The 230,686-nt window shown below is 62.9% G+C and carries 193 protein-coding genes, 1 tRNA gene and 5 pseudogenes (1 of these 199 running past the window's edge); 83 read left to right on the forward strand and 116 right to left on the reverse strand.

The genetic code is table 11. The annotated features are described in order from the left end of the window. Together DDQ68_RS21010 and DDQ68_RS21015 are read right to left on the reverse strand one after the other, a co-directional pair. Window positions 1-375, reverse strand: partial view of an efflux RND transporter permease subunit gene (locus DDQ68_RS21010; RefSeq protein ID WP_109658045.1) — the start only. It extends 2,745 nt beyond the left edge of the window; only the first 375 of its 3,120 coding nucleotides appear in the window; it begins with the start codon at window positions 373-375; its stop codon lies off the left edge, out of view. A 145-nt stretch (window positions 376-520) separates the two neighbouring features. Further along, entirely contained in the window at window positions 521-1,585 is a 1,065-nt protein-coding gene (locus tag DDQ68_RS21015; protein ID WP_109658046.1) for an efflux RND transporter periplasmic adaptor subunit, read from the reverse strand. A gap of 213 nt (window positions 1,586-1,798) precedes the next feature. On the opposite strand from DDQ68_RS21015, the gene DDQ68_RS21020 reads away from it, so the two are divergent. Further along, on the forward strand, window positions 1,799-2,182 hold the full coding sequence (locus DDQ68_RS21020; protein WP_109658047.1) for an MGMT family protein: 384 nt from the start codon (window positions 1,799-1,801) through the stop codon (window positions 2,180-2,182). A gap of 139 nt (window positions 2,183-2,321) precedes the next feature. Here DDQ68_RS21020 and DDQ68_RS21025 read toward each other — a convergent pair whose 3' ends face one another. The 3 genes from DDQ68_RS21025 to xseA all read right to left on the reverse strand — a co-directional run bounded on the left by DDQ68_RS21025 (window position 2,322) and on the right by xseA (window position 7,219). Next, the gene (locus tag DDQ68_RS21025) at window positions 2,322-4,361 is read right to left on the reverse strand and encodes a S9 family peptidase (RefSeq protein WP_109658048.1); all 2,040 of its coding nucleotides are present in this window, start codon (window positions 4,359-4,361) and stop codon (window positions 2,322-2,324) included. 1,019 nt (window positions 4,362-5,380) lie between these two features. Beyond that, the gene (gene xseB / locus DDQ68_RS21030) at window positions 5,381-5,755 is read right to left on the reverse strand and encodes an exodeoxyribonuclease VII small subunit (RefSeq protein ID WP_109658049.1); all 375 of its coding nucleotides are present in this window, start codon (window positions 5,753-5,755) and stop codon (window positions 5,381-5,383) included. Between the two features lie 126 nt (window positions 5,756-5,881). Next, a complete protein-coding gene (gene xseA, locus DDQ68_RS21035; protein WP_109658050.1) occupies window positions 5,882-7,219 on the reverse strand; it encodes an exodeoxyribonuclease VII large subunit in 1,338 nt (445 codons plus the stop codon). Window positions 7,220-7,375: 156 nt separating this feature from the next. On the opposite strand from xseA, the gene DDQ68_RS21040 reads away from it, so the two are divergent. Further along, on the forward strand, window positions 7,376-9,487 hold the full coding sequence (locus DDQ68_RS21040; protein ID WP_109658051.1) for a M13 family metallopeptidase: 2,112 nt from the start codon (window positions 7,376-7,378) through the stop codon (window positions 9,485-9,487). A 132-nt stretch (window positions 9,488-9,619) separates the two neighbouring features. Here the strand turns inward: DDQ68_RS21040 and DDQ68_RS21045 are convergent, their stop codons facing one another. Further along, complete coding sequence (locus DDQ68_RS21045) at window positions 9,620-10,693, reverse strand: acyltransferase family protein (protein WP_109658052.1); 1,074 nt, start codon at window positions 10,691-10,693, stop codon at window positions 9,620-9,622. Window positions 10,694-10,897: 204 nt separating this feature from the next. On the opposite strand from DDQ68_RS21045, the gene DDQ68_RS21050 reads away from it, so the two are divergent. After that, window positions 10,898-12,973 (forward strand): M13 family metallopeptidase, encoded by a 2,076-nt coding sequence (locus DDQ68_RS21050; protein ID WP_109658053.1) that lies wholly within the window; start codon window positions 10,898-10,900, stop codon window positions 12,971-12,973. A gap of 71 nt (window positions 12,974-13,044) precedes the next feature. Here DDQ68_RS21050 and DDQ68_RS21055 read toward each other — a convergent pair whose 3' ends face one another. From DDQ68_RS21055 to DDQ68_RS21065, 3 genes are all read right to left on the reverse strand, one after another. Beyond that, window positions 13,045-13,788: a peptidylprolyl isomerase gene (locus tag DDQ68_RS21055; protein WP_162550299.1), complete on the reverse strand. Its 744-nt coding sequence runs from the start codon at window positions 13,786-13,788 to the stop codon at window positions 13,045-13,047. A 165-nt stretch (window positions 13,789-13,953) separates the two neighbouring features. Beyond that, the gene (locus DDQ68_RS21060) at window positions 13,954-15,180 is read right to left on the reverse strand and encodes a zinc dependent phospholipase C family protein (RefSeq protein ID WP_109658055.1); all 1,227 of its coding nucleotides are present in this window, start codon (window positions 15,178-15,180) and stop codon (window positions 13,954-13,956) included. Between the two features lie 407 nt (window positions 15,181-15,587). Next, complete coding sequence (locus tag DDQ68_RS21065) at window positions 15,588-16,886, reverse strand: metal-dependent hydrolase family protein (protein ID WP_109658056.1); 1,299 nt, start codon at window positions 16,884-16,886, stop codon at window positions 15,588-15,590. A gap of 106 nt (window positions 16,887-16,992) precedes the next feature. Here DDQ68_RS21065 and DDQ68_RS21070 point away from each other — a divergent pair, with 106 nt between their 5' ends. Continuing rightward, window positions 16,993-17,247, forward strand: coding sequence for an acyl-CoA-binding protein (locus DDQ68_RS21070; RefSeq protein WP_109658057.1), 255 nt, complete (start codon window positions 16,993-16,995; stop codon window positions 17,245-17,247). A gap of 127 nt (window positions 17,248-17,374) precedes the next feature. Next, window positions 17,375-18,412 (forward strand): hypothetical protein, encoded by a 1,038-nt coding sequence (locus DDQ68_RS21075; protein WP_109658058.1) that lies wholly within the window; start codon window positions 17,375-17,377, stop codon window positions 18,410-18,412. A 327-nt stretch (window positions 18,413-18,739) separates the two neighbouring features. Here DDQ68_RS21075 and DDQ68_RS21080 read toward each other — a convergent pair whose 3' ends face one another. Continuing rightward, window positions 18,740-18,964, reverse strand: coding sequence for a CDGSH iron-sulfur domain-containing protein (locus DDQ68_RS21080; RefSeq protein ID WP_109658059.1), 225 nt, complete (start codon window positions 18,962-18,964; stop codon window positions 18,740-18,742). 125 nt (window positions 18,965-19,089) lie between these two features. Next, window positions 19,090-19,626 (reverse strand): GNAT family N-acetyltransferase, encoded by a 537-nt coding sequence (locus DDQ68_RS21085; protein WP_109658060.1) that lies wholly within the window; start codon window positions 19,624-19,626, stop codon window positions 19,090-19,092. A 126-nt stretch (window positions 19,627-19,752) separates the two neighbouring features. Between DDQ68_RS21085 and DDQ68_RS21090 the strand changes: the two genes are divergently transcribed. Continuing rightward, a complete protein-coding gene (locus DDQ68_RS21090; RefSeq protein WP_109658061.1) occupies window positions 19,753-20,214 on the forward strand; it encodes a DUF6565 domain-containing protein in 462 nt (153 codons plus the stop codon). 164 nt (window positions 20,215-20,378) lie between these two features. Here DDQ68_RS21090 and DDQ68_RS21095 read toward each other — a convergent pair whose 3' ends face one another. Next, entirely contained in the window at window positions 20,379-20,831 is a 453-nt protein-coding gene (locus DDQ68_RS21095; protein WP_162550300.1) for a hypothetical protein, read from the reverse strand. 337 nt (window positions 20,832-21,168) lie between these two features. Here DDQ68_RS21095 and DDQ68_RS21100 point away from each other — a divergent pair, with 337 nt between their 5' ends. Continuing rightward, the gene (locus DDQ68_RS21100; protein ID WP_109658063.1) at window positions 21,169-21,789 is read left to right on the forward strand and encodes a deoxynucleoside kinase; all 621 of its coding nucleotides are present in this window, start codon (window positions 21,169-21,171) and stop codon (window positions 21,787-21,789) included. A gap of 86 nt (window positions 21,790-21,875) precedes the next feature. Here DDQ68_RS21100 and DDQ68_RS21105 read toward each other — a convergent pair whose 3' ends face one another. The 4 genes from DDQ68_RS21105 to DDQ68_RS21120 form a co-directional block, all read right to left on the reverse strand. After that, window positions 21,876-22,556, reverse strand: a complete 681-nt coding sequence (locus DDQ68_RS21105; protein ID WP_109658064.1) for a DUF2461 domain-containing protein — start codon at window positions 22,554-22,556, stop codon at window positions 21,876-21,878. A gap of 17 nt (window positions 22,557-22,573) precedes the next feature. Further along, window positions 22,574-23,389, reverse strand: coding sequence for an MOSC domain-containing protein (locus tag DDQ68_RS21110; RefSeq protein WP_109658065.1), 816 nt, complete (start codon window positions 23,387-23,389; stop codon window positions 22,574-22,576). A gap of 106 nt (window positions 23,390-23,495) precedes the next feature. Beyond that, window positions 23,496-23,960 carry a hypothetical protein gene (locus DDQ68_RS21115; RefSeq protein WP_211320186.1) on the reverse strand — a complete coding sequence of 155 codons (465 nt, stop codon included), beginning with the start codon at window positions 23,958-23,960 and terminating at the stop codon, window positions 23,496-23,498. A gap of 130 nt (window positions 23,961-24,090) precedes the next feature. Then, on the reverse strand, window positions 24,091-25,848 hold the full coding sequence (locus DDQ68_RS21120; protein ID WP_245897165.1) for a S8 family peptidase: 1,758 nt from the start codon (window positions 25,846-25,848) through the stop codon (window positions 24,091-24,093). Window positions 25,849-26,138: 290 nt separating this feature from the next. Between DDQ68_RS21120 and DDQ68_RS21125 the strand changes: the two genes are divergently transcribed. From DDQ68_RS21125 to pgl, 5 genes are all read left to right on the forward strand, one after another. Next, complete coding sequence (locus DDQ68_RS21125; protein WP_109658067.1) at window positions 26,139-28,730, forward strand: PIG-L family deacetylase; 2,592 nt, start codon at window positions 26,139-26,141, stop codon at window positions 28,728-28,730. Window positions 28,731-28,970: 240 nt separating this feature from the next. Beyond that, window positions 28,971-30,353 carry an aspartate kinase gene (locus tag DDQ68_RS21130; RefSeq protein WP_109658068.1) on the forward strand — a complete coding sequence of 461 codons (1,383 nt, stop codon included), beginning with the start codon at window positions 28,971-28,973 and terminating at the stop codon, window positions 30,351-30,353. Window positions 30,354-30,504: 151 nt separating this feature from the next. Continuing rightward, the gene (gene gnd, locus DDQ68_RS21135) at window positions 30,505-32,034 is read left to right on the forward strand and encodes an NADP-dependent phosphogluconate dehydrogenase (protein WP_109658069.1); all 1,530 of its coding nucleotides are present in this window, start codon (window positions 30,505-30,507) and stop codon (window positions 32,032-32,034) included. Beyond that, window positions 32,035-33,549 (forward strand): glucose-6-phosphate dehydrogenase, encoded by a 1,515-nt coding sequence (gene zwf, locus DDQ68_RS21140; protein ID WP_109658070.1) that lies wholly within the window; start codon window positions 32,035-32,037, stop codon window positions 33,547-33,549. A 3-nt stretch (window positions 33,550-33,552) separates the two neighbouring features. Beyond that, complete coding sequence (gene pgl / locus DDQ68_RS21145) at window positions 33,553-34,275, forward strand: 6-phosphogluconolactonase (RefSeq protein WP_109658071.1); 723 nt, start codon at window positions 33,553-33,555, stop codon at window positions 34,273-34,275. A gap of 223 nt (window positions 34,276-34,498) precedes the next feature. Here pgl and rpiA read toward each other — a convergent pair whose 3' ends face one another. The 9 genes and pseudogenes from rpiA to DDQ68_RS21180 all read right to left on the reverse strand — a co-directional run bounded on the left by rpiA (window position 34,499) and on the right by DDQ68_RS21180 (window position 41,926). Beyond that, the gene (gene rpiA, locus DDQ68_RS21150) at window positions 34,499-35,263 is read right to left on the reverse strand and encodes a ribose-5-phosphate isomerase RpiA (RefSeq protein WP_109658072.1); all 765 of its coding nucleotides are present in this window, start codon (window positions 35,261-35,263) and stop codon (window positions 34,499-34,501) included. A gap of 190 nt (window positions 35,264-35,453) precedes the next feature. Then, window positions 35,454-36,338, reverse strand: a complete 885-nt coding sequence (locus tag DDQ68_RS21155; protein WP_109658073.1) for a DUF2911 domain-containing protein — start codon at window positions 36,336-36,338, stop codon at window positions 35,454-35,456. A gap of 86 nt (window positions 36,339-36,424) precedes the next feature. Next, on the reverse strand, window positions 36,425-36,586 hold the full coding sequence (locus DDQ68_RS21160) for a type II toxin-antitoxin system HicA family toxin (RefSeq protein ID WP_245897166.1): 162 nt from the start codon (window positions 36,584-36,586) through the stop codon (window positions 36,425-36,427). A 26-nt stretch (window positions 36,587-36,612) separates the two neighbouring features. Then, window positions 36,613-36,837 carry a type II toxin-antitoxin system HicB family antitoxin gene (locus tag DDQ68_RS24110; RefSeq protein ID WP_245897468.1) on the reverse strand — a complete coding sequence of 75 codons (225 nt, stop codon included), beginning with the start codon at window positions 36,835-36,837 and terminating at the stop codon, window positions 36,613-36,615. A gap of 109 nt (window positions 36,838-36,946) precedes the next feature. Beyond that, window positions 36,947-37,006 (reverse strand): annotated as a pseudogene (locus DDQ68_RS24115) (hypothetical protein); the annotation flags it as partial. Window positions 37,007-37,154: 148 nt separating this feature from the next. Beyond that, window positions 37,155-37,757 (reverse strand): hypothetical protein, encoded by a 603-nt coding sequence (locus tag DDQ68_RS23185; protein ID WP_162550302.1) that lies wholly within the window; start codon window positions 37,755-37,757, stop codon window positions 37,155-37,157. Between the two features lie 138 nt (window positions 37,758-37,895). Further along, window positions 37,896-39,740 (reverse strand): ABC transporter ATP-binding protein, encoded by a 1,845-nt coding sequence (locus DDQ68_RS21170; RefSeq protein ID WP_109658075.1) that lies wholly within the window; start codon window positions 39,738-39,740, stop codon window positions 37,896-37,898. Between the two features lie 194 nt (window positions 39,741-39,934). Continuing rightward, entirely contained in the window at window positions 39,935-40,384 is a 450-nt protein-coding gene (locus DDQ68_RS21175; RefSeq protein ID WP_162550303.1) for an energy transducer TonB, read from the reverse strand. 39 nt (window positions 40,385-40,423) lie between these two features. Continuing rightward, a complete protein-coding gene (locus tag DDQ68_RS21180; RefSeq protein ID WP_109658077.1) occupies window positions 40,424-41,926 on the reverse strand; it encodes a sodium:solute symporter in 1,503 nt (500 codons plus the stop codon). A 165-nt stretch (window positions 41,927-42,091) separates the two neighbouring features. Here DDQ68_RS21180 and DDQ68_RS24895 point away from each other — a divergent pair. Beyond that, window positions 42,092-42,412 (forward strand): annotated as a pseudogene (locus tag DDQ68_RS24895) (DUF255 domain-containing protein); the annotation flags it as partial. A 192-nt stretch (window positions 42,413-42,604) separates the two neighbouring features. Here DDQ68_RS24895 and DDQ68_RS23195 read toward each other — a convergent pair. The 3 genes from DDQ68_RS23195 to DDQ68_RS23205 all read right to left on the reverse strand — a co-directional run bounded on the left by DDQ68_RS23195 (window position 42,605) and on the right by DDQ68_RS23205 (window position 43,826). Continuing rightward, complete coding sequence (locus DDQ68_RS23195) at window positions 42,605-42,820, reverse strand: hypothetical protein (RefSeq protein ID WP_162550304.1); 216 nt, start codon at window positions 42,818-42,820, stop codon at window positions 42,605-42,607. A gap of 27 nt (window positions 42,821-42,847) precedes the next feature. Further along, a complete protein-coding gene (locus tag DDQ68_RS23200; protein ID WP_245897170.1) occupies window positions 42,848-43,417 on the reverse strand; it encodes an IS630 family transposase in 570 nt (189 codons plus the stop codon). A 133-nt stretch (window positions 43,418-43,550) separates the two neighbouring features. Further along, complete coding sequence (locus DDQ68_RS23205) at window positions 43,551-43,826, reverse strand: hypothetical protein (protein ID WP_162550306.1); 276 nt, start codon at window positions 43,824-43,826, stop codon at window positions 43,551-43,553. A gap of 121 nt (window positions 43,827-43,947) precedes the next feature. Between DDQ68_RS23205 and DDQ68_RS21190 the strand changes: the two genes are divergently transcribed. Beyond that, window positions 43,948-44,328 carry a hypothetical protein gene (locus DDQ68_RS21190; RefSeq protein WP_109658079.1) on the forward strand — a complete coding sequence of 127 codons (381 nt, stop codon included), beginning with the start codon at window positions 43,948-43,950 and terminating at the stop codon, window positions 44,326-44,328. Window position 44,329: 1 nt separating this feature from the next. Here the strand turns inward: DDQ68_RS21190 and DDQ68_RS21195 are convergent, their stop codons facing one another. From DDQ68_RS21195 to DDQ68_RS21205, 3 genes are all read right to left on the reverse strand, one after another. Then, complete coding sequence (locus DDQ68_RS21195; protein WP_109658559.1) at window positions 44,330-45,346, reverse strand: MBL fold metallo-hydrolase; 1,017 nt, start codon at window positions 45,344-45,346, stop codon at window positions 44,330-44,332. A gap of 69 nt (window positions 45,347-45,415) precedes the next feature. Beyond that, window positions 45,416-47,395: a M61 family metallopeptidase gene (locus tag DDQ68_RS24335; protein WP_109658080.1), complete on the reverse strand. Its 1,980-nt coding sequence runs from the start codon at window positions 47,393-47,395 to the stop codon at window positions 45,416-45,418. A gap of 136 nt (window positions 47,396-47,531) precedes the next feature. Further along, window positions 47,532-48,248 (reverse strand): class I SAM-dependent methyltransferase, encoded by a 717-nt coding sequence (locus DDQ68_RS21205; RefSeq protein ID WP_162550307.1) that lies wholly within the window; start codon window positions 48,246-48,248, stop codon window positions 47,532-47,534. 170 nt (window positions 48,249-48,418) lie between these two features. Here DDQ68_RS21205 and DDQ68_RS21210 point away from each other — a divergent pair. Then, a tRNA-Leu gene (locus tag DDQ68_RS21210) sits at window positions 48,419-48,500 on the forward strand. A gap of 128 nt (window positions 48,501-48,628) precedes the next feature. Further along, window positions 48,629-49,318, forward strand: a complete 690-nt coding sequence (locus DDQ68_RS21215; RefSeq protein ID WP_162550308.1) for a phosphatase PAP2 family protein — start codon at window positions 48,629-48,631, stop codon at window positions 49,316-49,318. A 76-nt stretch (window positions 49,319-49,394) separates the two neighbouring features. On the opposite strand, the gene DDQ68_RS21220 is transcribed toward DDQ68_RS21215, so the two are convergent. The 4 genes from DDQ68_RS21220 to DDQ68_RS21235 form a co-directional block, all read right to left on the reverse strand. Continuing rightward, window positions 49,395-51,770, reverse strand: a complete 2,376-nt coding sequence (locus DDQ68_RS21220; protein WP_109658083.1) for a GAF domain-containing protein — start codon at window positions 51,768-51,770, stop codon at window positions 49,395-49,397. A 68-nt stretch (window positions 51,771-51,838) separates the two neighbouring features. After that, the gene (locus DDQ68_RS21225) at window positions 51,839-52,456 is read right to left on the reverse strand and encodes a hypothetical protein (protein ID WP_162550309.1); all 618 of its coding nucleotides are present in this window, start codon (window positions 52,454-52,456) and stop codon (window positions 51,839-51,841) included. A gap of 22 nt (window positions 52,457-52,478) precedes the next feature. Beyond that, a complete protein-coding gene (locus tag DDQ68_RS21230; protein WP_162550310.1) occupies window positions 52,479-53,081 on the reverse strand; it encodes a hypothetical protein in 603 nt (200 codons plus the stop codon). 201 nt (window positions 53,082-53,282) lie between these two features. Next, window positions 53,283-54,695 (reverse strand): dicarboxylate/amino acid:cation symporter, encoded by a 1,413-nt coding sequence (locus tag DDQ68_RS21235; RefSeq protein WP_109658086.1) that lies wholly within the window; start codon window positions 54,693-54,695, stop codon window positions 53,283-53,285. Between the two features lie 171 nt (window positions 54,696-54,866). Here DDQ68_RS21235 and DDQ68_RS21240 point away from each other — a divergent pair, with 171 nt between their 5' ends. Then, the gene (locus tag DDQ68_RS21240; RefSeq protein ID WP_109658087.1) at window positions 54,867-55,871 is read left to right on the forward strand and encodes an enolase C-terminal domain-like protein; all 1,005 of its coding nucleotides are present in this window, start codon (window positions 54,867-54,869) and stop codon (window positions 55,869-55,871) included. Window positions 55,872-56,085: 214 nt separating this feature from the next. On the opposite strand, the gene DDQ68_RS21245 is transcribed toward DDQ68_RS21240, so the two are convergent. Further along, a complete protein-coding gene (locus DDQ68_RS21245; RefSeq protein WP_109658088.1) occupies window positions 56,086-56,658 on the reverse strand; it encodes a DUF6799 domain-containing protein in 573 nt (190 codons plus the stop codon). A gap of 146 nt (window positions 56,659-56,804) precedes the next feature. Between DDQ68_RS21245 and DDQ68_RS21250 the strand changes: the two genes are divergently transcribed. Together DDQ68_RS21250 and DDQ68_RS21255 are read left to right on the forward strand one after the other, a co-directional pair. Beyond that, window positions 56,805-57,266, forward strand: a complete 462-nt coding sequence (locus tag DDQ68_RS21250; RefSeq protein ID WP_109658089.1) for a MarR family winged helix-turn-helix transcriptional regulator — start codon at window positions 56,805-56,807, stop codon at window positions 57,264-57,266. A gap of 77 nt (window positions 57,267-57,343) precedes the next feature. Continuing rightward, complete coding sequence (locus DDQ68_RS21255; RefSeq protein WP_109658090.1) at window positions 57,344-57,952, forward strand: YceI family protein; 609 nt, start codon at window positions 57,344-57,346, stop codon at window positions 57,950-57,952. A 93-nt stretch (window positions 57,953-58,045) separates the two neighbouring features. Here DDQ68_RS21255 and DDQ68_RS21260 read toward each other — a convergent pair whose 3' ends face one another. Beyond that, window positions 58,046-58,765 carry a hypothetical protein gene (locus tag DDQ68_RS21260; protein ID WP_162550311.1) on the reverse strand — a complete coding sequence of 240 codons (720 nt, stop codon included), beginning with the start codon at window positions 58,763-58,765 and terminating at the stop codon, window positions 58,046-58,048. A gap of 37 nt (window positions 58,766-58,802) precedes the next feature. Further along, a complete protein-coding gene (locus DDQ68_RS21265) occupies window positions 58,803-59,360 on the reverse strand; it encodes a hypothetical protein (protein ID WP_109658092.1) in 558 nt (185 codons plus the stop codon). Window positions 59,361-59,557: 197 nt separating this feature from the next. Between DDQ68_RS21265 and DDQ68_RS21270 the strand changes: the two genes are divergently transcribed. The 5 genes from DDQ68_RS21270 to DDQ68_RS21290 all read left to right on the forward strand — a co-directional run bounded on the left by DDQ68_RS21270 (window position 59,558) and on the right by DDQ68_RS21290 (window position 65,141). Further along, window positions 59,558-59,839, forward strand: coding sequence for an ATP-dependent Clp protease adaptor ClpS (locus DDQ68_RS21270; RefSeq protein WP_068229815.1), 282 nt, complete (start codon window positions 59,558-59,560; stop codon window positions 59,837-59,839). Between the two features lie 110 nt (window positions 59,840-59,949). After that, window positions 59,950-60,564, forward strand: a complete 615-nt coding sequence (gene recR / locus DDQ68_RS21275; RefSeq protein WP_109658093.1) for a recombination mediator RecR — start codon at window positions 59,950-59,952, stop codon at window positions 60,562-60,564. Window positions 60,565-60,688: 124 nt separating this feature from the next. Beyond that, window positions 60,689-62,719: a glycosyltransferase family 2 protein gene (locus DDQ68_RS21280; RefSeq protein WP_109658094.1), complete on the forward strand. Its 2,031-nt coding sequence runs from the start codon at window positions 60,689-60,691 to the stop codon at window positions 62,717-62,719. Window positions 62,720-62,784: 65 nt separating this feature from the next. Next, the gene (locus DDQ68_RS21285) at window positions 62,785-63,999 is read left to right on the forward strand and encodes a pyridoxal phosphate-dependent aminotransferase (protein ID WP_109658560.1); all 1,215 of its coding nucleotides are present in this window, start codon (window positions 62,785-62,787) and stop codon (window positions 63,997-63,999) included. Between the two features lie 146 nt (window positions 64,000-64,145). Further along, window positions 64,146-65,141, forward strand: a complete 996-nt coding sequence (locus DDQ68_RS21290; protein WP_109658095.1) for a bifunctional heptose 7-phosphate kinase/heptose 1-phosphate adenyltransferase — start codon at window positions 64,146-64,148, stop codon at window positions 65,139-65,141. 11 nt (window positions 65,142-65,152) lie between these two features. Here DDQ68_RS21290 and DDQ68_RS21295 read toward each other — a convergent pair whose 3' ends face one another. The 8 genes from DDQ68_RS21295 to DDQ68_RS21325 all read right to left on the reverse strand — a co-directional run bounded on the left by DDQ68_RS21295 (window position 65,153) and on the right by DDQ68_RS21325 (window position 70,355). After that, the gene (locus DDQ68_RS21295; RefSeq protein ID WP_109658096.1) at window positions 65,153-65,716 is read right to left on the reverse strand and encodes a sugar O-acetyltransferase; all 564 of its coding nucleotides are present in this window, start codon (window positions 65,714-65,716) and stop codon (window positions 65,153-65,155) included. Between the two features lie 13 nt (window positions 65,717-65,729). Beyond that, entirely contained in the window at window positions 65,730-65,939 is a 210-nt protein-coding gene (locus DDQ68_RS21300) for an alkylphosphonate utilization protein (RefSeq protein ID WP_109658097.1), read from the reverse strand. A 53-nt stretch (window positions 65,940-65,992) separates the two neighbouring features. After that, a complete protein-coding gene (gene hemE, locus DDQ68_RS21305) occupies window positions 65,993-67,021 on the reverse strand; it encodes a uroporphyrinogen decarboxylase (protein WP_109658098.1) in 1,029 nt (342 codons plus the stop codon). Between the two features lie 69 nt (window positions 67,022-67,090). Beyond that, window positions 67,091-67,393: a hypothetical protein gene (locus tag DDQ68_RS21310; protein ID WP_162550312.1), complete on the reverse strand. Its 303-nt coding sequence runs from the start codon at window positions 67,391-67,393 to the stop codon at window positions 67,091-67,093. A 27-nt stretch (window positions 67,394-67,420) separates the two neighbouring features. Next, the gene (locus DDQ68_RS21315) at window positions 67,421-68,641 is read right to left on the reverse strand and encodes a hypothetical protein (protein ID WP_162550313.1); all 1,221 of its coding nucleotides are present in this window, start codon (window positions 68,639-68,641) and stop codon (window positions 67,421-67,423) included. Window positions 68,642-68,739: 98 nt separating this feature from the next. Further along, a complete protein-coding gene (locus tag DDQ68_RS21320) occupies window positions 68,740-69,369 on the reverse strand; it encodes an AraC family transcriptional regulator (RefSeq protein WP_109658101.1) in 630 nt (209 codons plus the stop codon). A gap of 69 nt (window positions 69,370-69,438) precedes the next feature. Further along, the gene (locus DDQ68_RS24340; protein ID WP_281271053.1) at window positions 69,439-69,564 is read right to left on the reverse strand and encodes a hypothetical protein; all 126 of its coding nucleotides are present in this window, start codon (window positions 69,562-69,564) and stop codon (window positions 69,439-69,441) included. A gap of 170 nt (window positions 69,565-69,734) precedes the next feature. Further along, window positions 69,735-70,355, reverse strand: a complete 621-nt coding sequence (locus tag DDQ68_RS21325; protein ID WP_109658102.1) for a MarC family protein — start codon at window positions 70,353-70,355, stop codon at window positions 69,735-69,737. A 100-nt stretch (window positions 70,356-70,455) separates the two neighbouring features. Between DDQ68_RS21325 and DDQ68_RS21330 the strand changes: the two genes are divergently transcribed. After that, window positions 70,456-71,562: an endonuclease/exonuclease/phosphatase family protein gene (locus tag DDQ68_RS21330; RefSeq protein ID WP_109658103.1), complete on the forward strand. Its 1,107-nt coding sequence runs from the start codon at window positions 70,456-70,458 to the stop codon at window positions 71,560-71,562. A gap of 354 nt (window positions 71,563-71,916) precedes the next feature. Here DDQ68_RS21330 and DDQ68_RS21335 read toward each other — a convergent pair whose 3' ends face one another. The 6 genes from DDQ68_RS21335 to DDQ68_RS21360 form a co-directional block, all read right to left on the reverse strand. Further along, window positions 71,917-72,567, reverse strand: coding sequence for a hypothetical protein (locus DDQ68_RS21335; RefSeq protein ID WP_109658104.1), 651 nt, complete (start codon window positions 72,565-72,567; stop codon window positions 71,917-71,919). Window positions 72,568-72,936: 369 nt separating this feature from the next. After that, window positions 72,937-74,874, reverse strand: coding sequence for a molecular chaperone DnaK (gene dnaK, locus DDQ68_RS21340; RefSeq protein WP_109658105.1), 1,938 nt, complete (start codon window positions 74,872-74,874; stop codon window positions 72,937-72,939). Window positions 74,875-75,339: 465 nt separating this feature from the next. Next, a complete protein-coding gene (locus tag DDQ68_RS21345) occupies window positions 75,340-76,056 on the reverse strand; it encodes a pseudouridine synthase (RefSeq protein WP_109658106.1) in 717 nt (238 codons plus the stop codon). A 193-nt stretch (window positions 76,057-76,249) separates the two neighbouring features. Further along, window positions 76,250-77,362: an MBL fold metallo-hydrolase gene (locus DDQ68_RS21350; RefSeq protein WP_109658107.1), complete on the reverse strand. Its 1,113-nt coding sequence runs from the start codon at window positions 77,360-77,362 to the stop codon at window positions 76,250-76,252. A 69-nt stretch (window positions 77,363-77,431) separates the two neighbouring features. After that, entirely contained in the window at window positions 77,432-78,106 is a 675-nt protein-coding gene (locus DDQ68_RS21355) for an NAD-dependent epimerase/dehydratase family protein (protein WP_109658108.1), read from the reverse strand. Between the two features lie 103 nt (window positions 78,107-78,209). Further along, window positions 78,210-80,285, reverse strand: a complete 2,076-nt coding sequence (locus tag DDQ68_RS21360) for a VWA domain-containing protein (protein WP_245897172.1) — start codon at window positions 80,283-80,285, stop codon at window positions 78,210-78,212. A gap of 161 nt (window positions 80,286-80,446) precedes the next feature. Here DDQ68_RS21360 and DDQ68_RS21365 point away from each other — a divergent pair, with 161 nt between their 5' ends. Next, window positions 80,447-81,109 carry an HAD family hydrolase gene (locus DDQ68_RS21365; protein ID WP_109658109.1) on the forward strand — a complete coding sequence of 221 codons (663 nt, stop codon included), beginning with the start codon at window positions 80,447-80,449 and terminating at the stop codon, window positions 81,107-81,109. Window positions 81,110-81,174: 65 nt separating this feature from the next. On the opposite strand, the gene DDQ68_RS21370 is transcribed toward DDQ68_RS21365, so the two are convergent. From DDQ68_RS21370 to fabG, 3 genes are all read right to left on the reverse strand, one after another. Continuing rightward, complete coding sequence (locus DDQ68_RS21370; RefSeq protein WP_109658110.1) at window positions 81,175-81,525, reverse strand: C40 family peptidase; 351 nt, start codon at window positions 81,523-81,525, stop codon at window positions 81,175-81,177. A gap of 865 nt (window positions 81,526-82,390) precedes the next feature. Beyond that, window positions 82,391-82,630: a hypothetical protein gene (locus DDQ68_RS23210; RefSeq protein ID WP_162550314.1), complete on the reverse strand. Its 240-nt coding sequence runs from the start codon at window positions 82,628-82,630 to the stop codon at window positions 82,391-82,393. A gap of 121 nt (window positions 82,631-82,751) precedes the next feature. After that, the gene (fabG, locus tag DDQ68_RS21375; protein ID WP_109658111.1) at window positions 82,752-83,501 is read right to left on the reverse strand and encodes a 3-oxoacyl-[acyl-carrier-protein] reductase; all 750 of its coding nucleotides are present in this window, start codon (window positions 83,499-83,501) and stop codon (window positions 82,752-82,754) included. 108 nt (window positions 83,502-83,609) lie between these two features. Here fabG and DDQ68_RS21380 point away from each other — a divergent pair, with 108 nt between their 5' ends. Beyond that, window positions 83,610-84,857, forward strand: a complete 1,248-nt coding sequence (locus DDQ68_RS21380; RefSeq protein WP_109658112.1) for a geranylgeranyl reductase family protein — start codon at window positions 83,610-83,612, stop codon at window positions 84,855-84,857. A gap of 82 nt (window positions 84,858-84,939) precedes the next feature. Here DDQ68_RS21380 and DDQ68_RS21385 read toward each other — a convergent pair whose 3' ends face one another. After that, the gene (locus DDQ68_RS21385; protein ID WP_109658113.1) at window positions 84,940-85,827 is read right to left on the reverse strand and encodes a tetratricopeptide repeat protein; all 888 of its coding nucleotides are present in this window, start codon (window positions 85,825-85,827) and stop codon (window positions 84,940-84,942) included. A gap of 237 nt (window positions 85,828-86,064) precedes the next feature. Between DDQ68_RS21385 and lpdA the strand changes: the two genes are divergently transcribed. Beyond that, window positions 86,065-87,459: a dihydrolipoyl dehydrogenase gene (lpdA, locus tag DDQ68_RS21390; RefSeq protein WP_109658114.1), complete on the forward strand. Its 1,395-nt coding sequence runs from the start codon at window positions 86,065-86,067 to the stop codon at window positions 87,457-87,459. A gap of 58 nt (window positions 87,460-87,517) precedes the next feature. Here lpdA and DDQ68_RS21395 read toward each other — a convergent pair whose 3' ends face one another. After that, a complete protein-coding gene (locus tag DDQ68_RS21395; RefSeq protein ID WP_109658115.1) occupies window positions 87,518-88,150 on the reverse strand; it encodes a DUF6624 domain-containing protein in 633 nt (210 codons plus the stop codon). A gap of 185 nt (window positions 88,151-88,335) precedes the next feature. Here DDQ68_RS21395 and DDQ68_RS21400 point away from each other — a divergent pair, with 185 nt between their 5' ends. After that, complete coding sequence (locus DDQ68_RS21400; protein ID WP_211320187.1) at window positions 88,336-88,530, forward strand: hypothetical protein; 195 nt, start codon at window positions 88,336-88,338, stop codon at window positions 88,528-88,530. A gap of 6 nt (window positions 88,531-88,536) precedes the next feature. Here DDQ68_RS21400 and DDQ68_RS21405 read toward each other — a convergent pair whose 3' ends face one another. Further along, window positions 88,537-89,421 carry an energy transducer TonB gene (locus tag DDQ68_RS21405; RefSeq protein ID WP_162550315.1) on the reverse strand — a complete coding sequence of 295 codons (885 nt, stop codon included), beginning with the start codon at window positions 89,419-89,421 and terminating at the stop codon, window positions 88,537-88,539. 160 nt (window positions 89,422-89,581) lie between these two features. Then, complete coding sequence (locus DDQ68_RS21410; protein WP_109658562.1) at window positions 89,582-90,511, reverse strand: DMT family transporter; 930 nt, start codon at window positions 90,509-90,511, stop codon at window positions 89,582-89,584. Window positions 90,512-90,607: 96 nt separating this feature from the next. Here DDQ68_RS21410 and DDQ68_RS21415 point away from each other — a divergent pair, with 96 nt between their 5' ends. From DDQ68_RS21415 to DDQ68_RS21430, 4 genes are all read left to right on the forward strand, one after another. Further along, complete coding sequence (locus tag DDQ68_RS21415) at window positions 90,608-91,936, forward strand: replication-associated recombination protein A (RefSeq protein ID WP_109658117.1); 1,329 nt, start codon at window positions 90,608-90,610, stop codon at window positions 91,934-91,936. A gap of 310 nt (window positions 91,937-92,246) precedes the next feature. Further along, window positions 92,247-94,037, forward strand: a complete 1,791-nt coding sequence (sppA, locus tag DDQ68_RS21420) for a signal peptide peptidase SppA (RefSeq protein WP_109658563.1) — start codon at window positions 92,247-92,249, stop codon at window positions 94,035-94,037. A gap of 149 nt (window positions 94,038-94,186) precedes the next feature. After that, entirely contained in the window at window positions 94,187-96,064 is a 1,878-nt protein-coding gene (locus DDQ68_RS21425; protein WP_109658118.1) for a M1 family metallopeptidase, read from the forward strand. Window positions 96,065-96,076: 12 nt separating this feature from the next. Further along, the gene (locus DDQ68_RS21430) at window positions 96,077-96,922 is read left to right on the forward strand and encodes a purine-nucleoside phosphorylase (RefSeq protein WP_109658119.1); all 846 of its coding nucleotides are present in this window, start codon (window positions 96,077-96,079) and stop codon (window positions 96,920-96,922) included. A gap of 175 nt (window positions 96,923-97,097) precedes the next feature. Here the strand turns inward: DDQ68_RS21430 and DDQ68_RS21435 are convergent, their stop codons facing one another. From DDQ68_RS21435 to DDQ68_RS21450, 4 genes are all read right to left on the reverse strand, one after another. Beyond that, window positions 97,098-97,931, reverse strand: coding sequence for a DUF4249 domain-containing protein (locus DDQ68_RS21435; protein ID WP_109658120.1), 834 nt, complete (start codon window positions 97,929-97,931; stop codon window positions 97,098-97,100). A gap of 63 nt (window positions 97,932-97,994) precedes the next feature. Beyond that, a complete protein-coding gene (locus DDQ68_RS21440; protein ID WP_109658121.1) occupies window positions 97,995-100,394 on the reverse strand; it encodes a TonB-dependent receptor in 2,400 nt (799 codons plus the stop codon). Window positions 100,395-100,605: 211 nt separating this feature from the next. Next, entirely contained in the window at window positions 100,606-100,917 is a 312-nt protein-coding gene (trxA, locus tag DDQ68_RS21445; protein ID WP_109658122.1) for a thioredoxin, read from the reverse strand. Window positions 100,918-101,037: 120 nt separating this feature from the next. Then, window positions 101,038-101,493: a hypothetical protein gene (locus DDQ68_RS21450; protein ID WP_109658123.1), complete on the reverse strand. Its 456-nt coding sequence runs from the start codon at window positions 101,491-101,493 to the stop codon at window positions 101,038-101,040. Window positions 101,494-101,652: 159 nt separating this feature from the next. On the opposite strand from DDQ68_RS21450, the gene DDQ68_RS21455 reads away from it, so the two are divergent. Both DDQ68_RS21455 and DDQ68_RS21460 read left to right on the forward strand, forming a co-directional pair. After that, window positions 101,653-101,997, forward strand: coding sequence for an HNH endonuclease family protein (locus DDQ68_RS21455; protein WP_245897175.1), 345 nt, complete (start codon window positions 101,653-101,655; stop codon window positions 101,995-101,997). A gap of 17 nt (window positions 101,998-102,014) precedes the next feature. Next, window positions 102,015-103,076: a DUF6687 family protein gene (locus DDQ68_RS21460; protein ID WP_109658124.1), complete on the forward strand. Its 1,062-nt coding sequence runs from the start codon at window positions 102,015-102,017 to the stop codon at window positions 103,074-103,076. 166 nt (window positions 103,077-103,242) lie between these two features. Here the strand turns inward: DDQ68_RS21460 and DDQ68_RS21465 are convergent, their stop codons facing one another. Both DDQ68_RS21465 and DDQ68_RS21470 read right to left on the reverse strand, forming a co-directional pair. Beyond that, entirely contained in the window at window positions 103,243-106,962 is a 3,720-nt protein-coding gene (locus DDQ68_RS21465) for an AAA family ATPase (RefSeq protein ID WP_109658125.1), read from the reverse strand. A 307-nt stretch (window positions 106,963-107,269) separates the two neighbouring features. Beyond that, window positions 107,270-107,707: a hypothetical protein gene (locus DDQ68_RS21470; RefSeq protein WP_162550316.1), complete on the reverse strand. Its 438-nt coding sequence runs from the start codon at window positions 107,705-107,707 to the stop codon at window positions 107,270-107,272. 206 nt (window positions 107,708-107,913) lie between these two features. Here DDQ68_RS21470 and DDQ68_RS23215 point away from each other — a divergent pair, with 206 nt between their 5' ends. Beyond that, a complete protein-coding gene (locus DDQ68_RS23215; RefSeq protein WP_162550306.1) occupies window positions 107,914-108,189 on the forward strand; it encodes a hypothetical protein in 276 nt (91 codons plus the stop codon). A gap of 133 nt (window positions 108,190-108,322) precedes the next feature. Further along, window positions 108,323-108,892 carry an IS630 family transposase gene (locus tag DDQ68_RS21475; protein WP_245897177.1) on the forward strand — a complete coding sequence of 190 codons (570 nt, stop codon included), beginning with the start codon at window positions 108,323-108,325 and terminating at the stop codon, window positions 108,890-108,892. 146 nt (window positions 108,893-109,038) lie between these two features. On the opposite strand, the gene DDQ68_RS21480 is transcribed toward DDQ68_RS21475, so the two are convergent. The 4 genes from DDQ68_RS21480 to DDQ68_RS21490 all read right to left on the reverse strand — a co-directional run bounded on the left by DDQ68_RS21480 (window position 109,039) and on the right by DDQ68_RS21490 (window position 113,000). After that, on the reverse strand, window positions 109,039-110,301 hold the full coding sequence (locus DDQ68_RS21480) for an exonuclease SbcCD subunit D C-terminal domain-containing protein (RefSeq protein WP_109658128.1): 1,263 nt from the start codon (window positions 110,299-110,301) through the stop codon (window positions 109,039-109,041). Window positions 110,302-110,337: 36 nt separating this feature from the next. Further along, on the reverse strand, window positions 110,338-110,856 hold the full coding sequence (locus DDQ68_RS23220) for a hypothetical protein (protein WP_162550318.1): 519 nt from the start codon (window positions 110,854-110,856) through the stop codon (window positions 110,338-110,340). Between the two features lie 118 nt (window positions 110,857-110,974). After that, window positions 110,975-112,354 carry an MBL fold metallo-hydrolase gene (locus tag DDQ68_RS21485; protein ID WP_109658129.1) on the reverse strand — a complete coding sequence of 460 codons (1,380 nt, stop codon included), beginning with the start codon at window positions 112,352-112,354 and terminating at the stop codon, window positions 110,975-110,977. 205 nt (window positions 112,355-112,559) lie between these two features. Then, a complete protein-coding gene (locus DDQ68_RS21490; RefSeq protein ID WP_109658130.1) occupies window positions 112,560-113,000 on the reverse strand; it encodes a DUF4890 domain-containing protein in 441 nt (146 codons plus the stop codon). Window positions 113,001-113,199: 199 nt separating this feature from the next. Here DDQ68_RS21490 and DDQ68_RS21495 point away from each other — a divergent pair, with 199 nt between their 5' ends. Together DDQ68_RS21495 and DDQ68_RS21500 are read left to right on the forward strand one after the other, a co-directional pair. Further along, on the forward strand, window positions 113,200-114,780 hold the full coding sequence (locus tag DDQ68_RS21495; protein WP_109658131.1) for an amino acid permease: 1,581 nt from the start codon (window positions 113,200-113,202) through the stop codon (window positions 114,778-114,780). A gap of 165 nt (window positions 114,781-114,945) precedes the next feature. Beyond that, window positions 114,946-116,391: a glycosyl hydrolase family 79 C-terminal domain-containing protein gene (locus DDQ68_RS21500; RefSeq protein WP_109658132.1), complete on the forward strand. Its 1,446-nt coding sequence runs from the start codon at window positions 114,946-114,948 to the stop codon at window positions 116,389-116,391. 8 nt (window positions 116,392-116,399) lie between these two features. Here the strand turns inward: DDQ68_RS21500 and DDQ68_RS21505 are convergent, their stop codons facing one another. After that, window positions 116,400-116,606 carry a hypervirulence associated TUDOR domain-containing protein gene (locus DDQ68_RS21505; protein WP_109658133.1) on the reverse strand — a complete coding sequence of 69 codons (207 nt, stop codon included), beginning with the start codon at window positions 116,604-116,606 and terminating at the stop codon, window positions 116,400-116,402. A gap of 156 nt (window positions 116,607-116,762) precedes the next feature. Here DDQ68_RS21505 and DDQ68_RS21510 point away from each other — a divergent pair, with 156 nt between their 5' ends. The 4 genes from DDQ68_RS21510 to DDQ68_RS21525 all read left to right on the forward strand — a co-directional run bounded on the left by DDQ68_RS21510 (window position 116,763) and on the right by DDQ68_RS21525 (window position 127,209). After that, entirely contained in the window at window positions 116,763-119,870 is a 3,108-nt protein-coding gene (locus DDQ68_RS21510; RefSeq protein WP_109658134.1) for an amidohydrolase family protein, read from the forward strand. 133 nt (window positions 119,871-120,003) lie between these two features. Beyond that, on the forward strand, window positions 120,004-121,308 hold the full coding sequence (locus DDQ68_RS21515; RefSeq protein ID WP_109658135.1) for an amidohydrolase family protein: 1,305 nt from the start codon (window positions 120,004-120,006) through the stop codon (window positions 121,306-121,308). Window positions 121,309-121,745: 437 nt separating this feature from the next. Continuing rightward, complete coding sequence (locus tag DDQ68_RS21520) at window positions 121,746-123,773, forward strand: RICIN domain-containing protein (protein ID WP_162550319.1); 2,028 nt, start codon at window positions 121,746-121,748, stop codon at window positions 123,771-123,773. Window positions 123,774-124,491: 718 nt separating this feature from the next. Beyond that, window positions 124,492-127,209, forward strand: coding sequence for an RICIN domain-containing protein (locus DDQ68_RS21525; protein ID WP_109658137.1), 2,718 nt, complete (start codon window positions 124,492-124,494; stop codon window positions 127,207-127,209). A 99-nt stretch (window positions 127,210-127,308) separates the two neighbouring features. On the opposite strand, the gene DDQ68_RS21530 is transcribed toward DDQ68_RS21525, so the two are convergent. The 9 genes from DDQ68_RS21530 to speD form a co-directional block, all read right to left on the reverse strand. Next, complete coding sequence (locus DDQ68_RS21530; RefSeq protein ID WP_109658138.1) at window positions 127,309-129,375, reverse strand: OmpA family protein; 2,067 nt, start codon at window positions 129,373-129,375, stop codon at window positions 127,309-127,311. Between the two features lie 209 nt (window positions 129,376-129,584). Further along, on the reverse strand, window positions 129,585-130,685 hold the full coding sequence (locus DDQ68_RS21535; RefSeq protein ID WP_109658139.1) for a tetratricopeptide repeat protein: 1,101 nt from the start codon (window positions 130,683-130,685) through the stop codon (window positions 129,585-129,587). Between the two features lie 515 nt (window positions 130,686-131,200). Further along, window positions 131,201-131,524: a hypothetical protein gene (locus DDQ68_RS23575; RefSeq protein ID WP_211320188.1), complete on the reverse strand. Its 324-nt coding sequence runs from the start codon at window positions 131,522-131,524 to the stop codon at window positions 131,201-131,203. Window positions 131,525-131,557: 33 nt separating this feature from the next. Next, window positions 131,558-131,707: a hypothetical protein gene (locus tag DDQ68_RS23580; protein WP_211320189.1), complete on the reverse strand. Its 150-nt coding sequence runs from the start codon at window positions 131,705-131,707 to the stop codon at window positions 131,558-131,560. A gap of 28 nt (window positions 131,708-131,735) precedes the next feature. After that, window positions 131,736-131,936: a hypothetical protein gene (locus tag DDQ68_RS23585; protein ID WP_211320190.1), complete on the reverse strand. Its 201-nt coding sequence runs from the start codon at window positions 131,934-131,936 to the stop codon at window positions 131,736-131,738. Window positions 131,937-132,009: 73 nt separating this feature from the next. Beyond that, a complete protein-coding gene (locus tag DDQ68_RS23590; RefSeq protein ID WP_211320191.1) occupies window positions 132,010-132,159 on the reverse strand; it encodes a hypothetical protein in 150 nt (49 codons plus the stop codon). Window positions 132,160-132,581: 422 nt separating this feature from the next. Continuing rightward, window positions 132,582-133,367 carry a hypothetical protein gene (locus DDQ68_RS21545; protein ID WP_109658140.1) on the reverse strand — a complete coding sequence of 262 codons (786 nt, stop codon included), beginning with the start codon at window positions 133,365-133,367 and terminating at the stop codon, window positions 132,582-132,584. Beyond that, entirely contained in the window at window positions 133,349-133,591 is a 243-nt protein-coding gene (locus DDQ68_RS21550; RefSeq protein ID WP_109658141.1) for a hypothetical protein, read from the reverse strand. The genes DDQ68_RS21545 and DDQ68_RS21550 overlap by 19 nt, the downstream gene beginning before the upstream one ends. Window positions 133,592-133,802: 211 nt before the next feature. Beyond that, window positions 133,803-134,174, reverse strand: coding sequence for an S-adenosylmethionine decarboxylase (gene speD / locus DDQ68_RS21555; protein ID WP_245897184.1), 372 nt, complete (start codon window positions 134,172-134,174; stop codon window positions 133,803-133,805). Between the two features lie 83 nt (window positions 134,175-134,257). Between speD and DDQ68_RS21560 the strand changes: the two genes are divergently transcribed. Continuing rightward, entirely contained in the window at window positions 134,258-134,683 is a 426-nt protein-coding gene (locus DDQ68_RS21560) for a hypothetical protein (RefSeq protein WP_162550321.1), read from the forward strand. 11 nt (window positions 134,684-134,694) lie between these two features. Here the strand turns inward: DDQ68_RS21560 and DDQ68_RS21565 are convergent, their stop codons facing one another. Then, window positions 134,695-135,819 carry an AI-2E family transporter gene (locus tag DDQ68_RS21565; protein ID WP_109658143.1) on the reverse strand — a complete coding sequence of 375 codons (1,125 nt, stop codon included), beginning with the start codon at window positions 135,817-135,819 and terminating at the stop codon, window positions 134,695-134,697. Between the two features lie 324 nt (window positions 135,820-136,143). Between DDQ68_RS21565 and DDQ68_RS21570 the strand changes: the two genes are divergently transcribed. After that, on the forward strand, window positions 136,144-136,500 hold the full coding sequence (locus DDQ68_RS21570; RefSeq protein WP_109658144.1) for a hypothetical protein: 357 nt from the start codon (window positions 136,144-136,146) through the stop codon (window positions 136,498-136,500). Window positions 136,501-137,445: 945 nt separating this feature from the next. Beyond that, the gene (locus DDQ68_RS21575; protein ID WP_109658145.1) at window positions 137,446-137,721 is read left to right on the forward strand and encodes a hypothetical protein; all 276 of its coding nucleotides are present in this window, start codon (window positions 137,446-137,448) and stop codon (window positions 137,719-137,721) included. A gap of 139 nt (window positions 137,722-137,860) precedes the next feature. Here the strand turns inward: DDQ68_RS21575 and DDQ68_RS21580 are convergent, their stop codons facing one another. The 3 genes from DDQ68_RS21580 to DDQ68_RS21590 form a co-directional block, all read right to left on the reverse strand. Then, the gene (locus DDQ68_RS21580; protein WP_211320192.1) at window positions 137,861-142,408 is read right to left on the reverse strand and encodes a cellulose binding domain-containing protein; all 4,548 of its coding nucleotides are present in this window, start codon (window positions 142,406-142,408) and stop codon (window positions 137,861-137,863) included. Between the two features lie 69 nt (window positions 142,409-142,477). Next, a complete protein-coding gene (locus DDQ68_RS24130; protein ID WP_245897186.1) occupies window positions 142,478-143,812 on the reverse strand; it encodes a DNA/RNA non-specific endonuclease in 1,335 nt (444 codons plus the stop codon). Between the two features lie 426 nt (window positions 143,813-144,238). After that, complete coding sequence (locus tag DDQ68_RS21590; RefSeq protein ID WP_109656237.1) at window positions 144,239-145,069, reverse strand: IS5 family transposase; 831 nt, start codon at window positions 145,067-145,069, stop codon at window positions 144,239-144,241. A gap of 178 nt (window positions 145,070-145,247) precedes the next feature. On the opposite strand from DDQ68_RS21590, the gene DDQ68_RS21595 reads away from it, so the two are divergent. From DDQ68_RS21595 to DDQ68_RS21610, 4 genes are read left to right on the forward strand one after another with little or no spacing between them, the layout of a single operon-like run. Further along, window positions 145,248-145,841, forward strand: coding sequence for a hypothetical protein (locus tag DDQ68_RS21595; RefSeq protein WP_109658147.1), 594 nt, complete (start codon window positions 145,248-145,250; stop codon window positions 145,839-145,841). Next, entirely contained in the window at window positions 145,838-145,948 is a 111-nt protein-coding gene (locus tag DDQ68_RS21600; RefSeq protein WP_211320193.1) for a recombinase family protein, read from the forward strand. Before DDQ68_RS21595 ends, DDQ68_RS21600 begins: the two co-directional genes overlap by 4 nt. Next, on the forward strand, window positions 145,949-146,104 hold the full coding sequence (locus DDQ68_RS21605) for a hypothetical protein (RefSeq protein WP_211320194.1): 156 nt from the start codon (window positions 145,949-145,951) through the stop codon (window positions 146,102-146,104). Beyond that, complete coding sequence (locus tag DDQ68_RS21610) at window positions 146,101-146,562, forward strand: GIY-YIG nuclease family protein (RefSeq protein ID WP_109658148.1); 462 nt, start codon at window positions 146,101-146,103, stop codon at window positions 146,560-146,562. Before DDQ68_RS21605 ends, DDQ68_RS21610 begins: the two co-directional genes overlap by 4 nt. Window positions 146,563-146,860: 298 nt before the next feature. Here the strand turns inward: DDQ68_RS21610 and DDQ68_RS21615 are convergent, their stop codons facing one another. From DDQ68_RS21615 to DDQ68_RS21635, 5 genes are all read right to left on the reverse strand, one after another. Beyond that, on the reverse strand, window positions 146,861-149,617 hold the full coding sequence (locus DDQ68_RS21615; RefSeq protein ID WP_109658149.1) for an alpha-L-rhamnosidase: 2,757 nt from the start codon (window positions 149,615-149,617) through the stop codon (window positions 146,861-146,863). Between the two features lie 49 nt (window positions 149,618-149,666). Beyond that, window positions 149,667-152,447: an alpha-L-rhamnosidase gene (locus tag DDQ68_RS21620; protein ID WP_109658150.1), complete on the reverse strand. Its 2,781-nt coding sequence runs from the start codon at window positions 152,445-152,447 to the stop codon at window positions 149,667-149,669. A gap of 47 nt (window positions 152,448-152,494) precedes the next feature. After that, the gene (locus DDQ68_RS21625) at window positions 152,495-153,988 is read right to left on the reverse strand and encodes a RagB/SusD family nutrient uptake outer membrane protein (protein ID WP_109658151.1); all 1,494 of its coding nucleotides are present in this window, start codon (window positions 153,986-153,988) and stop codon (window positions 152,495-152,497) included. 18 nt (window positions 153,989-154,006) lie between these two features. Next, window positions 154,007-157,150, reverse strand: coding sequence for a SusC/RagA family TonB-linked outer membrane protein (locus DDQ68_RS21630; protein WP_109658152.1), 3,144 nt, complete (start codon window positions 157,148-157,150; stop codon window positions 154,007-154,009). Between the two features lie 187 nt (window positions 157,151-157,337). Further along, window positions 157,338-159,446, reverse strand: coding sequence for a bifunctional aldolase/short-chain dehydrogenase (locus DDQ68_RS21635; RefSeq protein ID WP_109658153.1), 2,109 nt, complete (start codon window positions 159,444-159,446; stop codon window positions 157,338-157,340). Window positions 159,447-159,825: 379 nt separating this feature from the next. On the opposite strand from DDQ68_RS21635, the gene rhaT reads away from it, so the two are divergent. The 8 genes from rhaT (at window position 159,826) to DDQ68_RS21680 (ending at window position 168,723) form a co-directional block, all read left to right on the forward strand. Further along, window positions 159,826-160,863 carry an L-rhamnose/proton symporter RhaT gene (gene rhaT / locus DDQ68_RS21640; RefSeq protein WP_109658154.1) on the forward strand — a complete coding sequence of 346 codons (1,038 nt, stop codon included), beginning with the start codon at window positions 159,826-159,828 and terminating at the stop codon, window positions 160,861-160,863. A 106-nt stretch (window positions 160,864-160,969) separates the two neighbouring features. Next, the gene (locus tag DDQ68_RS21645; protein WP_109658155.1) at window positions 160,970-161,980 is read left to right on the forward strand and encodes a GntR family transcriptional regulator; all 1,011 of its coding nucleotides are present in this window, start codon (window positions 160,970-160,972) and stop codon (window positions 161,978-161,980) included. 137 nt (window positions 161,981-162,117) lie between these two features. Next, window positions 162,118-163,401 (forward strand): sugar isomerase, encoded by a 1,284-nt coding sequence (locus tag DDQ68_RS21650; RefSeq protein WP_109658156.1) that lies wholly within the window; start codon window positions 162,118-162,120, stop codon window positions 163,399-163,401. Then, window positions 163,398-164,738 (forward strand): FGGY-family carbohydrate kinase, encoded by a 1,341-nt coding sequence (locus tag DDQ68_RS21655; RefSeq protein WP_109658157.1) that lies wholly within the window; start codon window positions 163,398-163,400, stop codon window positions 164,736-164,738. The genes DDQ68_RS21650 and DDQ68_RS21655 overlap by 4 nt, the downstream gene beginning before the upstream one ends. A 54-nt stretch (window positions 164,739-164,792) precedes the next feature. Further along, entirely contained in the window at window positions 164,793-165,533 is a 741-nt protein-coding gene (locus DDQ68_RS21660) for a (Fe-S)-binding protein (RefSeq protein WP_109658158.1), read from the forward strand. After that, complete coding sequence (locus DDQ68_RS21665; RefSeq protein ID WP_109658159.1) at window positions 165,530-166,918, forward strand: lactate utilization protein B; 1,389 nt, start codon at window positions 165,530-165,532, stop codon at window positions 166,916-166,918. The genes DDQ68_RS21660 and DDQ68_RS21665 overlap by 4 nt, the downstream gene beginning before the upstream one ends. Next, the gene (locus tag DDQ68_RS21670; RefSeq protein ID WP_109658160.1) at window positions 166,915-167,481 is read left to right on the forward strand and encodes a LutC/YkgG family protein; all 567 of its coding nucleotides are present in this window, start codon (window positions 166,915-166,917) and stop codon (window positions 167,479-167,481) included. The genes DDQ68_RS21665 and DDQ68_RS21670 overlap by 4 nt, the downstream gene beginning before the upstream one ends. 669 nt (window positions 167,482-168,150) lie before the next feature. Next, a complete protein-coding gene (locus DDQ68_RS21680) occupies window positions 168,151-168,723 on the forward strand; it encodes a sensor histidine kinase (protein ID WP_162550322.1) in 573 nt (190 codons plus the stop codon). Between the two features lie 40 nt (window positions 168,724-168,763). On the opposite strand, the gene DDQ68_RS23225 is transcribed toward DDQ68_RS21680, so the two are convergent. Next, window positions 168,764-168,940: a hypothetical protein gene (locus tag DDQ68_RS23225; RefSeq protein ID WP_162550323.1), complete on the reverse strand. Its 177-nt coding sequence runs from the start codon at window positions 168,938-168,940 to the stop codon at window positions 168,764-168,766. Window positions 168,941-169,056: 116 nt separating this feature from the next. Continuing rightward, on the reverse strand, window positions 169,057-169,746 hold the full coding sequence (locus DDQ68_RS21685) for a VIT1/CCC1 transporter family protein (RefSeq protein ID WP_109658163.1): 690 nt from the start codon (window positions 169,744-169,746) through the stop codon (window positions 169,057-169,059). A 731-nt stretch (window positions 169,747-170,477) separates the two neighbouring features. Here DDQ68_RS21685 and DDQ68_RS21690 point away from each other — a divergent pair. From DDQ68_RS21690 to DDQ68_RS21710, 5 genes are all read left to right on the forward strand, one after another. After that, window positions 170,478-173,213, forward strand: a complete 2,736-nt coding sequence (locus DDQ68_RS21690; protein WP_109658164.1) for a bifunctional YncE family protein/alkaline phosphatase family protein — start codon at window positions 170,478-170,480, stop codon at window positions 173,211-173,213. Between the two features lie 224 nt (window positions 173,214-173,437). After that, window positions 173,438-176,371: a SusC/RagA family TonB-linked outer membrane protein gene (locus DDQ68_RS21695; RefSeq protein WP_211320195.1), complete on the forward strand. Its 2,934-nt coding sequence runs from the start codon at window positions 173,438-173,440 to the stop codon at window positions 176,369-176,371. A gap of 24 nt (window positions 176,372-176,395) precedes the next feature. Further along, on the forward strand, window positions 176,396-178,000 hold the full coding sequence (locus DDQ68_RS21700; RefSeq protein WP_211320196.1) for a RagB/SusD family nutrient uptake outer membrane protein: 1,605 nt from the start codon (window positions 176,396-176,398) through the stop codon (window positions 177,998-178,000). A 52-nt stretch (window positions 178,001-178,052) separates the two neighbouring features. After that, on the forward strand, window positions 178,053-179,147 hold the full coding sequence (locus DDQ68_RS21705; RefSeq protein WP_109658166.1) for a phosphatidylinositol-specific phospholipase C1-like protein: 1,095 nt from the start codon (window positions 178,053-178,055) through the stop codon (window positions 179,145-179,147). A gap of 52 nt (window positions 179,148-179,199) precedes the next feature. Beyond that, on the forward strand, window positions 179,200-180,606 hold the full coding sequence (locus DDQ68_RS21710) for a CehA/McbA family metallohydrolase (protein WP_109658167.1): 1,407 nt from the start codon (window positions 179,200-179,202) through the stop codon (window positions 180,604-180,606). 377 nt (window positions 180,607-180,983) lie between these two features. Here the strand turns inward: DDQ68_RS21710 and DDQ68_RS21715 are convergent, their stop codons facing one another. The 4 genes from DDQ68_RS21715 to DDQ68_RS21730 form a co-directional block, all read right to left on the reverse strand. Next, window positions 180,984-181,859: an IS3 family transposase gene (locus tag DDQ68_RS21715; protein ID WP_109658168.1), complete on the reverse strand. Its 876-nt coding sequence runs from the start codon at window positions 181,857-181,859 to the stop codon at window positions 180,984-180,986. Then, complete coding sequence (locus tag DDQ68_RS21720; protein ID WP_109658169.1) at window positions 181,856-182,143, reverse strand: transposase; 288 nt, start codon at window positions 182,141-182,143, stop codon at window positions 181,856-181,858. Before DDQ68_RS21720 ends, DDQ68_RS21715 begins: the two co-directional genes overlap by 4 nt. 199 nt (window positions 182,144-182,342) lie before the next feature. Beyond that, entirely contained in the window at window positions 182,343-182,582 is a 240-nt protein-coding gene (locus DDQ68_RS21725; protein ID WP_162550324.1) for a transposase, read from the reverse strand. 108 nt (window positions 182,583-182,690) lie between these two features. Further along, window positions 182,691-183,212, reverse strand: coding sequence for an IS110 family transposase (locus tag DDQ68_RS21730; RefSeq protein ID WP_109658171.1), 522 nt, complete (start codon window positions 183,210-183,212; stop codon window positions 182,691-182,693). 942 nt (window positions 183,213-184,154) lie between these two features. Between DDQ68_RS21730 and DDQ68_RS21735 the strand changes: the two genes are divergently transcribed. Further along, window positions 184,155-184,673: a CIA30 family protein gene (locus tag DDQ68_RS21735; RefSeq protein ID WP_109658172.1), complete on the forward strand. Its 519-nt coding sequence runs from the start codon at window positions 184,155-184,157 to the stop codon at window positions 184,671-184,673. A gap of 221 nt (window positions 184,674-184,894) precedes the next feature. Here DDQ68_RS21735 and DDQ68_RS21740 read toward each other — a convergent pair whose 3' ends face one another. The 17 genes and pseudogenes from DDQ68_RS21740 to DDQ68_RS23230 all read right to left on the reverse strand — a co-directional run bounded on the left by DDQ68_RS21740 (window position 184,895) and on the right by DDQ68_RS23230 (window position 205,163). After that, on the reverse strand, window positions 184,895-185,209 hold the full coding sequence (locus DDQ68_RS21740) for an integrase core domain-containing protein (protein ID WP_162550325.1): 315 nt from the start codon (window positions 185,207-185,209) through the stop codon (window positions 184,895-184,897). A 41-nt stretch (window positions 185,210-185,250) separates the two neighbouring features. After that, window positions 185,251-186,347 (reverse strand): IS3 family transposase gene (locus DDQ68_RS21745; protein WP_109658174.1). Its coding sequence is split into 2 segments (ribosomal slippage): window positions 185,251-186,098 and window positions 186,098-186,347, totalling 1,098 coding nucleotides; the frame shifts between segments, so codons are not numbered across the junction. Window positions 186,348-186,948: 601 nt separating this feature from the next. Then, window positions 186,949-187,836, reverse strand: coding sequence for an IS3 family transposase (locus tag DDQ68_RS21750; protein WP_109658175.1), 888 nt, complete (start codon window positions 187,834-187,836; stop codon window positions 186,949-186,951). Further along, entirely contained in the window at window positions 187,833-188,141 is a 309-nt protein-coding gene (locus DDQ68_RS21755) for a transposase (RefSeq protein ID WP_109658176.1), read from the reverse strand. The genes DDQ68_RS21750 and DDQ68_RS21755 overlap by 4 nt, the downstream gene beginning before the upstream one ends. A 95-nt stretch (window positions 188,142-188,236) precedes the next feature. Next, window positions 188,237-188,872, reverse strand: coding sequence for a gluconate 2-dehydrogenase subunit 3 family protein (locus DDQ68_RS21760; protein ID WP_109658177.1), 636 nt, complete (start codon window positions 188,870-188,872; stop codon window positions 188,237-188,239). A gap of 18 nt (window positions 188,873-188,890) precedes the next feature. Then, window positions 188,891-190,633, reverse strand: a complete 1,743-nt coding sequence (locus tag DDQ68_RS21765; RefSeq protein WP_109658178.1) for a GMC family oxidoreductase — start codon at window positions 190,631-190,633, stop codon at window positions 188,891-188,893. Window positions 190,634-190,648: 15 nt separating this feature from the next. Next, window positions 190,649-191,242, reverse strand: coding sequence for a 3-keto-disaccharide hydrolase (locus DDQ68_RS21770; protein ID WP_245897188.1), 594 nt, complete (start codon window positions 191,240-191,242; stop codon window positions 190,649-190,651). Between the two features lie 324 nt (window positions 191,243-191,566). Then, window positions 191,567-192,532 (reverse strand): annotated as a pseudogene (locus DDQ68_RS25060) (glutaminase domain-containing protein). A 54-nt stretch (window positions 192,533-192,586) separates the two neighbouring features. Continuing rightward, window positions 192,587-193,858, reverse strand: coding sequence for a DUF5127 domain-containing protein (locus tag DDQ68_RS21785; protein ID WP_245897196.1), 1,272 nt, complete (start codon window positions 193,856-193,858; stop codon window positions 192,587-192,589). A 166-nt stretch (window positions 193,859-194,024) separates the two neighbouring features. Then, entirely contained in the window at window positions 194,025-195,440 is a 1,416-nt protein-coding gene (locus DDQ68_RS21790; RefSeq protein WP_109658183.1) for a glycoside hydrolase family 125 protein, read from the reverse strand. 41 nt (window positions 195,441-195,481) lie between these two features. Beyond that, window positions 195,482-196,624, reverse strand: a complete 1,143-nt coding sequence (locus DDQ68_RS21795; RefSeq protein WP_211320197.1) for a glycoside hydrolase family 76 protein — start codon at window positions 196,622-196,624, stop codon at window positions 195,482-195,484. A gap of 212 nt (window positions 196,625-196,836) precedes the next feature. Then, window positions 196,837-199,023: a GH92 family glycosyl hydrolase gene (locus DDQ68_RS21800; protein WP_245897461.1), complete on the reverse strand. Its 2,187-nt coding sequence runs from the start codon at window positions 199,021-199,023 to the stop codon at window positions 196,837-196,839. Window positions 199,024-199,165: 142 nt separating this feature from the next. Next, entirely contained in the window at window positions 199,166-199,351 is a 186-nt protein-coding gene (locus DDQ68_RS24900; RefSeq protein WP_369076542.1) for a basic secretory protein-like protein, read from the reverse strand. Beyond that, on the reverse strand, window positions 199,300-199,887 hold the full coding sequence (locus DDQ68_RS24490) for a basic secretory protein-like protein (protein ID WP_162550328.1): 588 nt from the start codon (window positions 199,885-199,887) through the stop codon (window positions 199,300-199,302). The genes DDQ68_RS24900 and DDQ68_RS24490 overlap by 52 nt, the downstream gene beginning before the upstream one ends. An 81-nt stretch (window positions 199,888-199,968) precedes the next feature. Beyond that, entirely contained in the window at window positions 199,969-201,480 is a 1,512-nt protein-coding gene (locus DDQ68_RS21815; RefSeq protein ID WP_109658186.1) for a RagB/SusD family nutrient uptake outer membrane protein, read from the reverse strand. A gap of 184 nt (window positions 201,481-201,664) precedes the next feature. Further along, window positions 201,665-204,817, reverse strand: a complete 3,153-nt coding sequence (locus tag DDQ68_RS21820; RefSeq protein WP_162550329.1) for a SusC/RagA family TonB-linked outer membrane protein — start codon at window positions 204,815-204,817, stop codon at window positions 201,665-201,667. Window positions 204,818-204,983: 166 nt separating this feature from the next. Continuing rightward, entirely contained in the window at window positions 204,984-205,163 is a 180-nt protein-coding gene (locus DDQ68_RS23230) for a hypothetical protein (RefSeq protein WP_162550330.1), read from the reverse strand. Window positions 205,164-205,573: 410 nt separating this feature from the next. Here DDQ68_RS23230 and DDQ68_RS21825 point away from each other — a divergent pair, with 410 nt between their 5' ends. Next, window positions 205,574-207,850: a GH92 family glycosyl hydrolase gene (locus DDQ68_RS21825; RefSeq protein ID WP_109658188.1), complete on the forward strand. Its 2,277-nt coding sequence runs from the start codon at window positions 205,574-205,576 to the stop codon at window positions 207,848-207,850. 104 nt (window positions 207,851-207,954) lie between these two features. Next, window positions 207,955-208,977 (forward strand): LacI family DNA-binding transcriptional regulator, encoded by a 1,023-nt coding sequence (locus tag DDQ68_RS21830; protein WP_109658189.1) that lies wholly within the window; start codon window positions 207,955-207,957, stop codon window positions 208,975-208,977. A gap of 134 nt (window positions 208,978-209,111) precedes the next feature. Here DDQ68_RS21830 and DDQ68_RS21835 read toward each other — a convergent pair whose 3' ends face one another. After that, window positions 209,112-209,291, reverse strand: a complete 180-nt coding sequence (locus DDQ68_RS21835) for a hypothetical protein (protein ID WP_162550331.1) — start codon at window positions 209,289-209,291, stop codon at window positions 209,112-209,114. A gap of 461 nt (window positions 209,292-209,752) precedes the next feature. Here DDQ68_RS21835 and katG point away from each other — a divergent pair, with 461 nt between their 5' ends. Next, window positions 209,753-212,047 (forward strand): catalase/peroxidase HPI, encoded by a 2,295-nt coding sequence (gene katG / locus DDQ68_RS21840; RefSeq protein WP_109658191.1) that lies wholly within the window; start codon window positions 209,753-209,755, stop codon window positions 212,045-212,047. A 271-nt stretch (window positions 212,048-212,318) separates the two neighbouring features. Beyond that, window positions 212,319-212,978, forward strand: coding sequence for an aquaporin (locus DDQ68_RS21845; protein WP_109658192.1), 660 nt, complete (start codon window positions 212,319-212,321; stop codon window positions 212,976-212,978). Window positions 212,979-213,088: 110 nt separating this feature from the next. Here the strand turns inward: DDQ68_RS21845 and DDQ68_RS21850 are convergent, their stop codons facing one another. Beyond that, window positions 213,089-213,358: a hypothetical protein gene (locus tag DDQ68_RS21850; RefSeq protein ID WP_109658193.1), complete on the reverse strand. Its 270-nt coding sequence runs from the start codon at window positions 213,356-213,358 to the stop codon at window positions 213,089-213,091. 548 nt (window positions 213,359-213,906) lie between these two features. Continuing rightward, window positions 213,907-214,869, reverse strand: a complete 963-nt coding sequence (locus DDQ68_RS21855) for a Tn3 family transposase (RefSeq protein ID WP_162550332.1) — start codon at window positions 214,867-214,869, stop codon at window positions 213,907-213,909. A gap of 585 nt (window positions 214,870-215,454) precedes the next feature. Here DDQ68_RS21855 and DDQ68_RS24140 point away from each other — a divergent pair. The 10 genes and pseudogenes from DDQ68_RS24140 to DDQ68_RS24345 all read left to right on the forward strand — a co-directional run bounded on the left by DDQ68_RS24140 (window position 215,455) and on the right by DDQ68_RS24345 (window position 225,872). Then, window positions 215,455-216,114 (forward strand): annotated as a pseudogene (locus DDQ68_RS24140) (IS630 family transposase). A gap of 244 nt (window positions 216,115-216,358) precedes the next feature. After that, window positions 216,359-216,949: a DUF4136 domain-containing protein gene (locus tag DDQ68_RS21870; RefSeq protein ID WP_109658197.1), complete on the forward strand. Its 591-nt coding sequence runs from the start codon at window positions 216,359-216,361 to the stop codon at window positions 216,947-216,949. Between the two features lie 245 nt (window positions 216,950-217,194). Further along, window positions 217,195-217,962, forward strand: a complete 768-nt coding sequence (locus tag DDQ68_RS21875; RefSeq protein WP_109658198.1) for a COG4705 family protein — start codon at window positions 217,195-217,197, stop codon at window positions 217,960-217,962. Window positions 217,963-218,083: 121 nt separating this feature from the next. Then, complete coding sequence (locus DDQ68_RS21880) at window positions 218,084-219,427, forward strand: TolC family protein (RefSeq protein ID WP_162550335.1); 1,344 nt, start codon at window positions 218,084-218,086, stop codon at window positions 219,425-219,427. A 91-nt stretch (window positions 219,428-219,518) separates the two neighbouring features. Then, window positions 219,519-220,424, forward strand: coding sequence for an efflux RND transporter periplasmic adaptor subunit (locus tag DDQ68_RS21885; RefSeq protein WP_109658200.1), 906 nt, complete (start codon window positions 219,519-219,521; stop codon window positions 220,422-220,424). Beyond that, window positions 220,421-223,627 carry an efflux RND transporter permease subunit gene (locus tag DDQ68_RS21890; protein WP_211320198.1) on the forward strand — a complete coding sequence of 1,069 codons (3,207 nt, stop codon included), beginning with the start codon at window positions 220,421-220,423 and terminating at the stop codon, window positions 223,625-223,627. The genes DDQ68_RS21885 and DDQ68_RS21890 overlap by 4 nt, the downstream gene beginning before the upstream one ends. Window positions 223,628-224,289: 662 nt before the next feature. Next, on the forward strand, window positions 224,290-225,075 hold the full coding sequence (locus tag DDQ68_RS21895; protein ID WP_109658201.1) for a COG4705 family protein: 786 nt from the start codon (window positions 224,290-224,292) through the stop codon (window positions 225,073-225,075). Between the two features lie 195 nt (window positions 225,076-225,270). Then, window positions 225,271-225,525 carry a hypothetical protein gene (locus DDQ68_RS21900; RefSeq protein WP_162550336.1) on the forward strand — a complete coding sequence of 85 codons (255 nt, stop codon included), beginning with the start codon at window positions 225,271-225,273 and terminating at the stop codon, window positions 225,523-225,525. A gap of 99 nt (window positions 225,526-225,624) precedes the next feature. After that, a pseudogene (locus tag DDQ68_RS24905) lies at window positions 225,625-225,675 on the forward strand (hypothetical protein); the annotation flags it as partial. A 62-nt stretch (window positions 225,676-225,737) separates the two neighbouring features. Continuing rightward, complete coding sequence (locus DDQ68_RS24345) at window positions 225,738-225,872, forward strand: hypothetical protein (RefSeq protein WP_281271055.1); 135 nt, start codon at window positions 225,738-225,740, stop codon at window positions 225,870-225,872. A gap of 740 nt (window positions 225,873-226,612) precedes the next feature. Here DDQ68_RS24345 and DDQ68_RS21915 read toward each other — a convergent pair. After that, complete coding sequence (locus DDQ68_RS21915) at window positions 226,613-227,080, reverse strand: hypothetical protein (protein WP_109658205.1); 468 nt, start codon at window positions 227,078-227,080, stop codon at window positions 226,613-226,615. 122 nt (window positions 227,081-227,202) lie between these two features. Then, complete coding sequence (locus tag DDQ68_RS21920) at window positions 227,203-227,361, reverse strand: transposase (RefSeq protein WP_109658206.1); 159 nt, start codon at window positions 227,359-227,361, stop codon at window positions 227,203-227,205. Between the two features lie 280 nt (window positions 227,362-227,641). On the opposite strand from DDQ68_RS21920, the gene DDQ68_RS23235 reads away from it, so the two are divergent. The 5 genes from DDQ68_RS23235 to DDQ68_RS21940 all read left to right on the forward strand — a co-directional run bounded on the left by DDQ68_RS23235 (window position 227,642) and on the right by DDQ68_RS21940 (window position 230,391). Further along, a complete protein-coding gene (locus tag DDQ68_RS23235) occupies window positions 227,642-227,848 on the forward strand; it encodes a hypothetical protein (RefSeq protein WP_211320199.1) in 207 nt (68 codons plus the stop codon). A 33-nt stretch (window positions 227,849-227,881) separates the two neighbouring features. Beyond that, window positions 227,882-228,325, forward strand: a complete 444-nt coding sequence (locus DDQ68_RS21925; RefSeq protein ID WP_109658207.1) for a transposase — start codon at window positions 227,882-227,884, stop codon at window positions 228,323-228,325. A 43-nt stretch (window positions 228,326-228,368) separates the two neighbouring features. Further along, window positions 228,369-229,091, forward strand: coding sequence for an IS3 family transposase (locus DDQ68_RS21930; protein ID WP_109658208.1), 723 nt, complete (start codon window positions 228,369-228,371; stop codon window positions 229,089-229,091). 223 nt (window positions 229,092-229,314) lie between these two features. After that, entirely contained in the window at window positions 229,315-230,079 is a 765-nt protein-coding gene (gene phhA / locus DDQ68_RS21935) for a phenylalanine 4-monooxygenase (protein ID WP_109658209.1), read from the forward strand. A 51-nt stretch (window positions 230,080-230,130) separates the two neighbouring features. Next, the gene (locus DDQ68_RS21940; protein WP_162550339.1) at window positions 230,131-230,391 is read left to right on the forward strand and encodes a hypothetical protein; all 261 of its coding nucleotides are present in this window, start codon (window positions 230,131-230,133) and stop codon (window positions 230,389-230,391) included. Window positions 230,392-230,686: the final 295 nt, after the last annotated feature.

Below are 230,686 nucleotides of genomic sequence, written 5' to 3' on the forward strand. Positions count from 1 at the left end.
GGCGTCAATGTCCTGCGGCAGGGAGCGCACGCCCTGGCCCACCTTGTCGCGCACGTCAGAGGCGGCGGCTTCCAAGTCAACGCCCAAATTGAACTCCACCGTGATGTTGCTCGACCCCAGCGACGAGCTGCTGACGATGGACTTGATGCCCGGAATGCCGTTGATCTGCTTCTCCAGCGGCTCCGTTATCTGGTTCTCAATCACGTCGGCATTCGCCCCCGTATAGGCGGTGCTGACGTTGATAATCGGCGGGTCGATGGCCGGGTAGTCGCGCAGGGCCAGAAACGAAAAGCCCACCCCGCCGAACAGCAGCAGTAGCAGGTTGAAAACCGTGGCGAGTACCGGGCGCTTGAGGGATAATTCGGATATGTTCATGCTTTGGTATAATACAGCGCAAAAAAGGACGTCGTGCTCATCTGGTGTCCGCGCAGCCGAAGCATCTCTACCGCGTAGCTGACTCTAATCATTATGATTACTTACGCGGTAGAGATGCTTCACTACGTTCAGCATGACGTTCTTTTTAATTCACAGATTTCGCCTTGCGCACCTTCACCGGCTTGCCGGGCTGCGTAAATAAAACCCCGTTCGTCACCACCGAGTCGCCGGCGGCGAGGCCACTGACGACGGCGATTTGGTCATCCTTGCGGTCGCCGGTGCGCACGTTTTGCAGCACGGCCCTGCCGTTTTTCACCAGCACCACCTGGTCTGATTTATCGCCGGGCATGATGGCGTTGGTGGGTAGCAGCACACTGCGGCGGGCCGCGCCGGTGCTCACGCTCACCTTGGCGAAGGCCCCGGGGCTGGCCTGCGCGCCGGGCGGCAGCAGGGCCCGCACAGTGAGGTTGCGCGTGGTTTGGTTCAGTTGGCTTTCCTGGGCCAGCACGGTGGCGGGGTAGCGGCGCGGCGGGTTGCCGGCCAGGCGCACCATCACCACGGAGCCGGGGTGCACCACGCCGCCGTTGGCCTCGGGCAGCGTGAAATCAACCTTGAGCTTGGTGTCGGCCTGAAGCGTAGCGATGATGGTGGTGGGCGTCACGTAGGCCCCGGGGCTCACCTGGCGCAGGCCCAGCACCCCGGTGAAGGGGGCCCGGATGACGGTTTTGGCCAGCATGGCCTGGGTGTAAGCAGCATCGGCTTCGTTGCTGCGTACCTGGCTCACGGCCAAGTCGTAATCGGCCTGGTTCACGCCCTGGATTTTCAGCAGCTTTTCCAGCCGGTCCTGCGAGAGGCGCGAGACTTGCAGCAGGGCCCTGGTTTTCTGCAACGTAGCCTGCAAGTCGGCGTCGTTGATGCGGGCGATGATGCTGCCCTTGCTTACGCGCCGGCCCTCGTTCACTTGCAGAAAGGTGAGGCGGCCACTCACTTCGGGGTGCAACTCCACGTAGTCGTTGGCCACCACCGCGCCGTTGGCCTCAATGGAATCGGTGACGGCTGAGGGGCGGGCCACCAGCACGTCGACTAAGGCGGGGCCGTTGTTCTTTTTGGCGTCTTTACCGCCTTTTTCGTCGGCTTTGGAGCTACAGGCGGCCAGCAGGGCCAGGGTTCCGCAGGCCACAAAGGGGCGAGCCGAAGTAAGAAAGCGCATGGAGAGAAGGTAATGCAAGCGGCGGGCTAGCGCAGGAAAGGTGGAGGCGACGGGGCAACGCGCATGAAAACGAACTACTTAGCCGCCAAAGTATAGCCGGCGGCAAGCTCCGCTAACGGGTGGCTGGCTAATTGGGTTCAGCGAAAGGCAAGGACGGAGGGCCCCCGCTGGGGTTGCACGGCGCACGTGGCGGCCGCTACCTACTTTCAGGCCATGAAAAAGCCTGCCTCGCCGCCCGATGCGCCCGCCCCGGCGCGCAATTTTTTCGCCGATGTGCACGAGGTGACGCGCCTCGTGCCGCCGGGCCGCGTCACCAGCTACGGCGCTATTGCCCACTACCTGGGGGCCACCCGCGGGGCCCGCACCGTGGGCTATGCCCTGATGGCTGCCAACCTCGACGCCGCCACGCTGCGCCGCGAGGCCCCCGTGCCCGCCCACCGCGTCGTGAACCGGCTGGGGCAGCTCACTGGGCGCGGCCACTTCCCCACGCCCACCGCCATGCAGGAGCGCCTCGAAGCCGAGGGCGTGCGCGTGGAAGACGATACCGTGGTGGACTTTGAAAAGCTGTTCTGGAACCCGGCCACGGAGTTGGTTTAGGGCCCCGGGGCAGCTATGTCCGAGCCCGGACTCTCAGCAGCCGCATATGCTGCGCCAAGTGAGCGGTAACCGCACTAAAGAGGGCCCCGTGCGCACGTGCACGAAGCCCTTTTACTTTGAAAATGCGATGGTTAGCCTCCTACTTAATGGCCGTGATGGGTGCGGCCAGCGTTACCGTTTTGGGGTCCACCGTAATTTCGGCCAGGCGCTGGGCCACGGCGGGCGTCATGCCGGCCTGGTAGCGGCCGTGCAGCTGGGTGGCCAGGAACTTCTCGGTGGCGGCGTACATGGCCATGTTGTTCACGGGGCGGGCGAAGCCGTGGCCTTCGTCAGGGGCCAGCAGGTATTGCACGGGGTAGTGGCGGTCGCGCAGGGCCACCACAATCTGGTCGGCCTCGGCCTTGTTCACGCGCGGGTCGTTGGCGCCCTGCACCACTAGCAGCGGGGTTTTGATTTTGTCGGCCGAACCCAGCGGCGACATGCGGGCCAGGGCCGCGCGGCCTTCCGCGGTACCAGGGTCGGCCATGCGGGCGTACATCTGCTTGCGCCCGGCCTCCCAGTAGGGCGGAATGGCGTTGAGCAAGGTCGTCAGGTTCGACGGGGCCACGATGGCCACGGCGGCGCTGTACAAATCGGGGGTAAAGGCCACGCCCGCCAGCGTGGCGTAGCCGCCGTACGAGCCGCCCATGATGCCCACGCGCTGGGGGTCGGCAATGCCCTGGGCCACCAAGTACTGCACGCCCCAGGTCAGGTCGTCCTGCATTTTGCGGCCCCACTCGCCGTTGCCGGCGTTCAGGAACTGCTTGCCGTAGCCGGTGCTGGCCCGGAAGTTGGGCGAGAGCACGGCGTAGCCCCGGTTGGCCAAAAACTGGTGCAAAGCGTTGAAGCCGTAAGCCGTGCGCGACCACGGCCCGCCGTGGGGCAAAATTATGACGGGCAGGCTCTTGGCCGCCACGCCCTTGGGCAAGGTCAGGTACGCCGGAATCTCCAGGCCGTCCGACGACTTGTAGCGCACCACTTTCATGTCGGCCAGGTCGGCGGCGTGCAGTTGGGGCCGGGTTTCGTACTGCTTGGTGAGCTGCTTAGTCTGGCGGTCAAACAAGTACGCCACGCCAGGCTGGGTGGCCGAGCTGGCCGAAAGCAGCCACAGCCGCTCGTCGGTGGTGTTCGACACGGGCACCACATCCAGCCCCGGCAGCTGCCGGCCCACGTTGGCAAAGTCCTGCTCGAAGGCCTTGTCCTTCCACACGCGGCGCAGGCGGTCGTCCTCAAAGCTCACGAACACCGGCTCGTGCGTCTTCTCCGAAAGCACCAGCCCGCCCACGTCCACGCGTCGGAGCGGGTCGGCCTGGTAGGGCTGCTCCTGGCCGGTGGTGGGGTCGAGTAGCATAATTTCGGTCAGGTTACGGGCCGCGCCGCGGTTGGTGGTCAGGTACACATGCTGGTTGTCTTTGGCGAAGCCTTCCACCGCGCTCTGCTCGTCAATCGAGGTTTTGTAGAAAGGCGCCAGCTGGTTGCCCTCCACGCGCAGCCACTCGGTGCTGCCGTCGGGGTTGGCGCGGGCGGCCAGCCGCAGCTGGTCGTTCCAGTCGAACACCCAGCTGCTGATGCGGTCGGTATTTGGGCGCACCAACGTTTTCTCGCCCGTGGCCAGGTTCAGCTTATACAGGTCGTGCCAGGCCTTGTCGCGGTCATTCAGGCCGATGTAGAGCGTGTTGGGGTCGGTCAGGGGCACGTTGAGAATCTGCACCTGCACGCCCTTCAGGCCCGTGAGGTCGCGGGCGGCGGGCACGGCTTGGCCGGCCGCCGGGGCCCCCGCCGGGTTCACGGCGTAGATGTTGAAATTCTCGTCGCCGCCCTTGTCCTGCGCGTACAGCAAATACTTGCCGTCGCGGCTCCAGAAGTAGGTGCGCACCGGCCGCGCTTGTTCGCTAGTCATGGGCCGGGCACTGGTGAAGGGGGCCCGCAACTCTTTCACCCACAAGTTGCGGGTGCCCTGGTAGGGCTTGATAAAGGATAGGAATTTGCCGTCGGGCGAGAGTTGGGCCCCCGAAATCTCAGGGTCGCCAAACAGCAGTTCGCGGTCGATTATTGGCGGCAAAGTGGCCTGGGCCACCGCTAGGCGCGCGGGTACGGCCAGCGCCCAGGCCAGCAGCAGTATGGGGAGGAGCTTACGCATGGCTATCAAAAAAAACTGAGGTGAAGCACTAGCTGCTAGTTACTAATTTATAGCCATATAGTAATACATTAAGCCGCGGAACCGCCCCGGGCCCCCGGGCGCAGGCCCCACCTGCCACCTGAAAAATGCCCTTGCTGCCTGCCTTGGGTATCCTGGGGGCCTGATTTTGCGCCCGGTTGCTGCCCCGGAGCCCAAGTGGCGGCGGCCTACTGGCAACTGCTGCTGCCTGTGCTGCGGCAAACTGGCCAGTGCACTGCCGCCGCTCTCGGTTTGGCCCGTGCTCCGCGCTGGGCCGGGGCCCCAGTCGCCACGGGGCCCCGGCCCAGCGGTGGCTTAGCCGCCGGGCACAAGGTAAAGCATTGATAGGACTAACGCAAAATGTTGCCTTTCAGGCCAAGCGAGGTGGCCCGTCGGTAGTAAACAGCTGTTAATGAGTAATAAAGCCCCAGCGGGGCGGCCCTGGGGTGTGGGTCGCCCCACTGGGGCTTTGACTTTACTAGCACTTACGCAACCGGGCATCCAATAGCCCCAGCGGGGCGGTCTTTCGGTAATAAGTAATTGATTAGTAGAACTAAATTCCCGGCGGGGCGACCCTAACGATTGGGTCGCTCCGCCGGGGCTTTAACGTTTACTTACAGCCATTTACTGCCAACAGGCCGCCCCGCTGGGGCTAAAAGGCATCGTTTTGCGTAGTCCTATTTACTAATCAATTGCTCGCTACCAACGGGCCGCCCCCCTGGGGCCACTGGATGCCCCAGTGCGTAATTCCTGATTGCTTGCTTACCGGCTGCCCCGTCAGTCAGATCATCAGAATGGCCGGGGGACGGCACCGCCTTCGCACAGACGGCGGCGTGAAGCTGCTCACCGGCGTACAGCTCCTGTGCGCGACGGTCACCAATCACCCGGCCAGTGCCGCCCGCCTGGTGCCAGCCGTGGGCTATAGCTTCAAGCAAGCCAAACACTTGCTGCGCTGCAAGCAGCGTGCGCCGCGGCCTATAAAGTTTGCGCTGTGGGCTGGGCTAGAATTTCCAGGCTGGGGGGGCGGGGCGGCCAGCGCCCCCGGCTTGGTCGCGGTCGTCGTCCTCGCTGTCATCGTCGCTCTCGCTGTCGTTGTTTTCCTCGTCGTCTTCCTCGTCGGTGTCGTCTTCGGGTATTTCCTCATCGTCCGTTTCGTCGTTTTCCTCGTCGGGCTCGGGGCCCTCTTCGTCATTGTCGAGGTCGTCAAATACGCGGTCGAGCGAGGCTTCGGCGTGGCGCAGCTTATGGCGGCAGCGGCGGATGAGTTCGGCCGAGCGCTCAACGCGGGCCGTGAGGTCGTCCACATCCACGGCATCGGTTTCGAGGGCACGCAGGATGGTTTCGAGTTCGGCTAAAGATTCGGCGTAGGTGGGCATGGGGGAAGCAGGAATGCGGCTGGGAAGGTAGGCGGGTTGTCAGTTGCTCGTTGTCAATTGTCAGTCAATAATTTATAAGTTCACTAACAACTGACAACTAAGGATGCGAAGGTGGACGGGCCGCGCTTAGCGCTTGGCTTGCAGGGCCCAGAGGCGGCGTTCGGCGCGGTGCAGGTGGCGGGTGGCGGCCAGCTCCAGCCGGTAGCGCAGGTGCAGCAGGTGCTCGCGCCGCCGCTGGTGGTGGCGGGCAAAGCGCTGCTGCAAAGCCCGGGCGCGCTGGCGCAGCAGCAGCAGCTCGTGGGCCAGGACCCGGCGCGCGGCGCGCGGCACCTGGTGGCGGAAGCGCTCGAGGCGCTGGGCCTGCTGCCGCAGCTGTTCGCGGGGGCCCTGGGCGGCCTGGCGGGCGCGCTGGTGCAGGGCGGCGCGGCCAGCGGCCAGGTGGCGCTGCCCGGCGGCGCGGCCCCGGGCCGTGAGGCGGTCGAGGTGGGCGTGGCGTTGGCGCAGGTGGTGGCCGGCGGCCGTACGGATTTTGGTGGCCAAGTGGTGCAGCAGGCCATCGACCCGCGCCAGGCGCTCGACCAGAAAGGCCGCCACGGCGGTGGGCGTTTTCAGGGCCTGGTATGCCGTTAGGTCGGCCAGGGCCTCGTCGCGCTCGTGGCCGATGCCCGTGAGTACAGGCAGCGGGAAGGCGCCCACAGCGGCGGCTAGGCCGTAGTCGTCGAAGGCCAGCAAATCGGTTTTGCTGCCCCCGCCGCGGATAATTACCACGGCCTCGAACTGCCCGCGCCGGGCCCGCACCGCATCCAGCGCCGCCCGGATGCTGGCGGGAGCCTCGTCGCCCTGCATCATGGCCGGGAACAGGGTGAGGGCGAAATCGTAGGGCGCTTCTTCTAATTGGCGCACAAAATCCTGGAAGCCCGCGGCGGTGGGGGAGGAGATGACCGCCAGCCGCTGCGGGGCCAGGGGTAGGGCTAGCCGCTTCTGCCGCTCCAGCAAGCCCTTTATTTCGAGGGTTTGCAGGGCCAGCAGGCGCTGGCGGGCCAGCTCGCCCACGGTGTAGCTGGGGTCAAGGGCCAGCACGTCGAGGCTCAGGCCGTATTGCTCGTGGAAGCGCAGCTGCACCCGCAGCAGCAGCCGTAGGCCCGGGCGCAGGGCCTGGCCGGTGTGCGCCTCGAAGGCCGGTACCACCTGCTGGTAGCGCTGGCTCCAGAGCGTGGCGCGGGCCTGCGCCTTGGTGGGTTGGCCGCGCTCGTCGGTGGCCTGCTCGGTGAGGGTGAGGTAGCAGTGGCCCCCGGCGAAGCGCGGCCGGGTGAGGTCGGCTACCTCGGCCACTACCCAGTACGACTCGGGAAACTGGCGGTGCAGGGCCAGGCGCACGCGGCCCAGCAGCTCGGCTAGCCCCAGCGGGGCGGGCGGCGGGGGCACAGGCACGGGCGCTTCGGAACGGCGGTTGTAGAGCGGCATGGCCGCAAGATACAAGCAGGCCCCCCCGCGGGTTTGGGGGGCCCCGGAATGTGGGCCGGACGGCGCACGGCTTATGTACTTTATGCCTTTACTTTGCGCCCATCTAAATTTTGGCGCGGGCGCTGGCCACGGCGCCCCATCTTTCCCTTTTTTCTTATGTCAAAAGCATCCCACCTGCCCCTGGCGGCCGTGGCCGCTGCCGCGCTGGCCCTGGCCAGCTGCGCCAGCAGCAAGCCCGCTGCTACGGCCGCCGCGCCCGCGCCGGCCGCCCCACCCGTTGCCGCCGCCCCTGCCCCCGACCCCGTGGTGAAGGGCGTCGGCCTCGACCTGACCGGCATGGACACATCGGTGAGCCCATGCGATGATTTCTACCACTACACGTCGGGCAACTGGATGAAGAACACGCCCATCCCGGCCGCTGAGAGCGGCTGGGGCTCGTTCAACATCCTCGCCGAGCGCAACAACGCCACGCTGCGCGCCATTCTGGATGAGTCGGCCCAGCAGGCCCCTACGGCCACCAAGGGCTCGAACCTGCAAAAGGTGGGCGACTTCTACGCCGCCGCCATGGATTCGGCCGCCATCAACAAAGCCGGCCTGCGCTACCTCGCGCCCCATTTGGCCCGCATCGACGCGGTGAAAAACCTGGCCGAGATGCAGCGCCTGCTCTCCGACCCGACCATCTCGCTCGGTGGCGCGTGGTTCGAGTCGGGCGTGTCGCCCGACGATAAAATCAGCTCGCAGTATGCGGTGCAGTTTTCGCAAGGCGGCCTCTCGCTGCCCAACCGCGACTACTACCTCGACCAGGACGCGCGCTCGAAATCCATCCGCGCCGCGTACCAGACCTATCTGGTGAACACCTTCAAGCTGCTCGGCGAGTTCGACGCCGCCGCCAAGGCCCACGCCGCCGCCGTCATGCGCATCGAGACGCGCCTGGCCAAGGCCAGCAAAAAGCCCGTGGACCTGCGCGACCCCTACGCCAACTACAACAAGCTGACGGTGGCCCAGGCCAACAAGGCCTTCCCGAACCTCAACCTGCCGCTGATGCTGAAGGCCGAGGGCCTGGGCACGGCCAAGGAAGTGATTGTGGGCCAGCCCGCATTCCTAAAAGAGGTGAGCGCCATGCTGAAATCGGAGCCGCTGCTCGACCAGAAAACCTACCTGCGCTGGCACCTCACCAGCAGCCTGGTGGGGGCCCTGCCGCAGCAGTTCGGCGACGAGCGGTTCCGCTTCGCGCAGGTGCTGAGCGGCGTCAAGCAGCAGCAGCCCCGCTGGAAGCGCATGCTGCGCAGCACCGACGGGGCCCTGGGCGAAGCCTTCGGCCAGATTTACGTGGAGAAGGCCTTCTCGCCCGCCGCCAAGGCCCGCGCCAAGGAGATGATTGAGAACCTGCGCACCGCCTATGCCGAGCGCATCAACGCCACGGATTGGATGAGCGCCGCTACCAAGGTGGAGGCCATCAAGAAGCTGAACGCCTTCGCCGTGAAAATTGGCTACCCCGACAAGTGGAAGGACTACTCGGCCCTCACCATCACCCGCGCCAGCTACCTGAACGACGTGCTGGCCGCCCGCGCCTGGGCCACCCACGACAACCTGAAGAAGTTCGGCAAGCCGATTGACCGCACCGAGTGGGGCATGACGCCGCCCACGGTGAATGCCTACTACAACCCGGGCATGAACGAAATCGTGTTCCCGGCCGGCATTTTGCAGCCCCCGTTCTACGACCCTAAGGCCGACGACGCGGTGAACTACGGCGGCATCGGCGCCGTGATTGGCCACGAAATGACCCACGGCTTCGACGACCAGGGCCGCCAGTACGATTCCCAGGGCAACCTGAAGGACTGGTGGACCAAGGAGGACGGTGAGAAATTTAACGCCCGCGCCGCCGTGGTGGGCAAGCAGTTTGATGCCTACTCGCCCCTGGATTCGGTGCACGTGAACGGTAAGCTGACGATGGGCGAAAACCTCGCCGACCTCGGGGGCCTCACCATCGCCTACCAGGCGTTTGAGAAAACCCCGCAGGCCAAGGAGCAGGCTAAGCTCGACGGCTTCACGCCCGAGCAGCGCTTCTTCCTGAGCTGGGCCCAGGTGTGGCGCAGCAACGAGCGCCCCGAGGCCACCCGGATGGGCATCCTCACCGACCCGCACGCGCCCAACCAGTTCCGCACCATCGGGCCCCTGCAAAACATGCCCGAGTTCTACAAAGCCTTCGGCTGCCAGGACAACTCCAAAATGGTGCGCGCCCAGGCCGACCGCGCCAAAATCTGGTAACGAATTGTTTGAATCCGCTTTTTTAGAAGCCCTGTTGCCAGCCCTGGCGACGGGGTTTTTTGTTGCGCCCGGGGCCCCTAGCACTCACTTCCGGAGCGCGGTGTGGCGACGCCCAGGGGCCTTAGCGCCCATTCAGCCGTTGCGCAGCTGGGGCGTGGGCTGCTGCCGTTGGGCGCGGGCGCTTAGCCAGGCCCGCACTGGGGCGTCGTAAAACCGCAGGGCGGCCCAGGCCAGCACTAGAAAAAAGCCGAAGAGCGCGCCCATCATCGCCGCCGCCCGCGGGAAGGACGGGTTTGTGGCATTCACCCAGTGCGCGAAGATTTCGACAAACGGAAAGTGCAGCAGGTAGAGTGGGTAGGACAGCCGCCCGGCCGCCCGGCACAGGCCCCCCAATCGCCCCGCGGAGTAGGTGCCCGCCCCCGCCGCTACAATGAACGGAAACACCACCACCACGCAAAATGCCTCGTAGGGCCCCGCGGGCTGGAATGCCGGCGCCGCCAGCACGGCCCCCAGCAGCACCGATAGCACCCAATAGGCCCCGGGCAAGCGGATGCGAATACCACGGCGGTACAGCAGCAGCCCGGCCGCAAACGGAAACGCCACCCGCACCGGCGCCATCCGCAGGTTGTCCCAGCGCCAGCCGCCGTGCAGGTGGCCGTGGTGCACCGCCAATACTACCAGGGCCGTGCCCGCCAGCGCCACTACGGCCAGCAACGCCCGGGGCCCCAGGCGCCGCCCCACGAGTGCATAGGCTATGTTAGCTAGGTATTCTTGCAGCAGCGACCAGCCCGGGCTGTTAAGCTGGGTCATTGCAATGCGGTTGGGCAGGGGTGGAGAGGGCAGTAGCAGGGCCCCCAGGGCCATGCTCAGCACAAGCTGTAGCCCCGCGCCGCGCTGCAGGCCCTCCACGTACGGGTCGAACCAGTAGCAGAGGGCCGCCACTGCAACGCCCAGCACCACCAGCGGGTGCAGGCGCACGAGGCGCAGCCGCAGAAAGTCGCGGACGGTAAGGGCCGGCCAACGGTCGTCGTAGGCGTAGCCCACCACGAAGCCCGACAGCAAAAAGAAGAAATCCACCGCCAGGTACCCGTGCCGCAGCGGGTTATCTTGGTAGTTGTGGAAGAAGCTGCCCAGCAGGTGAAACGCCACTACGAGCAACGCCGCCGTGCCGCGCAAGCCGTCTAAAACCTCAAAGTGCCGCTTCATCAAGCCGTTGTGTCGAATGGGAACGGCCGCAAGGTAGCGCGTCGGGCCAGCCCGCGCCCGATGGGCTAGGTGCGGTAAAGGCGCGCTACCGATGCCATAATCTTGTAGGGCTCTGGGCCGCTCGCTCTTGCAACGCTTGTTAAGAAATGATGTCCTTGCGCTTACTTCACCGTATTCTCTTCTTCAAAGCCAACTCTCCCTCCTATGTTTTCAACCACTATTGTGCGCCGGTTGGGCCTGGCTGCGCTGGGCTTGAGCGGTGTAGCCGCGGCCGTGGCGGCCGGGCCGCCCGCCAAGCCCAAGCCCAAGCCCGTTCCGCCCCAGCAGGGCATCGGCATCAACCTGGCCAACATCGACAACTCGGTGCAGCCCTGTGAGGATTTCTTTCACTACGCCAATGGCAACTGGCTGAAAAACAACCCGGTGCCCGCTGCGGAATCGCGCTGGGGCTCGTTCAACGAGCTGGGCGACCGCAACCAGGCCATTGAGAAGCGCATTCTGATGAAGGCCGCCGCCGGGGCCCGCGCCGCCAAGCCGGGTTCGAACGAGCAGAAAGTGGGCGACTTCTATGCGGCCGCCATGGACTCGATGGCCATCGAGCGCGCCGGCCTGAAGTATCTGCAGCCGCGCCTGACGCAGATTGCCGGCCTGAAAAGCCTGGCCGCCATTCAGCAGTACATGGCCAGCCCGAAGTCAATGTCGACCGGCTGGTACGGCATGGGCGTGGGGCAAGACAGCAAAAACAGCACGGTGTACGCAGTGCAGCTGCGCCAGGGCGGCTTGGGCCTCGGCGACCGCGACTACTACCTGAAGGACGACGCGCGCTCGAAAGCCGTGCGCGCGGGTTATAAAATCTACATGACCAGCATTTTCCAGCTGCTGGGCGATGCGCCGGCGCTGGCCGCCACCAACGCCGAGGCCGTCATCGGGCTCGAAACCAAGCTGGCCCAGGTCAGCCGGAGCCGCGTGGACCTGCGCGACCGCCTCAAGAACTACAACAAGGTGCCCGTGGCCCAGGCTGTGAAGGACTACCCGAATCTGAACCTGCCGCTGCGCCTCAAGGACGCGGGCCTCGCCGGGGCCCAGGACGTCATCATCGGCCAGCCCGAGTTTCTGGCGGCTGTGAACACGCTGCTGGCCAGCACGCCCATTGCCGACCAGCAGCAGTACCTGCGCTGGAACCTGGCGTCGGACGTGACGTCGGCCCTGCCCAAGGTTTACGGCGACGCCGCCTTCCGCTTCCAGCAAGTGCTGACGGGCGCCAAGCAGCAGCAGCCCCGCTGGAAACGCTCGTTGCGCGCCACCGATGGGGCCCTGGGCGAAGCCTTCGGCCAGCTCTACGTAGATGAAGCTTTCTCGCCCGCCGCCAAGGCCCGCGCCAAGCAGATGGTAGAAAACCTGCGCGCCGCCTACGCCGAGCGCATCATGGCCACCGATTGGATGAGCGCCGACACTAAGAAGGAGGCCATCCAGAAGCTGAATGGCTTTGCCGTGAAAATTGGCTACCCTGATAAGTGGAAGGACTACTCGAAGCTGAAAATCGTCCGCGAGAGCGCGCTGCAAAACCTGTTTGCCACCTCCGAGTGGCGCCGCCAGGATAACCTGGGCAAATTTGGCAAGCCAATTGACCGCATGGAATGGGGCATGACGCCGCCCACTGTGAACGCCTACTACAACTCGAGCCTGAATGAAATTGTGTTCCCGGCCGGCATTTTGCAGCCGCCGTTCTACGACCCCAAGGCCGACGACGCGGTGAACTACGGCGGCGTGGGCGCGGTGATTGGCCACGAAATGACCCACGGCTTCGACGACCAGGGCCGCCGCTCGGACGCCAAGGGCAACTTGCGCGACTGGTGGACCAAGGAAGACAACGAGAAGTTCACGGCCAAGGCCGACATGGTGGGCAAGCAGTACGACGCCTTCATGCCGCTGGACTCGGTGCACGTGAACGGCAAGCTGACGATGGGCGAGAACCTGGCCGACATTGGGGGCCTCACCATCGCCCACCAAGCGTTCCAGAAGACGCAGCAGGCTAAGGGCGGCCAGAAAATCGACGGCTTCACGCCCGAGCAGCGTTTCTTCCTGGGCTGGGCCCAGATCTGGCGCGCCAACTCGCGTCCCGAGTACGTGCGCCAGCAAGTGCAAACCGACCCGCACTCGCCCGAGCAGTTCCGCACCAACGGCCCGCTCATGAACATGCCCGAGTTCTACGAAGCCTTCGGCTGCAAGGACGGCAGCAAAATGGTGCGCGCCACCGCCGACCGCTCGCGCATCTGGTAAGCTCTTAACAGCAAGGATTTACAAAAAAACCCAGCCAAACAGGCTGGGTTTTTTTGTGGCCGCTGGGGGCCCTATTTCACCACTTCCACTTTCATCGTGATGTCCTGCACGGGCCATTTGTCGGGCTCCACGGGTACTTGCGAAATCTTGTTCACCACGTCCTGGCCCTCGGTTACCTCGCCAAACACCGTGTACTGGCCGTCGAGCGAGGGCGTGCCGCCCACTGTAGCGTAGGCGCGCAGCTGCGCAGGCGTCAGGCGGCGGGGCGTCATGGCCTGGGCCTGGCGGGCGTCGAGCTTTTCGCCCATCACGAAGAAAAAATCGGTGTTCGATGAGAGCCGGCCGGGGTTTTCGTCATCGTCGTAGCGGGCCATGCCCAAGGCCCCCTGGTGGTGGAAGTGGCCGGGCCGGAACTCGGGCGGCAGGCGGTAGCGGTGCAGCCGGATGGTGCGGGGCCCCGCCGTTTGGCCGCCCTGCACGGCAAAGCCCCGCACCACGCGGTTGAACATGGTTTCGCTGAACACGCCCTTGCGGGTGAGCAGCAGGAAGTTGGCCTTGTGGATGGGCGTATCGTCGTACAAGTGTACCCGGATTTTGCCGAAGCGCGTGGTGAACAGCACTTCCGAGCCGGGGTACTGCTTCCCGTAGGCGAGCAGCGCGGCCGGCGCCGTTTCATCGGTAAGGGCGGCGATGTCGGGGCCCGGTACCACGGGCCGGGCGGCGGGCGCGGCGGCGGGCGGCGGGGCCTGGTGGCAGGCGGCGGCCAGCAGCGCCACGGCCAGCGCCGCGGGCGCCAAACGGAGGGAAGGAAACATACGGGAGAGGGAACGGGACGGCAACGGCGGGCAAGATACTACGGCCGCCAGGGCCCCGGGGCCCCCGCCCGGCCGTAAAAAAGCCCGTGCCGGGCGGCACGGGCTCTTCGGTTAGGCAAAGCGCCTGGTTGCGCAGCGGCCGGCCCGCCGGGGCCCCAGCCCGCGCTACCAGGGAATGGCGGTGCTGGTGGTTTTGGTCTTGGTGGTGCCGCCGGGGCCCTTGCTCTTGGTTTTGACCTTGACTGGGGCGGTGGCTTTGGCCGTGGCTTTGGCCGTGGCTTTGGCGGGGGCCCCGGCCGGGGCGGCGCCGGGGTCGGGCGTGGCTGGGGTTTCGGGCACGTCCTCGGCCTGCACGGCGGGGGCCTCTTGGGCGGCCTTTATTTCGTCGGGGTTTTCTACGCGTTTTTCGGTGCGCTGGGCAAGCAATAGGTGGTCTTGCGCGAGGGTGTTTTTCTTAGCAGCGGCCAGCTCGGTTTCCAGGCGCACTTTCTCGTCTTTGCTGAGGCGGTTGGGTGTCATGAGCTGGTTGAGGTCGGGCTTGCCACCGTTTTGCCAGGCCGTGAGCCAGAGCGAGGCCACCGCCGTGGGGGCCAGCTTGAGGCGGTTGGCCACCATGCCGCCCACCAGCTTCTCGTACTCGGCCGCGAAGGCGTCGGAGTAGCGGCGCTGGGTTTTGCCGTAGCGGTGCGAAAACGTGTAGCGCTCGGGCCCCGGCATCATTTTTTCCACCTTGCTAACCCGGTCAAACGTCTCGGTCAGGAAGCCGTAGCTGCGCTGCACCGTGCCCCAGGCCTCGGCCAGCGGGTCTTTTACGTAGGAAGCCGGCTCGTAGGTGATATTGTACTCGGTGATGTACTTCTCGGGCAGGGCGCTTTCCCAGAGGCTGTGCAGGCCGGCCTGGTTCGTCAGCTGCCCGTCGTAGTTGATGGTGGTGTGCAGCGGCACGAAGGCGTCGCTCACGTAGTGCCCCAGCTCGGCCGAATACTTGATGATGGCCACCGTGTCGTGCTCCCGGAAGGCGTTGGTGAGCTTTTCGGTGTTTTCGGCGATGGCCCACGGCACGGTGCCGTACTTTTTCAGCGTGTCAGCCGAGAATTTTTCCACCGCCGCCGCATAGTCCTGCGGCACCTTGCCGAAGGGGTTGTCCTCCGAGTAGTGGTCCATGTCGATGAAGTGGCGGCTGGCCTCGTCGGGGTCGGTGTTGCGGCGCTCGTCGGGGGCCGTGCTTTGGCGCACCAGCTCGGGCAGGTGGCGGAAATAAAATGCCTGCATGCTGCCGGGCAGCCGGTACACGGCCACCTGCGTGATGAGGCGGTGGCCAAAAAAGCCCCAGGCCCCGGCCGAGCCCACCGCCAGCAGCGCCAGCACGACCGGTAAGAATAATTTTTTCATAAGGAAGTAAAATAGGATAAATGCCGCTAAGAGCGGTTTGCCAGCGAAGGTCGGCAGAAGCAGGCATTTGTTGGGTGCCGGGCCCCAAAAAGTAGTAACCGGTGGCTGGGCCACGCGAAATAACCACCAACCTACAAGGGCACAGCCCCGTTGTAGACCTGGGCCGGCCCGGTAATATTCCGCGATTACGCGCCCACATAATTAGAGAATCGCATCAATCGATTGAAAATATTTATACTATTTGCGCAATGGATTGCGTAGTTCTAGTACATTTGTTCATCTAGTTCTCTTTCCCACCCAGCCTTGCTGCTTAAGCGGCCAACAAAATACCCGGTTTCCTGCGAAGGGAACCGGGTATTTTATTTTTCAGCCCAGAAATTATTTGCCAATAAGCAATTTATTTTCAATTACTTATTGACGTACACCTCACCGGCTTTCATCACGAAGCTGGGGTGCATGAGGGTCGTAATGTCTTGGAGCGGATTGCCATCCAGGGCCACTACGTCGGCGAGCTTGCCGGCTTCCAGGGTCCCCAGGTTGGCTGTTTCGTTGAGCAGCGCGGCGGCGTTGAGCGTGGCGCTACGAATGGCTTCGATGGGGGGCATGCCGGCCTCGGTCATGTAGCCAAATTCCAGCGCGTTCTGGCCGTGGCGGTACACACCCGCGTCGGTGCCGAAGGCTACCCGCACCCCTTCCTTAATGGCCCGGCCGAAGGTGGCCTGAAGCTGCGAGCCAATGCTGAGGGCCTTGGCCGCGATTACGGGCGGGAAATAGCCGGGATGCTGCCGCGTGGTATCGGCCACCGACTTGCCGGCAATGATGGTGGGCACGTACCAGGTACGGCTTTTGGCCATCAGCTGAATGGCCTCGGCGTCGAGGAGTGAGCCGTGCTCGATGCTCGTAACGCCGGCCCGCACGGCCCGCTTGATGCCCTCGGCACCGTGGGCGTGGCAGGCCACGGGCATACCTAAGTCGCGGGCAGTCTGCACAATGGCCCGAATTTCCTCCTCCGTATACTGCGCGCCGCTACCATCCTTGCTCAGGTCGAGCACGCCACCGGTGCTGGCAATTTTGATGAGGTCGGCCCCGCGCCGAAACTGCTCGCGCACGGCCTGCCGGCACTGGTCGGGGCCGTTGGCTACGCCCTCGGCCGGGCCGGGGTTGAGCTTATCCATCATAAAGTCGCTGAGGCCATCGGTGGGGTCCATGTGCCCGCCGGTGGCCGAAATGGCCACGCCTGCCGAGTAGATGCGGGGCCCCGGCACCAGCCCCTGGGCCACGGCGTTGCGCAGGCTAGTGTTCACGCCTGAGCCGCCGCAGTCGCGCACCGTCGTGAAGCCCGCCCGCAGTGTGGTCAGGGCGTTGCCCTGGGCCCGGTAGGCCACGTCGGCCGGGTTCAGGGTAAACTGCTCGCGGAAGCTGTTGCGGCTGGGGCTCGACTCCAGGTGCACGTGGCAGTCGATGAGGCCAGGCAGCACGGTGCGGTTTTCGAGGTCGATAACCTTGTCCTGGGGGCCCCCGGCGGCGTAGCCGGCCTGCACGGCCACGATGCGGTCTTTCTCGACCACCACCGTTTGCTGGGCCAGTAGCCGGCCGCTGCGCACGTCGAGCAGGTGGCCGCAGTGCAGGTAGGTTTTTTGGGCGAACGCCGCGGGGCCCCCCAGCAGGAGGGCAGCGGCCAAACAGGGAATAAAGTTGTGCGTCATAGGTTTGCCGAAAGTGGGGCCGGAAGGTACAAGAATTGCCGGGTTGCGGCCCGGGTTTTTCCCGCCGCATTGCCACTTTTCCTCATTTTATTTTTATTCCCGTTCCATGACGACCCAGGAAGAATTCGAAACCGCCGCCCAGCACGCCCAGCAGCTGCCCGGCAAGCCCGCCAATGCGGTGCTGCTCCAACTCTACGCCCTCTACAAGCAGGCCACCGACGGCGACGTAGCCGGCAACCGGCCCGGCGGCTTCGACTTCAAAGCCATTGCCAAGTACGACGCCTGGGCCGCCCAGCGCGGCCTCAGCAAAGACGCCGCCCGCCAGCAATACGTGGAGCTGGTGGGCGAGCTGGCGGGATAAAACAGGGCAGGAGGGTATGGTGGTAGGAGGGTAAACGAAGCGGGAAAAAGCCGAATGTTTCTGGCTTAAGTCCTTCTACCTCCACACTTACTGCCCTCAGACCTTCCTACCCTTATACCCTATAAAAATGCACATCTCCCGCAAAAAGCCTGCGTACCCCATCACGCCCGCGCTACGGCAGTACCTGCGCGACTACGACCGCGACGCCCCGCTGCCGGTGAGCTACGCCGATTTGCGGCGCTACAGCAACTCGTTTTCGCTGCGCGACCGCACCGGGCGCGATACGCTGTGGCAAACCGTGTACTACGAGCCGCAGGCCATGCACGAGCTCAGCGCGGGCCTGGCCGAGGTGTACGCGCTGCTGAAAATGGGCGGCGACTTGTCGTTCATTGAGCACCTGGTGGCCGACCGTATCGACTTCTGCCACTTCGGCAACTCGCAGCCGTTCCGGGTGCGCATCCTCAACCAGCTCAACGACAACTACGATTTCTTTTACGTGAAGCAGGCCGACGCCTCGCGCCTCTACGGCCTGGAACTGGAGCACCTGCTCTCGCCCAACTCGATGAATTTCCTCACCAGCGGCGACACGCTGATTGAGGAGCATATTGCCGGCATTCCGGGCGACGATTTTATTCGCCTGCGTCTCAGCCAGCCGCACCTCAATCAGGTGCGCATCGCCAAGGAGTTTGTGAAGTTCAACGAGCGCTGCTTTGCCCGGCTGCTGGGCGACATGCGCGCCTACAACTACGTGATTGACGTGACGCCCGACTTTGAGGACGAGCAGTACCGGGTGCGGGCCATCGACTTTGACCAGCAGAGCTACGAGGGCAACCGGCATATGTACCAGCCCCGGTTTTTTGCCGACAACGCCGCCGTGGTGGACCTGTGCGCCCGCCTGCTGAAGCCTGAAAACGTGCGCCAGTACCAAACCGAGGAGCGCACCCTGATGGCCCGCCGCGCCCGCACCGAACGCCACCGCCTGCGCGCCCTGCTCGACGTGATGCGCCAGCACGCGCTGGCTCCCCTCGAAAAAGTGGCCCAACTGAAGGAAACCCTCGCCCGCTACCACCAAAGCTCCGCCTTCGCTGCCTGCGACTCGATGGGCGACGTGGTGCGCCTGCACCTGTGGCTGATGCTGGGCCCCGGGACCCGCCCGCGGGGCTAAAATACGGGGCCCCGGGCAGCGGCGAAACACGTTCCGCCGTTGCCCGGGGCCCCAAACGCGCCGGTAATAAGTAAATGGGTTGCCTTTTTTTAGTTACTTATTGTTGGTCAGGGAGCTATAAGCTTATTGACTAGAGCGGTTTTAAGGTCCGTGTATAGTTTTGTTGCTGTCGGTCCGCCGGCTTTTTCAGCCGGCCGACCGATTATCGCCAGGGAAAACAAACGGCGGCGGAGCAATCGGTCGGCCGGCTGAAAAAGCCAGCGGACCGGATTGTACACGGACTTGAAAACTGCGCTAACAACTAACAGCTAACAACAAGTAACCAAGCTACGCCTTAGGTGCGGGCAAATCGAAGGCCACGGCGGCGTGCTCGAAGTGGCCCTTGTGCGAACCGTCGCAGAACGGCTTTTGGTTGGAAAGGCCGCAGCGGCAGATGCTGATGCGCTGGCGGCCGCCGAGGCCGTAGGGCTGGCCCTGGGCGTCAACGAGTTCGAAATCTTCGCCTTCTACGCGCAGCGAGCCGTTGGAAAGTACCGTGAGTTTGGTGGCCATGGGAGTTGTGGATTATGAATTGTGGATTGTGAGTTACGGATTATGATTTATAGGTTGTGAATTATGAATTAATCTTTTTAAGAGCTTGTCAGTCAACAACTCATAATTTATAATTCCTAATTAGCCTAAAGCGTTTTGCGCATGATGAAGTCGTTCATGAAGTACGGGCCGATGGGCACGTCTTCTTCGCGCTGCTGCACGAAGCCGCGCCGCTCGTAGAAGCTAAGGGCGGGGTTGTAGCGGTTCACGTTCAGGTCGAGGGTGTGGCCGCCGGCGCGGCGCACGGCTTCCTCCACGGCTTCGATGAGGTGCAGGCCCAGGCCCTGGCCTTGCTGCGTGGGCAACACGTAGATTTTGTGGAGTTTGTACTCGGTAGGTGTGGCTTCGGCGGAGCCCCCTTCGGCCGGTGGTTGGGGCCCAAAGGAAGCGAAGCCGGCCGGCTGCCCGTCCACGTGCGCTAGCAAAAATGTGTGGTGCTGCTCAGCCATCTGCCGCTTGAGGGCGGCAGGTGTGTAGATGACGCGGTACATGTACTCTATCTGCTCGCGCGAGAGGATGAAGCGGTAAGTGGGCTCCCAAGTGCCCTCGGCCAGCTGAATGATGGTGGGAATGTCGCGGAGGGTGGCGGGCGCAATGCGCGGCAGCGCGGGCGGGGTAGGCATAACAGTACGGCGGAGCAAAACGCAAAATTGGGGCAAAAAAAAGCAAAACCTGCCCGCTTTTTGTACGAGAAGGTCGGTTCCAACGTTCAGCGCGTCCGGTGCCCCCCTCACAGCGCTGCCTTTCCTATGCCACACCCCCTAAAACTGACCCTGCCCCTGGCCGTCCTGCTGCTGGCTGCCGGGGCCCCCGCCCGCGCCCAAATCGCCAACGTGCCCGACAGCCTGCGCCGCGCCGGCGAGCTGGTGGGCAGCCGCCCCAGCGCCCGCCGCCCGGCCGGTGCCCGGGCCCGCTCCACCGTGGCGGCTGCGCCCACAACCGCCGCTCATTTGCTGGGCACCGACCCGGCCCGCGCCACCGACCTGCCCGGCCTCTACGAGCACTTCATCGAAACGTGCCAGGCGCAGCGGCGCAGCTGGAGCGAGAGCGACTGGGATGCCGCCGCCAACGCCCTGGCGCGTCTCAACCAGCGCTACGACCAGGTGCGCACGTCGCTTTCGCTTCAGGAGCGCCTGAATATTCGCTCGGCCCAGGCCGAATTCCACACCTTGCAGGGGGCCCGCAAGGTAAAAAACCGCCTCGACAACTAAGAAGCCACGCTAAGTATTGAGCCGTTAGCGAAGGCCTTTCAGCGGCCCTTAGCTAATAGCTATCAGCTGAAAGCTAACGGCTCGATACTTAACAGGCAAAACCAGAGCAGTCATGCTTGTCTGGCGTTCGCGCGGTGGCGCACGACGGTTTGTTCGGATGGATTTTAGGCCGGTAGCGCGCTTTTGGCTTTGTGCGGGTGGCACAGCCAAGCCAGGGCTTCGTGGCTGCTGCCGAACAGCTCAACGGGCACGAAGCCGCGCATAACCTGCAAAAACGCTTCGCTGTCGTGACGGCTTGGCAAGTCGGCCGAGAAGACGTAGCCCACGGCTTGCAGGCCATGGGCCGAAGCTGCGGGCAGCCACTCAAAATTTAGCCACGGCAGCGCTTCGGACCACTCGCCGGTGGTGCGGCTGCGGTCGAGCAGCAGGCGGCGCGGGGCCAGTTGCTGCTGCCAAACCAGTATGCTGCGGAACCCGTCCACCACCTCCGCGGCGGTGAGGTGGCCGTGCCAGCGCACGTAGAGCAGGTCGTCGGACGGGCAGTGGTAATACTCGGCCACCAGCGCGCCGTAGCCGTCGGCCAGCTTGCCCAACAAAACGAAAGGAGCAGATGCCATGGGGTAGGCGTGGAAAAGAGCTGGTGCAAAAATACGACGCACAAACTAACAGCTGCGCGGGCTAAGTAGTTATTGATATTTTTATATAAAAATACAGTAATTATTATGCAGCTGCTTAGGAAGTTATCAAAACGCTGCGCCGAGCTTGCCTAAGCAGCGCTCCCGCTTCGTTGAGTAGCCCGAACGAAGCGGGAGTACTGCTTTGGCAAGCTAAACGCAGCGCTCTGCTTTTTTCTAATTCAGGAACAAGCCTGGCTGCTCGTGGTGCCCCGGCCCCAGCCGGCGGGGCTACCTTTAGGGCTCGCAATTTTTGCCCAAATTATCAGCGCAAGCACGTATGCACATTGCCATCGTCGGCAACATTGGGGCCGGCAAAACTAGCCTAGCCCACAAGCTGGCCCACCATTTCCGCTGGGAAGTGTTCCTGGAGGACGTGGACGACAACCCTTACCTCAAGGATTTTTACCACGATATGCCACGGTGGGCCTTCCACTTGCAGGTATATTTCCTGAACGGACGCTTCCGCCAAACCCAGCGCATCAAGGCGCTGACGCGGGCCGGCAAGGGCGTGGTGCAGGACCGCACCATCTACGAAGACGCCCACATTTTCGCTGCCAACCTGCACGAGTCGGACCTGCTCTCGACGCGCGACTACGACAACTACTGCGGCCTGTTCGAGTCGATGATTAACCTCGTCGAGCCGCCCGATTTGCTGCTCTACCTGCGCGCCGATTTGTCAAAGCTAATCCGCCAGATCGAGCAGCGCGGGCGTGACTACGAGAACAGCATCAGCATCGAGTACCTCAAAAACCTCAACGAGCACTACGAAAAGTGGATTGCCGGCTACACCGGCCGCCTGCTCATCGTGGACGTGAGTGAGCTGGACTATGTGCGCAACCCCGAAGACCTGGGCACCGTCATCGAGCGCATCAACGCCACGCTGTTCGGCCTGTTTTAGGGCCCCCGGCGGTATGGGTTTTTGTCATTCCGACATTCCACGCATCAAGTGGAATGTCGGAATGACAAAACCTACTCAACAGTTATTTAGCCGTTGGGTTCCAGGGCTTCGTTGAAGAAATCGACCAGCGGGCGCGCCGCCGCGATGGCGGCCACGGCCAGCGCCACGAAGCCGGGGCCCCGGGCCACTTCTTCGTCGGTAAACGTGCGCACTGCGCCGAAGCTTTTCAGCTTCAGCCAGGCCAGATCGGGGTGGTCGGCGGGGTAGCCTTTGGGCGGGCGTACCAGCTGCTCACCGTCGGTGGTGAGGCCGGCGGGGAAGTGGTGCAGCAGCGCCGGCGCCTGCCGCTGGCGGTGGAACTCGTCGGCGCTGTAGTGGATTTCCTGGCGCAGGGCCCCCAGCAAGGCCGGTGTGGTGTGGTAGAAGCCCACCCGCAGCGACGACAGGCCCCCGGGCTGCACGCCCAGGTAGTAGCCGGCGCGGGCCGCGTGGCGCCCGCCGTGCAGCAGGCCCGCGCCCATGCGCCGCTTGTAGGGCTCGGGGTCGCGGTGGCCGCGGTCGTTTTTATGCAGCCGAAACATGGCCTCGGTGGGGGTAAGGTCGGCCAGCGACGGGTCGGTTTTGGCCACTTCGGCCAGTACCTGGCCGATAAGCTCGGCGAAGGTGGCGCGGGCCCGCTGGTAGTCGGGGCGGTTCTCGGTCATCCAGGGCGTGTTGTTGTTGGCTGCCAGGCGGCGCAGGAAATCGAGCAGGTAGGCGAGGTCCATTCGGGAAAGCAAGAAAATTACTGGCGGCTGAGCACCGTCACGGCGTCGCCCACGCGCAGGTGGCCGTGGCCGGGGCCCGTCACGTTCTGGCCGAACATCACCTTGCTGCCGATGCTGCGGTAAGTGGCCAGCGTGCGCAGCGGCTCACCCTGCGGGCTTTTGGCGGCCGTCTGCTGGTCGATGGTCGTCAGCACACAGCGGGCGCAGCCCTTCACGGCCTGAAACGGCACGTCGCCCACGCGGAACTCGGCCCAGGCGTCGTCGTCGTAGGCGGGGCCCCCGCTGAATACCAGGCTGGGCCGGAAACGGTTCATGGGTACGGGCGTGGGCAGGCGCTGGTTAAGGTCGGCCAGGGCGGCCTCGCCGATGAGCAGGAACGGGTAGGCATCGGCGAAGCTCACGATTTGACCATCGGGGTTGTGCTCGGGCTCCACGTCGCGCCGCACCATGTCGGACATATACACGAGCCGGATTTCGCGGCCCAGGGCCCGGCTCAGCCAGGCGTCGGCCACTGCATCGCCCCGCCAGGCCCACACCAGGTCGTCCCAAATCGTGACGAACAGCGTGCGCTCGGGCGTGGCCTCGAACGGGATGAAGAGCGGCAGCAGCTCGGGCCGCTGGCGGTGCGAGAGCAGCCAGCCGTTGTGGGCTGGGGCCACGGCCAGCAGGGCCAGCTCGGGGTGCTGGCGCTGGGTGAGGAACTGGTTTTGCGCGTCCACCAGCAGCCAGCGGCGGTCGTGGCGTAGGCCCCGGGCGGTGACTTCGGCTTCGGCCACGGCCACGCCGCCGAGCGACTTGATGGGGTAAAGGAAAAGCTGGGTAAGGGTGAGCACGTTGCTTGGTTAATGGCGGCTGAGGAGTTTGCCGGGTGGCCGGGCTTTGCGGCGTGGCCGCTGGATGAGCAGGCCGGGCAGGTTGCGGCCCAGGGCCCCAGGTTTTCTATTTAAACTGGCTGTTGTACGCCTCTACCGCTTTGCCAAAGTGGTTGTTGGTCGTTGCTAAAACAATGGCTCCGAAAAATGCCCCGAGCGAAATTGAAAAAGGCAGCGGGGCTTTGCTGAACGGCGAGCCGGGACTGTATCGCTGCTTGTCTGATTGGGTGCCGCCCACGATGGTGGCCGCCACAAAGATGGGCAACAGGGCAAGGGCCCACCGCTGTTGCCTGCGGCCCTTGCGCAACTCCTCGGCAGATTTTGGATAGGACCTCAGTACGGCTTTAAGCGTCGCGTTCGTGAGCGGCTCGCTGTTGATGGTGTACAGCAAATGGGAATAACGGCCGTTCTGAACGACAGCCACTTTGATTGCACTGTCTTTTCTCGCGGCGGTGTCGGGCCCCTGGGCCTGCGCCAAAAAAGGACACAGCAGAGCAAATAGAAAAAACAGTTTTCCAGGGAGTTCTGCCAAGCTTATCAACTTATTCATGTGGACTAGCGTGCGGCCCAAGCAGCGCAGCGGAGGTGCTGCGCTGCTGGCGCGCCGGCTGGAAACTAAATAAGTATGGCAGTCTGACGAATTCCTGAATATCAACAAAAACCTACTTGGCCACCGTTTCGGCCAGCTTGATGGCCTCGTACAAATCGACCACGCCGCCGGTAATGGAAAGGGTGGTAAAGTCGGCTTTTTTGTCAGTGCCGGGCACGCGCACCAGCGTGTGGTGCACCTGGGCCGAGCGCCGGATGATGTCTTTCAGTTGCACCGCCGTGAGGGTGGGGAAGTACGACTTGAGGACCGCCGCCACGCCGGCCGTTACGGGCGAGGCCATGCTGGTGCCGCTTTCCATGCCGTAGGTGTTGCCGGGCAGCGTGCTGTAAATGGCCACGCCGGGCGCGAATACGTCCACTTGCTTTTTGCCGTAGTTCGAAAACTCGGCGGGCAGGCTGGCGTCGTCTTTCGCGCTGCTGGCGCCCACCGTGAGCAGGTTGGGGAAGGGCTGGCCGGCGAGGGTGAGGGCGGCCGGGTAGTGGTTGCTCACGTCGAGGTTGTCGTTCTCATTGCCTGCGGCGTGCACCAGCAGCACGTCGTGGGCGGCGGCGTACTTAAAGGCGGCTTCCACGGCCGGGCGCTGGGGCGAAAACTCCTTGCCGAAGCTCATGTTGATGATTTTAGCGCCGTTGTCCACGGCGTAGCGGATGCCGTTGGCCACGTCCTTGTCGCGCTCGTCGCCGTTGGGCACGGCCCGCACCGTCATAATGCGCACCAAGGGCCCCGCCACACCCTGCACGCCGAGGTTATTGTCGCGCACGGCGGCGATGATGCCTGACACGTGGGTGCCGTGCAGTGGGTCGGGCCCGTGCAGGTCGTTGTTGCCGTAGAAGCGCTGGTTCACGTCGTCGGGGTTATCCTTCACGATTTCGGCCCGTGGGTTAAACTTCAGGTTCAGCGAGTTGTCGAGCAGGTTGCGCTCCTCCCTGGCGCCGCTCACCAGCTCTTTTTCCAGGGCGTCGGTGTCGGCCAGGCCCATCTGGCGCAGGTTCTGGTCGAGGGCCCGGCTCAGGTTGCGCAGGTTCTCGTTAGTGGCCTGGGCCCGGTGCAGGGTGGCCGTGTCGAGGCGCTCCACGTTGAGGTCCTTTTTCAGGGCCCCCACCATCATTTTCAGCGGCCCGCTCATGTCCTCCACTTGGGCGGCGCGGTCGGTTTCCTGCTTGGTGCGGGCGGTGAAGGCTTTTTCGGCCTTGGTATACAGGTCAAACTCGGCGCGCTGGGCCGCCGGTACGGCCGTGCGCGCCTTGCCTCTAAAGCGCGGCCGGTACTTGGCCACGATGCGCGTCACCTCCAGCGATTCGTCGCCCACGCTGCGGCCGTCGGCCCCGCCCAGGAAGTTCCAGCCGTGCACGTCGTCGATGTAGCCGTTCTTGTCGTCGTCGAGGCCGTTGCCGGGAATTTCCTTGGCGTTGGTCCACAAAATGGGCTTCAAATCGACGTGGGCTGTGTCGATGCCGCCGTCAATCACGGCCACAATCACGGCCGTGGGCACGCGGTTTTTCAGCAGCTCGGCGTAGGCGCGGGTGTCGCCGATGCCGGGCACGCCGTCGAGCTTGGGGTCTTTGAGGTACCACTGGGCGGCGGCGGCCTCGGTGGCCGTGGGCCCCGCGGGGACCGTGGCGGCGGGCGGCGGCGGGGCGGGAAGGACCGCGGCGGCCGGGGCCTCCGCGGGTGGCGCAACCATCACGCTGGTGGCGGTGGCCGGGCCGGGGTTGCCCTGGGCGGTGGTGGTGGGAACGGCTCGGGTGCAGCCGGAGAAGGCCAGGGCGGCCAGGGCAAACGCCCAGGGGCGGAAGGTGAAAACAGTCATGCGGGAAGGAAAACGCCGCGGCGGTGCGGCCACAGGCAAAGGAACGGCAAGCGCACGAAAGACGTGCCCGGGGCCCTAAACGTTGCGGGCAGCGGCGGGGGCGGGCTGCCGGCTTTTTTGCCGGCTGCCCGCTAATCGTTGAATCGCTAGGGGCCCTGAATGGCTGCCCTGCCTCGCTCAGGGCCCCAGCGATTACCGGGCAGCCGGCGAAAAAGCCGGCAGCCCGGCGCGAAAAGCTCCCGACGTGCCCGCGGCCGGTAACTTCACGCCCCGAACCGGTTTGCCCTTCTATGCCCCTCTCGCTCCGCACCGCTGCCCGCCTCTGCCTGGCCTTGCTTATTGTTAACTGCGCCCTGTTAACTGAAGTAAAAGCCCAGGCCCCTAAAACTTACTCGTCGGCTGATATTTTGCTGGGCCTGAAAAAGCTCAACGTGCTGGGCTCGGTGATGTACATCGCCGCCCACCCCGACGACGAGAACACGCGCCTCATCGCCTACTTCGCCAACGGCCGCCTGCTCGAAACCAGCTACCTGAGCTGCACCCGCGGCGACGGCGGCCAGGACCTCATCGGCCCCGAGCTGCGCGAGCAGCTCGGCGTCATCCGCACGCAGGAGTTGCTGGCGGCGCGGCGCATCGACGGCGGCCGGCAGTTTTTCACCCGCGCCAACGACTTCGGGTTCTCCAAAACGTCGGCCGAAACCTTCACCATCTGGGACAAGGAGCAGGTGCTGGCCGACATGGTGTGGGTCATCCGCCAGCGCCGGCCCGACGTGCTCATCACCCGCTTCCCGCCCGACCCGCGCGCCGGCCACGGCCACCACCAGGCCAGTGCCATCCTGGCCGCCGAAGCCTTCGACGCCGCCGGCGACCCCAAGCGCTTCCCCGAGCAGCTGAAATACGTGCAAGCCTGGCAGCCCAAGCGCCTGCTCTGGAACACCGGTAGCTTCTTCGTGAAGCCCGGCGAGAGCATGGCCGGCTACCTCAGCCTCGACGCGGGCGGCTACAACCCCTTGCTAGGGCAGTCGTACGGCGAAATCGCGGCCCGCAGCCGCTCCAGCCACCGCAGCCAGGGCTTCGGCTCGGCCGCCACCCGCGGCGAGGCGCTGGAGTATTTCCAACCCGTAAAAGGGGCCCCGGCCACGAAGGATATTTTCGACGGCGTGGACCAAACCTGGAGCCGCGTGCCCGGCGGCGCGGCCATTGGGAGGATGGTGGAGGAGGTGATTCGCAAGTATGATGCGGGGAACCCGAGCGCGAGTGTGGCGGGGCTGGCCAAGGTTTACGAAGTACTTATACGCTCAAGAATGGGGGCTAAAAACCTGTTTTGGATTGATGATAAAATAGCGGCAACTTCGGTGCTGATACAGGCTTGCGCAGGTATCTATGCGGAGGCAACCGTTGACGAACGGGCCCTTGCCAGCGGCGGCCAAGGAACAGTTACTTACTCAATCCTAAACCGGTCAGCTTTGCCCATAAAGCTGGACAAAGTCAGACTTTCCAAAAGCCATTTTCCAGGCGACCCCTTCTCTTTTATACTGGATGACCCTCACATTGACTCCAAGCAAGCCGCGGACCTGAATCCAGGCAAAACAATAACCGGAACGCTACCAATTTCCGGTTTTAATAATGCGCTGATTTCGCAACCATATTGGTTGCGTGAGCCAGGTTCAATTGGCATGTACAAATTCTCAGAGCCTGAATCAGATTTTACATCCGTCAGCCATTTTGTGCGTGGCACGCCTGAAAATGCACCCATTGCTACGGTAGGTTTTTCTTACGCCATTGACGGCGTTTCCTACTATTTCGCGCAGGTCCCCGTCCAATACAAGCACACCGACCCCACGCTGGGCGAGCTGTACCAGCCGCTGGTGGTGGTGCCGCCGGTGATGGTGAACATTCCCGCCGCCCGCGCCTACGTCTTCGCCGATGCGCAGCCCAAAACCATCCCCGTGACGCTGCGGGCCGGGCGCGCCGGGGTGCGCGGGGCCCTGGCCTTACTCGTGCCCGCCGGCTGGCAGGCCGAGCCGGCCACGGCGGCGTTTGACTTGAAGAACAAGGACGACGAGCAGACCGTGAACTTTACGCTGCGCCCGGGCCCCGGGGCCCCCGAGGGCAAGGCTGAGGTGCGCGCCGTGGCCACCGTGGACGGCCAGGCCTACACCCGCGGCATCCAGACCATCGATTACCCGCACATCCCCACCCAAACGCTGTTTCCCGAGGCCGTGGCGCCGCTGGTGAAGCTGAACGTGCAGCGCCGGGGCCAGCAAATCGGCTACCTGATGGGGGCTGGCGACGAGGTGCCCGAGGCCCTGCGTCAGCTCGGCTACACCGTGACGCTGCTCAACCCCGCCACCGACCTCACCGCCGAGCACCTCGCCCGCTACGACGCCGTGGTGATCGGCATCCGGGCCTACAATACCGTGGAGCGCCTCAAAACTCAGCAGCCCGAGCTGCTACGCTACGTGGCAAACGGCGGCAACCTGGTGGTGCAGTACGTGGTGAGCCGCGGTACCGTGCTGCCCCAGATCGGGCCCTACCCGCTCACGCTCTCCAACGACCGGGTGACGGTGGAAGGGGCCCCCGTCACGTTCCTGCAACCCAAAAGCCCGCTGCTGAACGTGCCCAACAAAATCACCGAAAATGATTTCCAGGGTTGGGTGCAGGAGCAGGGCCTGTACTACCCCTCGGCCTGGGATGCGCACTACACGCCCATCATCGCCAGCGGCGACCCCGGCGAAACCCCCAAGCAAAGCGCTATCCTGGTGGCCGACTATGGCAAGGGCCACTACATCTACACGGGCCTCTCGCTGTTCCGCGAGCTGCCGGCTGGCGTGCCCGGCGCCTACCGCCTGCTCACGAACATGGTGTCGTTGGGCAAGTAGGCTCTACGTTTTAGCGACACTTTTTGCGCCACCCCAGGCCGTCAGGCCTATTTGGCGTCCGCATAGCCGAAGCATCTCTCCCGCAGCAGTAATCATGGTTACTTGCACGGTAGAGATGCTTCGGCTATGCGGACGCCAAATAGGCATGACGGCCTACTCGGTTTTGGCGCGGCCGCCTCGTTCATGTTGCTACCGGGGGCCCGTGGCTAAGTTTGCCGCTCATTCATTCTGCAAACCCTAGTGCTGACAGTAGAAAAAATCGGCGGCACGTCGATGAGCGCCTTTGGTGACGTGCTCAACAACATCATCTTTTACAACCGCCAGGGCCCCGAATTGTACAACCGCATCTTCGTGGTGTCGGCCTATGCGGGCGTTACCAACTGGCTGCTGGAGAACAAGAAAACCGGCGCGCCCGGCGTGTACCACCGCATCAGCGAGTTCAAGAAATTCCACGCGGCGCTGCGCGACGTGACGGCTCAGCTCAAGGCCCTGAACCAGCAGTATGTGCCGCTGGGCCTCGACCTGGCCGTGGCTGATACCTTCATCGAGCAGCGGATGCAGGACGCCAAAACCTACCTCGATAGCCTCGTGAACGTGCTGGCCTCGGGCTACGTGAGCAGCGAAAACGTGCTGCAAGCGGCCCGCGAAATCCTGGCCTCCATCGGCGAAGCGCACGCGGCGTTCAACTCGGTTAACATCTTGCAAAACAAGGGTGTGAACGCCACCCTGGTGGACCTGAGCGGCTTCCACGACCACAAGCCGTACACCATCGACCAGCGCATCCGGCACGCCTTCAAGAACATCAAGTTCGACGAAACCGTGTGCATTGCCACTGGCTACGCCAAGGGCACGGAGGGTATCATGCGGGAGTTTGACCGCGGGTATTCGGAGGTGACGTTCAGTAAGATAGCCGTGGCTGTGCGGTCCCAGGAGGCCATCATCCACAAGGAATACCACCTGTGCTCGGCCGACCCGGGCCTGGTGGGCCTCGACCACTGCCGCCCCGTGGGGGCCACCAACTACGACGTGGCCGACCAGCTGGCCGACGTGGGCATGGAAGCCATCCATCCGAAAGCGTCGAAGCCGCTCGAAATCAACGGCATCAACCTGCGCATCAAGAACACCTTCGAGCCCGCCCACGCCGGCACCCTGATTACCAAGGACTACGTGTCGGCCCAGACGCGGGTGGAGGTAATTACGGGTACCGACCAGGTGGTGATGGTGGACGTGTACGACCCGCAGATGGTGGGCACGGCCGGCTTCGACCTCGACATCATGCGCATCTTCTACGAACTGAACATCAGCTACGCCTTCAAGGCCACCAGCGCCAACAGTATTTCGGTGCTGATTTGGGAGAAGGACCTGAAAAACAACCTCGTGCAGCAGCTCGAAGCCAAGTACGAGAAGGTGACCGTGGAGAAAACGGCCATGGTGTGCCTCATCGGCTCCAACATCGACCGGCCCGGCCTGCTGGCCCAGGCTGCCGGGGCCCTGGCCGCCGAGGGCGTTAATATCAAGAGCGCCGGCTTCGCGCTGCGCAAGGTCAACATCCAGTTCATCATCGACCGCGCCGACTACAAAGCGGCCATCGTCGCGCTGAACAAAAGCCTGGCTGACGGCTGACCAGTGGCCGCCGCGCGGGCTTTGCCGCCCGGGGGGCGTTACGGTCGGCCTTTAGGCGGCAATTGCGTATACGTCTGCTGGCGTATTGGCGCGCCCTTACTTTTGCGCGGGCTCCGGCCCGTTCTTCACCCTAAACTCTCCGCCACCAACGATGAGCCCCAACCCCACGGAATTTGCGTTCGGCATGATTGGTCTCGGCACTATGGGCCGCAACTTGCTGCTGAACATGGCCGACCACCACTTTGCCGTCGCCGGGTACGACAAAAACCAGAAGCAGGTAGACCTACTGGCCCAGGAAGGCGAGGGCAAGCCCGTGCGGGGCTTCACCGATCCTCAGGCCTTCGTGCGCAGCCTCAAAACGCCCCGTGCCATCATGCTGCTGGTGCCCGCCGGTGCCATCGTGGACAGCGTAATTGCCGAAATGCTGCCCCTGCTGACCCCCGGCGACATCCTCATCGATGGCGGCAACTCGCACTTCACCGACACCGAGCGCCGGGCCAAAGATTTGGAAAACAAAGGGTTTCACTTCTTCGGTATGGGCGTGTCGGGCGGCGAGGAAGGGGCCCGGTTTGGGCCCAGCATGATGCCCGGCGGCGACCGGGAAGCCTACAAAACGATGCAGCCCGTATTCGAGGCCATTGCGGCCAAAGTAGACGGGGCCCCCTGCGTGGCCTACATGGGCCCCGGGGCGGCCGGCCACTTCGTGAAAATGGTGCACAACGGCATCGAGTACGCCCTGATGGAGCTGATTGCCGAAACCTACGGCCTGCTCAAAACCGGCCTGGGCCTCGACAATGCTGCCATCGGCCAGGTGTTTGCGCAGTGGAACGAGGGCCGCTTGCAGTCGTTCCTGCTCGACATCACCAAGGATATTTTCGTCTTTAAGGCCCCTGGCACTGACCACCTGCTGCTCGACGACATCAAGGACGAGGCCCGCTCGAAGGGCACTGGTAAGTGGACCTCGCAGGTGGCCATGGATTTGCAGGCCCCCATCCCGACCATCGACGCGGCCGTGTCGATGCGCGACCTCTCGAAGTACAAGCAGTTGCGCGAGCAACTGGCCCAGCAGTACGGCCCCGCGGCCGGGGCCCTGGCCGGCGACAAAGACGCGCTGCTCAAGCACCTGGAGCAGGCGTTCTATTTCAGCATGATCATGAGCTACGCCCAGGGCATGCACCTGCTGGCCCAGGCCTCGGCCGAGTACAAGTACGACTTGCAGCTGGCCACCATCGCCAAAATCTGGCGCGGCGGCTGCATCATCCGCTCCGCATTCCTGAACGATATTTTCAATGCCTTTGAAAGTGGCAATCAGCTTGCCCACTTGTTGTTAGATAAAAAAGTGCAGGAGTTGGTGCAGGGCGCCGTGCCTGGCATGCGCGCCGTGGTGGGCGCTGCCGTGGCGGCCGGCGTAGCCGTACCGGCCTACGCCTCGGCGCTGGGCTACTTCGACGCCTTCCGCACGGCGCGGCTGCCCTCGAACCTCATTCAGGCCCAGCGCGACTACTTCGGGGCCCACACCTACGAGCTGGTGGGCAAGGAAGGCGTGTTTCATACCCAGTGGACTGCGCTGCACGCCAAAGCGGAGGCCCCCGCTGGGCCCCAAGCCAACGAAACGCCCGCCACGTCCCCCGTGCTTGGTACCAAGCAGTCGAACGTGGAGGCCTCTAAAACACAATCGTAAATGGACGCCCTCCTGAAATCGCAGCCGACGGTATTCGTCATCTTCGGCGGCACCGGCGACCTGAACGCCCGAAAGCTGGCCCCGGCCCTCTACAACCTGTACCTAGAAGGCTGGATGCCCGACCATTTTGCCTTCATCGGCACGGGCCGCACCAAGCTCACCGACAATGACTTTCGGGTCCGGGTAACGGGCGACGTGAACAAGTTTTCGCGCAGCGGCCAGGTAAAAGACGAGCAGTGGCAGAGCTTTGCGCCCAACATCTACTACCAGCCGGCCGACGTGCAGGACGCCGAAACCTACAAGGAATTCGGCAAAAAAATTAAGGCCCTGGAGAAGGAGTGGAAGGCGCCTGCCAACGTGATTTACTACCTGGCGGTGGCCCCCAACTTCTTCCCCATCATTGCCGAAAACCTGGCCAAGGCCGGCCTGACGGAAGACGCCGGCTGCACGCGCATCGTGATTGAAAAGCCCTTTGGGCACGATTTGGCATCGGCCAAGGAGTTGAATTTGCTGCTGGGCCGCATTTTCCAGGAGAAGCAGATTTACCGCATCGACCACTACCTGGGCAAGGAAACGGTGCAGAATATCATGGCTTTCCGTTTCGCGAACGCCATCATGGAGCCGCTTTGGAACCGCAACAGCATCGAGCACGTGCAGATTTCGGTGACCGAGCAGCTCGGCGTGGGCGACCGCCTAGGCTACTACGACGGCTCTGGGGCCCTGCGCGACATGATCCAGAACCACCTCTTGCAGCTGCTGTGCATTGTGGCGATGGAGCCGCCGGTGAGTTTTTCGGCCGAGGAAGTGCGCAACCGCAAGGTGGACGTGCTGCGCGCCATGCGCCGCTTTACGCCCGATACCGTGCGCGAGCAGGCCGTGCGCGGCCAGTACGCCAGCGGCTGGATGGAGGGCCAGCAGGTGCCCGGCTACCGCGAGGAGCCCGGCGCCAACCCCCATTCGAACACCGAAACCTTCGCCGCCGTGAAGTTTTTCGTGGATAACTGGCGCTGGCAGGGGGTACCGTTTTACCTGCGCACAGGCAAGCGTTTGCACCGCTCGGCCTCGGTCATCACCATCCAGTTCAAGGACGTGCCACACCTCATTTTTTCGCCCGAAACGGCGGAAACTATGCGGCAGAACCGGCTGGTTATCAGCATTCAGCCCGAAATGAGCATCCGCCTACAAGTGCAGGCCAAACGCCCCGGCGTCGACATGATGCTGAACACCGTGGATATGGTGTTCGACTACAAAGGCACTTACCAAAGCGAGGCCCCCGAGGCCTACGAAACCCTGCTGCTCGACGTGATGCTCGGCGACCAGACGCTGTTTATGCGCGCCGACCAGGTGGAGGAGGCCTGGGACTTGGTGATGCCCATCCTGACCTCTTGGCAGACCCGCACCAGCCAGAATTTCCCCAATTACTCGGCCGATTCGTGGGGCCCCGAAGACGCCGAAGCCCTCGTGGCCAAGGACGGTTTCCACTGGTTCACGCTCCCGCTCAACGGCAAGAAATAGCCCATGGAACGCCACATATTTTCATCAGAAGACGCCGTTCTAGGGGCCCTGGCCAACTTTTTTGTGGCCACGGCCGACCAGGCCATTGCCGCCCGCGGGCGCTTCGCGGTGGCGCTGTCAGGCGGCAGCTCGCCCAAAAAGCTCTACGAGCTGCTGGCTTCCGACGCCTACCGCGTCCAGGTAGCCTGGGGTAAGGTTTACTTCTTTTTCGGCGACGAGCGCACCGTCCCCAAGACCTCGCCCGACAGCAACTACCTGATGGCCAAAAAGGCCCTCTTTGATCCGCTGGATACCCGGCCCGACCACGTTTTTGCCGTCGATACCGCCCTGGCCCCGGCCGAGGCGGCGGCGCAGTACGGGGTGGCCATTGAGGAGTTTTTCGGCGACGAGCCGGCCCGGTTCGACCTCGTGCTGCTGGGCCTGGGCGACAACGCCCACACGGCCTCCCTCTTCCCGCACACGCCCGTGCTACACGACGCGTCGGTGGGCGTGAAGGACGTGTTCGTAGCCGAGCTGAACACGACCCGTATCACCCTCACCGCCCCGCTGCTGAACCAGGCGCGCGCCACCGCCTTCCTAGTGTACGGCGCGGGCAAGGCCATTGCCGTGCAGCAAATCCTGGAGGGCCCCCGCGACGTGGACCAGTACCCCGCCCAGCTCATCGCGCCCGCCGGTGGCAACGTGCACTGGTTTCTGGACGAAGCCGCGGCCGCTGATTTGAAATAAAAGGCGAGTGGAAATTGCGTAAAAAAGGCCTTGCCGTGGTGGTAAGGCCTTTTTTGCTTTTAGAGCCCTGGAGCAACCTCTCCCCGCGGAACCTTACGAGACCCCTGCGGGGCGGGCTCCTCTCTACAAGAGAGGGGTGTGTTCAATTTGCCCGTTCAGGTACTGGCACCCCGTCCCGCAGGGGTCTCGTGAGGTTCCGCGGGGAGAGGTTGCCTCGGGGCCCCTACGGCAGCACGTCAAACTCCGTCGCCGGGCGCGCGGCTTCGCCGGGCCGCAGTACCAGCGCCGCACCGTCGCGCACCACGATGGCGGCTTTGGCCAGGCCTAAAAACAGGCCGTGCTCCACGATGCCGGGAATGGTTTTGAGCTGCGCTGCCAGCCGTTCCGGCTCCAGAATCTGGCCGAAGTGGCAGTCCACGAGTAGGTTTTTCTGGTCAGAAAAGTAGTAGTCGGTTGCGCCCGGCTGGGCCATACGCACTACTGGGGCCCCGCCCAGCGCCTCTACCGCATCGAGCACCCAGGGCAGGGCGAACGGCACCACTTCCAGCGGCAGCGGGAACCGGCCCAGCACCGGCACCAGCTTCGACGAATCGCCGATAACCACCAGGTAATCGGAGGCGGTTTCCAGCACTTTTTCGCGCAGCAGGGCCCCGCCGCCGCCTTTTATTAGGCGCAACTGGCCGTCCAGCTCATCGGCTCCGTCCACGGCCAGGTCAAAGCGCAGGCCGCGCCGGGGCGCTATCAGTGGAATGCCCAGCTGCCGCGCCAGGGCCTCGCTGGCTAGTGAAGTGGCGGTGCCCTGCACCTTCAGGCCGTTCTGCACCGCCGCGCCCAGCTGCATGATGAACTGGGCCGACGTGCTGCCCGTGCCCAGGCCCAGTAGCATACCGTCGCGCACCCAGCGCAGGGCGGCGGCGGCGGCCACCTGCTTTTCCTGGGCCAGCGTGAGGGCTCCGGTGGGGCTAGGGGAGGAGGCGGTTGGGTTCATGGGCGTGGGGAGTGGAGGTGGTTGGAATGATGCAAAGCAGAAATACAGCACAAAAATAGGCCGTCATGCGGAGCGCAGCCGAAGCATCTCTCCCGCAGCACTAATCAATTGATATAGTAAGCGGGAGAGATGCTTCGGCTGCGCTCCGCATGACGGCTTTGTTAGCCTTGCGGTGCTAAAAACCAGGGCCCTATTTGCCCATTTTCTTGGCTTCGGCAATCAGCTCTTCGTCCATTTTCGCGTACTCGCCGTTGGCGGGCGTGGCGGCCAGGGCGGCCTTTTTTGAAGCCTCGGCGGCCGTGATGGCGCCTTTGTAATCCTTCATTTTTAGGTGGATTTTGGCTTCCGTATTCAGGTTCCAGAACTTGGTGGGCTCGGCGGCGTTGGCCTTCTGAATCCAGGCCAGGGCCTGCTTGAGGTCCTTGTTGCTGTCGTTGTAGTACACGGCCGCCGCAGCGAGGTCGGCGGGGGCGGGGTTGGCGTTTTTGGTGATTTTCTCGTCAATCTGGGCGGCAATTTTGCTATCCACATCGGCCATAATTTTGAACTTAGCACCCATTGTGGCCCAGGTCATTTCTACGTTGGCCGTGGCGGGCGTCACGTCGGCAAAGTCGATGGTGAAGGTTTCGACCTTGGCGGGCAGCTTGTAGGGCTTGACGGTGAAGCGGGCCACGTCCTGGTCGTCCTTGAAGCCGTCCACGTCGGCGCCTAGCTTGAGGTTCTTATTCAGCACCACCGTCCACTCCGCCGCGGCGGGAATGGTGTAGATGCCGTACTCGCCGGCGGGCACTTTTTTGCCCTCAATGGTTACATCGTCCGCAAACTTGATGCTGGTGGTGGCGTTGGCGCCCGTGCGCCAGCGCTTGCCATAGGGCACCACGGTGCCAAAAATGGCGCGGTTCTTTACGCCCGGCCGCGAGTACACGATGGTCACATCGGTGAGGCCCACGCGCTGCGTCACGGTGCTTTTGGGACTGGGCTGCGGGGTATTGATTTGAGCCTGAGCCGCGGGGGCCCCCAGCAGCGTGGCGGCCGTAGCGGCAGCGGCGGAGAAAGTCAGCAGTTGAAAATTCATCGAACTTGAAAATGAGGTGGGTTGATGCCCCAAAACTACAAAACCCGCGCTGGGGGCGCGGGCTTTGTAGTTTTGGAAGCGTTCGACTAGCGGATGAATGGAATGCCCAACTGTTTGCAAATGGCCCGGCAGGTATTGTCGCCGATTTCTCGGTGGCGGGGCACGGCCGTTTGCTGGTCGTTGCTGCGGTTGATGTAAATGGAATGGTTTGCACCTTCGCGCAGCAACGCGCAATTGTGTGCAGCCAAGTGCCGCAACAAGTCCAATAGTTTCATCAGGCCGCGTTCAACTGGCCGAAGGTTTCCCGGCTGAAATCCTGGCCTTGATAAGTTTTAGCGGTTTGTTCTTGTTGAACTTCCAGGTAGAGCGCCAGCGCATCAAGAAGCATAAATTTTAATTCTTCCATCGTGCGGCCTTGGGTAATTACCGCCGGAATTTGTTCCAGCTGCCCGGTAATCCAGCCGTCTTCGCCGTGCTGAATGATGATGGTGAGTTCCATACGATAACTTTATGTGTTTAACAATTGGTTGTTGCGGGAAATGATTGTCCTGGGCATTGGCTATATCATGAGCCAAGTCACTAGCCGAATAGTTGAAAATAGAGACGTTGTACCGGCCCAGCAATTCAGCAAAAAATTCAGCAAAAGTGCGTTTAGTTAGTCCAGCCATTTCGGCTGCTTGTCCCAATGAAAGTTTGCCTTGTTAATAAAATTGCGAAGCCAGCAGCATTACCAACCTTCGGTTCTCGACTGCAAGTGAGCCGGGTAGATTGAGCGTTATAACTCTTGCAGTTTGCGTAGATTTGGTATATTACTGATTATTCTTTAGTATTGGCTAAGAGATTGAAACGATTGATGCCTTGTCCTTGGAGAATATCTGTTAAGCTAAAAAATTGCGTCGATTTGGCTTCTGCATGGACTTTTAAATAGTAAAACACTGGCCACTCCAAAAGCTTAGGAGCTAACGTTTGTGTTGCGCCAATACACTCAATTAACTGTTCTTTGCTAAGTTGGCCAATAGCCCCTCTGTTAATGAGTTTTTGGCGTTCCCATGTTGGAATGGCGAGTAGCGAGGGTAATTGCTCCACATCACAGGCCAGAAAAGGCAATAATTGTAATTCTATTAGTTGAGCGTTGGTAAACTTAATACCGTGCTGTGAAGCAACGTGGCTAATAATTGTTGCCTGAAAGTTTTGCCCAACTCCTGGTAAAGCAAATGAGAATTGATTCCTCGTATTCAGGCTGATGACGCACCCTCCAGCACCGTTGGGGTCAAGCGATATATAACAACTAGACGGAAAGGCCGGCAGTTGTTCGAGCGTAACAATCCCCGTATCTGTCCAATCTCCAGTCCGTTTAAACCGACCGGTAAACATATAAAAACAAACAAGCAAAAATATTAGGCCTGCAAACGGAGCCATATCCGGCAACGAAATCCTCCGGGTCCTGCTGGAATGAAGTCTCTGTTTTGCGACTGTCATGATTTTAAACACTTACGGCCTTTAGTCCGCTAAAATTAGCGAATTAAAGGCCGTAATCGTGTACTCATTTCCGAACACCTACGTCAACTCAAATTGCAAGCGCAGCAAGTTGGCGTAAATGCCGTTTTCGTTGTCGGCTAGCTCGTCGTGGGAGCCGGCTTCGACGATGCGGCCGCCGTCGATGACCAGGATTTTATCGACTTTGCGGATGGTGCTGAGGCGGTGGGCGATGATGATGCTGGTGCGGTGCTGGAGTAGCTCGTCCAGGGCCCCCTGCACCAGCTTTTCGCTCTCGCTGTCGAGGGCCGAAGTGGCTTCGTCGAGGATGAGGATGGCGGGGTTTTTCAGGATGGCGCGGGCGATGGCTACGCGCTGGCGCTGCCCGCCTGAGAGCTTGATGCCGCGGTCGCCCACCACGGCGTCGAGGCCCTCGGGGAAGGAGCTGATGAACTGCCAGGCGTTGGCTTGGCGGGCGGCGGCGATGATTTCGTCGTCGGTGGCGGTGGGCTTGCCGTAGGCGATGTTCTCGCGGATGGTGCCGCCGAAGAGCAGCGTTTCCTGCGGCACGATGCCGATGTGGCGGCGCAGCGCGGTGAGGTCGTAGTCGCGCACGTCGTGGCCATCGACGAGGATGCGGCCCCCGCTGAGCTGGTAAAACTGCATCAGCAGGCTGGCGATGGTGCTTTTGCCCGCGCCGCTGGGGCCCACGAGCGCAATTTTTTCGCCCGGCTTGATGTGGAAGTCAATGTCTTGCAGCACCGCAATATCGGGCCGCGTGGGGTAGTGGAAGGCCACGTGCTCGTAGCGAATGTCGCCGGTGAGGTGGGCCGGTACCAGGCCGACAGGTGGCGTGAGGTGGGTGGGCTCGGGCGTTTCGTCCAGTACTTCGCGGATGTGCTCGGTGGCTCCCAGGATGGTCTGCACCTTGCCGTATAGCTCGCCCAGGCCCGCCACCGAGGCCCCAATGAAGGCCGTGTAGATGATGAAGGTGACGAGCTGGCCGATTTCCAGGTGGTCGGGGCCAGTGGCGTGTACCAGGGTGGCCCCGCGCCAGAGCACCAGGATGATACCGCCGAACAACCCAATGATTACGAACGAGATAAAGCCGCCCCGGTACAGGTTGCTTTGCAGCGCGGCCTGTACGGCTCGCCCCAGGGAGGCGTCGTAGCGGCCAATTTCAAACCGCTCGTTGGTGAAGGCCTTCACCGAGTTGATGGACTGGATGGTTTCCTCCACGATGACGTTGGCGTTGGCCAGCTCCAGCTGCGTGGTTTTGGCCAGGGTGCGGATTTTGCGCCCGAACAGCCCGGCCACCAGAACGATGGGCGGGAACGTGACGAGCATGAACAGTGACAGCTTCACCGACACCACCATGATGAACACGATGCCGCCCAGCAGCGTGAATACCTGCCGGAATAGCTCGGCCAGCGTTAGCGAAAAGGCGTCCTGCACCTGGCCCACATCAGAGGTGATGCGCGAAATGAGGGCTCCCACGCGGTTCTGCTCGAAGAATGGAATGGGCAGCTGCACGAACTTGGCGTAGATGGCCTGCCGCAGGTCGCGCACTGCAAACTCACTTACCTGCGTGAAAAACCACACGCGCCCAAACGAGAAAAACCCTTGCAGCACGATGACCAAAAACAGCGTCAGGGCAATGCGGTTGATGTCGAACACCGTGCCGCCGGGCAACACATATGGCTTGTTGTTAGCCGCATCGACGAGCTTGCCCGCCACCCACGGAAACGCCATGAACGTGCTGCTGCTTAACACCAGCATCAGCAGGCCCACCAGAAATTTGGTGCGGTAGGGCAGCACAAAACGGAAAATCCGCAGGCTGCGCTTGAACGATTCTTTGGTTACTTTGGGCTTGGGGGCGTCGACCGCAAGGCCGGCGCCGCTGGTGTTTAGTCCGCTTCGGGCCATAACTGGTGGCGCAGGCATTGGGTTGCGCCGTAAAATGAATAAGGTAAACTTGTCTAAAAACTTCTAGCAAAGAAGATTAGAATGTCATGTTGAGTTTGTCGAAGCATCACTCCTGCGGCAGTAATCAGGATTTAGTTAGCGGGAGAGATGCTTCGACTGCGCCCAGCATGACGTTCTTTTTTGACAGAAAAAAGCTACTTCAAAACGTTGAGTATGGTGCCGTTGCCAAACGGCACCGGCAATTGAATGGCCACTGGCAGCGGCACGCCCAGGCGGGTGGCCGGGTGCCAGGGCGGCAGCAGCGCCGCTACGCGCAGCGCCTCAGCGTCGCACTCGGGCGAGAGCGACTGGGCCACTTTCAGGTTGCCAAGGCGGCCGTCGGGGCCCACGGTGGCATTCAGCAACACGTTGCCCGTGACACTTTTGACGCGCGCGGCCTCCGGATACTTTAGGTTATCCTGAAAAAACGCGCCCAGCGCCTGGGGCCCCCCAGGGTACTGCGGCGCTTTGTCGGGCCGGTTGGGGGCCCCGCCGCGGGCCTGGGCCTGCATGTGGCCGGCCCGCAGCACGATGGGCGCCGGGGCCGTTTGCGCCCGCGCCGCCGCGGGGCCGGCAAGTAGCAACAGCAACAGGGAAGATTTCATTAACAGAACATTAGCGGGCAACACCAGGGGCCCCACGGACTAAACCGCGGGCGCGGGCGCGGGGTTCAGCGCGGCGGGGCGCGAGATGGCAAACAGGCCCAGTAGAATCAAGGCCCCGTTCAAAAGCAGAATCTCGAAACCGAACTTGTAGCCGCCCAGCCACGCCTCCGAGTGCGACACAATGAGCAGCGTGAGCAGTACCCCGGCCACGCACACGGGCAGCACCAGCCGCTCGCGCAGGCTGCGCCGGGTGAAGATGCCGAACGCAAACAGGCCCAGCAGGGGCCCGTAGGTGAAGCCCGCGGCCTTGTACACGGCGTCAATCAGGCTCTGCTCGTTGAGGGCCCTGAAAATGAGGATAATGACGATGAGCACCCCCGACCAGCCCAGGTGGGTGAGCTGGCGCAGGCGCGTCTGCCGGGCCTCGGGGTACTTTTTAATGTCCAGAAAATCGACGCAGAACGACGTGGTGAGGGCCGTGAGGGCCGAATCGGCGGAGGCGTAGGTGACGGCGATGATGCCTAAAATGAAGATAACGCCGGCTACGAGCGAGAACTGCGTAGTGGCCAGGTACGGAAACACTTTGTCGGTGTCGAGGCCGCCCTTCAGGTTGAGGAGCTGCGGCAACTCGCTGAGGTGCAGGCCGCGGGCGGCGGCGTACTGGTACATGAGCACGCCTAGGGTGAGGAACAAAATATTAACGCACACGATAACGGGCGTGAACCAGAACAGGTTCTTCTGGGCGTCGCCGAGGCTGCGGCAGCTCAGGTTTTTCTGCATCAGGTCCTGGTCGAGGCCGGTCATCACGATGGTGATGAACATGCCCGAGGCAAACTGCTTCCAGAAATACTTATCGTCGCGGAAATCCGAGAAGTACACCTGCGACATCGGGCTCTCGCGCACGCTACTGACGAGTTGCTTGAACGAGTAATTCAACTCGTCGGCCATGAAGTAGATGCTCAGGCCCACGCAGCTCAGCATGGCCAGCGTCTGGAAAGTATCGGTCCAGAGAATGGTTTTGAGGCCTCCCTTGAAGGTGTAGAGGTAGATGAACAGGATGCTGACCACGACGGTGACGGCGAACGGCACGCCCATGGCGTCGAACACTGCTAGTTGCAGCACGCCCGCCACCAAATACAGCCGCAGGGCCGAGCCCAACGAGCGGGAAATCAGGAAGAACAGGGCCCCCGTCTTGTAGCTCCAGTAGCCGAAGCGCTGCTCCAGGTAGGAGTAGATGGACACCAGCCGCAACCGGTAGTACAGCGGCAGCAGCACGGTACCGATAACCAGGTAGCCCGCCACAAAGCCCAGCGCAACAGCTAGATAGCTCCAGCTTTTGCCGTACACGTTGCCCGGCACCGAGATGAACGTGACGCCGGAAAGCGAGGTGCCGATCATCGCAAACGCCACCATGTACCAGGGCGCGTTGCGGTCGGCTACGAAGAAGCTCTCGCTCGTGACCTTGCGCGAGGTGAGAACGGCAATGACAATCAGAACAGCGAAATAGCCCGCGATGAGGCTCAAAACGAGGGTTGGCGACATGAGCGCAAAGGTAGGGCCCCCGGGCAGCGGGTGCTACCCCGCCGCTTGGGGGCCCCTACGGGCGTGCGGTCCAAGGCTTTATCCAGCGTGCCGCAGTAGTTTTAGCGTAACACCCCGCCGCCGGCCACACTGCCGCGCCCGGCGACCTACCTAACTTACCCGCGTATGCGCCACGTTTTTACCGTCATCCTTTCGCTGGGTAGCGCCCTGGCCCATGCCCAGAGCGGGCCCATTGCCTTCGCCGGCGGCAGCTGGGCCGATGCCCAGGCCGCGGCCCGGCAGGCGCACAAAAGCATTTTCCTGTACGCCTCGTCGCCGGCCTGCCACTGGTGCAAGCCCATGGAAAAGGAGGTTTTCACGGACCCCACCGTCAGCGCCTACTACAACGCCACGTTTCTGAGCTACAAAATCAACATCGACGAGGGCGAAGGCGAGGTGCTGGCCAAACGCTACGAAATCAGGGCCATGCCCACGTACCTGTACTTCAGCCCCGAAGGCAAGCTGCTGCATATGAGCAGCGACTACAAATCGGCTACCGCTTTTCTGCAAGATGGCAAAGACGCCTTCGACCCGGGCAAAGCGTTTTTTACCTTGAAGGAGCGCCACGAGGCCGGCGACCGAAGCGCACCGTTTCTGTACACGTTCGGTACATCGCCGGCACTTGACCAGCGGGAGGTTTTATACGACCAGGTGAGCGCCGACTACCTGAAAACCCAAACGGCGGCAGAGCTGGCCGCGAAGAAAGACCTGGGCTACCTCTTCGAGTTGGGGACGAGTTTTTATTCTCCGACGACCCAATATTTTCTCGTGCACCAGCCGGCATTCGTGGCCCAGTTCGGTCGGCCAGCAGTCGATGACAAGGTTAGAAGGCTTGTCATCGGGGAAGCGGGCCATGCGGGAGAGACTAGAGCGGTTTCCAAATCACTGTACATGATATCCACAATGGTTAAACCAATTTTTGGCATCCTGTTCGGTTACCCACTCGGCGGCGGCCCGGATGGCTTCCTCCAGCAGGTCGCGGGTACGGGCCTTGGCGGTGCGCAGCCACGTCTTGAGCTTGCTAAAAGCCAGTTCAATGGGGTTGAAATCAGGCGAATAAGGCGGCAGGTAGCGCAGCCGTGCCCCGTATTTGCGCACGATATCGTCCAGCCCGTCCACCTTATGCACGGAGAGGTTGTCGAGTACCACCACGTCGCCCGGCCGCAGGGTGGGGCCGGGCACCTGGTCGAGGTAGGCGGCAAACACGTCGCCGTTGACAGCCCCGTTGACAGCCCCGTTGACGCTGAGCAACGCCCCGAGCCCGTCCGGGGTCAGGGCGGCGAGGAGCGTCACGTTCGGGCCGCTGAGCAACGGCACGGCCTGGTCCAGGCGCTGGCCGGCCGGGGCCCGGCCATAGCGGCGGCAGTAGGTGAGGTTAGTGCTCGTCTCGTCCACGAATACGAAACGGGTAACATCTTCTGGCTGAATGGCTTCCAAAAACAAGCGGCGCAAGGCTACGACGCGTTCGGTGTCACGCTCGGCGGCGTGGATACTTTTTTTTTGCGCCCCCACCCCAGGCGCTCGACCGCCCGCCACGTACTCGTGCGGCTCAGGGCCGGGCCGGCGGCGGCGGCCAAGGCGAGGCTTATTTCGGCCAGTGTCGCGTCGGGCTGCGCCACCAGACAGGCCCGCAACAGGTCCTGGCCCGCAACAGGTCCTGGCCCGCCGGGTCCAGGCGCGGCATCGGGCCGCCGCTCGCGGGCAGGGCCGCCAGCGAACCGCTCGTACGTTGACGACGCAAAAGCTTGTCCACGAAGGAGATGGAAACGCTGAATTGCGCCGCCACTTGGTAAATCCGGGCCTGCGGCGCGGCACATGCCGCCGCTACCCGTTCCCGCAAATCAATCGAATACGCTTTCATAACAGAAGGTACGTGAAATTCTGTACATTGAATTGGAAACCGCTCTAATGACCAAGTTGCGCTAACCAAGCTGCAACAAACCATCGCCCGGGCTACCCCCGCCGGGTCCCCCCAGTGGAACATGCTGGCCCGGACGTATTACCTGTTTGGCCAGCCGCAGCGAAATTGGTCTGCCTTCGCCGACGCGGCGTTGGCTTATGGCAAAAAATACGCTTCCCGCGACAGCCACAGTCTCTACGATGCTGCCGCTCAAATGGAAGGCTTCATCAAAGATGATAAAGTGCTGCTGACCAAAGCCGACCAAATCATCCAGCAAGCCCTGGCCGCCAACCGCAGCTACGATAACCTCTGCACGCTAGCCAAGCTGCTGCACAAGCTGGGCCGCGACCCAGAGGCCGCCCGCGTGGCCCAGGAGGCCGTAGCGCAGGCCGCCAAAGACCAGAAAAACCCCGAAGAGGCCACCGAATTACTGGCCGAAATCAGCCAGAAAAAGCCGGGCTAGCTTACTCCCAATCCTGCCAGCGCAGCGGCTCGCCCACGGCCGGGGCGTGCAGCTCGCCGCGCAGCATGCCGCCGGCCGCGATTTCCGTTAGTTGGCGCAGGGGCTCCGCGGCGGGCTCGTCGCTCAGGTCGAAGGTGCCGTAGTGCATGGGTACTAGGTGGCCGGCGCGCAGCACGTTGGCGGCCTTGGCGGCTTCGTGGGGGTTCACGTGGCTCTTGGTCATCATGTAGGGAGGCTTGTAGGCCCCGATGGGCAGCAGCACCACGTCCAGGGGCCCAAACTGCCGCTCAATCTGCTCGAAATGGTCGCCGAAAGCAGTGTCGCCAGCGAAATAGATGAGCCGGTCGGTGGCAACGACTTTGATGAGAAAGCTGCCCCAGAGTACGGTGTTTACATCGAACAGCCCGCGGCGGTGCCAGTGGCTGGCCGGCAGGTAGTACACCTCGAAGGGGGCCCCGGGGCCCACGTCGTATTGCTGCCACCAGCCGGCTTCCTGCACGGGCAGGCCCGGGGCCATGCCGCGCAGCAGGGGCCCCATGCCCAGCGGCACCAGCGCCCGCAACTGCGGGTTCTGGCAGGCCAGCAGCTTCACGGAAGCCTCGTCGAGGTGGTCGCGGTGGCCGTGCGAGAGCAGCAGCCAGTCGATGCCCACCAGGTCTTCGGGCCGGCAGGGCAGGGGGTGGCGCCGGCGCAGCCCTACTGAGCTGAATAGTATGGGGTCGAAGAGCAGCGTTTGGCCCGCGATGCGCAGCACGAAGCTGGCGTGGCCCAGCCACAGCAGCACGTCGTCGGGGCCGGCCAGGGTCCCGGTGGCGTCCACCACGCGGGGCACCCAGTGGTCGCGCTTTTTTTCTTCCTTTTGGGGGTTGGTGGCCAGCTGCCACTTCAGCACGTCGGCGGCAGTGGGGGAGTAGAGGGCCTCGCCGTTGGCAAATTGGTTGCCGATGCGCTTATTGCCTGGGTAGCCGGGGCGCACGGTGGGCAGGGCGGGGTTATTCAAGTACGAAACAGAAGCCATGCGGGTCATACGCAAACGGCCCCGCCGCGTAGGGCAGCGAGGCCGCAGGAACAGGAAAATTTAGGGCCCCTACCGTACCTGGCTGGCCAGCCAGGCGTCGCGCAGGGACTGCTGGGCGGGGGTGAGCGGCGTTTTGGCGCCGGCTTCCGTGCGCTGCACCTGCACGCTGGCCGTTTCGTTGAGCAGCAGCTGCACGGCGCGCTCGGCGCCGGCGCGGGTACGCACCTGGGCGCTTACAATTTGGTTGGGCGCGTGGCGTTTCAGCACGGCGTCGAGGTCGGCAGGGGCCCGCAGGGGCTTGTCGTCCAGCATCAGCAGCTGGTCGCCCACGTCGAGGCCGGCCTTGTACAGGCCCGAGCCGATGAGGGCGTTGCCGGCCACCAGGCAGCGGCCCTGCGGGTCGAAGCCCACCTGCTCGCCCAGGGCCAGCTGGTGGGTGGGCACCACGGCCAGCCCCGCGGCCTGCAAGTCCTCGGCGAAGCGCGGCTGCTCGTGGCCGTACACATAGCGCCGGAAAAACTGGCCTGCGTAGGCCGTGTCGTGGGCCACCTCGCCCAGCACCCGCTGGCAATCGGGCAGGGTGTAGGGGCGGGTGGGGGCGAAGTTGGCCTGCTTTTTCCCGTACTGCTGCCACAGCGCCTGCATGTACTGGTCGAGGGTGGCGCGGTGGTCGCGGCGCAGCTCCAGGTCGAGGGCCAGGGCCAGGCCGGCGCCGTAGTAGTAGTAGCTGAGGAAGGTGTTGGCGGTGTTAACGGGGTCGATGCTCGCCCCCCTATCGGCGAAGACGGCCTGCTGGCTCATGCCCACGGCCGAGGTGTAGCGGGCCCCGGGGCTGTTGAGGCGCTCGCTCACCCAGTCGCTCACCTTGTCAAAAAACGCCGCGTCGTCGTAGTCGTGGGTGCGGCGCAGTGTCAGCTCGCCGTAATACTGCGTGAAGCCCTCGGCCAGCCACAGCGCGTCGCTCATGTTGGTGCGCTGGAAGTTGAAGGGTTCCAGGTCTTTGGGCCGGATGCGCTTCACGTTCCAGGCGTGGAAAAACTCGTGGGTCACCGTGCCCAGGTTGCTCAGGGCGTTGGCCCCCTGTAAGTCGCGCGGGGCCGTCAGCGATGTCGAGTTGCGGTGCTCCATGCCGTCGCTGGTGGCCTGCGGCAAGTAGTTGGCCAGGAAGGTATAGCGCCCGAAATCATACGTCGGCAGCTCGCCAAAAATGGCCTTTTCCTCCCTCACCACCTGCTGCACGCGCTGCATGTACTCGTCCACGGCGGCGGGCGTGTCGGGGCTCATCACGGCCAGCGCAATGGTCTGGCCGTCTTCCTCCCAGGTGCGCACCTGCTGGGCCCCCAGCATCGTGGGGCTATCCATGAGGTAAGCCCAGTTGGGGGCTGAAAAGGTGTTTTTCTCGCCCGCGGGCTGCAGCTGGGTAGCTATTTTCCAATCGGGCAAGGCATTGAACTGCACCTCCACCGGGCGGTTTTCCAGCCCCAGCGCGTAGCAAAACACGGCCGGCGCGTTCAGGTGCGCGTGCTGCGCGTCCACGCCGGCGTAGGTGCCGTCGCTGCGGTTGGCGTACAGCGTGTAGTGGAACACCACCGTGCCGTCGGCGCCCGGCGTCACGTCCCAGCCGTAGGCGTCGGGGCGGGCCGTGGGCAGCGGGTGGTCAGCGCCATCGGTGGCCACCACGTAGTACACATTTTTGATGAAGTCGTGCTGCGAGTAACGCCCCGGCGAGCTGCGCGCCATGCGCACCCGCAGGGGCCCCGGCGGCAGCCCCGCAAACGTGGCCGTGATGCGCGCCTCGTGGTGCACCGCGTTCGGAAACGCCACTGCGTAGCGCACCGCGGGCCCCGCCGCCTTGGCCGGGGCCCCGGGAGCCTTGGCGGCGGGCTTGGCCGGGGCCCCGAGCTTGGCTTTGGCCGCTGGTTTTGCCGCCGGTTTGGCCGGGGCGGGGCGGGGCCGCGGGGGCACCGTTTGGGCCCACAGCGCGGCGGGGGCCAGGCCGGCGCACAAGGCTAGGGCCAGCAAACGCGTGGCGTACTTCAGATTACTCATGCGGCAAGGACGGGAAGGAGTACAGCGGATTTTGGTACAATAACAAGGGCGTAGCGCGTAAGCCGGTTCGCAGGGCCGTCGCAATAAGTATTTTCCATTACCGAACCCCCAAATGTAGGAAAATAATTGGCCCTTCCTACACAGCCTTTTCCGCTGGCCCCACGGGCCGGAACACGGTGCCCTCTACCGCCCCGCCGAAGAAGTAGGCCGGGGGCCCCGGGCGCAGCCCCAGCCCGGCCAGGGCCCCGTGCAGGTCGGGCAGCTGCTGGGCGCGCAGGGCCGCCACCGCCCCAAAAAACCGGTACATGGTTCCCAGCAGCGCCCGGTGCCAGCCCCGCCGCGGCCGGCTGAAATCGGCCAGCAGCCACGGCGCCGCGGGGCGCCGGGCCGCTGCCAGGCGGGCCAGGGCGGGCCCCAGCGCGGCCGGCGCAAAGCAGTCGAGTACGAAAAACGTCACCAGCGCGTCGAACTGCTCGCCGGGCTTCAGCGCCGCCTCGGTTCCCAGCCGAAACTCGACCTGCCGCGCCGCGCCCGGCCACTCGCGGTGCAGGCGCGCAGTGGCCCGCGCCAGCATGGGCCCCGAAGCTTCGAGGTAGAGTACCGCTGCACCTGGGCGGTGGCGCAGCACTTCGCCCAGCACCCAGCCCGTGCCGCCGCCCAGTATCAGCACGCGTGGGGCCCCGGCGGGCAGCCCGGCCAGCGCGGCCCGCTGCGCCGCCCGCAGGCTGCCGCCAAACACGAGGCCCGCCAGCGCGTCGTAGCACCAAGCAATGCGGTCGAAGTTGCCGCTAAGGCGGGCTGCGGGGCCCCCAGTGGGCGGTTCGGGGCGAGAAATTGGAGAATTTGTGTTCAATTTGAAAAAAATGTGCTGCTTCAACCGACTGAAAAACAACTAGCCCAGGCCCCAGCGGCCGCCACAGCCGAAAAAAATTTCGCGCCGCTTGCGCCGCGCCGCGCCAGCCGCTTACCTTTGCAGCACCAAACGGCAACCTCCCCTAGGAGGTTTGTCGCCGCGGTACCGCTGCGCTTGTGGCGAAATTGGTAGACGCGCTGTCTTCAGGCGGCAGTTCCGCAAGGTGTGGGAGTTCGAGTCTCCCCGAGCGCACGTTTTAAAAAGGCCAATCCGCAAGGGTTGGCCTTTTTTCGTTGGGCCGCAGCCAGGCCGGGGGCCCAGTGCGGTGGCCGTTTCCGGAGCAGTTTCGTTCAAAGCACTGTTCGTTTGCCGCCCCGCTCATGCCCAATACTTCCACTTCGCCCACGCCGCCGCCGTCCCGCTGGGGGGCCTTGGCCGGCCTGCTCACCGCCGAAGCCGTAGGTGGGGCCCTGGTGTTCGTGCTGGCGTTCGGGGTGTTTTTTTACCTGGCCCGTGAGGTATTTGCCGAAAAATCGGCGGTGTTCGACAACTGGGGCTTTGCGCAAATGGACCGCCTACGGGCCGCCGCTCCGTGGCTCACGGCCTGGGTGTTCCGGCTCACATTCTTCGGGTCGGTGGCGTTTTTTGTGCCGGCCAGCCTGCTGGTGCCGCTGGTGCTGCACCGCCGCGGCTTCGTGCGCTACGCCGTTGAGCTACTGCTGGCCATGGGCGGCGGCTTGGTCCTCAATGAGTTGCTGAAGGCGTACTTCCAGCGCCCGCGTCCATCCACCGCCCTTATCTACCAATACGGCCTGAGTTTTCCCAGCGGCCACGCCATGATGAGCATGGCCTACTACGGCTGCCTGGCCTGGCTGGTGGTGCAGCACACCGGCCGCTGGGGCTGGGGCATCGCGCTGGTGGCTTTTGCGCTGCTCATCGGCCTCACCCGCATGTACTTGCACGTGCACTACCCCACCGACGTAGTGGCCGGTTTTGCCGGCGGCGCCGCATGGCTGGTGCTGCTGCGCACCGGCGTCCGGCTGTTCTGGAAAGAAGAGAATAAAATGTGAGGAGAATGTGGAGGGTGTGAAAGATGTGAGAATATGGAGATGAGAACGGTCATCTCCACATTCTCCTCACATTAGATTACAGCTTCACTTGCACGCGCAGGGCCAGCAGGCCCTTTGCGCCTTGCAACTCTTCCAGTTCCAATTCTTCTACGCCGGGCTCTAGCAGGCCGCGGTCCTGGAGGTAGTCGATGTACTCGTGGTACTCTGTGGCCTCGCGGGTTTGGGCGTACACCAGGGCCAGGCGGCCGGGCTGCGTGAGGCGCTCGCCGGTGCCGAGCACGGTGGCCTTGTCGATGCGTTTCTTGATGATTTCGTAGCGGATGTTGTAGGCCCCGTCTACGTCGAACTGGCGTTCGTCCTGCCGGAAGCGGATGCTCAGCGGCTGGCCGTGGATGTAGATGAGCTGGGTGGTTTCGAGTGGCACGGGCAGGGTGGCCGCCAGCGCGTGGGTGAGCCGCGTGATTTCCACCATCGTAAGTAACTGCCACAGCCGCAGGTTTTTGAGGAACACCAGGTCGAACGGCTTGTCCTGTACCAGGGCCTCGCCCACGTAAATATTGTACTCCACACCGTCGGTGCGGAAGCGCTGGAAGTAGTGCGGGAACATGGCCTGGGCCTTGGCTTCCTCGTCGTCGAGGTAGGTGCTCACCGCGTCGTTGATGGCCGTCACGCTCTGCTCGAACGCCTGCCGGCGCTTGTACAAAATGCCTAGGCGCGGGTCGATGTTGGCCCAGTAAGTGGTGATAACCGGCCGTAGCTCGGGCGTATGCTGGGCCAGGTACTCGAAGAGTGGTTCCACTTCCAGGCGCAGCGACTCGTAGATGCTCAGCTCGTCGCCGCTGATGATGCCCTGGTGCAGGCGGCGCAGGTTCTTGTTGACGTAGAACTTCAGCTCGTCCAGAATGGGCAGCTGCCGGTGCTCCGACGCTTTTTTCAGCACCCGGTTGGCTAGGGTGAGGTGCTCAATGAGGTCGCCCTCGATGGCCGCGTTGCGGGCTGTGCTGCTGCCGCGAATGTCGCAGGAGCCGTGTAGCGGGTACACGTCGGCGAACACGATGGCCTCCATCTCGACTCCGCGCTCGCCCTCGTCGTGGCGGGCCAGCAGGCGGCGGGCCGCGTCGGCGAAGCGCCACTCCATTGTGGGGTGGATGGGAGTAAACCGCTCCTGCATCACGGCCTGGATGCGGGTCTGCAGGTCCTCGGCGTTGCGCTTCACGGCTACGGCAAACAGCGGCACGAACTGCGCGACCTTCTCTAAGGCGAACTCATCCAGGTCGCCGGCGGTGGGCGAGCCGATTTCGAGCAGGCCCACCGTATCGCCGCCGTAGGGCAGCAGGGCCAGGATGGCCGAGCGGATGCCCAGCTCCAGAATCTGGGCCCGTAGGTCGTCCGGAATGTCGGCCCGTGCCACGTCGGAGAGCACCAGCGGGCGGCGCTCGCGCAGCAGCCGCTCGTAAATCTGCCGGAAGCCGCTGTCGGCCCGGTTGTGCTGCACCTGCTTGGTGAGGAAGCTGTGGTTGATTTTGCGGCCGAAGTCCACGAAATCCTTCTTCTTCTCGTCGTAGGCCGCGATGCCGAGCTGCAAGGCGGGCCGCGCAAACAGTACCCGCAGCTTCTCCTGAATTTGCTCCAGCCGGTCGGACGCTTGCAGCACGTCGCGCTCCAGCAGGTCGTACTTCAGCTCCGACAGCACTTCCTGGTCCGTCACGTCCACCAGTTGCAGCACGTTGAAGCCCTCAAGCGCGAAGTGCGCGGGCGGCAGCAACTCGCGCCACACGGCCAGGTTGTGGCGCTGGTGGCCCAGCTGCTCGCACTGGGCCGGCGTGAGCACGGGGGCCCCGCCCACCACCCGCACCTGTATGAACGACGAATCGACGCTGACCCCGTAGTGGCGGTAGAGGCCGATTTTGTAGTCGGGTACTGTGAAAATGATGGCCCCCGCCGCTGGCAGCTCCACGCCGTACACGCGGTGCAGCACGAGCTGGTAGGCCATGCGCGCCATGTACCCTTCCATCTGCGCCAAGTCGAGGTTCAGGGGCTGTTTGATGGTGCGCTCTTTGTTGAGAAGCACCTCGGCAAAGCGCGGCGTGTAGTAAAAGCTCGTGCGCCCAAACGGTGGAACGGCCCCGCTGATGGCAGAGTCCGTAGCCGCAGTTGGGAACACGGCCAGCATCATCGTTTCGAGCAAGTCGCGCGCCTGGTCGAGCACCGCCGGGTCGGGCAGGGGGCCCCGCAGTGCGGGCGTGCGCGCCGCCTGCCGGGCAATGGCGCGGGCCAGCAGCGCCAAGCCGGGGTTAGTATCCGTTTCGCGGGCGCGCCAGTAGGCCAGCAGCGGCTCCAGGCTGAGGGCCGTGGCAAACGGAAACACCGAGGGCCCCGGCCCGGGGCCCCCCGGCGCGGCCCCAGTCACGAAGGGGGCCGCTGCGGCAGTATCAACAGCAGAGACGGGCATGGCAGCTAAGGAACAAAACGGTGGTATGGGGCCCCTAGGATGCACCGGGGCCCCGGCGGGGCGGCCGCTTATTTTTTGATGAGAACTGGTGCCACCCGGCCAGTTTCGGTGGCGCTGATGGGCTTGGCGCTGCCGGTGCTGAGGTTGGTCAGCCGCCCCGTTTTCGAAAGGTTGCGGTAGCAGGTGCAGCAACCAGTACCATAAAACTCACCGGTCAGGGCCAGGCTATCCACTTGGTACCGGCGCGGGCTGTCGCGTAGCAGTTTTCCCGCTTGGCGCACCTCAATGCGGTACAGATAAGTGTCGAGTTTGCGCGGCCCGGCCTGCGTAAACGGCGCGTTGTTGTTGATAAACACGGAATCAGTGGTAACCAGGGGCTTTGTGGTCGTTGTGGACCGCACCACATTCACCTGGTCGAACGTGCCCGCTTTATCAAGCAAGTCGGCGTAGATCGTTAGCGAATCGGATTTGATATTGGGCACGCCTTTGGCATCCAGGCGCAGCGTATAACGCTTGAGCACCACGGTATCCAGCTCGGCTGGCGCAAAGCCGCTGGTACCGGTAGCAAACTTGAAGTAGAACGCATCGGCGCGCGCGTCGTTGCAGTCGCACACGTTGTTGGCGCAGCAGCCGGCCAGCGCGCCGGCCACCCCCAGAAAAGCAATCAATCGGAACAACCCAGCCATGCCCCAAAGATACGCCGGGGCCCTAGCGGCGGCCACGCGCCGCGGTGGTGGGCAGCGTGGGGTTGTCCACGGGGTGGGCCAGCAGCAGCGGCCGGAGCCGGGCAGCCGCCGTATCAAGCTGGGGCCGAATGTGGGCCAGCGCATCGCGCAGGGCTAGCACGTCGGCCAGGCGGGGGGCATTTTTCTGGGCGTAGCCGTGATACATGGCCACCCGGGCCCGGCCGCGGCCCTTGCCGGCGTAGGTGCCCAGCAGGTGGCCCTGGGCGTCGGAAATCTGTAATTCGGCCGTCAGGTCGGTCTGGTACGTTTCCAGGGGCACGCCCAGGAAGGTGGGGGTGAGCAGCAGCGTCATTTGCAGGGCCTGGAGGCCGCGGTTAAGGCGGCGCTCGGCGGCCTGGGTAATCACCAGGCGCACGTAGCCGTAGGTGGCCGAGTCGGTGGGCTCAGCCAGGTTGCGTTGCAACTCGTTGGTGAGCAGGCGCAATGGGTCTTCGGGCAAAATGCCGTCGCTCAAGGCCAGGGGCCCTGGGTCGGCGGCGGTTTCAAGCGGGGGCAGGCGCTCGTGCAGGGGGGCGAAGGGCGTGGCCGCCAACGGCACTTTGGCCGACTTGCAGCCACCGGCCAAAAGCCCGGTAATTGTTAAGATTGTATAAATATAATACAAGTTTATTTTTACGGCACGCATGCTAATGACCAGAAATTTAATAGATAATTACTAAATAAGAGTGCCTAAAAAACGCAGAAATGCACTTTAAGTCTTAGCGAGGCCTAAGGTAACAGTTTGTCGGGACATGCCGGCCGTAACGGAAAGATTAAATTCGGGGGCTCAATGGCTCGTAGCGGCCACCGGCTCGGGCAGCGCGGCCGGGTCGGGGCCCTGGTAGTCGTCGATGAACTCGCCTTCCCAGCGGGCCACCACGGCCGAGGCCAGGCAGTTGCCGAGCACGTTCACAGCGGTGCGGGCCATGTCCATCAGCGCGTCGATACCCAGAATGATGAACACCGGCCAGGCCGGCAAATTGAACGAGGGCAGCGTGGCCAGCAGAATCACGAGTGAGGCGCGCGGCACCCCGGCCACGCCCTTGCTGGTGAGCATAAGCGTGAATACCAGCAACATCTGGTCGCCAAACGAGAGCGTGACGCCCGCCGCCTGGGCCACGAACACGGCCGCCAGCGAGAGGTAGAGCGTAGTGCCGTCGAGGTTGAAGGAGTAGCCCGTCGGCATCACGAAGGCTACGATGCGGCGCGGCACTCCGATGCTTTCCATCGCCTCCATGGCGCGTGGCAGGGCGGCCTCGCTGCTGGTGGTGGCAAAGGCAATGCTCACCGGTTCGGCCACCGCCGCCACGAAGCGCCGCAGTGGAATGCGCATGAGCAGCGCCACCGGCAGCAGCACCAGCAGCACGAAGACGATGAGGGCCCCGTAAAGCGTGAGCAGCAGTTGAAATGCGTTGAGCAGGGGCCCAAAACCCATTTTGGCCACCGTGTAGGCCATGGCCCCGCCCACGCCCAGGGGCGCAAAAAACATTACCACGTTGGTAAACTTGAACATCACCTCCGACAGGCTTTCGCAGATTTCGAGCATCACGCGTCGGGGCCGTTCGGGGGTGAGGGCCAGGCCGATGGCGAAGAGGATGGCGAACACTACCACTTGCAGCACCTGTCCTTCGGCCACCGATTTAGCAATGTTTTCGGGGAAGATGTGCAGGATGATATCGGCCGTGGTTTGGGGCGCGGCGGCGACGATGACGTCGGCTTTTTCGGTAATGGCCGCGTGCTTGATGCCTACCCCGGCCTTGGTGAAGTTGATGGCCGCCAGCCCGATGAACAAGGCAAAAGTGGTTACTACCTCAAAGTAAATCAGGGCCTTGAGCCCCATGCGGCCCACCTGCTTGAGGTTGGCGTGGCCGGCAATGCCCACCACCAGCGTGGCAAACACCAGCGGGGCGATGATGGTCTTCACGAGCCGCAGAAATGCGTCGCTGAGCACCTTCAGGGGCAGGGCCACGGCGGGGGCGTCGTGCCCGATTTCGATGCCCACCAACATGCTCAGCACAATCCAGCCCGTGAGCGAGCGGCGCGGGGCCACGGCCAGCGCCAGGGCCCCCAGGGCGGCCCAGCGTGCGGCCACGGGCACGGCGGCCGGCAGGGCCAGCTGCCCGGTTTGGGCCAGAACTGTGAGCGAAACGGCCAGCAGCATCAAAACCAGGGCCGCAACGGCAACGCGCGAGAGCTTCATGGGCAACAGGAAAATAGATGTGGACCGGATGAAGAAAGTCCGGGCTAGGCAAAGGTAAGGGCCGGGGCCCCCGCCCGGTATGCTAGCCAGCAGAGTCCCACCGGGGGCTTGCTGGGGCTCCAGTGCCATTTCCGCCGCATCTTCGGGCCGTCCGTGCCCTTTGCTCCGCCCATGCCTACCTGGACCCTCACCGCCCTCGACCTGCCGCTGCGCTTCGTCTGGAAAATTTCCCGCAACGCCTCCGCCGCCAAAACCAACCTCGTGGTGCAGGTGGCCGGCCGCGGCCACACCGGCCGGGGCGAGGCCGCGCCCAACGTGCGCTACGCCGAGTCGCCGGCGCTGCTGGCCGAGCAGTTTGGGGCCCTGCAAGCCGCGGGGCTGGCGCAAGTGGAAACGCTGGATGACCTAGACGCCTTGCTGGGGGCCCATCCCGTGGCCCACGCCCTCAGCTTTGCTTTGGAGGCAGCGCTGGTGCAACGGCTGGCCGCCCGCGCCGGTCAACCGGTGTGGCGATGGCTGGGCGTGCCGCCGCCGGCCGCCGCTACGCCCACGGCCTTCACGCTGCCCATTATGCCGCCCGGCGAGGTGGCGGCATTCCTGGCGGCGCAGCGGGCGGCGCGCTTTAAGTTGCTGAAAGTGAAGGTAGACGCCGCCGGGGGGCTCGACTTACTACGCGAAGTGGCCCGGGTGCTGCCCGGCCACCCGCTGCTCGTGGATGGCAACGAGGCCTGGGCCGACGCCGATGGCCTGCTGCAATTCCTGGCGCAAGCCCGCGCCGTGCCCGGCCTGCACCTGGCCCTGCTGGAGCAGCCCCTGCCCGCCGCCTGCGCCGCCGACTACCGCTACCTGCGGCCCCGGGCCGGCGTGCCACTGCTGGCCGATGAATCGGTAACGGATACGGCTGACTTTGAAGAAATTGCCCGGCAATTCCACGGCGTGAACGTGAAGTTGATGAAGGCCGGTGGCCTCCGGCGTGGCATCGAGCTGCTACGCCGCACCCGCGCCCATGGCCTGCGCCCCATGCTGGGCTGCATGGTCGAAACCAGCCTGGGCATCGCCGCCGCCCTGCAAATCAGCGCCTTGGCCGACGTGCACGACCTCGATGGCATCCTCATTATCAAAGACGAGCCCTTTGGCCTGGTGCACGAAGCGGATGGGGCCCTGGTACTGGCCTAAAGTATGTGCCGCCAAGCCGCGCTTGGCCTGGCCCCGGGCCCCTTATGGTAGCACAGGCTAGGCCAGGTGCAGCTTGGCAGTACAAGCGCCGTCAGAGCGGCTTCCGTGCGGATATGCCTAATTAAAAGTTAAGATAAAGATTGAAAGGACTTTAACTCTTGACCTTTAACTCTCCTGGCCCACATATACCGATGTGAAATGTGCTGTTAAAAAGCTACTTACCAGCTTGCAGCTGCGCGTCGAGCGCCGCCAGGTCGAGGTCGATTTGGTGAGCGCCGGGCGAGGCGGCTTGGCCTTGGTTCAGCAGGGCGACTTTGCGGTTGAGCAGCTCCACTTTGCGTTCCAGGAGCTGCACGCGCAGCTGGAGGGACCCGGTTTCGGCCGTGGCATTGCCGGGCACGACGCGGGTAGGCAGCGTGTAGGTAGTGAACGGAGCGCTGCTGGGCGCTGGGCCGTCGCCGCGGGCCGCGGCGGCGCTGCCCGGCGTAGCAAATACGAGGCTGCCGTCGGGCCGTACAAAATCACCTTCCCTGAGCGTAATGAGCTTGCCGCCCGGAAACTCCACGATGCCGCTTTTGTAGTTGATTTTGATGCCGTTGGCCAAGCGCACGTTCTGGGTGAGGGACTTGGTGCTGGGGCCCTCGCGCTGTACCACCGCGCCGTTTTGGTATACAAATTGCGTTTGGGCCGTGGTGGCCACCGGGTAGCCGCCCTGCTGGGCCGCGGCTAGGCGCGGGGCCCCCGCCAATGCGCCGGCCGTGCCAGCAATTAAAAGAAAACGTTTCATATAAAGCCAGCGGATTAGGTAAAAAAAATAGCAATACGACCCCCGGCCATGCGCCGTTCCAAGAAAATGATGGAAGACCATGCTAAACAATGTTGCAACATTAAATGTACGTACATTGTGTTTGCATTGTCCACCGCCTTTAATTTATGCGCATCGAAGACGAAATCAAGCAACCTGTGTTCCGCAATGCCTACGAAAAGGCCATTATCAACCTTACCTACACGGCCGGCTGGCTGGAGATGCGGCAGGCGGCGGCCTTCAAGCCCTTTGGCCTTACGCTGCCGCAGTTCAACCTGCTGCGCATTTTGCGCGGCCAGCACCCGCGGCCGGCCACCGTGGCCTTGCTCATCGACCGGATGCTGGACAAAACCAGCAACGCCTCGCGCATCGTGGACCGCCTCGAAGAGAAGCAGCTCGTGACCCGCACCGTGTGCCCCGCCAACCGCCGCGCCGTCGATATCCGCATCACCGAAGCGGGCCTGGCGCTGCTCAGCCGCCTCGCAACCGACAACGTGCTCGAACCCGAGCGCCTGGGCCTGGGCCGCTTTTCCGAGGAAGAGTTGCAGCAGCTCAGCGACTTGCTCGACAAAATGCGGGCAGCCGATTAGTTAGTCTATTTTTGCTTGCCCCGCGTCGGGGTCCGTTCCTGCCTTTTTTTTCTTTCTTTTTTTACCTTTTTTCGACCATGAAAAAAATTCTGTTCCCCGCCCTGTTGGCCTTTGCCGGCCTCGCGGCCGCTCCCGCCGCCCAAGCCCAAACCGTCTACAAGCTCCAGCCCCAGCTGAGCACCCTGGGCTGGGAAGGCAAGGCCGTGACCCACGGCCACAACGGCACCATCCAGTTCACGGGCGGCGATTTGCTGGTGAAAGACAATACGGTAGTGGGCGGCGCCACCACCGTGGACATGAAAACCATCAAGGCCACCGACATCAAGGACGCCGAAACGCAGGCCAAGTTTGTGGGCCACATGAGCGGCGACGATTTCTTTGGTTCCGACAAAAACCCCATGTCCACGTTCAAAATCGTGAGCATCACCCCAATCAAAGGGGCCGCCGCTACCGCCGACAACGCCACCATCGTGGGCGACATGATGATCAAGGGCGTGACCAATCGCCTCACGTTCCCCGCCAAAGTGGGCGTGAAAAACGGCGTGGCCGCCGCCAGTGGCAAGGTGATTATCGACCGCACTAAGTTCGGCCTGAAGTACGGCTCGAAGTCGTTCTTCGACAGCATCGGCGACAAAGCTATCTACGATGACTTCACGCTGGATTTCAACGTGGTTGCCAAGCAATAAGCACCGCTTGCGCTTAATTAAAAAGGGCCCTGCCAATTGATTGGCAGGGCCCTTTTTGGGTGAAAATTTCGAGCCTAAATCCTGCTTGATGGATTAATCGTCGCGCCGGGGCGTGGCGGCGGGCGGGGCGGGCATGGGGGCGGGTAGCACCACCGGCGCAGCCGCCGGTACGTAGGTCGACTCGGTACCGGGGCGCAGTTCGAGGCGCATGGGGGCCACCGAGGTTTCGCGCAGGCTCATGATGCCGTACACTGTTTCGCCGGGCTTGATGGTGCGGTTAGTGAGGTCGAACTCCTCAAATTCCCGGCGCATGTTGCGGTTGGCTTGGCTGGCGCCCAGCATGTTGCCGCCGGCAATGAAGGGGCCCGTAGGGATAAAAGTGCCGCCGGTAGTAGCCCCCGTGCGGGCATCCTTGGTGCCGCCTACGTTGAAGTTGAGCAGCAAGTACAGCAGGTAAATGGCCACGCCCTGCTTCATGTCTTGGGCCGCGGCGGTGCCGGCCACGGGCGCAATGGGCCGGTCGCCGTAGACCAGATTTAGGTCGCGCGAGAAATTCAACTCCCGGCCCGAGTTGTTGGTCACGCGCACTGCGGCCACGTGGTAGCCGCGCTTGGCTTCTTTTTTAACGTACTTTTTGTTGCCGTGCAGCCGCAGCACGTCGAACTGGTAGTCGAAATCCACCGGGGCGTGGGCCGCCGAGGCTTGGTAAGTAGCGATGCGGTCGGGCCGGATGGGTGCGTACGAGCCGGCGCAGCTGGTGGCTAGCGTGAGCAAGCCCAAGCCGGCGCAAAGAGAAGGGTAACGTTTTAGCATATAAAATAGAGTGAAAAGGAGGTGAATACGGCGCAAGCTAGTGCGGAATAATCAATTCCCAGGGCAGTTCAAAAGTCAAATTCGCGCTTTTCTTGCGGCGGTGCAAGTCTTTCAGAACATCGTCTAAATCAGGCTTGTATTCCACCCACAAGTCTTCGTGCAGGTGCTTTAGAATCAGGGCCGGTAGGCGGGCGGCCAGCCGCGCCACGGCCTTGTAAAAGCCGTCGTACACGCTGTCGAACTGGCCTGAGTAGTGGTCGAGGCACAGGCGTAGGGTGTAGGCCAAAAGGTCAATTTCGAGCTGCTTGCTTTTGGTGATGCGGCGGGCGCGGGCAGCCTCCTGCACGCTGGCGCGCAGGGCCTTCACGAGGCTGCGGTTGAGCAGGCGCCCGCTCACGGCCAGGTTGAACGATTCGTGGATGCGGTCGGCGGTTTCTTCCTGAATCTGGGCCAGCGACACGTCGGCCAGTAGCTCGAAGCGGAAGGTTTCGTACAACTCGGCGTCGCGGCGCACAGCACGCAGCAGCAGGGCTTCTTTTTCAGCTTCGCCGAGGCGCTTGAGGGCTTTTTTAAATTCGGGGGCGGGAACGGGCATGGAGAAGGGAACAAGAAGCGGTGGGGCCCCGGGGCCCGTTTTGCAACGGCCGGCAATTGGCCGGCGGGGGCGGGGGCCCTGGGCGGCGGAAAATTACGCCGGCCCTGCGCCCCGGGGCCCCGCTTTCCGAAACGATTTGTGGGGCCCGGGCGTTTATAGATGCCGCCAACCCCATCCCGCCGCCGTAAATTTGCTCCATGACGACCCGCCCCCAAATTGAGTTCGATGAGGACGTATTGCTGCTCGAAGAAACCGCCGAGCCGCGCAGCCTTGTGGTGTACAACGACGAGGTGAATACCTTCGCCCACGTCACCAAAACCCTGATTGACGTGTGCCAGCACCAGCCCGAGCAGGCCGAGCAGTGCACCCTGCTCATTCACTACAAAGGTAAGTGCAGCGTCAAAAACGGCTCGTACGAGGAGCTGGAGCCCCTGTGCACGGCCATCCACGACCGGGGCATTTCGGCGGATATTTCCTAGATGTGGAAATGAGTGGGATGTGAGGATGTGGAAATTTTAAAATTTTCTAAAATTCCGTATTAGCAGCATTTTCGCATCTGGCATATTTCCACATTCTGCACATTAATTGAATGGACTTTCCTTCCAAGCTGATTGAAAACGCCGTGGGCGAGTTGGCCCGGCTGCCCGGCATTGGCAAAAAAACGGCTCTGCGCCTAGCGCTGCACCTGCTGAAGGCCGACACCGACACTACGGCCTCACTGGCCGAGGCGCTGGCCAAAATGCGCTTTGAAATCACTTACTGCCGCACCTGCCACAGTATTTCCGACGCCGAGGAGTGCAGCATTTGCGCCAACCAGCTGCGCGACCACGCCCAGGTGTGCGTGGTGGCCGACGTGCGCGACGTTATTGCCATCGAAAACACGGGCCAGTACCGCGGCGTGTACCACGTGCTTGGCGGCGTCATTTCGCCCATCGAGGGCGTGGGGCCCACCGATTTGCACATCGACTCGCTGGTGGAGCGGGCCGCGGCCGAAGATTCGGACGTGCGCGAAATTATTCTCGCCATCAGCCCTACCATGGAGGGCGATACCACCGCCTTTTATCTCTCGCGCCGCCTGCGCGACCTGCCGAACGTGCACATCAGCACCATCGCCCGCGGTATTCCGATGGGCGGCGAGCTGGAATACGCCGACGAAATTACCCTTGGCCGCAGCATCGTGGACCGCCAGCGGCAGGTGAACTAAAGCCCCCGGGGCGCCCCAAAATTTTGGAAGGAACGCCCCGCGGCCGGTTCGGCGGCGGGGCTTTTTTGTGGCCGTCCCTGGCTCCGGCGCGGCCGGCGGCCGGCGCACCCTACTTTCGCCTGCCGTGGTCAAACTCTCCGTCGTCGTCGTCAGCTACAACGTCAGCTATTTCCTGGAGCAGGCGCTGCTATCGGTGCGGCGGGCGGCCGAAAAGCTGGGGGCCCCGGTGGAAGTGTTCGTAGTGGATAACAACTCGGCCGACCACTCGGTAGCGATGGTGCGGGCCCGTTTCCCGGAGGTTAGGCTGATCGAAAACAAGCATAACCCGGGCTTCGCCAAGGCCAACAACCAGGCCCTGCGCCGCGCCACCGGCCAGTACCAGCTGCTGCTCAACCCCGACACGGTGGTGGAGGAAGATACCTTCCGGGCCTGCTGCGATTTTATGGACGCGCATCCCGCCGGCGGGGGCCTGGGCGTGCACATGCTCGACGGCCAGGGCCGCTTCCTGCCCGAGAGCAAGCGCGGCCTGCCTACGCCTGCCGTGGCGGTGTGCAAAATGCTGGGCCTGAGCCGCCTGCTGCCCAATTCGCGCATTTTTGGCCGCTACCACCTGGGGTATTTGGATAAAAGCCAAACCCACGAAGTGGACGTGCTCAGCGGGGCGTTTATGCTGCTGCGCCGCACGGCCCTGGCCCAGGTGGGGCTGCTCGACGAAGACTACTTCATGTACGGCGAGGACATCGACCTCTCGTACCGCCTTACGCTGGGCGGCTGGAAAAACTACTATTTCCCCGGGGCTCGCATCATCCACTACAAGGGCGAAAGCACCCGGCGCACGAGCGTCAACTACGTGCTCGTGTTTTATCGGGCGATGGTGATTTTTGCTCGCAAGCATTTTGCCCCAGGGCCCGCCGGCCTGGTGTCGCTGCTCATCAACACCGCCATCTGGCTACGGGCGGGGGCCGCCATTTTTGAGCGCCTGGTGCGTCGCGTCGCGCCGGTGCTGCTTGATGCCGGCCTGGTGTACGGGGGCATGTTTTTATTGAAATCGTACTGGGAAGCCCATTTTAAATACCCACCGGGGCCCTATCCGCCGCAGTTTTTGTTGGTGGCCGTGCCGGGCTACATCGCCATGTGGCTGGCCTCGGCCTACCTGAGCGGCGGCTACGGCCGGCCCCTGAAACTGGGCCGCCTGGCGCGGGGCATCCTGGTGGGCACGGTGCTGATTTCAGCGGCGTCGAATTTCCTGGATGCCTGGCGGTTTTCCAAGGCGCTCATCGTGCTGGGCGGGGCCTGGGCGCTGGTGGCGCTGGTGGGGCGGCAACTGGCCACGCACTTCGTAAAATACCAAAACTTACATTTGGGCAAGCCCCGCCCGAAGAACATTGCCATCGTGGGCTCGGCGGCCGAGAGCCAGCGCGTGTGCCAGCTGCTCGAAGCCGCCGCCGTGCCCGCCCGCGTCGTGGGCTACGTGGCCGTAGGACCCCAGGCCACCGATGTGCTGGTGCCGCCGCCGCCCGGGCACTCCCTGGCGCACGCACCGGCTGAGGCCCTGGGCGAGTTGCGCCAACTGCCTGATCTGGTGCACCTGTACGCGCTGGACGAGTTAATTTTTTGCGGCCGCGACCTACTAGCCAGCCAAATTATCGGCCTGATGCTGGCGCTGCCCGCCACGCCGCCGGTGGCCTACAAAATATTACCCGAGGCCAGCGCCTACATCATCGGCAGCAGCCGCAAAGACGCGCCCGGCAACTACTACGCCCTCCACAGCGCCCTGAACCTGCACCAGCCGGGCCCCGCCCGCGCCAAGCGCCTGCTCGACGTGCTGAGCGCCGCTACCCTGCTACTGCTGGGGCCCATGCTTATTTGGTTTCAAGCTGACCGCCAGGGATTTGTGCGCAACGCGGCGGCCGTGCTGCGGGGCCAGGCCACATGGGTGGGCCTGCGCCACACGCCCGGCCCGGCCCAGGCGCGGCCCGCCGTGCTCTCGCCCGCCGACGCTGCTGCTGCGCACGGCCTTCCTGGTACTGGCACCCGGCAACACCTCGAATTGCTGTATGCCAAAAACTACACCCCGGGGCAGGACGTGGGTATTTTGTGGCGCTGCTGGCGGCGGCTGGGGCAGGCCGTGGGGCCCCCAGCGGCGGAAAAATAGAATAGCGTGCGGTTTGGCTAGGCGCAGCCAATACCTTTGCGATGCAAATTTTTCCGCTGTCCGCTATGCCCGAAGTACTTGCCCCCGCGTCGCCGCTCTCCAACCGCTTGCTGGCGATGACGGAATCGGCGACCATTGCCATGGCCAAAAAAGCCCGCGAATTGGCCGCGCTGGGCGTTGACGTCATCAGCCTGAGCTTCGGCGAGCCTGATTTTCAGACGCCCCAGTACATCAAGGACGCCGCCAAGAAGGCCGTTGACGATGGCTTCACGTTCTACACGCCGGTGCCCGGCACGCTGGAGTTGCGCCAAGCCATCTGCGCTAAGCTGAAGAAGGAGAACGACTTGGACTACCTGCCCACCAATATTGTGGTGAGCACCGGCGCCAAGCAGGCCTTGGCCAACGCCATCCTCAGCCTGGTGAACCCCGGCGATGAGGTCATTGTCTTTTCGCCTTACTGGGTGAGCTACGAGGAGATGGTGAAGCTGGCCGAGGGCGTGCCCGTGCCGCTGGTGGGCAGCCTCGAAAACGACTACAAGGCCACCGCCGCGCAGCTCGAAGCCGCCATCACGCCCCGTACCAAGCTCATCATGTACTCCTCGCCGTGCAACCCCACGGGGGCCGTGTTCAGCAAGGAGGAGCTGGGCGAAATTGCCGCCGTGCTGGCCCGCCACCCGCAGGTGTATGCCCTGGCCGACGAGATTTACGAGTACATCAACTTCGTGGGCGAGCACTACAGCCTGGCCCGTTTTCCGGAGGTTAAAGACCGGGTAATCACCGTTAATGGCTTCTCGAAGGGCTACGCCATGACCGGCTGGCGCCTGGGCTACCTCGCCGCCCGCGCCGATATTGCCTCGGCCTGCGATAAGCTCCAGGGCCAAATCACGTCCGGCACCTGCTCCATCGCCCAGAAGGCCGGCACCGCCGCCCTAATCGGTGGCCACGGCAGCGCCGACGAGATGGTAACGGCCTACCACCGCCGCCGCGACCTGGTGTTGGACATCGCCAAGGACATTCCCGGCCTGGTGATGCCCACGCCGAGCGGCGCGTTCTATGTATTTCCGGACGTGTCGGCGTTCTTCGGCCGCACCACAGCCGAGGGTCAGGTCATCAAAAATTCGGCCGATTTAGCCCTCTACCTGCTCAGTGATGCCCACGTGGCCGCCGTGTCGGGCGAGGCGTTTGGGGCCCCGCAGTGCATGCGCTTCAGCACCGCCGCCGCTGATGATAAGCTGGTGGAAGCCTTCCAGCGCATCAAGAAGAGCCTGGCCAAATTGTAGTTTTTGTAGCACGAAGCTAAAGTCCGCGCTACATTTTCGCCGACGACCAGTGATGTAGATTGAGTACAAGGCCCGTGATAGCGGTGCGCTTCGGCGTGCTCCTGCCGCGGGCCTTTACCTTTGGGGGCCCTATTCTTCCTGCCGCAATGCCTGCCGATACGCTTTCCCAGCTCTTTGCTGATTTCAACAACCTGCGCGTGCTCATCGTGGGCGACGTGATGGTGGATGCCTATGTGTGGGGCCGCGCCACGCGCCTCTCGCCCGAGGCGCCCGTGCCGGTGGTGCACGTGGCCCGCACCGAAAACCGCCTCGGCGGCGCCGCTAACGTGGCCCTGAATGTGCAGGCGCTGGGGGCCACGCCGCTGCTTTGCGCCGTGATTGGCGACGATGCCGGCGGCGACCAGCTGCTGGAGTTGCTGCGCCAGCGCGGCTTGCCTGCCGCCGGCCTCGTCCGCAGCCCGCACCGGCCCACCACCGTAAAGCAGCGCATCCTAGCCCAGGGCCAGCAGCTGCTGCGCATCGACTCGGAAGTGGAAACTGACCTCAACGCCGCCGAAACGGTGCAGCTGCTGGGGGCCTACGACGAGTTGCTGGCCCAAGCCGACGTGGTGGTTTTTGAAGACTACGACAAGGGTGTGCTGCGCGCGGACATCATCGCCACCTGCATTGCGCGGGCCCGGGCGCGCGGCATTCCCACGGTGGTCGACCCCAAAAAGAAGAACTTCCTGGCCTACCGCGGCTGCACCCTGTTCAAGCCCAACCTGAAAGAGTTGCGCGAGGGCCTCAAGCTGGAGTTCGGCGACCCTGCCACCGACCGCCCGGGCTTCGAGGCCGGCGTGGCCCGGCTGCGCGAAGAATTACAGCCCGAAGTCGTGCTGGTGACGCTTTCCGAGTACGGCGTATTTGCCCAGCAGGCCGACCAAAAAATCTACCTGCCGGCCCACCTGCGCACTATTTCCGACGTGTCGGGGGCCGGCGATACGGTTATCAGCATCGCGGCGTTGTGCGTGGCGCTGCGGCAGTCCGCGCCGTTCCTGGCCGCGCTGGCCAACCTCGGCGGCGGGCTGGTGTGTGAGCAAGTGGGCGTGGTGCCGATTGAGAAACAGCGGCTGCTGGAAGAAGCAGAAGAGGCGGGGCTGTAGCGCCGGGGCCCCTACGCCGGGGCCCTCAAGTTTTTCACGACGCGGGCCGGGTTGCCGACCGCCAGCGAATACGCCGGCACGTTCTTGGTAACCACCGCCCCGGCCCCGATAACGCAGCCCGCGCCAATGGTTACGCCGGGGCAGACGATGGCCCCACCCCCAAGCCAGCAGTCGTCGCTAATGGTGATGGGCCGCCCCAGTTCCAGCGTGCGGCGCATCACGGCGTCGAGCGGATGGGTGGCCGCGTACAGCTGCACGCCGGGCCCAAACATGACGTTGGAGCCGATGGTGACCTTGGCCACGTCCAGCACCACGCAGTTCACGTTGAAATACACGTTGCTGCCGCAGTAAATGTTGCTACCGTAGTCGCAGTGGAAGGGCGGTTCAACGTAGAAATTCGGCCCGGCGCGCGGCACCAGTTCGGCCAGCAGTGCGCGCGCGGCGTCCGTCACGAGGTACTCCGTCACGTTCAGGCGGTGCAGCAGGCGCTTGGCGCGGGTGCGCTCCTGCACCAAAACCGGGTCGGTGGCCAAATACAACTCGCCGGCCAGCATTTTTTCCTTCTCGCTCAGCATGGGGTAAACTGCGTTAGGCTTTCTTCAAAAACTCCGTTTTGAGCACCATCGCACTACCGCCGGCCCGTCCCTCAACTTCGGCGGGCGAGCTGGTGAGGCGGATGTTTTTGACCAGCGTGCCACGCTTCAGTGTCAGCGACGAGCCTTTGATTTTGAGGTCTTTGATGAGCGTAACGGGGTCGCTTTCAGTGAGTAGGATCCCGTTGGCATCTTTGGTTTCCACGCGAAAAGAATTAGAAGGTGAATTTTATAAAAGTAGGGGACTACGGCACCAATCTAACCCCGCCATTCCTTCACCGTGTCCACGAAAACGCGCACGTTGTCGGGGTCGGTGTCGGGGTAGACGCCGTGGCCGAGGTTGGCGATGTGGGGGCCCCCGGCGAACTGGCGCAGCATGGCCTGGGTGGCCGCTTTTACTTGCTCGCGGGAGCCGTAGAGGGCGCAGGGGTCGAGGTTGCCTTGCAGGGTTTTGTCGCCGGCCAGCAGGCGCACGGCGGCGGGGTCCTGGTTCCAGTCGAGGCCTATCGTGCGGCAGGGCAGGGCGGCAAAGTCCGCCACGGCCCACCACGCGCCTTTGGCAAATACCGTGACGGGCGCCAGCGGCGCGAGGGCGGTGCAAATCTGGGCGATGTAGCGCGTTGAGAACTCGGCGTAGTGCGCGGGCGGCAGGATGCCGGCCCACGAGTCGAACACCTGCACCACCTGGGCCCCGGCCGCCACCTGGGCTTGCAGGTAGGCGATGGTGGTGGCGGTAATTTTTTCGAGCAGCCGGTGGGCCAGGGCGGGCTCGCGGTAGAGCATGCCGCGGGCCTTGCTGAAGGTTTTGGAGCCGTGGCCCTCCACCATGTAGGCCAGAATCGTCCAGGGGGCCCCGACGAAACCGATCAGCGGCACGCGCCCGTTCAGGGCCCGCTTGGTGATGCGCAGCGCCTCCAGCACGTAGCCGAGGTGCTCCGCGGGGTCGGCGATGCGCAGTTTATCCACGTCGGCGGCCGACTTGATGACGTTGGGAAACAGGGGCCCCCGGGCCTCTACCATCTCGTAGGGCAGGCCCATGGCGTCGGGCACCACCAGGATGTCGGAGAAGATGATGGCCGCGTCCACGTCCAGCGCGTCGATGGGCTGAATGGTGACTTCGGCGGCTAGCTCGGGGGTTTCCACTAGCTCTTTGAAGCCGGAGAGGCGGGCGCGCAGGGCGCGGTACTCGGGCAGGATGCGTCCGGCTTGGCGCATGAGCCACACGGGCGTCCGCTCGGTGGTTTCGCCGCGGGCGGCGCGCAGGTAGAGGTCGTTTTTCATCGTCATAAGTCAAAACAAAGATAACCCCGGCGCACGGGCGCCGGGGCCATTCTGGCCTTGCGTTTTGGGTTTGGCCTACTTGGTGGTGGCCGCGGCTGGCGTCAGCTGTTGGTCCCAGGCGGCGAAGCCCGGCGAGAGCTGGTCGACCCGCCGCAGCACATCGGCCGGGGCCAGCCGGGGGCCGGGGGCGAAGGGAAAGGCGGCTTTCATTTTGTCCAGCAGGCCGAATTTTTCGGTGCTGTACACGGTGGCCGCCCGCAGGGCAAACTGGCCTTGATACCAGCCATAATTCATGGGCGAGACCCCGCTGTAGAGGCGCTCAAAATCGCCGAGCGAGGTATGTTCCGGGTGGGTGCCCTGCACGAAGGCCTCACTCATTCGCTGCATATTACTGTCCCGCGCGGGCTAGTTTTCAATTAAATAAGACTCCATTAGGTAAGTCGCCAAAAACTCGCTGATCCAATGCGTGGGCGCTTTCACACCGTAGTCATATGCGTAGAGGTGGCCCATTTCGTGGTAAGCAATGTCCTCAAAATAAGCCTGCATCTGCTGTTCGATAAAGCCCCCAGCGGCCTCCAGTGCCCGCAGCTGCGAGGCGGTCAGGCCACTTTTCAGGGCGGCCACCACTGCCTTATCGAATTCGAGGGTGGCAGGTAGCAGTACCAAGCCGGGTACGCTATGCGGGGTGCCATAGGGTATCTGAAGCTGGGGATGGGGCAGTAGCCAGCCGGCCTGGTTCAGGATGGCCAGATTGACGACGGGGCTGACGTGCAGCTTGGTAGTGAGGAAGGCCAGGGCCGGTTCTAAATTGGCGCGGATGGCCAGGGCCCTAGCCTCAAACCCCGGGCTGTAATACACCGTCATCTTGTTGGTGGAAGAGGGCAGCTTGGCCGCCACCAGCGCGGCGTTGGCGCTGGTAATGGCGAGGCTGAGCATCGCCAAATTGGCTTCGCGGACGTCTTTCAGCTCGTGCCAGGTAGCGTAGGTGGCCGCAAATTTGTCGGTCGCCGCCTGCCGCTCAGCCGCCGACGAGGCGCGCAACGTGAGGGCCCCGCGCAGCTTCCGGCCTTCGGCCATGAGCTGCTGGGCACGCAGGCGCTGGGCGTCGGCCGGGGTAGCGGCGCGCACGGCTTCGAGGGTAATTTGGTAGGTGCCGGTGCTGTTTTTTTCGAGCGGATGCACGGCCACGCGGTAGTTGCCGGCGGTGGCGGCTTGCAGCCAGAGGATTTCTAAGCCCTTGCTGCCGTTGGGGTTATCGACTTCGGCCAGCGGCTGGTCGTTCGGGTCCTGGGCCGTTACTACCACGTCCGCGCCCTGCTGGTCTGCTACTACGTGCGCCACCTGCCCGGCCATCATATGGAACGTATACAGCTGGGCTTCGTCGCTCGCCGCAGTGGTTTTGACGGACTGTCCCACCGTGAGCGGAATGGGCGCGGGCGCGGCGAGTAGGTGGGGGGCTTCTTCACCTAAGGTGGGTCCGCCCAAGGGGAGCCAGCCCGTTACGTAGTAGGTAGCGGCCAGTAAGTCAGGCGCTTGCGAGCGGGCCGGGTGCGCGCCCAGCAGGGCCCCTGTGAAAAGCCAGGCCGCCGGGCGGCGCAGAACAGCGAAGAAAGGAAGGTATTTCACGACGAGGGCGGAAAAGTGAAGGGAATAGGCCAAAAGCGGCGGGCTTTTGCTGCCTCAAAATTCCAACCGCCGCCCGCCTGTGTTCTTGTAAAAATGCGTCAAAGAATGGTGGCGGCCAGGGTATCGAGCGGGTGGGGCGCCCGCGCCTGCATGGCGGCCAGAAACTGCTGAGGCGTGAGGCCGGAGAGGGCCCGGAACTCGTGCTGGAAGTGCGCCTGGTCGTAGTAGCCGTTTTCCAGCGCGGCCTGGGTCAGGGCCGGGCGGCTGGCCAAGGTGCCCAGCACATTATTGAAGTGCATTAGCCGCGACCAGCCCTTTGGGCTGAGGTAGACGTGCTCGGCGAAGCGCCGCTCCAGGGTGCGGCGGCCGATACCCAGGTGCTGCGCCAACTTGCCCACCGGCTGCTGCCCCCCGCCGGCTCGAATGGCCGCCAGGGCCCCGGCCACGCCCGTGGGCACCGAGGTTTTGGCCGAGAGCGTGCGGTACCAAAACCGCTCAAACGCGGCCACCAGCACGGCCGGCTGCTGGCAATGGCGCTCCATTTCGGCGTGGAGGTGGCGGGTGCGGACGCTGCCGAGCAGTGCTGCGGCGTCAAATACGTGGTCCACCAAATCACTCATGACCGCCCCGAACAGCAGCCGGAAGGTGGCCGGCTCCACCATCACGCCCAGGGTGGCCACTTCGCCGGTGAAGTGCATGGCGAAGGGCCGCGCCGTTTGGCCGCACACCGTGAGCGGGGCCAGAATATTGTTGCCGTTGGCCGGGCCATCGAGCCGTATGGGCGCAGCAAAACTGAACTACATCACCGTGTAGGTGCAAGGCAGAATGGGCACCGAAACGGGGGCAGTGGGGCCCACAATGGTGAAGTAAGCCTTAAAAAACGGGCGCAACCCCGGCGCCGGCTGGTATACCTGGACGTTCATTTGTCCAAGATAGTAATATTATTATATTAAGCTGCGTGCTGAAATTGTCTATTATTTCTTCCTCATAACCAAATAATTAGCGCAAGGTTCTAGCCAGTACGCCGCCGCGTCGCCTGCTGGCCCCCCCCAGCGAGGGCAAACCCGAGCCCTGGGGCCCGGTACCGGGTGCGCTATTTCGTCAACCCCGGGAACAGGGCCCCAATGGCGGTGGCGAAAAAGTTTACGCCGATGGCCAGCGTGATGAAGCCCATGATGCGCGCCAGGGCCGCCATGCCCGGCCGGCCCAGCAAGCGCGTGAGGCGCAGCGACGAGGCCAGCACCGCGAAGCTGGCCAGCGCTACCAGCGTGAAGCCCAAGAGCGTCAGTAACTTATCGGGATAGCTGGGGCGGATGAGGCCGATGCAAATGGCCATCGAGCCGGGCCCCGAGAGCATAGGCATGGCCAGCGGCGTGAAGCTTACGTCGTCTTTGAGCTTGCTTTCTTCGAGGGCGGCGGGGCCCACCCGGTCGCGGTTGGCGCCGGGCGTGAGCAGGTCGAAGGCCGAGCGCATGAGCAGAATGCCGCCCGCGATGCGCAAGTGCTGAATGCTGATGCCGAAGAAGTTGAGAATATACTGCCCGCCTAAAAAAGCCACGCTCAGGATGGCCACCATGTAGAGGCAGGCGCGCAGAGCAATGCGCAGGCGCTCGGCGCCGCTGTCGTCGCTGGTGAGGGTTAGGAAAACCGGCATTGCCCCAAAGGGGTTTACGAGCGAAAACAGGGTGGTAAATGTGGCCAGCAGAATTTCCATGCTCCAAAGGTAGCTGCCGGCCCCGGGGGCCCAACGCGGCCCGCGGCGGCTCGTTCAAGGCAGGTGGCCCAGCCGGGGCCGATTACTACCTTTGTTTTTGATGAATTTATTGCTTACCCTGGCGCAATGGCTGACGTGGCTGCTGAGCGCCGCCGCCCTGCTGGCCACCGTGTTGCCACTGCTCCGCCAAACGGCCTGGTGGGTGCGTGTCTGCGATTTTCCGCGCCTGCAAATTGTGGTCGGGCTGGTGGCCAGCCTACTGGGAGCCCTGCTGCTGCCGCCGCTGCCGGGGCCCTGGCACCTGGCGCTGCTGGGGGCCCTGGGGGTGGCCATCGGGTACCAGGCCTACCGAATTTTGCCCTACACGCCGCTGCACGGCAAGCAGGTGGCCGACGCCAGCCGCCCCGCCGCCGACCTCGACAACCACCTGAGCCTGCTGGTAACTAACGTGCTCATGTACAACCGCGACGCGGCGCGCATCCTGGGCCACATCCGCCTGCGGCAGCCCGACATTGTGCTGGCCGTGGAAACCGACGCCTGGTGGCTGGAGCAGCTGCAGCCGCTCGCCAAATCGTACCCCTATACCTGCCACGCCCCGCTGCCCAACACCTACGGCATGCTGGTGTTTTCGCGCCTGCCGCTGCGCCAGGCCGAAATCCGGTTCTTGCTGGAAGCCGATATCCCCTCGTTTCACGGGCAGGTGGAGCTGCCCAACGGCGTGCCCGTGCGGCTGCACTTTTTGCACCCGCGCCCGCCGGCCCCGGCCGAGTCCAAAACCAGCGTGCGCCGCGACGCCGAGCTGCTGCTGGTGGGCCGCGAAATAGCGCACCACGACGGCCCTACCGTGGTGGCCGGCGACCTGAACGACGTGGCGTGGTCGCACACCTCCGAGCTGTTCCGGCGGCTCTCGCGGCTGCTCGACCCGCGCATCGGCCGGGGCCTGCTGCCCACTTTCCACGCCGACCACCAGCTGCTGCGCTGGCCCCTCGACCACGTATTCCACTCGGCGCACTTCCGCTTGCAGCACCTGGAGCGCCTCACCCACATGGGCTCCGACCACTTTCCCATCTACATCCGCCTCAGCTACGAGCCCACCGGCTGGCGCGAGCAAACCGAGGAATTGGAAATGCCCGACGCCGAAGACCGCGAGGAAGCGGCCGAAAAAATTGCCGACGGCGTGGCCGACGCCGCCGAAAATCCGACTTAAACGGCTTCTGAGGTCCGCGCGCCCGTGCCGCTAATCTGCGCCTGGCCTTGCATCAAGAAGCTATTGAAATAAGGAATTGTCATCCCGACGAAGGAGGAATCTGAAAACTGTTCTGGACTGGTTTTATCCAGATTCCTCCTTCGTCGGGATGGCAATTCCTTATTAGGATGTGGGGCTTCCGTACCAAATTTTATACATCTGCCCCCATTGCCTGGAAACCCAGATGAGGCGTCAGAAATCCGAAAAGTCTACTGGCGCCAAAGTGCCCCAGAGGCTGGAAGCGCAGCTGTAAATTTTGGTGTGAAAGCCCTTATTCGGATAGCCTTTGAGTGCCCCGGGGCCCCTGCGCCCGGCTCATCCTGCCAACATCCGAACTGCCACCCAAAATACCACGCCGGCCACGCCCAGCCACAAAATACGGCGGCCGTGGGCCCGGTCGGCGGGGGCGAAGCCTGGCACCTGGCGGCCGTCGGGCAGGGTTTTGCGGTAGCGCCACAGCGACCAGCCGATGCCCAGCCCAAACACGCCGCCCGCCAGGGCCAGCAGGTAGCCGGCCACGATCCAGGCGGTGGGGCGGGGGTTGGGCGCGGCCAGGTTTTCGGTGTTCAGGGCCCTGAGGTTCTGTAAGATGTGGTCCGATACGTCTTCGCCACGCTCGCGCAGTACATGGGTGGCCAGCGCCACGTCGTGGCTGCTCCAGGCGTCGGGCTGGCTCAGCAGCTCCCACAGCTCGGGGTTGGTAAATTTGAACAGGTAATAGTCCGACGGAAAGTTGCTGGGCACATTAGCAGCCTGGCTTTCTTCGAGTTGGCGTACCCGCGTGAAGTCTTCGGGCAGTAAACTCACCACGAACTGCTCGGCCGAGGTGGTACCCAGCACGGCGTTGAAGCGCGGCCGCGTGTGGTATGCTTCATAGGCAATCTGCTGGGCGTCAAGCAGGGTCAGCAGCGGCTGGGCCGCTTCGGGCGTGGGAAACTTCTGGTAGGCAATAACAACGGAACTCATGCGGGGCGGGGCAAACGGCGGGCGGCAGCAGCCAAAACCAAAGGCAATTTACGCCCCGTCCCGCCCGGTTTCCTCTGCCGCCGGGAATGAAGCGCCCTTCTCGCCGCGTGCCGTGCCGTAATCGTTCTACCGGGCGCCTCACCCCCCGGCCCCTCTCCAAAAAAAGAGAGGGGAGCCAAATGGCCAAGTTATGTATGCTGATTTGGCAACTACTTCAGGCCATGTAAAAGCTATGTAAGCCTGATCAACATAAGCAGCTAAACCGTTGGCCCACGCGCACAAAAAAAGGCCGGAAGCAATGCGCTTCCGGCCTCTCCAACAGCTATTAGAATCCGTTCTTATCCGTTAAATCAATGGAATCTGCGGTCCTTATTTACCGTCTACTTCCTCGTAGTCCACGTCGGTTACGTGGTCGGCGGCGGGCTGGCCGTTGCCGTCCTGCGGCTGGCCGTCGCCCCCGCCAGGGAAGCCTTGGCCGGCCCCGGCGCCATCGGCACCCGCGGCGGCGTACATCTCCTGCGAGGCAGCCTGCCAGGCGGCGTTAATGGCCGTCATAGCGGTTTCAATCGCGCCGAGGTCTTTGCTCTCGTGGGCTTTCCTGAGGTCGGCGAGGGCCCCTTCGACAGCGGTTTTATTGCCACCGCTCAGCTTATCGCCGTACTCTTTCAGCTGTTTCTCGGTCTGGAAAATCATCGAGTCGGCGTCGTTCACCTTCTTGATGCGCTCGGCTTCGGCCTTGTCGGCGTCGGCGTTGCTGGCCGCTTCCTGGCGCATGCGCTCAATGTCCTGCTCGGACAAGCCGCTGCTGGCTTCGATGCGGATTTTCTGCTCCTTGCCGGTGCCCTTGTCCTTGGCGGTCACGTTCAGGATGCCGTTGGCGTCGATGTCGAAGATTACTTCAATCTGCGGCACGCCGCGGGGCGCTGGCGGGATGCTATCCAAGTGGAACTTGCCGATGGTTCGGTTCTGGCTGGCCAGGGGCCGCTCGCCTTGCAGCACGTGGATTTCTACCGAAGGCTGCGAATCCGAAGCCGTCGAAAAGGTTTCCGATTTTTTGGTTGGGATGGTCGTGTTCGACTCGATGAGCTTGGTCATCACGCCGCCCATCGTCTCAATGCCCAGCGAAAGCGGGGTCACGTCGAGCAGCAGCACGTCTTTCACTTCGCCAGTGAGCACGCCGCCCTGAATGGCGGCGCCGATGGCTACCACTTCGTCGGGGTTTACGCCCTTGCTGGGCTTCTTGCCGAAGAACTTCTCTACTTCCTCCTGGATGCGGGGGATGCGGGTCGAACCGCCCACGAGAATTACCTCGTCGATGTCGCTGGCCGAGAGGCCCGCGTCTTGCAGGGCCTTCTTGCAGGGCTCCATCGAGCGGCGCACCAGCGCGTCGGAGAGCTGCTCGAATTTGGCGCGGCTCAGCTTCACCACCAAGTGCTTGGGGCCGCTGGCGGTGGCCGTCACGTAGGGCAGGTTGATTTCGGTTTCGTTCGAGCTGGACAGCTCCACTTTGGCTTTCTCCGCAGCTTCTTTGAGGCGCTGGAGGGCCATCGGGTCGTTGCGCAGGTCGAGGCCTTCGTTGTCGGCCTTGAACTGCTCGGCCAGGAAGTCGATGATTACCTGGTCGAAGTCGTCGCCGCCGAGGTGGGTGTCGCCGTTGGTGCTCAGCACCTCAAACACGCCGTCGCCCAGCTCCAGCACCGAGATGTCGAAGGTGCCGCCGCCGAGGTCGTACACGGCAATTTTCTGATCTTTGTGCTTCTTGTCCAGGCCGTAAGCCAAGGCCGCGGCTGTGGGCTCGTTGATGATGCGCTTCACGTCGAGGCCGGCAATGGCGCCGGCTTCTTTCGTGGCCTGGCGCTGGGCGTCGTTGAAGTAAGCCGGCACCGTAATCACGGCTTCCGTTACGGGCTGGCCGAGGTAGTCCTCGGCGGTCTGCTTCATTTTCTGAAGCACCATCGCCGAAATTTCCTGCGGAGTATAGTTGCGGTCGCCAATTTTCACGGCCACCGTATTGTTGGCGCCAGGCGTCAGGTCGTAGGCCACGTACTTGCTCTCGGCGGATACTTCCGAGAACTGACGGCCCATGAACCGCTTGATGCTGGCGATGGTGTTTTTGGGGTTGGTTACGGCTTGGCGCTTCGCCGGGTCGCCCACTTTGCGCTCGCCCTTGCCGTTGTCGAGGAATGCAACGATGGACGGCGTGGTGCGGCGGCCTTCGGAGTTGGGGATAACAACGGGTTCGTTGCCTTCCATCACGGCCACGCACGAGTTGGTGGTGCCGAGGTCGATGCCGATTATTTTGCCCATGAGCGGGATGTACTAAAGTTAAGGTGGATAGATTGTCAAAAGGAAAGCCGCCCGGGGGTAGCTACAGATCCTTTTACAAGCAACGTACCAGCCCCGTTTTGGTGACATTGTGTCACCAAAAACAGCTTTTTAGGGGCTCTACCGGACTTCATGGCTTTGCCTGAATATTTGGAAAACTCATTTTCTGCCAGCTCGTCAGCGCAACGTAACGCATGGGGGTTACGGGCCTGCGGGCAGCCCTTTCAACGTGCGGACTCATAGGGTCCACGCTGCTTAGCGCCCAAAAGCAAAAATCCCCGCACCTGCTGCTGCCAGGCGGCGGGGTAGCGGTGCTAGTACGGCTCATGGCCCGCGCCCGCGAAATCGTGCCGCTGCTTGGGGCCCTGGAGGTTGCGGAAAACGGCGTCGGTTTCGGCGCGGGTCATGCGAGCGTCGGCGGTGTCCTACAGGAGCAGGATGGGGGCCCTAGCGCGGGTGGCGTGGCGCGCTCCGTTCGGCCGGCCCGTTGCCGGGCCTCGGGCGGCGGCCGCGCGATGGCGCGGCAGCGGCTGGGGGTAGGGCCCCAGGCGTGGGCTTCACGGCCACCTGGCGGTTGGCGGGAAGCTTGGTGGCCGAGAACTTGGCCTTGAGCTTGCGCGACTCTTCGGGCGTGAGCTCGCGCCACTGGCCGGGGGCTAGTTCGCCAAGGTCCAGCTCGTCGATGCGGGCGCGGACGAGGCGCAGGCAGGGGAGGCCCACGGCGGCGCACATCTTGCGCACCTGGCGGTTCATGCCCTGCGAAATGCGGATTTCCAGCCAAGTGGTGGGGATATTGGCCCGGTAGCGGATGGGCGTGCTACGGGCCCACAGGTCCTCGGGCTCGGGCATATCGGTAGCCTGGGCGGGGGTGGTGCGGCCTTCCTTGAGGACCACGCCACGGCGCAGCTTTTCGAGGGCCTCGGTGGTTACTTCGCCTTCTACCTGGGCCCAGTAGGTTTTAAACACCTTGTAGCGCGGGTCGCTGAGGCGGTGTTGGAGGGCCTTGTCGTCGGTGAGGAGCAGGAGGCCTTCGGAGTCAAAATCGAGCCGGCCGACGGGATAAATATGCGGCACGGGCACGAAATTCTTGAGCGTAGCCCGGCCCGCCTCGTCGGTGAATTGGGTGAGGACTTCATAGGGCTTGTTGAGGAGGATGTAGCGCATAAGCTGGGGCCCCTGGATGGAGAAGCTTTTGGGAAGTAGACCGTCATGCTGAGCGAAACGAAGTGGAGCCGAAGCATCTTTTCCGCTGACTAAATCAGTTGATTACTAATGTGGTACAGATGCTTCGGCTGCGCGGACGCCAGATGAGCATGATAGTCTGACGATTTTCTAAAAAACTGCCTCTGGAGCTGCCCTAGCGCCACCACGGCGCGGCGGGCAGCGGCCCGGGGCCCAAAGTTACAGGCTCGCCGAGGCGCGGCGTGGTGAGGGGCTGGCCGAGGCGGGCGGCCTCAGCAGTGGCGCGGGCCACGGGCTCGTTCCAGGGGTGGTTAGCCTCGGTGAAGGCGCCCCAGTGCACGGGCAGCATGGCGGTGGCGCGCACGTCGCGGGCGGCCTGCACGCTCTGTTCGGGCAGCATGTGGATTTCGGCCCACTGCCGGTCGTACTGCCCGCACTCCACCAAGGCCAAATCAAAGGGCCCGTACTGGGCCCCGATGGCGGCGAAGTGGGGCCCGTAGCCGCCGTCGCCGGTGTAAAAAATGCGCTTCGTGGGGCCCTGCATTACCCACGAGCACCACAGCGTGGAATTGCGGTTGGTGAGGCCGCGGCCCGAAAAGTGGCGGCTCGGCGTGCACCGCAGCGTGATGCCGGCCATCCGGGCGCTGTCGCCCCAGTTCATTTCCGTGATGCGGGCCGCGGGCACGCCCCAGGCCCGCAGGTGGGCCCCAATACCCAGCGGCACGTAAAAATGCCCCACCTTATCCTTGATTTTACGGATAGTTTGGTAGTCGAGGTGGTCGTAGTGGTCGTGCGAGATGAGCACGGCGGTAATGGGCGGCAGCTGTTCGGGCGTGATGGCCAGGCGGGGGTTGTAGCGCTTGGGCGTGACCAGCGGCAGGGGTCCCATTTCCACGCTCAGCATGGGGTCGAGCAGGATGTTTTGGCCGGCCATTTCCACCAGGCTAGCCGAGTGGCCAAACCACGTGACGCGCACCAAACCGGGCGACTTCCGCACAATGGTGAGCGAGTCGAGCGGCTGCGTGGGCAGGGGCCCTGGCGGCTCGGTGTTGGGATGCTTGCGGAAAGCAAAATTCCACAGCACCGACGCCATGTTGCCTTCCGTCAGCTGTATCGTCGGCAGCAGGTTCTTAAATTTGCCATCCACGTAGTGCCCCGATCGCGCAAAGCGCTGCCGGTCGGCCTTGGTGGGCATGCCGCCCAGCTGCGGGCTGAGGCCGGTGAAGGCCACCGCCGCCAGTAACAGGGCCCCGAGGATGCCACTTGTGGTCAAGAGAAAGATTTTCAAAGGGTGGAATTTGGTGGTTAAAAGTTAAAAGAGGCGCGTTGAAATACAATTGGTTTTAACGCGCCTCTTTTAACTTCTCGCTGGATTTTGGGCCAGCGCCACGATGTCGGGCACTTCGAGCACAGGCTTGGGGGCCCCGGCACTGGCGGCGTTGATCATCGCCCGGCCCACTTCCTGCATCGTGCTGACGTAGGCCGGGGCCAGCAGGCGCGCCAGCGGATACAGCCAGGCGATGTAGCGGTACGATTTCGGCACGTTGCGCTGGCCGGGCGTAGCCTGCATGAAGCCCGGCCGGAACATATAGGCCCGCCGGAAGGGTAGGGCCAGCAGCTCGTTTTCGGTGCGGCCCTTCACCCGCGCCCAGTGCTGGCCGCTTTGCCCGGTGCCATCGGTGCCGGCGCCCGACACGTAGATGAACGTCATGGCCGGGTTGAGGCGCGCCAGGGTGCGGGCAAAATCCAGCGTCAGGTCGTGGGTTATGCGCCCGTATTCTTCCTTCGACACGCCTATCGACGAGATGCCGGCGCAGAAAAAGCAGGCGTCATAGCCCGTGAGCTGGCTTTCGATGGGGCCCAGGTCCTGCAAGTTGGCGTGCAGCAGTTCGGTCATTTTGGGGTGGCTGCGGCCGCTGGGCCGGCGGCTGAGCACCAGCACATACGCCACGGCGGGGTTTTGCAGGCATTCGAGCAGGACGCCCTCGCCCACCATCCCGGTAGCGCCGGTGAGGATGACTCGTAGTTTCATAAAACAGCGGAATGGATTGGCGGTGTAGACGCAGAAAGAGCGGTTCTGTTTTACGGAAGCCAGATGAGCATGACGGCCTAACATTGTGAAACAGCCCCTGCGCCTACACGCTGCCCGAGTATTTCCGCACGGCCCACTCGGCCGTGACGAAGGCCAGGAGCAGGAAGAAAATCCACTTCTGGTCAATCAAATCCTTCAGGTTTTCTTCGCTGGAAATGATGGGTTTGTAGTTGGCTTTCAGCAAGTCCTGGGTGAGTTGTGCGAGCTGCGCGGGGTAGTAAAGGCGCTGGCCGCTGCGGCGGGCCAGCTGGGCCAGCAGGTTGGGGTTGGCTTTGGATTCGAGGGCTTCGAGGGGCTGGTTTTGCACGAGCAGCTCGCCGGCGTCTTGCTGGGCCAGGCCGCCGAGGGTGGCGCGGGCCAGGTAGCGGTAGCGGCCGGCGGGCAGGGGCCCCAGGTGCAGCGGGGCCCCATCGGGGCCGTTGCTGAAGGAGAAGCGGCGCACGCGCTGGCTGTCGCTGGTGAGGGTGAGGTCGATTTTCTGGTCATAAACGCGCTCAAACACTGCGTTGTAGGTTTCGGCGGCTAGCGTCACATCGTCCTGGGTGCCGAAGGCGTCCTGCGTGGGGTAGGCGTCGAGGCGCTTTTTGCGGGTGTTTTGGGTGAGGAGCTGGATGGTGCGCACTATTAGGCGGTCGTAGGCTTCGGGGTGGTCGTCGTGGGCTACGGCTTCGCTCAGGCGCCACTGCCAGCCGCCATCGGTGAGCAGGGTGGCCTGGCGGCGGCCGGTGGGCCCCCCGAATACCAGCAGTGGCCGCTGGGTGGCCACGCGGCCTACTTGCTGCCAGAGCGCGGCTTCGGCCCCGGGGCCCAGGCGCAGGTCGGCGAAGGGCACGGCCACGGGCGGGTACTGGGCGAAGCGCCGGGCGGCTTCCTCGTCGAAGGCGAAGCGGGTGAAGCCGGGGTTGGGCAGGGGCGTCACGGCGTCGGTTTGGGCCCCGCGGGGCTGGATGCTGAGGCCGGTGCCGAGCCGGTTGTAGGCCGCCAGGTCCGACTGGGCTCCTATAATGTAAAACGCCGGCACGCCCTTGGCCTGCACCTGCGCCAGAATATCGGCCCCCAGCCCGCCCTGGGCCGGCAGCTGGTGCAGAATGGCCACGTCGAAGTCGGCCCCAGCTTTGAGTGGGGCTATGCCGGGCACGGCCAGCGTCAGGTCGAAGTCGTCGTTGGTTTGCAGCGCGGCGCGCAGGGCCTTTAGGTCGGGGTGGGGGGCGGCGCCGGCCAGCAGCACGCGCAGCTTACCCTTCACCACCTCCACGAAGGCCGGCCGGGCGTTGTTCAGGGCCGTGAATTCGCCGGGCTGGGGCACCACGCGCACCTCGTAGCGGCGCTTGCCGGGCGCGGGGGCCGTAAGCTGGAAGGCCACTTTCACGCGCCGCCGGCCCACGGGCAGAGCCACGCGGCGGGTTTCGAGCACCCGGGGGCCCTCGCGCAGCTCCACGGTGGCGGTGCCGCCGGCGTAGCCCTCAAAGGCCAGCTCGGCCTTCAGCGGAAACTTGTTGCCGCTGAACGCCACCCGGTTGTAGGCGAGGTCCGTCAGGCGCAAGTCTTTTTTGGGCACGGTGTCGCCCACGGCCACGGCGTAAATTGGGAACGTGTAATCAGCCGTGGCGGGGCCCCGGCCCTGGTTGGCGATGCCGTCGCTGAGCAGCACTACGGCGGCCAGGTTGCGGCCGTCGTAGGCAGCGCGGGTGCCGGCCAGCAGTTGGTCGAGGTCGGTGCTGGCGGCGGTGAAGCGCAGCGAATCGGGCCCGGGCGTGCGGCCGGGTGTCAGGGCCCGGGTTTCCACCGCGAAGCCCTTGCCGCGCAGCGTGGCGGCCAGCTGGGCCAGGCCGGCGGTGGCCTGCTCCAGCACGGGCTTGGGCGTGAATAATTCGACCGATTGCGAGTTGTCGACGGCCAGCACCACAGTGGGCTTTTCGGTGCGCGTGGTGCTGGTGGTGAGCAGGGGCCCCAGCAGCAGGTAGCACAACGCGCTGACCACCAAGAAGCGCAGCGCAGCCAGCGCGTAGTTCAGGCGGGTCCCCCAGGGGGCCCGGGCCGAGTATTGCAGGGCGGCGTAGCCCGCACCCACCAACAGGCACAGCGGGATAAACCAGGCGGAATATTGGGTCGTGAGCAAAAGCAGCGGCAAAAAAGAGGGCCCCGGGACGGACTATAAAACATGGCCCGAAGCAAAAATAGTCCCGCCGCGGGCCCGCGCGCCGGCCGTTGGGGCCCCGGCGGCCGGAGTTGCGCCCCGCCGCCCCGATACCTTTGCCCACAACCACCGTAAGCGGCCCCATGATTCAAACCGTAATTTTCGACATGGATGGCGTCATCATCGACACCGAACCCATTCACCGCCACGCCTTTTTCACCCAGTTTGCCGAGCTGGGCATCGCCGTTTCGGACGCCGAATACGCCTCGTTTCTGGGATCATCCACGCGCAACGTGTTCCAGCAGCTCAAGCTGCAGTTTGGACTAACGCAAGACGTGGACGCCTTGCTCCTGCGCAAGCGCGTACTGTTCAACCAGGCATTCGACACTGACCCGACCCTCGACCTGCTCGACAACGTGCGTGGGCTGCTCGACGACCTGCGGGCCCACCAGGTGCCGCTGGTGCTGGCCTCGTCGGCCTCCAAGGCCACCATCGGGCGGGTATGCGCACGGTTTGGCCTGGGGCCCTATTTCACGCACGTGGTTAGCGGCGAAGACTTTGCGCAGTCCAAACCTAACCCCGCCATCTTCCAGCACGCCGCCGCCCTGGCCGGTACGCCGGTATCGGAGTGCGTCGTCATCGAGGATTCGGCCAACGGCGTGGCGGCGGCCAAAGCGGCCGGCATCTACTGCATCGGCTACGCCAGCCCGCACTCGGCCGGGCAAAACCTGGTGCAGGCAGATATGATTATCCAACACTTTTCCGAACTGTCGGCGGAGAAGATTCGGGCGATTCGGGTGGGGTAGGGGCATTGGCTCTGCTCACCCGGGAAACCTTACCCCCGGCCCCTCTCCAAAAGAGAGGGGTGCGTTCAAATATTTAAATAGTTGGCTTTGAGCTGACGATTGGCACCCCTCTCTTCTGGAGAGGGGCCGGGGGTGAGGCTCCACCGGTCGGCCAGCGGCGTCAGTTTCGCCGGCTGCACGGCTTCGAATACTTGCCACTGGCCCGCGTTTTTATACACGATGCCGCAGTGGCTATAGGGCGAGTGCGTAGCCCGCTGAATGGCCTGACTTTGGGCCGATTGCGAAGTGTGGAAAATCAGGTTGCCGTCGCGCAGCTGGGCCCCTAGCGCCGCAGCTGTCGTTTCCGCTGCCTGGTGGCTTTGGGAGCGGCGTAGCTGGCAGTGCAGGCTCCAGGGTCCAGGTGCTGGTTTGCCCACCGCGCTTGAGCCGCAATGCGCGCGAATTGACGGCCTTGCAGACGGAATCCCCCGTTTGCAGATAATAGCCTAAATTATTGTTTGGCGAAAGCTGCTTGTTGGCAAAATCATCAAAATTATACGGGACCCACGGCGTGCCCAGAAACAATTGGTAACCGCGGGAATCGGCACGTTGAATCACCCTGCCGCAAATGCCCAAGGTTTGGTTAATTCTGATTGGAGCACGCGGCGGCTCCCTAAAAAATATCCAGTAAAACACCAAGCCGAAAAGCAGTAGCCCAACCAGCCGCTGACTCAGTGCCGAGAATAGTGCATTCATTAGCTTGGGAGACGGAAAACATTAGAACCACGGCTACTCAGGAGCATCATTCGGCGGCTTTGGTAGCGGCGTCGCTGGCGGTACAGGCGCCGGCAGGTGGTGAGGGCTGCTATGAGGGAAGGGAAGGAGGATACGTAAGTAAAGATTCTACTTAAAGAAGCTGATTTGGAAATTCTACTTCTTTATCCCCACCAACATTAAAACAGGTAGTCCGTCGTCGCCAATTGCACCAGTAAATAGACCATCTTTCTTTTGCTCTGGGTCGAAGAAAAATGTCTGCGTTTTACCAGTATTTTGGTAAGTGATGTAACAATAGTCGTAGCCCGTCTTGTCTTCTAGACCATTATCACGATTAAAAATAGGATCTTCCCACGACAGTGAAGATTTCTTGTTTCCAACTAAAGTTTAACCTGTTCCTCCTGCTTCTAGCTCAATCATTTTCTCTCCATTTGGAGAGTAGTAAATGCCCTTATAAGAGTTAAATTGGGTGCAACTAGAGAATACATTAGCTACTATTCTAATAAAAAAATGTAGTGAATTTCATAATTAAATTGGGTAAACGTTGCCATATTCATTTTCACGTAAGTGCCCCATACTGATTAAAGCGTCGTATAATTTTTTTGCTTCCTCTTTACTCATTCCGAGGGCGTGATGAAACCATGCTAATATGCCGCTGGGATAGATGTAGCCTAAACTTGTTGAGCCAAGGCCTTCCTTTCTAATTGCTTTCGTAAGAGAAGAAAAATCTTGGAAACCAAGCTCTTGAATCTTTTGAAGTAAAGTCATTTTGTTGAGAAGTTAAGAATTTTGCACATATAAATAAATTTATGGATTCTATAATAATTAATGAATCCTTCTAAAATCTCAATGATTTAACTTTTAGAAGGATTCATTATAGGCTTGCTCTCTACGTCAGCATGCCGCCGTCCACTTGCAGGACCTGGCCGGTGATGTAGCTGGAATCATCCGAGGCTAAAAACGCGGTGGCTTTGGCCACGTCGTCGGGCGAGCCGCCTCGCTTGAGGGGGATGGCTTTGCGCCACTCGTCCACTTGCTTGGCGTCGAGCGCGTCGGTCATTTCGGTTTCGATGAAGCCGGGGGCCACGGCGTTGCAGCGGATGTTGCGCGAGCCCAGCTCCAGGGCCACCGACTTAGTGAAGCCGATGATGCCGGCCTTGCTGGCGGCGTAGTTGGCCTGCCCGGCGTTGCCCTTGATGCCCACCACGCTGGTCATGTTGATGATGGAGCCGGATTTGGCGCGTATCATGGGCTTGGTGGCGGCCTTGGTGAGGTTGAAGACCGACTTGAGGTTCACGGTCAGTACGTTGTCCCACTGCTGCTCGCTCATGCGCATCAGTAGTCCGTCCTGCGTGATGCCGGCATTGTTGACGAGGATGTCGAGTTTGCCGAAGTCGGCCAGCACGTCTTCCACCAGTTTTTCGGCCTGGGCGTAGTCCGAGGCGTCGGAGCGGTAGCCCTTGGCTTTGGTGCCGTGGGCGGCCAGCTCGGCCTCCAGGGCCTGGCCTTTTTCCACTGACGATAAGTACGTGAAGGCCACCTGGGCCCCCAGCTGGGCAAAATGCGCGGCAATAGCGCGACCAATTCCTTTCGAGGCCCCGGTCACGAGGGCTACTTTTCCGGCGAGAGTCTGATTCATGGGGCGAAGGTAGGGGGGCTTGCCATTCCGGGCGCAGTGCGGAATCTGGGGCCCTGGTAGCGTCCTTTGCGCCATGCTTTGCACCTCAGATTCCTCGCTGCGCCCGAAATGACAGCGCATCACCACATCTGCATCCTGGGCGCGGGGCCCGGCGGGGCCACCGCCGCCCTGCATCTGGCCAACGCCGGCCAGCCCTGCCTGCTGCTTGACCGCGCCGCGTTTCCGCGCGACAAAGTGTGCGGTGACGCGCTGAGCGGCAAGGTGTTGATGGAGCTGAAGCGCATCGACGAAGCGCTACCGGCCCGGCTGGGGGCCCTGCCTGCGCAGGTGCCGAGCTGGGGTATCGACTTCTTCGCGCCCAACGGCCGCCGCCTGGCTATTCCCTTCAAGCCGCAGTTCGACAAGGCCACCGACCGCCCCGCCGGCCACGTGGCCAAGCGCCTCGATTTCGATAATTTCCTGGTGAACGAAGTGCGCCAGCGGCCCGAAATCGACTTCCGCGAAAACGTGGACGTGGCCCGCACCGAGCGCACCCCGGCCGGCGGCTGGCAGCTGTTCGACAAAGCCGGCAACCTGCTGGCCGAGTGCAAGTTACTACTGGTGGCCAACGGGGCGCAATCGGCGTTTGCACGCCAGGTGGCCGGCCACGCCCTGGAACCCGACCACCACTGCGTCGGCCTGCGCACCTACTACCGCGGCGTGGCCGGCCTCAGCCCCGATAATTTCATCGAGCTGCACTTCATCAAGGAATTCCTGCCCGGCTACCTATGGGTGTTCCCGCTGCCCAATGGCCAGGCCAACGTGGGCGTGGGGATGCTTTCGAAGACCGTAGCGGCCAAAAAAATCAACCTGCGCCAGCGGCTCGATGAGATTTTGGCTACCCACCCGGCCCTGGCTCCACGCTTCGCACAGGCCGAGCGGTTGGGGCCCGTGCGCGGCTTCGGGCTGCCGCTGGGCTCGAAGCGGCGGGCGCTGTCGGGGCCCCATTACCTGTTGCTCGGCGACGCCGGCTCGCTCATCGACCCGTTTTCGGGCGAGGGTATTTCGCACGCCATGGTGAGCGGGCGCCACGCCGCCGTGTGGGCCGCCCAGGCCGTGGCCAGCGGCGATTTCAGCCCGCAATTCCTCCAGAACTACGATAAGGCCGTGTACAACCGCCTTTGGCAGGAGCTACGCCTGAGCCGCGCCATGCAGCGGCTGCTCAACTTTCCCAGCCTGTTCAACATCGTGGCCAACCGCGCCGCCAACAACCCCACGCTGGCCGAAACCCTCTCCGCCATGTTCCTCGATCTGGACCTGCGCGAGCGGTTGCGCAAGCCCAGCTTCTACTTTAAGCTGCTATTTGGAGGAAAGTGATTTTTAGGGCCCCCAGCCGGTCATGCTGAACGCAGTGAAGCATGACCGGCTGGGGGCCCTAAATAGAAGGCCTGAATGTGCGCTAAGGCCGACCGGCCGTGGGGCGTGGGGCCCGGATGGGCGTAGCCTTGATGGGTTCCTTGCCGTCGTTGCCCACGTAGCGGCGCAGGCTCTTGGCGGCGTTGGGGTTGAGGTCGGTGGCGCGCTCCAGGTCGCGGCGCGCCTCGGGCAGCTTGTCGAACGAGGCGTAGCTGATGCCGCGGTACTCCCAGGCGTCGGCGTAGGCCGAATCGAGCTGGATGGCGCGCGTGAAATCGGCCACGGCGGGCTTGTACTGGAGCATCTGCATTTTGGCCACGCCGCGGCCGAAGAATGATTCCTTGTCGTCGGGCCGGTACCGGAGGGCCCCGGCGAAGTCGGCGGCAGCGGCCTTGTACCGCTTCATCATCAGGTGGTTCACGCCGCGGTTGTAGTAGGCGTCGGGGTTGTTGCGCTGGTAGCGTAGGGCGGCCGAGTAGTCGAGCTGGGCGGCGGGGTACTCGTGCAGGTAGCTCTTGGCCTTGGCGCGCTGGAGCAGGGCGGCGGGGTCCTTAGGGCTGCGCTTGAGGGCGGCGTCGGCCGTGGCCAGCATCTGGCGGCACTCTGCGTTGGTCAGCTTCTTCTCGCGGGTGCGCTCGGCCGACGCCTCGCGGGCAGAGGGGGCCCTGGCGCCGGCGCCTTCGGTGGCTAGCACGCCAGCGCGGGCGTCGGGCGCCGAGCGGGCGGCCCCGGTCGAGTCAACGAGCGGCACCGCGGGGGAAGTTACTGAATCAGTAGCCGGGGCGGGTGGGATAGCGGCCGGGGCGGCCAGGGTAGCGACGGATGCGCCGGCGGTGTGATTGGACTGCTCCTTTTCGGCGGTGGCGGCGCAGTTGGTGAGGGCCCCCAGCAGGCCCAGGGCCGCCAGCAGGGAAAGAGTCGAAGTGCGCATAAGGCAAAGGGAAAGCGAACCGCTTGGGCCGGGGTGGCCAAAACCGCGCTTTATACGGCCCGCCCCGCCCGGTGGCTGCCCGGCCGCAAGCAGGCGCGGGCACGTTCGGGGGCCCGGTGGGGTTTGGGGGAGTGCCGGGGTGCGCGGTTATCTTTGCGCACTGGCCGGGGCAGCGGCCGGCCGGTGCTTTCCTTTCTCTTCTCGGTGATTTTACTTTCTCTTCTTTCGTAAGACTTTATGGCATTGCAATTTGATTTGGTGGTGGTGGGCAGCGGCCCGGGCGGCTACGTGGCGGCTATCCGGGCGTCGCAGCTGGGGCTGAAAGTGGGCGTCATTGAGCGCGAAAGCCTCGGCGGCATCTGCCTCAACTGGGGCTGCATTCCTACCAAAGCGCTGCTGAAATCGGCGCAGGTATTCGAGTATTTTCACCACGCCGCCGACTACGGCCTGAGCGCCGAGGGCGTGGGCTTCGACTTCGCGAAAGTGGTGCAGCGCAGCCGCGGCGTAGCCGATGGCATGAGCAAGGGCATCAACTTCCTGTTCAAAAAGAACAAGATTGAAACCGTGATGGGTGTGGGCAAGCTGCTGGCCCCCGGCAAAGTGGAGGTCACCAAGGCCGATGGCACCAAGGAAATGGTGGAGGCCAAGAGCATCATCCTGGCCACCGGTACCCGCGCCCGCCAGCTGCCCAACCTGCCGATTGACGACGTAAAAATCATCGGCTACCGCAAGGCCATGACCCTGGAGCAGATGCCCAAAAGGATGGTGGTGGTGGGCTCGGGGGCCATTGGCGTCGAGTTTGCCTACTTCTACCGCACCATGGGCGCGGAGGTCACCATCGTGGAGTTTATGCCCCGCATCGTGCCGGTGGAGGACGAGGAGATTTCGCGCCAGATGGAGAAATCCTACAAGAAAATTGGCATAAACATCCTCACCAATGCCGAAGTAACGAAGGTGGACACCAGCGGCCCCGGCTGCGTAGTGACCGTGAAAATGGCCAAGGGCGAGCAACAAATTGACTGCGACATCGTGCTGAGCGCCGTGGGCATCCAACCTAACCTGGAGAACATCGGCCTCGAAGAACTGGGCATTAACGTGGAACGCGGCCGCGTGGTGGTGGACGATTTCTACCAGACCAACGTACCCGGCATCTACGCCATCGGCGACATCGTGCCGGGCCCCGCCTTGGCGCACGTGGCCTCGGCTGAGGGCATCATCTGCGTGGAGAAAATTGCCGGCCACCACCCCGAGCCCCTCAACTACCAGAACATCCCCGGCTGCACCTACGCCTCGCCCGAAATCGCCAGCGTGGGCTATACCGAAGCCGAAGCCAAGGCCAAAGGCTACGACATCCTGGTGGGCAAGTTCCCGTTCTCGGCCTCGGGCAAGGCCAGCGCCGCCGGCGCCAAGGATGGTTTCGTAAAAGTCATCTTTGACAAGAAGTACGGCGAGTGGCTGGGGGCCCACATGATTGGCGCCAACGTAACCGAGCTGATTGCCGAAGTAGTCGTAGCCCGCAAGCTTGAAACCACGGGCCACGAAATCATCAAGTCGGTGCACCCGCACCCCACCATGAGTGAGGCCATCATGGAAGCCGCCGCCGCCGCCTACGGCGAAGTGATTCACCTGTAGGCTTTTCGGCCGAAACAATTAGAGGGCCCCGACTGCATTGTGCAGCCGGGGCCCTTTTTTATTCTTTCAGAATCAACGTGCCGGGCCGCAATTCCGGCGTGATGGAATCAAGCCCCAGGGCCCTACGCCGGGCTTCCAGCGCGGCGGGGGCTTCGACGGGCGAGAGGTAGTTTTCCTCTCGCCCGTTGGCCAACACGCGACGCTCCGATTGGGTGCCGTAGCGCTGCGGCTGTCCCCGCTGGAGCAGGTAGCGGTCGAGGTAGGTGGCCCAGGTTTCGGCCGGAATCTCTTTGCGTTGAAAAGCTGCCTGCATATTGGGATAAAAGCGGGCGTGGACGGAATCGGGCGCGTGCTGCACAAACAAGAAAACGGCCTGCATTCCGTCCTGGCCCACCTGGGCCGGGCGCGGCCAGCCGTAGCGGCCTAGCAGGCCCTGGAACTGGGCAAACCGGCCGGCGTCGCGTCGCGGCAGCCAGCGGTTGCCGCTGTCGGCCTGGGGCGAACTAAAGCCGTACCGCTTAAAGAGGGCGAATAGGCGCTGACGGTCAGCTTGATCGGCTGCGGCCAGTTGGGAAAGTTTTCGGCTGTACGCTGGGTTGAGGGGCGTTGCCGACGTAGGCTTGGTAATCCGGCTGTGGTGTCCGCAGCCACTCAGTAGCAGTAGAACCAGTAGAAACGAAGCTAAACGCATGTTACCTGCAATGCTAAATTTTAACTGCCAAGGATTCCTTGACAGATGCATTCTATGTAATCACGGCGCTACTTCACTGCTTCCAGTTGGTAAAGATTACTTACCAACTGCCATTACAAGCAGTTGTCCGGGATTACTGGACAACTTCAAAACCCAGTAGTCAAGAAATCCTTGACTACTGGGTTTTGAAAAAGGAATGTACATTTTTTGCACGTTCCTCCTGTCTCGACCGTAACCGCTGCCTCTACCACCCCGACGGCTCGCGTCGGCTGGCCGATAACGCCTTGGTGGCCCTCACGCTGCTCATCGCCGAAAGCAAGCCCGAGGACAAAGCCACAATGGTAACGCTGGTGGTGAACCTGATTAACCAGGATAATTAGCAGGGCTCACTTAGGGATGCTCAACTCGGCCTCTGCAAATTTCAGGAATTCGTATTCGGGCTGTAGTTCGCCGTCAAGAAGCGTTTTCTCGTTGAGAAATTCCGGCTGATTTTCGTTGGCCAAGTTCCAGGTGCCCACGTAATGAAGCTTATCGGCCGCCACTACGAACTGGTAGCGGGTAGCGCCTAACGTTCTGGCCGTGAAGTTACTTGGTGGCTTGCGGACACTTTCCAAGTGGATCTTCAGGCCGCTCCACGCGGAGTCGGGAAATTCATATATGAACAAGGCATAGCGCCCGGCCGGCAGCGCGTAGCAGAAGGCATTTTCCCGCATAGTTTTCAGGACGGGTTTGACGTTGATGCGGAGAGATTTGTGGGTGGTCATGTTCACTAGGCGCACATACTGGCCCTGGCCCAAGGTATTGCCGCTGAGCCGCTGTAGAAAACGGCCGTATACCAGGCCTTTGCCAGCGGGCGGGTGCGGCAGGTTGCCGTTCCAACTCGCCAGGGGCAGCACGAGCTTCTGGTAGGGCCCCCAATCCAACGAATCGCCCGCGGGCGCGGTGCTGTTGCGAATGCCGAAGCTGATGGGCACCGTGAAACTGACGCTTACGGGCCGCCCGTTTTGGGTGCCAGGCCGCCACTGAATGCGTTCCAGGCGGCGGGCGTTGCGCAACACCTCAGCATCGACATCGGCACGGATGCCCTGCACCAACCTAACGTCGGTTGCGCGGCCCAAGGCGTTGATGTTGAACGAGAAAAATACCCGGCCCTGCACCCCGTCCCAGAGAGCCTGGGGAGGGAACCGCAGGCTGTCGTTGATAAATTTTACAATCCGCTCGTTGTTCGAGCGGGTGCTGTCGCCGGGTTCGAGTCCCGGAAATAGCGGCATACGTTCCACATAAGCGTATTTTTTGGCCCCAGCCGTATTGGCCTTGGCCGGGGCAGACTGACCAAAAGCGTTGCCAACTAATGACGATGCTAGAAAACTACCCAAAAGAATAAAAGTGTAGCGCATAATGGCCTAAGATAGGCCAATAGGGGCATAATTCTCAATCCTGCGCTGCCAGCACCCCGTCCCGCGCCGGGCTCCTTTTGGGCTTTTTGCTCACCAGCCACACGCCCACGAAGATGAGCACGGCCTGCCCGGCCTTGTCCCAGGTGAGGGTGTCTTTGCCCAGCGCCACGGCGATGAGCACGGCCAGCACCGGCTGGAGGTAGATGTACACGCCGAGCAGGGTGGGGGAGGCGTACTTCAGGGCCCAGTTGTTGAGCAAGTAGGCCAAGATGGTGAGGAAGAATACCATGTACAAAACCTCGGCCCATATTTTCGGCGGGAAGTGGGCGTAGTCGGTGGTAAGGGCCTCGCGCCAGCCGAAGGGCACCGCCACCAGGGCTCCTATCAGGAAGATGCGCCCCAACACCGTGAAGGGGTGGTACTTGCGCATGAGCGGGGCCACCAGCACCAGGTACAGCCCGAAAAACGTGGCGTTGAGCAAGATGTAGATGTTGCCCAGCGTGGCGTGCGGGTAGATAGTGGCCTGCGCCGGCCGGCTGAGGATGAGCGCCGCCGCGCCGCCCGCCCCCACCAGGATGCCCAGCAGCCGGAAAAGGGTGATTTTCTCGCGCAGCAATACGGCCGAGGCCACCACCACCACGATGGGCGAGATGGTTTGGAGCAGCGAGGCCGAGATGGGCGACGTGTAGTTCAGGCCTGAAAAAAACAGCAGCTGGTTGAGCCCGATGCCGCTGACGCCGCAAAACAACGCCCGCAGGTTGTCGGCCCGGCCCCGGATTTTGTCGTGGGGCGCGGCTAGTTGCTTGGCCACCGCAAAGAAAATAGAAGCCCCCAGCACCCGCAGCGTCACGATGCCGAAGGGGTGCATGTACACGGGCATCAGGTCTTTGGCCAGGCTATAGGTGGCCGCGTAGATGAGGGTGACCAGGAACAGGGCTGCGTGCACGCGGTATTGGTTTTTCATGGGGGATTGGGGCGTTGCGGGGCGAACTTTGTGGTTGGCGCCGGGGCCCCGCAACGGGGCCCCGGCGCCAACCACAAAGTTCGCGCTCCTTCCGCCATGTCCTCTCTCTTTTCCGACGACGAACCCGCCGCCTTTGCCCCGCCGCCCGGCCCGGGCCCCGACGCGCCCTTGGCCGAGCGCCGCCGCCCCCACCGCCTGGCCGACTACGCGGGCCAGCCCCACCTGCTGGGGCCCCAGGGCGTGCTTACGCGCTACCTGGCCGCCGGCCGCCTGCCCAGCCTGCTGCTGTGGGGCCCCCCGGGCGTGGGCAAAACCACCCTGGCTCTGCTGCTGGCCAGCGAGTTGAAGCAGCCATTCGCCGCCCTCAGCGCCATCAACGCGGGGGTGAAGGACGTGCGCGAGGTCATTGAGCGGGCCCGGCGGCAGCGCGGCACGGTGCTGTTTATTGATGAGATTCACCGCTTCAGTAAGGCGCAGCAGGATGCGCTGCTGGGGGCCGTGGAAAATGGAACGATTACCCTAATCGGCGCCACCACCGAAAACCCGTCATTCGAGGTGATTCCGGCTCTGCTCTCGCGCTGCCAGGTGTACGTGCTGGAGCCGCTGGGGCCCGACACGCTGCGCGGCATCGTTGCCAAAGCTCTGGCCGAGGACCCGACGCTCAGCCAAATCAAGGTCAAGCTCAAGGAAGACCATGCCCTGCTGGCCCTGAGCGGCGGCGATGCTCGCAAGCTGCTTAACCTGCTCGAAATTGTGGTGCAGAGCACGCCGCCCGACAAAAAAGGCGTCGTCACCGTCACCGATGCCGTGGTGCAGCAGGTGGCCCAGCGCCCCCTGGCGCGCTACGACAAGGGCGGCGAAATGCACTACGACGTGATTTCAGCCTTCATCAAGAGCATCCGCGGCTCCGATCCCAACGCCGCGCTCTACTACCTGGCCGTGATGCTGGAGGGCGGCGAAGACGTGAAATTCATCGCCCGGCGGATGCTCATTCTGGCCTCCGAAGACATCGGCAACGCCAACCCCAACGCCCTGCTGCTGGCCACGAGCTGCTTCCAGGCGTGCACCGTCATCGGCCTGCCCGAGTCGGATTTGATTCTTAGCCAAACGGTTATCTACCTGGCCACGTCGGAGAAAAGCAACGCCGCCTATACGGCCATCCGGGCGGCGCAGGCCGAGGTGCGGGCCCGTGGCGTGCATCCCGTGCCGGTGCCGCTGCGCAACGCCCCTACGCGGTTGCTGAAGCAGCTCGGCTACGGCAAGGAGTACGAGTACTCGCACAACGGCGCAGGCAACTTCGCGGCCCAGGAGTTTCTGCCCGATGCGTTGAGTGGCACCGCCTTCTACGACCCAGGCCAGAACGCCGCCGAGCAGCGCATCCGCGAGAAGCTGCGCGGCTGGTGGGGCGAGAAGTACGGCTACTAAAATTGCAGATTCCCGGGGCCCCAAAAAATCATGGATGCGCCGCGGATTGGTTGGCGAATAAGCGGTAGGGTGCAGGGCTTGCCCCCGCCCGCCGTTGCACGAACCGCGCGACAATCGTACAACGACGGGCGGGGGCAAGCCCCGCACCCCACTGCGCGACGAGCATAAAACAAGAAAGCCGCCGCCGTCTGGGGCCGCAAAAGGCCGGCCGGGACGGGAGCGGCGTATCTTGCCCCATATTTTTCAGCGGCCGCTTACCGCGCCGTTGGAATCTGCGAAATCTAACCAAATCTGCAAAATCTGCGATTTTATGCGTCAATTTTTTAAATTCACCTTCGCCACGTTAGTGGGACTGGTGCTGTTTTTCGGCCTCGGCTTGGCCGTGCTCGCCGTCATCGTGGGCGTAGCCAGCAGCGCTAGCAAAACCAAAAGCGTAGCCGCCAACTCGGTGCTGGAGTTGAAGCTGAACGAGCCGTTGACCGAGCGCGGGCAGTCCATCGACTTCAATCTGCTGGGTGGCCGGCAGTCGTCCACGGGCCTGGTGGCGCTGAAGGAGGCCATTGGCCGGGCCAAAACCGATGACGACATCAAGGGTATCCTGCTGAACCTGGATATTGTGCAGGGCGGCATGGCCTCGCTGGAAGAGGTGCGCGACGCGCTGCTCGACTTCAAAAAGTCGGGCAAATTCGTGGTGGCTTACCACGAAACGGCCTCCGAGAAGAGCTACTACCTGGCCTCGATGGCTAACGAAATCTACCTGCACCCCCAGGGCCTGCTGGAATTCAACGGCTTAAGCTCGGAAGTGATGTTCTACAAGCGGCTGTTTGAGAAGGCCGGTATTGAGCCCTACATCTTCCGGGTGGGCTCGTTCAAGAGCGCCGTGGAGCCGTTTTTTCGCGAGAATTTCTCCGATTCGGCCCGCCTGCAAACCGTGTCGTACCTGAACTCGCTCAACGACCATATGATTGGCCAGGTGGCTACCGCGCGGGGCATTGCGCCCGCCCGCCTGCACGTTATTTCCGACTCGATGCTGGTGCACGACGCCAGCGACGCCCTGCGCCTGAAGCTGGTGACCAAGCTCGGCTACTTCGACGAGGTGCAGGACTACATGCGCGGCAAGCTGGGCCTGGCCAAAGATAAAAAGCCCAACCTGGTGAGCCTGAGCGACTACACCGACGACAACCCGTCCGATGGAAAAGAAGGCAAGACTAGCGGCAACCGCATCGCCGTTATCTACGCTGAGGGCGACATCGTAACCGGCAAAGGTTCCGACGAAAATATCGGTAGCACCAAGTTTGCCGAAGCCATCCGCAAGGCCCGGCTCGACGACAAGGTGAAGGCCGTAGTGCTGCGCATCAACTCGCCCGGCGGCTCGTCGCTAGCCTCCGACGTGATTTACCGCGAGGTGCTGCTCACCAAAAAGGTGAAGCCAATTATCGCCAGCATGAGCGATGTGGCGGCCTCGGGCGGCTACTACATTGCCATGGCCTGCGATACCATCGTGGCCCACCCGAACTCGATTACTGGCTCGATTGGCGTGTTTGGCGTGCTGCCCAACATCCAGCCGCTGCTGGCCGATAAGCTCGGCATCACGGTGGACCGCGTGACGACGGGCAAGTTTTCGGACCTGCCTACCATCACCCGGGCCCTGTCGGACTACGAGAAAAAGACCTTGCAGCACAGCGTGGACCTGATTTACGCCGACTTCACGAGCAAGGCCGCCCTGGGCCGCCACATGCCCGTGGAGCGCCTGCGCCGCCTGGCCTCGGGCCGCGTCTGGAGCGGCGCCGAAGCCAAAGCCAACGGCCTCGTGGACGTGCTTGGCGACTACGAAACGGCCCTGAAAATCGCCGCTGCCCGCGCCCACCTCAAGGCCGACGACTACCGGGTGCAGCGCCTGCCGCGTCGCAAATCGGGCCTGGAGGCGCTGCTGGCCCGCTTCGGAGTCGGCGACGACGCCGAGGCTGCTGCCGAGGCCCGCATGCAAGCCGCCCTCAAAACAAAGCTGGGGCCCCTGTACCCCGTGTACGCCCAGTACCAGAAGCTGCTGACGATGAGCGGCGTGCAGGCTAAGTTACCTTATGAATTGGAAATCAAGTAGTTGTTTGAAGCAGGGAATAAAAAATAGTCAGGCTAAACGTAGTGAAGCATCTCTCCCGCAGCAGTAATTAATTGGATTAGTTACGCAGGAGAGATGCTTTACTACGTTCAGTATGAGTGGCAATTAAATTCAAATTCGCACACTTAACAATGCGTCAATTTCTCTTTGCCGGCTTGCTGCTGGCCCTTACCACTGCCACGGTCCATGCCCAGGCGCCGCTGTACATGCCGCGCGACATCAAGCAGGCCTTTGCCAAGCAAACGCGCGCAATGGACGGCCGCCCGGGGCCCCGGTACTGGCAGAATACGGCCCGCTACGACATCACGGTGCAGGCCGCGCCGCCGGCGCGCGACATTCGGGGCCGGGAGAAAATTACCTACTTCAACAACAGCCCCGACACGCTCAAGAGCCTGACCATCCGGCTGACGCAGAACATTCACCAGCCCGGGGCGGCCCGCGAGGGCGACGCCGCGCCCGCCTACCTCACGGAGGGCATGACGATTGACTCCTTCGCCGTGGCGGGCCAGGCGCGGCCGTTTGCCGGCCAGGGCCCCGCCACCTGGAAGGTCGTCCGGCTGGCCAAGCCGCTGGCCCCGCACGACTCGGTGCGGCTGGCCTTTGCCTGGCACTTCCCCATTTCGCTGGAAAGCGGCCGGGAAGGCATGATCGACAAAACCACGTTTTTCCTGGCCTACTTCTACCCGCGCATTTCGGTGTACGACGACTACAACGGCTGGGACCGGCTGCCTTTCGTGGATAGTAAGGAGTTTTATAACGACTTCAACGACTACACGTTGCGGGTGCAGGTGCCGGCCAACTACCTCGTGTGGGCCACGGGTACGCTGCAAAACCCCAAGCAGGTGCTCCAGCTGGCCTACGCCAAGCAACTGGCTAAGTCGATGACCAGTGACGCGGTGCTGCACATTGCCACGGCCGCCGATTTGGCTAAGAAAAATATCACCGCCCAGGGCCCCCAGAACACCTGGGTGTGGACGGCCAAGGATATTTCGGACGTGACGCTGGGCCTGAGCGACCATTATGTATGGGACGCCGCCAGTGTGGTGGTGGACCCCGCAACCAAGCGCCGCGCCAGCGTGCAGGCCGCCTTCGCCGACTCGACGGCGGACTTCCACTACGCCGTGAAAAACGGGCAGAACGCGCTGAGCTGGTTTTCGCGCAACCTACCCGGCGTGCCGTACCCGTTTACCAAAATGACGGTGTTTCAGGGCTTTGCCGACATGGAATACCCGATGATGGTGAACGACAGCCCGGAGAAGGACCTGAAGTTTGCGCAGCTCGTAGCCGACCACGAAATCGCTCACACATATTTCCCATTCTACATGGGCATCAACGAGAGCCGCTACGCCTTTATGGACGAGGGCTGGGCTACGACGCTGGAGCTGTTCATTGGCCGCGCCGAAAACGGGGCGGCGCAGGCCGACGAGTTCTACAAGCAATTTCGGGTGAACCGCTGGATTCACGACCCGGCTACGGCCGAGGACCTGCCTATCATCACGCCCAGCAGTGAGCTGCGCGCCGGCTACGGCAACAATTCCTACGGTAAAGCCTCGCTGAGCTACCTGGCCTTGCAGGATATGCTGGGCGAGGAATTATTCAAGAAAAGCCTGAAAGAGTACATGGCCCGCTGGCACGGCAAGCACCCTATTCCGTGGGATTATTTCAACTCGATGAACAGCGCCTCGGGCCAGGATTTGAATTGGTTTTTCAACAACTGGTTCTTTACCAACAACTACATCGACCTGGCTCTCGACCCGGTGACGACTACTGCCCAGGGCCCCGCCGTGGCGGTGCGCAACGTGGGCGGCTTCGCGGTGCCCGTGAACCTGAAAGTGACTTACGCCGACGGCAGCACGGCCGCCGTGCACCAGTCGCCAGCCGTGTGGCGCGCCAACGAGCGGCAGGCTACCATCGCCCTGCCCGGCGCGAAGGCCATTAAAACGGTGGAATTGGTGAACGGCATCTACATGGACGCCGACCCGAGCAACGACCGCCTGACTGTGAAGTAACTAATTGACAGCATGAGTTTTCCTGACGCTGCCGGGGCCCTGCGCGCCCTGCACGAAGCCGCCGACTACATCCGGGAGCAGTCCGGTAATTTCCAGCCCGCCACCGGTATCATCCTCGGCACCGGGCTGGGGGCCCTGGTGCGGGAGGTGGATGTAGCCTACACCCTTAATTACGAGGATATTCCGCACTTCCCGCTCTCCACCGTCGAGAGCCACGCCGGGCGGCTGGTGCTGGGCACGCTGGGCGGCCGGCGCGTGGCCGTGCTGCAAGGCCGCTTCCACTACTACGAGGGCTACAGCATGGCCCAGGTGGTGTTTCCGGTGCGGGTACTGAAGCTGCTGGGTATCGGGCAGCTGCTGGTGAGCAACGCGGCCGGCGGCCTGAACCCGGACTTCCGGCTGGCCGACATCATGCTGATTGACGACCACCTCAACCTACTGCCCACCAACCCCTTGGTGGGCGCTAACCTCGACGCGCTGGGGCCCCGCTTCCCCGACATGTTCGCGCCCTACGACGCTGACCTGCTGGCCCGCGCTGAGGCCGCGGCCCAGGCCCTCGGCCAGGGCCTTACCACGCGCCGCGGCGTGTACGCGGCCCTACCGGGGCCCATGCTCGAAACCCCCGCCGAGTACCGCTACCTGCGCACCATCGGGGCCGATGCGGTGGGTATGAGTACGGTGCCCGAGGTGATTGCCGCCCGGCACATGGGCCTGCCCGTGCTGGCCGCCTCGGTCATCACCGATTTGTGCGCACCCGGCCAACTCAAGCCGGTGGTGCTGGCCGACATCTTCGCCGCCGCCGCCGCCGCCGAGCCGCGCCTCACGGCGCTGCTGCGGGCCGTGGTGGCAGGGTTGTAGGGCCCCCGGGGAGCCTGTTCGGTAAAAATTGAACGTCATGCTGAGCGTAACGAAGTAGAGCCGAAGCATCTCTCCCGCAGCACTATATCATTTGATTAGTGAGCGGGAGAGATGCTTCGGCTCTACTTCGTTGCGCTCAGCATGACGTTCGTTTGTCATCCGGGGGCCACTCTAATTACTTCGATAAGAATATCGTTTTGCGGGTGTAGTTGAGCACCGTGAACACGCCCACGCCGCCCTGCACGGTGCTGTAGATGGCCGAGGGCTGGCCGAAGGGGTTGCCGTTGGCGTTGCGCGCGTCGTTCACCGACTGGCGGAAGCGGTAGAACGCTGGGTCGAGGTGGTAGAGGGTGGCCGTGACGGTATCGCCGGGGTTGAAGCGGTAGCTGGTACCTAGTGTAAAGAGCTGGCCATTGAGCAGGCGGTCCTGGACGGTCAGGTCGTTCTCTGGGCTGCTGTAAATGCGCAGGCCTTTGTGGAGTTGCAGGCGATAGTCGTCGTCGGGCGTGGGCGGGTCCTTGAAGTAGGTGAGAAAATAAGCCTTGCGGTTGTCGCCGGTCTTGTCGTTGAACTTGTAGTTCACCGAGTCGATGGGCACTGTGGTGGGCATGGTGGCCGTGCCGGTGAGGTGGCGGCCCTTGGTGTCCTGCACATCGAGGCCGAAGGTGTCGCCGGGCTTAGCCACCAAGGCCGCGGTGCCGATGTGGGTGTATAATTTCTTGGTAATGGGGTCCTGGCCCGGCCGGTAGTACAGCGGCACCAGGGCCCCGCCGGGCAGCGTCAGGTTCACGGTCACGTCGGTGGGTACCATGGGCAGCACCGCCGACAGGTACGCCTGCGACTCAGTGACGGTGAGGCGCGGTACCACGCCCGGCTCCAGGTAGCACTCGGCCACCAGCTGCGAGTTGTACTCGGGCAGCACCACGGCCAGGTCGTTCGAAAACTTGCCGCAGCCGGCCAGGGCCAGGGCCCCCACAGCGGCGAAATAACGAAAGGGAATCGGCTTCATAACGAATAGCTAATGGGTTGCCCACAAGTGCGATGCGCAAGGGAATTGGCGCGAAATCCGGGCTTAAAACTTGAAGTTGTACGTCACCGACGGGATGAGCGGGAACAGCGACACCTGCTGGGCCCGGAAGCCGGTGATGCGGTCGGTGGTCTTGTCGCGTACGGTCTCGAAGTAGTCGAAGTAGGCGTTGCGGCGGTTGGTGGAGTTGTACACGCTGAAGGTGAAGTCACGCTCGCCGCCGCGCTGCGTGGGCCGCAGCTTGTACACCAAGCCCAGGTCGAGGCGCGAGTAGGGGATGAGGCGGAATGTGTTGCGGTCGGGGTAGATGGGGATGGGGCGTGGGTCGGTGCCGCCAGTGGTATTACCCGTATTGGTGTTAACGTTGGCCCCGCTAATGTCCTGGAAGCCGAAGCGGCCCAGGGGCAGCGTGGTGAGGTTGCCGCTGGTGAAGATATAGCTGGCCGTGAAAGTGACGCGCGTGCTAAGTTGGTGCAGCACCACCACGGTCAGGTTGTGGCGTCGGTCGTAGTTGGGGTGGTAGTCCTGGCCGTTGTTCACGCCGGTGGTGCCGCGCTGGGGCCCGATGTTCAGCCAGGCCCAGGCCAGGGTGTAGCCAACCCAGCCGGTGGTTTTGCCGGTTTTTTTCTCTAAGTACAGCTCGTTGCCGTAGCTCCAGCTCTTGCCAAACAGGAACTCATTGTCTAGTTCGGGGTTCACAAACAGCTGGGCCCCGTCCTTGAAGTCAATCTGGTTTTTACCCCACTTGTAGTACAGCTCGTCGGTCAGCAAAAACTTGCCGCCGCCCAGCAAAAAGCTCACTCCCGTGCTCACCTGCTGCGAGCGCTGCGGCATAACAGACAGCCGCGACGGGTACCAGATGTCCGTCGGCAACGTAGCCCCCGAGTTGGTTACGAGGTGCACGTACTGGTACATCAGCGCGTAGCTGGCCTTCAGTGAGATGTTGTCGCTGAGGGAGTAGCGGGTGGAGAGGCGCGGCTCCAGGCCGGCGTAGTTGTTGGTGCCGCTGTGCCAGGCCGAAAGGCGCAGGCCGGCGTCGATTTGCAGCTTGTCGGTGGCCCGGAAGTTGTCGCCCACGTACAGGGCCCCCTCGTTGGCGGTGTAGCCCACGTCGGCCCCGAAGTTTACCGAGCCGTCGCTCGAGCCTGCCTGCAAACGGCCCACCCCAAAGCGGTGCGCCGTGGCCGCCGCCCCAAATTTGATGGCGTGGCGGTCATTGGGCGTATACTCAAAATCGGTACGCAAGGCGTAGTCGCGGATGGACGAGCCCAGGTTGAACGTGAACTGGTCGAGCTTATTGGTCAGGTTGTACTGGTAGTCGGTCACGGTGGCCGTGGTATTCACCAGCAGCCGTGGGTTGAACACGTGGTTCCAGCGCAGCGTGGCTAGCGTGTTGCCCCAGTCGAAGTTGAAATTGAAGCCGTTGGTGGCCCCTGAGAAGCCAAACTTGTCGCGTCCCAAGTAGGCGCTCAGGTACACGTTGTCTTTGGGCCCCAGGGTGTAGTTGGCCTTGAAGTTGAGGTCGTAGAAGTAGTAGTCGGGGATGGGCGTGAAGTTATCTTTATTCGCGTTGGCCCGGTTGTAGGCGCGGGTGAAAATGTCGAAATATGTGCGCCGCCCCGACACAATAAATGAGCCCTTTCCCTTGTTGATGGGCCCCTCGAGGGTGAGGCGCGACGAAATCAGCCCTAGCCCGCCCGTCACGTGGTAGTTCTGGCGGTCGCCCTCGCGCAGCTTCACGTCCACTACCGACGACAAGCGCCCCCCATACTGCGCCGGGAAGCCGGCCTTGTACAGGTCCACGCTCTGCACGGCGTCGGAGTTGAACACCGAAAACAGGCCGAATAAGTGGCTGGGGTTGTACACCGTGGCGTTGTCGACCAGAAATAGGTTTTGGTCGGCCGAGCCGCCGCGCACAAACAAGCCGCTAGTGCCCTCGCCGCCGGACTGCACGCCGGGTTTGAGCTGCAGGGTTTTTAAAATATCGACCTCGCCGAACAGCGCCGGCAGCAGCTTGGCCTCGCGGATGCTGAGGTGCTCGACGCCCATTTGCGGGGTTTTGAGCTTCTGCTCCAGGGTTTGGGTGCCCTGCACCACCACCTCGTCCAGCGCGTTTTCACTCGGCGTGAGTGGGTACACGAAGCGCTGGTTGCGGGTCAGGTTCACGTCGCTGGTCAGCGATTCATAGCCCACGAACGCCACCACTACCTGGTAGCGCCCGGCCGGTAGCGTCAGGCGGAACTGGCCCAGCGAGTCGGCGGCTGTGCCCGTGTTCAGGGCGGGTACAGCCACGCTGGCCCCGGGCAGCGCCTCGCCGCCGGCGGCGCGCACCGTGCCGCTTAGTGTGAAGGTGGCTTGCGCGTTAACTGCTGTGCTAAACAACAGTATAACAATAACTAACAGTAGCGCTTGCCAGCGGCGCGTATCCAGGGTAATTAATTGCATAGACGACGGGTAAGGCGTAGCAAAGGTACGCCGCCCCAACGCCAGCCGGCCCCAACTAGTGTGCCGCCGCCGGCAATTATAGGGCTTACGCGCTTTGAGCATTATATCATTGATTGGCAATAGCTTACGTTTTAAGTCAACAAAACTTATTATATTGAAAATCAACATTTTATTAATAAAAGCGCGCAAGCCCTAAATTAGTTAAAAGCTGTTAGCTGGTCACAAAAGGCCCCACGGCGCGGGCCAGCTCGGCGGCGGGCACGGCCCCAGCCTGCCGCCACACCGGTTGCCCCTGGCGGAACAGAATCAGCGTCGGGATGCTCTGCACGCGGTACTGCTGGGCCACGGCGGGGTTCTTGTCCACGTCAATTTTGATGACGCGCAGCTTACCCTGGTGCTGGGCGGCAAACTGCTGGAGGATGGGGGCCATCGTTTTGCACGGGCCGCACCAGTCGGCATAGAAGTCGACCAGCACGGGCATGCCGGGGCTATCGATGAGTTCGGCGAAGGACTTGCGGGGCATGGCGGGACCGGTTAGCGGTAATTAGGGCCCCAGCAGCGGGGCGTTGGGCCTTCAACGAAAAAAGCCCGGCGGCCGCCGGGCTTTTGGTAACAGCAACGAAAAGAATGGCGCGGCCGGGCGCTAAGGCCGTTCTTTTTGCACCACGGTCACGTCGTTGCCCACCTCGGGTAGGGCAAAGTGGCCGCCCACGGCCCGCTTGCCCTTTACCAGGCACTCCCAGGTGTAGCGGCCGGGGGTGGCGGGGGCTGCTTGGCCGGTGCTGGCCTTAAAATAATCGACCGACGAGCCTTCGCTGGGGAACAGCACGTCGACGCCGTTCTGGCCCTTTTCGATGGCCCGCACCAGCTGGTAGTCTTTGCCGGTATCCTCGTTGTGCACTACGAACGTGGCCGTATAGGGCCCCAGCTGGCCGTACTTGTCGAGTACGCCGAGCGTGACGTGGGCCGTGGTGCTCACCATCCAGGTTTGGGCGCGGACCGGCGCCGGGGCGGCCATCCACAGTAGGGCCAGGGTCCCCAGTACCCAGCTCCAGCGAACGGTGGAAAATACTGATTGCGAGTAGTGTATAGGCTTCATATAGCTTAAATAAGAAAAAATTGTAAGAAGGGATGAATGAGGATTTAGCTAAAAATTGGGGCTTGGCGGTTCTGGCCCAAGGTAAGAATTTTTGTTAAAATTCCTAAGAACGCGGCAACTCAGCGGCGGCCGGTGGGGTTTATTTCCCGCCGGCCGCTCTTGCGCCGGTCTGTGCCCATGCCCCGCCGCCGCGTTTCGCTGCCTGCTCCCTGGCTCCCGGTTCCGGGGCCCTCCGCCCCGCGCTGCGGCCTGTGCGAGCGTGCGGTGCAGGCCACCTCGCGCCACCACCTGGTGCCCCGCGAAGAAGGCGGCCGCCACGGCCCCACCGTCGATTTGTGCCAGCCCTGCCACAGCAGCGTGCACCGCTTCCTTAGCAACCGGGCCCTGGCCCGGACCTACGCCACGGTGGCGGCCCTGCGCGCCGCTGAGGAGCTCCAAACCTATCTGCGCTGGGTGAAGAAGCAGCGCGTCGAGCGCATCACTAACCGCCGGGGGCGAGTGTAGGGCCCCACCTTTGCGCCATGAACCGCTACTTCGTACCCTTCGCCGCCGTGCGGCAGCAACCAACCATTGTTGTGGACAGCGTGGGCCTGGGCGCAGCCCTCACCCTGGCGCACTGGCGCGGCGCCGCCACTCCGGGGGCCCTGCGCGACGACACCAGCGCCGGCTCGGCCCTGCGCGCCCTGCACCACCCCGAAACGCCCGGGCTCGCCGCGCAAGCCGTGACGGCCAACCACTTCGACGTTGATGGCTTCGTGGGCGTGTGGGCCCTGCTGTACCCGGCGTTGGCCTTGCGCCACGAGCAGCTGCTGCGCCTGGTGGCCACGTTAGGCGATTTTCGGGAGCTGGACTGGGTTAATCCGCTGGCCGATGCAGCGTTGCAGCTGGTGTGCTGGCTGAACGCTGAGGAAAAAGCGCGCTTCTACGAGCCCTTTGGGGCCCCCGCCCGGAAGCGGCGCGAAGACGAGGCTTCGGCCGAGAAATTCGCCTGGTTTCTGCCGCGCTTCGCCGAAATCCTGGAAAATCCCGAAGCCGGCCGCGCCGCCTGGGGCCCCGAATACGCCCGCGTTAAAGCAGCCGTGGCCGTGGCCCAGGATGATGGTACGCAGCGGGTTAGCCACGCCGATGTGGGCCTGGCGGTCATTCGTACGCCCGGGCCGCTGCCGTACTACGCGCTGTTTGGGCCCACGGCGGGCTTCGACTGGGTGCTGAGCCTTTACGACGGCCAGCGCTACGAGCTGGAGTGCAAGTACACCACTTGGATTGACCTGGAAAGCCGCCCCACGCTGCCGCGCCTGGCGCTGGGGCCCCTGGCCGCCCGCCTCAACGGGCTGGAAACCAGCGGCCGCATCTGGGTAGCCGACGGGCCCACCGATACCGGGCCGCTGCTGCGCCTGGCGGGCCCCCGTAAGCTCAGCAAAGCCCAGCGCTACGCCGACCCCGACGGCCGTCCGATTTACACCTCGTCGCTCGCCCCAGCGGCAGTGGAGCAGGAAGTGCTGGCGTTTCTGCGTGCCGGCTACGCCAATATTCAGCCCAAAAAATACTGGACCTGGACCGAGGTGAAAGCCATCAGGGCATAGAAGCTACAGAGTTGTTTTCGAATAAAAGCCGTACAAAACAGAACGTCATGCAACGCGCAGCGAAGCATAACGTTCTGTTCTTTTTCTGATTCAGGAACAAATTTTGTGAGCCCGTGCGGCTGAACGCCAGGGGCCCCAGGCGTGGGCCCGCCGCGGCCGCATTGCCTCACGCTTCGCACGAAGTTTCGGTGCCCATCACGTCCACCACGCGCACGGTGCTGGTGCCGCCCGCACCGGGCTGAATGCGGATTTGGGTGCCGATGCGGTCCTTTAGGTCGGCCACGTGCGAGATGATGCCAATCATTTTGCCCGAGTGCTGGAGGCGCTCCAGCGCATCGAGGGCCGTGTTCAGCGCGTCGGGGTCAAGCGTGCCGAAGCCCTCGTCGATAAACAGCGACTCGATGCGGGCCTTGTGGCCGGCCAACTCGCTCAGGCCCAAGGCTAAGGCCAGGCTCACCAAGAAGCTTTCGCCGCCCGAGAGCGAGGCCATCGGGCGCACCGTGTCGGCCTGGTCGTGGTCGATGATTTGCAGCTCCAGGTTGCGGTTCGGCGTTTTGAGGATGGTGTAGCGGCCCGTGAGCTGGCGCAGGCGCAGGTTGGCCAGCCGCGCCAAGTGGCTCAGCGTGAGGCCCTGGGCAAACTGGCTGAACTTGTCGCCCTTGGCTGAGCCAATCTGCTCGCTCAAATCCTGCCAGCGCTGCTCCTCCAACTGCCGCTGCTGCAAGGCGCGCAGGCCGTCGGCTAGCAGCAGGCGTGCCGCATCGTCCTGGCTCAGCTGGTTGCTGATGGCCCCCAGCTGCTGCTGCAAAATATCGTCGGCCTTGTTCAGCTCCGCCAGCTGTCGATCCAATTCGGGGCCGGTATGGGGCGTGAGACCGGCCTCGGCGTGATGGCCCAGCTCGGCAGTGAGGTCGGCGAGGCGGCGGGTGGCGGCGGTCTGGGCCACTAGGTGGTCGTGGCGGCGCTGGTGCAGGCGCTCGGCCTCAGCAGCGGGCAGCAGCAGGGCCCGGGCTTCGGCTGCGTCGTGGAAGCCGGCCGTTGCCAGGGCTGCGGCCAGCTCGGTTTGGCGGGCGTTGTGGGCGGCGCGGTGTTCAGTCAGCTGGGCGTTCAGCGTGCGTTGGGCAGCCTGCTTGATGGCCAGGTTCTGCTGCTGCTGGCCTCGGTGACTAAAGGCCAGCTGCTTAGCCTCGTCCAGCTGCTGAGTAGCTTGGTGCAGCTGCTCGGCGTCGGCAGCGGGGTCGGAGCCGGCGTAGAGAGCAAGCCGGTCGGTCCGTAGCTGGTCGAGAAGTTGCTGCTCGGCGGCCAAGGCCTGGGCGGTGGCCCGGAGCGTGGCTTGGGCCAGGGCCAAAGTGGCGGCACGGTCGGTTTGCCGGTCCCGAAGGGTGGCCGCCTTGTGCTGCAAATCGGTCAGGCTTTGGGCCTGGGCTAAATATTCGTTGGCCCGCTCCTCCAGCGTAACCCGCACTCCACTATAAGGCTGCCCCGCGGTGGGCAGCCGCAAGCTGTGCGGCACCAGCAGCCCCTGGATGACCGCCCGGTAGTTGTCGGCTTGCTCCCAGAAATTGGCTAGCCCCGCGGCCACGGGCCCCAGGCTCTGCTGCGCTTTTTGCTGCCGCTCGGTGGCGCGCTGGGCTTCTTCCTGTGCTTGCTTGATGACCGCGCCCGCGGCGGTATGGTCGGCGCGCAGCTGCGCCAGCTGCTCGGTGAGGACAACGAGGCGGCGGCGGGCGGCTCCGGTTGTGGCCTGGGCGGCGGCGGTATCGTCCAGCAAATGCTGCACGGCGGCGAGGTCGGCCAGGTCGGGGAGGGGCGGCGCGAGGGCAGCCGCCAGTTCGGTGGCTTGGCGGCGGGCAAGTTCGGCGGCGGCGGTGGTTTCGTCGTGGCGGGCCCGCCGCTGCTGCTGCTCGGTGCGGCGGCGCACCAAGTCCTGCCCAGTTCGGGTCAGCTCTGCGCTCAGGTGCGCCAGGGCCTGCTTTTGCGCCTCCACACGCACCTCATACTCGTTGGCATCGGCCGCGAAATCGGCCCCAAAAGTGTGTTCCAACGCGCCGCACAGCGGGCAGGGCTGGTCGGTTTGCAGCTGCTGGCGGTGGGCGTTGAGGTCGGCCAGGGCCTGTTGGGCGCGCAGTTCGCGCTGGTAGCTGTCGAGCAGGCGCTGGCCGTCGCCCTGGCGTTCGGTGAGGTGCGCGAAAGCTGTTTCGGCCAGATCCCGGGTTGTTTCTTCCTGGGCGTGCTCCTGGTGCAGGCCCTGGGCGCGGGCCGCGTGGTCGTGGGCGGCTTGGGCCAGGGGCAGCAGGCGTTGCACCAGTTGCAGGCGGGCGGTGAGGTCGGCGTCGTGCTGGGCCAGGGCGTCGGCGTCGGTGCCACGCAGCAGCTCGGTCACTTCGTCGCGGCTGGGCCGGCCTTGCTCCACCAGGGCTTGCTGGGTTTGCCGGGCCCCAGCGCCGGCCTGCTCGTGGCGCTTGTGGTCGGCCGTAGCCTCGGCCAGCTGCTGGAGATGAGCTTGCTGCTGGGCTTCGAGTGTGGCCAATTCGGTATTCACCGACTCCAAGTCACTAATCTGGGCACCGATTTCGATTAACTCATCTTTTAGCTGGGCTTCGTGGTTGTGGGCCAGTAGCCAGGCTTCCGAGGCGGTTTGCTGCTGGCCCAGCGCGGCCAAGTCGTGGGTTTGCGTTTTTTGCCAAGCGGCTTGCTCGACCTCGTGCGCCGCCTGGTTATGGTCGTGGGCCGTATGGTTTTTCGTCAGCCGCTGCTGCGCTGAAGCAATTTCGGCGTCCTGCTGCCGGGCCGCTTGCAGCACGGGCCGTAGCTGGTCTTCAGTGGTGAGCGCAGCGGTGTGGCTATCGGCGGCAGCGCTGTAGCGCGCTTCGGCCTCTTGGGTAGCCTGGGCCAGCAGGGGCAAGGCCTGGTCCAGGGCTTCGAGCTGCGCCACATCGCGGTTCAATTCCTGCTCTGCGGCGGCGGCCAAAGCCAATGGGGCCCCCAGGTTAGTAGCGCGGAGGTGGCCGTCAAGCCGAGCGGAATCAGGCCGGAGTAACTCCTCGGTGCGGCGCAAATCTTCGGTTTCGCTGGTAGTTTTGTACAGTTGCCGCTCTAACTGGTCCAGAATGGCGCGCCAAGTGAGGAAGATTGTCAGCTCATGCTGCTCTTCATAGTGGCCTTCGGCTTCCTCGTGCAGGCGGTCGAGCTGGGTTTCCAGGGCCCCACGCTCGTCGTCGGGCAGCAGGCGGGTGGCTTCGAGCTGGGCGCGTAGAAGCTTGGTTTGCAGTTCTTCTGCCTTGGCTTTTTCAAACGCCGCCACCGAAAGCCGCGAGTAGATGCCCACGTTAGTCATCTTTTCGAGCAGTGCGCTACGCTCTTTCTCCGGCGCGTGCAGGAAGCGCGCAAACTTGCCCTGGCTCAGCAGCACCGATTGCTCGAACTGCCCAAAATCGAGGCCCGACAGCTCGCCCACTTTGGCCGGAACTGCTTCCTTGCCGCTGACGATGGCTTCGTTGGATGGGCTCATTACCAGCGACATGGCATCCTGGCCGAGGCCGCCCTTGTCGTCGCCGCGCACCTTGCGCTTCACTTCCCAGCGCGAGCGGTAGCGCACGCGGGCCACGGCGCCGGTGTCGGCGTCGGTTTCGTGCACCTCAAACTCCACCTCCGAAAACGCGAACGCCGCGTGGCGGCTCACCATCTCGCCCACCTGGCGGTCGTGGCGCGGCACGCGGCCGTAGAGGCCCACGGCGATGGCGTCGAGCAGCGTGCTTTTGCCCGCCCCGGTGGGCCCCGTGATGGCAAACAAGCCCGTGTCGGCCAGCGGCGCGGCGTCGAAACGGATGAGGTAGGGGCCCGGCAGCGAATTGAGGTTGGCGAAGCGGACGCTGATAATTTTCATGCTAACAAATTTCCCACAAGACACCCCGAAGGTACGGCGGGCGCTGGGCCCCGGCCCGGCCCGAAAAGGCAAACGGAGGGCGTTGGGTCCCGTGGCGGGGCCCCTGCCGTGCTGCCAGCCCCGCCGCTGCGGGCGGCAAGGCCGTGGGCAGAATGAGGGCCCTGGGCGGCAACGGGGGCCGGCATGGCGGGCGCCGCGCGGCGACGGCTAAAAAAAAGGGAAGGCAGGTAACCGCTGTTCATTACAACAAAAAAGCTGCCGCTGGGCCACGTAATGCGGCTCAGCGGCGGCTGACTGGTGCGGGGCCCTACTTGGCGGGGGCGACGGGGGCGACGGCTTGCTGGCGTCGGGCGTCTTCGGCCTGGTAATAAGCCATTTCCTGCTGATAAGGCTGCAAATTCCAGCTGGACTGGGCCCGGGCCACGCCTACGGCGGCACGCTGGATGGCGGCGCGCTGCTCGGGCGTGCAGATGATGCCGCTGGGGTTGGCGAGCATGGCGGCGTGGCACTGCTCGAGCTGGGCTTCCAGGGCGGTAATTTGCTCGGCGGCTTTTTTGGGCAGTTGGTCGGTGGGCGTGCGGTGCAGCACCAGCTCCTTGGGCTGCGCCGCGATGATGGCAGCGGTATTGGCGGCTGCGTTTTTGTTGGCCGTGGCCTGGTCGATGGGCTTTACGGGCACGGGCTGCTTGTTTTTCATGAGGGCCCGGACGCCCAGCGTAGTGCCCGCGGTGACGAGGTGGACCAAAGAGCCTTGGGCTTGAACCGCCTGCACGGTACCCAAACCTGATAATAAGGCAATAGGGAATAAGAATCTTTTCATTCTGAAGTAGATAGAGGTTTTGGTGCAGAAAATTACGCAGGGGCCCTGCAAAACCAAGCGCCGCCACAGCCGCTAAGAAGGTGTTAGAGCGGTTTCCAATTCAATGTACAGAATTTCACGTACCTTCTGTTATGAAAGCGTATTCGATTGATTTGCGGGAACGGGTAGCGGCGGCATGTGCCGCGCCGCAGGCCCGGATTTACCAAGTGGCGGCGCAATTCAGCGTTTCCATCTCCTTCGTGGACAAGCTTTTGCGTCGTCAACGTACGAGCGGTTCGCTGGCGGCCCTGCCCGCGAGCGGCGGCCCGATGCCGCGCCTGGACCCGGCGGGCCAGGACCTGTTGCGGGCCAGGACCTGTTGCGGGCCTGTCTGGTGGCGCAGCCCGACGCGACACTGGCCGAAATAAGCCTCGCCTTGGCCGCCGCCGCCGGCCCGGCCCTGAGCCGCACGAGTACGTGGCGGGCGGTCGAGCGCCTGGGGTGGGGGCGCAAAAAAAAAGCATCCACGCCGCCGAGCGTGACACCGAACGCGTCGTAGCCTTGCGCCGCTTGTTTTTGGAAGCCATTCAGCCAGAAGATGTTACCCGTTTCGTATTCGTGGACGAGACGAGCACTAACCTCCCCTACTGCCGCCGCTATGGCCGGGCCCCGGCCGGCCAGCGCCTGGACCAGGCCGTGCCGTTGCTCAGCGGCCCGAACGTGACGCTCCTCGCCGCCCTGACCCCGGACGGGCTCGGGGCGTTGCTCAGCGTCAACGGGGCTGTCAACGGGGCTGTCAACGGCGACGTGTTTGCCGCCTACCTCGACCAGGTGCCCGGCCCCACCCTGCGGCCGGGCGACGTGGTGGTACTCGACAACCTCTCCGTGCATAAGGTGGACGGGCTGGACGATATCGTGCGCAAATACGGGGCACGGCTGCGCTACCTGCCGCCTTATTCGCCTGATTTCAACCCCATTGAACTGGCTTTTAGCAAGCTCAAGACGTGGCTGCGCACCGCCAAGGCCCGTACCCGCGACCTGCTGGAGGAAGCCATCCGGGCCGCCGCCGAGTGGGTAACCGAACAGGATGCCAAAAATTGGTTTGACCATTGTGGATATCATGTACAGTGATTTGGAAACCGCTCTAGCGTAGCACGATGTAGAGACGCATCCTTGCGTCTCCCGCTTGAACGACTCGTCCGAACATCGTTCAAGCGGGAGACGCAAGGATGCGTCTCTACATCGTTCCAAGAGCCAAAGAATTAACTCAAGCTGCCCTAGCCTTCCTCGCCGCCCCAGGCTTGTGGGTCGGCTTCGGCCAGTAGCTGGCGCAGCTCGCCGAAGGTGGCGGTGAGGGCGGCGGCGCGCCCGGGCGGCAGGCCCGCTACGCGCCGGCCAAATACCTCGTCCACCGTCAAATCGTGCAGGAAGACCAGGGGCCCGGCGGCGGCGGTGGCCACGTCGGGCGCCTCGGTGGCGCGCTGGTGGCGGGCGCCGCGGGGAGCCTGCACGTGGGCGGCGCGCTCCTTCAGCACGGCCTGCACGCGGCGCTGCACTTCGGCCTGTGACTCGTCGGAACGTACCTGGATATCGGCCCAGGCCACCAGCTCGAAGGCGGCGTTGTCGTAGGCCAAAATATTGGCTTCTACTTCCTCCAGGGTACCGTGGAAGCGTTGGAGGCGGCGCACCACGGGCACTGGTAGGGCGGTAATCGTGGGGGCCCCGGCGCCTTTGAAATCTAGCAGTAGCACCTGCTGGCGGTCGTCGGCCTCGGTAAACGAGAGCGGCACCGGCGAGCCCGAGTAGCGGATGTGCGCCTGCCCGCCCACCACCTGCGGCCGGTGCAAGTGCCCGAGGGCCACGTAGTCGAATGCCGCTGGAAAATCCGGGGCCCCCACCGAGCCTAGCCCGCCGATGTGCACATCGCGCTCAGCGCCCTCGCGGGCCTCCCCGCCGGCCGCGTAGAGGTGGCCGGTGGCCAGCACGGGCACGTCCTGCTCGCGCAGGCGCCGCACGGCGTCGCCCGCGGCGAGGGCCCCGTAGTGGGCGGCAATGCTTTGGCGCACGCGGAGTTGGCGCTCGTCGGGCGTTTCGCCGGCCACGGCGAGGCGAATGTCGCGGTCGCGCAGAAACGGCACGGCGCAGACCACCAGCGCGGGCCGGCCGCTGGTTTCGGCCAGGGCCACCACCTGCTCGGCGGGATCGGCGGGCACGCCGCCCACAACGTGGATGCGCAGCCGCCGCAGCAGCTGCCGCGAGGCGTTGAGTAGGGTGGGCGAGTCGTGGTTGCCGCCCACCACTACAATGTCGTGGCAGTTGGTCCCTTGCATCTGCACCAGGAAATTGTAGTACAGCTCCTGGGCCGCGTGCGAGGGCGTGGTGGTGTCGAATACGTCGCCGGCCACCACCAGCGCGTCTACGCCGTGGGTTTGCACGGCCCCCAGCAGCCACGTCAGAAACGCCCGCTGCTCGGTCAGGCGTTCCTGCCCGGTTAGGAAATGCTGGCCCAGGTGCCAGTCGGCGGTGTGCAATACGCGCATCTAGTTACAAATAATGTCCAGTAATATAATTAGTCATTATTCGACTTTTAAAAGTCGAATAATACTATCCTTACTCCTGAATCCATATAAAAAACTGTTTCTTATTACGTATTTACTTGAATCAGTTGTCAAGTAATAATCGTTACCTTTTACAATAAAATTTCCTTGCAAAAATTCGATTGAAGATCCCGAAGTAATTCTTTCACTCATACTGAATGAATGATCTAACTTCCCATCTGTGATTTCAAAAGATCTATTAGCTGTTTTAAAGGTCCAACTTTCAAATCTTATTTTTTGATGCTCGCGAATTCTTTGTGTAAAGATGATATTCATCAAAATTGCCGAAATTATAGAATTGACTAAAAATACTTTAACAAACTGCCTCCTGATAAAATGCAACAGTAATGCAATGGCTAAATTTATTACAATTACTGCGGGTACTAAAAGTATTATTGCAATTGAAATACTTGGGTCTGGATCTATTTGCTTTACATAAAACCAGATGATTAAGTAGTCGATGATCGATAAAATAAGTAACCTAATAATTAGTATCATTAATGTGTTATAATTTGTAATAAATTAAGTTGTCTGCGCTTAGAATAGTTAGCTATAAATACCTGAATGGTTAAGCAGGAAATATCTTATTGCATCATTTTTTATTCAATTTAATAATTTAGGTACTAGCACCTATTAAAAACCCCTCCACCGCCTCCCCCAAATCGAACACCTCCGCCTCGGGAAACGCGGCGGCCAGGATGCTGGCGCCGGCGGCCGAGCGGTAGCCGCCGGCGCAGTGCACCAAGATGGGCTTGTCGGTGGGGACTTCGTGGGCGCGCTCGCGCAGTTTCGGCAGCGGGATATTTAGGGCCCCGGGGAAGAGGGGCGGCTGAGTCTCGGCGGGGTTGCGGACGTCGACGACGGTGAAGCGCTCGGGGTGCTGGCGCACGGCGGCCACGTCGACCTCCGGGGCGGTAGCGGGCCGGGCGGCGGGGGCTAGCAGGGCCCCTTTGATGTTGGTTTCGTAGCCGATTTTGGCGGCTTTGCGAACCACGGCGTCCAGCGCAATGTGGGAATCGGCCATTAGATAAAACGGCTCCTGGGGCCCCACTATGGAGCCCAGCCAGGTTTCAAACTTGACGCCGTCCATCAAATTTAGGGCTCCCGGCAGGTGGCCGGCGCGGAACTTGGCGGCGGGCCGGGTGTCGATCAGCAGTACGCCGGGAGCCGGGGCGGTGCCGGGCGGCAGGTGGGGCACGGCGCGCACGCTGGCCTCGTAGGCCTTGGCGCCCAGCTTATTGAGATGTACGCTATGGCCGAAGTACTTGGGTGCGAACGGTTGGTTGGCGAGCAAGGCCTGCACAAACTCGGGCTCCGACATGGGCTGGAGGGCGTAGTTGGTGGCCAGCTCGCGGGCGATGGTGCTGTCGAGGTCGGGGCTGGTGGTTTTGCCGCATAGGCTGCCGGGGCCGTGGGCGGGGTATACCTTGGTGGTGCCGGGCAGCGTCATCAGCTTGCGGCGGGTGCTCTGGTAGAGCTGGGCGGCGAGGGCCTCGCGGGTGTGGCCGCCCGCGGCGGCGTCTTCGCGCAAGTCGGGCCGGCCCACGTCGCCCACAAACAGGGCGTCGCCGGTGAACACAGCGCGCGTCTGGGCTAGGTCGTCCATCAGCAGCACGCTGATGCTGTCGGGCGAGTGGCCGGGCGTGTTCACGGCGTGCAGCTCCACGGTGCCGAGGGCGATGCGGTCGCCATCGTCGAAGTCGTGGTGCGCGTACTGGGCCCCCAGCAGTTTGCTACAGTAGATGCGGGCTCCGGTTTCCTCGGCAATTTCCAGGTGCGACGACACAAAATCGGCGTGCGAATGCGTCTCGATGACAGCCACGATTTTGGCCTCGTGCTCGTCGGCAAAATCGTAGTACACCTGCGGGTCGCGGCCCGGGTCGATGAGGGCCACCTGGCGGCCGCAGCGCACGGCGTAGCTTGCCTGGGCCAGGCCCTTGTCGTAGAACTGTTGGATTTGCACGGCCGGGGCCGCGCTACTGGGGAGAGGGGGCATGGGGGAAGTTTTGCGTGGAAGCGCGGCGGCGGGCCCCCGGCGAAGCCGAAGTAACTCCGCCGGGGCCCCATCGGTTTAGCCAAATATAAACGGCGCTGCCCAACGCCGGCCCGCCGCCCGGGCCCCCGCCCCGCCCCAAACGCAAAAAAGCCCCAGCCAGGCGGCTTAGGGCTTTTACAAAACGCGCGGTGGAATAATGTCGGCGTTAGTTATTGGGGGCCAGGCTTGTGCGCTGCTGGCGCCTGGCTTTGGCCTTGGTGTGCTTCTGCTGTTGCATGGCCGTGTACTGCGTGAACTGGGCAGGGGTGAGGATGGCTTGCACCTGGGCTTCGTACTGGGCGTGGTTGGCCTGCATGGCTTGGTGCAGGGCCTTGCGGTCGGCGGGGGGCGGGCCGGTGGCGGCGGTCATGCCCTGGCGCTCGGCCAGCAGGGCGGCCTGGAGGCGGCTTTGCTGGTCGGGGCTGAGGCTGAGCTGCTGGGCCATTTTTTGGGAGCGGCGGGCGGCCATTTGCTCCGGCGATTTCATTTTGTGGGGGCCCTTGCGGGCCATTGGCGGGGCCGGAGCGGCGGCCGGCGGGGCAGTTTGGGCAAAGGCGCCGGTAGTGGCCAGGGCCAGGGCGACATATAGGGCGAGGGACTTATTCATGGCGAAGAAAGAAAATGAGTGCGAGTAAGTTGGGGGGCGGAAGGCCCGCCCGGTTTAAGCGGCTTCGTCCAACGCTTTGCAAGCAGGGTGCCAGAAATTGGGCCGGGGCCCAAAAAAGCTGCCTATATTTCGGACCCTGGGCTGCGGCGCGGGCAATTGCGGCTTCTCCCTTCCCTCAACTTTCTCTTTTTTTTAAAATATGGCTAGTATTTTTGCCAAAAAACCCCTGGCGGTGCTGCTGGGTGAAGCCAACTCTACCGGGCACGGGGCTCTGAAGCGCACGCTGGGCGCTGGCAACCTCGTGGCCCTGGGCGTGGGCGCTATCATCGGGGCGGGCCTGTTTGTGCGCACCGCCGCCGCCGCCGCGCAGGCCGCAGGGCCGGGCATCACGCTGGCCTTCATCCTGGCGGCCTTTGGGTGCGTGTTTGCGGGCCTGTGCTACGCCGAGTTTGCGGCCATGATTCCGATTGCCGGCTCGGCCTACACCTACGCCTACACCACTATGGGCGAGTTTGTGGCCTGGGTTATCGGCTGGGCCCTCATCATGGAGTACGCCCTGGGCGCGGCCACCGTCAGCATTGCTTGGAGCGAGTACCTGAACAAGCTCTTGGAGGTCTTCGGCACCAGTGTGCCATACAATCTAAGCCACTCGCCCTTCGAGCACGCCATGGTGAACGGCGTGGCGCAGCACGGCCTCATCAACCTGCCCGCGCTGCTCGTCATCGTAGCCCTGAGCCTGCTGCTGGTGAAAGGCACCCAGGAGTCGGCGCTGTTCAACGCCGTGGTGGTGGTGCTGAAAGTACTGATCGTCATTGTATTCATTGCCATCGGCTGGCAGTTCATCAATCCGGCCAACCACACGCCTTACCTCATTCCGGCCGACGCCGTGGTGAAAAACTCGGCTGGCGAAGTGGTGCGCACCTACGAAGGCTTCTTTAAGCATGGCCTGGGCGGCATCATCGGGGGCGCGGGCATCGTGTTCTTCGCCTTCATCGGTTTCGACGCCGTGAGCACGGCTGCGCAGGAAGCCAAAAACCCCAAGCGCGACATGCCCATTGGCATTCTGGGCTCACTGGCCATTTGCACAGTGCTCTACATCTTGTTCGGGCACGTGCTGACGGGCGTGGCCAGCTGGCGCGAATTTGCCGACCCGGCCCTGGGCGGCGAGGCCTCGGTGGCCTACGCCATCCGGGCCCACATGCCCGGCTATAGCTGGCTGGCCACGGCCGTGACGGTGGGCATTCTGCTCGGCTTCACGTCGGTTATCCTGGTGATGCTCATGGGCCAGAGCCGTGTGTTCTTCTCGATGGCCAAGGACGGGCTGATGCCTAAGGCCTTCTCCGAGCTGCACCCCCGGTTCAACACGCCCTACAAATCCAACCTGATGCTGATGGTGTTCGTGGGCCTGTTCGCGGCCTTCGTGCCCGGCTCGCTGGCCGGCGACCTCACCTCGTTCGGCACACTGCTGGCCTTCGTGCTCGTGAGCCTGGGCGTGTGGATCATGCGCAAGTCGGACCCCGAGCAGCCCCGGCCGTTCCGCGCGCCGCTCTCCGCGCCCAGCTTCCCGCTGGTGCCCATCATGGGGGCCCTGGTGTGCACGCTGCTGATTGTGGGCCTCGACCCCTTCACGCTGGAAGTGGCCCTGGCCTGGATGCTGGCGGGCTTTGTGGTGTACTTCCTCTACGGTAAGCGCAATTCCAAGCTCCAGCAGGGTATTGTGGTAGTGCCGGAGGAGATGGAGAAGGAAGCCTTCATCAAGCCCGACAAAGACAACTGGTAAGCCGGTCTACTGGCTTGCCCGCCTCCTAATTACTGCGCAAAGAGCGCCGGCCGGCTGGTCGGCGCTCTTTGCTTTTCGGGGGCTGACAGCGCCACCCCTGCACTTCACGGCGGCCACACGGGCCGCGGTGCAACTTGCGCAGGTTGACCCCTCGCCCCCAATGCCATGCGCTGGAAGTTTCTTGCCTTGCTGCTATTACTAAGCGCCGGCAGCCAAGGCTGCCAGAAAGAAGCCGCGTCCCCAGCCCCGCCGGTCCCGCCAGCGCCGGTGGCTTTGCCCGCCCTGCCCGCCGCCCAGGGCGCGCCCCTCACGCTGGCGCTGCACCCCGGCCAGCCCGGCCGGCCGCTGCCCGCCAATTTTGCCGGCCTGAGCTTCGAGATGGGGGCCATTACCAACCCGGCCTACTTCAACGCTGCCAACCCGGTCTTTGCCAACCTCATCAACGGCCTGGGGCCGGGGCTGCTGCGCATTGGGGGCAACAGCGTGGACCGCACCGCCTGGAGCGGCCAGGCGCGCCGGGCCACCACGCCCGCCGACTCCATCACCACGACCGACGTTGACCGCTTTGCCGCCTTCGTGCAGCAGCTGAGCATGCCGGTGCTGTTCGGGGTGAACCTCGCGGCCCGCGACATTCCGCGCGCCACGGCCGAAATCCGCTACGTGAGCCAGGCCCTGGGCCCCCGGCTGGTGGGCTGCGAAGTGGGCAACGAGCCTAATGACTACCATTCCAACGGCATCCGGACGGCGAGCTACACCCCCGGCGATTACGTGGCCGACTTCAACGCCTACTATGCGGCCATTCATCCGCTGCTGCCGGGCTTGGCCTTCAGCGGGCCCGCCACCGACCTTAGCGGCAACTGGGCCAGCACGTTCGCCGCCGGCACCGCGGGCAAGATTAACCTGCTGACCACCCACTTCTACGAGGCGGGGCCGGCCTCCAACCCTAGCATTACCATCGCCACCCTCATCGGCTTGCCCGCCCGCGACGCAGCCATGAGCACCACCACGAGCGCCCTGGCGCAGGCCGCCAACCTGCCCTACCGCGTGGCCGAAACTAACTCCATCTACGGCGGGGGCAAGGCGGGGGTGAGCAACACGCTGGCGGCCGGCCTGTGGGGCGCGCGCCTCATGTGGCAGCTGGCCGCCCACAACGCGGCGGGCGTCAACTTCCACGGCGGTGGCAACGGGGCCTACACCCCCATTGCGCTGGTAAACGGGCAGTTTGTAGCCCGGCCGCTCTACTACGGGATGCTGCTCTTCAAGGCCGGCAGCCAGGGCCGCTACGAGCCCGTGGACCTGAGCATTACTGCCCTCAACGTGCAAGCCTTCGCCAGCCTGGGAGCCGACGGCAGCCAGACAGTTACGGTATTTAACTTCGAAAGCGCCACGCCGGTTAGCCTGACGGTGGCGGCGGGCCAGGCGGTGAGCGCCGTGGCGATGCAGCGCCTCACCGGGGCCGGCCTCGACGCCACCGACGGCATTACCCTGGGCGGCCAGGCCGTGGCGGCCGATGGCACCTTTAGCCCCGCCAGCACCAGCTACGGCGCCAGCGGCAGCAGCTTCGTGGTGAACGTACCGGCCGCCAGCGCCGTGGTATTTACGTGCAAGTAGCCGGGCGGCTATGCGGCCTTCACCTCGCTTTGGAGCTTGAGCACTTTGTCGCCGTTTTCCTGCACGATGACCAGGGCCGGGTCGTCGGGCGAGCCGTTGCGGTGGATTTCGCTGCCTTTAATGGTGCGCTTGATGGGCTCTTTGTGCATCGATTCGATTTTGCCGGTGGCCGTGCCGGTGCCGTATTTCCAGGATACTTGGGTGCCTTTGCGCATGGGGAAGGAGGGAAGGAGGAGACAATTAGATGATTACTTACTGCCAATGCGGCCCAGCCGTTGCAACCCGGGGCCCCGGACGGTTACTTTTAGACCGGGCCCGGGCGCGCTCCGGGCCCCGGGGCCCCCGCCGGGCGTTTCCTTCTTTCGCACTGCATGAAAAAAACCACTACTTCCTTGCCCTTGCTGGCCGGGCTGCTGCTGGCCGGCGGCACGGCCCTGGCCCAGCCCAGCACCTACCCGCGCAACGGCGTGTACGACCAGCGCCCCGGCCTGTACGCCTTCACCCACGCCACGCTCTACGCCGACTACCAAACCCGCCTGGAGGATGCCACGCTCGTCATCCGCGACGGTAAGATTGAGGCCTTGGGGGCGGGCTCAAAGGTGAAAATCCCGGCCGGCGCCGTGGTGCAGGACCTCAAGGGCAAGTTCGTGTACCCGGGCTTCGTGGACGTGTACACGGCCTACGGCGTGCCCGAAACTAAGGTCCCCGAGCGCCGCGGCCGCCGCGACGCGGGGCCCCAGTTCGACTCGCAAAAGCCCGGGGCCTACGACTGGAACCAGGCCGTACACCCCGAGGTAAATGCCGCCGACCTGTTCAAGGTGAACGCCGAAGCGGCCGCTGCCTACCGGGCCCTGGGCTTCGGAGCAGTGCTCACGCAGCAGGCCGACGGCATCATGCGCGGCACCGGGGCCCTGGTGAGCCTCAACACCGACCGCAAGGAGAACGAGGTGATTTTGCTGGACAAGGCCGCCTCGGCGCTCTCCTTCGATAAGGGCACCTCGACGCAGGACTACCCCGCCTCGCTGATGGGCAGCATCGCGCTGCTGCGCCAAACCTACCTCGATGCCGCCTGGAACAAGCGCAACCCGCGCCGCGAGCAAAACCTGTCGCTGCAAGCCCTGTCACAGCAAAAAAGCCTGCCCACCATCTTCCAGGTGCGGGATAAATTGTCGGCCATCCGAGCCGATAAAGTGGGCGACGAGGCCGGCGTGCAGTACATCATCAAGGGGCGCGGCGACGAGTACCAGCGCCTTGATGAGATGAAGGCCACGGGGGCCACCTTCGTGGTGCCGCTCGATTTCCCCGAGGCCTACAACGTGGAGGACGTGTACGACGCCCGCCGTATTCCGCTTGAAGACCTGAAGCACTGGGAGTTGGCCCCGGCCAACGCCGCCCGCCTGGCCCAGGCGGGCGTGCCCTTCGCCCTGACGGCGGCCGACCTCAAGGACAAGAAGAAGTTCCTGCCCAACCTGCGCAAAGCCGGCCAGTACGGCCTGAGCGAAACCGCCGCCCTGCGCGCCCTCACCGATACGCCCGCCCGGCTGCTGCGCGCCCAAGACCAGGTGGGGTCCCTGCGCCCGGGTTTGGTGGCTAACTTCGTAGTCTGCTCGGCCCACCTGCTGGCCGACGACAACGTGTTGCTCGACAACTGGGTACAGGGCGAGCGGTACCAGCTCAGCACCGTGCCGGCCGACTACCGCGGCGTGTACACGCTGCAAATTGGGCAGCAGCCCGAGGGCCGCTTCCTTATCCAGGGCAAGCCCGAAGCGCCCGAGCTGAAGGTGGTGCCCGCCGCCGGCGATACCATCCGCGGCACGCTGGCCGTGACCAGCGACCTGACCACCATCGTCTTCAACCCAAAGGATAAGATTGGCAAGGGCCAGAAGCCCAGCACCGCGCCTGGGGCCCCCGCGCCCGGCGAGGGCGCCACGCGCCTCAGCGGCTACTACACCCAGGAGGGGCGCACCTTCCAGGGCCAGGGGCTGCTAGCCGACGGCACGCCGGTGAAGTGGGTAGCCCGCCGCCAGGACGAGGCCACCCGCGCCGCCCGCCTCGACACGGCCCGGGCCAAGCCGGCGCCCGCGCTGGGGGCCCTCATGTACCCGTTTGCCGCCTACGGCCGCGCCGCGATGCCGGCCCAAACCGCCACGCTCATCAAAAACGCCACGGTTTGGACCAGCGACGCCGCCGGTAAGCTCGAAAATACCGATGTGCTGCTTGAAAATGGCAAAATCAGCCGCGTGGGCAAGAATTTGGCGCTGCCCAAAGGCGGCCGCAGCATCGACGGCACGGGCAAGCACCTGGCCCCGGGCATTATCGACGAGCATTCGCACCTGGCCATTTCGGAGGGCGTGAACGAGGGTACGCAGTCGGTGACGAGCGAGGTGCGGATTGGCGATGTAATTGACCCCGAAGACGTTGGCATTTACCGCGACTTGGCGGGCGGCGTGGTGGCGGCCCAGCTGCTGCACGGCTCGGCCAACCCCATCGGCGGGCAGTCGGCGCTGATAAAAATGCGCTGGGGGGCCCCGGCCGAGGCTATGAAAATCGCGGGGGGCCCGGGCTTCATCAAGTTTGCGCTGGGCGAAAACGTGAAGCAGAGCAACTGGGGCGAGCAGAACGTGTTGCGCTTCCCGCAAACCCGCATGGGCACCGAGCAGGTGTTCATAGACGCCTTCACCCGGGCCAAGGAATACGAGCGGGAAATGCTGGCCTACAACAAGTTATCCAAAAAAGCGCAGGCCACCGCCGACGCTCCGCGTCGCGACCTGGAAATGGACGCCCTCGTGGAGATTCTGCACGACACGCGCCACATCACCTGCCACAGCTACGTGCAGTCAGAAATCAACATGCTGATGAACGTGGCCGACCGCATGGGCTTCAAGGTCAATACGTTCACCCATATCCTGGAAGGCTACAAGGTGGCCGACAAGATGAAAGCCCGTGGCATCAACGCCAGCACGTTTTCGGACTGGTGGGCCTACAAAAACGAGGTGAAGGACGCCATTCCGTTCAACGCGGCTATCATGACGAAGGAGGGCCTGAACGTGGCCATCAACTCGGATGATGCCGAAATGAGCCGCCGCCTCAACCAGGAAGCCGCCAAGTCCATCAAGTACGGCGGCCTGAGCGAGGAGCAAGCCCTGCGCCTGGTAACCATCAACCCCGCCAAAATGCTGCACCTCGACCAGCACATGGGCTCCATTAAGGAAGGCAAGGACGCCGACGTGGTGCTCTGGACTGATAACCCGCTGAGTATTTACGCCAAAGTCGCCTACACCTTTGTGGATGGCCGCGAGCTGTTTAGCCTCGAAAGCGACCTGGCCCTGCGCGCCGACATCGCCCGCGAGCGGGAGCGCCTTGTGCAACGCATGCTGACCGAAAAGAAAGCCGGGGCCCCCACGCGCCCGCCCGTGGCCAAGGCCAACGGCGCCTGGCACTGCGACACGCTGGGCGAGGAGAAGGACCTGGCGGAGTAAGCTGTAGCGCGGGCTTTGTAGTCCGCGGCCCTCGCTTTGTCCTGCCGATAATCGTTCGGCGACCGTTCAACCGCGCGGACTCGCAGCGTCCACGCTACGGTTTGCCCACTTACATCTCTTAAAAATCAACGCCATGCGTTTCCAATTTACACTTCTTCTTGCCCTGGGGGCCCTACCAGCCCTGGCCCAGGTACCGGCCCCGGCGGGGCCCCAGGCTAAGCCGGTGCTCATCACCGGGGCCACGCTGCACGTGGGCAACGGCACGGTGGTGCCCAACGCCACGGTGGCCTTTGCCCAGGGCAAGCTGACTTATGCTGGTCCGGCTAGCGGCTTTACGGCCGATAAGGCCGGCTACGAAACCGTGGACGGCACCGGCCAGGACCTGTACCCGGGCCTGATTTTGCCTAATACCACGCTAGGCCTCACCGATGTAGAAGCCGTGCGCGCCACCGTGGATGAGCAGGAAGTGGGCATCCTCAACCCCAACGTGCGCAGCCTCATTGCCTACAATACCGACTCGGACGTGCTGCCGACGCTGCGCGTGAACGGCGTGCTGCTGGCCCAGCCCACGCCCCGCGGGGGCCTGCTGACCGGCCAGAGCAGCGTGGTGCAGCTCGACGCCTGGAACTGGCAGGACGCCGTGGTGCGCGCTGACGAAGGCCAGCACCTGAGCTGGCCCCAGCTCATCATCCGCACCAACCCGGCCGAGGACGCCACCGCCCTGGAGCGCCGCCAAAAAGCCCGCGAAACCCAGCTGCGTGACCTGGAGCAGCTGTTTGGCGAGGCGGCGGCCTACCGCCAGCTGCCCGCCAGCCGCCGCGAAAACCTGCGCCTGACGGCCCTGGCCGGCCTGTTCGACGGCAGCAAAACGCTGTACTTGCACGCCGACTACGGCAAGGAAATCATCGAGTCGGTGCGCTTCGCCAAGCGCTTGGGGGTGCAGAAGGTGGCCGTGGTGGGCGGGCGCGACGCCTGGATGGTACTCGATTTCCTCAAGCAAAACGACGTGGCCGTGGTGGTGAGCCGCCTGCACGCACTACCCCGCCGCGACGCTGACGACTACGACCAGCCCTACAAGCTGCCCGCCCAGCTACAAGCCGCCGGCATCCGCTACTGCCTCGATTACGAGGGCAGCCAGGAGGCCCCCGGCGGCCGCAACCTGGCCTTCGTCGCTGGCACGGCCGCCGCCTACGGCCTCACCAAAGAGCAGGCCCTCACGGCCATTACCCTGGCCCCGGCCCAGCTCATGGGCATCGACAAGGCCTATGGCTCGCTCGAAACCGGTAAGAGCGCCACGCTCGTGCTCAGCAAAGGCGACCTGCTCGACATGCGCACCAACAACGTCACCTACGCCTTCATCGACGGCCGCCGCATCAGCCTCGAAACCAAGCAAACCGCCCTCAACCGCAAGTTTTTAACCAAGTACGGTTTGAACTAAGCAGTCGCTTGAGTTAGAAAAGGGTATTCCAAGCGGTCATGCTCATCGGGCATCCGCGCAGTCGAAGCCGCTATCCCGCGGCAGTAATCAATTGATTTATAGTCGTCGCGAAGTGGGTTTGCGAAAGAGGTAGGGTGCGGGGCTTGCCCCCGCCCGTCGTTCGCGCCGTTTCCACGATTCTGTTCAACGACGGGCGGGGGCAAGCCCCGCACCCTACTGCACAACGAGTATAGTCAGCGGGAGCGAGGCGTCGACTGCGCGGACGCTCAATGAGCAGGACCGTTTTTATTAACTGAAACAGCTTCTGAGTATCGGCTTTTCTTCAAATAAAACAGTTTCAGCAGCGCTAAATGCAGCCAAGCGGGCGTTTCGGTCGTTCATAGCGTCTTTTGCGCTTACTTTAACTAATGCGTGCGGCCCGGCCGTGCGCTCCCGCCATGCTTCGTTTGCTGCCGTTGCTGCTGTTGTTTTGTTCGCTGGGGGCCCTGGCCCAGGGCTCCTTCCAACCCGACGAGCGGGCCTACTACGGCCTGATTGACCGGGGCAGTGGTCGCTGCCTCGACGTGGTGGGCGCCGGCACCAACGCCGGCGACGCGGCCGTGCAGTGGGAATTCACGCATTCCAACAGCCAGCAGTGGCGCTTTGTGCCGGTGGCGGCGGGCAGCGAATACTTCCGCATCGAGGCCAAGCACAGTACCTTGTGCCTGACGGTGCCCAAGCCCGGCGAGGCTGTGCCGCTGGTGCAGCAGCCGTTTCAGGGCGGGCTGGGGCAGCAGTGGCGGCTGGTGCCGGCGGGGCCCCTGGGTAGCTTTTTGTTTGAGAACCGGCTGGAAGGCCGCGTGGCCGGCCTGGCCGCCGCCGACAAGTTCAATGGCACGCCCATGCAGGCCCAGAAGGCCAACGGTCGGGCCAGCCAGCAGTGGCACCTGTTCCGGCTGCGCCTGAACGTGGCTACGGGCCCCGGCTTCGGGCCCCGCGAGCCGCTGACGGCGCTGAACTCGGCGGGCAACGAAATTGGCCCGGTGCTGGCCCCCGACGGGCAAACGCTGTACTTCGGCCGCACCAAATTTGTGGGCAACACCGAGGGCAACACTGACACCGGCGACGCCTGGGCCGCCCAAAGCCCCAACAAGGGTAAAACCTGGGGGCCCCCGCAGCGCCTCGACGCCCTGAATACGCCCCAGAACAACGGCGTGCTGGCCGTGGTGGGGGCCCAGGGCCAAACGCTGCTCGTGCGCGGCACCTACAACCGCGACGGTTTCCGCGACGAGGGCGTGAGCCGGGTGAGCCGCGCCGCCGCGGGCCCCCCCGGCGGCACGCTCAAAAACCTGCACTCGGAGGACGTGGACGTGGCCAACTACTACACCGCCGTACCCGCCACGGGCTTTTTCATGACGGCCGACGAGAAAATCCTGCTGCTTTCACTGGAGCGCGGCGACTCCGAAGGCGGCAACGATATTTACTTCAGCCGGCCCGCCGGCGCCGGCGGCTACTCGGCCCCCGAAAGCCTGGGCCCCGTGCTTAATTCGCCGGGCTTTGACTTCGCCCCGTGGCTCACGCCCGATGGCAAAACGTTGTACTTCAGCTCGTATGGCCACATGGGCTACGGCGGCGCAGACGTGTTCGTGAGCCAGCGCCTCGACGATTCGTGGACACGCTGGAGTGAGCCCCAGAACTTGGGCCCTGCCTTGAACGGCCCCGGCTTCGACGCCTACTTCAGCCTGGCCGCCGACGGCGAAACGGCCTATTTCGCTTCGTCGGCCACCGCCAACGCCTCGGCCGACTTGTTTCGCGCCGGCCGCGCCGCCCCCGATACCACTGCGGTGGCCGCCGGCCCGGCCCCGGTGTCGGAGGCCAACCGCGCTTTCGTGAGCGGGCGGGTGCTCGACGCCCGCAGCCGCCAGCCCGTGCCCGGGGCCACCGTGAAAGCCGTGCTGCTGCCTAACGCCCAGGGCGTGCAGTTCGAAGCCACGGCCCGCACCGACGCCGCGGGCAGCTTCGTGCTCTCGCTGCTGGCCGGGCGCTACCGGGTGGTCGGGGCTAGCGGCCTGCTTTCCAGCATCGATACGCTGGCTTTTGCGGGTAACGCGGGCCGCGACCTGCTGCTGCGTCCCGCCGCTGTGGGCGAAAAAGTGGACCTGCCCACCATCATCTTCGCCCAGGGCCAAGCGGTGTTGCTGGGCACTTCCTACACAGAGTTAAATCGCCTGGCCATTGCCTTACAAGCCGAATCTGGTATTAAAGTTCGCCTCGAAGGCCACACCGATAACGTGGGGCCCGCTGACAAAAACCAGCAGCTCTCCGAAGACCGGGTGGCCGAGGTGAAGCGCTACCTCGTGAAGCGTGGCGTGGACGAAAGCCGCATCAGCACCGCCGGCTACGGCGGCTCGCGCCCGCGCTTTGCCAACGACCGCGAAGAAACCCGCCGCCTCAACCGCCGTGTGGAACTCGTGATTGTGAAGTAAGCATCTGCTCACAAACAGCCAGCGTCCATTCCAGCCAGCGTCCATTCACTGAGTACGCTTATTGAGCGCGGAAAAGCCTTGGGTCAGCCCGGCACAGCACCGCGGTATTTTCCGAGTAGCTGCGGTTCCGCGCTGCTGAGGCCCGGGTGCGTTGGTGGGCACCGGGCCCGGGCTGCCCGCATATCCAAAAAGACAAAAACGGGTGCTTGTGGCAAATACCCTCCGTGCGCCGCGGTGCGTTGCGGGGGTGCTGCCACGGCCCGTTCCGGGTGCTCTGCGTAGGGGCGTGCTGGGTAAGTGCACTCCCATGCAGAAGCGGCGCCGTGGCTGCCAAGGGCTATGCGAATTAATAATTATTATAATATAATTATTTGAATTTAGTAGAGATAAAGCCTATATTTTTTACTACTTATTTGTTGCTAAAATCCATTATAGCTAGTGCGGGTGCTGGATGAGTGAATAAAAAATAGTGCAAAATATTGTCATAACGGATATCGATTTAAGAAGGGTAAAAGTATCAAAACGGCAGCGCTGCGCAAGAAAAAATCTCTTGCTAGAAGCAACCTATTGGCCTTTAATATATTCGTTGCTACAACTATAGGCGGGTATGTGGTCAGTACTATGACAGTGGATGGCTAAGTTTGTCCCAGCAATAGAAATCCTAGCCAATAAAAAAAGTTAAATAATTTTTGATTTCTAGAAACGTAAAGCTCTCATTATGGCAAAAATTTCCAACTATTCTCATTGGGCTGCCGCTATAGGATTATTTCTGGTAGCTGGTGTTGCTAAGGCTCAGTTTGTTTTGGGGTCATATTACCGGATCACGTCCCAGATAAGTGGCAAATCGTTGGACGTAAGTGGCGTTTCAATGCAGAACGGAGCTGTACTACATCAATGGGATTATGTGGGGGGAGCCAATCAGCAATGGCAACTGGTAGACGCCGGTGGCGGCTACTACAAGCTGATGGCCAGGCATAGCGGCCAGTGCCTGGACGTTGGCGGGGCTTCACAGCAGAACGGTGCGCCCTTGTTGCAGTGGCCCGACAACGGCCAAGACAACCAGCGGTGGCACATCGACGCCCTAGCTAACGGGGGATATACGCTCACGGCTAAGCATAGCGGCCTAATGATGCAAGTGGCGGGTGGCGGCCAGACCAACGGGGTGGCGGTGCAGCAAGGTACGGCCCAGGCGTGCGCCACAGCGGCCGCTGTTCAGGCCACAGGCGCAACGGGCTCGGTCCTCAACATTGCCCCAGTGGCAATGCCTGGCTCCGTCGCCGCGTTGACCACGGGCCGGTTGATTGCTTATCCCAACCCCGCCAACGATTTTGTAACGGTGCTGCTGCCCAGTGGGGACCGGCCCACCGACCCGTTGGCCATGTACGATGCCCTGGGCCGCTTAGTGCCCCACGCTGCCCTCGAAACAGACGGCCGTTTGGCCGTGGGCCAATTGCCGGGCGGTACGTATTCGCTGGCTGTAGGCCAGGGGGCACAGCAATTGCGCCAGCGCTTGCTGGTGGCGCACGAAGGAACCGCTGCTACCGGGCAAACAGCGCAACCAGTTGTGGCCCAATCCGCTCTGGTCGCTAAGGGAGCTGTTACGTACAGTCTGGCCGCGGCAACTTTAGCGGTGGGCAGTGCGTGCGCGCAGGGCTGGCAAATCGAGGAAGTAGGAGCGGCATTCAATGCCCCAGTTGTGCCCCCGGTTGCCAATGCGCCAATCAGTACTGGCACAGACTTGGCGACTTACCAGCAACTGGCCCGAAACTATTCGTCGGCTACCGGGATGAATTACCGCTACGGCTCGGCCAGCACGGTGAGCGACGGTAGCTTACCGACCCAATACAAGCCCAGCGACACATTCTACGACAACCAAGGCAACGGCAAGGGCTGGTACTTTCAGCTTGGCAACGTGGATTACTCCAAAAACGATTACAGCAGCAATATCGCTCAGGTTCTGCACGTGGCCGACAACAGCGCTGATGCGGGCGTGGATGCCATTCAGCAGATCCTGATGGGCGCTGGCATGTTTAGCGAGAAGCCCCAGCTGCCGTGGGTGTACTACGGCGGGGGCCACCCCGACCCTGAGGTGGGCCGCTACGCCACGGCCAATGGGGGGCCCCTGCGCCAGCCCACTGCCGTGGGCCACTCCTACGGGTTTGAAGCTTGGGCCTCCAACGACTTGGTGGCGTTCCAATCGGGTCTCATCGCGGCCTTCGGCACCAACACCAGCTCCGGCAACGTGTCGGTGAAGCTGCCAGCCAACAAAGTGCCCACGGCATTGGCCGTGACGAGCAACAACGAGTTTGCACTGGTAACGGTGTGGGACACCGATGCCCAAAAGGGCCAGGTAGCCGTACTGGCCCTGGGCACGGGCAACAGCTTCTGGACCGACTGGGCGGCCGTGTACCCGGGCTTGCGCAACCGCGGGCTGTTCACGTTCATCAAGCTGATGGGCTACGTAGACCTGCCCGCTGGCGTGACGCAGCCCACCGAAATCTCTGCTTCGACGGACTTCGCGGCTTCCTTGGACGCGTACCAGGGCTGGATGCGCTCGCCCGACGGCAACGACGGCCGTTACACGGAGGAGAAGCTCACGCTCACCAACGAAACCAATCGCCAGAGTTTCGTGAGTGGTACTAACCAAGGTCGCTATTCCAAAGCCGGGTTCGCCGTTGTTATCAGCAAGGCCGAAAAGAAAGCCGTATTCCTGGACCTGAAGCCTTTATTTGACCAGGTGCGGACGATGTACTTCACCACGGCCAGCAACTTCAACCAAACCCGCAACGTGGGCCAGCGGGACAACCAGTGGCCCTTCCCCTTCTCCGTGACGCCGTCGGCGGCCCCCGTAGTGGTGAAAACCGTGGATCTGGACCAGACCCCCACGGCGGTGCGCACCAGCGTGGCCCCGGGCGTAAATCAAGCCTACGTGGCCACCCAAGACGGCACCCTGCATCTGTTTAGCGTTGGCGGCTACGGCACGGCCAGCGGCGGCACGCCCTCGGCCATTGCCGAGGTGGGCAGCGTAGCCGTTGGGGCCAACCCCACCAGCATCGCCTACTGCAAAAACAAGTTCTACGCGACGCCTACTCTGGGCACCCAGCTCATCGTGGCGGTGCGGGGCGAGCGCGCCATTAAGTGGGTGAAGCTGACCGGCAACTCGGCCAGCGTGTTCAAAACCCTGCGCGACACGCGGTTGAAAGATCCGGTGTGGGTGGAAGACAACGACAACCACGGCACGCAGTCATCCATTATAACGGTGGCCGACTATGGCGGCAAGCAAGTATCCAACTACCGCTACGGGCCCATTATTTACTACACCAACGGCAACACTACGTTTGGGATGGGGGCCGATGGCCAAGCCGAGTTTGAGTTCGGCGGCAATTACATGGTGGCCGGCTACCCGTTCCAGCTGGCCGGTACCAACGTGCCGTAGGTGACTGACGGATAGTACACTGCTCCATAAAAGAACGGCCCGGCTTCGCAGATGCGAAGCCGGGCCGTTCTTTTTGCCGGTGCCTAGGGCCCCGGGGCCCTACTTGCCCGTCACTTTGAACTCGGTGCGGCGGTTGAGCTGGCGGCCGGCCTTGGTGGCGTTGAGGGCCACGGGGCGGGTGTCGCCGTAGCCAGCGGCGGCCAGGCGGGCGGCGGCCACACCGTGCTGGGTGAGGTAAGCCACCACGGCCTGGGCGCGGCGCTGGCTCAGGTCCTGGTTGGCGGCGGGTTTGCCCACGTTGTCGGTGTGGCCGGCCATTTCGAGCCGCAGGGTGGGCTGCTCAGCGAGCAGCTTCTGGAGGCGTTCCAGCTCGGCGGTGCTTTCGGGGCGCAGGATGGCCTTGCCAGTGTCGAAGAAGATGTTGTTCAGCACGATGACCACGCCCACCTCCAGCTTTTTCAGCGGCATGTCTTTGATGACTTCGGCGTAGGCGGCTTCGGTGGGTAGGTCGAAGTTTTCGGAGTGGAACAGGTAGCCGTCTTGCCGCACCACGATGCCGTAGTTGGTGCCCGAGGGCAGGCTCACGAGGTATTTGCCCGAGGTAGCGTTGCTATGGAAAGTGGCAATCACCTGGTTCAAATTATTGTCCACCAAGTCGATGACGGCTTCCAAAGGCTGGTGCGTGGCGTCATCCGTCACGGTGCCCTTGAGGATAGTGACGCGGGCCGTGGCCACCGCTACCGGCGGCGAGAGCAGGGTGCGGGCCACCGGGGCGAGGCGCGAGGCCAGCAGCTGGCTTTCCTCGCTGAGCACGGGGGCCTTCTCGGGGCCCAAAAACGTGACGCGGTAGATGTCCTTGCCGCCCTGCCCGCCCGGCCGGTCCGACGAATAATACCCATGCCGGCCCGAGGCCGAGGTCACGAAAAATACGTCGTCGTCGGGCGTATTGATGGGCCAGCCCAGGTTCTCGGGAGCACTCCACTGGCCGTCGGTCAGCGTCGATTTGAAGATGTCGTAGCCGCCCATCGAGTTGTGGCCCTCCGAGGAGAAGTACATCGTCCGGCCGTCGGGCATCATGAATACGCCCTCCTCGCCGTAGGGCGTGTTGATGGCGGCGCCCAGGTTTTCGGCGGGCCCCTTACCCTCCAACTCAATCTTGTAGATGTCGCGTCCGCCGCGCCCGCCCTCGGGCTTGTCGCTCACGAAGTATAGGTAGCGCCCGTCGGGCGAGTACGAGGCCGACGACTCGTGGTAGCGCGTGTTCACGCGGTTGCCCAGGTGCAGGGGCTTGCCCCAGGCCGCGCCCTTGAGGTTCGACTCGTTGAGGTCGCCGCCGTTTTCATCGGCGTATACCAGCAGGCGCTGGCCGTCGGGAGCCAGGGCCACGGTGGCGTCGTGGCCGTCAGTGTTCACCGGGGCCCCCAGGCTGGCAGCCGGGCGCCAGTGCTTGCCCTGCCAGGCGGTCTGGTAAATGTCCTCGTAGTAGCTGTCGCCGTCGGGGTCCTTTCTGGCGTTGGGGCCCCCGGGGCGGCGCGAGGTGAAGAGCAGCGTCGATTCGTCGGCTGATACTACGGGGCCATAGTCGGAAAAAGACGAGTTGATCTCCGGCCCAGCGTTGTCGACGAACACGCGCACGGGGTGCTGTTGCAACTCCTGGCCGTTGCGGCACTCGCGCAGGCGGCGTACCAGGTCGTCGGCCGTCACGGTCAGGGCCCCGTCGGCGGCGCGCTTGCCGCCGCCCATCGGCGTGGCGCGCTGGTATTCCTTAATAGCCTCGGCCCACTTGGCGTTCAGGTGCAGGGCGCGGGCCAGCAGGTAGTGGGTGCGCGAATCGTCGGCCGGGGCCAGGGCCTGGGCACGCTGCAAGTAGGAGAGGGCCAGGGTCTTGGTACCCGAATGCAGGTAGCAGTCACCAATTCTCGCGTTGAGCGCCGCGTTGTCGGGGTTGAGCCGCTGGGCTTGCAGGAAGTGGGGCAGGGCTGCGCCGTAGTTGGCCGGGTCGGTGGCATAGGCATCGTCGCCGGTCCGCAACTCACGCAGCGCATCTTTCAGTGCGTCCTTGTCGCCCCCAAATTTCCCCTTGGTGAACTCCACGCTCTGGGCGTGGGCGGCGGTGGCGGTCAAGCCGCTCAGCAGCAGCGCCGCCTGGGTAATAGCACGTATCATATAATAGAGCTGCTATTATTTGAAAATGAAAAGTTTATAATTTAGAACGTCATGCTGAGCGCAGTCAAAGCATCTCTACCGCAGCAGTAATTGGTTACTCAGCGGTAGAGATGCTTCGATTGCGCTCAGCATGACGTTTTTTTGTAAATATTTGATTTTGAACTGATAATAAGCCTGCTGGATAGCCTCTTTACAGCGGAAATCAACGGCTACTTGTCGGTCGGTACTTCGGCGGCGTCGCCTGGGCAGCCGGCGGCCGCAGCGTAGTCGTTGCCCACGGCCAGGCCCAGGGCGGCGGCTTGGTGCCAGTCCTGGCAGGCTTCGTCGGCTTGGCGCAGCATTTCGCGGGCGTGGCCGCGGTTGAGGTAAGCCTCGGCGTACTGGGGGCGGAGGCGCAGGGCCTCGGTAGCGTCGGCGTTGGCCTTGGCGTAGTGCTCCAGCTTCAGTTCGGCGGCGGCACGGTTGTTCCAGGCGTAGGCGTACTTGGCGTCGAGGGCGATGGCGTGGTCGTAGTCGGCCAGGGCCCCGGCGTAGTCCTTGTTCTCAAATCGGGCGTTGCCGCGGTTGGTGAAGGCCAGCGGGTTATCGGTTTTCTGGGCTAGGTAAGCGTCGTAGTCGGCCAGGGCCCCGGGCAGCTGGCCGGCGCGGCGCTCGGCAGCGGCGCGGTTCAGCAGGGCCGGCAGCAGGGTGGGCTGCAAGGCCAGGGCCTTGGTATAATCCTGCACGGCGGCGGGCCAGTTGGCCATCTCCAGGTTGGCGCTGGCGCGGTCGTGGTAAGCGTAGGCGTAGGTGGGGTCCGCCTTCACAGCCCCGTCAAAATCATCGCGGGCGGCCTGGTACTCGCCCTTCTCGAAGCGCAGCACGCCGCGGTTGTACCAGGCCGGGGCGTAGGCGGCGTTGGCTTGCAGCGCGGCGCCGTAGTCGGCCTCGGCCGCGGGGCCCTCGCCGGCCGCCTCGTGGGCCTGGGCCCGGCCGAAGTAGTGGGCGTAGGCCCCCGGCTCCAGCTTTAGGGCTTGGTCGTAGTCGGCCACGGCGGCGGGGTAATTCTTGAGGGCCAGGCGGGTAGCGGCGCGGTTGGCGTAGGCGGGCGCGAAGTTGGGCTTGGCCGTCAGGGCCTGGTTGAAGCTAGCCAGCGCCGCCGAATAGTTCTGGGCCGAGTAGTTGGCCAGGCCGGCATTGTAGGCTCTTTCGGCCAGTTGCCGGCCGGGCAGGGTGCTGGCGCGCACGCTGTCGACCTGGGCCCGGGCCGGCGCAGCGGCCAGCAGCGCCGCGCCGAGGCCCCAAGCGAGGAGGGTAGAAGTTCGTGGCATAAAAAGCAGGGGCTAAGTGGAAACGGACTGCTAACGTTGCTACGAAGGTAAGAGAGTTTTGCTAATTGCACATTTTAAACATTATTTGACTTATTGCAAGATTTTTAATGGTATTTAACGGATGCTGGTCTGTCAAGGGGGTAGGTGTTAGTAGTTCGTCTTTAGTGAAGCAATTGGGTCGTTCTGGTGTTCGCCTCACCCCCTGGCCCCCTCTCCGAAAAGGAGAGGGGGGATTAATTTTAGTGCTAAAAATTTAGTTTCCACAAGATTAAATCTATAAACTTGCCCCCGCTCCTTTTCGGAGAGAGGGCCAGGGGGTGAGGCGAACACCAGAACGATCTAACTGCATAACGTCAGGTCTTGAGTGAAGCCCTTGGCTGGCAATGGGTAATTGTTGCCAACTTGCCACTGGGGGCCCTTGGGGCCCCGCTACCGCCGGCCCGCCGCCAAATGAAGCCGTCGAGTACGTAGTGAGTACTTTGGGGCAGGGCCAGCAGCGGTACCAGCCAGGCCCGCTACGCCGCGCGCGACACGTCGGGCAGCGCCTGGAACCAGCTAAATACCGCCGCGTGCTCGCCCCACACCAAGCCGTCCCACAGCTCTTCTTCGAGGTAGGCAAACAGGCCAATCAGCCCTAGAAATGCCAGCCAGCCGTACTTGCCGGCCCAGGGGCCCCGGCGCGGCACCGGGGCCCCTGTGGCCGCTGCCGGCCGCCCCTGCCACACCAGCGCCAGGTACGGCACCCCGTGCAATACCACGTTCAGCAGCGTAAACGCCAGGTCGCCGTTGCACCACACAATGCCTACATACCACAAGACGGCGGTGCCCGCCAGCAGCAAGTTGCGCGGTACATTAAAGGTATGGGTGCGGCGCTAGCGCCACAGCCCGCGCCCAGCATAGGCCAGTAATAGGGCTCCGTACAGGGCCGTGGCCAGGTGCCGCCCCAGGGGCCAGTCGCGCTCCAAAAAGTCGTCGTCCACAAACCAGTTGAAGTTGCGCGGCGGCGACAAGTGCCAGTACATCAGCGGGTATAGTGTGGCCGCGTAGATGCTAGCCGTGGCCAGCCACGCGCCTGTTGCGGGGCCCTCGCGCCGGGCGTACAGCCGCAAAAAACCCGTACTGCTGCCGGACCGCCAGGTAGGCCAGCGCCCGCCAAAACCACAGCCCGCCCGCGCTGTGCATCGCCACGCCCGCCGCGTAGCAGGCCAGCGGCGCCACCCACAGCAGCGTGCGCCGTTCGCGCCGCCGCACGGGGTCGAAGTAAGTCTGAAACAGCGTGCCGTAGACGTGCGTGCGCCACGTCGATGAACAGTACCAGGCTCACTCAGGCCAGCAACGGCGACTCGCCGGTGGCGCGGTGGCGGGCGGGTAACACCAGCACCACCAGCAGCGCCACAAACGGCGGCGCCAGAACCAGGGCCCCATCGTAGCGGGCCGAGCGAATCCAGGGCTCGGAAGGAGCAAGGGTGTTCACGAGAAGAAATTGCGCAAAAATGGCCAGCTGAAGTCCACGCTACATTCAGGTGGTCCCCACTATCTCTTGCGCGGCCCGGATGCCCTGGTAAAAGGCTTCCTCAAAAATAGAAATACCGCTAAAATCGGTGTGGGCGAAGAAGATGCGGCTCCGTACCGGCTGCTGGGCGGCGGACTGGTCGGGGCCTCATAGCAGGCCGGGCGTGGGGGCTACTATACCGTGGCCCCATACCCAGAGGTCGGCCCGCTGGAGGTAGGGCGTGACGCCAGGGTGGTAGGTTTCGAGCTCGGCCACCACGCGTGGTAGCCACTGCGCGTAAGGGGTTTGGTAGGCGCGGCGGCGGGCCAGGTCGGGGGCCTCGTCGGTGAGGCGCCAGTAGAAGGTAATGACTTTGGGGCCCCGGTGTCCTGGGTCAGGTCCTGCTAGTTGGCGTTAATGTAGCCCAGCGTGGCGCTGCCGTAGCGCACGTTGTCCCAGCTTAGGGGGCGCCCGGGGTCTCGCGCAGGTCCGTAGGCCAGCGTGTTGGTTTGCAGTGGGGTAGAGGCCTGGCGGCGCAGGTGCTCGGCCAGGAAGTGGTTGCCTTCGGGCCAGGTTAGCACGTCGCCGCCGGTGGCGTTGTGGGCGCGGCCCTTGCGGCAGGCGAAGTAGTGCAGCTCGGCCCAGGCCGACACCTGTGCGGCGGAAGCCTCGTAGTCGTCGCGGTAGGTGTAATTGAGGTACCAGCGCAGCGGCGTGGCCGAGTAACCTTCCTGCATGAGGTAGTCAGCGAAGGAAATCCGGTCGAGCTGGCGGAATGCTCCGTCGGCCGACGACGCATCAAGCGTGATACGGAAAGCGTTGTGGCCCACCGCCGTTTTCAGGCGTTCCACCAGCCGGAAAAACCGCGCCGTTTGGGCCTGCTCGTTGGCCGAGAGGCCCACGGCCGGTACCAGCCCGTCCTGCCAGTGCCCGTTGATGCTGAGACGCTCATCGGGCGCAGCGCAGAGGTGGTAGTCGCTGTAAATGGGCATCTCACCGGGCGTGTAGTCGGTGAGGGTACCGGTTTCCTTCAGAAAATCGAGCAACTCGCGGTTGCGCACGTCGGGCACGGGCAGGTAGTGGGCCCCCCAGGGGTAGGCCGAAACTGGGTTGTGGCCGGCCGCCGCGTTGCCGCCGGCGTTGCCGTCCAGCTCCACCAACAGCGTGTCCGTCAGCCCCTGGCGGTGCACTGCACTTCGTAGCTGCGCCCGGCCGGCTGAATTATCGTCCAGTGCCCATTGAATTGCGCGAGCTGCACGTAGTCGCCGGTGGCGGGCTGGTACAGCTGGTACTCCGTCCACTCGTAGCGCGGGTGTTGGGCCTCGGCGCGGCGCACGTAGCCCACCACCCGGCAGGCGTGCCCGGCCAGCACGCCCGGCGTGCCCACGGGCAGCACCCCCAGGCCGGCGGGCACTTTTCGATACTTGCCAAATAGCTTCGGGGGCCTTGCCGCGGTACTGGAAGTAGCTGTGGCAGTGGGGGCAGGCGTAGTATTCGCTGCCCGCCACGTCGTAGTACGTGATGTTTTGCCGGCATGCCGGGCAGGTGAGCTGGGCCGACGGCGCGGCGCTGGCCGGGGTGGGCGCGCTCATCGGCATACCTCGGTTTTGGCCTGCTCAGTGCCTTCAAAAAAGGCCAGCGTGGCCACTTAAATCCCGCGCACCGTGGCCGAGTTGTCGCGCCGAAAGATTCGACAGGAACACGTCGAATGTGGCCAGGCCGTGCTCGGGCCAGGTGTGCAGGCTCAGGTGCAACTCAGTGAGGGCCAGCAATACCGTGAAGCCGCCGTCGGCGGGAAAGGCGTGGTAGGTTTTGCCCATCTTCTCCAGTCCGAAGCGCCGGATTTCCTCGTTGAAGAACGCGCGGCAGGCGGCCGCGTCGCGCAGGGCCGGAGGCCCCGAAGGTGGCCAAAATGTGCAGGCCGGGCAGGTAGGCAGGTATGAGCGAAGGAAAGCAGAATTGCGGCCCGCAAGATAGCCGCGGCTGCGGCGCTTCATGCAAGCGCAATTTGGTAATGCGCCGCGGCTGTTCCTACCTTTAACCCGTTTCACGGTTATATTACATTGGCAATAGATTCTTTATGATTTCGTTAATGATTGATCGGGAAATATTATCATTTAATAACACTGCGGGCCAAGTCTACTACCATCCTGCGGGCTACGTGCGCCTGGCCTGGGGCGCCGGCCGCGTGCCGCTCGACGTGGTGCAGGCGTACTATGAAAAAGTACTGGCCGTGCTGATCACCACCGGCGCCCGTAAAATTTTGTCCGACCACGGGCAGCGCGCCCCGTTGCTGCCCGCGGCCCAGCAGTGGCTCACCCAAAACTGGATTCCACGGGCCATGGCGCAGGCCCGCACCCGGCACTGCGCCATCGTGGAAGGCGCCGACCCAGTGCACCGCCTCTCCACCGAATCGGTGGTGATGGCGGCACCCAAAGAGTTTGTATTCAAGCGGTTTGCCAGCACGGCGGCGGCCGAAACCTGGCTGGCAAAGGTAGCGCTCTGACGTGAGGACCCTTACCCGGCCACGGCGCCGTTGCGCAGCAGCGGCCGCCGCAGGGTGGTCCCGTCGGCGGCGGGCTTTTCGGTGGCTTCCTCGTCGCCGAGCAGCAGGCCCCAGGGCCGGAGCGACTCGATGCGGTCAAAAATGATTTTCAGGATGGCGATGACCGGTAGGGCCAAAAACATGCCCGCCACCCCGCCCACGGCGTTGCCCACCAGCACCCCCACGATGGCCACCAGGGCATTGACCTTGATCTTGGAGGCCACGATGCGCGGGATAAGAAAGTGGTTGTCAACGAACTGAATGAGCATGTACACCACTACCACGCCCGCTGGGTAGCCCAGCCCGTCCTTCGTGACGAAGGCCATGAGCACCGGCAGCGCAATGGCCGCCAGGCCGCCCACGTACGGAATGAAGTTGAGTAGGGCCCCCAGCACGCCCAGCAGCAGCGCGTACGGGATGCCCAGCGCCAGCAGGGCCCCCACGTTGAGCACGGCCACGATGCTGCCTTCAATGAGCAGGCCAATCATGTAGCTTTGGATGGCAGCTTTGCTCTCGTGCAGCACGTCGGCTACGCCAGTGCCCGGCTTCCGCCCCGAAAATACTTGGGTGAGGAAGGTCACCAGCCGCTTCTGGTACAGAAACAGTAAAAAGATGTACACCGGCAGCAATGTGGCCACCACCAGCAGGCCCGATACGGCCGTGAGCGTGCCCCCGGCCAGGCCCGCTGCCCGGCTGCCGGCCTCGTTGAGGTAGCCCATCAGCTTCTGGTTGGTGATGCCGAAGCGGGCGTTCAGCCATTGCTCCACTACCTGGGCCGTGTGGAAGAATTTGGCCTTGAATATGGGCATCTGCCCCGACAATTGCGTGGCTTCCAGGTAAATAAAATAGAGTAAGGCCAGGAGCGCCGCCACGCCCAGCACCACCGTGAGGGCAATGGCCAGCAGCGGCGGTACCTTGCGCCGCAGCAGCCACTGCTCGATGGGATGCAGCATAATGGCAAAAATGGCCGCGAAAAAGATCGGGAAAATAAGGTCCGCGGCAATGTGCAGCGTGAACACCACCAAGGCCAGGCCCAGCAGTATCAGCGGCGCCTTCACGTAGAGGGGAAATTGCAGTTCTTTGGGGTCGTCGGGCATGGTGCGGAAGAAGCCGGGTAGTTGATGCGCGCATCTACGGCTGCTGGCAAAAATTGTCTGAAGGTAAAGATTTTATGGATTCAGTGGGCTGCCCTCGTGGTTGCCTGGGGCCCCAAAGCAGCCGTAGGCGCGGCCCGTGCCGGGGCCGCCCTTGCCTAAATCTAGCCGCTCAGGGGCCCGCTTCGGCTAACGTTCTTCCTGGCCGGGGCCCCACTGGGTTGTTCCGCACAACGGCTGCTACCCAATCCGAGCTTGTTTTGCCCGGCCTGCCCGCTGCTTCGGGGGTAGAAACTGCGGGCCCCACGGCCTGCGCCATTGCTGGCGATGCCCCGTTCCGCTACGCCCCCGACGCCGCCGCGCCGGCCCCCACGGGCCGGGTGCAGCTCTGCGCAACGGCTGCGGCAACCGCTGGCCCAAGGCCCCCAAGCCCGACCAGAAGGGCCCGGCCAGGTGCAGCAACCCCGGGCCCTCAACCTGGCTGCCCTTTACGCTGCGGCCCAGGCGGTACCGCTGGCCGGCGCGCCCCGCAACATCGAGGCCGCCGCGGCCACCGGCACCGAGCTGCTGCTGCTGTTACAGCGCGGGGGCGGGGCCGCGGCGCTGCGGCTGCTGCTGGCCGCAGTGCTGGTCCACCTGGGCGGGCTGGGGCCCCCGCCGCGCAGGGGTTCCGGCTACCAGTAATCGAGGGTAGCCCGGCGGGGTCTTCTGGCGTGGCGTTCGCTGGGGCCTGCTTGTGTGGGCGGCTTTGGTAGAAAACACTGCGGGCCCCAGGCGCGACGGCAACGCACTGAGGGCATTCGTAGGCGGGCCTAATTTAGCCGCTGGCCTGGCCGAATTGACCCGCCCTGCCTGGGCCGACGGCCGCACCTACCGCGGCTAATTGAAAGGCCTGGCCCTGCGGCCGCGCCGGCCCGGCACGCTCCTCTACGCTGCTGCCCGTGGCCGGCAACGACCAGGGCGGCCGCTTGGCCCTGGTGGCTACAGCTGAGCGCACGGGCCCCCGCCAGGGCCCCGCGGCACCGGGGCCCCGTACAGGGCCAGTAGCTACGCCCGGATCAACGCCGGCACTGCACTTTTCTAAGCCCATTCGTTGGCCATCAAAGCCTAGCCACGCGCAGCCGATGCTGCTTTGCCCGGCTGCGCGTGGCTGAGCTTTGATGGCCTGTAACGCATAAAACATAATAAAGATAAAAATAGAAAAAACTGTGAAAGAGAAAATGAGTGTTGCCAAGAGAGTGAAAAAAATACGGAACGCGGCAATTATTTATAAGTTTTTTAAGATGGACACGGATGAGCCGCTGCTTCGGACTTTGGTAGGCGGCCGGGCCCCGGTCTGGCGTGGGGTTGCGCACTGATTGAATGACTTATGGAGTATTCAACTAGCAGAAAATCAAAAGTTTATATTTTATATTAACGGTGAACTATCGACTGGCCGTCCTTGGTTCTTGATAAATCGTGAGGACATGCGGGGCGGCGCCTCCCGTGGAGGGAGCCTGGGTTTGCGGTGCGCTGGGGGCCCCTGGCTGCCAACCCGAGGAGCGCCCCGGCAGTATGAAACAGGGATGAAGGGCTGCATATTGCGGCAAGCGCCGTGCGCTCAAAACCACGATTTGTCGACTTGCTCCAATGAAAATCCTGCTGATTTTCCTGCTGTGCAGTGCCCTTATCAGCTACTACATCTACTGGTGCGAACGGACCCCGGTGCCGCCCCTGGTGGCTAAGCGCGTAGCCGAAAAACCGGTCCCGGTGGCCACCACCGGGGCCCGCAACCTCGATAACCCGTGCTACTACCTGGTGGCCGACGACGGTAGCTACGCGGAGGTGGGCCCCACCGCGTTTGCCCGCACCGAAGTAGGCGACCAGTACGCATCGCGGGAGTGGCGGGGCGGCGCCGCGGCTTGATTGAGCTGAAAGCGCGCCGGGCCCCGCCGTCTTCGAGTGGGGGATTGCCAGCGCCAAAAAAATGGTTCTTCGCGTTACCTCTTTCGCATGTGAGAAAATCCAATGCAATGCAGTAGCAAGTGCCGCAAGGCCATGCGGCCTATTGCTTTACCAGCTTGAGGTTCTGTACGGTGCTGCCGGTGCTGAGGCGGGCCAGGTAGAGGCCCGGGGTCAGGCCAGTGGCCTGCCACTCGGTGCGGACCAGCTCGCCGGCCGCGGCCTGGCCGGCGGCCAGGTGCTGCACCAGGCGGCCGGTACCGTCGTATACGTCGAGCTGGTACGCCGCGCCCTTCGCTAGGGCGAAGGCGAGCGTGGTGCTGCCCGCGAAGGGGTTGGGGTAGCTGCGCACGGCCTGCGCCACGGCGGGGCCGGCGGGTGCATCAGCAGCGGCGGCCGTGGCTTGGGGCCCCCGGCTCATGGCGGCACTGGCCCCGGCGGCTCCGGCCGGCTCCTGGCCGTACACGAGGTGGCCCTGCTGGTACACGCTCATGTGGTCGTTGGCGGTAAACCGGAGGCTGAATGGCAGGAAGGAGAAGTCGTTGACCTGGTTAAACAGCGACCAATCATCTTTATAGATGCGGTACTGCACGTTGCCGGTGGTGCTACGTGGCATGAGGCTGCCCAGGGCCGGGTTGAACCGGATTTCGGCGTACGTCTCAGTGCCGGACGTGCCGAAGGTGACGCTCACGTTGCGGCTGCTCAGCACCGCGTAATCGACGGACGACTTCAGGGCCGCCGCGCCTTCGGGGCTGAACCAGTAGCGCACGGCCAGGTCCTGGTACGGCACGGGCTGGTTGCCCGCGTTGCGCAGCTGCACGTGGGTACTGATGGTTTGGGTCGAGCGCACCGTGGTCTGGGTTTGCGATAACACCTCCAGGCTCGTGACGGGGGCCACCGGGGCCGGCTCCACGCCCCCGACAAGGACGCCGTTGCGGTACACGGTCAGGTGGTCGTTCGGGGCGTAGGTGCGTCCGTAGGTGTACGAGTAGTCGTCCGTCTGGTCGAAGCGGGTATAGGTTTCCTTGTAGAAGCGCGAGCGGATCTGGCCGGAATTACCCCCGGCGGGCAAGCTGTTGGGCGAGGTAAAGCTGTACTCCACGTAGCCGAAGGCGCCCTGCACGGGCTGGGCCAAGGGTACGTAGCGCATCTTCACGTCGCTGGTGCCGAGTTGGGCGTAGTCCACCGACGTCAGGATGGGCGCGAAATCCTCCGGCGTCAGCCAGTAGCGCACCGTCAGCTCCCGGTAGGGAATGGCCGCGGCGCTGTTGTTCACCAGGTCCAGGTTGGGGCGCACCGTGTCGTCGTTGGGCAGGTAGTCGGCGTTCTGGTGCAGCACGCTCACCACCGTTGGGCTCTGCACCGTCACGGAGAAGGGCAGCGCGGCGGTGCCGCAGCCGTTGGTGGCCGTGGCCGTCACCACCATTGTGCCCAGTGGGAACACATAGGGCGAGGTGATGGCCGTAACCGTCCCGTTCACCACCACCGAATACGTGAGCACCGGCGAGCCCGTGGCTGTGGCTGCAAAGTCCACCGGGGCCCCATGCAAGCCGGCCAGGGCCGTGGCCACCGGCACCACCGGCGCCGTGAGCACCGGCGCGGCGCACGCGGCGCCCGCCCGCACCACCTGGTAGGCGGTACCCACGCGCAGGCCGTCCAGCACCAGGTTGGGCGAGCTGGCGCCTTGGCGTAGGGCCACCGTGCCGATGTTGGCCGGCGAAGTGCTGGCTGCTTCAGCCGCGCTCACGTCGGCCGTGGCGGGCTCAGCGTCGGCGGGCGGGTCCACGAAGAGCTGCGACAGGTTGCCGGTTTCGTCGAAGCTGTACTTCACCACCAGCAAATACGTGGTGTTCAGTTCGTAGTCAGTTGTGTTATACGTAGCCGCGGAGCTGCCGCTGATGCCAAACTGCACCTTGCCGGTAGCGGCGCTGCGGCGCACAAATACCCGGCTGCGAAAGGTCGTGCTCAGCGGCGCGGGCCCCAGGTGGAGGTAATAGTCGCCCGCCGTGGGGGCGCTGGCCACGTTCACGAGGTACGACACGTACACCGGCGTGCGGGGAGCCACGGGCGCGAAACCGCGGCTCACGTCCTCGCCGCTGGTCACGAGGGCCGCTGCGCTGCCGATGCCGCCGGCACCAACGCTGTGGGCGTAGTTCAGGCCGGGGGCCACCACGCCCACAGCGTTGGTGCCGGCGCCGCTGTGGGCCGTCCAGTCGTTGTCGGTCAGCAGGGCCCCGGCGGGGTAGGCGAAGTTTTCTTCGAGCAGCAGCGCGGCCGGGGCGGCCGTCGTGGCCTGGGCCAGCGTGCCGGGCGCGGCCGTGCGGTAGTTTTCGGCGAAGGGCGTGTCGTTGTCGTTGTACTCGAATACGGCAAACGTGTAGGTGTTGCCGGCCCGCAGGCCGGTTACGGTCACGTCGGTGCCGGGCCCGTTGTACACCACGTAGTTGCCGGTACCGATCTGGGTGCCCACGCCAAAGGCCGCGTCGGCGGCGTAGGTCGTCGCATCCACTGGCACGGCGTTCACGGCGGTGGTGAGGTGGGCCAGGATGAGCCGCTTGGCGCCGTTGCCGCCCACTACGGTGATTTGCAGCGAGTTGCTGGTCACGGCGCTGGCCGTGAGGGTGGCCGAAGCGGTGGGCGCGGCGGCCAGCGGGATGGTGGCCGTGGTAAAGGTCAACTCGTCGCCGTAGGCTGTGCCCGCGGCGTTGGTGGCGTAGGCCCGCACGAAGTAGGTGGTGCCGGGCAGCAGGCCGGTGAGGGTGCTGGCAAAGCTGCCGGGGCCCGCGCCGTCGGTGGTTTTGATAGCGGCGAGGGTGGGGTTGGCGGTTTTGCTCCACACCACGCCCCGGGCCATCACGGCGCTACCGCCGTCGGCATCCACAGTGCCGCCGGCCGTGGCGGTGGTGGGCGCGAGGGCTGTCACGGCCACGCTGCTCACCGAGGCGGGGTACACCGGCGCGATGCCGGTGCCACTCACGGCCACGGCCAGGGCCGGCACGCCGGGGCCCTGCACCGTGATAATAGCCGCGTAGGCCTGCGCCGCCGTGGGCACGAAGCGCACGTCCACCGTGGCATTCACCGCGCCATCCACGGGCGTCAGCTGAATGGCGCAGCAGGCAAAGGCCTGGGCCCCCACGCGAATCTCGAAACTGGCCGCGGGCGTCACCGTCACTGGGCCGGTGAGATTGGCGCCGCTCAAGGCGAAGCTTTTCGATGGGTTAGCCGCGCCGCTGGCGGTGCTGCCAAAGTCGGGCAGGGTAGCCAGCGAGGCCGTCAGCGTGGGTTTCGTGACCACCACCGGGGCCGTCACGGTCACCGCCACCGGGGCGCTCAGGCCCACCACGGACCCGCACGCCGAAGTGGCCTGGGCCACCACGTAGTAGGTACCCGTGGCTGGAAAGTCAGCGCCGCTGACTTGGTAAGTAGCCGCCGTAGCGCCTGTCAGCGGCGTGGCGTAGGGCCCTGCCGCGGCCGTGCCGTAGTACCAGGCAAAGGCCGAGGGGGCCCCAGCCGTGGCCGTAAGGGCCGCGCCCGCGCCGATAGTCGTTACCGGCTGGCTGGCCGTGGGCGTCACTGCCACCGGGTTGGTGGCCGGGGCCAGGTTGATGGTCAGATTCTGCCCATTGTTGGTGCCGAGGGTGAGCGGCGCGTCGCTCACCACCCGGATGCGGTAGCCGCTGCCGCCCGGCGTGCCCGCTGGCAGGCTGGCCGCGAGTGGCGAGGCCGCGCCGCTGCCAATGATGTTGTCCGTGGCATTCGCCGGAAACACGCCCGTCGCGCTCGAAAGCTGCGCCTTGAACGTGGCGCCCGCCGCAAAGCCGGTGGCGGCGTAGGCTACCGCGAAGCTGGGGCTGGCGGCGCTGCTGCTCAGGCAGTACGGGCTGCCGTAGGCCGCTGTGCCGGTGGCAATGCTGGCCGTGGGCGTGCCGGCCCCAGTGCCCAGCGTGGGCGTCAGCACGAGGTTGTCGAGGGCCAGGCCCTGGCTGTTGGTGCTGCCGCCGGCGCCCATGTCGCTCCAGCGCAGGTAGTAGGTAGCGTCGGCGGCCAGGTTGAGGCCGGTGAGGGCCACTTGCTTGGTGGTGGCGAGCGGCGGGTAGGAGTAAACGGTGCTGTTGGCGTCGGCGGGGAAGTTCTGGTCGCCGGCCGGCTGCGCGGTCCACGTCACCCCGTCGGTGCTCACGTAAAACTTCCAGTCGTAGGCCCGGCTGCCCGAGCGGTATTTTTCAATATCAAACTGCACGGCCAGGTCCTGCACCACCGCGCCCGAGGTGTTCTGCACCGCCAGCATGATGTGGCGCGGCGCAGCGTAGCCGCTGCTGCTCAGGAAGCCTAGGGCCCTATCGGCCGAGCCGGCGGCGGCCCCGAAGTTGTAGGTGCCGCCCGCGGTGAAGTGGTTGCCCGTAGTGGCCGCGGTCGTGGCCGCGGTCGTGGCCGCGTAGTTGGCGGCGCTGCCGTAGCTCGGCACGGCCTCGGCCGAGAGCAAAAAGCCGGTGGGCACCGCGGCCACGGCAGCCGTGCCCAGCCCGTCGAAGGTTTCGATGATCGGGGCGGCGCTGGGCAGCAGCGCCTGGGCCCCGGCGGCCAGGGGCAGCGCTCCGGCCGCGGCCAGCGCCAGCCCCCGGCGCAGGCCGCGCAAAAAATTATAAATCAATGACATAGTAAGACGGCGAAACCGCGAGAAATCCAGAAGAAAGAAACAAACAGGGCCCCCAGGACCGGCTTAGCTCACCGGGCCGGCGTCGATTTTCGCCTCCACGGCGGCCTGCACTTCCACCGGCAGGTTGGAGAGCAAATCCAACCCCGTGGCGGCTTCAATGGCGTCGACGGTGGTGCGGTACACGCCCCAGTCCGTATTAATGGAGTTGATGTTGGGCGTGTCGATGGCGATGATGCGGGTGCCGGCGTTCACGCGGGCCGCGTCGTTGTCACCCACCGGCAAAATCACTACCACCTTCCAGCAGCGGCTGGGTACGGTCACGCGGCCCTGGTCGAGGGTCGTCGTCAGTCCCCCGGCCGAGCCCGTGCCGCCCACCCCGTACGAGCCGCAGACGACATAGACCTCGTTGCCCCCGGCCAAAAACGAGCGGGTGTAGTTCTCCAGGCCGGCCCAGGTTTGCTGGTTGTTCTGCGGGGCTTGGGGCATCATGTTGGTCATGAAAAACGTGGCCGAATTGTTCTCCACGCTGGAGGTGCGGTCGGCCGAAGGGCAGTTGTGGCCCCGGTCGAAGCCCGAGCCCACGTAGCTCAGCTCCGTGACGTGGTACCACTCGGTGGGCAGCGCGTCGTCGGCGCGGAAGTTGTCCTGCCGGTCGATACCGCCGCGGTCCGACAGGTCGAGGTGCCAGCTCACCCAGTTCGGCTTGCCCTGGTCGCGGCTGTACGAAACGGCGTACTGCGGCTTGAGCAGCAAGTAGTTGTTGGGCATCGCCACGTCCGTTTGGGCCCCGCTCGGGTTGCCCAGGGCCAGGTTGCTGTTGTCGAGCGCGGGCGGAGCCACACCGAAGTCCGTGGCGGTAAAGTCGTCGATGTCGAGCCGCGTCCGGCCGCCGGAGGTCTTGCGAATCTCAAATTTGACGGGCCCCGGGATGTTCACGATGAACGACGCCGCCTGCAACGCGGGCGAGGTGGTGAGCACCGTGGCGCCCACCTTCGTCCACTTGGCGCAGTCGCAGCCCTGCGATTGCGCCCACAGCTCCCAGCTGCTGCTGCCGTCGGTGCCGTAGGTGGCGTGCTGCACCGTCACGGTGGCCGCGCCGTCGGGCAGGTAGAAGTTCATCGTGAGCGTGCCGGCCTGCTGCAAGCGCACGGCCTGGGCCCCGTTCTTGTGGTCGGCCGCGTCGGTGCCCACCAGGGCATCGGCCAGCGTCCAGCTGCCAGTGGCAAACGCCACGGTGCCGGTGGGGTAGTCCGGCTTGGTGCCGGCTTCGAAGGTTTCCGGCGCTACGGCGGCCGCGCGCAGCGGAGCCAGTGGCTGGCGCGCCACGCGCGCCGGCCCAGCAAAGCTCATTAGGCAGAGCAGCAGGGGCCCCCCAAGGCGAAGTAAGTGTTGTTTCATTCAGGCAGTAAAGAAGTGAATGTGGGCCCCGGCTTGTGCCAGCGAACATAGTTACCCCAGTATTTACTAGCAAAATTATACCCTGAATGTTAGGTGAATATTACCCGCGTGCAATTATTTATCCGCGGGGTATCATGGGGTTGTTCGCTGCGGGTGCTTCATCTGCCAAAATTCGTCTGTATCTTGGAGGGGAATCGTAGGTGCCCAAACGGCCCGGAAACGCAGGTTTTCCGGGCCGTTTTTTTATACCGTTTATTTAGATACCTTGCGAAAGAGATTGCTCTTCCCACTTTCATCTACTCCAAACCATTTTGTCAATTCGTATACCTTATTTCCCTGACTTGGAGTCTTACCAAGTGCCTCTCTTTTTACGGGATTTAGATCAGGCAATTGCATTAGATGCTTTGGATCTGCTATTGAAGCTGTTTAGGAAGTGGGTGGTCGGGTAATTTTACGCAGTAGCAGCACGACAAAGGCGAGCCAGTGGAAGGCCAGCCAATTTTCCAGGCAGGTTTCGTAGCGCACCAGCAGGGTCTTGAAGCCGTCGAGCCAGGCGTTCATTTGCTCGATGACCAGCCGGCGCCGGTAAAGTTCGGGGTCCAGCGGCGTGTCATCATCCGTTTGCCAGTCGGTCGAGCGCCGGTTGCGGGGAATGTTGGCTTCGATGTCGCGCCGGGCGCAGGCCTGACGCAAGCTAGTGACATCAAAGGCTTTGTCGGCATTCAGAAAGAGGCCTTCCAGGCGCAGGTGCGCTTGTTCGAGCAGCTCACAGAGTTCGGCGAAGACGTGTTCGAGGGCAAACGTATCGTGGTGGTTGCCGGCTTGCGGCGTGGCCACGGCTAGGGGCTGGCCCGTGTTGTCGGCCAGAAACAGGGCGTTGGTGGTGCGGGCCGCCTTGCGGCCTTGATAGCCGACAGCCGCCCCGCCGTTTTTAGCCGGGGTGTGGCTGCCATCGAGTTGCACACTCGACAAGTCCAGCGCCGCGTGGTTCAAGCGCAAGACGCTCAACCAAAGCTGTTTCCAAGCACCTTGCTTGCGCCACTGGTTGAAATAATAGTAGACGCCCTGCCACGTCAGGGGGTGGGTTGGCAGCAATTCTCGCACGGGCAGCCAGCGCCACTGACAACCCGTTTTGAGCTTGTAGAGAATGGCGCCGACGACTTCCACCGGCTGGGCCGCCCGCCGACGGCCGTGGGCGCTAAAGGGCAAATGGGGGAGTATCCAGGCGGTAATGATATCTTTGGGCAGGACTTCCATGACGGAGGGAAAGGAGATGGGTCGCACCTCAAATTTCGCTCTGCCGTGGGAGTCTTTTCTGTTTTGAGCCCGCCTGACTACTTCCTAAACAGCTTCATTTTCAACTTTGTGTGAAACAACACAACGACTAGAGGAGCGGCTGATTTTAATTAGCAAGTCGTATGGAGAAGGGAGTCTAATGCGCCAGCGCCAAGCAATTGCAGATGCTTGGACAATAATTGACTGTGTACACCGTGCTGGGGAGCTGTTCTTGATAGCTAAGGTGGCAGTTAATAGGGATGAAGACGCTCTGCTTAAGAGCATCAAGACCATTAGAAATTCTTATCAGCATGCCAATGAAAGGATTGAGGAATATTTCTCATCTAAGGGCGGTTCGGTTTTCGGAGATCTGTCGTGGTACTACCATCCTGATTTATTTCGGCCAGGGCCTTTTGAGGGTGTTCTGTATGAATACATAATGCAAACAGGTATCACGCACAAAGATGAATTTGAAGTAACTTCTGGCGATCCTGAACAGTTAAAATTTGTTGACATTATTTCTTTCGTGCGAATCCATTACGTAACAAAGTCCAAGAGTAAATTAACAGTAAGCTTGGACGACGCCTCCGCTCTAATTAATCGGGCTATAGTGCGCATCGGAAAATTTAATAAGAGCATAGATGAAGAAATGGCCCAAAAATTGGCGATTGATCCGACGCTCCGACGTAAAGGCTTTCTTCCTGTAACTATTGTGGCTACCCACCACTTCACTCGGGCACTAAAAGGAGAATGAGAGTCGCCATCTATGCCCGGGTGTCGACGAAAACCAAGGGCCAGGACACCGAGAACCAGTTGCACCAGCTGCGCGACTTCGCCGATCAGCACGGCACGATTCAGTAGGTGTACATCGACATCTTCTGGCTCAAGGACGATGCGTTAGAAGACAGCGCCACCCTACCCGCCCCCGACGTACTGGCCCTGGAAATCACCGAGAACCTGCAAGTCGCGCTGGCGCAGTTTGCCAGCATTGCAGAGGAATTAGAGGAAGTCGCATGAACCCAGTGTTCGACCAGCGGGTCGCCCGGCTGCCGGGTTACCTGGCCCAGCTCATCGCTCAAGTCCCGCATACCCGGCTTACCCTGGGCCAAGACCTGCCGGCCGCCGGAGTGTACGCGTTCTATGAGCACGGCCGTGCGCAGTACGTGGGCCGCACCGGACGGCTACGGCAGCGGCTTCTGGAGCACAGCGGCAACTCTTCCAGCCACTACAGCGCGTCGTTTGCGTTTTTGCTGGTCCGCGAGGCCGCCCAGGGCCTTGCCATTGATATGGCCCGGCTCCGCCATGCGCTGCAACGCTGTCCGCTGTTCGGGCCGTTGTTCACGGTCGCCAAAGCACGCGTAGCCGGCATGGAAATCCGCTGGATCGCGGTACCCGACGACGTGGAACAAGCCTTATTTGAAGTATATGCCGCCTTGGCATTAAATACGCCGCACAACCATTTCAAGCCATCCTAGAAAGTGGTCGATTAAGCAGATTGATGCCAGAACACCGTCTAGTAGATGACTAGCACAGATACAACAAACGCTTGAGAGGGTTTGCTTAGCATTAGTTGTAGCTAATGCCAAATGATAATGCGGTAGCTGCCTGCTAACTCACGATGGTTGGTCGGCACGTTATACTAACGAGTAGTCCAATAAAGGTTAGTTAGAAATGACTGAAAAAAGTGCCTTTAATCGCTTGAATCGCCCTCTATAAAATCATTCAATAAGGGCCCTAACTAAACAGCTTTTAGAAAAAGCAGTTGTAAGCGGCTCACCTGATTTCCAACTGGTAAGTGCCGGCCGCCATCTGATACTGCCGGGCTTGCGCCGAAGACCTGATTGAGCGGACGTGTGGCCCGCCGGAGACCAAGGGCTTACCGCCTTCGTACACCGCCTGGCCCGCGGGCACGGGCAGCGTGAGGGTCGCCGTGGCGCCCGGCGGCACTGTGGCAGCGTACGCCACACCCGCCCCGGCCCGCCGCCAGGCCGACCGGATGGTGCCGTAGGGCCCCTGGTGGCTGGCTTCAAAATGAGCGAGCCCGGCCACGAAGTGCGGGGCCAGGAGAACGTTTTTGAAGCCCGGCTGCTGCGGGTCGGGCTGAATGCCGCCCAGCCCCTTGTAGAGCCAGGCCCCGATTTCGCCGAACATGATGTGGTTCATAGAAATGTCGCTTTTGGCGTCGATGGGCCAGTTTTCGTAGAGCGTGGTGGCGCCGTTGGCCATCCACCAGCCCCAGGAGGGGTAGGTTTCCTGGGCAGCCAGGCGGTAGGCCACGTCGGCCTGGCCGTTGTCGCTCAGGGCCCCCAGAATGGCCTTGGTGCCGAGCAGGCCCACGTCGAGGTGGAAGTTGTCGGCGGCCACGCGGCGGGCCAGGTTGGCGGCCACTTTTGCCCGCAGCTCGTCGGGCACCACGCCCCAGTAGAGCGGTACGCTCAACTCAGTTTGCACGCCGTGGCCGTAGAGGTTGGTTTGCCGGTTGAGGTACTTGGCGTTGATGGCGGCCCGGATTTTTTGGGCCAGCGCGGCGTAGCGCACGTGGTCGGCGGGGTGGCCCAGCAGCTGCGCGGCCTTGGCCAGAATGGTGGCGTCGGTGAAGTAGTAGACCGAGGAAGTCAACTCCACCGGCGACTTGGATTTCACCGGCACCCAGTCGCCCAGACCCCAGGCGGTCAGGCCGTTGGGACTAATATTGTCGATGTGGTCCACGTAGCGCTTGAGGTTGCCGTAGCAATCGGCAAGCAGTTTTGAATCGCCGTAGAACAGGTAAATATTCCAGGGAATAATGGCGATGGTGCTGGTCCAGTCGGGGCCGTTGCCCCACTCATAGCCCCAGCCGTCGCTGGGGATAATGGAGGGCAGCACGCCGTTGGGCTGCTGCTCGTCGCGGTGGTCGGCCAGCCATTTTTCGTAAATGGTGATGCCGTCGAAGTTATAGAGGCCGGTTTCGCTGGCGATGTGGGCGTCGCCGGTCCAGCCGTTTTTCTCGCGCTGCGGGCAGTCGGTGGGGTAACCGAACAGGTTGGACAGGTACGAGTTATTGGTGGCCCACCAGATTTTGTCGATGGTCGGGTTCGACGATTTCACCTGGCCCACCGCTGCCACGTCGCTGTGCATGAAGTAGCCGGTCAGGCTGCCCACCGTCAGCGCTACGGGCTGGCTGCTCGTCACCTCCACGTACTGAAACCCCTTGTAATTAAACAGTGGCATGAACGTTTCCTCCCCGCCCCGGCCGCCGAGCGTGAAAATATCCGTCTGAAACGGATCGCTCTTATCGGTGGGTCGGTAATGCACGTCGATGTTCGACTGGTCGACGCGGCCGTTGGGGTAGCGCCGCTCGCCGTGCTTGAGGCGCAGCACGGTGCCGGCGGGGCCCCGGACCCGCAGCTGGCTGACGCCGGCAATGTTGCGGCCCAGGTCGAACACGTAGGTCGTGTCGTTGAGCCGGGCTACGCTCTGCGCCGGCACCGCCTCCACGTTGCGAATGGGTGCCAGGGCCTGGGCCACGATGTTGGTGGACGGCGCGGCCCGCAGCGTCACGGGTTTCCACTGGGTGTCGTCGAAGCCCACCGTGTTCCAGCCGGGCTGCTCCAGGCGGGCGTCGTAGTGCTCAGCGGTGTAGATGCTGTTGAACACCAGGGGCCCCAGGGCCGTTTTCCAGTCGGTGCCGGAGGTAACGGTCGTCACCCGGCCGTCGGCCCCGGTCAGGCGCAGATCGAGGCAGAACGCGGGCCGGTTGCGCCAGGGTGCTTCGTGGAAGTACCACACGGCCGTGGACTGGTGGTTGTACCAGCCGTTGCCGAGCAGCACGCCCACCGCGTTTTGGCCCGGCCGCAGGTAGGGCGTCACGTCGTAGGTGACGTAGAGCGTGCGCCGGTCAAAGCGGGTGTACATGGGGTCGAGGCGGTGGTTGCCCACCTTGCGGCCGTTGATGTACAGCTCGTATAAGCCGGCCACGGCGATGTAGGCCCGCGCCTTGGCCACGCCCGCGGGCAGCGCAAACGTGGTGCGGAAGTAGGGGGCGGGTTTGAGGTTGATGTCGCGCGAGTCGCTGATCCAGGCGCCCTGCCAGTTCTTTTGGGCCATCAGCCCGGTTTCGAAGCTGGTTACCGGGCTCGCCGGGGCCCCGGCCCCGGCCTGGTCCCAGGCCCGCACCCGCCAGTAGTACTTGGTGAACGGCCGCAGCGCCGGCCCCGCGTAGGCCACCAGCTGCCGGGCCGACGCCACCCGCCCCGACGTCCAGGCCCCGCCCCCGCCCCGGGCCACGGCCCCCGAGTCGGGGCCCACGGTGAGCTGGTAGGCGGTTTGCGCCGCCCCGCGCCGGCCGTCGGCCAGCCGCCAGGTCAGGCGCGGGCGGGGCGCGTCCAGGCCCAGGGGGTTGGTGAGGTATTCGCACCGCAAATCGGTGGGCGCGCCGGCCCCCCCGGCGGCCCGGGCGGCCGGGGGCCCCAGCAGCAGGCCGGCACCAACGAGCACCACGCGCCAACCCTCAGGCAACCAACCGACGAATCGCGCGCGAAATCCAAGCATCAAAAACTGGTACAGGATGAAAAACCCTGCCTTGCGGGGCCCCGGGGCCCTACTTAGCACCGAGCGCGGCGGTGGCCTTGGGCAGCCAGGGCGCAGTGAAACGGTACTGCCCCGAGCCGATGCGCACCGGCACGTAGCCGCCTTCGGCCGGCCCGGCCCGCAGGCCTTTGCTGGCGTCGAGCTTCCGGCCCCCTTCGCGCACCGCGTCGGGGCTGGCGGCGGGCACGTACACGGTGGCCGTGGCGTTAGGGGGCACGGTCACGTCGAGGGCCAGTTGGTCGCCGCTGGTTTGCCATTGGGCTTGGGCCGGGCCGTACGCGGTGGTCAGCTGGGCCGTGGCCTGGGTGAAGCCGCCCCCCGGCTGGGGCCGCACGGTGAAGGTGTGGTAGCCGGGGGCCCCCACGTTCAGCCCCGCCACCGTGGTGTAGAGCCAGTGGCCAATGGCCCCGTAGGCGTAGTGGTTGAACGAGGTCATGGACGGCGGGGCGAAGGTGCTGTCGGGCCGCATCGAGTTCCAGCGCTCCCACACGGTGGTGGCGCCCATCGTCACGGGGTACAGCCACGAAGGGTAGGTCTTCTGCAACAGCAGCTTATAAGCCACGTCGGTATGGCCGAAGCGGCTCAGTACGTGGCACAGGTAGGGCGTGCCGAGGAAGCCCGTGGTGAGGTGGTTGTCGTAGTCGGCCACGTTCAGGGCCAGGCGGTCGGCGGCCTGGGCGCGCAGGTTTTCGGGCAGCATGTCGAAGTGCAGGGCCAGCACGTACGCCGTCTGGGTGTTCGACATCAGGGCCCCGCCGGGCGTTACGTATTCGCGCAGGAAGGCCGCCTTGATGCGCTGGAGCAGGGCCGTGTAGGCGGCCACGTCGTCGGTTTTGCCCAGCACGGTGGCCGCGTCGAGCATGATTTGGGTGGAGTGGGCCCAGAAGCACTGCGCAATCAGGGCGTGGCTGGTCACGGCCGAGCGGCCCGCGTTGTCGTCGTCCAGGTCGTAGGCCAGCCAGTCGCCAAACTGAAAGCCGGTGTCCCAGAGGTCGTTCCGGCTCCGGTCCTGGATGTATTTCACCCACGCCTTCATGCTCGGGTACTGCACGGCCAGCGTCCGGCGGTCGCCAAACAGGGTGTACAGATCCCAGGGAATGACGGTGGCCGCGTCGGACCAGCCGGCGGCCCCGATGGGAACCTTGCCCGAAGCAAATTCCAGCGCCGGAATCACAAACGGCACGGCCCCGTCGGGGCCCTGGTCGGCGGCCAGGTCGCGCAGCCACTTGGCAAAGAAGCTGTTGGTGTTGCGGTTGAAGGCCGCCGTGCTGCTGAACACCTCCGCGTCGCCGGTCCAGCCCAGGCGCTCGTCGCGCTGGGGGCAGTCGGTGGGCACGTCGAGGAAGTTGCCCTTCTGGCCCCACTGGATGTTGCTCTGCAGCTGGTTGATGAGCGGGTTGGAGCAGCTGAACGAGCCCGTGGCGGGCATGTCCGAGTACAGGGCCACGGCCGTAAAATCTTCGGGCTTAGGGGCCCCCGGGTAGGCATCGATGCGCAGGTAGCGGAAGCCGTGGAAGGTGAAGTGCGGCTCCAGCGCCTCGTCCGAGCCCGTGCCGCGCAGGTAATACGTGTCCTCGGCCGAAGCCGAACGGAGATTGGCGAGGTAGAAGTTGCCGCGCTTGTCCAGCACTTCGGAGTGCGAAAGCGTGATTTTATCGCCGGCCTTGCCGCGGGCCCGCACCTGTACCCAGCCCACCAGGTTCTGGCCGAAGTCGTAGATGGTTTCGCCCTTCGGCGACTTCGTTACCTTGACTACTTTAAAGGTTTCGTGCTTCCGAATGGGCTCGCTGAAAGTAGCAAAAAGCACTTCCTTCGGGTAGTTCTGCACCCGCGCCGGCGTCCAGCCGCTGCCCGCGTAGCCGGCCGCCGCCCAGCCCGCCGGTTCCAGCCGCGCGTCGTAGGTTTCGCCGCGCTGCAGCTCGGCGAAGCGGACGGGGCCGGCGCTGCTGGTTTGCCACGTGCCGTCCGACACCACCGATTCCTTGGTTCCGTCGGCATAGGTCAGGTCGAGCTGAAACAGCAGGGCCACGTCTTTGCCGTAGATGTTGCGGTCGTGCTTGTAGCCAATGAGGCCGCGGTACCAGCCGCTGGCCAGCGTCACGCCCACTGCGTTGGGGCCCTCTTTCAGCAGGCTGGTCACGTCGTAGGCCTGGTAGGCCAAGCGCTTGTGGTAGCTCGTCCAGCCCGGCGTGAGGTAGGCATCGCCCACGCGCCGGCCGTTGATTTGCGCCTCGTACAGGCCGTGGGCCGTGATGTAGGCCGTGGCCATCGCCACCTTTTTGCCCGCTTTGAACTCCTTGCGCAGCAGCGGGCTGGGCCGGAGCACGGTGTCTTCGGCATAGCCGGGGCCAATCCACGACGCTCGCCAGTTGGCCGGGGGCAACAGGCCCACCTGCCAGAAGGCGGGCGCACTCCATGCCGAAGGCTTGCCGCCACCGTCCCAGGCCCGCACCTGCCAGTGGTAGCGCCGGCCCGGCTCCAGGGCCCGGCCCGCATAAGTCACGTTTACCGAAGAGTCGGACGCCACTTTGCCCGAGTTCCACACCGCGGCGGGGCCCCCTTGGGCCAGCCCGGCCGCCGAGGCGGCCACCCGCACCTCGTAGGCGGTTTGGCGCACGCCACGCTGGTTTTTAGCCGCCAGCAGCTGCCAGCTGAAGCGCGGCCGGGCCACGTCGAGGCCGATGGGGTCGGCCAGGTTTTCGCAAAGCAGGTGCTGCACCCGCACCTGGGCCCCGGCACTGCCAATGCGCAGCAAGCCCAGCACGAGCAGGAAGGCGGTAAGTTTTTTCATGGCGAAAGGATTTGAAGGCATGGCGTTTAGGGGCCCCAGGGCTTGCCTCACAGCGGATTTTGCGCTAAGTTATCCAGCATCACTTCGCGCTGCGGAATGGGCAGCAGCAGCTTGTTGGCCGTTACTTGGTAGGCGCTGGCGGGCAGGAAGGTTTGCAGGGCTTTTTGGCGGGTGCCGTGGGCGTTCATCACGTCCACGGCGCGGCCGGTGCGCACCAAATCGTACCAGCGCTGGTTTTCGAAGGCCAGCTCCACGCGGCGCTCTTGCAGCACGGCCACCCGAAAATCGGTTTGGGAAGTCGTCACCTTGGCGGGCAGGCCGGCCCGCTTGCGCACCTCGTTGAGGGCGGCGGCGGCCTCTCCGCCGGCCGCGAAACCCTGCTCGTTCAGAGCCTCGGCGTACATCAGCAGCGCGTCGGCGTAGCGCAGCATGGGGAAGTTGGTGTCGGTGCGGCCGGGGGCAGCGAGGCCGAAGTTGTACTTCGTGATGTAGGGCACGGCCACGAACTTACCCGTGGCGTCGGTAAAGCCCAGCGCGAGCGAGGCAGTTTTGCGCAGGTCGCCGGCCTCGTAGGCGTCAATCATGTCCTGGGTAGGAATGTTCCAGCCCGAGCCGATGCCCAAGTTGGGCGCCGTGGCGTCGCCGGTGATGATGTTGCCGGAGGTGTAGGGCGCAAAAATGAAGGTGAAGCTGCTCGAAATGTTGGGCTGGGTGCCCAGGTACTGAATCTCAAAAATCGATTCCGCGTTGTTCTTGTTGGCGGGGTCGAACACGCTGCGGTAGCTCGGCAGCAGGCTGTAGCCCCCGGTGCGCACGTCGCGCAGCAGGGCCACGGCCTTGGCGTAGTCTTTCTGGGTGAGGTACACCGAGGCGAGCAGGGTGTTGGCCGCGCCCTTAGTGGCGCGGCCGGCGTCGGCGGCAGCGTAGGCGGCCTTGGTGGGCAGCTTGGCAGCGGCGTCGGTCAGGTCGGCGATGATGCTGGCGTACACGTCGGCGGCCGGAGCGCGGCCCTGCGACTTGGCGGCCGTGGGAGACGCCACCGATTCCAGGCGCAGCGGCACGCCGCCGAACTGCCGCACCAGGGTGAAATAGTACAGGGCCCGCAGGAACTTCACCTCCCCGAGGAACTGGTTTTTCTTGTCGGCGGGCATCGTCACGGCGTCGATTTTGCCCAGCACGTCGTTGCAGCGGCTGATGCCGTTGTACGACACCTGCCACATTTCCTGCACCGATTCGGAATTGGCGCTGACCAGAAATTCGTCGACGAACTCGCGCTGCGACTCCTGGCCCCGGTTGCTGTCGTTGTACTGAAAAGTGGTGTTGTCGGAGCGCAGCTCCCCAAACACCCAGTAATCGACGTTGCCCAGCGTACGGACGGGCGCATAGGCCCCATCCACGGCCTGCTGCACCTGGTCTTGGTTTTTAAAGAAGCTGTCGGCACTGGTTGTGGCCTGGGGCTGGAGGTCGAGGAAGCTTTTCTTGCAGCCCGCGGCGGCCAGCAGCAGGCCCAGGGCGAGTGCGGAAATAAGGGTTTTTTTCATGGTGGTGGGGGCGCGGGGTTAGAAGCTCAGGTTGGTGCCGAAGATGATAGTCCGGGCCAGCGGGTAGTTGAGGAAGTCTTCGCCCGGCGTCAGCACCGAGCTGTTGTTGCGGCTCACCTCGGGGTTGGCCCCGCTGTACTTGGTGAAGGTGGCCAGGTTCTGGGCGCTGGCGTACAGGCGCACGCCCCGCACAAAGCCCGTGCGGGTGAGCAGCGCGGCGGGCAGGCGGTAGCCCAGCGTCACGTTCTGGATGCGGGCAAACGAGCCGTCCTCTACCCAGTCCGAGTTCACGTCGCGGTAGATGACGCGGGCCCCGTTGGTGGTGGGGGTGCGGCCGTCGCCGGGGTTTTCGGGCGAGCGCCAGCGGTTCAGAATTTTGCGGTCGACGTTGAAAATGCCGTCGATGTTGAGCAAGTATTGGTTGGCCGTTTTCAGTATCTGCCCGCCCTGCGAGCCGGTGATGATCACGCTCAGGTCGAAACCCTTGTAGCCGAAGTTGTTGGTGACGCCCCACAGGTACTTGGGCTGGGCATGGCCGATGACGCTGAAGTCTTTCACCGCCTCAATCACGCCGTTGCCGTCCACGTCGTGGTACTTAATGGAGCCCAGCACCGACGTGATGTGCTTGGGCGAGGCCGCAAAATCGGCCGCGTTGGTATACACGCCGTCCACCGTGTACCCAAAAAACTCCCCGATGGGGTGGCCCACCTGCGTGATGTGGGTGGGGTTGCCCTCGCCGCTGCGCCCGCTGTAAATCGGCGCGTTGTCCTGGTTCAGGGCCAGCACCTCGTTGTGGTTGAAGGCGATGTTCAGGTTCGTGCCCCAGGTGAAGGCGCCGGTGAGGTTGCGCGTAACCAGGGCCAGCTCCAGGCCCCGGTTCAGCACCTTGCCCGAGTTGATGGTGGCGTTGGAATAGCCCGACGAGAGCGGCAGCTGGTTGTCGAGCAGGATGCCGTTGGTGATGCGGCGGTAGAAGTCAACCGTGAACGCGAGCCGGTTGTCCCACATGCCCAAGTCGAGCCCGAGGTCGAGCTGGGTCGATTTCTCCCAGGTCAGGTTGGGGTTGGGTAGCGACACCAGGGCCCGGCCGGGGGCCAGCTGCCCGCCAAAAGCCGTGTTGGCCGAGCCGCCGGCGTCGATGCCGCTGCCGATGTAGCCGTAGCCCGAGGCCACGCCCGCAATGGACGTGTAGTTGCCGATGTTGAAGTTGCCGGTCAGGCCGTAGCTGGCCCGCACCTTCAGGTTGCTCAGCGTCGGCAGCTGGTGCATGAAGTCCTCGTTAATCACGTTCCAGCCCGCGGCCACCGACGGAAACGTGCCGTAGCGGTTCTGGCTGCCGAAGCGCGACGACCCGTCCGTCCGCACCGTGCCGGTGAGCAGGTACCGGTCCTTGTAGGCGTAATTAACGCGGGCCAGGTACGATATCAGGGCCCACTCCTGCACGTCGGCGCCGAAGTTTGGCAGCAGGGCCGCCGCGTTGATGGTGCGCACATCGTCGCCGGGATAGTTGTTGGCGAAGAGGTTCTGTGATTCAAAATGCTCTTTCTGGGCGCTGTAGCCGGCCACGGCGCTAATTACGTGGTCGGTGCCAAACTTCTTGTCGTAGCTCAGCAGCGTTTCCGACAGCCAGTTAAAGCGTGTGTAGCTGGTGCTGGTGGAGTTGGGCACCACCGGCGGCGGGGCAAAAATGCCGCCTACGCTGGCCGGGTTGAACGTGAACGCCGTGTTGTTGGCGTAGTTGATGTTGATGCTGTAGCGCAGGCGCAGCCCCGGCACAATCTCGTATTCGGCAAAGGTGCCGCCCAGGCCCTGGAGCGTTTTGCGGGTGGTGCCCGCGAATTCCAGGCTGTTGAGCGGGTTGGGCCCCGTGAACATCCCCGGTGAGGCTACGAACGGGGTGCGGTTGCCGTTGGCGTCGAGGGCCGGTACCAGTGGCGAGAGCCAGAGCGAGCGGGCCAGCACGTCCACGAAGCTGTTTTCGAAGTCGTTGCCCTGCTGGATGCCGTAAGTGGGGGCCAGGTTCAAACCCAGGCGAATTTTCTGGCCCACCTTGCCCTCCACACTGAGGCGGGCGGTGTAGCGCTTGTAGCCGGTGTAGCGCACCGTGCCCTCCTGGTTGAGATAGCCCAGCGAGAGGGCCGTACGCAGCTCTTCGGTGCCCTTGGTGAGGGTTGCGTTGAGGCTGCTCTGGGGGGCCGTGTGCAGGATTTCGTTGTACCAGTTGGTGCCCGCCCCGTACTGGCCCGAGTTGCGGAACTCTACCGGAATGTCGGCATCGGTCACCGCCACGCCCCGGGCCGCAAAATCGTCGGTGATGATGTCGCGCCGGTACTGGGCAAATTCCTGCCCGTTGAGCATCGGGGGTCGTTTTTTATTGGGCACCTGCTGGAAGCCAGTGTAGGCGCTCACGTCCAGGTTGGTCGCGCCGGCCTTGCCCCGCTTGGTCGTAATCACCACCACGCCGTTGGCCCCCCGCGAGCCGTAGATGGCCGTCGAAGAAGCGTCCTTCAGCACTGTAATTGTCTCAATATCGTCGGGGTTGAGCAAGTTCAGCGGGTTATCGACTTGCCCGAACGAGCTGGCAATCGGGAAGCCGTCAATCACGAACAGCGGCTGGTCGCCGGCCCCAATCGAGCCCGAGCCCCGCACCTTGATGGAGGTGCCCCCGCCCGGCGTGCCGGTCACATTGCTCACCTGCACGCCCGCCACCTGGCCGGCCAGCTTCTGGTCTACGCTCACCACCGGCAGGTCGCGCACGGCGCGGACGTCCACGGTGGCTACCGCGCCCGTCACGTCTTCGCGCTTCTGGGTGCCGTAGCCTACCACCACCACGTCTTCCAGACTGGCGGCGTTTTCAGCGAGCGATACGCTCAGGGGCTGGGCCTGGGGCACAGTCACGGGCACTTGCTTGGCCGTGTAGCCAATGGAAGAAACCAGCAACGTGTGGGGGCCATTGGGCACGGCACTGATGGTAAAATTGCCGTCGGGGCCCACCGAAGCCCCCAGCGTGGTGCCCTTCACCATTACGGTGGCGCCAATGGCTGGCCCACCCTTCGGGTCGAGTACCCGGCCAGTGAGGGCCCCCGTTTGGGCCAGCCCGCGGGTAGCCAGCGCCAACAAAGGCAGCAGTAGCCACAGAAAAAAGAGACGTTTTCTTTTCATGGGTAGGTTAGAAAAAAGAGTGAATAGGAAGGTAGATTTGATTGACAAGTACTTCACCGTCAGGTTAGGGCGGCACTTAGATCAGGTGTCGCGGCGGCAATAATTTTTTGCAGCAATCGGTTGCTTATATCAATCGATTGTTTTCACAGTTAGCAGGCAGTGAGTGGTACGCTAGCTGTCCGGGGCGTCAGCGCACGAAGGCCATGGCCACGCCGCCGTCTACATTGAGGACGTTGCCAGTGCTCTTGGCTAGCGAGCCGTCGACGAAGACGCGCACAGCCTTGGCGATGTCTTCCGCGAGCAGTTCTTCGCCCAGCAGCGTGCGCTTGGCATAGTGGGCGGGCAGTTCCTCTACCGAAATGCCGTAGGCCTTGGCCCGGCCGGCAGCCCAGTCACCTTCCCAGATTTTGGAGCCCCGCAGTACGGCGTCCGGGTTCACGGTGTTGACGCGGATTTTGTCGGGGCCCAGCTCGGCGGCCAGCAGGCGGCTCATGTGCAGCTGGGCAGCTTTGGCCGTGCCGTAGGCCACGTTGTTGGGGCCCGCCACGAGGCCATTCTTGCTGGCAATATTCACGATGTCGCCGCCCAGCGCCTGCTGGCGCAGGATGGCCACCGCCGCCTGGCTGACCAGGAACTGACCCTTCACAAGCACGTCGTTCAGGATATCCCAGTCGGCCTGGGTCGTCTCGGCCAGCGGCTTGCTGATGCTCAGGCCGGCGCAGTTCACCACAATGTCGACTCCCCCAAATTGCAGCGTCGCCTGCCGCAGCGACTCTGCAATGCTCTCAGCATTAGTCACGTCGATGGGCGCAGTGAGGGCGCTGTCATGGCCAAATTTCTTACGTAAGTCCGCCTGGGTTTCTTCGAGCCGGTCGCGGTCCACGGCCACCACGCAGGCCCCAAACTTCAGCAATTCCTCGCAGATGGCTTTGCCGATACCGCCGGTGCCGCCGGTCACGTAGGCCACCTTGCCCGAGAGGGCTTTGGGCGGGGCCATGCGCTGGAGCTTGGCTTCTTCGAGCAGCCAGTATTCGATGTTGAAGGCTTCCTGCTCGGGCAGGCCCTGGTAGGTGCTCACGGCCTCCGCGCCCTTCATTACGTTGATGGCGTTGGTGTAGAACTCGGCCGCCACGCGGGCCGTCTGCTTGTCCTTGGCGAAGGAGAACAGGCCCACGCCGGGCCAGAGGATAATCACCGGGTTAGCGTCGCGCATGGCCGGGCTATTGGCGTGCTTGCTGCGCTCATAGTAGGCCGCGTAGTCCTGGCGGTAGGCGGCAAACAGCCCTTCCAGGTAGGTTTTGACGGCGGCCGGATCGCCGCTCATCTGCTCGGGGTCGAGCACGAGCGGGCGGATTTTGGTGCGCAAAAAGTGGTCGGGGCAGCTGGTGCCTTTGGCGGCGAGGCGGGCCAGGTCGTGCGAGTTCACGAACTCCAGCACCCGGGCGTCGTCGGTGTAGTGGCCCAGCATGCGGCGCTGGCTGCTGGCCAGGCCGCGCAGCACGGGCAGGGCGGCGGCGGCCTGCGCGCGGCGCGCAGCCTCGTCGGGCCCCTGTTCGAGCTTCACGCCGCCGAATATGGGGCCCCGGCTACCATAGTTGGCTTCGAGGTAAGTGGCCGCCATCTCAATAATCTCTAGGGTATTGAGATATGAATCGTAGCTCGTTTCGCCCCAGGTAAACAGGCCGTGGCCACCCAGAATGACGCCGCGCAGGCCGGGGTTGTCGGCCACGATTTTCTCCAGCTGCAAGCCCAGGTCGAAGCCTGGCTTCTGCCAGGGCAGCCAGCCTAGGGTGTCGCCCCAGATTTCGTGCATGATGGCCTCGCCGTCCTTACTGGCGGCGATGGCGATGAGGGCGTCGGGGTGCAGGTGGTCGATGTGCTTGAAGGGCAGCAGCCCGTGCAGCGGCGTGTCGATGCTGGGCGTGGCGCACTTGGGGTCGAAGAGGCAGTACTCGAACAGGCCCACCATCTCGTCCTCAAATTCGAGGCCCCGGTAGCGGGCCTTGAGCTGGTGCAGCTTCTCGACGTAGAGGTTGGCGCAGCCGGCTTTGGTGAGCGTGCCGATGTCGCCGCCCGAGCCCTTCACCCACATCACCTCCACGGGCTGGCCACTCACGGGGTCGGTGGCCTGGATTTTGACCGACGTGTTGCCGCCGGCGTAGTTGGTCAGGCGCAGGTCGGCCCCCAGCAGGTTGGAGCGGTAGAGGAACAGGGCCACTTCATCGCCGGCCAGCGTGGCGGCTTTGGCTTCGTCCCAGAGGTAGCTGACGTGGCGGAAATTGAGGGTGTCTTTCATAGGGGAAGCGGGCAGCCGTCTGGGGCGGTAGAAGGGAAGCGCTGGCAAAATTTGCCGGGCGCCGGGCCCCCAACTTCCTGTACTCTCCTGCTTAGCGGCTTTTTTTTAGGGCCCGGCAAGGCCCAGCCCACCCACCAGCGGGGCCTATAGGCCAGCCAAAGCAGCTGGGGCCCCCAAAAAACACGGTTTAGTTTTTCGGCAGGCGCGCAGGCCCGCGGGCCTGCGCGCCGGTTTCGCTACTCACTGCGCCGCTTCGCGCGGTTAAAGACGAATGAGCAGCAGGGCCCACAAGGGGTAGGAGGGTGCAGGGAAGTGCAGGGAGGTGCAGGAAGGCTGGGAAAGCCAAAAGCCACAGTTTTGCTAAAAATCTTCCCGGCCCATGCTAGTTGCTCTCGGAGTTTTATTTCACGCGCTGGGCGGCTTCGCCTCGGGCAGCTTCTACTTGCCCTACAAGAAGGTGAACGGCTGGTCCTGGGAAAGCTACTGGCTGGTGGGCGGTCTGGTGTCGTGGCTGGTGGCGCCCTGGGTGCTGGGCCTGCTCACCGTGCCCCACCTGCTCGGCGTGCTCCGTCAAACCCCCGGCAGCACGCTGGCTTGGGTGTATTTCTGGGGCCTGCTGTGGGGCACGGGCGGGCTCACGTTTGGGCTGGCGATGCGCTACCTGGGGCTCTCGCTGGGCATGGCCTTCACGCTGGGGTTGTGCGCGGTGTTTGGCACGCTGGTGCCGCCGCTGTGGGCCGGCACGATGGGCCAGCTGATGGGCACCGCTTCGGGCCGATGCATCCTGCTGGGGCTGGGCGTGTGCGTGCTGGGTATCGTCATCTGCGGGCGGGCCGGGCTGCTCAAGGAAAAAACGCAGACCCAGGCCGAAAAGCGCGGCACCATTGCCGAGTTTGACTTGCGCAAGGGCATAGGCGTGGCCATTTTCAGCGGCATCATGAGCGCATGCATGTCCTTCGGGCTCACAGCCGGGCAGCCCATTGCCAAGCTGGCCGAGACCAACGGCACCAACCCGCTCTTCGTCAACAACGCCATCCTGGTCGTCATCCTCGCGGGCGGGCTTACCACCAACGCCGCGTGGTGCCTGTACTTAAACGTGAAGAACCACAGCTACACCGACTACCTGAACCCGTCGTTTCCGGCCCTGCGCAACGTCGTTTTCTGCGCCCTGGCGGGGCTGACGTGGTACTTCCAGTTCTTCTTCTACGGCATGGGCGACAGCCAAATGGGCCCCTACCGCTTCTCGGGCTGGACGCTGCACATGGCCTTTATCATCGCCTTCAGCAGCATGTGGGGCCTGTTGCTGCACGAGTGGCGTGGGGCCAGCCGGCTCACGCTGCGCACCATTTCGCTGGGCATCGGTTTGGTGGTGCTCTCCACCGTGGTAGTGGGCTACGGCAACTTCCTGGCTGAATGAGAGCCCGCGGGGCCAGCCGGATTTTTCTGGCCCGGCCCTGGTTATCGGTTACGCAAGCTTAAAAGTGTTAAGCTTGCGCAACCGTTCCGTTTTTTTTGTTCACTCAATGTACCAACTGCAACTCAATCCGCTTGACCAAATACCTAAGTACAAGCAGATTGTGCAGTCGGTTATTGCCGACATTGAGCGGGGGCACTTAACGGCGGGCGTGCAGCTGCCGTCCATCAGCGAGATGAGCGAGGAGTATTACCTGGCCCGCGACACGGTGGAGAAGGCCTACCGCGAGCTGCGCGAGCGCAACTTCATCACCTCGGTGCAGGGCAAGGGCTACTACGTGCTCTCGCGCGAGCTCGACAAGCCCAAAATTCTGCTGGTGTTCAACAAGCTCAGCTCGTACAAAAAGGAGATTTACTACGCCTTTCTGGAGGCGCTGGGCGACCGGGCTACCGTCGATTTGCACATTCACCACTACAGCGCCGAGCTGTTCAAGGGCATCATCGAGCGCAGCCTGGGCAAGTACAGCTACTACGTGGTGATGCCGCATTTCACCTACACCACGCCGCCCGAAGCTTACCTGAGCGTGCTGCGTACCATTCCGCCGGCCAAGCTGGTGCTGCTAGACAAAGACGTGCCGGAGCTGCACTACGACTGCCTGGCGGTGTACCAGGATTTTGCGCGCGACATCGGCGGGGCCCTGGACGCGGCGACCGCCGACCTGGTGAAGTACCCGCGGATGCGGATGATTTTGCCCAGCGACGACAACTACCCGGTGGAGATTGACCAAGGGTTTCGGCAGTTTTGCACCTACAACGACAAGGATTTTGCCGTGCGCGAAAACGCCCGCGACGAGGTGCTGGTGGCCGGCACCTGCTACGTGGTGGTGCGCGAAACCGACCTGGTGGAGCTGGTGAAGAAAGTGCGCCAGACTCCCTACCTGCTGGGCCGCGAAATCGGCATCATCAGCTTCAACGAAACGCCGTTGAAGGAGCTGCTGGGCATGACCGTCATCACGACCGACTTCCACCACATGGGCCGCACGGCGGCCACCCTGCTGCTGGCCGGGCGGCACGAGAAAGTGCGCAACCCGTTTAGCCTTATTCAGCGGGGCTCGATTTAAAACGGCCGCGGGCAGGAGAGTGCAGAAAGGTGGGGGCCCTAAAACCGCGGTGCTTTGCCTTACCGACGGGGCTCCGTTCGCCGGCGGATGGGGCCCCAACGCGCCCGCTTGTTTTCTTACCTAACCCCTCGTTGCGCATGCTCTCTTCCCAGCATCTTCACGACCTGAACGCGCCCTTCGTGGCGAACCACGAGTTCCAGTACGCACACCTGGGCGAAGTGCTCGACCAGCGGGAGGCCGCCAGCGCGGCCGGGGTGGTCGAGGAGCTGCGCCGGTTTCAGGTGGCCATCCCGAGCTGGGCCCTGGGTACGGGCGGCACCCGGTTCGGGCGTTTCCCCGGGGGCGGCGAGCCGCGCTCGTTGGCCGAAAAAATTACCGACGTGGCGCTCCTGCACCAGCTCAATGGCTCGTCGAATGCCATTTCGCTGCACATCCCCTGGGACATTCCCACCGACGTTGCCGCGGTGCAGCAGCAGCTAGCCGCGGCCGGCCTGCACATCGACTCGGTGAACTCCAATACCTTTCAGGACCAGTCCGCGCAGGCCCACAGCTATAAGTTCGGCTCGCTGGCCAGCACTGAGGCAGCCGTGCGCGCCCAGGCCGTGCAGCACAACATTGCCTGCATCGGCTACGGCCAGCAGCTGGGCACCAAAGTGCACACCGTGTGGCTGGCAGACGGCAGCAACTTCCCCGGCCAGCAGCACTTTCGGCGGGCCTACCAACGCACCCAGGAAAGCCTGGCCGCCATCTACGAGGCGCTACCCTCCGACTGGACCATGCTCGTCGAGTACAAGCCCTACGAGCCCAATTTTTACTCAATGGTGATTCCCGACTGGGGCACCTCGCTGGCCTTGTGCCAGAGCCTGGGCCGGCAGGCGCAGGTGCTCGTGGACCTGGGCCACCACCTGCCCAACACCAACATCGAGCAGATTGTGGGCCGCTTGCAGCACTTTGGGCGGCTGGGGGGCTTCCACTTCAACGGCTCCATGTACGGCGACGACGACCTGACGACCGGCAGTATCAAGCCCTTCCAGCTGTTCCTGATTTTCAACGAGCTAGTAGACTCTGCGCAGGATGCCACCGTGCGCAACCCGGCCGTGGCCTACATGATTGACGCTAGCCACAATACCAAGGACCCGCTCGAAGACCTACTGCAATCGACCGACAACATCCTTACCGCCTACGCAAAGGCCCTGCTCGTGGACCGGCCGGCGCTGGCAGCCGCCCAGGAAGCCAACGACGCGGCCCTGGCCGAAGACCTGCTGCGCGACGCCTTTTTGATCGACGTGCGGCCCCTGGTGGCCGAGGCCTACCGCCAAAGCGGCGGGGCCCTGCGGCCGGTGGCGGCCTACCGCCAGGTGGGCCACCGCGCCGGCCTCATCGACCAACGGGGCCGGCTAGCCGTGGCGACCGGCCTATGAAAAAGGCCATCTACGCCATCTTCGACGTGGGCAAGACCAACAAGAAGCTGCTGCTGTTTGACGAGCACCACCACCTGCTGGACGAGCACCAGCAGGTGTACCTCGAAACCGTGGACGACGACGGCTTCCCCTGCGAAACGTTGGATCGGCTCAGCCACTGGGTACTGGACCACTGGCAGCAGCTGCGTCAGCACCCGCAGTACCAGCTGCGGGGCGTCAACTTTACCGCCTACGGGGCCAGCTTTGTGCACCTGGGGGCCAGTGGCCAGCCGGTGGCCCCGCTCTACAACTACCTCAAGCCCTTGCCTGAGCGCATCGCCGAGCAGTTTTATGCCAGCCTGGGCGACGACGCCGCGGACTTTGCCGCCGTCAGCGGCTCGCCCTGGCTAGGCCTGCTCAACTCGGGCCTGCAGCTCTACTGGCTCAAGCACGCCAAGCCGGCGCTGTACGCCCGCGTGCACACCTCCCTGCACCTACCCCAGTACCTGTCGTACCTAATTACGGGCGAGAAATTTAGCGACTACACCTCCGTGGGCTGCCACACGGGGCTCTGGGACTTTACCCGCCGCGACTACCACGCCTGGGTGCGGCGCGAGGGCCTGGACCAGAAGCTGGCCCCGCTGCTGCAAGACCCCGTGGCGGCGGTGGTGGACGGGGTGCTGGTGGGCGCGGGCCTGCACGACTCGTCGGCGGCGCTGCTGCCTTACCTGAGCCAGCCCACCCAGCCTTTTTTGCTCGTGAGCACCGGTACCTGGGCCATCACGTTCAACCCCTTCAACCGGCAGCCCCTCACCCCCGAGCTGCTGCGGCGCGACTGCCTAAGCTACCTCTCCCCGGCTGGCCACGCGGTGCCGGCGGCTCGCCTGTTTCTGGGCCGCGAGCACGACCACCAAGTGGCGCGCATCGCCGACCACTTCCACATCCGGCCCGAGCTGCGCACGGAGTTTTACAGATCGCAGCGGCAGGCGCAGCCCGCCGACCCGCGGGCCGCGCCCTTCCGGCCGTGGTGTATGTACGGCACGGGCCCCTACCCCGAGCAGCCCGCCGAAGCCTGGGACTTGTCAGGATTTCGCACGGCCATCGATGCCTATCAGCACCTGCTGCGTGGGTTGGTAGACCTGCTGGCTACCTCCATCCGCTTAGTGCGGCAGGCCGAGAAAACCATTTTTGTGGACGGGGGTTTTGCCCGCAACCAGCTGTTTTTAAAGGTATTAGGTGAAGCCTTCCCCGACGCGACCATCCAAACCCTGGAAGTGCCGCAGGCCACCGCCCTCGGGGCCCTGCTGCATCTGGAGGGAGGCCTAGCGCACAAAAAGCCCGAACTTCTACTCACGTAGCGGGACGGGTTTACCTCGAATAATCAGCGCGCCCGCGCGCGTTTGCCAACGGTTATGAAAGTCGCTTTATTCGTGCCCTGCTACGTGGACCAGTTCTACCCGCAGGTGGCCATTGCCTCGTTGCAGCTGTTGGAAAAGCTGGGCGTGCGGGCCGTGTTTCCGGCCCAGCAAACGTGCTGCGGCCAGCCCATGGCCAACAGCGGCTGCGAGCAGGACGCCAAGCCGGTGTACCACCATTTTGTCGAGACGTTCCAGGACTACGACTACGTGGTGGGGCCGGCCGGTAGCTGCGTGTACCACGTGCGCAAGCACTTCGACATCATCGACCAGACCCCCGCCGTGCAGCACGTGCGCACGGCCACTGTGGAGCTGTTCGACTTCATTACCAGCATTTTGGGCGTAACGGAACTGCCGGGCCGCTTCCCGCACCAGGTCGGCCTGCACCTGAGCTGCCACGGCCAGCGCGGGTTGCACCAGGCCAACGAATCGGAGATGACGCCCGTGCGCGACGGCCAGCTGCGCCGCCTGCTGGCGGGGCTGGAAGGCCTGACCCTGACCGAATTGGACCGCAACGATGAGTGTTGCGGCTTCGGGGGCACGTTTTGCGTGAGCGAGGCCGGCATCTCGGCCCGCATGGGCCAGGACCGGGTGGCCGACCACCTGCGCCACGGCACGCAAGTGCTTACCGGCGGCGACATGAGCTGCCTGATGCACCTGGAGGGCCTCGTGCGCCGCCGGCAGCTGCCCCTGCAAGTGCGCCACGCAGCCGAAATCTTTAATCAAGCTTTTGCATGAGCCAGTCCCCTACCCACGCCCAACGCTCGGATGTTTTTTTGCTCGATGCCGAGCGCACCACTTGGCACGACGAGACGCTCTGGTTCGTGCGCCAGAAGCGCGACAAGGCCGTGTACGCCACGCCCGAGTTCCAGGAGCTACGCCAGCTGGCGTCCGACATCAAAGACCACACGTTGAGTCAGTTGGCGGAATATCTGGAGCAGTTTGAGGCCGCCGCGCTGGCCAACGGCGTACGCGTGCACTGGGCCGCCGATGCTGATGAGCACAACGCCATCGTGCTGGGCATCGTCCGGGCGGCAGGGGCCAGCCGGGTGGTCAAAAGCAAGTCGATGCTCACCGAAGAGTGCCACCTCAACCCGCACCTGCTGGCCAACGGCGTGGAGGTCATTGACAGCGACCTGGGCGAGCGCATCATCCAGCTGCGCGGCGAGGCCCCCAGCCACGTGGTGCTGCCCGCCATCCACCTCAAAAAGGAAGACGTAGGCGAAACCTTCTGGCAGCACCTGGGCACCGAAAAAGGCCTCACCGACCCGCAGCAGCTTACCGAGGCCGCCCGCCAGCACCTGCGCGAAAAGTTTTTGGCGGCCGAAGTGGCCATCTCAGGCGTGAATTTCGCGGTGGCGGAAACCGGTTCGGTGGTGGTGTGCACCAACGAGGGCAACGCGGATTTGGCCATCGGGTTAGCCCGCGTGCACATCGCCTGCATGGGCATGGAAAAGCTGCTACCACGGCTGTCGGATCTGGCCGTGTTCACGCGGCTGCTCACGCGCTCGGCCACCGGGCAGCCCATCACTACCTATACTTCGCACTTCACCCGGCCCGCGCCGGGGAAGGAAATGCACGTCGTCATTGTGAACAATGGCCGCAGCCAGCAGCTGGGCCGGCCCGATTTCCGGGCCTCGCTCAAGTGCATCCGTTGCGGGGCGTGCATGAACACCTGCCCGGTGTACCGGCGCAGCGGTGGCCACAGCTACGATTTCACCATTCCGGGGCCCATCGGGGCCATTCTCTCCCCTAACATCGACATGCGCCAGCACGTCTCGCTGCCTTTCGCCAGCACGCTTTGCGGCTCGTGCACGGACGTATGCCCGGTCAAGATTGACATCCACACGCAGCTTTATAAGTGGCGGCAGGTGCTGGGCGCCGAGGGGATGCTGCCGGCCAGTAAAAAGTACAGCATGAAGCTGTTGAGCCGCGTCTTGGCCCGCCCCGGCCTGTTCAAAGCCGGGGGCGTAGCGGCGCGGCTAGGGCTTCGCCTAGTGCCTCATGCCCTCAGCCACGCGCCGGGTTATAACCCCTGGGCTATTGCCCGCGAGCTGCCCGCGCCGCCCAAGCAGAGTTTCCGCGAGTGGTACGCGCACCAATCTTCAGTTTCTGCTAAATGAGCACGCGTGCGCGCATGCTAGCCGCCGTGCGGGCTAGCCAGCCGGCGGCCCTACCTCTGCCCGCCGTGCCCCTTTTCGAAGGCGAAGCCTCGGTAGGGAAATTTACAACCGTGCTGGAAAGCATTGGGGGCCAAGTGGTATCGTTATCCCACTTGAACCAGCTAGCCGCTACCGTAGCCCTCCGCTACCCCAGCGAGTACCGCGTGGCCTCGGCCCTGCTGCGGACCACCGTAGCCGTAAATGCAGCTACCGCAGCTACCATCTTGGAAAGCATCGACTTAGCCGTGCTGCGCGGCGCGTTTGGCGTGGCCGAAAATGGCAGCGTGTGGCTGCCCGAAGCAGCCATGCTGCACCGCGCCCTGCCTACCATCGCCCAGCACCTAGTACTCGTGCTTGACCGGCGCGACCTGGTGGCTACTATGCACCATGCTTATGGCCGGCTAGCCAGCCAACCGGGCGGCTACGGCATTTTTTTGGCCGGTCCTTCCAAAACAGCCGATATTGAGCAGTCGCTGGTAATTGGGGCGCACGGAGCCCGTAGCCTTACGGTGCTATTGTGTTAGTCGCAGTTGTCCAGTCTTTGAGGCGACAGTTTTCAAGGCCTATAGCAAAAGCTCTATCCTCCAACCGGCCACGCACGAGGTGGGTTTCGGTGCTGAAGTACGTTTACCTTGACCTCATCTAGGTGTAGAGTCCCAGCCTGTGATGGGGTATTTCCGGGCTTGTAATTTCGCATGAAACGATGGTGCAGTTACGCCACGGCAGCGCCCACCCAACTCCGGCCGTACGGCGCACCACCCAACGCAACCAGGCAAGCCTGCCAACACTCGTCCAGCGGCACGGGCTCGACTCCAAAACCGTGGTGAAAAGACGTAGACGCACCACCACGCAGGACGCAGGGATGGGCCCCACGCCGGCTTCTGCAGTACTTACCGTAGCCAAGGAAGCCATTGCCGTCGCCTTTCGACTACCGACGTTGCGGCCCTTGGACGACTGTTTGTACGCCCTGCAGGCCACGATCCCTCATCTAAGCCGCTTGGCGCTGCACCGCCGTTTTCAGCGCTGAGGCCGCCGCCTACCCTTACCAGTCGAAGACGGCCAGTCACCGCAGAAAAAGAAGGTTAAAGACCATCCATTGGCTACGTGCGCTTCGATTTTGCCGAAGTCCGCCCGGAAGAAGGCAAGCGCTATTTGTTTGTCCCTATTGACCGCACCAACAACTGGCCGCCGCCTTGGCCGCGGGGCTAATGCCCGCCGAGATGGGCCGCAGCCTGGCCGTGGTTCGCCAGCGTACCGAGGGGCTGCTGCACTTCACTCAAACGTACCGGCAGCTCAGCCGGCTTCCGAAGGCCGCGTTGCAGGTGGTGTCCGTCTGGTCGCTGTTTGAGCACGTGCTGGCCTTGCTCGAACCTGCTTTTGCGCAGCGCGGCATCGAGCCCGACGTGGTGCTGGCCGACCCGGATTTGTGCATCCGGGCCGACCCGGCGCTCATCGAACAGGCGGTAATTAACCTGCTGACCAATGCCCTGGAGGCGCTGCAAACTCAGCCCGCGCCCCAGCTACGCCTGGCGGGCTACGTGCAGGACCCGCACCGCACCGAGCTCGAAGTAGCCGACAACGAGGCGGGCATTCCGACGGCGCTGCTGGAAGAAGTGGTCGTCCCCTTTTTCACTGCCAAGGTCACTGGCAGCGGCACCGGGCTGAGCTTGTCGCGGCAGATCATGCAGGTGCACCGGGGCAGCGTGCAGGCACAGTCGACGGAGGAGGCCGGCAGCCAGTTTTGTCTGTTGTTCCCACGGCAGTAAAGGCATTCATAATGAGCATTTTACTCGCCCATTAAATCTACTATTGGTGATGGCACTGGATAAACTGGAGCCAAGGAGATGCGCCTTTTAAAGCCCGTAGTTGCAGATTTTTAGAGATAAACCATTGATTATCAAGAGTAATAAATCCAATAAGGGCCTGGGCGGCGGCCAGCGTCGAGCGGCTTTCGGCCACCAGGCGCAAGCTGACGGTGCGCAAGGCTGCCTACTAGCGCAGATGTTTCATAGGGGAGGGTAATTTCCTGGAGGGTCGGGAAATTACCCTCCCCTATGCGCTCCTGTTGTACGCGACTCCCTCCGCATAGCCCCGGCCGGCTACGGCGTCACGTTGAAGAAGTGGCCCACCACGGCCGTTAGGCCCAGAGCCAGCGCTCCCCAAAAGGTCACGCGGGCCGCGGCGCGCAGCATCCCCGAGCCGCCCACGTAGGCGGCCAGCACCCCCAACACCGCCAAAAACAGCAGGGCCGTGGCCGAAACCGTCCAGACCAGCCCGGCCGGGGGGGCCAGTAAGATGGTCGCCAGCGGCAAGGCTGCCCCCACCGTGAACGAAGCCGCCGACGCCACCGCGGCCTGGATGGGGTTGGCCGCGAGGGTTTCGGAAATGCCGAGCTCCTCGCGGGCGTGGGTGCCCAGCGCGTCGTGGGCCATGAGCTGCTGCGCCACCTGGGTAGCTAGCGTGGGGGCCAGGCCGCGCCCCACGTAGAGGTCGGCCAGCTCCTGCTGCTCGGCTTGCGGGTCGGTGCGCAGCTCTTGCTGCTCGCGGTCCAGGTCGGCCTGCTCCGAATCGGCCTGGGAGCTGACGGACACGTACTCCCCGGTAGCCATCGACATGGCCCCGGCCACCAGGCCCGCCACGCCGGCCACCAGCACGTTGTGGGCCGAGGCGTGCGCCGCCGCCACGCCCACCACCAGACTGGCCGTAGAAATAATGCCGTCGTTGGCCCCCAGCACCGCGGCCCGCAGCCAGCCAATGCGTTGGGTATGGTGCTGCTCGATGTGTTGCATAATCCAGGTGGTTAAAGAGGAAGGGCCTCGCCCCGGCCGGTCCGCACCCGCGCAGCCAGCAGGCGGCCAACGGAAGGAACACAGAAGCGCGCCTGGTAAAAAATGAAACGGGTCGGCCGTTTGAAAAGAAGACCAGCGGGCCGCGGCAGTTGGTTGGCTTGGCACACCCATGCCCAGGGGTTTGTAGGGCCTAAAACGGGCGGGAAGGAAAAAGGGAGGTGGTCCCGCTAAACCGGATTGAATCAAGCCTTGCTGAAAAGCTAGCAAAGTCGTCCATTTAGAACCACATTTACCAGGATTCAGCGCCAATCTCTAACTACAAAATACTGACCAGTAATACTAAGTATTCTAATAATGGTCCGTTTACCACGGCCGATGCCAAGTCTATTTAACGCATGTAATACCACTGCTTTCTAGTCGTGTTCGCGGAGTTCGTGATGGCGCATACTACAGAAATCAGGCTCCCCGTTGTTCACACAGGCAATCTCACATGGATGAACCGGTTTCCCCAGCGCTGAGGCCCTGGCTATCGTAGCCGGTCTTCTAGGGTAGCGGCGCGGCAGCAATCGTAAAGCTTCCCTAACCTGCCCGTAACACTGTCGTAACACCAACGTGTCAACTTTGCACGCAGCTAAGAAAAGGCATGCTGAAATAGCGTTCTTACCTGCCTCTTTCTTAACCGCGGGCCTGCCGGCACCCAGCCGGGTGGAGGGTCCTAAACCATACTGCGCATGAAGGGTAATTGGCACGTTATCGGCAGGGCCGCCTGTTGTTTGATCGCGGGGCTGCTGGGCTGCTCGGGGCCTAAAACCCACCAGAACCGGGTCGGTCCCGAGCAGGCGACCCTGCACAGCCCCTACGACGACAGCACACTGCACGGTAACCACCTGCCGCTGCTGCTGCCTTACAACCGCCTGCTGGCCCCCGCCGGCCACGTGGTAGCCTATGGCAGTGCCGACGTTGAAAACCACGCTCTTGACGTGCAACTGGTACCCGATACGCCCCTGCTGGCCGTGGAGGACCGGTACGGCATCGCCCTAGTGGACACGTTGCAACGCCGGGTGGTAACGCGCTGGGCTTACGCCGCCGACGCCCGCACCAAGGGCATGATAAGCACCTACTCGGGCCTGAAAGTGCGGCGCGAAAACGGGACCACGCATCTCTACTGGAGCGCTTCCAACGGCGCCACTCGCCAGTCGGGGGTGCTGGAAGCCGAGTATAAGGCCGGTCAGTTGCGCCTGACGCGGCTGTTTCCCTTTGCGCCCGTGGGGGCCCCGCTGGCTCTACCCAACGACTTGGCCCTGACCACCGAGCGCGGCCAGCACTGCCTCTACGTAGCACTCAACGGCAACAACCAGCTTGTGAAGCTGGACTTAACCACGGGCCAGACGGTGTGGACGCAGCCCACCGGCACGGCCCCCTACGGCGTGGCCGTGGCCGGCGAGCAAGTCTTTGTCAGTAACTGGGGCGGGCCGCAGCCCACCTATACCCTGCGCCAGGAAGCCGCCGGCGTACCCGATGCCTACGGTCGTGTCTACGTCGACCCCCGAACCGGAGCCACTGCCCATGGCACGGTATCGGTCATGCGCCGGATCGATGGCCACCTGGTCAAAGAGCTATCCGTGGGCCTGCACCCCACGGCCCTGCTGGCCAGTCCCGATGAGCAGTTTGTATACGTGGCCAACGGCAACAGCGACGCGGTGAGCGTGGTGGCCGCGAATGATTTGCGCGTACGCGAAACTATTTCGGTGCAGCTGCTGCCCGGCCCGCCCGGCTATGGCGGCGACTCGCCCAACGCGCTGGCCCTCGACGCGGCCGGCACCACTCTCTACGTCGCCAACGGCCTCGACAACGCCGTGGCCGTGGTGCAGCTGGGGCAGGCCGCCGCCCACGCCGGGGCCCCGGGGGCGAGCCAAGTGCGCGGTTTCATTCCCACCGAAGCCTACCCCAGCGGCCTCGCGCTGGGGCCCCGCACGCTGTTCGTGGCTAACCTGGAAGGCGAGGGGGCCCGCGTGAGCACCCAGGACATTCGGGCGGAAGGAAGCGAGCCGGAAGCGGCGCTGAAGGGGGCCCCGCCGGCCTACAATGCGCACCACCAGCGGGCCACGGTGTCGCTGATTGCGCTACCCACGGCCCGGCAGCTGGAGCAGTACACCACCCAGGTGCGGCAGCTAAACTTCGCCTTTCGCAAAGAGCTGGCCCAGCAGCTGCCCCGGCCCCACACGCCGCCCGTACCGCTGCCCGAGCGCATCGGCGAGCCGTCGGTGTTTAAGCACGTGGTGTACATCATCAAGGAAAACCGCACCTACGACCAGGTGCTCGGCGATATGGCCCAGGGCCGGGGTGCGCCGGCGCTCTGCGTGTTTGGCGACAGCGTGACGCCCAACCAGCACCAGCTGGCCCGCGAGTTTTTGCTGCTCGACAATTACTACGCGTCGGGCAAATCATCGGCCGAAGGCCACCAGTGGACCGATGCCGGTATGGTGAGCGACTACGTGGAGAAGAACGTTCGGGCCTGGTTCCGCAGCTACCCGCACGTGCAGGAAGACGCCTTGGTGTACAGCCCCACCGGCTTTATCTGGAACAACGCGGCCGACCACGGCAAGACCGTACGCATCTACGGCGAGGCCAGCCAGCCGCACTACGACACCCAACTGAGCTGGACCGACATCTACACCAATTACCAAGCCGGGCGGCCGTTTAAATTCACCAACACTAGCACTATTTCGCGGGTGCGGCCCCTGCTCTCCCAAAATTACCCGGCCTCCGACGAGCTGCGTATCACCGATCAGGTTCGGGCCGAAGCCTTCATCAAGGAGTTGGCGGCGTTCGAGAAACAGCCCGGCGATACTTTTCCTAACCTGTCGGTCATGGCCCTATCCACCGACCATACGGTGGGCACCCGGCCAGGTATGCCCACCCCCGTTGCCATGGTGGCCGACAACGACCTAGCCCTAGGCCGCATACTGGAGGCCCTCAGCAAGAGCCGATTCTGGGCAACTACCGTGGTGTTCGTTACCGAAGACGACTCACAGTCTGGCTGGGACCACGTGTCGGCTTACCGTACCACGGGCTTTGTGGTGAGCCCCTACAGCCGCCTTAGCCGTACCGTGACCAAAAACTACAACCAAACCTGTGTGGTACGCTCCATCGAGCAGATTCTGGGCCTGCCGCCCATGAATGTGGTCGATGCCACGGCGCTGCCCATGTTCGAGTGCTTCGCCGCGCGCCCCAACCTCACGCCCTTCCGCAGCCGCCCCAACCGCGTGCGCCTCGACCGCCTCAACCCCGCGCTTAGTAAGCTCACCGGGGCGGCCTTACGTTACGGCCGCCTCTCGTCCGGGCCCGAATTCGACCACATCGACGGTGGGCGCGACGATGTAATGAACCGCATCATCTGGTTTGCCACCAAGGGCCAGCAGCCCTACCCCGCTGCCCTCACCGGCCCGGCCAGCGACGGCAACTAAAAGGGTCGTAGCCACAACGCCTTTCGGCCCAATGCCTTAAGTGCTGAACTATCTGCCGTAAATACAATAGTAATCTCCCAGTCATGTTGAAATAATACCTCCGCCCGTGTTTTGTCGGTCAGTAAGAACACGCACCAAAACGGAACATTATGGCCAATCAGTACTCTTTAACACGCGCTGTAAAAACGTTGGGTCGGTGCTGGCCCAGTATCTTCTTGCTGGTCTTGTGCCTTGGCGCCCCGGCCCTGGCCTGGGCTCAGCAAACCGTGAAGGGCACCGTGACCGACGAAAAGAACGCCGCGCTGCCCGGCGTCACGGTTCGCATAAAAGACGGTACTGCGGCGGTGGCCAGTAACCCCAACGGTACCTACAGCATCCAGACCAGCGGACCGGCCGATATTCTAGTGTTCTCGTTTGTGGGCACGGTGACGAAGGAAATAGCACCCGGCACCCAAACCAGCCTTAACGTGACGCTGCTGCCCGATGCGCAGAAGCTGAACGACGTGGTGGTTATCGGCTACGGTACGGCCAGCCGCGCGGATATTACGGGCGCCGTTACGTCCATTAAATCTGAGGAATTTAACCAGGGCGTGCTCACGACGCCCGCCGAGCTGCTGCAAGGCAAGGTGGCCGGCCTGAACATCACCAAGAGCGGCGACCCCAACCAGCGGCCGTCGGTGGTGCTGCGGGGGCCCTCCACCATCCGCACCGTAAACGGGGGCGTGACCGAGCCTTTTTACGTCATCGACGGGGTGCCGGGCGCGAGCATCGACCTGTTGGCCCCCGACGACATTGCTACCATCGACGTGCTGAAGGATGCCTCCTCCACCGCTATTTATGGCACGCGGGCGGCCAACGGGGTCATCATCATTACCACCAAGCGGGCCAAGCCTGGCCAGTCGCGCCTGACCTACAGCGCCTACGGGGCAGTAGCCAATGTATCGAAGAAAATCGACATGCTCAGCGGCGACGAGCTGCGCCAGTACTTGGTCGACAATAAAACTAAACCGCTGGCCACGCCCGCTGACGACGACGGCTCGAATACCAACTGGCAGGACCTAATTGAGCGCACCAGCTACTCGACCAACCACAACCTCTCGTTCACGGGCTCGGCCAACGCCACGGACTACGGAGCCAGCGTGAACTACCTAAAAAACAACGGTACGCTGATCAATACTTCGCTGGAGCGCCTCATCTACCGAGGGTTCATCAACCAGCGCTTTTTCAACAACCGCCTCAAGCTGGGCGTGAACATCATCAACAGCAGCACCACCCAAAACGACATTCCGCAGAGCAGCACGCTGCCGGGCATGCTGTTTTACCTGCCCACAGTGAGTCCCTTCAACGCCAACGGCACCTACAAGGAAAACTACACCCGCACGGGCAGCGGCCCGCTCAACCCACTCTCACTGGCCAACAACAACGCCTACGTCACCAAAGACAACAAAACGCTGGTCAACGGCCTGGTGCAGGTAGACGTGCTAACCGGTCTGAAAGTGACGCTCAGTGCCTCGACCCAGCGCGCCCAGACCAACTACAGCAGCTATCTCAACAGCCAGTCGGGCCTGGCCGTGAACCTGGGCGGGGTGGCCCGCCGCGCCGAGTACGAGAACACCAACGACGTACTGGAGGCCTACGCCAACTACGACAAAACGCTCGGGCTGCATAGCTTCCAGCTACTGGGCGGCTACTCGTATCAGCAGGACCGCACGAACGACGGTTTCGGCATCACGACCCAGAACTTTGCCAATAATGCACTGGGATCCAATAACCTGTACTTATCTAACCCGTCGTCGCTGGCCCAGATTGCCTTCGATAACAACCCGATTTCTACCCTGCGGCTCGAATCGCAGTACGCCCGCGTGCAGTACCAGTACGCCGACCGCTACCTAGCGCAAGTGTCGCTGCGACGCGACGGCTCGTCGGTGTTCGGCGTGAACAATCGCTACGGCTACTTCCCGACGGCGGCCCTGGGCTGGCGCCTCATCAACGAGGAGTTTATGCGGGGCCTGCCCGTGTTTTCGGACCTCAAGCTGCGGGCCGGCTACGGCGTGTCGGGCAACAGCCAGGGCTTCGACGCCTTCTCGGCCATCCTGATTTACGGCACGCCGCCCGGCAGCAGCAAGTATTTGAACAACGGCGCGATATCGAACGTGGTGAACGCAGTGCGCAACGAAAATCCCAACCTGAAGTGGGAAAGCACCGCCACTACCAACATTGGCCTGGACTTTGGCCTGTTCAAGAACCGCCTGACGGGTTCAGTGGATTACTACATCAAGAAAACCAGCGATTTGATTGACGACGTGCTGCCGGTGTCGAGCACCGAGTTCCAGTACACGACCTACACCGCCAACGTGGGCCGCATGACCAACCGCGGCATCGAGGTGGCCCTGAGCGTGGTGCCAGTGCAAACGGCGACCTTTACCTGGCGCTCGTCGCTGAACTTCTCGCATAACTACAACAACATCGACAACCTGTCGACCGACCGCTTCACGATTCCCTACATTCAGACGGCGCAGCTCGGGGGCAAGGGCCAGAGCGGCAACTACAGCCAGATTGTGCAGCCCGGCTCACCACTGGGCACCTTTAAGCTGTGGCACTACCTGGGCAAAAACGACTTGGGCGTAAGCACCTACCAAAAAGCCGACGGCAGCGTGACGGCCACCCAGCCCCTCACCACCGACATGCAGGTGGCGGGTAGCGCCCAGCCTTCGCTCATCTACGGCTGGTCCAACACCTTTACCTGCAAGGGCTTCGACCTGAACTTTCTGGTGCGTGGCGTGATGGGCAACAAGATTCTGAACGCCACCCTGGCCGGCCTCAACAACCCGGCCGATGCACGCCTGCAGAACATTCCGCGCTTCACGCTGGGCGAGGCCTTTACCGACATCAACGCCTACCTCATCTCCGACCGCTTCCTGGAAAGTGGCGCGTACCTGCGCCTCGACAACGCTACGCTGGGCTACACCCTGCGGCCCCATACGCAATACGTGCAAGCGCTGCGCCTTTACGTGGCAACCAACAACTTGTTCATCATCACCAAGTACCGGGGCATCGACCCCGAAATCAACATTGGGGGGCTTACGCCGGGCATCGACAACCAGAACTTCTACCCCAAGACCCGGACGTTCACCCTGGGCCTGTCGGCTTCCTTCTAATCGCGCTTAACTTTTTACCTCAACGTGCAAAAGATTTACGCAACAAGCCGCGCCCTGCTGCTGGCGGGCGGGCTGGCCGGGGCTCTGTTCGGCTGCAAAAAGCTGGACGTGCCGGTCGAGTCGCAGTTCGTGGCCGCCAACTTCCCCAAAACCCTCAGCGACTACAACGCCTCGGTGGGGGCCATCTACTCCAACCTCTCGTCGAACTACGCCGTGCCGTACTGGCGCATGCAAACGCTCTCGACCGACGAGGCCATCCTGCCCGCCCGCGACGGCAACTTCGACGACGGCGGCCAGTACCGGCAGCTGCACTACCACACCTGGACGCCCGACCACCCCAACGTGCTCACCATCTGGCAGTGGGCCTACGGCGGCATCACCACCTGCAACCGCCTAATGAACGTTACCACGTCGTTCGGCTTTACTCCAGCTGAGCAGCAGGCGCGCCTGGCCGAGATTCGGGCCATGCGGGTGCTCTACTACTTCTTTCTGCTGGACCTTTATGGCAACGTGCCCCTGGTGACCGACTACCCCACGGCCCCACTGCCCGCTACCCAGCCCCGCACCAAGATTTACGAGTTCATTGAGAGTGAGCTGAAAAGCCTCACGCCTCAGCTGCCGGCCAAATCGGCCGGGGCCGCCACCAACACCCAGCAGTACGGCCGGCCCACCAAGGGCATGGTGTACGCGCTGCTGGCCAAGCTCTATCTGAACGCGGAGGTGTACGGGGCCCCCGCCCGCTACCCCGATGTGGTGCGGATGGCCGACAGCGTTCAGGCCAACACCAACTACGCCCTCGATGCCCGCTACCGCGACATTTTCCTGCCCAACAATGGGCCCCAGATTCAGGAAACCATCTTCGCCATTCCCTACGACCAGCAGATTCCCGGCAACCAGTTCACGCGCTTCGGCTTCTTCTACTACCTGGTGCAGGCCTACGGCTTCAATGTGGGCCTGAGCATTGCCATGAGCACCACGCCCGAGTTCTACGCCCGCTTCAACCTACCCGGCGACTTTCGTACTACTACCTGGCTGGCGGGGCCTCAGTTCGCGCCCGACGGCAACGGCGGCTTCACCACTACGCCGGTGTACTACCCCGGCACCACCAACCAAATCAACATCAACCCGGTGCTGACGCTGGTGCCGCCCAAGCCTATGGACGTGGGCAATACCGTAGCCACGCAGTCGGAAGGCGTGCGCTCGCTCAAGTACTACCCCGACCCGGCCATCATCCAGGCCACCCGCCTGAACGGCAACGACGTGCCCCTGCTGCGCCTGGCCGACGTGTTGCTGATGAAGGCTGAAGCCATCCTGCGCGGGGCCACCGCCACCACTAGCAACGGCGAAATGCAGACCCCGCTGGTGCTCGTGAACAAGGTGCGGGCGCGGGCCGGAGCCCAGCCAGCCAGCAGCATTGCCCTGAGCGGCATGCTCGACGAGCGCGCCCGCGAGCTAAGCTGGGAAGCTTGGCGCCGCAACGACCTCATCCGCTTCGGCCAGTTCGAAACCGAATACCCGCTGCCCAACGATGTGCTGAAGATGGACAAAAGTAGCTTCCGCCGTCTCTACCCCGTACCCACCATCGAGCTGCGGCTGAATACCAACTTGCAGCAAAACCCTGGTTACTAGCTGATTGAGGTCTGCGCCAGGCGAGCATTATCACGCACTTAGCCCCCCCCCCATGAAACCCGTTCTCCTTCTCAGCGCGCTGGCCGCCGGGGCCCTCGGTACCGCCCCCCAGCGGGGCCCCGAGCCGCTGCTGAACCAAATCCAGGTCATCGGCTCGCACAATAGCTATAAGCAAGCCATTGACCCCAAGCTGTTTGGATTGCTGCAAAAGGCTGACTCGGCCAGCATGAGCAAAATTGACTACGAACACCTCACCCTGACCGAGCAGCTGGATAAGGGCCTACTGGCGCTGGAAATCGACGTGTACGCCGATACGCAGGGCGGCAAGTATGCCCACCCCAAGGGCTTGGACCTGGCCCCCGGCCAGCCACCTTACGACGCGGCTGGCCTGATGAAGCAGCCGGGCTTCAAAGTGTTCCACATCCAGGACCTCGACTACCGAAGCAACGCGCCCACTTTCAAGCTGGCCCTGCAGGAGCTGAAAAAATGGTCGGCCGCGCACCCCACGCACCACCCTGTGTTCATCACCATGAATGCCAAGAGCGAGGCCCTGAAGCGGCCTGGCTTCACAGTGCCCGAGCCGTTTACCCCGGCCGTGTTCGATGCCCTGGACAAGGAAATTCTGGATAACCTGGGGGCCAATAAGGTCATCACCCCCGACCAGGTACGCGGCCAGTACCCCACCCTCGAAAGCGCCGTGCTGCACTACAACTGGCCCACGCTGCGGGCCGCCCAAGGCAAGTTCGTGTTCGTGCTCGATGAGCTGGGCGAGAAGCGCGCCGCCTACATCCAGGGCCACTCCTCGTTGAAGGGCCGGGTATTATTTGCTGATGCCGAGCCCGGCACGCCCGAGGCTGCTATCCACATCCTAAACAACGCTAAGCAGGATCAAGCAACCATTAAGGCATTGGTAGTGAAGGGCTACATTATCCGCACTCGCGCCGATAGTGATACACAGGAGGCGCGCCGCAACGACAAAAGCAGCTTCGTCGCCGCCGAGCAGTCGGGGGCCCAAATCATCAGCACCGACTACTACATACCGAGCACGCACTTCAAATCGCCTTATACCATCAGCTTCGCGGGCGACACGTATTTCCGACCCAACCCGGTCAACGCTGGTTCGTCGGCAGCGGCCTCCATCAAGTAGCTTGGTGCGCGTATTGGTTGGAGCGCTGAAGCGGAGGGCCAGCTGGCTGCTTTTGCTGGGTCTGGGCGGCCTGGCCGGCCCGGTGGCGGCCCAGGCCCCGGCAATAACGGACGTAATCCGCAGCGGCCACGTGCCGGCCGACAGCTTATACAAGCTTTTCTACGTGCCCATTGAAGTGCCGGCGGGCATAGCCGAAATCCGGGTGCAGGAAGATTACAACCACGCCAGCGGCAACGTACTCAACCTGGGTATCTATGGCCCCGAGGGCTACCGTCCGGGCACCACGGCGGGCTTCCGGGGCTGGTCGGGCGGGGCCAAAACGGCGTTTTTCATTACTGATCAGGCGGCCTCCACCGGTTACGTACCGGGGCCGATGCGGCCCGGCACCTGGCACGTATTGCTTTACCCTTCCACCATCGCCCCGGCTGGCATAAACTGGAAGCTGACCGTGACGCTGGTGCCCGGCCCGATGGGAAACGCTTTCGTGCCCGCCGCCGCCGCCCCGGCCGTCAACAACCGGCTGGGCTGGTACCAGGGCGACGTGCACATGCATACGCTGCACTCCGACGGCCGGCGCACCCAAGCTGAATTAGTAGACGAGGCCGTGGCCCAAGGGCTGGATTTCATCGTTTCGACCGAGCACAACACCAACAGCGCCAACCTAAGCTGGGGTCGCTACGCCCGCCACAATCTATTGGTTATTAATGGTGAGGAGGTAACCACTACCGCCTTTGGCCACTGGAATGCGCTGGGGCTGGACTACACGACGCTCATCGATTGGCGCAGCGCGCCGGCCGACAGCGCTACAGTTCGTTCAACCGCCCAGGTGCGCGCTGTGAGTGGCTTAGCCATCATCAACCACCCGTTCTTTCCGGATACCGTCAACCACTTCCGGCTGGGGGTGCGGCACTTCGACGGCATCGAGGTGTGGAATGGCCGCTGGGATGCCCGCAACGAGCGGGCCCTGGCGTGGTGGGATACGCTGTTGCGCCAGGGCCGCCCCTTGCTGGCCGTGGCCGGCAGCGATACGCACACCGCGGCCCCCTCGCCCAACCAGCTCGGCCGGCCGCGCACCGTGGTGCAGGCCAGCAGCTTGTCGCGCGCTGGTATTATGCAGGGCCTGCGGGCCCGGCGCGTCTACCTGGTAGCCGACCGCTCCCTGCGGCTGGCGTTCACAGCACACGCCGGTGGGGCCCCGGCCGGCATCGGCGACACGTTGCGCGTGGCGGCCGGTCAGCGCCTCGACGTGGCGTTTGAGCTACGCGGGGCTTCGGCCGGCATGGTCACGCTGCTGGGCGAAAACGGCGCGCTGGCCACCAGCCTTGTAGCGCCCGGCACCACTACTGTGCGCTGGCATCCGGCCAGCCGCCCCCGTTTCCTGCGCGTAGAAGTGCGCACACCCAAGGGGGCCATGCTGGCTTTGACCAATCTCATTTGGTTCCGCTACGGACCTAGGTAGTGTTCGGTACTTCATTTCTACATATTTAGGACTTACGCAAAGGTGCTACCTTGAAATAAACTTATGAGCCACGCTGACCCAAGCAAAGTACATTGATTATTTGCTTAGAGCGGTTTTAAAAACTACGTACGTGGTAACCGCATTGGTCGAACCAATTTTGCGCATCTTGGCTGGTAGTCGGGGTAGCGCAAGATACTGTGATAAAAGGGTTGTCCTTCGGGTAGATATTTTCTACTTTTAGGCCCCCAAAGGAGGGCTTACGGGTTCATCCTGTGTAGCCTCGACCCGTTCACGTCGTTCACGTGGTCGGGGCTACTTCTTTTTCAGTTAGGTGCGCCGGATGGTAGTGTGAGGTGGTCTAGTTTAGCAGGAGAGAATTAGGTGATATTGGCAAGTTGTTGTTGGTGAAATAGATAAGGCTTTAAGTAGCCGATACTAGAGTGGCGACGCTTGTGATTGTAGTAGTCAAAATACTCGGCGACGCTGGCTTGCGCGTCGGCCAGGTCGGTGAAAACGGGCCAGTCGCGGAGTTCAAGTAGTTCGGTTTTGAGGCGCGACCACAGGCTCTCCGCTTGGGCATTGTCGTAGCACTCGCCGCGGCGGCTGTGCGAGAGTTGGGCCTTGGCCTCGCGCAGTAGGGTTTTGTAGACGTTGCCCACGTACTGGCCGCCGCGGTCGGAGTGGACAATCAGGCCGGGACTGGGCGGCTGGGCGAGCAGGGCCCGTTGTAAAGCAGTGGTCACCAGCGCTTCGGGCATGTCGGCCCGCACTTGCCAGCCCACCACCTGCTTGGTGCACACATCCTGGAAGGCGCAGCAGTAGACCCACTGACCACTAGCCAGTGGCAGATAGGTAATGTCGCTGACCCACACCCGGTTGGCCTGGGTGGGCTTAGGCTGGTCCAGCAGCAAGTTGGGGGCGCAGCGCTTGCCGTGGGTTGAATCCGTGGTGCGGGGCGTGAAGGCCTTAGGCTGTAGTGCTTTGCGCGCGTGACGGCGCAACGCCGTGCGTAGGGCTTGCCGGCCCACGCGGTGCCCCAACTCGCGCAACTCGACCTGGAGCCGGCGCGTACCGTAGCGCCGCTGGTGGTCGTCAAACACGTCGACCATCGCCGTTTCCCAGGCGGGCGCTCCGGTGGTTTCGGTACGCTGGCACCAGGCATAATAGCGGCTGGGTACGACGTGCAGAACCTGGCAAAGCAGCTGCACCGGATAGTGAAGGCGTTGCTGGTCAATAAACTGCAACTGGCTCACGGGGTTGGGGGATGTGAGAAGATGGCGATGGCTTTTTTTAAAATCTCCAGCTCCTGCGCCTGCCGGCGCACTTGCGCCCGTAAGGCGCGCACCTCGGCCGCCTCGTGCGGGTCAGCGGGCAAGGGCTGTTGAGCCGCTTTCTGCCACTGATAAAGTAATTTGGCGTTGATATTCAGCGCGCGAGCGGCCGCTAGCGTGGAGCGGCTTTCGCTGGCCAGGCGCAGGGCTTCGGCGCGAAAGGCCGCATCATAGCGCGGCCGTTTGGAGGGAGAGGCTTTTTCCATGGATTTGGGAAATTACCACCCATTTCTCTCCTGTTTCACCCGACCACCTCAGTGTGGATCGTAGGCGTAATCATTTTTCCAAAGCGAGTAACAGCGCGGGAGCAGTTTGCGCATGACGGCAATGACGCCGGGCTTGCCACTGGGTTGACGGGACCGTAAGCGGGCATAAAAGGCGATTTGCTGTGGATTATAGCCTAAGCTACTGACGGCTGGCGGGTAAGTAAAGGGCGGTGCGTAGCCGCACGTTGCCCCAGCGGGAGATGCGCATAGCACGGGCCGAGAGGCCGCTTTGGTGCTGCACCATGTCCAATCCAGCGTAGGAGGCCAACTGGCGCTCGTTTTCGACCAGCACGAAGCCGTTGGTTTTCGCTACCACCACGATGGCCGTCGTGAGGCCAACGCCAGGGATGCTGGTCAGTGGGCCTAATTTGCGGGCCAACTCAGGCTCCGCTTTTAGCAGGTCAGCCAGGTCTTGGTCCAGCGCTTTGGGCTGGTGGGCCAGCAGGTGTTGCTGGGCGATTATCCGCGCTAACGTCCGGCTATCTGGCTAATCGCTGTGCTGGCAAGCATGGGTACGGGTCTTGAGTTGGGCGGCTTGCCGCACCAGTACCTGCCGCTCGCGGGCCAGGGCGCGCAACTGGCGCAGGGCAGGGGTGGGCGGCTGCCAGGCCGGCAGCGCCCGTTCCAGGCCCAGGCGGCAGAGCAGGCGCGCATCCAGTTGGTCCGTCTTGCTCTTGAATTCCGCGCTGCGGGCAAAATGCTTTGCCTTATTGGGAAGTAGTGCGCTCAGCAGCTGCTGGTTATCAGCTAGAAAGTACGCCAGTTCTTCGTAGTAAACGCCGGTGGCTTCCACCACAAACCAGAGCGGGCTGCCACTGACTTGTTGTTTGGCTACCCAGCTGAGTAGGGCCGCGAAGCCACTTGCCGTGTTGGCAAAGGTTGTTTCTTTGCCAAAGTGCAACTGCTGGACAAGCGTCGAGTGGCCGATGCAGGCCACGAAGTTGTCCTTGTCAATGTCGATACCGACGACGCACTTGAGCGGGGCAGTGGGGGAAGGAAGCGGAGCCATACGCGAACAGAGGTAAAAGGGGGAATGAACGTAGCCAGGCTAGGTTTTACCGCAACTTTTCTCGTGCAAATGCGGGATGCTCCAGGCACTATATCCCGGCTGCTCCCTCCATACTGTGCAGTCTTCAGGCAAAACGGGAAACGGGCCACCGTTTCTTGCGCGCAGCGTCGAAGCTGATTAAGCCTCGCACTCAGAATAGGATGCTGTCCCCGTTTCCTTTTCTGGCTGGCCTCACTTTGAGGCCACGCAATCATGGCCTCGGTTAAAAGTTTGGTTTAAAGGTTAAATGAGTTGATTGCGAGTATAGCGCTCCCACTTCAAAATAGTGCTTTCAGAGGCCATCAGGGCTGGTTTGTTCAGTTAAACCTACGTTTTGCTGAACAACTCTGTCATTTAGCTGGTACAGGGCACGTCGGCTTGAAGACAAGCCAATCTGGTACAGAAAACTTGTTCAGCAATCAAAGTACAGTCAACTCGTCACAGGGGGACCAGTTGACTGTATTTTGATCGCTGGCATGGGTGTCTAATAGTACCACAAATCAGAATTCTATCTTAGTATCACCTTGTTAATCTCGGGAAAATGAGGTTGCTGCTAAGCGGATCGATTAACCTTTGGACCAAATTTTTAACCAAGGCCAAAAATGATTACGCCTACGACCTGCACTATCATCCCGCACACCTGGCCGAAAAAGGAATAGCCCCGACCACGTGAACGGGCCGAGGCTACACAGGATGAACCCGTAGGCCCTCCTTTGGAAGCCTAAAAGTAAAAAATATCTGCCCGAAGGATAACCTTTTTAACATAGTATCTTGCGTTACCTCTACAGCAGGCTTGTTTCCACCACCAAAGTGAAAACTGAGCGATTAAAACCTCTTGGAATCTGAACAAGTTAGGTAGAGGTACAAAAAATCGGATATTACCTGCCTCTAAAGAGTACAGCAATGAACACCTCCTTTTTAACAGCAATGATGAGCAGCTTACTCCTTTTTGATTTTAGCTCTTCCTCAGACTGGTCTGGGTGGGAGGTACAGAACGACGTGGTAATGGGTGGGAAATCCTCCAGCGACCTCTCGCGAAGCAAAGAGGGAAATGCGGTTTTTACAGGGGATGTCTCCCTGAGGAATAATGGAGGATTTGCTTCTCTGCAATATCATTTTACGCCTAAAGACATCAGGGGCTATGATAAAGCCGTCATTCGCCTAAAGGGAGATGGAAAGCAATACCAGTTCCGGATAAAAGCTAATCTGGACGAGCGGGCAGCTTATATATATACTTTCAAAACCAGCGGTGAATGGCAAACCATCGAGATTCCACTTAACAAAATGGAACCCTCTTACCGCGGAAATAAGCTTGACCAGCCCAACTTCAATGCCAATGAGGTGCAGGAGGTCCGGTTTTTGATAAGCAATGGAAAAGCGGAGAATTTCAGGCTGGAAATCGATAAAATTGAGTTACTTTAAGGGGTAACTCGGCCTAAAAAAAAGGACAGATTACATTGCGGATGCCACACCGCAATGACCGCGCTGTGCTGTTGCGGTGTGGCCCAAAGGGCAGACCACCCTGAGACATGGCGTTCTCGTAGCGGCGTGTGGATAAAATCACGCGAAACCCATCCAGGTAGCCATACAAGTGGAGAGCATCTGTAGACTCCCCCTGTAAGTGAGCCAGTCAAAAGTAGAGGTCAGGCAGCTTGACGAAACTCAATGGGAGTTAAGAAGTTAAGGGCCTCATGGGGCCGCAGGTGATTGTAATCATACTGCCAGCTCTGGCACTGTTCCCGCACCTGCCGCAGGCTGGTGAAGAGGTAGGCATTGAGCAGTTCGCGGCGAAACGAGCCGTTAAAGCGTTCAATATAGGCGTTTTGGGTCGGACTGGCGGGTTGAATCCAGTGCAGCTCAATCTGGTGGTCCTGGCACCAGGTCTGCAAGAGCTGGCTGACAAGCTCGGGGCCGTTGTCCACCCGAATCCGGGCGGGCGAGCCATAGTGACTGACCAACTGTAGACTCCCCCTGTAAGTGAGCCAGTCAAAAGTAGAGGTCAGGCAGCTTGACGAAACTCAATGGGAGTTAAGAAGTTAAGGGCCTCATGGGGCCGCAGGTGATTGTAATCATACTGCCAGCTCTGGCACTGTTCCCGCACCTGCCGCAGGCTGGTGAAGAGGTAGGCATTGAGCAGTTCGCGGCGAAACGAGCCGTTAAAGCGTTCAATATAGGCGTTTTGGGTCGGACTGGCAGGCTGAATCCAGTGCAGCTCGATGTGCTGGTCCTGGCACCAGGTCTGCAAGACCTGGCTGATGAGTTCGGGCCCATTGTCTACTCGAATCCGGGCGGGCGAGCCATAGTGACTAACCAGCGTTGTGAGCAGGGCTACAACGCGCACAGCGGGCAGCGAGAAATCAACCTCGATACCGAGCACTTCCCGGTTCCAGTCTTCCACCACGTTGAGGGTGCGGAAGCGGCGGCCATCGGTTAAGGCATCGCTCATGAAGTCGAGCGACCAGCAGACATTGGGCTGTGAAGGAACTTGCAAGGGCCGCTTGACCCGCTCGGGCAGGCGTTTCTTTTTGCGCCGCTTGCCTAGCTGTAAGCTCATAGCCTGATAGATACGCCATAAGCGCTTGTGATTGACCAGTACGCCCTGCTTGCGCAACCGGTAGTAATACTTCCAAAAGCCCCACCCGCTGTGGCGCGTGACTAAGGCCTGCAAGTGGCCCACCAGGTCCGCATCGGCGGGCTGGATGCCCCCATGGCCCCCACCAGGTGGCGGGGCATAGCTGTTGCGGGCCAGGCTCACGAGCGTACACGCCTGGCGTTGGCTCAGCCCCCGCCCGCGGGCGTAGTGGGCTACGTCGCGCCGGGCCGTGGGGGTGGTTACTTTTTTCGCAAGACCTCCTTAATGACCTGATTCTCCAGGCTCAGCTCCGCGTAAAGCTGTTTGAGGCGGCGGTTTTCGTCTTCTAGGTGCTTGAGACGCTGTAACTCGCTGGTGCTCATGCCACCAAACTTGTTTTTCCAGCCGTAAAACGTGGCCTCGCTAATACTATGTTCGCGGCAAATCTGGGCGACGGTCTGCCCTTGGTCCTGCTGGCGCAGGATGCCCAGAATCTGGGCTTCGCTGAATCGACTCTTTTTCATGAGTAGCTAAAAATAGAGAAAGTGAAAAGTTACTACTTCTCTCTAATTTTGGCTGGCTCACTTTGAGGGGAAGCCTACACATCAAAAAGTGTGGGGCGTTCAGGTTCAACTGCTTGCTGACTAAATTGAGAAGCCGTACTTATCGGTCAATTCTGGCCTCGGTTAAAAGTTTGGTACAAAAGTTAAACGACGGGCTGGAAATCGGCCTCAGCTTGACCATGAATACTGTCCCTACATCAAATGAGTGGGCTTTTGTATGGTTTCCCGGAGAAGGCGAACTCGCCCTGAAGATTACGCGATAGCCAAGTCGCTAGCGAGCCTCACTTCGTTCATCCCGGGTTAACCTGTTAGCCGTTGGCCCTGCTGTCGGCAGAATCGCTGAGCATGCCAAACAGGTCAACAAGGGGGGCATCCGGATACGTAAGTGGTTCCACTTTCTGGCCCCATTTCTACCTGTCTAATAGCCACCGATTAACGGGGGCCGGCCGGTAAGGCATATCTCTCTAGCTCTGCCACCGCGCAGTGGTGAGCGTGAACCAGGCAGTGCCTGATGACCGGCTCGCTTAACCTTTGAGGTGGTCGGGTTGAAATGGACAGCGAGCTAAGATAGGTTGAAAAGATAGTGAAGCTCGACTTCGAGCGGGGTGCAGTAGCCCAGGGCGGAGTGCAGCCGTTGGGTGTTGTAGTAGTGGTCGAGGTACTCGGCTAGTTCGAGCCGGGCTTCTTCCACGTCGGCAAAGCAGGCTCCGCGGGGCAGCAACTCGGTTTTGAGCGTGCTCCAGCCGCTCTCGGCCAGCGCGTTATCGTAGGGGTTGCCGGGCCGGCTCAGGCTGGCAATGGCCTGGGTGCGGTCCAGTAGGGTGGTAAAGGCCTCGCTGGTGTACTGGCTGCCGCGGTCGGCATGCACGAGCAGACCGGGCGGGGGCTGGCAAACGGCCACCGCCCGGTTAAAGGCGGTCAGCATCGAGTCCGTATCCAGCGACTCGCTCACGTGCCAGCCCACCACGCGCCGGGAGAAGGCATCGCGCCAGCACGCCAGGTAGGCCCACTGACCGGTGGCCAGCGCCAGGTAGGTGATGTCGCCGACCCAAATTTGATTGGGGGCCGTGGCCGCAGGCCAGGTGGCTAACTTGTTCGCAGCGGCCACGGCCTGCGGGTTAGCCTGGGTGGTGCGCGGGGGCCGGGAGCTGGCGCGGGTGCATCGGGCGCGTAAGCCGCTGGTGCTGAGACAGACGTGCAGCCGCTGCCGGCCTACCGCGTGGCCTTCGCGCCGCAGTTGGGCCCGCAGCCGGCGGCCATAACGGCCAGCATGGGTGGTAAACACGCGCTGGGCGGCTACTTGCCAAGCAGGCAGCACTGGCTCTTGTCTCAGCACGGGCACGCGCTTACACCAGGCATAGTAGCCGCTGGTACTGACACCCAGCAGCTGGCACTGCTGCCACACGGGCCAGCAGGAAGCATGTAAGGCCATGAAAGCGAAGCGTTTCATCGGCCCGTCGGTTGCGAGAAGATGGTCAGCGCTTTTTTTAAAATGTCGCGCTCCATTTCCGCGCGGGCCAATTGGGCCCGTAACTGCTTGTTTTCCTGCGCCAGCGCTTCACTTCCTGCTGGACGAGCGGCTTGGGCGCGGGCGGCCCGTACCCACTTGCCCAACACGGCCTCGCTCATGCCCAACGCCTGTGCGACCCGCGTCGCCGCTTGCCCATCCTGGCTTACGCGGCGAACCGCCTCGGTCCGAAAGGCCGCATCATACTTCGTTCGCTGCCGTCCGTCGGCTGGTTTTGCTGCTTCCATGACAAGGGAAAGTTACTTTCTCCGTGTCCATTTTTACCCGACCACCTCGATGCAGTATTAGACGAATTGTCAGAAAATGCTAACTTAAACAACCTCTAAGCTTGCACCATGCCGTACTGCTTCAGTACGTCGGCGGGCACGCCGGTCCAGCGGTTGGGCGCGTTGCCGACGTAGCCAATGTCGGCCATGCCCATCTTGCTGGTAAAGAAGCCCGTGGCCGTGAGGTCGCGCATCCGGTTGAAGAACGTCACGCCCGGCAGCATATCGCGGGTGGCCCGCTTGGGGTAGGCAATTTTGGTCACCATTGCCAGCTGCTGCGGTGCGGCACACCCCACAAACGGCTGGCCGTAGCGCGTGGCACACTGCAAGTCCAGCCAGCGCAGCCCGCCGCGCAGGGGCAGCTGGTGCTCAGGGATATCCTTGACGATGAACTCCATAAACTCCGGCACCTTGGCGTCGGACGCACTCCCCGACTTTGCGTCTTTGGGAATGATGATGTCCGCCAGGACCGTGATGGTAGCCATTTCGTGCGGCGTGAAGAACGTTTCGGCGTGCAGCGCTTTGTCGCGGGCTATTTCAAACGGCTGCCGTCCGGCTTCGTCGGCAGCCGCATCGGCTGGCTTGGGGGCCCTGGGGGGCGCCTGGGCCGTATCGGGGCGGCAGCCGTCGAGCAGAAAGCCAGTGGCGAGGGTGGCTAGGCCGATGGCCTTTAAGGATTCGCGTCTTTTCATCGGAATAAGAAAAAAAAGCTACAGGCTGGCGCGCTGGCGCTGGTCCAAAATATACTCGCTGGTGCGCATGGACAGGGCCAGGATGGTCCAGGTGGCGTTTTTGTCGCCCTGCTGTACAAACGGGGAAGCATCCACTACGAACAGGTTGCGGCAGTCGTGGGCCTGGCACCACTTGTTCAGGGCCGACTTCTGGGGGTCGTCGCCCATGCGCACCGTGCCCACTTCGTGGATGATGCGGCCAGGGGCCTCCAGGCCGTAGTTGGTGTCGGCGCCCGGAATTTTGGAGGTGATGATGCCTCCCATTTCGTGCATGATGGACTGAAAGGTTTCCTGCATGTGCTTGGCCTGCTTGACCTCGGCATCGGTCCACTTGTAGTGAAATTTCAGGACCGGAATGCCGTACTTGTCCACCACGTCGGGATCAATTTCGCAGTAGTTGTCCTCCCGCGCAATGGCCGTGCCGCGGCCCGCCATGCCCACCTGCGTGCCATAAAAGCGGCGGTAGTCGTCCTTGAGCGAGGCCCCGAAGCCGCCGGGCTCCTGCAATTTGCCGTCGCGGCCGGGCACTAGGCCGTTCAGGTTCTGGATGCCATGGCCGAAGCCGTAGGCCGGCATGTGCATCCCGCCGCCGTACTCGATGTGGTAGCCACGGGGGAAGTCCAACTTTTTGTTATCCAGCCACCACGGCGTGTAGATGTGCACGCTGCCCACCCCGTCCTCGTTGTAGCGCTTGCGGTCCATGAGCTGGGGCAAAAAGCCGCCCAGGCTGGCCCCAGTCGAGTCGTGCAGGTACTTGCCCACCACGCCGCTGCTGTTGGCCAGGCCGTTGGGGTGGCTGGGCGATTTGGAGTTGAGCAGCAGCCGCGCCGACTCGCCGGCGCTGGCCCCCAGAATAACGATTTTGGCCTTTACCTGGTACTCCTGCAAGTCGTTTTTGTCGACGTACGACACGCCGGTGGCCAGGCCGTTGGCCCCGGTCAGCACCTCGCGCACCATGGCGTTGGTAATGACCTTGAGGTTGCCGGTTTTCAGGGCCGGAATCACCAGGCACGACGAGGCCGAAAAGTCGCCGTAGACCTTGCAACTGCGCCCGCACTGCCCGCAGAAGAAGCAGGCGCCGCGGTCCTTGTTGCCGGGCAGGGCTTCCGTCAGCACCGAGCCCCGGCCGGGAATCACCGTCACGCCCGCCTTGGCCGCGCCCTGCTTGATGAACAGCTCGTTGAGGCGGGGCTTGGGCGGTGGCAGGAAGATGCCGTCGGGCTCGTTGGGCAGCCCCTCCACCGTGCCGTACACCCCAATCAGGCGGTCCACCTTGTCGTAGAACGGCTTCACCTCGTCGTAGGTAATGGGCCAGTCGTCGGTCAGGCCGTCCAGCTGGTGGCTCTTGAAATCCAGGGGCCCCATGCGCAGCGAAATGCGCCCCCAGTGGTTGGTGCGGCCGCCCAGCATCCGGGCCCGGAACCAGTTGAACTCGGTATTGTCCTTGGTCGTGTACGGCTCGCCGTCCAGCTCCCAGCCGCCGTAGGCGGCATCGAACTCGCCGAAGGGCCGGGTGGTGGCGGCCCCCCGGCGCGGCGACTCGTAGGAGAACTTGAGCTGGAGCGCGTCCTTCACGGGGTCGAAAAACGGGCCGGCTTCCAGCATCAGCACCTTCAGGCCGGCGTGGGCCAGCACGTAGCCGGCCATGCCGCCCCCGGCTCCCGAGCCCACCACAATGGCGTCGTAGACGGTGGGTGATTCCTTGATTTGAAAATTATCCATGCGTGCCGGGGCGGGTTAGAGTTGCTCGATGGTGAGGGCCCGGAAGGCCACCTGGTGGCCGTGGTCTTGCAGGGCGATGTGGCCCTTGGGGTAGGCCCCGAAGTTCTTCCACGTCTTGAACTTGCTGCTCTCTATCAGGGCTTTCCACGCGGGGCTGCCCATCTGCACGTCTACCGTTTTGATGTTGTTCAGGAAGAAGGTGAGGTGGCCGTTTTGCTTGCGCAGCTTCACCCGGTTCCACTCGCCGGCGGGCTTGGCGGCGTCTTTGGGCGGGGCCACCATGTCGTAGAGGGCCCCGGCCAGGTGGGTGGCTTTTTTGTTGTCTTCCGCTTCTTTGTTGTCGAGCACCTGCATTTCGATGCCCGTTTCGTAAGTGGCTGCGAAGGCGGAGTCCTCGTGCACCCCGAAGATGATGCCGCTGTTGCCCCCCGGCGAAATTTTCCACTCCAGGTTCAGCTCGAAGTTTTCGTACTCGCCGTCCGTCACTAAATCGCCCTGCCCGGGTGCCTTAGGGTTCAGTTGCAGGGCCCCGCCCACCACTCCCCAGGCCGGCTCGGCCGTAGGCTTCAGGTAAACATGCCAGCCATGAGTGGTCTTACCGTCAAACAAAACTTGTGGCTTTGACCTGACAGGCGGTTTTTGCGTGAATGCCGCCAGGTTAAAAACAACTAAGGCTAATAGGATACTCAGGAAGGTCTTCATGTGCGGGGAGCCCGGAAGGGATTGGCTATTAATGAGGTGTGAGTTATTAAAGATAAGGCGTTAAATATCGCCGAGGCAAGCGGCGCGTGTCATGGCGTCGCCTGTGCCAAGTGCAGACCCAGCGCATCCAGTTCATCGGGCCAGGCCAGGCCGCCTACCAGGGCTAAGGTTGCTCGCCGCATCAGTACGCCGCCAGCTTGCGGGCCAGTATTTTCATGAAGTAGCCACCCACTACGGAGCGGGCCTGGAAGCCCTACTGCTGGGCATCGGTGGTTTCGTGCCAGTCGGTGAGGGACACGCGGGTGGGGTGTCGTTAGCAAACTGCCAGATGGGAGCGATCAAGGCCGCGAAGTCGGCCGGGTTGTCGGCCAGCATGGCGGTCCACAGCGTCCAGTCCGACTTGGTGTATGTACGGCGGCTGTCGAGGGGCAGGCCGTATTTCTGCTGGTGCATCAGGCAAAACGCTACTTCCTGCCGCGTTACTTCCGGGGAAGAGATTTTCAAGTCCAAGATATTGTCCCACAATAGGTTGTGCTTTTGACTCCACGAGCCGGCGGGCTTGTCGAACGTCAGGGCGTAGTAGTCGCCATCCTAGGCCATAGCCACCCAGCGCTTGGCGTAGTCGCGGGTCAGGGTCGTGTACTCATTGGCGGTAGCGATGTCGCCGAGTTACCGGGCCAGCTGGCCGTGGCAGGCGATGCCCATGATGGCCTTGGCCGAAAGGTTGGCATTGCGGGCCAGGTGGCCGGCGAAGTCGTCGGTGCAGAGCTGGTTGGCCGGGTCCAGGCCGTCGCGCTTGAGGTAGCCCACCCAGTGGGTGAGCGTAGACCAGTGGTCGCGGGCGAAGTCGGACTTGCCGTCCAGACGCACGGCGGCAGCGTTCATAATCAGTACGTTGCCGGCCTCCTCCACCGGCATGTCCTCGCCGTAGAGCTGTCCGTTGGCCTTCGGGTACGGGCCCAGGTCGTGGGCCGGGAGGCCCTTTTTCCAGCGGCCCGACTCGCTGTACTCGAAGATGCCGCGCAGCATCCCCTTGGCCAGTGCACTGTTGTACAGCAAAAAAAGCGGCTCTGACGGGTACGTCACATCCACGGTGTTGATGAAGCAGCCGGAGAGGTTTTCCCTCGAGAAGAACAGCAACTCACCCTTGGGCCCAGCTACGATGCTGTGGGCCGCAATGGACTGGTGGTAAGCCAACTGGTAAAGGTCGGCGTATTTAGGCCCCCCGGCGGCCGGCGCGTCGGCGTACAGCTACTGGCCGAAGGCGGTGGCTTTCTGGCGCAGGCGGGCGTAGTCGGCCTCGGCGGCGGCCAGGGCCTGCTCCATAGTCGTGGCCGGGCCGCGCCGCCACCAGGGGCGCAAGTTCTGGCCAAAGTACTGGACGGCGTACTGCTCGTCGTAGCCCAGTAGTAGGTGCTTTTCGACGGGCTGGGCGGCCACGTGGCCCAGGTCGAGCACGGCGGCCTGGGCCACGCGCTGCGCCGGTACCGCGCAGGCGGGCCCGGCCGCGGGCAGAGCCCTGGTACTGGCAAACGTAGTTTTGAGGATCTGGGGCACGCCGGTGCCGAGTAGGGCCCCCACCGGCGCGGCCAGGTAGGCGTAGCCCCAGTCGATGCGGCGGCCGTCGCCGGTTTTGGCCAGCACGGGCTGGGCAACGGTGCCCAGCGCCTGCCAGCGCAGGGGCCCGGCCGCGCCGGCGCGGGCCGCTACCTCCTGGTAGGGCGTGTCGCTGGCCAGGGTGCCGGCCTCGGCCAACAATACCTGGGTGGGGTGGGGCTGGCCGTTAGGGGCGACGGCGGTGAAGGTGACGTAGCTGACGGGGCGGGCCACGGTTTCCAGTTCGTTGAGCAGCAGCGAGGAGAGGAAGTTGACCGTGAGCCGCACCGGGCTGGCGGCGAAGGTGGAGGTAGTTTGGGTGGCCGCCACGGCCACGCCCATCTGGCGGGCCGTGGGCAGGCGCGGGGCGGGCAGCTCTTCATAGAGACCGGCATCGAGGTGGGCCCCGCTCTGGGGGTTGGCGCAGTTCAGGGCCAGCACGTTATCGCCCTGGCACAGGGCGGCGCGGCCAGCGGCGGGCACGTCGATGTGGTCGCACTGGCCGTCGGCCCCGGCCCGTTTGGTCAGCAGCACCCCATTGAGGTACACCTCTGCGTTGTCGTCGTGCCAGAGCAGCACCACGAAGGCCCCGGCGAGATTCGCTTTGCGCCGTACCCACACGTCGCGTCCGGTCCAGGCCGTGCCGGGCCGACCGGGCTCACTCTTGAAGGGGGCCGGCCCGGTTTTCCAGCCCATAGAATTGGCAAGAGCAGGCCGCTTCCAGCCCGCCACTGGCTGCTGAAACGTGTAGCGGACCGGGTACGACTGCTCCTCCGCCATCGCGAAAGTAGTCCGGTACCCGGAGGCTCCCTGGCCCAGAAACTGGTAGGCCCGGCCGTCCACCCGCACCACGACCTCCAGGGCCTGGGGCTTGCCAGCCCAGTAGCGGGTGGGGGCGGCCGTCAGCGTAGCCTGAAACGCCCACACGCTGAAGTAGGGCGTGTGCGTGATGAGCGGGTAGGCCGCCGCCCTGGCCCTGGGCGCAGGGCCAGCGGCAAAACGGATAGTTTCAGCGTTTTCAGGGGGTGGGAATAGTAGTGGCCGGTAGATTAGACGGCCGGGCAATCCTTTCCCCGGCCGGGCAGCAAAAAACTCATGTTAGCAGCTGGGGCTTTTCCTGGTACACCTTCCAGAGGAACTCGCCGAAGATGGTGTTGGCCCAGGCAAACCAGGCGCGGGTGAATTTCTTGGGGTCGTCCTTATTGAACGACTCGTGCATATAGCCCGTGCCGGCGTGGGTGGTTTTGAGGGCTTGCACGCAGGCGCGAATCTCGGCGTCGTCGGTGCTGGTGAGGCCGCGGGTGGTGATGGCGATGGGCCAAATCATGTCCTGCCCCACGTGGGGGCCCCCGATGCCCTCGGCCGCCGTGCCCTTGAAGAAGAACGGGTTGGCGCTGGAGAGCAGGAACTTGCGCGTGTTCTGGTACACGGGGTCGGTGGCGGGCAGGGCCCCCAGGTAGGGCAGGGCCACGAGGCTGGGCACGTTGGCGTCGTCCATCAGCACCTGGCTGCCGAAGCCGTCCACTTCGTAGGCGTAAATTTTGCCGTGCTGGGGGTGGTCCACCACCGCGTACTGGCGAAGGGCGGCTTCCACCTCGTCGGCCAGGGCCCCCAGCTCGCCGGCGGTTTTGGCGTCCTTAGCCAGGGCCGTCATCATCTCGGCGGCCTGGCGCAAGCTGGTCACGGCGAAGAAGTTGCTGGGCACCAGGAAGGAGTAGAGGGTGGCGTCGTCGCTGGGCCGGAACGCTGAGCAGATGAGCCCCACCGGGTGCACCGGGTAGCCGTAGCCGCTCATGGGCTGGGTGTCGGTAGCGTTGGTGGTATTGCGCTGGAAGTGGTAGGGCCCCCGGCCGTCTTTGCGCTGCTGGGCCCGAAAGGTTTGCAGCGTGGCCTGCACGGCCTGCTGCCACTGGGCGTCGAAGGGCGCGGCGTCGTTGGTCGTTTTCCAGTAGTGGTAGGCCAGGCGGATGGGGTAGCAAAGCGAGTCGATTTCCCACTTGCGCTCGTGCACGCCGGGCTGCATGGCGGTGCGGTCGGTTTTCCACTCGCCCACCTTCGTGGCGTCGCCGTAAAAAGCGTTGGCGTAGGGGTCCTTGATGATGCAGCGCGTCTGGCGGTTAATCACGCCGGCCACCAGCTGGCGCAGCTCGGCATCGCGGCCCACGAACTGCAAGTAGGGCCACACCTGGGCCGAGCTGTCGCGCAGCCACATGGCGTCGATGTCGCCGGTGATGACGTAGGTATCGGGCCGGCCGTCGCGCAGGGCGTAGGTCACGGTGGTGTCGAGCGTGCTCGGGAAGCAGTTCTCAAACAACCAGCCCAGCTCGGGGTCCTTCACCTTTTTCTTGAATTCGGCGATGGCGCTTTCCACGGCCTTGCTGCGGAACTTGCGGGTGGCCAACGCGGGGCGCACCGTGGGGAAGGCGGGGGGGGAGGCGGCCCAGGCGGGGCTGGCGTAGTACGCGGCCCCCAGCAGGGCCGTGTTCTGAAGAAAAATACGACGGTTCATGAAGCGAAAATGGGGATGGGCGAACGGGCAACCAATCCGGGTTACAAAATATGCCGGGCTTGCAGTTCAGCCAGGGCCTCCAGCAGCATCACGCCGCTCATTTCCGTGGAGGCGTCCACGGGGTCGGTGGGCAGGGCCGCCCAGCTGGTGCCAAACAGGTACTGCGGGCGGCGGGTGGCGTGCTGGCCAAGGCTTTGGCCGTTGGTTGCCAAAAAGCGCGCGTAGCTGGCCCGGCTGGCCGCGCTCGTGGCGGGCTCGATGGCCAGCGAGGTCAGGTAGCGTACCAGAATGCCCTTGAACAGGCCCCCATCGCGGCTGTTCTCGTTGCGCAGAATGCCGTTGGGCGAGAGGATGGGGTCGGCCAGGGTGTAGGCCGCCGTGCGCTCGGCGCCGGCGAGGTAGCCGCGCTGCTTGGTGGCCTGGTACAGGGCCAGCCCGGCGCCGATGTACACGCCCTGGTTGTATGTGAAGTGCATCCGCTTGTCAATCTGCCCGTCGCCCTTGCCGTTCACGCCGTCCCAGACCAGGCCGGTGGCGGGGTCCACCAGCGTTTTCTTTTCCCAGGCGTAGATTTTTTTCGCCCACGCCAGGTCCTCGGCGCGGTGGTCGAGCAGGTAGAACCGGGCCGCCAGAATGGCGGCGGGCGCGTTGGCGGGCGTGTTTTTGTAGCCGAGCTGCGTTTTGCGCCAGGCGATGCCCCCGCCCTGCTGCTCGTTCCAGCCGGTTTTAATATTGGCCCAGAGCAGGGCGGCCGTGGCGCGGTAGGCGGGGTCCTTGGTCAGCTCGAAGGCGCGCAGGCAAGCCAGGGCCTGCCACTCCATGTCGTCGTAATACTCGTTGAGGTACGTGTCGTGGTTCTGCGCCTTGGTGCCCACCTGCAACTGCTGCATCTGGGCCAGGTAGGCCGGGTTTTTGGTACGCTGGTAGCCGTCGAGCAGCACGTCGAGGCCGTGGGCCTGCCACCAGTAGTTGTAGTTGGCCTTGCCCGCGTTGTCCTCGCAGTAGTAGTGCTTGTCCGCGTCCCAGAAGTATTGGGTGAGGGCGGCCTGGGCCGAATCGGCCCGGGCGGCCCAGGCGATTGCGGGCATCTGCACGGGCTCCGGCGCGGGCGTCGGCGGAGTGAAGCTGAACAGCAGCCCGCCCAGCACGGCCGCGGCCACGCCGGGCCGGGCAACGCGGCTCATTCTGCCGGCTGGCTGGGCCCCAAGGCCAGCCGGGCCGCGGCGATTGAGATCAGAAGTGAAATGAGAGAGCACAGGCGGAAGCGAATGAAAGGGCGAGGAGGTGCAAAGGCGGTTGGGGAGCGGTCAGCCGGGGGCCCCGGTCAACCGCTCCCCAACCATCTCATCTAATTGCCAGCAGCGGTTAGCCAGGCCAACGCGCCGCAGGCCGGGCGCTACTTAGGCTTGGAGAACGAGTACGGCGCATCGTTGATGGCGGTGCTGCGCTGCTTGTTGGGCGTGGCGCTCATGTCAAAGTCGAGCACGGCGCCCTTCAGCAGTTCCTCGTGGCTGAGCCAGGTCTTGTCGTAGGGCTTACCGTTCACGGTCAGCGCGTTCACGTAGCGGTTGGCGGCCGAGTTTTTAGGCGCGTTCAGCACCACGTCTTTGCCGCCGGGCATGTGAATAATGGCCTTGGGGAAGAGGGGGGCCCCCAGCACGTACTGGTCGGTGGCGGGGCACACGGGATAGAAGCCCAGGGTCGAAAACACGTACCAAGCCGAGGTCTGGCCGTTGTCCTCGTCGCCGCAGTAGCCGTCGGGCGTGGGCAGGTAGAGGCGGTTCATCACCTCGCGCACCCAATACTGCGTTTTCCAGGGTTGGCCGGCGTAGTCGTAGAGGTAAATCATGTGCTGGATGGGCTGGTTGCCGTGGGCGTACTGGCCCATATTGGCAATCTGCATCTCCCGGATTTCGTGAATGACCTGGCCGTAGCCCGACTCGTCGAAGGTGGGCGGCAGGGCAAATACCGTGTCCAGGGTCGCCACGAACTTCTTCCGCCCCCCCATCAAGTCAATCAGGCCCTGGATATCGTGAAACACCGACCAGGTGTAGTGCAGGCTGTTGCCCTCGGTGAAGGGGTTGCCCCACTTGTAGGGGCTGAAGGGCGAAACGAAGGAGCCGTCCTTATTGCGACCCCGCATCAGGCCCACGGATTTATCGAACAGGTTGCGGTAGTTCTGGCTGCGCTTGGCGTAGAGTTCGATTTCCTTCTTGGGCCGGTTCAGCTTTTTGGCGAGCTGATAGATGGCGAAGTCGTCGTAAGCGTACTCCAGGGTGCGGGCCGCGCTCTCGTTCACCTTCACGTCGTAGGGCACGTAGCCGAGCTTATTGTAATAATCGACGCCGGCGCGGCCCACGGCGGGCATGGGGCCGGCGTTATTGGCCCCGTGCAACAGGGCCTGGTAGAGCAGTTCAATGTCCTGGCCGCGTGTGCCCTTGAGGTAAGCATCGGACACGACGGAGGCCGAGTTGTTGCCCACCATCACGCTGCGCAGGCCGGGGCTGGCCCACTCCGGCAGCCAGCCGCTTTCCTTGTAATCGTTTACCAGGCCCTGCTGCATCTCGGAGTTGATGTCCGGGTAAACCAGGTTGAGCAGGGGAAACAGCGCCCGGAAGGTGTCCCAGAACCCCGTGTCGGTGTAGAGGTAGCCGGGCAGCACCTGGCCGTTGAAGGGGCTGTAGTGCACGGGCTTGCCGGCGGCGTCCAGCTCGTACACCTTGCGCGGAAACTGGAGTGCCCGGTAGAGGCAGGAGTAGAACGTGCGCTGCTGCTCGACGGTGCCGCCGCTCACGTCCATCCGGCTCAGGGCTTGGTTCCAGGCGGTGCGGCCCTGCTGGCGTACGGCCTCAAAGTCCTGGTCCCCGATTTCTTTCAGGTTCAGCTCGGCTTGCTCGGGGCTGATGAATGACGAAGCCACCCGCGCCTGCACCTGCTCGCCCTTGCGGGTCTTGAAGCCGACGATGGCCCCGGCGTGCGCGGATTGGCTTTCCAGCACGTTCGGCACCAGGGCGTCGTCCTTGAAGATAACGTTGCTGGTGAAGTCGTGGTCGAACACCAGCACGAAGTAGTTCTTGAAATTCTGGGCCACCCCGCCGCTGTTACGGGTGGTGTAGCCGATGATTTTGCGCTGCTCGGGCAGTACCTTCACGTAAGAGCCGGTGCCCTGGTTCAGCGCGTCGATGACGACGTAGGCGCTGTCGGTTTTGGGGAAGGTGAAGCGGAAGCGGGCCGCCCGGTCGGTGGGCGTGATTTCGGTCGTCACGTCGTGGTCGGCCAAGTACACGCGGTAGTAGTTGGGCTCGGCCACCTCCGCCTTGTGCGAAAACCAGCTGGCGCGGGCGTCCTCGGCAAACACACGCTTGCCGGTGATGGGCATGATCGCAAACTGCCCGTAGTCGTTCATCCAGGGCGAGGGCTGGTGCGTCTGCTTGAAGCCCCGGATTTTATCGGCGCTGTACTGGTAGGCCCAGCCGTCGCCCATCTTGCCGGTTTGCGGCATCCAGGTGTTCATGCCCCAGGGCCGGCAAATGGCCGGGTAGGTGTTGCCGTTGGAAAGGTCGGGCTTGGAGTCGGTGCCCATGAGCGGGTTCACCCACTGGGCATAGTCGATGCCGGCAACGGCGGTGGTTTGGGCCCCGGCCGGGCCAGCGGCCACCAGGGCCCCGGCCGCGAGGGCGTAAATAAGGTTGCGCATTCAGCGAAGAAAGAAAGTGATGGGAAACTTACCGGTACGTGAGCTGCACGGCCGGATTAGCCGCGTAAGCCGCCCACAGCTCGTCAAGGGTTTGGCCGGTTTGCTGCTGCCAGATTTCCGGCGAGTAGATGCGGTTGCGGGCGGCCGCGTCCAGCGCGGTCACTATTTTGGGGTGCCCGTGCTGCTCCAGCCAGACCAGGAAGCGGGCCATGATGCGGTAGCTGTTGGTGTAGTTTTGCCCGGCCTTGTAGTTGGGTAGCTTCCGTCGCCCCGCACGTTGTTCACGCCGTAGGCGTAGCGCACGTAGTCGGCAATGCCCTCCGTGAGCCAGCCGGGGCAAGACCCGTTGGGGTAGGCTTGCACTACGTGCATCACCTCGTGCGTCACCACGCCCAGGTCTTCGGGGTGCTTGAGCAGCCACGCGGGGTTATAAGTGGCCACGCCGTTGCCGGTGGCGGCCACCCCGTCGTAGGCGGGGTCCACCACGAAGGTGATTTTCTTGAGCGTGCGGGGGTTGAAGCGCTTGGCTTCCCGCGGGTATACGGCGAAAAACGTGTCCATCATTCGCTGCTTAGTAACGGGCGAAAACGCGGAGTCCTTCGACACGAACACCAGCGTGTAGCTGCCCTTCGTCAGCGAATCCTTCGCCACATAGCCGGCCCCGGGTTTGGCCACCGGGGCCCCCTGGGCCGCGCCCGTTGCGGGCCGGCCCACGCCAGCGGCCACGAGGAGCAAAATAAGTGGTTTCATTCCCATGCTTACGCATTTTAGGGCCCCGGAGCGCCCCGCCCCAACTAGTGAGGTGCGGTATTCCGGGGCCCTGGTTTGTACTTACCAGCCGGGGTTTTGCACCAGCTTGTTGTTGTTGCTGATTTCGGCCGAAGGCAGGCCCCAGAGCAGGTATTTTGCCTGGAAGGGCGGTCCGACTTCCGCCTTGAAGCCCACCACATCTACGAATTTATTATTTACCACGTCGTAGGTTTTGCGGGTGCGCTGAATGTCGAAGTATGCCTTGTTTTCGTAGGCCAGCTCGTGGTAGCGCTCCTTCCACACGGCTTGCCGAAACTGCTCCTGGCTGAGGCCGGGGGTGAGGTTGGGCAGCTTAGCGCGCGTCCGGATGGCGTTCACCTGGGCATAGGCTTTGGCACTGGCCGCGCCCGCTTCGTTGGTGGCTTCGGCGAAGATGAGCATCACCTCCGGCATCCGCAGCAGGGTCCAGTTCTCGTCGCTTCCGTAGTTCCTGTTCAGGGCGCTTTCCAGCTGAAAGTACTTGTAGAGCGCGTGGGCGTTGAACTTGACGATGCCCGCCGCGGGGTTCTTGAAGGAGGGGTACTGCGAGAAGTAGAACTGCTGCTCCTGCGTCCGCAGGTCGCCGGCTTCGTAGCTATTAAAGAAACCATCGGTCGGAATCAGGGAGCCTGTTTCGTCGCCATAGGCCGAAATACCCGAGAAGTAAGGCACAACTTGCGAGCTGAGGCCGTTGGTGGCGATGCCATTGGCGTACTGCGCCTGCAATATCAATTCGCCCTGGTTTTTGTGCGGATTGTCGTGTAAATAGAGGTAGTTGTCGAACAGCGGGTAGTTACCGGCGTCAATTACCTTGGCGGCCTCATCGGCGGCTTTCTGGTAGTTCTCCTTGATTTGCATCGGGTAGCCGGCCGTGGTCAGGTACACGCTGGCCAGCAGCGACTGCGCCGCCGACTGCGAGATACGCCCGCTGCGGTCCACCACGGGTAAGCCGGCCGCTTCGGCCAGCTGCAAATCGCTGATGATGAGCTTATACACATCGGCCACCGGGCTGCGGGCGGGGTAGAGGTCGGGGCCGGGGCCCGTTACGGGGTTCGTCAGCAGGGGCACGTCGCCGTAGAGCTGGGCCAGCAGGCTGTAGAGGTAGGCCCGGATGAAGTACGCCTCGCCTAGCAAAGACTTCTTCTTGGCCTCGTCCATGCTGATGGCCGGGATGCGCGTAATGGCCAGGTTAGCCGATCCAATGCCGTTGTAGGCGCTGTTCCAGACGTCGGAAAAGAACGGGTTGGCCGGGTCAATGCTCTGGAGCAGCAGCTGCCCGTTGTTGAAGCTCTGGCCCAGGGTAGTGGCGTGCCCCGGCATCAGGTCCAGGGTTATCCAGATGGCCTCGCCGTAGCCGGTACCGTCCTGCACCAGGCGTAGGTTATCGTAGAGGCCGTCTATGGCCGACTGGGCTTGGCCGGCCGTGGTGTAGTAGTCGTCGGGCCGGAGGTTGGAGCGGCTGTCCACGTCCAGAAAATTTTTGCAACCGGTAGCCGCCAGCAGCGCCACGCTAAAAGCGGCGGGCCGGATAAAACGTTGGATGTTAGAAAACATAGGAGGTAGAAATTAGAGGTTAGGGTCTTAGGAATCAGGGTCTCAAAAAATAAGTCTTGTTAGGGAAGATTTAGAAGAAGTATGCCCCAGAAGCCAGTTACCAAGCTGGTACAAAATGAGCCGTGCGCGCTCCGGGTTGCTACATTTTTACTACTAAATTCTTAAACATTAAGACCCTAATTACTTAAAAAGACACATTCAGGCCGGCCGTAAAGCTGCGCGCCTTGGGGTAGTCGAAGAACTGAATCCCTTGCGAAAAGGCATTGTTGAAGGTGGACGTTTCGGGGTCGTAGCCGAAGTACTTCGTGATGAGGAAGTAGTTTTGGGCCGCTACGTACACCCGCAAGCGGGTCAGGCCGGCGCGCTTGGTCAGGGCGTTGTTGAAGTTGTAGCCGAACGAGGCGTTGCGCCCCCGGATGAAGGAGCCGTTCTCCACCTTGTAGGAGTCAATCCGGGTGTCGTAGGAGAGATAGGACGGCCGCACCTGGGCAATGCTCGTGTTCTGGTTGTCAGGAGTCCAGGCATCGGTCAGGGCGCGGGTGTAGCTGTTGGCCTGGCCGGTGCGGTCCTGAGCCGAGTGCTCGGTCAGGTTCATCACGCTGTTGCCGTAGGTGAACTGCAAATCCACCAGCAAATCGAAGTTCTTGTAGCGGAAGTTGTTGATGAACGTACCGAAGCCGGTCGGAATGTTCTTGCCCAGCAGCACCCGGTCCTGGTCGTTGATTTGCCCATCGCCGTTCTGGTCCTTGAACTTGAGGTCGCCAGGCAGGCGGTTATACTTGAGGGCTTGGTCAGCCTCCGCAGTGCTCCAGGTGCCCAGGCGCTCCAAGCCGAAGAACGAGCCCACCGGCTGGCCCACGCGCAGCACGTTGGTCTGGTTCAGGAAGTTTGGGCCGGGAAAGATATCGTCATTGGCCGCGCCCAGGGCCAGGATGCGGTTTTGCAAAAAGGAGATGTTGAATGTCGTGTTCCAGGTAAAGTCCGTGGTCTGCACGTTCACCGTGTTCAGGGCCAGTTCCAGGCCACGGTTGCGCACGCTGCCGATGTTGCTCGGGATGCTGCCGTAGCCGCTGCTGCGCGGCACCGGGGCGTTGAGCAGCAAATTGTTGGTAGTGCGCTGGTAGATGTCGGCCTCCAAGGTGATGCGATTTTGCAGCAGGCCCACGTTCAGGCCCAGATCAAACTGGTCCGCCGTTTCCCACTTCAAGGTCGGGTTGCCCAGTGAGTTAATGGCAATGCCGTTGGTACGATTGCCGTTGAACACGTAGCTGCTGGTGCCCAAAAAGCTCTGCGACACGTAGTTGCCGAAGTCAGGGCCACTGTTACCGGTGCGGCCGTAGCCGAAGCGCAGTTTCAGGTCCGAGATAATCGAATTATCCTTGAGGAAATCTTCCTCCGAGATGCGCCAAGCCACGGCTGCCGACGGAAACACGGCGCTCTTGTTATCGGCCCCAAAGCGCGACGAGCCGTCGCGGCGGATAGTACCGGTCAGCAGGTAGCGGTTTTTGTAGTTGTAGTTGGCCCGGGCGAAGAGGGAGAAAAATTGGTCGGCCTGGTAATCAGAGCTGGGCGGGTTGGGCGTCGAGCCTACGCCCAGGTTGTAGTAATTGTAAGCGTTGTCCACGAGCAGCGTCGTGCTGGCCCCGTTCGAGAGGCTATTGAAGCGCCGCGCGTCCACGCCGGCCACCACGTTCAACGTACCGTTCTCGCTGATCTGCTTGTTGAACGTCAAATAGTTCTGCCATTGTAGCGCCGTGGAGTTGAACGTGTTGAGGCTGGCGTAGCCCTGCTGCCCGCGCAACTGGATCAAGGTGCTGGCAAACGATGGGTCATTGCGCGATTCAATGGTCGTCCCCAGTACGCTGCGGAAATTCAGGCTCGGCAGAATGGTAAAGCTAGCATAGCCATTGCCCGAGAATATCTGGCGGCTGCGCAGCTCCTGGTCCTGCTGGGCAATCGCCACCGGGTTGTCGCCGCTCTCCATGTCGGGGTAGTCCTGGCGCTTGGCGTAAGTGCCGTCCAGGTACTTGGTGGGAAAGATGGAAGGCATCTCAATCATCATGCGCGGGATGTTGTTGCCCCCCGTAAAGTCGTTGCCGATGCTCTCGTTGATGTTGGAATAGTTGATCGTAGCTCCCACCTTTAACCACTTCTGTACTTGGTTATCAATTACCAGGCGGGCGTTGTAGCGCTTCTGGTAAGTGTTGATAATGGTGCCCTGCGCGTTGGCGTAGTTCAGGTACAGGCCGTAGGTAAGCTTGTCGTTGCCACCCGAAAACGACAGGTTGTGGTTCTGCGTCACCCCGGTTTGGGTGGTTGCATCCTGCCAGTCGGTGTCGTAAAGCGGGTTCAGGTTCTCGTCGAACAAGCGGTGCGGGTCGTTGGGGTTAGCCAGCGCCCGCCGCTTAATCATAGGGTTCTTGTTGACGTACTTACCAGCGGCCCAGCCAGCAGGGTCAAATTTCTGCACGTTCTGGTAGCCCAGGTCCTCAGTGGCCAGGAATCCCTTGGCATCGAGCACCGACAGCTTGCGGGCAATGTGGCTGACGCTCACGAAGGCGTCGTAGCTCACCTGCGAGCCTTCTTTGCCGCGCTTGGTCGTGATGATAATTACCCCGTTGCTGCCCTGCGAGCCGTAAATGGCCGTGGCCGAAGCGTCTTTAAGCACCTCGATGTTGGCAATGTCATTGGGGTTGATGCTGTTGATGCCCGAAGTCCAAAATACGCCGTCAACTACGATGAGCGGGTTGTTACCCGCGTTGATGGAGCCGTAGCCCCGGATGCGAATCACTGGGTTACCGGCGCCGGGCTGGCCTGAGTTCAGTGCCACACTCACGCCCGCTACCCGGCCTTGCAAACCCTGCCCGACGTTGATCACCGGGCGCTCGGTCAGCTCTTTGGCCGTTACACTGCCCACGGCGCCGGTCAGGTCCGAGCGCTTCTGGGTGCCGTAGCCCACCACCACTACCTCGTCCAGGGCCTTGTTATCCGTTACCAGCTTCACCGATAAGGTAGTGCGGCCGCCGAGGGCAATTTCCTGGGCTACGTAGCCCACCGAAGAAATCACCAGCGTTTCGTTGCCCGTGGGCAGGGTCAGCGTAAACCGGCCGTCGGCATCGGCGCTGACGCCCACGCCCACCGACCCTTTTACCACCACTGTAGCCCCCGGCAGTGGGCTGCCCTTGTCGTCTGTTATCTGCCCTTTCACCGTCGAGTCGACGTAGCGGAAGATGGGGGCCCCATGCGCTGCGGCCCGCGCGGCAGGCACTGCCACCGATGCTCCTACCGCGAGCAGCGATGCCCGGCACCAGTTACTGTTTAATAAAAAAGTTTGCATGGAAAAAGGGATGAGGGTGAAGAAAAAAGACGACCGGAAGGATGAGACGGCCGGAAACGAGAAGGCGATGAGAAAAATAAAAGTGAGCAATCGATTTTTTTCAGAAACAAACGATTGTTTTAGGGTGCTTAAATGTTTAAGCATCCCTGATGGGCTTTGTGACTCTTCAAACTGCTTTGCCCAAAGGCGGCAGCCGCTGGGCAAAGCCGCCAAAGAGCGGGGAAACGAAATAAGCAGAAAGAGCTAAAAAGTTATTTACTCTATTGATCAGGTAGTTATCAAGAGCTTCTTGCGTCGCAGAAAGCGGCAGAGAAACAAAGGGCGGCCGATAGAGGAGTCCGGTCATTCGGTGCTAGCTGCTTCGGCTAAAGCAACGGAAGGGTTTGGGCAAAGCTGCGGGGCAAAGTGTAGCGGGTTTTCGGGTGCCAATATCTACAATTTATTTTTATTATCATTATATAAAGGTATTACTAATGTTACGCACTGATTGCGCCTACGCTTCAGAAAGGGACTCCAGCTGCTTCAGCAAATACCCTTCCTACGCAATCCGTCAAAGTAGTGCGTAACATCAGGTATTATTTTACCAATTTGGCTCAAACCTTTTAGCATCCCCTTTAAATTGCTTTTCTTTGCGAACGCCTGGTTTGGCTAGCCGCGTTGCTGCCGCCAACGGCTTGTTTCCGGGTCCGTAGCCCGTAGCCTGTGGCCGCCCCCGCGTTTCGCCATTTTTTGTTTTCACCCCATCGTTGCCCCTGCATGACCACTTCCCTCCCGGGCCGGCTCCGGCCCGCCTGCAAACGATTCGCCTGGCTGCTGGGTGGCCTGCTGGCTTGGGCCACCGCCGCTCCGGCCCAAAGCCTCACCTCCTTTGTGGACCCCATGATTGGCACGGGCGGGCACGGCCACGTTTTTCTCGGGGCCAACGTGCCCTTCGGGGCTGTGCAGCTAGGGCCCCAGAATATTTTCAAGGGTTGGGACTGGTGCTCGGGCTACCATTATTCCGATAGCCTGCTGATTGGGTTCTCGCACACCCACCTCAGCGGCACGGGGGGCTCCGACCTGGGCGACGTGCTAGTGATGCCCTACACGGGGCCCCTCAAAACCGACAAGGGCCAGCAAAAGGCACCGCACCAGGGCTACCTCTCGCGCTACGCGCACAAAACCGAAACGGCCCGGCCCGGCTACTACGCCGTGACCCTGGCCGACTACGGCATCCGCGCCGAGCTGACGGCCACGGCCCGGGTGGGGATGCACCGCTACACGTTCCCGGCCGGGGCCCCGGAGGCGCACGTCATCATCGACTTAAAAGAAGGCATCAGCGATAAGTCCACCGATACGTACATCGAGCAGGTGGACGCGCGCACGTTCGTGGGCTACCGCTTCTCGACGGGCTGGGCCCGCGACCAGCGGCTGTACTTCGCCATCAAAACGTCGGTGCCCGTACCGCGGTTTGCCATTTACAACGAAGCTGCGCGGCTGACGGGCAAAAAGGGCCAGGGCGTGGCCATCAAGGGTGTGTTCAGCTTTCCTAAGTCGCCGGGCACGTTGCAGCTAAAGGTGGGCATTTCGCCCGTTAGCACGGAAAATGCGCTAGCTAACATCGCGGCCGAGATTCCGGGCTGGGACTTTGCCAAAGTGCAAAAAGCCGCCGATGCGCAGTGGAACCAGGAGTTGGCTAAAATCACCGTCGAGACGCCCGACCTGGTGGCCAAGCGCATATTCTACACGTCGCTCTACCACGCCTGGTTCGCCCCGGCACTCTTCAACGACGTCAACGGCGACTACTGCGGCACCGACAAAAAAGTTTACCCCAAGGCCCCGTTCGCCAACTACACTACGTTTTCGCTCTGGGACACGTACCGCACCGAGCAGTCCCTCTTCACCCTGGCCCAGCCCGAGCGGGTGGGCGACATGATGCAGTCGATGCTGGCCATTGGGCGGCAGCAGGGCAAGCTGCCCATCTGGCACCTGATGGGGAACGAAACCAACACGATGGTGGGCTATAGCGCCGTACCGGCCCTCGCCGAGGCCTACCTGAAGGGCACGCCGGGCCTGGACGCCAACGAGGTGCTGGCCCAGATGATTGCCTCCAGCACCCGCGACGACCAGGGCGTGCAGTACCTGAAGACCCTGGGCTTCATTCCGGCCGACAAGGAGCCCGAATCGGTAGCCAAGGCCCTGGAATACGCCATCGACGACTGGAGCATTGCGCAGGTGGCCAAGAAAATGGGCCGCCAGGACGACTACAAAACATACAGTGCCCGGGCCCTCTACTATAAGAAGTACTTCGACCCGAAAACGCGCTTCATGCGCGGCCTCACCACCGACGGCAAGTTCCAGCTGCCCTTCGACCCCATCCAGTCCATCCACCGCCAGAACAACTACACCGAGGGCAACGCCTGGCAGTACACTTGGCTGGTGCCCCACGACGTGCCCGGCCTCATCGGCCTGTTCGGCAGCGACGCCGCGTTTGTGCAGAAGCTCGACAGCCTGTTTGTGGTGCAGGGCAACCTGGGCGAGAGCGCCTCGCCCGACATTTCGGGCCTGATTGGCATGTACGCCCACGGCAACGAGCCCAGCCATGCTACCACCTACCTCTACGCCTATGCCGGCCAGCAGTGGAAAACTGCCGAAAAGGTGCGCCAGGTGCTGCGCGAAATGTACCGCGACCAGCCCGACGGCATCAGCGGCAACGAGGACTGCGGGCAGATGTCGGCTTGGTACATCATGTCGGCTCTTGGGTTCTACCCCGTTAGCCCTAGCAGCGGGGCCTACGTGCTGGGCAGCCCCCTCATGGACCGCGCCACCATCCGGCTGCCGCAGGGCAAAATGTTCGTCATTAACGCTAAAAATAACGGGCCTCAGAACCCTTACATCCAATCGGTTGCCCTGAATGGCAAGCCATACGCCAATAGCTACGTGCTGCATCGCGACATCGTGGCCGGTGGCACGCTGGAGCTGACGATGGGGCCCCGACCGAACACGGCGTTCGGCACCGCGGCGGCCAACCGGCCGAAGGTGGTGTACGAGTAACACCGCGTTGCTATGAATTATGAAGTAGAGATTATGAGTTGCGCCAGCTTTTACAGCTCGTGCCGCTCAGTAAATTCACAACTCCTAATTACCCCCTCCTTCCCGTGAAAAAGAAAATCCTCATCCACGACATCGCTAAGCACCTGGACGTGTCCATTGCCACGGTGTCGCTGGTGCTGAACGGCAAGGCCAAGGCGCAGCGCATCAGCGATGCGGTGGCCGAGCGGGTGCTGAAGTACGTGGACGAAGTAGGCTACAAGCCCAACCAGTTGGCCAAGAGCCTGCGCACGGGCAAAACGCACGTCATTGGCCTGATGGTAGAGGACATCGCCAACGCTTTCTTCGCCAAAATCGCTGCCCTGATTGAGCAGAAGGCCCTGGCTCGCGGCTACCGCATCATTTATTGCAGCACCAACAACGACGTGGCCCGCACCCGCGACCTGCTCACCATGTTACAGGAGCGGCATGTGGACGGCTACGCCCTAGCCGTGCCGCCCGGCCTTGAGGGCGAGGTGCGGGACCTAGTGCGCAGCGGTAAGCCCGTGGTGCTCTTCGACCGCCTACTGCCCGACGTGCTGGCCGATGCCGTGGTAGTGGACGGCCTCACGGGGACATACGAAGCTACCCGGCACCTGATAGCGCAAGGCTTCTCGTCGCTGGCCCTCGTCACGCTGCAATCGGAGCAGCTACAGCTGCGGGCCCGCCGGCATGGCTACGCGCAGGCCCTACAAGAGCGCGGCCGGCCCGAGCTGGTGCTGGAAGTGCCCTACGGCCAGGATGCCGAGCAGCTGGTGCAGTGCATTCTGCAGTTCGTGCAAGCGCACCCAAACTGCGACGCCATGCTCTTTACCACCAACTACCTGGGGGCCTACGGCTTGGATGCTCTCGTGCGGCTGGGCCGGCGCATCCCCGAACACATGGCCGTCATCTCCTTCGACGACAGCGACTTGTTTCGGCTCTACTCCCCGCCCATCACCGTCATCGCCCAGCCAATGGAGTTGATTGCCGAAAGCGTCATTAACGCCCTACTCGCCGCCTTGGAAGGCAGCAGCGAGCCCGGTCGCGTCACGCAAATCCAGTTGGCTCCGCAGCTACTGGTGCGCCAGTCGTCGGTGCGAGTTAGGTAGAGCAGTTTCCGCGCAGGTGTACTTGGGGTCGCACTAGATACTGTGATAAAAGGATTGCCATTCGGGCAAAACTTCTGTATTTTTAGGTCCCTTGAGGAGAGCTTTCGGATTCATCCTGCGTAGCCTCGGCCCGTTCATGTGGTCGGGGCTACTTCTTTTTCAGCCAGGTGCGCCGGGTGGTAGTGCGGGTCGTAGACACAATCATTCTTCCAGAGCGAGTAGCAACGCCCGAGTAGTTTGCGCATCACGGCAATCACGCCCGGCTTGCCGCTGGATTGATGGGCCCGTAAGCGGGCGTAAAAGGAGAGCATCAAAAAGTGTGGGGCAGTCGGGTCGTAGTCAAGGCAGGAGGGCGAGGGGCGGCTAACTGGCTCATCGCCCTTCACCAACAAGTACGGCTTCTCAAGTAACCTGCAAAGCGGTCGACCACCACTGCCCCACACTTTTTGATGCTCTCCAATTCTCTCCTGCTTAACTAGACCATCCCAATGTAGACCATCCCAATGGCCCTTCAACGGGTGTCACGCCGGCGTTGCTGTCCTGCGCTCCTTAAGGTCTTCTTAAAATATAGCCGCGGGCCCAGTATCTGCGTTTACCCTGGACGGCTATTAAACGGCCGGCTTATAAATGAGTACGTGCCAATCGTCTGCCTCGGTAGCTAATTAACCGCCGTTGCGATTTTTGACTCGTACTGGCCCGAAGCGTTGCCGTTTCGTGACGGCGCGTGGCGTTACTCACGGCTTACCCAAGTTCGACCACCTTATAGGAAACCAATATGATGTACATAACCAACGACAAGACCGACACCAAAACATTCGAAATGGCCGGCAAATGCCCCTTCGGCGGGGACCGCATCGGCGGCGCGGAAGGGTCGTCGCCTACTTTGTCCGACTGGTACCCCAATCGGCTGCGGGTAGAGCTTTTGCACCACAATGCCCCGGGTGCCAATCCGCTCGGTGAGGACTTTAACTACGCCGAGGCGTTCAACGCCATCGACTTGGAGGAGTTGAAGCAAGAAATCAAAGGCTTCCTGACTTCTTCGGTGGACTGGTGGCCGTCGGACTACAATAACTACGGCCCGCAGATGATTCGCATGGCCTGGCACTCGGCCGGCACCTACCGCATCGCCGACGGCCGCGGGGGCGCCGGGGAGGCGCTGCAGCGCTTCGCGCCCATCAGCAGCTGGTGGGACAATGGCAACACCGACAAGTCGCGCCGCCTCCTCTGGCCCATTAAGCAGAAGTACGGCAGCGCCCTATCCTGGGCCGACCTGATTGTGCTGGCCGGCAACTGCGGGCTAGAAGTCATGGGCTTCCCCACCTACGGCTTCGCCGGCGGCCGCCACGATGCCTGGGAGGCCGACGACAGCACCTATTGGGGCCCTGAGGTGTGGGACGGCAAAAAAGTGAACACGCCCGATAGCATGGTGACGCGCGACAAACGCTGGCGCGGCCAGAACGGCGATGCCGACTATGACCTCGAAAACCCGCTGGGGGCCACGCACCAGTCCCTGATTTACGTGAACCCCGAAGGCCCCTACGGCAAGGGCGACCCGATGGGCTCGGCGCGCGACATCCGCGTTTCCTTCTCCCGCATGGCCATGAACGACGAGGAAACCGTGGCCCTGATTGCCGGTGGCCACGCCTTCGGCAAGAGCCACGGCATGGTACCGGCGGCCGAAATCGGGGCCCAGCCCGAAATTGCGCCCATGGAGCAGATGGGCCTGGGCTGGCACAACCCCAAGGGCTCGGGCAATGCCGAAAACACGATGACCAACGGCATTGAAGGCAGCTGGACGCCCAACCCGACCCAGTGGGACAACGACTACCTCGTCAACCTGTTCAAATTTGAATGGGAGCAGACCAAGAGCCCGGCCGGCGCCCTGCAATGGACCCCGGTTGACAAGAGCGCGCCCAAAACACCCGATGCGCACATCCCCGGCCAGATGAATGCCCTGATGATGATGACGACCGACATCGCCCTGAAGGTGGACCCCGAATACCGCAAGGTGTGCGAGAAATTCCTCCACGACTTCGACGCGTTTACCCAGGCCTTCTCCAAGTCCTGGTACAAGCTGACCCACCGCGACATGGGCCCGCGCGAGCGCTACCTCGGTGCCGAGAAGGTAAACGAAAACGACCTGCTCTGGCAGGACCCCATCCCGGTAGCCGATTATGATGTAATCGACGCAGCAGATATCGCGGCGCTGAAGAAGTCAATTATAGCATCGGGTATTTCCGTGTCTGATTTGGTGTATACCGCCTTCTCTGCTGCAGTCACGCACCGCAGCAGCGACAAGCGGGGTGGTGCCAATGGCGGCCGGATTGCGCTGGCCCCGCAAAAGGACTGGGCGGTCAACCGCCGGACAGTACCGGTCATCGCGGCCCTGCGCACGGTGATGGACGAATTCAACGACCAACAGCACGGCGGCAAACGGGTATCGCTCGCCGACCTCATTGTGCTGGGCGGCTGCGCCGCGCTCGAAAAAGCCGCCGCCGATGCGGGCGTTGCAACCAAGGTGCCCTTCACGCCAGGCCGCCGCGACACCACGCAGGAACTCACCGACATTGAGATGTTTACATGGCTCAAGCCCGTGGCCGACGGATTCCGCAACTACCTCGATAAGGGCTTTGGCGAAATTTCGCAGGACGTTTCTCCGGAGGAGATGTTTCTTGATAAGGCGCAGCTCCTCTCCCTCACTTCACCGGAGTGGGTAGCACTGACGGGGGGTCTGCGCGCAATGAACGCCAATCACGACGGCTCGCCTTATGGCATCTTTACCGACCGCGTAGGTGTGCTCACCAATGACTTCTTTACGGTGCTGACAAGTCCGGATTTCGACTGGAAGAAGGCGGACGAGAAGGGCATGACCTTCTCGCTTGACAACCGCGCGACGGGTGAAAGCCGCTTCGTGGCGACCCGGTCTGACCTCATCTTCGGCTCCAACGGCCAGTTGCGGGCAGTGGCGGAAGTGTACGCCGGCAGCGATGGCCACAAGCGCTTCGTGAAAGCCTTTGTGAAGGCGTGGGATAAGGTGATGATGCTCGACCGCTACGACATGAAAGTCTGAGGATAATAAAGGTCAGAAAGGATGAGGCCATGCCCTTACTGAAAAGGATACTCGTTGCTCCATTTCGGTAAGGGCATGGCCTCACCCCTTCTATTACGCTTCCTGGTGTGGCACAACCAGCTCTTCAAGTAGCATTATAAGCTAGTCTTTTAGGTGAGTGGTGGCAATAACAGCCGAAAAAGTCACAGCAGCGAGGCGGCCAGCAGGCAAGGCCTAGCGCTACTTATGCGGGCTCCTAAACACTTCGTTTCCTGTTCTCTCCCCCTCTTTTATGAGTGATACCACTGCTAATCCGTTGGGTAGTCAGGCCTTTCGTTCGGCTCTAGCTGAACTGCTGGGCACCTTTTTCCTGGCCCTGGCCGCCCTTACCGTTGCGGCGCCCCTCACGCCTTTTGCGGTGGGGCTCACGCTGCTCGTTTTTGTGTATGCGGTGGGTAGTCTGTCGGGCTCCCACCTCAACCCGGCCGTGACTGTGGGGCTGGTGGTCAGCCGGCGTTTCCCGTTCGCCCATGGGTTGCTGTATATAGTGGCCCAAGTGGCCGGGGCCTTGCTGGCGCGCCTCGTGGCCGGGGCCGGACTGGTGGGCGAACTGGGCCACAGCTACCAATCGGGTACCATTGCCGCGGAGTTCGTGGGCTTTGGCATTCTGATGATTACGGTGGCCGCGACTACCGAAAAGCAGGTGGTCAAAGCGGGCAGCGGCATAGCGGTGGGCGGCGCGCTGCTGACCGGCCTACTGGTCAGCCACGGGGTGCTGAACCCCGCCGTAGCCCTGGCAATGGGCCTGGCTACTTCCCCGGCGATGTGGGCTACTTTGGTGAGCGCCGTGGTGTTCAGCCTATTGTTCTCCCTTATCCAACAAGCTAAACCCGCCGAAGTAAAAGAAGAATCGAAGCTTGTTTCCAAAGCGCTGGCCGATAATTCGCAATAAGCGGCAAATGGTAATCTAAAAAAGGGAGTGGGGTATAACGAGGTGGTCTAGTTAGGCAGGAGAGAATTGGGTAATATCATTAAGTTACTATTGGTGAAAGAGATATGGCTTTAAATAGCCGATGCTAGAACGGCGCAGGTCGTGGTTGTAGTAGTCAAAATACGCGGCAACGCTAGCTTGCCGTCGGCCAGGTCGGCAAATACGGGCCAGTCACGAAGTTCGAGCAGTTCGGTTTTGAGGCGCGACCAGCGGCTTTCGGCCTGGGCATTGTCGTAGCACCCGGCCCGTTGGCTAGGCGAGCGTTGGGCCTTCGCGTAGCGCAATAGGGCTTTGTAGGCGTTGCCCACGTACTGGCCGTCCCGGTCGGAGTGAACAATCAAGCCCGGGACGGGCCGCTGGGCTAGCAGTGCGCGTTATAAGGCCGTGGTGACCAGCGCCTCAGGCACATCGGCGCGTACCTGCTAGCCGACCACTTGCTTAGTGCATACGTCCTGAAAGGCGCAGCGCTGCCTGTGGATGGAATCGGTGGTGCACAGGGTGGACGCCTTGGGCTGCAAGGCTTTCCGCTCATGCCGGCGCAGGGCCGCGCGTAGGCGCTAGCGGCCTTGGTTAAAAGTTTGGCACAAAGGTTAAACGAGCCGTTGCTTGCTAGTCGCCAGTCGCTGCCCGGTTCACGCTCCCCACTGCGCGGCGGTGGGCCCAGAAAGGTACGCCTTGCTAGCCCCCGCTAATTGGTGGCTGTTATACAGGTATAAATGGGGCCAGAAAGTGGAACCACCTACGTATCCTGATGGCCCCACCTTGTTGACCTGTTTGGCATGCTCAGCGATTCTGCCTGCAGCAGGGCCAACGACTAACAGTTCAACCTGGATGAACTTGGCGACGACTCGCTGGAGAGTTGGCCTTGGTTAAAAGTTTGGTCCAAAAGTTAATCGGACGGAGCCGGAGTTTGCTCCCAATTGAAGGCGAAGAGGGCTTCGATATCAAAGCGCAACGAGTCCTTGAGGGCGTCGTCGGAGAAGTCAAACTCGCCGTGCAGGTTGATATGCTGCCAGCTGACGGGCGAGCTGACGGCGATGGCGTCGGCCACCGACTGGCGCTCGGCCGCCGGAGCCTGGAATAAATATTGATTGAGGTAGAGACAGTTCCAGCACACAATCGTGTTTTGCACGAGCCGTTTACAGGCGTCGGCTAACTGCTGCTCTTCCTTGCCGGCGTGGGGAACCTGCCCGTTTTGGCCATAGAACACGGCCCGGGTGAAGGTATGCGTGCTTTCGAGCTTGTCGAGTTGGTCGTCGATGCGCTTGCGCAGACTTTGGTTGTCCATGTAGCGGAGCAGGAATTTGGTGCGCACCACCCAGCCCAGCTCGCGCAGGGCCAGGTAGACGGGGTGCTGCTGGGAATAGGAGTTGAGCCGGCGCAGCAGGGTGGAGGCCGTGACGTGCTTTTGCTTGAGGCTCACCACCAGCCGCAGCAGCGTATCCCACTGGGCCTCGATAAGGGTGTGGTCGATGTACTTGACCGGGGCCAGGCCGTAGGCCGTCAGGTCGGGCACGTCCATCCCGGCATAGGCGTAGAAGTGCTGGTCCTGAAAGGACTGGATGCGGGACGCGAATTCGATGCCCAATAAGGCGGTGAGGGCGAAGTTGACTTCGGTAAAGCCGTGGGTGTCGGTGCTGTGAATGGTGGACTCGACCACGTCGTTGTGCAGCAGGCCATCGACCAAGTACGGGGCCTCCCGCTCGGACGAGCTGAAGGTAGTCGAGTAGAAGAGCCGGTGGCGGTCGTCGAGAAAGCCGTGGGAAACGATGCCCTTTTCCTGCCCAAAGTATTTATTGGAGTAGGTGGCGTGAATCGAATTCACGGCAACATAGTACTTGGGGTAGCGCAAGAGTAGGAACAGAAATTCCCGGTAGGCGCTCCTAACGTCAGAATGTAGTACGGAGCAAAGTGCTTTTGTCTCAATAAGTCACGTCTTGTAGTTGACAAGAGCCATTGATTAACGAGATACCCAAACGAGACGCATTTGTCAGGCAGCCGCCGCCTGTCATTCAGAACTGCCCTGGTAACGTTAAAACGCCCTTATTTTGAGACAGCCTGTCTGGCAAAATTCGAGGCCACGGCCCTAACGGGAATTTCTGTTCTTACTCTCGTATGATTGTGTGGCCTCAGGGTGAGACCAGCCAGAAAAGGAAACGGGGACATCGTCTTACTCTAAGTGCGGGGCCTTGGTGGCCTTGACGCTGCGCGCAAGAGACGGTGCCCCGTTTCCCGTTTTGCCGTTTTGTTATCCTTTACCAACAAGCTCTTACGTCGTCAGCGCACCACAGGCACGCTCGCCGCGCTCCCGCTACACCCTGGCCCGGCTCCCCGCCTGGATACCGCCGGTGACCAACGCCTACCCGCCTGCCTGCGCGAGCAGCCCGATGCCACCCTGGCCGAAGTGGCGCAGGCCCTGCTGGCAGCCGGTGGCCCGGTGCTGAGCACCAGCGCTACCTGGCGGGCGTGTGAGCGCCTGGGCTGGCGCCGCAAAAAAAGCAGGCACGCCGCTGAGCGCGACACGGAGTGGGTCGTAGGGTTGCGGAAAGAATTTGTGGAAGCACTGGCCGAAGAGGATTTTACGCGCTTCGTCTTTGTCGAGGAAACCAGCACGAATCTGATCTACTGCCGCCGCTACGGTCGCGCCCCTGGCGGGCAACGGCTGCAACCGGCGGTGCCCCTGCACAGCGGACCGAACGTGACGCTGCTGGCGGCCCTCACCCCCGCTGGCCTCGGGGCGCTGCTCTGCGTCAACGGGGCGGTAAACGGGGACGTTTTTGCCGCCTACCTGAACCAGGTACTTGGGCCTATCCTCCGGCCCGGCGCCGTGGTAGTGCTCGACAACCTGTCGGTGCATAAAGTGGCGAGCCTGGACGAAATAGCGCACAAATAGGGGGCGCGGCGGCTGTATTTGCCGCCCTACTCGCCGGATTTCAACCCGATTGAGCTCGCCTTCAGTAAGCTCAAAACCTGGTTGCGAACGGCACAAGCCCGCACCCGCGACCTGTTGGAAAAGGCTATTTGCGCCGCTGCCGAGTGGATAAGCGAAACCGACGCTAAAAATTGGTTTGACCACTGCGGATATCATGTACACTAACTTGGTAACCGCTCTAACATATTGATTACAATCAAGCCGGGCACTTGATTCTTGTCATGGTTCCGGTCGGGTGCCCAGCTAAACTTTGCGGCATGGTAACTAATGCGCCGAAGTGCCGTCAGGTAGCAAGGTGTAGCGTGAGTGCCGTTAGGCAGCAAGGTGTAGCATGGGCAAACAGCTTGTTCCACAGTTTGATAGCTGACGGCAGTTGAGCAATTCTTTCACTTCGCTTAATTCCTTTTCCATGAAAAAAATCTTGTTAGGTCTCGCTCTGGCCCTCGGTGGGCTGAACGCCTGCACATCCGCGGTAAGCGTGGAGAAGCGCGCTAATGTCAACTTCAATGAGTACCGCACCTTCGACTTTGCCGAGACGAAAGTCAAGAGTACCGGTGAGCAGAGCTCGTCGAGCAGCCTCGCCGCGCAGGAGCGCGTCAAGCTGGCCGTTACCAACGAGCTGATAAAGCGCGGACTAAGCCAGACCACCAGCAAGCCCGACCTGCTTGTTTCGACCCATAGCTACGTGGACCAGGCCGAACGCACCGTGTACAACACGTACGCCGGACCGGGCTACGCTTACCCTTATACGGTGGGCTACGGCGGGGCTTATCTGCCCATCAACTACGGCTACTGGTACACTCCCTCATATTACCAGAGGCCCCGCACCGTGCAGTACACGCAAGGTACGGTCATCATTGACTTCATCGACCGTCGCACCAACAACCTTGTGTGGCGCGGCTCGATGGACAACCCCGTGGATGACACCGGCCGTCTGGGCAGCGAGTTCAGCCTGTTGGCCAAAGACATTCTGGACAAGTTTCCGATTAAAACAAAGTAGGCGCTCGCAGCTAAACAATAGGCCCGCAACTTACGTTGCGGGCCTATTGCGTGTTAAGCCGCCTGCTTATTTGATATCTTCTCAGGAACCAGAAAATTCTATACGTCAACCGTCTAAAAGACAGCTCCTGAATAGCTACGCAACAGTAAACGATTTGTCCATGGTCCGTTGCCAGCTAGGCGTTTATTGAAATATATAAAACGGATAACTTGTACCTGACAACTTAAAAGTCCAGCCGCCAGACCATGAAGCAGATGCTCAATAAAGTGCCAGCGGTGACGCTAATTTTCTGGATTATCAAAATTATGGCCACCACTGTGGGCGAAACTGCGGCCGACTTCCTTTCCGTCAAACTTAAGCTGGGCCTGACCAACACGTCGTATATCATGGCGGGCCTGTTGGTCGTAGCGCTGGTGTTTCAGCTGCGGGCTAAGCGCTACATACCCGCGCTTTACTGGACGGTCGTGGTGTTTATTAGCGTGGTCGGAACGCTGATTTCGGATAACCTGGTGGATAACCTGGGCGTTAGTTTGGTGACCACGACCATCATCTTTGCCACCTCGCTGGTCGTGGTATTTGCCCTCTGGTACGTGCGGGAGAAAACGCTGTCCGTGCATTCCATCCAGACGACCCGACGCGAAATATTTTACTGGTCAGCCATTCTCTTCACCTTCGCGCTCGGCACTTCGGCCGGCGACCTGATTGGTGAAAGCCTGGGGCTGGGCTATCCGCTCTCGGCCCTACTGTTTGGGGGCCTTATCGCCGCTACGTTCCTGGCCTACCGCTACCTAAACCTGAACGCAGTGCTGGCTTTCTGGACGGCCTACATCCTAACCCGGCCGCTGGGCGCCTCCTTGGGCGACTTGCTGACGCAGCCCGCTAAGGCGGGCGGCCTGGGAGTAAGTACAATGATCATCAGCGGTATTTTTCTGACTTCCATTGTGCTGCTAGTCGGTTATTTATCGTGGCAGCCGCAGCAATCCAGCGCGGCCGACGCGCCACTGGCGGAGTAACTCCCTATCTGGTGGCTTTCACGGCCTAGCGCCTCCGCTCTAGCTAGGTTAGCCCGGCCCTACTGAAAGTCCTCAGATTCGGGCGGATACTTGCGGCCGATTTCGTCCTATGTTAGCTGCCATGCTATTTTGTCCTCTTACACCACACGGTCGGAGCCTTTGCTTATCCTTATTACTGATAACCAGCCTACTATCTTCCTTAGCTGGTTGGGCGCAACCCGCCGGCCCGGCCCGCAACCTGGATTTTTACCTGGTCCAGGCCCGCGACAACAGCCCACTCACCCACGAAATCCGCAACCAGGGCCAGGCCGCGCAGCTCGAAACCGAGCGCCTGCGCGCATTTTATACCAAAGCCACGGGGACACTGGTGGCCAATTACACCTTCGTGCCCGTACTCAGCCAGGACAACGGTCGCACCCAGCTCAGCTACTCGGCCGATGCCAACAGCAATCGCTATGTGGGCTACGACCTGGCCTTGAGCAACGGGGCACTTTACCAGGGCTACGCCCAGGTAACGCAGCCGCTGTTCAGCCAAAAGCGCTTTGAGGCCTACGCCCAGCAGGCCCAGGGGCTGGCCCTAAGCCAGCAGAACCTGGCCCGCCTCTCGCTCCACGACCTGGAGCGCTTCGTGGGCGACCAGTACATCCTGTGCCGCCAAGACCTAGACCAGCTCAGCTACGTGCGCGAGCTGCTCGATATTTTGGGCCGCCAGCGCCTGCTGGTGCAAAAGCTCGTGGATGCCAGCCTGCTCAAGCGCTCGGACTATCTGCTGCTCAATATTGAGGTCGAAACCCAGCAGATTTTCCTGAATACCTACCGCACCGCCTACCACCGCGATTTGCTGAATCTGAACGTGCTATGCGGCATCGGCGATACCAGTGAGGTGGCGCTGGCCCCGACTGAATTGTCTTTGCGTGGTCAGGGGCCACTGGTAGGCCTCTCGGGCTTCACCGAGCGCTACCGGCTCGACAGCCTGGTGCTAATGGCCAACCAGCGCGTCTTTGAAACCCGCTACCAACCCCTGGTGAGCGCCTTCGCTAATAGCGGCCTGAACGCCGTTGCCCTGAGCGACATTCCGCGCCGCTTCGGTGCCAGCGCGGGCCTGAGCCTGAGTATGTATCTGTTCGACGGCCATCAGCGCCAGTTTAGCCGTGACCGCACCAGCGTGCTGCTCGAAACTACCCGCGCCTACCAGCGCAACTTTGCCACCGTCAATCCCGTGCGCCAGCAGCAATTGCTGTATGAGTTACGCCAGATTGAGGGGCGCCAGCGCCTAGCCCGCGCGCAGATTGCCAGCTACCGCCAGGTACTCGACTCCTACAAGCGCGAAACTATTGCCGGCCAGCTTTCGGTAATATTTTACGTGCAGGTGCTCAAGAACTACGCCGTGGCTGCCCGCGACCTGGTGCTGCTGGAGAATAACCGCCTGCTGCTGGTGAACCTCTATAATTACTGGACGTGGTAGCCCTGCGGGTAAGGAGGAATGAGGAATATCTCCTGCAATTCTCAATTCCTCATTCCTCCCTACCCGCAGGCGCTGCCGCCAGGACGACCTAATGAAACGCCTTCTATTCCCTCTCCTCCTGCTCGCTGCCTGCCACGGCGGCGCACCCGCCGACGAAGCCAGCCCCACGCCCCGCGCCCAGGTGCAGGCCGTGCGGGTTTCGACCCAAAACCTGACCCAGTACCGCACCTTCCCGGCCACCTCCGTATACCCCCGCAAAAGCACCGTGACGGCTCCCGTGGCCGGCTACGTGACGGGGGTAAAGGTGCGCCTGGGCGACCGCGTGACGGCCGGGCAGGTGCTCTTTACCCTCGAAACCAAGGAGCGCCGGGCGCTGGGCAGTTCCATCACGCGCATTGACCCCAGCCTTAAGGGCTTTGGGCTGGTAACGGTGAACGCTCCTTCGCCGGGCATTGTCAGCGTACTTAATATTCAGCAGCCCGGCGACTACCTGCTGGAAGGAGCATCGCTCTGCACGGTTGCCGAGAGCAGTCAGCTCGTATTTCAGCTGAATTTACCCTACGAGTACCACGCCCTGGCCCAGGGCCGCCCGGCCTGCACCATCGTGCTGCCCGACAGCACCCGGCTGGCCGGTACGGTACAGGCCCCGCTGGCCAGCGTGAGTCCCGGCCAGTCGGAAATCTACCTGGTGAAGCCCGACCAGCCCACGGGCGTGATTCCCGAAAACCTCATCGTGCAGGTACGCCTGACCCAGACCCGGCAGCCCAACGCCCAGACGCTGCCCGCCAGCTGCGTGCTGGCCGACGAAACCCTGCACGACTTCTGGGTAATGAAGCTGCTAAACGACTCTACGGCCGTGAAAGTCCCGGTGACGCTGGGGGTGCAAAACCCCTCCGAAATAGAAATCAAGCGCCCGATTTTCAGCCCGAACGACCGGATTCTGAGCTCGGGCAACTACGGCCTGGCCGACACGGCCAAAGTGAAGCTGGTACGATGAGCGAGCCCACGACCCTCCCCCCCCCCGCGCCACCCCAAGCCGCCGCGCCAACCCCTGGCGACCCGGCCGGCCGGTCGTATTTCCAGACTTACCGCAAGCCCATTCTGCTGATGGGCCTGCTGCTGCTGGCGGCCGGTTTATTCGCGTACTCGCGGATGCAAACGGCCCTGTTTCCGGAAGTTAATTTCCCCAAAATCACCCTCATCGCCGATGCCGGACAGCAGCCCATCGACCGGATGATGATAACCGTGACTAAGCCCTTGGAGGCCGCCGTGAAGCGCGTGAAGGGCGTGACGGTGGTCAAGAGCAGTACCAGCCGGGGCTCGTGCGTGATTCAGGTTTTTTTGAGCTGGAACGTGGACGTGTACAGCACCAAGGCGCAGCTAGAAAGCCGCGTCAACGAGATAAAGGCGCTGCTGCCAGCGGGCGTCACCATCACCACCGAGGCCATGAACCAGTCGCTGTTTCCGGTGCTGGGCTATTCGCTGGAGAGCAACTCGCGCTCGCCCATTGCCCTGCGCGACGCGGCTAATTTACTGGCCCGGCCGCTGTTTTCGCAGGTGCCGGGTGCTTCCAACGTGGTGGTGCGCGGCGGCAAGGCCAAGGAATTTGTGGTGACGCCCGACGCGGCGCGGCTAGCCAGCCAGCGGCTCACCCCGGCCCAGCTGCAGGCGGCTTTTGCCAACACCAACTTCGTGCAGTCGGCCGGCCAGCTGGCCAGCTTCCGCCGCCTCTACCTTACCCTCACCGATACCCGCCTGAGCACCCTCGACGACCTCAAGCAGGTGGTGGTGCGGGCCGACTCGGGCCGCGTGGTGCGGGTGCGCGACGTGGCCACGGTAGATATTCAGGAGCAGCAAGAGTTCATCATCATCAACGCCAACGGCCACGACGCGGTGCTCATTGACCTGGTGAAGCAGCAGGGCGTGGACCTGACCACCTTCGCCGCCGATGCCCGCGCCAAAGCCGCCGAGCTGCGCCGCCTCCTCCCCCCCGGCATGACGCTGAAGCCCTACTACGACCAGTCGGTGTTCGTAACAGACAGCATTGACAGCGTGATACATAGCATTGTGGAAGGGCTGGCGCTGGCCCTTCTGGTAATGATAGTGTTTCTGCGCTCATGGCGGGCCAGCCTGGCGGTGCTGCTTACTATTCCGGTCACGGTCTGCTTCACGCTGCTGATGCTCTACCTGTTTGGCATCACCATCGATATTATGTCGCTGGGGGCCATCGCGGCCTCGGTGGGGCTTATTATTGACGATGCCATCGTCATCATCGAGCAGATATACCGAGGGCACGAGGAAAACCCGGAGTACGACAACGTGCGGGTGGTACGGGTGGCCATCGCGGGGCTGTTTCCGGCGATGGTGGCCTCGTCCTTGAGCACCATCGTTATCCACTTTCCCTTCCGGTTGATGAGCGGGCTGGCGGGTAGCTTCTTCAAGGAACTATCTGATACGATGCAGATTACGATGGTCTGCTCATTTCTGGTAACGTGGCTACTGCTGCCGGTGCTGCACCTGCTCATCGGCTACCGGGCGGGCAAGAATGCCCACGCCCACAATGCGGCGGCCGAGCAGGCCGAAAAGCTCAGTTGGCTCACCAACCTATTTGCCCGGCCACTGCTGGCGCTAGCGCTGCTGCTGAGCCTGGGACTCGGGGCGTACCTAGCCTCCGGGCGGCTCGAAACCGGCTTTCTGCCCGACCTCGACGAGGGCACCATCGTGCTCGACTACTTCATGCCGCCGGGCACCAGCCAGGCCGAAACCGACCGCGTGTTGCGGCGCGTCGAGGCAACTATTATTACTAAAAACCCTGAAATTCAGAGCTACTCACGACGTACGGGCACCCAGATGGGCTTTTTCACCACCGAGCCCAACTACGGCGACTACTCCATCCAGCTCCGGCGGGACCACAAGCTCACAACCCCCGAGGTTATCGCCCAGCTGCGGGAGCGCATCCACGCCACCGAGCCGGCCCTGGACATTGACTTCGGCCAGCGCATCGCCGATTTGCTGGGTGATTTGATGAGCAGTGCTAAGCCAATTGAGGTAAAAATTTTCGGCGACGACCGCAAAACCCTCGAAAAGCTCTCAGCCCAGCTCGGCCAGGCGCTGGCGCAGGTGCCCGGCGTGGCCGACGTGAACGACGGGTTGGTGGCGGCCGGCCCCACCATCGTGTTTCAGCCCGACGTGGCCAAGCTGGCCCGCTACGGCCTGACGGCCCTCGACTTTCAGGCTCAGCTCAGCAATCTCGTGGGCGGGCAGGTGCTGGGGGCCAACGGCGCGACGCAGACCAGCATCTCGCCGGCGCAGGCAGGCCAACTGGGTGGCATCCAGGTGGGGCAGGTGCAGGACGGCGAGCAGCTGCGCCAGGTGCTGCTGCGCTACGTGGACTTCAGCCAGAACTCCCTAGCCCAACTCAAAAAGCAGGTTATTGCCCTACCCAACGGCAGCGTGCGCCCACTGTCTTTCTTCGCCACTATCAGCGTGGAAGCAGGTGAAGTGGAGCTGCGGCGCGAAGATTTAAAGTCGGTGGCCGTGGTTACCGCCCGCCTCGCCGGGCGCGACCTGGGCTCGGCCATCCAGACTATCCGCCAGCGCGTGGAGAGACAGCTGGCCCTCCCCCCCGGCTACACCATCGTGTACGGCGGAGCCTACGCCGAGCAGCAGGCCTCGTTTCATGAGCTTTTACTTATTCTGCTCACGGCCTGCCTGTTGGTATTCGCGGTGCTGCTATTTCTGTTTCGCGAGTGGCTGGTGTCGTTGCTGGTAATCTTCATCTCCGTGATGGGCATCACGGGCTGCGTGCTGGGGCTATTTTTCGCGGGCATTCCGCTGAACGTGAGCAGCTACACGGGTATTATTATGATAGTGGGCATCATCGCGGAGAACGCCATTTTCACGGTGCATCAGTTCTACGAGTCCTTGCGCGAGACGGGCGACGTGGACACGGCCATTCGCTACGCCATCGCCCTGCGCATTCGGCCCAAGCTGATGACAGCCCTCGGGGCCATTCTGGCGCTCTCACCGCTGGCGCTGGGCATCGGGCTGGGCGCGCAGATGCAACAGCCGCTGGCCGTGGCCGTGATTGGTGGCTTTGTGGTGGCGCTGCCTATGTTGCTGTTTGTGCTGCCCACCGGCATGCGCCTGATTTACCTCCGCCGCGGTGGCGCGCGCGAATTAACCGAACATGAGGGATAGCTGGACAATGGCAATTAATTATCCCAGCCTACTCGGTACGTTCAATGCGGGCACCTTCAGACCATGCTCAATAGGATAGTATCGCGGCCAGACTATAGCGGGCAGCTCTCGTTATTTCTCGACACCAGGTGGCGCGCGTGGGAAGCTTTACCACAGATTAAGCGCGGCGCTGCCCAATAGTAGCAGCCCGCAAAAACTGCCACCCACTGACCGTTACGTTTTCGCGCCGTAGCGTCACCAGTCACATAATGGTAGCCAGAAAGCTGGTTACTGAAGGGTTATGGGATGAACCGAATTATTCCCGCGCTTGTGAGCGTTTTCGGCACTTGGACCCTGTTTAGCACGTTGCCCGCGATCAGGCCCATGAGTAGGTTGTTCAGCACTTTGCGCCGTCGCGTTCCTTTCACGCCACTCAGCCAAGTAGCTTTGGCGGCCGCCTGGCCCATGCGGCGGCTGAGCACGCCCGCTAACCAGCGGGTAATGCCGCTACGTCAGGACAACAGTCTTGGCTCCCGGTCTAATTTACCGGGCGCGGCCAGCTTCGGCGACAAGCGCGGTGAGCCGGCAACTCCCAAAACTCTTCAGGATTGAGGCCGACCTTCACCCGCAGCTTCGGCGCGCGCCGGATTCTTCCTAAATCTTCTTACTCCCTCTCTTTTCTTATGACCCCTCCGCTGAAAGCCACGCTCGGCAAAGTACCGGCCGTCACCCTCGGGTTCTGGGTTATTAAAATCGCGGCCACGACCCTGGGCGAAACCGCCGGCGACGCGGTTACCATGTCCATGAATCTGGGCTACCTCACGGGCTCGCTCATTTTCGCCGCCATTTTCATGGTCGCCGTCAGCGCCCAGATTGCGGCCAAGCGCTTCCACCCGTTCCTTTTCTGGGGCGTTATCGTCGCGACCACCACGTTTGGTACCACGCTGGCCGATTTCTTCGACCGCTCGTTGGGTATCGGGTACGTGGGTGGCACGTCGGTGCTGCTAGCGTTGCTGCTGGGCTGCCTGGGCCTGTGGTATCGCACGCTGGGCACGGTATCGGTGAGCCGGCTCACCTCGCGCCCGGCCGAGATTTTCTACTGGGCCACGGTCATGTTCTCGCAAACCCTGGGCACAGCCGCCGGCGACTGGATGGCCGATGCCGACGGCGGGCTGGGCCTGGGCTACGGGGGCGGCGCGCTGGTATTTGCCGCCGCGCTGGCGGTAGTAGCCGCTGCGTATTACTGGACTAGCATCTCCCGCACCGTGCTATTCTGGGCGGCATTTATCCTCACGCGCCCATTAGGGGCCACGGTGGGCGATTTTCTGGACAAGCCCGTGGCTCACGGTGGCCTGGCCCTGAGCCGGTACACGGCCTCGGCGGTGCTGGCCATTTTCATTCTCGGTGCCATCCTTATCCTGCCCCAGCGGGCGGAGGAAGTGCCACCACTGGCGGCTGACGAAGCCTAAGCGTGGCCCCGGCGGGTGGGCCTGATTTCGCTCGTCGCTCGCTCTTATTGCTGATTTTATATCCCCCCCCTCACACTGTGAAAATCCTGCTGGTTAGTGATGAGCCCGCCCTAACCCAGGATGTGCAACGAATTACCCTTGCGACTTCCCATTATCTCGCTGATTATCAATAATATAATTAAATTCAGAAAAGGGTTGACCCTATTGTCTCTAGGGGGGCTCTCATGCCTGGGGCTCAGTGCCCACAGCCAGCAGCCGCCCCCACGGGCGGCGGCCCGGTCGGTCCAGCAGCTGCTGGCCACGCCCCAAACTGTGACAATAGGCTACTACGATGCTTCTGCCCCGCCCAAGCCGCGGATTAAATCGGGCGACGTGGTGCAGATGCAGACGCTGGTGGCGTATACGCCCGCGCTGCTGGAAGAAGCGGGCCCGCCGCCCGCCCAGGTGTAGCCCGAGCTACGGGCCATCATCCAGCAGGTAACGGACAAAGGGCCGGGCATTCACATCCTCACCGGCCCCATCTACGTGGAAGAAGCCCAGCCCGGCGACGTGCTCGAAGTGCGCATTCAGGACGTGAAGCTGGCCGTACCCTACGCCTATAACGCTTTCATGCCCGGCCACGGCGCGCTGTCCAACGATTTCCCGTATGCCCGCTGCGCATCGTGCCGCTGGACCTCAAGCGCCTGGTGGGGCTGTTCGCGCCCGGCATCGAGGTGCCGCTGCGGCCCTTTTTCGGCAGCATGGGCGTCGCCCCGCCCGACGTATCGGGCCGCACAGCTCCTACCCGCCCTGGATAAACGCAGGCAACATGGGGTCGCACTATAGTAGGAACGGAAAACAACGGTAAGGAATTTTGAGCAGGGCTATTGCCTCAAAAAACGTCCGTTTTAACGCTAACAGGGTCGTTTTTAGAAAGCAACGGTTTCGACAAAGCTAATTTGTTGCTTTTCCTTATCTCACCTATCAATGGCTCGTTTTAACCTCAAACACTGACTTATTGAGACAAATCGGCTAGTTTTTCGGGTTAAGAAAGGCTTACCGTTGTTTTCCGTTCCTACTATTATGCGAACCCAAGCACCGCCCGCGCTCGACGTGGCGATGGTGTGAGTGTACTACTCCTCAAAAACTGGACAGTTTAGCGGGGCACGTTAAGTAATATGTTTATGCTTGAATGTGTTGGTTTGAGTGAAGACCTGGGCGGGTGTCTGGCCGCGCAGGCTTTGGTGGGGTCGGCGATGATTGTAGTAGGCACACGCGTGTAATTGCTGGTGCAGGTGGTGGCCATCATCGGCCGGGTTGAGGTACTGTGCTCCCATTTAACCGTGCGCCAGAGCCGATCAATGAAGGCATTGTCGGTGGCGCGGCCCCGGCCATCGCGGCTGATGCGGCAGCCGGCGGCCAGCAGCGCTTGTTCGTAGGCCAGACTCATGAACTGGCTGCCCTGGTCGGAATGGAAGATGTGTGGGGCCGGGGCGACACGCAGGGCATCGGCCAGGGCCTGGAGGCAGAAGCCGACGCCGAGCGAGTTGGAGAGCTGTCAGCTCAGCACGTAGCGCGCGTGCCAGTCGAGCATGGCGGCCAGGTAAAGGAAGCCCTTGGCCATGGGCACATAGGTAGTGTCGGTGCTCCACACCTCATCCGGGGCCGTCGCCGGCCGGTCCCGCAACAGGTAGGGATAGGGCGTAACGCCTTGTCCCGGCACACGCAGGCGCGGTTTGGGATAGACCGGCTCGTGGCCCATCAGGCGCACGAGCCGGCGCACCCGCTTGGCATTGACGGCGTGGCCGGCCAGGCGCAGGTGGTCGCGCAGGCCGAGCATGCCCTTGAAATTGTGGTTGGTAAATTCATCGTCGAGCAGCCGCATGCGCTCCAGGTTGTACGCGCCTTCCCCGCACGGCTGGTAGTAAAAGCTACCGCGCGAGAGGCGCAGGCCCTGGCATCGGGCCTGCACCGGGTTGGCCGGGTCGGCGTGGGCGACCAAGGTGCGTTGCTGGGCTACCGACATGGTCCTAGTATTTTTTTTAGCAGCGCGTTTTCCACTTGCAGCCGGCCAATGGCCGCGTACAAGGGCTCTACATCCGGCACTGCTTCACCAGCAACGGGCATTTCGGCGAAGGCCTAGGATGCCTACTGGCGCAGTTGCAGCTTCCAGCGCGTGATTTGGGCCACGGCCAACTGGTAATGGGTGGCCAACTCGGCCAGCGGCTGGCGCTCGGTGAGCGCAGCCAGGGCCACCTCGGCTTTGAACTCAGCCGTGTAGCGACGGCGGGTGCGTTTTGGGGTCATAATCGAGCTAAGCTAGCCCGCTTTATGTGTCCAGGTTTTGGGGAGTACTACAGACAAGTGGCCGCTACCCCCACAACGCGGGCAACTTATTGTATTTAGCACCAAGCCAGAACTGAACGGGTATGTACTTTGGACGGCAGGAAGCTGGGCTGCGGGGGTAGTAAGTTGGTTCATGCTACAAACCAACTGGCTGTGAATGCAGTCTTTCTGCGTTGCGAAAAAACTTCATAAATATGCCCGTTAACAAAAATGCATTCGCCCGCTACGGTTGGATTGACGATTGCCTGCTTCGTCGACAACGCTAGAAGCCTTAATGGAATTTATAAGCGAAAAGGTGACCGATTTTGGGGTAGGGCAGGAAGATGGTATCAGCAAACGCCAAGTACAGGAAGATATTAAGCAAATGCGTCCAGGTGGCATGACCGGCTACGAAGCGCCGATTGAATACGACCGCGAAGCCAAAGGATACTTTGAGGTGGTCGGGTAAAAATGGACATGGAGAAAGTAATCTCCCCTTGTCATGGAAGCAGCAAAACCAGCCGGCGGACGGCAGCGAACGAAGTATGATGCGGCCTTTCGGACCGAGGCGGTTCGCCGCGTAAGCCAGGATGGGCAAGCGGCGACGCGGGTCGCGCAGGCGTTGGGCATGAGCGCGGCCGTGTTGGGCAAGTGGGTGCGGGCCGCCCATGCCCAAGCGGCCCGCCCAGCGGCCAGCGACGTGCTGGCGCAGGAAAACAAGCAGTTACGGGCCCAATTGGCCCGCGCGGAAATGGAGCGCGACATTTTAAAAAAAGCGCTGACCATCTCCCAAATGCTTGAGGCGCATTTTTACAACCGACGGGCCGATGAAACGCTTCGCTTACATTGCCCTGCATGCTCCCGGTTGGCCCGTGCGCACGCAGTGCCGCTTGCTGGATGTCAGCCCCAGCGGCTACTACGCGTGGCAGAAGCGCGCGCCGACTAGGGCCGAGCCAGCGCTGCCCGCCTAGCAAGTAGCCGCCCAGCGCGTGTTTACCACCCATGCTGGCCGTTATGGCCGCCGGCTGCGGGCCCAACTGCGGCGCGAAGGCCACGCGGTAGGCCGGCAGCGGCTGCACGTCTGTCTCAGCACCAGCGGCTTACGCGCCCGATGCACCCGCGCCAGCTCCCGGCCCCCGCGCACCACCCAGGCTAACCCGCAGGCCGTGGCCGCTGCGAACAAGTTAGCCACCTGGCCTGCGGCCACGGCCCCCAATCAAATTTGGGTCGGCGACATCACCTACCTGGCGCTGGCCACCGGTCAGTGGGCCTACCTGGCGTGCTGGCGCGATGCCTTCTCCCGGCGCGTGGTGGGCTGGCACGTGAGCGAGTCGCTGGATACGGACTCGATGCTGACCGCCTTTAACCGGGCGGTGGCCGTTTGCCAGCCCCCGCCCGGTCTGCTCGTGCATGCCGACCGCGGCAGCCAGTACACCAGCGAGGCCTTTACCACCCTACTGGACCGCACCCAGGCCATTGCCAGCCTGAGCCGGCCCGGCAACCCCTACGATAACGCGCTGGCCGAGAGCGGCTGGAGCACGCTCAAAACCGAGTTGCTGCCCCGCGGAGCCTGCTTTGCCGACGTGGAAGAAGCCCGGCTCGAACTAGCCGAGTACCTCGACCACTACTACAACACCCAACGGCTGCACTCCGCCCTGGGCTACTGCACCCCGCTCGAAGTCGAGCTTCACTATCTTTTCAACCTATCTTAGCTCGTTGTCCATTTCAACCCGACCACCCAGTCCGCCCAAAGAAGGTGCGCAGTTACGCTAAACCATTTTTTCTCGCTCTGGACAGGCTGATGGCGGTCATTCTAAACGACCCCCTGCCCGTGGCGCCGGAGGTGGTCACGGGATTCTTTCGCGCAGCCGTGTGCCGCGCAAACCATCTCCGCTTCTCCGGGTTCTGTCCCAAATCGGACTTCTCCCCCCGTTCATGAACCACGTGCCCCCCGCGGTCGCTGTCGACCAGGACTACGCCCGTTACACCGCCGCCGACCGGTGGGTGTGGCAAACCCTTTTTGAGCGCCAGATGCAAGTCCTGCCCACCGTCGCCGCCCGCCGCTTCGTCGATGGCCTGCCCACGGTCGATTTTCGGGCCGACAAAATCCCCGATTTTGCGCAGGTGAACCCGTTGCTGGCCACGGCCACCGGCTGGCAACTGGTGGCCGTGCCGGGCATCGTAGACGACCGCACGTTTTTCGAGCTGCTCGCGGCGCGTCGCTTTCCGGCCACGACCTGGCTGCGGACCCCGGCCCAGCTCGACTACCTCGAGGAGCCCGACATGTTCCACGACGTCTTTGCGCACGTGCCCCTGCTCACTGACCCGTACTTTACCGACTTCCTCCGGGCCCTGGGCGTCCTGGCCTTGCGCTACCTGCACGAGGGCCACGCCGTGGAACTGCTTTCGCGCCTATACTGGTTTACGGCCGAGTTTGGGCTAATTGCGGAAGGCGACCGGTTGCGCATCTACGGCGCCGGCATTCTCTCCTCGGCCGGCGAAACAACGTTTTGCCTCGGTGAGGCGGCGGTTCGCCGCCCGTTTGACGTGGCTGCCGTTCTGGCCACGCCCTACGTGAAGGACCGCATGCAGGACGTGTACTTCGTCATTGACTCGTACGCACAGCTGGCCGCCGCCGTGCCCGTGCTGGAGGCCGAGCTGCGGCAACGGTTGCCCCGCCCGCCCAAGGCCGCGGGCTAGCGGGTGCTGCGGCCCGTCGGCTCGGCCACGCGGGCGACTGCCCGCGAAGGATTGCCCGCTCCGCGCCGCAGCATCCGCCGCAGCATCCGCCGCAGCATCCGCCGCAGCATCCGCCGCAGCATCCGCCGCAGCATCCGCCGCAGCATCCGCCGCAGCATCCGCCGCAGCATCCGCCGCAGCATCCGCCGCAGCATCCGCCGCAGCATCCGCCGCAGCACCCGCCGCAGCACCCGCCGCAGCACCCGCCGCAGCACCCGCCGTCAAACCGGTCTCCTGCCTGCGGTTCGGACACACCAAAATAAGGCGTGTTGACGAGGCGGGCGGCGCGGCTGGAAACTACAAATAAGGGAGTCGGTGCTGCCCCAACCACGCGCTGTTCGGTCGAAGGAAGATTGCATGCGAAAAGGATGGTCCTGTTAGAAACCACTGTCAAACCGGCCCGTGGTGGTCAAGGTTAGGTAAACAGAAGCAGGACGTACTGTTGCTGCTCGGTTCTGCAACAGCCCCTGTGAGGTGGTCTTGGGGTGGTCTAGCCAAGCCGGACAGCGTTAGGGCGTTGGAGCGCCTCCAGAAGTGTGGGGCAGCCGGGTCAAGGGGTTCTCAGCAC

Origin of the sequence: Hymenobacter nivis (assembly GCF_003149515.1) — a bacterium.
Lineage (GTDB): Bacteria > Bacteroidota > Bacteroidia > Cytophagales > Hymenobacteraceae > Hymenobacter > Hymenobacter nivis.

Excerpts from the sequence above, each read along its gene's own strand:
- DDQ68_RS21015 (WP_109658046.1), bottom strand. The coding sequence starts at position 1,585 with ATGCGCTTTCTTACTTCGGCTCGCCCCTTTGTGGCCTGCGGAACCCTG.
- DDQ68_RS21020 (WP_109658047.1), top strand. The coding sequence starts at position 1,799 with ATGAAAAAGCCTGCCTCGCCGCCCGATGCGCCCGCCCCGGCGCGCAAT.
- DDQ68_RS21025 (WP_109658048.1), bottom strand. The coding sequence starts at position 4,361 with ATGCGTAAGCTCCTCCCCATACTGCTGCTGGCCTGGGCGCTGGCCGTA.
- xseB (WP_109658049.1), bottom strand. The coding sequence starts at position 5,755 with ATGCCCACCTACGCCGAATCTTTAGCCGAACTCGAAACCATCCTGCGT.
- xseA (WP_109658050.1), bottom strand. The coding sequence starts at position 7,219 with ATGCCGCTCTACAACCGCCGTTCCGAAGCGCCCGTGCCTGTGCCCCCG.
- DDQ68_RS21040 (WP_109658051.1), top strand. The coding sequence starts at position 7,376 with ATGTCAAAAGCATCCCACCTGCCCCTGGCGGCCGTGGCCGCTGCCGCG.
- DDQ68_RS21045 (WP_109658052.1), bottom strand. The coding sequence starts at position 10,693 with ATGAAGCGGCACTTTGAGGTTTTAGACGGCTTGCGCGGCACGGCGGCG.
- DDQ68_RS21050 (WP_109658053.1), top strand. The coding sequence starts at position 10,898 with ATGTTTTCAACCACTATTGTGCGCCGGTTGGGCCTGGCTGCGCTGGGC.
- DDQ68_RS21055 (WP_162550299.1), bottom strand. The coding sequence starts at position 13,788 with ATGTTTCCTTCCCTCCGTTTGGCGCCCGCGGCGCTGGCCGTGGCGCTG.
- DDQ68_RS21060 (WP_109658055.1), bottom strand. The coding sequence starts at position 15,180 with ATGAAAAAATTATTCTTACCGGTCGTGCTGGCGCTGCTGGCGGTGGGC.
- DDQ68_RS21065 (WP_109658056.1), bottom strand. The coding sequence starts at position 16,886 with ATGACGCACAACTTTATTCCCTGTTTGGCCGCTGCCCTCCTGCTGGGG.
- DDQ68_RS21070 (WP_109658057.1), top strand. The coding sequence starts at position 16,993 with ATGACGACCCAGGAAGAATTCGAAACCGCCGCCCAGCACGCCCAGCAG.
- DDQ68_RS21075 (WP_109658058.1), top strand. The coding sequence starts at position 17,375 with ATGCACATCTCCCGCAAAAAGCCTGCGTACCCCATCACGCCCGCGCTA.
- DDQ68_RS21080 (WP_109658059.1), bottom strand. The coding sequence starts at position 18,964 with ATGGCCACCAAACTCACGGTACTTTCCAACGGCTCGCTGCGCGTAGAA.
- DDQ68_RS21085 (WP_109658060.1), bottom strand. The coding sequence starts at position 19,626 with ATGCCTACCCCGCCCGCGCTGCCGCGCATTGCGCCCGCCACCCTCCGC.
- DDQ68_RS21090 (WP_109658061.1), top strand. The coding sequence starts at position 19,753 with ATGCCACACCCCCTAAAACTGACCCTGCCCCTGGCCGTCCTGCTGCTG.
- DDQ68_RS21095 (WP_162550300.1), bottom strand. The coding sequence starts at position 20,831 with ATGGCATCTGCTCCTTTCGTTTTGTTGGGCAAGCTGGCCGACGGCTAC.
- DDQ68_RS21100 (WP_109658063.1), top strand. The coding sequence starts at position 21,169 with ATGCACATTGCCATCGTCGGCAACATTGGGGCCGGCAAAACTAGCCTA.
- DDQ68_RS21105 (WP_109658064.1), bottom strand. The coding sequence starts at position 22,556 with ATGGACCTCGCCTACCTGCTCGATTTCCTGCGCCGCCTGGCAGCCAAC.
- DDQ68_RS21120 (WP_245897165.1), bottom strand. The coding sequence starts at position 25,848 with ATGACTGTTTTCACCTTCCGCCCCTGGGCGTTTGCCCTGGCCGCCCTG.
- DDQ68_RS21125 (WP_109658067.1), top strand. The coding sequence starts at position 26,139 with ATGCCCCTCTCGCTCCGCACCGCTGCCCGCCTCTGCCTGGCCTTGCTT.
- gnd (WP_109658069.1), top strand. The coding sequence starts at position 30,505 with ATGAGCCCCAACCCCACGGAATTTGCGTTCGGCATGATTGGTCTCGGC.
- zwf (WP_109658070.1), top strand. The coding sequence starts at position 32,035 with ATGGACGCCCTCCTGAAATCGCAGCCGACGGTATTCGTCATCTTCGGC.
- pgl (WP_109658071.1), top strand. The coding sequence starts at position 33,553 with ATGGAACGCCACATATTTTCATCAGAAGACGCCGTTCTAGGGGCCCTG.
- rpiA (WP_109658072.1), bottom strand. The coding sequence starts at position 35,263 with ATGAACCCAACCGCCTCCTCCCCTAGCCCCACCGGAGCCCTCACGCTG.
- DDQ68_RS21155 (WP_109658073.1), bottom strand. The coding sequence starts at position 36,338 with ATGAATTTTCAACTGCTGACTTTCTCCGCCGCTGCCGCTACGGCCGCC.
- DDQ68_RS24110 (WP_245897468.1), bottom strand. The coding sequence starts at position 36,837 with ATGGAACTCACCATCATCATTCAGCACGGCGAAGACGGCTGGATTACC.
- DDQ68_RS23185 (WP_162550302.1), bottom strand. The coding sequence starts at position 37,757 with ATGGCTCCGTTTGCAGGCCTAATATTTTTGCTTGTTTGTTTTTATATG.
- DDQ68_RS21170 (WP_109658075.1), bottom strand. The coding sequence starts at position 39,740 with ATGGCCCGAAGCGGACTAAACACCAGCGGCGCCGGCCTTGCGGTCGAC.
- DDQ68_RS21175 (WP_162550303.1), bottom strand. The coding sequence starts at position 40,384 with ATGAAATCTTCCCTGTTGCTGTTGCTACTTGCCGGCCCCGCGGCGGCG.
- DDQ68_RS21180 (WP_109658077.1), bottom strand. The coding sequence starts at position 41,926 with ATGTCGCCAACCCTCGTTTTGAGCCTCATCGCGGGCTATTTCGCTGTT.
- DDQ68_RS23195 (WP_162550304.1), bottom strand. The coding sequence starts at position 42,820 with ATGGCCCGCTTCCCCGATGACAAGCCTTCTAACCTTGTCATCGACTGC.
- DDQ68_RS23205 (WP_162550306.1), bottom strand. The coding sequence starts at position 43,826 with ATGAAAGCGTATTCGATTGATTTGCGGGAACGGGTAGCGGCGGCATGT.
- DDQ68_RS21190 (WP_109658079.1), top strand. The coding sequence starts at position 43,948 with ATGCTGGCCCGGACGTATTACCTGTTTGGCCAGCCGCAGCGAAATTGG.
- DDQ68_RS21195 (WP_109658559.1), bottom strand. The coding sequence starts at position 45,346 with ATGGCTTCTGTTTCGTACTTGAATAACCCCGCCCTGCCCACCGTGCGC.
- DDQ68_RS24335 (WP_109658080.1), bottom strand. The coding sequence starts at position 47,395 with ATGAGTAATCTGAAGTACGCCACGCGTTTGCTGGCCCTAGCCTTGTGC.
- DDQ68_RS21215 (WP_162550308.1), top strand. The coding sequence starts at position 48,629 with ATGCCCAATACTTCCACTTCGCCCACGCCGCCGCCGTCCCGCTGGGGG.
- DDQ68_RS21220 (WP_109658083.1), bottom strand. The coding sequence starts at position 51,770 with ATGCCCGTCTCTGCTGTTGATACTGCCGCAGCGGCCCCCTTCGTGACT.
- DDQ68_RS21225 (WP_162550309.1), bottom strand. The coding sequence starts at position 52,456 with ATGGCTGGGTTGTTCCGATTGATTGCTTTTCTGGGGGTGGCCGGCGCG.
- DDQ68_RS21235 (WP_109658086.1), bottom strand. The coding sequence starts at position 54,695 with ATGAAGCTCTCGCGCGTTGCCGTTGCGGCCCTGGTTTTGATGCTGCTG.
- DDQ68_RS21240 (WP_109658087.1), top strand. The coding sequence starts at position 54,867 with ATGCCTACCTGGACCCTCACCGCCCTCGACCTGCCGCTGCGCTTCGTC.
- DDQ68_RS21245 (WP_109658088.1), bottom strand. The coding sequence starts at position 56,658 with ATGAAACGTTTTCTTTTAATTGCTGGCACGGCCGGCGCATTGGCGGGG.
- DDQ68_RS21250 (WP_109658089.1), top strand. The coding sequence starts at position 56,805 with ATGCGCATCGAAGACGAAATCAAGCAACCTGTGTTCCGCAATGCCTAC.
- DDQ68_RS21255 (WP_109658090.1), top strand. The coding sequence starts at position 57,344 with ATGAAAAAAATTCTGTTCCCCGCCCTGTTGGCCTTTGCCGGCCTCGCG.
- DDQ68_RS21260 (WP_162550311.1), bottom strand. The coding sequence starts at position 58,765 with ATGCTAAAACGTTACCCTTCTCTTTGCGCCGGCTTGGGCTTGCTCACG.
- DDQ68_RS21265 (WP_109658092.1), bottom strand. The coding sequence starts at position 59,360 with ATGCCCGTTCCCGCCCCCGAATTTAAAAAAGCCCTCAAGCGCCTCGGC.
- DDQ68_RS21270 (WP_068229815.1), top strand. The coding sequence starts at position 59,558 with ATGACGACCCGCCCCCAAATTGAGTTCGATGAGGACGTATTGCTGCTC.
- recR (WP_109658093.1), top strand. The coding sequence starts at position 59,950 with ATGGACTTTCCTTCCAAGCTGATTGAAAACGCCGTGGGCGAGTTGGCC.
- DDQ68_RS21285 (WP_109658560.1), top strand. The coding sequence starts at position 62,785 with ATGCCCGAAGTACTTGCCCCCGCGTCGCCGCTCTCCAACCGCTTGCTG.
- DDQ68_RS21290 (WP_109658095.1), top strand. The coding sequence starts at position 64,146 with ATGCCTGCCGATACGCTTTCCCAGCTCTTTGCTGATTTCAACAACCTG.
- DDQ68_RS21295 (WP_109658096.1), bottom strand. The coding sequence starts at position 65,716 with ATGCTGAGCGAGAAGGAAAAAATGCTGGCCGGCGAGTTGTATTTGGCC.
- hemE (WP_109658098.1), bottom strand. The coding sequence starts at position 67,021 with ATGACGATGAAAAACGACCTCTACCTGCGCGCCGCCCGCGGCGAAACC.
- DDQ68_RS21310 (WP_162550312.1), bottom strand. The coding sequence starts at position 67,393 with ATGAGTGAGGCCTTCGTGCAGGGCACCCACCCGGAACATACCTCGCTC.
- DDQ68_RS24340 (WP_281271053.1), bottom strand. The coding sequence starts at position 69,564 with ATGAACGTCCAGGTATACCAGCCGGCGCCGGGGTTGCGCCCGTTTTTT.
- DDQ68_RS21325 (WP_109658102.1), bottom strand. The coding sequence starts at position 70,355 with ATGGAAATTCTGCTGGCCACATTTACCACCCTGTTTTCGCTCGTAAAC.
- DDQ68_RS21330 (WP_109658103.1), top strand. The coding sequence starts at position 70,456 with ATGAATTTATTGCTTACCCTGGCGCAATGGCTGACGTGGCTGCTGAGC.
- DDQ68_RS21335 (WP_109658104.1), bottom strand. The coding sequence starts at position 72,567 with ATGAGTTCCGTTGTTATTGCCTACCAGAAGTTTCCCACGCCCGAAGCG.
- dnaK (WP_109658105.1), bottom strand. The coding sequence starts at position 74,874 with ATGGGCAAAATAATCGGCATCGACCTCGGCACCACCAACTCGTGCGTG.
- DDQ68_RS21345 (WP_109658106.1), bottom strand. The coding sequence starts at position 76,056 with ATGCGCTACATCCTCCTCAACAAGCCCTATGAAGTCCTCACCCAATTC.
- DDQ68_RS21355 (WP_109658108.1), bottom strand. The coding sequence starts at position 78,106 with ATGAAACTACGAGTCATCCTCACCGGCGCTACCGGGATGGTGGGCGAG.
- DDQ68_RS21365 (WP_109658109.1), top strand. The coding sequence starts at position 80,447 with ATGATTCAAACCGTAATTTTCGACATGGATGGCGTCATCATCGACACC.
- DDQ68_RS23210 (WP_162550314.1), bottom strand. The coding sequence starts at position 82,630 with ATGACTTTACTTCAAAAGATTCAAGAGCTTGGTTTCCAAGATTTTTCT.
- fabG (WP_109658111.1), bottom strand. The coding sequence starts at position 83,501 with ATGAATCAGACTCTCGCCGGAAAAGTAGCCCTCGTGACCGGGGCCTCG.
- DDQ68_RS21380 (WP_109658112.1), top strand. The coding sequence starts at position 83,610 with ATGACAGCGCATCACCACATCTGCATCCTGGGCGCGGGGCCCGGCGGG.
- DDQ68_RS21385 (WP_109658113.1), bottom strand. The coding sequence starts at position 85,827 with ATGCGCACTTCGACTCTTTCCCTGCTGGCGGCCCTGGGCCTGCTGGGG.
- lpdA (WP_109658114.1), top strand. The coding sequence starts at position 86,065 with ATGGCATTGCAATTTGATTTGGTGGTGGTGGGCAGCGGCCCGGGCGGC.
- DDQ68_RS21395 (WP_109658115.1), bottom strand. The coding sequence starts at position 88,150 with ATGCGTTTAGCTTCGTTTCTACTGGTTCTACTGCTACTGAGTGGCTGC.
- DDQ68_RS21405 (WP_162550315.1), bottom strand. The coding sequence starts at position 89,421 with ATGCCGCTATTTCCGGGACTCGAACCCGGCGACAGCACCCGCTCGAAC.
- DDQ68_RS21410 (WP_109658562.1), bottom strand. The coding sequence starts at position 90,511 with ATGAAAAACCAATACCGCGTGCACGCAGCCCTGTTCCTGGTCACCCTC.
- DDQ68_RS21415 (WP_109658117.1), top strand. The coding sequence starts at position 90,608 with ATGTCCTCTCTCTTTTCCGACGACGAACCCGCCGCCTTTGCCCCGCCG.
- sppA (WP_109658563.1), top strand. The coding sequence starts at position 92,247 with ATGCGTCAATTTTTTAAATTCACCTTCGCCACGTTAGTGGGACTGGTG.
- DDQ68_RS21425 (WP_109658118.1), top strand. The coding sequence starts at position 94,187 with ATGCGTCAATTTCTCTTTGCCGGCTTGCTGCTGGCCCTTACCACTGCC.
- DDQ68_RS21430 (WP_109658119.1), top strand. The coding sequence starts at position 96,077 with ATGAGTTTTCCTGACGCTGCCGGGGCCCTGCGCGCCCTGCACGAAGCC.
- DDQ68_RS21435 (WP_109658120.1), bottom strand. The coding sequence starts at position 97,931 with ATGAAGCCGATTCCCTTTCGTTATTTCGCCGCTGTGGGGGCCCTGGCC.
- DDQ68_RS21440 (WP_109658121.1), bottom strand. The coding sequence starts at position 100,394 with ATGCAATTAATTACCCTGGATACGCGCCGCTGGCAAGCGCTACTGTTA.
- trxA (WP_109658122.1), bottom strand. The coding sequence starts at position 100,917 with ATGCCCCGCAAGTCCTTCGCCGAACTCATCGATAGCCCCGGCATGCCC.
- DDQ68_RS21450 (WP_109658123.1), bottom strand. The coding sequence starts at position 101,493 with ATGAAGCCTATACACTACTCGCAATCAGTATTTTCCACCGTTCGCTGG.
- DDQ68_RS21460 (WP_109658124.1), top strand. The coding sequence starts at position 102,015 with ATGAACCGCTACTTCGTACCCTTCGCCGCCGTGCGGCAGCAACCAACC.
- DDQ68_RS21465 (WP_109658125.1), bottom strand. The coding sequence starts at position 106,962 with ATGAAAATTATCAGCGTCCGCTTCGCCAACCTCAATTCGCTGCCGGGC.
- DDQ68_RS23215 (WP_162550306.1), top strand. The coding sequence starts at position 107,914 with ATGAAAGCGTATTCGATTGATTTGCGGGAACGGGTAGCGGCGGCATGT.
- DDQ68_RS21480 (WP_109658128.1), bottom strand. The coding sequence starts at position 110,301 with ATGCGCGTATTGCACACCGCCGACTGGCACCTGGGCCAGCATTTCCTA.
- DDQ68_RS23220 (WP_162550318.1), bottom strand. The coding sequence starts at position 110,856 with ATGATACTAATTATTAGGTTACTTATTTTATCGATCATCGACTACTTA.
- DDQ68_RS21485 (WP_109658129.1), bottom strand. The coding sequence starts at position 112,354 with ATGCCCCCTCTCCCCAGTAGCGCGGCCCCGGCCGTGCAAATCCAACAG.
- DDQ68_RS21490 (WP_109658130.1), bottom strand. The coding sequence starts at position 113,000 with ATGAATAAGTCCCTCGCCCTATATGTCGCCCTGGCCCTGGCCACTACC.
- DDQ68_RS21495 (WP_109658131.1), top strand. The coding sequence starts at position 113,200 with ATGGCTAGTATTTTTGCCAAAAAACCCCTGGCGGTGCTGCTGGGTGAA.
- DDQ68_RS21500 (WP_109658132.1), top strand. The coding sequence starts at position 114,946 with ATGCGCTGGAAGTTTCTTGCCTTGCTGCTATTACTAAGCGCCGGCAGC.
- DDQ68_RS21505 (WP_109658133.1), bottom strand. The coding sequence starts at position 116,606 with ATGCGCAAAGGCACCCAAGTATCCTGGAAATACGGCACCGGCACGGCC.
- DDQ68_RS21510 (WP_109658134.1), top strand. The coding sequence starts at position 116,763 with ATGAAAAAAACCACTACTTCCTTGCCCTTGCTGGCCGGGCTGCTGCTG.
- DDQ68_RS21515 (WP_109658135.1), top strand. The coding sequence starts at position 120,004 with ATGCGTTTCCAATTTACACTTCTTCTTGCCCTGGGGGCCCTACCAGCC.
- DDQ68_RS21520 (WP_162550319.1), top strand. The coding sequence starts at position 121,746 with ATGCTTCGTTTGCTGCCGTTGCTGCTGTTGTTTTGTTCGCTGGGGGCC.
- DDQ68_RS21525 (WP_109658137.1), top strand. The coding sequence starts at position 124,492 with ATGGCAAAAATTTCCAACTATTCTCATTGGGCTGCCGCTATAGGATTA.
- DDQ68_RS21530 (WP_109658138.1), bottom strand. The coding sequence starts at position 129,375 with ATGATACGTGCTATTACCCAGGCGGCGCTGCTGCTGAGCGGCTTGACC.
- DDQ68_RS21535 (WP_109658139.1), bottom strand. The coding sequence starts at position 130,685 with ATGCCACGAACTTCTACCCTCCTCGCTTGGGGCCTCGGCGCGGCGCTG.
- DDQ68_RS23580 (WP_211320189.1), bottom strand. The coding sequence starts at position 131,707 with ATGTACTGGCACTTGTCGCCGCCGCGCAACTTCAACTGGTTTGTGGAC.
- speD (WP_245897184.1), bottom strand. The coding sequence starts at position 134,174 with ATGAAGCGCCGCAGCCGCGGCTATCTTGCGGGCCGCAATTCTGCTTTC.
- DDQ68_RS21560 (WP_162550321.1), top strand. The coding sequence starts at position 134,258 with ATGATTTCGTTAATGATTGATCGGGAAATATTATCATTTAATAACACT.
- DDQ68_RS21565 (WP_109658143.1), bottom strand. The coding sequence starts at position 135,819 with ATGCCCGACGACCCCAAAGAACTGCAATTTCCCCTCTACGTGAAGGCG.
- DDQ68_RS21570 (WP_109658144.1), top strand. The coding sequence starts at position 136,144 with ATGCCCCGTTCCGCTACGCCCCCGACGCCGCCGCGCCGGCCCCCACGG.
- DDQ68_RS21575 (WP_109658145.1), top strand. The coding sequence starts at position 137,446 with ATGAAAATCCTGCTGATTTTCCTGCTGTGCAGTGCCCTTATCAGCTAC.
- DDQ68_RS24130 (WP_245897186.1), bottom strand. The coding sequence starts at position 143,812 with ATGAAACAACACTTACTTCGCCTTGGGGGGCCCCTGCTGCTCTGCCTA.
- DDQ68_RS21590 (WP_109656237.1), bottom strand. The coding sequence starts at position 145,069 with ATGGAAGTCCTGCCCAAAGATATCATTACCGCCTGGATACTCCCCCAT.
- DDQ68_RS21595 (WP_109658147.1), top strand. The coding sequence starts at position 145,248 with ATGCGCCAGCGCCAAGCAATTGCAGATGCTTGGACAATAATTGACTGT.
- DDQ68_RS21600 (WP_211320193.1), top strand. The coding sequence starts at position 145,838 with ATGAGAGTCGCCATCTATGCCCGGGTGTCGACGAAAACCAAGGGCCAG.
- DDQ68_RS21610 (WP_109658148.1), top strand. The coding sequence starts at position 146,101 with ATGAACCCAGTGTTCGACCAGCGGGTCGCCCGGCTGCCGGGTTACCTG.
- DDQ68_RS21615 (WP_109658149.1), bottom strand. The coding sequence starts at position 149,617 with ATGCTTGGATTTCGCGCGCGATTCGTCGGTTGGTTGCCTGAGGGTTGG.
- DDQ68_RS21620 (WP_109658150.1), bottom strand. The coding sequence starts at position 152,447 with ATGAAAAAACTTACCGCCTTCCTGCTCGTGCTGGGCTTGCTGCGCATT.
- DDQ68_RS21625 (WP_109658151.1), bottom strand. The coding sequence starts at position 153,988 with ATGAAAAAAACCCTTATTTCCGCACTCGCCCTGGGCCTGCTGCTGGCC.
- DDQ68_RS21630 (WP_109658152.1), bottom strand. The coding sequence starts at position 157,150 with ATGAAAAGAAAACGTCTCTTTTTTCTGTGGCTACTGCTGCCTTTGTTG.
- DDQ68_RS21635 (WP_109658153.1), bottom strand. The coding sequence starts at position 159,446 with ATGAAAGACACCCTCAATTTCCGCCACGTCAGCTACCTCTGGGACGAA.
- rhaT (WP_109658154.1), top strand. The coding sequence starts at position 159,826 with ATGCTAGTTGCTCTCGGAGTTTTATTTCACGCGCTGGGCGGCTTCGCC.
- DDQ68_RS21645 (WP_109658155.1), top strand. The coding sequence starts at position 160,970 with ATGTACCAACTGCAACTCAATCCGCTTGACCAAATACCTAAGTACAAG.
- DDQ68_RS21650 (WP_109658156.1), top strand. The coding sequence starts at position 162,118 with ATGCTCTCTTCCCAGCATCTTCACGACCTGAACGCGCCCTTCGTGGCG.
- DDQ68_RS21655 (WP_109658157.1), top strand. The coding sequence starts at position 163,398 with ATGAAAAAGGCCATCTACGCCATCTTCGACGTGGGCAAGACCAACAAG.
- DDQ68_RS21660 (WP_109658158.1), top strand. The coding sequence starts at position 164,793 with ATGAAAGTCGCTTTATTCGTGCCCTGCTACGTGGACCAGTTCTACCCG.
- DDQ68_RS21665 (WP_109658159.1), top strand. The coding sequence starts at position 165,530 with ATGAGCCAGTCCCCTACCCACGCCCAACGCTCGGATGTTTTTTTGCTC.
- DDQ68_RS21670 (WP_109658160.1), top strand. The coding sequence starts at position 166,915 with ATGAGCACGCGTGCGCGCATGCTAGCCGCCGTGCGGGCTAGCCAGCCG.
- DDQ68_RS21685 (WP_109658163.1), bottom strand. The coding sequence starts at position 169,746 with ATGCAACACATCGAGCAGCACCATACCCAACGCATTGGCTGGCTGCGG.
- DDQ68_RS21690 (WP_109658164.1), top strand. The coding sequence starts at position 170,478 with ATGAAGGGTAATTGGCACGTTATCGGCAGGGCCGCCTGTTGTTTGATC.
- DDQ68_RS21705 (WP_109658166.1), top strand. The coding sequence starts at position 178,053 with ATGAAACCCGTTCTCCTTCTCAGCGCGCTGGCCGCCGGGGCCCTCGGT.
- DDQ68_RS21720 (WP_109658169.1), bottom strand. The coding sequence starts at position 182,143 with ATGGAAAAAGCCTCTCCCTCCAAACGGCCGCGCTATGATGCGGCCTTT.
- DDQ68_RS21730 (WP_109658171.1), bottom strand. The coding sequence starts at position 183,212 with ATGGCTCCGCTTCCTTCCCCCACTGCCCCGCTCAAGTGCGTCGTCGGT.
- DDQ68_RS21735 (WP_109658172.1), top strand. The coding sequence starts at position 184,155 with ATGAACACCTCCTTTTTAACAGCAATGATGAGCAGCTTACTCCTTTTT.
- DDQ68_RS21750 (WP_109658175.1), bottom strand. The coding sequence starts at position 187,836 with ATGAAACGCTTCGCTTTCATGGCCTTACATGCTTCCTGCTGGCCCGTG.
- DDQ68_RS21755 (WP_109658176.1), bottom strand. The coding sequence starts at position 188,141 with ATGGAAGCAGCAAAACCAGCCGACGGACGGCAGCGAACGAAGTATGAT.
- DDQ68_RS21760 (WP_109658177.1), bottom strand. The coding sequence starts at position 188,872 with ATGAAAAGACGCGAATCCTTAAAGGCCATCGGCCTAGCCACCCTCGCC.
- DDQ68_RS21765 (WP_109658178.1), bottom strand. The coding sequence starts at position 190,633 with ATGGATAATTTTCAAATCAAGGAATCACCCACCGTCTACGACGCCATT.
- DDQ68_RS21790 (WP_109658183.1), bottom strand. The coding sequence starts at position 195,440 with ATGAACCGTCGTATTTTTCTTCAGAACACGGCCCTGCTGGGGGCCGCG.
- DDQ68_RS21795 (WP_211320197.1), bottom strand. The coding sequence starts at position 196,624 with ATGAGCCGCGTTGCCCGGCCCGGCGTGGCCGCGGCCGTGCTGGGCGGG.
- DDQ68_RS21800 (WP_245897461.1), bottom strand. The coding sequence starts at position 199,023 with ATGGGCACCGACTCCAAGCCCGACCTTTCCAACGGCAACACCTACCCG.
- DDQ68_RS24490 (WP_162550328.1), bottom strand. The coding sequence starts at position 199,887 with ATGAAACCACTTATTTTGCTCCTCGTGGCCGCTGGCGTGGGCCGGCCC.
- DDQ68_RS21815 (WP_109658186.1), bottom strand. The coding sequence starts at position 201,480 with ATGTTTTCTAACATCCAACGTTTTATCCGGCCCGCCGCTTTTAGCGTG.
- DDQ68_RS21820 (WP_162550329.1), bottom strand. The coding sequence starts at position 204,817 with ATGCAAACTTTTTTATTAAACAGTAACTGGTGCCGGGCATCGCTGCTC.
- DDQ68_RS23230 (WP_162550330.1), bottom strand. The coding sequence starts at position 205,163 with ATGACCGGACTCCTCTATCGGCCGCCCTTTGTTTCTCTGCCGCTTTCT.
- DDQ68_RS21825 (WP_109658188.1), top strand. The coding sequence starts at position 205,574 with ATGACCACTTCCCTCCCGGGCCGGCTCCGGCCCGCCTGCAAACGATTC.
- katG (WP_109658191.1), top strand. The coding sequence starts at position 209,753 with ATGATGTACATAACCAACGACAAGACCGACACCAAAACATTCGAAATG.
- DDQ68_RS21845 (WP_109658192.1), top strand. The coding sequence starts at position 212,319 with ATGAGTGATACCACTGCTAATCCGTTGGGTAGTCAGGCCTTTCGTTCG.
- DDQ68_RS21870 (WP_109658197.1), top strand. The coding sequence starts at position 216,359 with ATGAAAAAAATCTTGTTAGGTCTCGCTCTGGCCCTCGGTGGGCTGAAC.
- DDQ68_RS21875 (WP_109658198.1), top strand. The coding sequence starts at position 217,195 with ATGAAGCAGATGCTCAATAAAGTGCCAGCGGTGACGCTAATTTTCTGG.
- DDQ68_RS21880 (WP_162550335.1), top strand. The coding sequence starts at position 218,084 with ATGCTATTTTGTCCTCTTACACCACACGGTCGGAGCCTTTGCTTATCC.
- DDQ68_RS21885 (WP_109658200.1), top strand. The coding sequence starts at position 219,519 with ATGAAACGCCTTCTATTCCCTCTCCTCCTGCTCGCTGCCTGCCACGGC.
- DDQ68_RS21890 (WP_211320198.1), top strand. The coding sequence starts at position 220,421 with ATGAGCGAGCCCACGACCCTCCCCCCCCCCGCGCCACCCCAAGCCGCC.
- DDQ68_RS21895 (WP_109658201.1), top strand. The coding sequence starts at position 224,290 with ATGACCCCTCCGCTGAAAGCCACGCTCGGCAAAGTACCGGCCGTCACC.
- DDQ68_RS21915 (WP_109658205.1), bottom strand. The coding sequence starts at position 227,080 with ATGTCGGTAGCCCAGCAACGCACCTTGGTCGCCCACGCCGACCCGGCC.
- DDQ68_RS21920 (WP_109658206.1), bottom strand. The coding sequence starts at position 227,361 with ATGACCCCAAAACGCACCCGCCGTCGCTACACGGCTGAGTTCAAAGCC.
- DDQ68_RS21925 (WP_109658207.1), top strand. The coding sequence starts at position 227,882 with ATGGAAGCAGCAAAACCAGCCGGCGGACGGCAGCGAACGAAGTATGAT.
- phhA (WP_109658209.1), top strand. The coding sequence starts at position 229,315 with ATGAACCACGTGCCCCCCGCGGTCGCTGTCGACCAGGACTACGCCCGT.